At 67.8% G+C, this 229,878-nt stretch carries 194 protein-coding genes, 3 tRNA genes, 1 other RNA gene and 4 pseudogenes (1 of these 202 only partly in view); 99 read left to right on the top strand and 103 right to left on the bottom strand.

Features of this window, described 5'->3' with window-relative positions; genetic code table 11:
* From ABIC66_RS14735 to ABIC66_RS14720, 4 genes are all read left to right on the top strand, one after another.
* Positions 1-535, top strand: partial view of a DUF2939 domain-containing protein gene (locus tag ABIC66_RS14735; RefSeq protein ID WP_354071034.1) — the 3' portion only. Its footprint begins 44 nt before the window's first position; the window shows 535 of its 579 coding nt (coding positions 45-579); the start codon falls outside the window, past its left edge; its stop codon occupies positions 533-535.
* Between the two features lie 10 nt (positions 536-545).
* Positions 546-1,490, top strand: coding sequence for an AEC family transporter (locus ABIC66_RS14730; RefSeq protein WP_354071033.1), 945 nt, complete (start codon positions 546-548; stop codon positions 1,488-1,490).
* Positions 1,491-1,582: 92 nt separating this feature from the next.
* On the top strand, positions 1,583-3,688 hold the full coding sequence (locus tag ABIC66_RS14725) for a TonB-dependent siderophore receptor (RefSeq protein ID WP_354071032.1): 2,106 nt from the start codon (positions 1,583-1,585) through the stop codon (positions 3,686-3,688).
* 9 nt (positions 3,689-3,697) lie between these two features.
* On the top strand, positions 3,698-4,987 hold the full coding sequence (locus tag ABIC66_RS14720) for a PepSY-associated TM helix domain-containing protein (protein ID WP_354071031.1): 1,290 nt from the start codon (positions 3,698-3,700) through the stop codon (positions 4,985-4,987).
* A 16-nt stretch (positions 4,988-5,003) separates the two neighbouring features.
* Here ABIC66_RS14720 and ABIC66_RS14715 read toward each other — a convergent pair whose 3' ends face one another.
* The 6 genes from ABIC66_RS14715 to alaS form a co-directional block, all read right to left on the bottom strand.
* Positions 5,004-5,231, bottom strand: a complete 228-nt coding sequence (locus tag ABIC66_RS14715) for a hypothetical protein (protein WP_354071030.1) — start codon at positions 5,229-5,231, stop codon at positions 5,004-5,006.
* A 93-nt stretch (positions 5,232-5,324) separates the two neighbouring features.
* Entirely contained in the window at positions 5,325-5,870 is a 546-nt protein-coding gene (locus ABIC66_RS14710; protein ID WP_354071029.1) for a hypothetical protein, read from the bottom strand.
* A 73-nt stretch (positions 5,871-5,943) separates the two neighbouring features.
* Positions 5,944-6,831, bottom strand: coding sequence for an alpha/beta fold hydrolase (locus ABIC66_RS14705; RefSeq protein ID WP_354071028.1), 888 nt, complete (start codon positions 6,829-6,831; stop codon positions 5,944-5,946).
* 24 nt (positions 6,832-6,855) lie between these two features.
* Positions 6,856-7,104 carry a helix-turn-helix domain-containing protein gene (locus ABIC66_RS14700; RefSeq protein ID WP_354071027.1) on the bottom strand — a complete coding sequence of 83 codons (249 nt, stop codon included), beginning with the start codon at positions 7,102-7,104 and terminating at the stop codon, positions 6,856-6,858.
* Complete coding sequence (locus ABIC66_RS14695; protein ID WP_354071026.1) at positions 7,104-7,700, bottom strand: DUF2975 domain-containing protein; 597 nt, start codon at positions 7,698-7,700, stop codon at positions 7,104-7,106. The genes ABIC66_RS14700 and ABIC66_RS14695 overlap by 1 nt, the downstream gene beginning before the upstream one ends.
* Before the next feature lie 146 nt (positions 7,701-7,846).
* The gene (gene alaS / locus ABIC66_RS14690; RefSeq protein WP_354071025.1) at positions 7,847-10,489 is read right to left on the bottom strand and encodes an alanine--tRNA ligase; all 2,643 of its coding nucleotides are present in this window, start codon (positions 10,487-10,489) and stop codon (positions 7,847-7,849) included.
* Between the two features lie 319 nt (positions 10,490-10,808).
* Here alaS and ABIC66_RS14685 point away from each other — a divergent pair.
* Positions 10,809-10,985: pseudogene (locus tag ABIC66_RS14685) on the top strand (helix-turn-helix domain-containing protein); the annotation flags it as partial.
* Positions 10,986-11,166: 181 nt separating this feature from the next.
* Here ABIC66_RS14685 and recA read toward each other — a convergent pair.
* Positions 11,167-12,237, bottom strand: a complete 1,071-nt coding sequence (gene recA / locus ABIC66_RS14680) for a recombinase RecA (protein ID WP_354071024.1) — start codon at positions 12,235-12,237, stop codon at positions 11,167-11,169.
* A gap of 261 nt (positions 12,238-12,498) precedes the next feature.
* On the opposite strand from recA, the gene ABIC66_RS14675 reads away from it, so the two are divergent.
* Positions 12,499-14,103, top strand: a complete 1,605-nt coding sequence (locus tag ABIC66_RS14675; protein WP_354071023.1) for a sensor domain-containing phosphodiesterase — start codon at positions 12,499-12,501, stop codon at positions 14,101-14,103.
* A 166-nt stretch (positions 14,104-14,269) separates the two neighbouring features.
* Here the strand turns inward: ABIC66_RS14675 and ABIC66_RS14670 are convergent, their stop codons facing one another.
* Together ABIC66_RS14670 and ABIC66_RS14665 are read right to left on the bottom strand one after the other, a co-directional pair.
* Positions 14,270-16,093, bottom strand: coding sequence for a DUF885 domain-containing protein (locus ABIC66_RS14670; protein WP_354071022.1), 1,824 nt, complete (start codon positions 16,091-16,093; stop codon positions 14,270-14,272).
* 167 nt (positions 16,094-16,260) lie between these two features.
* On the bottom strand, positions 16,261-16,638 hold the full coding sequence (locus ABIC66_RS14665) for a nuclear transport factor 2 family protein (RefSeq protein WP_354071021.1): 378 nt from the start codon (positions 16,636-16,638) through the stop codon (positions 16,261-16,263).
* Between the two features lie 64 nt (positions 16,639-16,702).
* Between ABIC66_RS14665 and ABIC66_RS14660 the strand changes: the two genes are divergently transcribed.
* Together ABIC66_RS14660 and ABIC66_RS14655 are read left to right on the top strand one after the other, a co-directional pair.
* The gene (locus ABIC66_RS14660) at positions 16,703-17,224 is read left to right on the top strand and encodes a GNAT family N-acetyltransferase (RefSeq protein ID WP_354071020.1); all 522 of its coding nucleotides are present in this window, start codon (positions 16,703-16,705) and stop codon (positions 17,222-17,224) included.
* Positions 17,225-17,279: 55 nt separating this feature from the next.
* Positions 17,280-17,597, top strand: a complete 318-nt coding sequence (locus tag ABIC66_RS14655; RefSeq protein WP_354071019.1) for a hypothetical protein — start codon at positions 17,280-17,282, stop codon at positions 17,595-17,597.
* 10 nt (positions 17,598-17,607) lie between these two features.
* Here ABIC66_RS14655 and ABIC66_RS14650 read toward each other — a convergent pair whose 3' ends face one another.
* Positions 17,608-18,327, bottom strand: a complete 720-nt coding sequence (locus tag ABIC66_RS14650) for a hypothetical protein (RefSeq protein WP_354071018.1) — start codon at positions 18,325-18,327, stop codon at positions 17,608-17,610.
* Positions 18,328-18,530: 203 nt separating this feature from the next.
* Here ABIC66_RS14650 and ABIC66_RS14645 point away from each other — a divergent pair, with 203 nt between their 5' ends.
* From ABIC66_RS14645 to ABIC66_RS14635, 3 genes are all read left to right on the top strand, one after another.
* On the top strand, positions 18,531-18,902 hold the full coding sequence (locus ABIC66_RS14645) for a hypothetical protein (protein WP_354071017.1): 372 nt from the start codon (positions 18,531-18,533) through the stop codon (positions 18,900-18,902).
* Between the two features lie 50 nt (positions 18,903-18,952).
* Positions 18,953-19,366 carry a response regulator transcription factor gene (locus ABIC66_RS14640; protein ID WP_354071016.1) on the top strand — a complete coding sequence of 138 codons (414 nt, stop codon included), beginning with the start codon at positions 18,953-18,955 and terminating at the stop codon, positions 19,364-19,366.
* A gap of 121 nt (positions 19,367-19,487) precedes the next feature.
* Positions 19,488-20,006 carry a DUF4199 domain-containing protein gene (locus tag ABIC66_RS14635; RefSeq protein ID WP_354071015.1) on the top strand — a complete coding sequence of 173 codons (519 nt, stop codon included), beginning with the start codon at positions 19,488-19,490 and terminating at the stop codon, positions 20,004-20,006.
* A gap of 39 nt (positions 20,007-20,045) precedes the next feature.
* Here ABIC66_RS14635 and cckA read toward each other — a convergent pair whose 3' ends face one another.
* From cckA to ABIC66_RS14600, 7 genes are all read right to left on the bottom strand, one after another.
* On the bottom strand, positions 20,046-22,121 hold the full coding sequence (cckA, locus tag ABIC66_RS14630) for a cell cycle histidine kinase CckA (RefSeq protein WP_354071014.1): 2,076 nt from the start codon (positions 22,119-22,121) through the stop codon (positions 20,046-20,048).
* 102 nt (positions 22,122-22,223) lie between these two features.
* Complete coding sequence (flhB, locus tag ABIC66_RS14625) at positions 22,224-23,321, bottom strand: flagellar biosynthesis protein FlhB (protein ID WP_354071013.1); 1,098 nt, start codon at positions 23,319-23,321, stop codon at positions 22,224-22,226.
* Positions 23,322-23,330: 9 nt separating this feature from the next.
* Complete coding sequence (gene fliR, locus ABIC66_RS14620) at positions 23,331-24,086, bottom strand: flagellar biosynthetic protein FliR (protein ID WP_354071012.1); 756 nt, start codon at positions 24,084-24,086, stop codon at positions 23,331-23,333.
* Between the two features lie 19 nt (positions 24,087-24,105).
* Positions 24,106-24,369 (bottom strand): flagellar biosynthesis protein FliQ, encoded by a 264-nt coding sequence (gene fliQ, locus ABIC66_RS14615; protein ID WP_047407179.1) that lies wholly within the window; start codon positions 24,367-24,369, stop codon positions 24,106-24,108.
* A 248-nt stretch (positions 24,370-24,617) separates the two neighbouring features.
* Positions 24,618-25,184, bottom strand: a complete 567-nt coding sequence (locus ABIC66_RS14610) for a hypothetical protein (protein ID WP_354071011.1) — start codon at positions 25,182-25,184, stop codon at positions 24,618-24,620.
* Between the two features lie 163 nt (positions 25,185-25,347).
* Positions 25,348-25,650 carry a hypothetical protein gene (locus ABIC66_RS14605; protein WP_354071010.1) on the bottom strand — a complete coding sequence of 101 codons (303 nt, stop codon included), beginning with the start codon at positions 25,648-25,650 and terminating at the stop codon, positions 25,348-25,350.
* A 63-nt stretch (positions 25,651-25,713) separates the two neighbouring features.
* Positions 25,714-27,093 carry a hypothetical protein gene (locus ABIC66_RS14600; RefSeq protein ID WP_354071009.1) on the bottom strand — a complete coding sequence of 460 codons (1,380 nt, stop codon included), beginning with the start codon at positions 27,091-27,093 and terminating at the stop codon, positions 25,714-25,716.
* Positions 27,094-27,474: 381 nt separating this feature from the next.
* Between ABIC66_RS14600 and ABIC66_RS14595 the strand changes: the two genes are divergently transcribed.
* Both ABIC66_RS14595 and ABIC66_RS14590 read left to right on the top strand, forming a co-directional pair.
* Positions 27,475-27,954 (top strand): ribonuclease H family protein, encoded by a 480-nt coding sequence (locus ABIC66_RS14595; protein WP_354071008.1) that lies wholly within the window; start codon positions 27,475-27,477, stop codon positions 27,952-27,954.
* Positions 27,955-28,029: 75 nt separating this feature from the next.
* A complete protein-coding gene (locus ABIC66_RS14590) occupies positions 28,030-29,202 on the top strand; it encodes a pYEATS domain-containing protein (RefSeq protein WP_354071007.1) in 1,173 nt (390 codons plus the stop codon).
* On the opposite strand, the gene ABIC66_RS14585 is transcribed toward ABIC66_RS14590, so the two are convergent.
* Positions 29,189-29,578, bottom strand: a complete 390-nt coding sequence (locus tag ABIC66_RS14585; protein ID WP_354071006.1) for a methylglyoxal synthase — start codon at positions 29,576-29,578, stop codon at positions 29,189-29,191. The two genes, ABIC66_RS14590 and ABIC66_RS14585, sit on opposite strands and share 14 nt — an antisense overlap.
* A gap of 173 nt (positions 29,579-29,751) precedes the next feature.
* Between ABIC66_RS14585 and ABIC66_RS14580 the strand changes: the two genes are divergently transcribed.
* Positions 29,752-30,981 carry a pyridoxal phosphate-dependent aminotransferase gene (locus tag ABIC66_RS14580; protein ID WP_354071005.1) on the top strand — a complete coding sequence of 410 codons (1,230 nt, stop codon included), beginning with the start codon at positions 29,752-29,754 and terminating at the stop codon, positions 30,979-30,981.
* A 117-nt stretch (positions 30,982-31,098) separates the two neighbouring features.
* Here the strand turns inward: ABIC66_RS14580 and ABIC66_RS14575 are convergent, their stop codons facing one another.
* The 4 genes from ABIC66_RS14575 to ABIC66_RS14560 all read right to left on the bottom strand — a co-directional run bounded on the left by ABIC66_RS14575 (position 31,099) and on the right by ABIC66_RS14560 (position 38,364).
* Positions 31,099-32,697 carry a peptide chain release factor 3 gene (locus tag ABIC66_RS14575; protein WP_354071004.1) on the bottom strand — a complete coding sequence of 533 codons (1,599 nt, stop codon included), beginning with the start codon at positions 32,695-32,697 and terminating at the stop codon, positions 31,099-31,101.
* 9 nt (positions 32,698-32,706) lie between these two features.
* Entirely contained in the window at positions 32,707-34,233 is a 1,527-nt protein-coding gene (locus ABIC66_RS14570; protein ID WP_354071003.1) for a tetratricopeptide repeat protein, read from the bottom strand.
* Positions 34,234-34,359: 126 nt separating this feature from the next.
* Complete coding sequence (locus tag ABIC66_RS14565; protein WP_354071002.1) at positions 34,360-36,738, bottom strand: TonB-dependent receptor; 2,379 nt, start codon at positions 36,736-36,738, stop codon at positions 34,360-34,362.
* Between the two features lie 123 nt (positions 36,739-36,861).
* A complete protein-coding gene (locus tag ABIC66_RS14560; protein WP_354071001.1) occupies positions 36,862-38,364 on the bottom strand; it encodes a DUF1570 domain-containing protein in 1,503 nt (500 codons plus the stop codon).
* A gap of 199 nt (positions 38,365-38,563) precedes the next feature.
* On the opposite strand from ABIC66_RS14560, the gene ABIC66_RS14555 reads away from it, so the two are divergent.
* Positions 38,564-38,695 carry a hypothetical protein gene (locus tag ABIC66_RS14555; RefSeq protein WP_354071000.1) on the top strand — a complete coding sequence of 44 codons (132 nt, stop codon included), beginning with the start codon at positions 38,564-38,566 and terminating at the stop codon, positions 38,693-38,695.
* A 28-nt stretch (positions 38,696-38,723) separates the two neighbouring features.
* Here ABIC66_RS14555 and ABIC66_RS14550 read toward each other — a convergent pair whose 3' ends face one another.
* Both ABIC66_RS14550 and ABIC66_RS14545 read right to left on the bottom strand, forming a co-directional pair.
* Positions 38,724-39,104 (bottom strand): hypothetical protein, encoded by a 381-nt coding sequence (locus ABIC66_RS14550; RefSeq protein WP_354070999.1) that lies wholly within the window; start codon positions 39,102-39,104, stop codon positions 38,724-38,726.
* 136 nt (positions 39,105-39,240) lie between these two features.
* Positions 39,241-39,570, bottom strand: a complete 330-nt coding sequence (locus tag ABIC66_RS14545; protein WP_354070998.1) for a DUF1491 family protein — start codon at positions 39,568-39,570, stop codon at positions 39,241-39,243.
* A gap of 76 nt (positions 39,571-39,646) precedes the next feature.
* Here ABIC66_RS14545 and ABIC66_RS14540 point away from each other — a divergent pair, with 76 nt between their 5' ends.
* Positions 39,647-40,528, top strand: a complete 882-nt coding sequence (locus tag ABIC66_RS14540; RefSeq protein ID WP_354070997.1) for a hypothetical protein — start codon at positions 39,647-39,649, stop codon at positions 40,526-40,528.
* Between the two features lie 4 nt (positions 40,529-40,532).
* Here the strand turns inward: ABIC66_RS14540 and divJ are convergent, their stop codons facing one another.
* Complete coding sequence (gene divJ, locus ABIC66_RS14535) at positions 40,533-42,284, bottom strand: cell cycle sensor histidine kinase DivJ (RefSeq protein ID WP_354071282.1); 1,752 nt, start codon at positions 42,282-42,284, stop codon at positions 40,533-40,535.
* Positions 42,285-42,481: 197 nt separating this feature from the next.
* On the opposite strand from divJ, the gene ABIC66_RS14530 reads away from it, so the two are divergent.
* The 6 genes from ABIC66_RS14530 (at position 42,482) to ABIC66_RS14505 (ending at position 47,230) form a co-directional block, all read left to right on the top strand.
* Positions 42,482-43,276, top strand: coding sequence for a sensor histidine kinase (locus ABIC66_RS14530; protein ID WP_354070996.1), 795 nt, complete (start codon positions 42,482-42,484; stop codon positions 43,274-43,276).
* 37 nt (positions 43,277-43,313) lie between these two features.
* Positions 43,314-43,781: a SufE family protein gene (locus ABIC66_RS14525; RefSeq protein WP_354070995.1), complete on the top strand. Its 468-nt coding sequence runs from the start codon at positions 43,314-43,316 to the stop codon at positions 43,779-43,781.
* Positions 43,774-44,745, top strand: coding sequence for an oxygen-dependent tRNA uridine(34) hydroxylase TrhO (trhO, locus tag ABIC66_RS14520; RefSeq protein ID WP_354070994.1), 972 nt, complete (start codon positions 43,774-43,776; stop codon positions 44,743-44,745). Before ABIC66_RS14525 ends, trhO begins: the two co-directional genes overlap by 8 nt.
* Before the next feature lie 55 nt (positions 44,746-44,800).
* Positions 44,801-45,250, top strand: a complete 450-nt coding sequence (locus ABIC66_RS14515) for a PA2169 family four-helix-bundle protein (RefSeq protein WP_354070993.1) — start codon at positions 44,801-44,803, stop codon at positions 45,248-45,250.
* Positions 45,251-45,333: 83 nt separating this feature from the next.
* Entirely contained in the window at positions 45,334-45,645 is a 312-nt protein-coding gene (locus tag ABIC66_RS14510; RefSeq protein ID WP_354070992.1) for an ArsR/SmtB family transcription factor, read from the top strand.
* 190 nt (positions 45,646-45,835) lie between these two features.
* Positions 45,836-47,230 (top strand): glycoside hydrolase family 27 protein, encoded by a 1,395-nt coding sequence (locus tag ABIC66_RS14505; protein WP_354070991.1) that lies wholly within the window; start codon positions 45,836-45,838, stop codon positions 47,228-47,230.
* Positions 47,231-47,300: 70 nt separating this feature from the next.
* Here ABIC66_RS14505 and ABIC66_RS14500 read toward each other — a convergent pair whose 3' ends face one another.
* The gene (locus tag ABIC66_RS14500) at positions 47,301-48,047 is read right to left on the bottom strand and encodes a hypothetical protein (RefSeq protein ID WP_354070990.1); all 747 of its coding nucleotides are present in this window, start codon (positions 48,045-48,047) and stop codon (positions 47,301-47,303) included.
* A gap of 256 nt (positions 48,048-48,303) precedes the next feature.
* Between ABIC66_RS14500 and ABIC66_RS14495 the strand changes: the two genes are divergently transcribed.
* Positions 48,304-49,053, top strand: coding sequence for a glucose 1-dehydrogenase (locus ABIC66_RS14495; protein ID WP_354070989.1), 750 nt, complete (start codon positions 48,304-48,306; stop codon positions 49,051-49,053).
* Here ABIC66_RS14495 and ABIC66_RS14490 read toward each other — a convergent pair.
* From ABIC66_RS14490 to ABIC66_RS14475, 4 genes are all read right to left on the bottom strand, one after another.
* Positions 49,050-49,787 (bottom strand): DUF6456 domain-containing protein, encoded by a 738-nt coding sequence (locus ABIC66_RS14490; protein ID WP_354070988.1) that lies wholly within the window; start codon positions 49,785-49,787, stop codon positions 49,050-49,052. The two genes, ABIC66_RS14495 and ABIC66_RS14490, sit on opposite strands and share 4 nt — an antisense overlap.
* Positions 49,784-50,155 carry a gene transfer agent production transcriptional regulator GafY/HdaB gene (gene gafY, locus ABIC66_RS14485; protein ID WP_354070987.1) on the bottom strand — a complete coding sequence of 124 codons (372 nt, stop codon included), beginning with the start codon at positions 50,153-50,155 and terminating at the stop codon, positions 49,784-49,786. The genes ABIC66_RS14490 and gafY overlap by 4 nt, the downstream gene beginning before the upstream one ends.
* A gap of 136 nt (positions 50,156-50,291) precedes the next feature.
* Positions 50,292-51,221 carry a sugar kinase gene (locus tag ABIC66_RS14480; RefSeq protein WP_354070986.1) on the bottom strand — a complete coding sequence of 310 codons (930 nt, stop codon included), beginning with the start codon at positions 51,219-51,221 and terminating at the stop codon, positions 50,292-50,294.
* A gap of 132 nt (positions 51,222-51,353) precedes the next feature.
* On the bottom strand, positions 51,354-53,114 hold the full coding sequence (locus tag ABIC66_RS14475) for a DUF885 domain-containing protein (RefSeq protein ID WP_354070985.1): 1,761 nt from the start codon (positions 53,112-53,114) through the stop codon (positions 51,354-51,356).
* A gap of 30 nt (positions 53,115-53,144) precedes the next feature.
* Between ABIC66_RS14475 and ABIC66_RS14470 the strand changes: the two are divergent.
* Positions 53,145-53,237 (top strand): annotated as a pseudogene (locus ABIC66_RS14470) (hypothetical protein); the annotation flags it as partial.
* Between the two features lie 86 nt (positions 53,238-53,323).
* Here the strand turns inward: ABIC66_RS14470 and ABIC66_RS14465 are convergent.
* Together ABIC66_RS14465 and ABIC66_RS14460 are read right to left on the bottom strand one after the other, a co-directional pair.
* Positions 53,324-53,398 (bottom strand) — tRNA-Gly (locus ABIC66_RS14465).
* Positions 53,399-53,448: 50 nt separating this feature from the next.
* A tRNA-Gly gene (locus ABIC66_RS14460) sits at positions 53,449-53,523 on the bottom strand.
* Positions 53,524-53,682: 159 nt separating this feature from the next.
* On the opposite strand from ABIC66_RS14460, the gene ABIC66_RS14455 reads away from it, so the two are divergent.
* Positions 53,683-54,543 (top strand): SDR family oxidoreductase, encoded by an 861-nt coding sequence (locus ABIC66_RS14455; protein WP_354070984.1) that lies wholly within the window; start codon positions 53,683-53,685, stop codon positions 54,541-54,543.
* A 2-nt stretch (positions 54,544-54,545) separates the two neighbouring features.
* On the opposite strand, the gene ABIC66_RS14450 is transcribed toward ABIC66_RS14455, so the two are convergent.
* Positions 54,546-55,418 carry an alpha/beta fold hydrolase gene (locus ABIC66_RS14450; RefSeq protein WP_354070983.1) on the bottom strand — a complete coding sequence of 291 codons (873 nt, stop codon included), beginning with the start codon at positions 55,416-55,418 and terminating at the stop codon, positions 54,546-54,548.
* 55 nt (positions 55,419-55,473) lie between these two features.
* On the opposite strand from ABIC66_RS14450, the gene ABIC66_RS14445 reads away from it, so the two are divergent.
* The 3 genes from ABIC66_RS14445 (at position 55,474) to ABIC66_RS14435 (ending at position 58,113) form a co-directional block, all read left to right on the top strand.
* On the top strand, positions 55,474-56,646 hold the full coding sequence (locus ABIC66_RS14445; RefSeq protein ID WP_354070982.1) for a glycosyltransferase family 4 protein: 1,173 nt from the start codon (positions 55,474-55,476) through the stop codon (positions 56,644-56,646).
* Positions 56,643-57,614, top strand: coding sequence for a glycosyltransferase family 9 protein (locus tag ABIC66_RS14440; RefSeq protein WP_354070981.1), 972 nt, complete (start codon positions 56,643-56,645; stop codon positions 57,612-57,614). Before ABIC66_RS14445 ends, ABIC66_RS14440 begins: the two co-directional genes overlap by 4 nt.
* A 109-nt stretch (positions 57,615-57,723) precedes the next feature.
* Positions 57,724-58,113: a GIY-YIG nuclease family protein gene (locus ABIC66_RS14435; RefSeq protein ID WP_354070980.1), complete on the top strand. Its 390-nt coding sequence runs from the start codon at positions 57,724-57,726 to the stop codon at positions 58,111-58,113.
* 21 nt (positions 58,114-58,134) lie between these two features.
* Here ABIC66_RS14435 and ABIC66_RS14430 read toward each other — a convergent pair whose 3' ends face one another.
* Entirely contained in the window at positions 58,135-58,734 is a 600-nt protein-coding gene (locus ABIC66_RS14430; protein WP_354070979.1) for a YitT family protein, read from the bottom strand.
* Between the two features lie 279 nt (positions 58,735-59,013).
* Here ABIC66_RS14430 and infC point away from each other — a divergent pair, with 279 nt between their 5' ends.
* The 13 genes from infC to msrA all read left to right on the top strand — a co-directional run bounded on the left by infC (position 59,014) and on the right by msrA (position 69,860).
* Entirely contained in the window at positions 59,014-59,535 is a 522-nt protein-coding gene (gene infC, locus ABIC66_RS14425; protein WP_354070978.1) for a translation initiation factor IF-3, read from the top strand.
* A 247-nt stretch (positions 59,536-59,782) separates the two neighbouring features.
* Positions 59,783-61,729 (top strand): alpha/beta hydrolase family protein, encoded by a 1,947-nt coding sequence (locus ABIC66_RS14420; protein ID WP_354070977.1) that lies wholly within the window; start codon positions 59,783-59,785, stop codon positions 61,727-61,729.
* Positions 61,730-61,794: 65 nt separating this feature from the next.
* Positions 61,795-62,988 carry an MFS transporter gene (locus tag ABIC66_RS14415; protein WP_354070976.1) on the top strand — a complete coding sequence of 398 codons (1,194 nt, stop codon included), beginning with the start codon at positions 61,795-61,797 and terminating at the stop codon, positions 62,986-62,988.
* A 130-nt stretch (positions 62,989-63,118) separates the two neighbouring features.
* On the top strand, positions 63,119-63,319 hold the full coding sequence (gene rpmI, locus ABIC66_RS14410) for a 50S ribosomal protein L35 (RefSeq protein ID WP_018061454.1): 201 nt from the start codon (positions 63,119-63,121) through the stop codon (positions 63,317-63,319).
* Positions 63,320-63,334: 15 nt separating this feature from the next.
* Positions 63,335-63,694 (top strand): 50S ribosomal protein L20, encoded by a 360-nt coding sequence (gene rplT, locus ABIC66_RS14405; protein WP_047407297.1) that lies wholly within the window; start codon positions 63,335-63,337, stop codon positions 63,692-63,694.
* Between the two features lie 216 nt (positions 63,695-63,910).
* Positions 63,911-64,999 carry a phenylalanine--tRNA ligase subunit alpha gene (gene pheS, locus ABIC66_RS14400; RefSeq protein WP_354070975.1) on the top strand — a complete coding sequence of 363 codons (1,089 nt, stop codon included), beginning with the start codon at positions 63,911-63,913 and terminating at the stop codon, positions 64,997-64,999.
* Positions 64,999-65,331: a DHCW motif cupin fold protein gene (locus tag ABIC66_RS14395; RefSeq protein WP_354070974.1), complete on the top strand. Its 333-nt coding sequence runs from the start codon at positions 64,999-65,001 to the stop codon at positions 65,329-65,331. The genes pheS and ABIC66_RS14395 overlap by 1 nt, the downstream gene beginning before the upstream one ends.
* 5 nt (positions 65,332-65,336) lie before the next feature.
* Positions 65,337-65,741: a hypothetical protein gene (locus ABIC66_RS14390; protein WP_354070973.1), complete on the top strand. Its 405-nt coding sequence runs from the start codon at positions 65,337-65,339 to the stop codon at positions 65,739-65,741.
* On the top strand, positions 65,738-68,176 hold the full coding sequence (pheT, locus tag ABIC66_RS14385) for a phenylalanine--tRNA ligase subunit beta (RefSeq protein ID WP_354070972.1): 2,439 nt from the start codon (positions 65,738-65,740) through the stop codon (positions 68,174-68,176). The genes ABIC66_RS14390 and pheT overlap by 4 nt, the downstream gene beginning before the upstream one ends.
* A gap of 203 nt (positions 68,177-68,379) precedes the next feature.
* Entirely contained in the window at positions 68,380-68,532 is a 153-nt protein-coding gene (locus ABIC66_RS14380; RefSeq protein WP_223393716.1) for a hypothetical protein, read from the top strand.
* 122 nt (positions 68,533-68,654) lie between these two features.
* On the top strand, positions 68,655-68,951 hold the full coding sequence (locus tag ABIC66_RS14375) for a hypothetical protein (protein WP_354070971.1): 297 nt from the start codon (positions 68,655-68,657) through the stop codon (positions 68,949-68,951).
* On the top strand, positions 68,936-69,214 hold the full coding sequence (locus ABIC66_RS14370) for a hypothetical protein (protein WP_354070970.1): 279 nt from the start codon (positions 68,936-68,938) through the stop codon (positions 69,212-69,214). Before ABIC66_RS14375 ends, ABIC66_RS14370 begins: the two co-directional genes overlap by 16 nt.
* Before the next feature lie 55 nt (positions 69,215-69,269).
* Positions 69,270-69,860 (top strand): peptide-methionine (S)-S-oxide reductase MsrA, encoded by a 591-nt coding sequence (gene msrA, locus ABIC66_RS14365; protein WP_354070969.1) that lies wholly within the window; start codon positions 69,270-69,272, stop codon positions 69,858-69,860.
* Positions 69,861-69,941: 81 nt separating this feature from the next.
* Here msrA and ABIC66_RS24235 read toward each other — a convergent pair.
* A pseudogene (locus ABIC66_RS24235) lies at positions 69,942-70,068 on the bottom strand (hypothetical protein); the annotation flags it as partial.
* Positions 70,069-70,158: 90 nt separating this feature from the next.
* On the opposite strand from ABIC66_RS24235, the gene ABIC66_RS14360 reads away from it, so the two are divergent.
* Together ABIC66_RS14360 and ABIC66_RS14355 are read left to right on the top strand one after the other, a co-directional pair.
* Positions 70,159-71,541 carry a DUF4139 domain-containing protein gene (locus tag ABIC66_RS14360; protein ID WP_354070968.1) on the top strand — a complete coding sequence of 461 codons (1,383 nt, stop codon included), beginning with the start codon at positions 70,159-70,161 and terminating at the stop codon, positions 71,539-71,541.
* Positions 71,542-71,651: 110 nt separating this feature from the next.
* Positions 71,652-73,205, top strand: a complete 1,554-nt coding sequence (locus ABIC66_RS14355) for a DUF4139 domain-containing protein (protein WP_354070967.1) — start codon at positions 71,652-71,654, stop codon at positions 73,203-73,205.
* Here ABIC66_RS14355 and ABIC66_RS14350 read toward each other — a convergent pair.
* Positions 73,202-73,930, bottom strand: coding sequence for a DUF1134 domain-containing protein (locus ABIC66_RS14350; RefSeq protein WP_354070966.1), 729 nt, complete (start codon positions 73,928-73,930; stop codon positions 73,202-73,204). The two genes, ABIC66_RS14355 and ABIC66_RS14350, sit on opposite strands and share 4 nt — an antisense overlap.
* Before the next feature lie 162 nt (positions 73,931-74,092).
* On the opposite strand from ABIC66_RS14350, the gene lepA reads away from it, so the two are divergent.
* The 5 genes from lepA to ABIC66_RS14325 all read left to right on the top strand — a co-directional run bounded on the left by lepA (position 74,093) and on the right by ABIC66_RS14325 (position 82,792).
* Positions 74,093-75,901: a translation elongation factor 4 gene (gene lepA, locus ABIC66_RS14345; RefSeq protein WP_354070965.1), complete on the top strand. Its 1,809-nt coding sequence runs from the start codon at positions 74,093-74,095 to the stop codon at positions 75,899-75,901.
* A gap of 413 nt (positions 75,902-76,314) precedes the next feature.
* Positions 76,315-76,650: a TonB-dependent receptor plug domain-containing protein gene (locus ABIC66_RS14340; protein WP_354070964.1), complete on the top strand. Its 336-nt coding sequence runs from the start codon at positions 76,315-76,317 to the stop codon at positions 76,648-76,650.
* A complete protein-coding gene (locus tag ABIC66_RS14335; RefSeq protein ID WP_354070963.1) occupies positions 76,647-78,377 on the top strand; it encodes a glycoside hydrolase family 28 protein in 1,731 nt (576 codons plus the stop codon). Before ABIC66_RS14340 ends, ABIC66_RS14335 begins: the two co-directional genes overlap by 4 nt.
* Before the next feature lie 194 nt (positions 78,378-78,571).
* Entirely contained in the window at positions 78,572-79,474 is a 903-nt protein-coding gene (locus ABIC66_RS14330; protein ID WP_354070962.1) for a hypothetical protein, read from the top strand.
* Positions 79,475-79,768: 294 nt separating this feature from the next.
* Complete coding sequence (locus ABIC66_RS14325) at positions 79,769-82,792, top strand: TonB-dependent receptor (RefSeq protein WP_354070961.1); 3,024 nt, start codon at positions 79,769-79,771, stop codon at positions 82,790-82,792.
* A gap of 186 nt (positions 82,793-82,978) precedes the next feature.
* On the opposite strand, the gene murD is transcribed toward ABIC66_RS14325, so the two are convergent.
* The 12 genes from murD to ABIC66_RS14265 all read right to left on the bottom strand — a co-directional run bounded on the left by murD (position 82,979) and on the right by ABIC66_RS14265 (position 95,196).
* The gene (gene murD / locus ABIC66_RS14320; RefSeq protein WP_354070960.1) at positions 82,979-84,394 is read right to left on the bottom strand and encodes a UDP-N-acetylmuramoyl-L-alanine--D-glutamate ligase; all 1,416 of its coding nucleotides are present in this window, start codon (positions 84,392-84,394) and stop codon (positions 82,979-82,981) included.
* Positions 84,395-84,407: 13 nt separating this feature from the next.
* Complete coding sequence (gene mraY, locus ABIC66_RS14315; protein WP_354070959.1) at positions 84,408-85,520, bottom strand: phospho-N-acetylmuramoyl-pentapeptide-transferase; 1,113 nt, start codon at positions 85,518-85,520, stop codon at positions 84,408-84,410.
* A complete protein-coding gene (locus ABIC66_RS14310) occupies positions 85,520-86,980 on the bottom strand; it encodes a UDP-N-acetylmuramoyl-tripeptide--D-alanyl-D-alanine ligase (RefSeq protein ID WP_354070958.1) in 1,461 nt (486 codons plus the stop codon). Before ABIC66_RS14310 ends, mraY begins: the two co-directional genes overlap by 1 nt.
* A complete protein-coding gene (locus ABIC66_RS14305; protein ID WP_354070957.1) occupies positions 86,973-88,433 on the bottom strand; it encodes a UDP-N-acetylmuramoyl-L-alanyl-D-glutamate--2,6-diaminopimelate ligase in 1,461 nt (486 codons plus the stop codon). Before ABIC66_RS14305 ends, ABIC66_RS14310 begins: the two co-directional genes overlap by 8 nt.
* Positions 88,430-90,202, bottom strand: coding sequence for a peptidoglycan D,D-transpeptidase FtsI family protein (locus ABIC66_RS14300; RefSeq protein ID WP_354070956.1), 1,773 nt, complete (start codon positions 90,200-90,202; stop codon positions 88,430-88,432). The genes ABIC66_RS14305 and ABIC66_RS14300 overlap by 4 nt, the downstream gene beginning before the upstream one ends.
* Positions 90,199-90,654 carry a cell division protein FtsL gene (gene ftsL / locus ABIC66_RS14295; protein WP_354070955.1) on the bottom strand — a complete coding sequence of 152 codons (456 nt, stop codon included), beginning with the start codon at positions 90,652-90,654 and terminating at the stop codon, positions 90,199-90,201. Before ftsL ends, ABIC66_RS14300 begins: the two co-directional genes overlap by 4 nt.
* Entirely contained in the window at positions 90,651-91,586 is a 936-nt protein-coding gene (gene rsmH / locus ABIC66_RS14290; RefSeq protein WP_354070954.1) for a 16S rRNA (cytosine(1402)-N(4))-methyltransferase RsmH, read from the bottom strand. Before rsmH ends, ftsL begins: the two co-directional genes overlap by 4 nt.
* Complete coding sequence (locus ABIC66_RS14285; protein WP_354070953.1) at positions 91,583-92,050, bottom strand: division/cell wall cluster transcriptional repressor MraZ; 468 nt, start codon at positions 92,048-92,050, stop codon at positions 91,583-91,585. Before ABIC66_RS14285 ends, rsmH begins: the two co-directional genes overlap by 4 nt.
* Positions 92,051-92,401: 351 nt before the next feature.
* Positions 92,402-92,797: RNase P RNA component class A (rnpB, locus tag ABIC66_RS14280), an RNA gene on the bottom strand.
* A 178-nt stretch (positions 92,798-92,975) separates the two neighbouring features.
* Entirely contained in the window at positions 92,976-93,578 is a 603-nt protein-coding gene (locus ABIC66_RS14275) for an FMN-binding negative transcriptional regulator (protein WP_354070952.1), read from the bottom strand.
* Complete coding sequence (locus ABIC66_RS14270) at positions 93,578-94,306, bottom strand: peptidoglycan recognition protein family protein (protein WP_354070951.1); 729 nt, start codon at positions 94,304-94,306, stop codon at positions 93,578-93,580. Before ABIC66_RS14270 ends, ABIC66_RS14275 begins: the two co-directional genes overlap by 1 nt.
* The gene (locus ABIC66_RS14265) at positions 94,303-95,196 is read right to left on the bottom strand and encodes a DMT family transporter (RefSeq protein WP_354070950.1); all 894 of its coding nucleotides are present in this window, start codon (positions 95,194-95,196) and stop codon (positions 94,303-94,305) included. The genes ABIC66_RS14270 and ABIC66_RS14265 overlap by 4 nt, the downstream gene beginning before the upstream one ends.
* Before the next feature lie 153 nt (positions 95,197-95,349).
* Between ABIC66_RS14265 and ABIC66_RS14260 the strand changes: the two genes are divergently transcribed.
* Positions 95,350-96,843 carry a flavin-containing monooxygenase gene (locus ABIC66_RS14260; protein WP_354070949.1) on the top strand — a complete coding sequence of 498 codons (1,494 nt, stop codon included), beginning with the start codon at positions 95,350-95,352 and terminating at the stop codon, positions 96,841-96,843.
* Here ABIC66_RS14260 and ABIC66_RS14255 read toward each other — a convergent pair.
* Entirely contained in the window at positions 96,840-97,505 is a 666-nt protein-coding gene (locus ABIC66_RS14255; protein ID WP_354070948.1) for a DUF3052 family protein, read from the bottom strand. The genes ABIC66_RS14260 and ABIC66_RS14255 overlap by 4 nt on opposite strands.
* A 24-nt stretch (positions 97,506-97,529) precedes the next feature.
* Entirely contained in the window at positions 97,530-98,333 is an 804-nt protein-coding gene (locus tag ABIC66_RS14250; protein WP_354070947.1) for a crotonase/enoyl-CoA hydratase family protein, read from the bottom strand.
* Between the two features lie 182 nt (positions 98,334-98,515).
* Here ABIC66_RS14250 and ABIC66_RS14245 point away from each other — a divergent pair, with 182 nt between their 5' ends.
* Both ABIC66_RS14245 and ABIC66_RS14240 read left to right on the top strand, forming a co-directional pair.
* Entirely contained in the window at positions 98,516-98,878 is a 363-nt protein-coding gene (locus ABIC66_RS14245) for a response regulator (protein ID WP_354070946.1), read from the top strand.
* Between the two features lie 53 nt (positions 98,879-98,931).
* Entirely contained in the window at positions 98,932-99,546 is a 615-nt protein-coding gene (locus tag ABIC66_RS14240) for a pyridoxamine 5'-phosphate oxidase family protein (protein ID WP_354070945.1), read from the top strand.
* A 96-nt stretch (positions 99,547-99,642) separates the two neighbouring features.
* On the opposite strand, the gene ABIC66_RS14235 is transcribed toward ABIC66_RS14240, so the two are convergent.
* From ABIC66_RS14235 to ABIC66_RS14220, 4 genes are all read right to left on the bottom strand, one after another.
* Positions 99,643-101,241, bottom strand: a complete 1,599-nt coding sequence (locus ABIC66_RS14235) for a hypothetical protein (RefSeq protein WP_354070944.1) — start codon at positions 101,239-101,241, stop codon at positions 99,643-99,645.
* Between the two features lie 366 nt (positions 101,242-101,607).
* On the bottom strand, positions 101,608-102,333 hold the full coding sequence (locus ABIC66_RS14230) for a glucosamine inositolphosphorylceramide transferase family protein (RefSeq protein WP_502910359.1): 726 nt from the start codon (positions 102,331-102,333) through the stop codon (positions 101,608-101,610).
* A gap of 130 nt (positions 102,334-102,463) precedes the next feature.
* On the bottom strand, positions 102,464-103,423 hold the full coding sequence (locus tag ABIC66_RS14225; protein WP_354070942.1) for a hypothetical protein: 960 nt from the start codon (positions 103,421-103,423) through the stop codon (positions 102,464-102,466).
* Between the two features lie 5 nt (positions 103,424-103,428).
* Positions 103,429-104,601 carry a glycosyltransferase gene (locus ABIC66_RS14220; protein ID WP_354070941.1) on the bottom strand — a complete coding sequence of 391 codons (1,173 nt, stop codon included), beginning with the start codon at positions 104,599-104,601 and terminating at the stop codon, positions 103,429-103,431.
* Between the two features lie 190 nt (positions 104,602-104,791).
* Here ABIC66_RS14220 and ABIC66_RS14215 point away from each other — a divergent pair, with 190 nt between their 5' ends.
* The 5 genes from ABIC66_RS14215 (at position 104,792) to ABIC66_RS14195 (ending at position 111,486) form a co-directional block, all read left to right on the top strand.
* Positions 104,792-106,069 (top strand): glycosyltransferase family 4 protein, encoded by a 1,278-nt coding sequence (locus ABIC66_RS14215; protein ID WP_354070940.1) that lies wholly within the window; start codon positions 104,792-104,794, stop codon positions 106,067-106,069.
* A gap of 13 nt (positions 106,070-106,082) precedes the next feature.
* Entirely contained in the window at positions 106,083-107,276 is a 1,194-nt protein-coding gene (locus tag ABIC66_RS14210; protein ID WP_354070939.1) for an LptF/LptG family permease, read from the top strand.
* Between the two features lie 151 nt (positions 107,277-107,427).
* Positions 107,428-107,955, top strand: a complete 528-nt coding sequence (locus tag ABIC66_RS14205; protein ID WP_354070938.1) for an RNA polymerase sigma factor — start codon at positions 107,428-107,430, stop codon at positions 107,953-107,955.
* Between the two features lie 112 nt (positions 107,956-108,067).
* Entirely contained in the window at positions 108,068-109,045 is a 978-nt protein-coding gene (locus ABIC66_RS14200) for a FecR family protein (protein WP_354070937.1), read from the top strand.
* A 2-nt stretch (positions 109,046-109,047) separates the two neighbouring features.
* Complete coding sequence (locus ABIC66_RS14195; RefSeq protein ID WP_354070936.1) at positions 109,048-111,486, top strand: TonB-dependent receptor; 2,439 nt, start codon at positions 109,048-109,050, stop codon at positions 111,484-111,486.
* A gap of 31 nt (positions 111,487-111,517) precedes the next feature.
* Here the strand turns inward: ABIC66_RS14195 and ABIC66_RS14190 are convergent, their stop codons facing one another.
* Positions 111,518-112,339 (bottom strand): MlaA family lipoprotein, encoded by an 822-nt coding sequence (locus tag ABIC66_RS14190; protein WP_354070935.1) that lies wholly within the window; start codon positions 112,337-112,339, stop codon positions 111,518-111,520.
* A gap of 408 nt (positions 112,340-112,747) precedes the next feature.
* On the opposite strand from ABIC66_RS14190, the gene ABIC66_RS14185 reads away from it, so the two are divergent.
* Genes ABIC66_RS14185 through ABIC66_RS14175 form a run of 3 tightly spaced genes read left to right on the top strand, consistent with a single transcriptional unit; the run spans position 112,748 to position 117,206 of the window.
* Positions 112,748-115,078: a TonB-dependent receptor gene (locus ABIC66_RS14185; RefSeq protein ID WP_354070934.1), complete on the top strand. Its 2,331-nt coding sequence runs from the start codon at positions 112,748-112,750 to the stop codon at positions 115,076-115,078.
* Positions 115,075-115,638 (top strand): hypothetical protein, encoded by a 564-nt coding sequence (locus tag ABIC66_RS14180; RefSeq protein ID WP_354070933.1) that lies wholly within the window; start codon positions 115,075-115,077, stop codon positions 115,636-115,638. Before ABIC66_RS14185 ends, ABIC66_RS14180 begins: the two co-directional genes overlap by 4 nt.
* Positions 115,638-117,206, top strand: coding sequence for a PepSY-associated TM helix domain-containing protein (locus tag ABIC66_RS14175; RefSeq protein WP_354070932.1), 1,569 nt, complete (start codon positions 115,638-115,640; stop codon positions 117,204-117,206). Before ABIC66_RS14180 ends, ABIC66_RS14175 begins: the two co-directional genes overlap by 1 nt.
* A gap of 80 nt (positions 117,207-117,286) precedes the next feature.
* Here ABIC66_RS14175 and ABIC66_RS14170 read toward each other — a convergent pair whose 3' ends face one another.
* Both ABIC66_RS14170 and ABIC66_RS14165 read right to left on the bottom strand, forming a co-directional pair.
* Positions 117,287-118,066 carry a protein NO VEIN domain-containing protein gene (locus ABIC66_RS14170; RefSeq protein ID WP_354071281.1) on the bottom strand — a complete coding sequence of 260 codons (780 nt, stop codon included), beginning with the start codon at positions 118,064-118,066 and terminating at the stop codon, positions 117,287-117,289.
* A gap of 226 nt (positions 118,067-118,292) precedes the next feature.
* A complete protein-coding gene (locus tag ABIC66_RS14165; RefSeq protein WP_354070931.1) occupies positions 118,293-118,886 on the bottom strand; it encodes a hypothetical protein in 594 nt (197 codons plus the stop codon).
* Between the two features lie 63 nt (positions 118,887-118,949).
* On the opposite strand from ABIC66_RS14165, the gene ABIC66_RS14160 reads away from it, so the two are divergent.
* Together ABIC66_RS14160 and ABIC66_RS14155 are read left to right on the top strand one after the other, a co-directional pair.
* A complete protein-coding gene (locus tag ABIC66_RS14160; protein ID WP_354070930.1) occupies positions 118,950-119,129 on the top strand; it encodes a hypothetical protein in 180 nt (59 codons plus the stop codon).
* Positions 119,126-119,746 (top strand): glutathione S-transferase family protein, encoded by a 621-nt coding sequence (locus tag ABIC66_RS14155; protein WP_354070929.1) that lies wholly within the window; start codon positions 119,126-119,128, stop codon positions 119,744-119,746. Before ABIC66_RS14160 ends, ABIC66_RS14155 begins: the two co-directional genes overlap by 4 nt.
* Here ABIC66_RS14155 and ABIC66_RS14150 read toward each other — a convergent pair.
* Positions 119,676-120,758: a D-alanyl-D-alanine carboxypeptidase family protein gene (locus tag ABIC66_RS14150; RefSeq protein ID WP_354070928.1), complete on the bottom strand. Its 1,083-nt coding sequence runs from the start codon at positions 120,756-120,758 to the stop codon at positions 119,676-119,678. The genes ABIC66_RS14155 and ABIC66_RS14150 overlap by 71 nt on opposite strands.
* Before the next feature lie 102 nt (positions 120,759-120,860).
* On the opposite strand from ABIC66_RS14150, the gene ABIC66_RS14145 reads away from it, so the two are divergent.
* Positions 120,861-121,949 (top strand): L,D-transpeptidase family protein, encoded by a 1,089-nt coding sequence (locus tag ABIC66_RS14145; protein WP_354070927.1) that lies wholly within the window; start codon positions 120,861-120,863, stop codon positions 121,947-121,949.
* A 117-nt stretch (positions 121,950-122,066) separates the two neighbouring features.
* On the opposite strand, the gene ABIC66_RS14140 is transcribed toward ABIC66_RS14145, so the two are convergent.
* Positions 122,067-122,816: a class I SAM-dependent methyltransferase gene (locus ABIC66_RS14140; protein ID WP_354070926.1), complete on the bottom strand. Its 750-nt coding sequence runs from the start codon at positions 122,814-122,816 to the stop codon at positions 122,067-122,069.
* Between the two features lie 176 nt (positions 122,817-122,992).
* On the opposite strand from ABIC66_RS14140, the gene ABIC66_RS14135 reads away from it, so the two are divergent.
* From ABIC66_RS14135 to ABIC66_RS14120, 4 genes are all read left to right on the top strand, one after another.
* Positions 122,993-125,095 carry an acylase gene (locus ABIC66_RS14135; RefSeq protein ID WP_354071280.1) on the top strand — a complete coding sequence of 701 codons (2,103 nt, stop codon included), beginning with the start codon at positions 122,993-122,995 and terminating at the stop codon, positions 125,093-125,095.
* An 84-nt stretch (positions 125,096-125,179) separates the two neighbouring features.
* A complete protein-coding gene (locus ABIC66_RS14130) occupies positions 125,180-125,800 on the top strand; it encodes a beta/gamma-crystallin (protein ID WP_354070925.1) in 621 nt (206 codons plus the stop codon).
* A gap of 12 nt (positions 125,801-125,812) precedes the next feature.
* Positions 125,813-126,226 carry a beta/gamma crystallin-related protein gene (locus ABIC66_RS14125; protein WP_354070924.1) on the top strand — a complete coding sequence of 138 codons (414 nt, stop codon included), beginning with the start codon at positions 125,813-125,815 and terminating at the stop codon, positions 126,224-126,226.
* A gap of 81 nt (positions 126,227-126,307) precedes the next feature.
* On the top strand, positions 126,308-126,445 hold the full coding sequence (locus ABIC66_RS14120; RefSeq protein ID WP_047409677.1) for an entericidin A/B family lipoprotein: 138 nt from the start codon (positions 126,308-126,310) through the stop codon (positions 126,443-126,445).
* On the opposite strand, the gene ABIC66_RS14115 is transcribed toward ABIC66_RS14120, so the two are convergent.
* Positions 126,442-126,609, bottom strand: coding sequence for a hypothetical protein (locus ABIC66_RS14115; RefSeq protein ID WP_354070923.1), 168 nt, complete (start codon positions 126,607-126,609; stop codon positions 126,442-126,444). The two genes, ABIC66_RS14120 and ABIC66_RS14115, sit on opposite strands and share 4 nt — an antisense overlap.
* 271 nt (positions 126,610-126,880) lie before the next feature.
* Between ABIC66_RS14115 and ABIC66_RS14110 the strand changes: the two genes are divergently transcribed.
* The 4 genes from ABIC66_RS14110 to ABIC66_RS14095 all read left to right on the top strand — a co-directional run bounded on the left by ABIC66_RS14110 (position 126,881) and on the right by ABIC66_RS14095 (position 130,044).
* Positions 126,881-127,273 carry a DUF983 domain-containing protein gene (locus ABIC66_RS14110; RefSeq protein WP_354070922.1) on the top strand — a complete coding sequence of 131 codons (393 nt, stop codon included), beginning with the start codon at positions 126,881-126,883 and terminating at the stop codon, positions 127,271-127,273.
* A 134-nt stretch (positions 127,274-127,407) separates the two neighbouring features.
* Positions 127,408-127,563, top strand: a complete 156-nt coding sequence (locus ABIC66_RS14105) for a DUF3309 family protein (RefSeq protein ID WP_354070921.1) — start codon at positions 127,408-127,410, stop codon at positions 127,561-127,563.
* 188 nt (positions 127,564-127,751) lie between these two features.
* Entirely contained in the window at positions 127,752-129,191 is a 1,440-nt protein-coding gene (locus ABIC66_RS14100) for an MFS transporter (RefSeq protein WP_354070920.1), read from the top strand.
* Between the two features lie 103 nt (positions 129,192-129,294).
* Positions 129,295-130,044 (top strand): DUF599 domain-containing protein, encoded by a 750-nt coding sequence (locus ABIC66_RS14095; RefSeq protein WP_354070919.1) that lies wholly within the window; start codon positions 129,295-129,297, stop codon positions 130,042-130,044.
* Between the two features lie 562 nt (positions 130,045-130,606).
* Here ABIC66_RS14095 and ABIC66_RS14090 read toward each other — a convergent pair.
* Complete coding sequence (locus tag ABIC66_RS14090) at positions 130,607-132,139, bottom strand: methyltransferase regulatory domain-containing protein (protein WP_354070918.1); 1,533 nt, start codon at positions 132,137-132,139, stop codon at positions 130,607-130,609.
* A 175-nt stretch (positions 132,140-132,314) separates the two neighbouring features.
* On the opposite strand from ABIC66_RS14090, the gene ABIC66_RS14085 reads away from it, so the two are divergent.
* A complete protein-coding gene (locus ABIC66_RS14085; protein ID WP_354070917.1) occupies positions 132,315-133,604 on the top strand; it encodes a glycosyltransferase in 1,290 nt (429 codons plus the stop codon).
* On the opposite strand, the gene ABIC66_RS14080 is transcribed toward ABIC66_RS14085, so the two are convergent.
* The 9 genes from ABIC66_RS14080 to ABIC66_RS14040 all read right to left on the bottom strand — a co-directional run bounded on the left by ABIC66_RS14080 (position 133,601) and on the right by ABIC66_RS14040 (position 146,433).
* On the bottom strand, positions 133,601-135,181 hold the full coding sequence (locus ABIC66_RS14080) for a TolC family outer membrane protein (protein ID WP_354071279.1): 1,581 nt from the start codon (positions 135,179-135,181) through the stop codon (positions 133,601-133,603). The genes ABIC66_RS14085 and ABIC66_RS14080 overlap by 4 nt on opposite strands.
* 56 nt (positions 135,182-135,237) lie before the next feature.
* Positions 135,238-136,275, bottom strand: coding sequence for a glycosyltransferase family 4 protein (locus ABIC66_RS14075; protein ID WP_354070916.1), 1,038 nt, complete (start codon positions 136,273-136,275; stop codon positions 135,238-135,240).
* A gap of 10 nt (positions 136,276-136,285) precedes the next feature.
* Entirely contained in the window at positions 136,286-137,323 is a 1,038-nt protein-coding gene (locus ABIC66_RS14070) for a glycosyltransferase family 4 protein (protein ID WP_354070915.1), read from the bottom strand.
* A gap of 3 nt (positions 137,324-137,326) precedes the next feature.
* The gene (locus ABIC66_RS14065; RefSeq protein ID WP_354070914.1) at positions 137,327-138,454 is read right to left on the bottom strand and encodes a DegT/DnrJ/EryC1/StrS family aminotransferase; all 1,128 of its coding nucleotides are present in this window, start codon (positions 138,452-138,454) and stop codon (positions 137,327-137,329) included.
* Complete coding sequence (locus tag ABIC66_RS14060) at positions 138,451-139,083, bottom strand: acetyltransferase (RefSeq protein WP_354070913.1); 633 nt, start codon at positions 139,081-139,083, stop codon at positions 138,451-138,453. Before ABIC66_RS14060 ends, ABIC66_RS14065 begins: the two co-directional genes overlap by 4 nt.
* Positions 139,083-140,060, bottom strand: a complete 978-nt coding sequence (gene gmd, locus ABIC66_RS14055) for a GDP-mannose 4,6-dehydratase (protein WP_354070912.1) — start codon at positions 140,058-140,060, stop codon at positions 139,083-139,085. The genes ABIC66_RS14060 and gmd overlap by 1 nt, the downstream gene beginning before the upstream one ends.
* Positions 140,061-140,180: 120 nt before the next feature.
* On the bottom strand, positions 140,181-141,488 hold the full coding sequence (locus ABIC66_RS14050) for an HlyD family type I secretion periplasmic adaptor subunit (protein ID WP_354070911.1): 1,308 nt from the start codon (positions 141,486-141,488) through the stop codon (positions 140,181-140,183).
* A gap of 64 nt (positions 141,489-141,552) precedes the next feature.
* Positions 141,553-143,274, bottom strand: a complete 1,722-nt coding sequence (locus ABIC66_RS14045) for a type I secretion system permease/ATPase (protein ID WP_354071278.1) — start codon at positions 143,272-143,274, stop codon at positions 141,553-141,555.
* Positions 143,275-143,538: 264 nt separating this feature from the next.
* Complete coding sequence (locus ABIC66_RS14040; RefSeq protein WP_354070910.1) at positions 143,539-146,433, bottom strand: beta strand repeat-containing protein; 2,895 nt, start codon at positions 146,431-146,433, stop codon at positions 143,539-143,541.
* Positions 146,434-146,696: 263 nt separating this feature from the next.
* Here ABIC66_RS14040 and ABIC66_RS14035 point away from each other — a divergent pair, with 263 nt between their 5' ends.
* The 4 genes from ABIC66_RS14035 (at position 146,697) to ABIC66_RS14020 (ending at position 151,224) form a co-directional block, all read left to right on the top strand.
* Positions 146,697-146,996 (top strand): helix-turn-helix domain-containing protein, encoded by a 300-nt coding sequence (locus tag ABIC66_RS14035; protein WP_354070909.1) that lies wholly within the window; start codon positions 146,697-146,699, stop codon positions 146,994-146,996.
* Between the two features lie 68 nt (positions 146,997-147,064).
* A complete protein-coding gene (locus ABIC66_RS14030; protein ID WP_354070908.1) occupies positions 147,065-148,567 on the top strand; it encodes a hypothetical protein in 1,503 nt (500 codons plus the stop codon).
* A gap of 83 nt (positions 148,568-148,650) precedes the next feature.
* Positions 148,651-149,910: an FkbM family methyltransferase gene (locus ABIC66_RS14025; protein ID WP_354070907.1), complete on the top strand. Its 1,260-nt coding sequence runs from the start codon at positions 148,651-148,653 to the stop codon at positions 149,908-149,910.
* Between the two features lie 9 nt (positions 149,911-149,919).
* Entirely contained in the window at positions 149,920-151,224 is a 1,305-nt protein-coding gene (locus tag ABIC66_RS14020) for a glycosyltransferase family 4 protein (RefSeq protein WP_354070906.1), read from the top strand.
* A 4-nt stretch (positions 151,225-151,228) separates the two neighbouring features.
* On the opposite strand, the gene ABIC66_RS14015 is transcribed toward ABIC66_RS14020, so the two are convergent.
* From ABIC66_RS14015 to ABIC66_RS13985, 7 genes are all read right to left on the bottom strand, one after another.
* A complete protein-coding gene (locus tag ABIC66_RS14015; protein WP_354070905.1) occupies positions 151,229-152,728 on the bottom strand; it encodes a tryptophan halogenase family protein in 1,500 nt (499 codons plus the stop codon).
* 18 nt (positions 152,729-152,746) lie between these two features.
* The gene (locus tag ABIC66_RS14010) at positions 152,747-153,862 is read right to left on the bottom strand and encodes a cupin-like domain-containing protein (RefSeq protein ID WP_354070904.1); all 1,116 of its coding nucleotides are present in this window, start codon (positions 153,860-153,862) and stop codon (positions 152,747-152,749) included.
* Positions 153,778-154,509, bottom strand: coding sequence for a SapC family protein (locus ABIC66_RS14005; protein WP_354070903.1), 732 nt, complete (start codon positions 154,507-154,509; stop codon positions 153,778-153,780). The genes ABIC66_RS14010 and ABIC66_RS14005 overlap by 85 nt, the downstream gene beginning before the upstream one ends.
* A 101-nt stretch (positions 154,510-154,610) precedes the next feature.
* Positions 154,611-157,718, bottom strand: a complete 3,108-nt coding sequence (locus tag ABIC66_RS14000) for a TonB-dependent receptor (protein ID WP_354070902.1) — start codon at positions 157,716-157,718, stop codon at positions 154,611-154,613.
* A 497-nt stretch (positions 157,719-158,215) separates the two neighbouring features.
* The gene (locus ABIC66_RS13995; RefSeq protein WP_354070901.1) at positions 158,216-159,982 is read right to left on the bottom strand and encodes a response regulator; all 1,767 of its coding nucleotides are present in this window, start codon (positions 159,980-159,982) and stop codon (positions 158,216-158,218) included.
* A gap of 113 nt (positions 159,983-160,095) precedes the next feature.
* A complete protein-coding gene (locus ABIC66_RS13990) occupies positions 160,096-161,430 on the bottom strand; it encodes a GntP family permease (RefSeq protein WP_354070900.1) in 1,335 nt (444 codons plus the stop codon).
* 219 nt (positions 161,431-161,649) lie between these two features.
* Complete coding sequence (locus ABIC66_RS13985; protein WP_354070899.1) at positions 161,650-164,508, bottom strand: TonB-dependent receptor domain-containing protein; 2,859 nt, start codon at positions 164,506-164,508, stop codon at positions 161,650-161,652.
* 621 nt (positions 164,509-165,129) lie between these two features.
* Between ABIC66_RS13985 and ABIC66_RS13980 the strand changes: the two genes are divergently transcribed.
* Complete coding sequence (locus ABIC66_RS13980; protein ID WP_354070898.1) at positions 165,130-167,433, top strand: beta-N-acetylhexosaminidase; 2,304 nt, start codon at positions 165,130-165,132, stop codon at positions 167,431-167,433.
* Between the two features lie 61 nt (positions 167,434-167,494).
* Here the strand turns inward: ABIC66_RS13980 and ABIC66_RS13975 are convergent, their stop codons facing one another.
* The gene (locus tag ABIC66_RS13975) at positions 167,495-168,445 is read right to left on the bottom strand and encodes a MurR/RpiR family transcriptional regulator (RefSeq protein WP_354070897.1); all 951 of its coding nucleotides are present in this window, start codon (positions 168,443-168,445) and stop codon (positions 167,495-167,497) included.
* A 228-nt stretch (positions 168,446-168,673) separates the two neighbouring features.
* Here ABIC66_RS13975 and ABIC66_RS13970 point away from each other — a divergent pair, with 228 nt between their 5' ends.
* Genes ABIC66_RS13970 through ABIC66_RS13960 form a run of 3 tightly spaced genes read left to right on the top strand, consistent with a single transcriptional unit; the run spans position 168,674 to position 171,846 of the window.
* Complete coding sequence (locus tag ABIC66_RS13970; protein WP_354070896.1) at positions 168,674-169,063, top strand: RidA family protein; 390 nt, start codon at positions 168,674-168,676, stop codon at positions 169,061-169,063.
* Between the two features lie 12 nt (positions 169,064-169,075).
* Positions 169,076-170,374, top strand: coding sequence for a type III PLP-dependent enzyme domain-containing protein (locus tag ABIC66_RS13965; RefSeq protein WP_354070895.1), 1,299 nt, complete (start codon positions 169,076-169,078; stop codon positions 170,372-170,374).
* Between the two features lie 8 nt (positions 170,375-170,382).
* Positions 170,383-171,846, top strand: coding sequence for an N-acyl-D-amino-acid deacylase family protein (locus ABIC66_RS13960; protein ID WP_354070894.1), 1,464 nt, complete (start codon positions 170,383-170,385; stop codon positions 171,844-171,846).
* A gap of 106 nt (positions 171,847-171,952) precedes the next feature.
* On the opposite strand, the gene ABIC66_RS13955 is transcribed toward ABIC66_RS13960, so the two are convergent.
* Together ABIC66_RS13955 and ABIC66_RS13950 are read right to left on the bottom strand one after the other, a co-directional pair.
* Positions 171,953-174,850: a TonB-dependent receptor gene (locus ABIC66_RS13955; RefSeq protein WP_354070893.1), complete on the bottom strand. Its 2,898-nt coding sequence runs from the start codon at positions 174,848-174,850 to the stop codon at positions 171,953-171,955.
* A 296-nt stretch (positions 174,851-175,146) separates the two neighbouring features.
* Entirely contained in the window at positions 175,147-176,577 is a 1,431-nt protein-coding gene (locus ABIC66_RS13950; protein ID WP_354070892.1) for a glycosyl hydrolase family 28 protein, read from the bottom strand.
* Between the two features lie 324 nt (positions 176,578-176,901).
* On the opposite strand from ABIC66_RS13950, the gene ABIC66_RS13945 reads away from it, so the two are divergent.
* Genes ABIC66_RS13945 through ABIC66_RS13935 form a run of 3 tightly spaced genes read left to right on the top strand, consistent with a single transcriptional unit; the run spans position 176,902 to position 180,310 of the window.
* Positions 176,902-178,167 carry an oligosaccharide MFS transporter gene (locus ABIC66_RS13945; protein ID WP_354070891.1) on the top strand — a complete coding sequence of 422 codons (1,266 nt, stop codon included), beginning with the start codon at positions 176,902-176,904 and terminating at the stop codon, positions 178,165-178,167.
* A 2-nt stretch (positions 178,168-178,169) separates the two neighbouring features.
* On the top strand, positions 178,170-179,366 hold the full coding sequence (locus ABIC66_RS13940) for a glycoside hydrolase family 88 protein (protein WP_354070890.1): 1,197 nt from the start codon (positions 178,170-178,172) through the stop codon (positions 179,364-179,366).
* Entirely contained in the window at positions 179,363-180,310 is a 948-nt protein-coding gene (locus tag ABIC66_RS13935) for an ROK family protein (protein WP_354070889.1), read from the top strand. Before ABIC66_RS13940 ends, ABIC66_RS13935 begins: the two co-directional genes overlap by 4 nt.
* Here the strand turns inward: ABIC66_RS13935 and ABIC66_RS13930 are convergent.
* The 3 genes from ABIC66_RS13930 to ABIC66_RS13920 form a co-directional block, all read right to left on the bottom strand.
* Entirely contained in the window at positions 180,264-181,331 is a 1,068-nt protein-coding gene (locus tag ABIC66_RS13930) for a LacI family DNA-binding transcriptional regulator (protein ID WP_354070888.1), read from the bottom strand. The genes ABIC66_RS13935 and ABIC66_RS13930 overlap by 47 nt on opposite strands.
* Before the next feature lie 80 nt (positions 181,332-181,411).
* Positions 181,412-183,127 (bottom strand): glycoside hydrolase family 43 protein, encoded by a 1,716-nt coding sequence (locus ABIC66_RS13925; protein WP_354070887.1) that lies wholly within the window; start codon positions 183,125-183,127, stop codon positions 181,412-181,414.
* A complete protein-coding gene (locus ABIC66_RS13920; protein WP_354070886.1) occupies positions 183,124-185,091 on the bottom strand; it encodes a glycoside hydrolase family 97 protein in 1,968 nt (655 codons plus the stop codon). Before ABIC66_RS13920 ends, ABIC66_RS13925 begins: the two co-directional genes overlap by 4 nt.
* 192 nt (positions 185,092-185,283) lie before the next feature.
* Between ABIC66_RS13920 and ABIC66_RS13915 the strand changes: the two genes are divergently transcribed.
* Positions 185,284-186,306 (top strand): LacI family DNA-binding transcriptional regulator, encoded by a 1,023-nt coding sequence (locus ABIC66_RS13915; RefSeq protein ID WP_354070885.1) that lies wholly within the window; start codon positions 185,284-185,286, stop codon positions 186,304-186,306.
* Here ABIC66_RS13915 and ABIC66_RS13910 read toward each other — a convergent pair.
* The 5 genes from ABIC66_RS13910 to ABIC66_RS13890 form a co-directional block, all read right to left on the bottom strand.
* A complete protein-coding gene (locus tag ABIC66_RS13910) occupies positions 186,303-187,550 on the bottom strand; it encodes a histidine-type phosphatase (RefSeq protein WP_354070884.1) in 1,248 nt (415 codons plus the stop codon). The two genes, ABIC66_RS13915 and ABIC66_RS13910, sit on opposite strands and share 4 nt — an antisense overlap.
* An 8-nt stretch (positions 187,551-187,558) precedes the next feature.
* A complete protein-coding gene (locus ABIC66_RS13905; RefSeq protein WP_354070883.1) occupies positions 187,559-188,677 on the bottom strand; it encodes an acyltransferase family protein in 1,119 nt (372 codons plus the stop codon).
* Positions 188,674-190,989, bottom strand: coding sequence for an alpha-N-acetylglucosaminidase (locus ABIC66_RS13900; RefSeq protein ID WP_354070882.1), 2,316 nt, complete (start codon positions 190,987-190,989; stop codon positions 188,674-188,676). Before ABIC66_RS13900 ends, ABIC66_RS13905 begins: the two co-directional genes overlap by 4 nt.
* Positions 190,990-191,299: 310 nt before the next feature.
* Positions 191,300-192,853, bottom strand: a complete 1,554-nt coding sequence (locus tag ABIC66_RS13895; RefSeq protein WP_354070881.1) for a tryptophan halogenase family protein — start codon at positions 192,851-192,853, stop codon at positions 191,300-191,302.
* 64 nt (positions 192,854-192,917) lie between these two features.
* A complete protein-coding gene (locus ABIC66_RS13890) occupies positions 192,918-195,716 on the bottom strand; it encodes a TonB-dependent receptor (RefSeq protein WP_354070880.1) in 2,799 nt (932 codons plus the stop codon).
* 345 nt (positions 195,717-196,061) lie between these two features.
* Between ABIC66_RS13890 and ABIC66_RS13885 the strand changes: the two genes are divergently transcribed.
* The gene (locus tag ABIC66_RS13885; RefSeq protein ID WP_354070879.1) at positions 196,062-197,540 is read left to right on the top strand and encodes a glycoside hydrolase; all 1,479 of its coding nucleotides are present in this window, start codon (positions 196,062-196,064) and stop codon (positions 197,538-197,540) included.
* A gap of 42 nt (positions 197,541-197,582) precedes the next feature.
* Here ABIC66_RS13885 and arsH read toward each other — a convergent pair whose 3' ends face one another.
* On the bottom strand, positions 197,583-198,317 hold the full coding sequence (arsH, locus tag ABIC66_RS13880) for an arsenical resistance protein ArsH (protein WP_354070878.1): 735 nt from the start codon (positions 198,315-198,317) through the stop codon (positions 197,583-197,585).
* Between the two features lie 54 nt (positions 198,318-198,371).
* Here arsH and ABIC66_RS13875 point away from each other — a divergent pair, with 54 nt between their 5' ends.
* Genes ABIC66_RS13875 through arsC form a run of 3 tightly spaced genes read left to right on the top strand, consistent with a single transcriptional unit; the run spans position 198,372 to position 199,877 of the window.
* Entirely contained in the window at positions 198,372-198,779 is a 408-nt protein-coding gene (locus ABIC66_RS13875) for an ArsR/SmtB family transcription factor (RefSeq protein ID WP_354070877.1), read from the top strand.
* A gap of 4 nt (positions 198,780-198,783) precedes the next feature.
* On the top strand, positions 198,784-199,458 hold the full coding sequence (locus tag ABIC66_RS13870; RefSeq protein WP_354070876.1) for an MIP/aquaporin family protein: 675 nt from the start codon (positions 198,784-198,786) through the stop codon (positions 199,456-199,458).
* Positions 199,455-199,877, top strand: coding sequence for an arsenate reductase (glutaredoxin) (gene arsC / locus ABIC66_RS13865; RefSeq protein ID WP_354070875.1), 423 nt, complete (start codon positions 199,455-199,457; stop codon positions 199,875-199,877). The genes ABIC66_RS13870 and arsC overlap by 4 nt, the downstream gene beginning before the upstream one ends.
* A gap of 36 nt (positions 199,878-199,913) precedes the next feature.
* Here the strand turns inward: arsC and ABIC66_RS13860 are convergent, their stop codons facing one another.
* Positions 199,914-201,143, bottom strand: coding sequence for a hypothetical protein (locus ABIC66_RS13860; protein ID WP_354070874.1), 1,230 nt, complete (start codon positions 201,141-201,143; stop codon positions 199,914-199,916).
* A 266-nt stretch (positions 201,144-201,409) separates the two neighbouring features.
* Here ABIC66_RS13860 and ABIC66_RS13855 point away from each other — a divergent pair, with 266 nt between their 5' ends.
* Entirely contained in the window at positions 201,410-202,372 is a 963-nt protein-coding gene (locus tag ABIC66_RS13855) for a glucokinase (RefSeq protein ID WP_354070873.1), read from the top strand.
* A 418-nt stretch (positions 202,373-202,790) separates the two neighbouring features.
* On the opposite strand, the gene ABIC66_RS13850 is transcribed toward ABIC66_RS13855, so the two are convergent.
* Complete coding sequence (locus ABIC66_RS13850) at positions 202,791-203,072, bottom strand: helix-turn-helix domain-containing protein (protein WP_354070872.1); 282 nt, start codon at positions 203,070-203,072, stop codon at positions 202,791-202,793.
* A 66-nt stretch (positions 203,073-203,138) separates the two neighbouring features.
* Here ABIC66_RS13850 and ABIC66_RS13845 point away from each other — a divergent pair, with 66 nt between their 5' ends.
* Entirely contained in the window at positions 203,139-203,324 is a 186-nt protein-coding gene (locus ABIC66_RS13845) for a hypothetical protein (RefSeq protein WP_354070871.1), read from the top strand.
* A gap of 37 nt (positions 203,325-203,361) precedes the next feature.
* Here the strand turns inward: ABIC66_RS13845 and ABIC66_RS13840 are convergent, their stop codons facing one another.
* From ABIC66_RS13840 to ABIC66_RS13820, 5 genes are read right to left on the bottom strand one after another with little or no spacing between them, the layout of a single operon-like run.
* The gene (locus ABIC66_RS13840; RefSeq protein ID WP_354070870.1) at positions 203,362-204,246 is read right to left on the bottom strand and encodes an alpha/beta hydrolase fold domain-containing protein; all 885 of its coding nucleotides are present in this window, start codon (positions 204,244-204,246) and stop codon (positions 203,362-203,364) included.
* A 14-nt stretch (positions 204,247-204,260) separates the two neighbouring features.
* Positions 204,261-205,013 carry an SDR family NAD(P)-dependent oxidoreductase gene (locus ABIC66_RS13835; protein ID WP_354070869.1) on the bottom strand — a complete coding sequence of 251 codons (753 nt, stop codon included), beginning with the start codon at positions 205,011-205,013 and terminating at the stop codon, positions 204,261-204,263.
* The gene (locus ABIC66_RS13830) at positions 205,013-206,314 is read right to left on the bottom strand and encodes an MFS transporter (protein WP_354070868.1); all 1,302 of its coding nucleotides are present in this window, start codon (positions 206,312-206,314) and stop codon (positions 205,013-205,015) included. The genes ABIC66_RS13835 and ABIC66_RS13830 overlap by 1 nt, the downstream gene beginning before the upstream one ends.
* 8 nt (positions 206,315-206,322) lie before the next feature.
* Entirely contained in the window at positions 206,323-208,497 is a 2,175-nt protein-coding gene (locus ABIC66_RS13825; RefSeq protein WP_354070867.1) for an alginate lyase family protein, read from the bottom strand.
* Positions 208,498-208,504: 7 nt separating this feature from the next.
* Positions 208,505-209,980 (bottom strand): polysaccharide lyase 6 family protein, encoded by a 1,476-nt coding sequence (locus ABIC66_RS13820; protein WP_354070866.1) that lies wholly within the window; start codon positions 209,978-209,980, stop codon positions 208,505-208,507.
* Positions 209,981-210,360: 380 nt separating this feature from the next.
* On the opposite strand from ABIC66_RS13820, the gene ABIC66_RS13815 reads away from it, so the two are divergent.
* On the top strand, positions 210,361-213,699 hold the full coding sequence (locus ABIC66_RS13815; RefSeq protein ID WP_354070865.1) for a TonB-dependent receptor domain-containing protein: 3,339 nt from the start codon (positions 210,361-210,363) through the stop codon (positions 213,697-213,699).
* 137 nt (positions 213,700-213,836) lie between these two features.
* Positions 213,837-214,574, top strand: a complete 738-nt coding sequence (locus ABIC66_RS13810; RefSeq protein ID WP_354070864.1) for a FadR/GntR family transcriptional regulator — start codon at positions 213,837-213,839, stop codon at positions 214,572-214,574.
* A gap of 70 nt (positions 214,575-214,644) precedes the next feature.
* Here ABIC66_RS13810 and ABIC66_RS13805 read toward each other — a convergent pair whose 3' ends face one another.
* From ABIC66_RS13805 to ABIC66_RS13790, 4 genes are all read right to left on the bottom strand, one after another.
* On the bottom strand, positions 214,645-214,878 hold the full coding sequence (locus ABIC66_RS13805; protein WP_354070863.1) for a hypothetical protein: 234 nt from the start codon (positions 214,876-214,878) through the stop codon (positions 214,645-214,647).
* An 89-nt stretch (positions 214,879-214,967) separates the two neighbouring features.
* Positions 214,968-216,452 carry an amidohydrolase gene (locus ABIC66_RS13800; RefSeq protein WP_354070862.1) on the bottom strand — a complete coding sequence of 495 codons (1,485 nt, stop codon included), beginning with the start codon at positions 216,450-216,452 and terminating at the stop codon, positions 214,968-214,970.
* A 114-nt stretch (positions 216,453-216,566) separates the two neighbouring features.
* Entirely contained in the window at positions 216,567-217,595 is a 1,029-nt protein-coding gene (locus ABIC66_RS13795; RefSeq protein WP_354070861.1) for a FecR family protein, read from the bottom strand.
* A complete protein-coding gene (locus tag ABIC66_RS13790) occupies positions 217,549-218,124 on the bottom strand; it encodes an RNA polymerase sigma factor (protein WP_354070860.1) in 576 nt (191 codons plus the stop codon). Before ABIC66_RS13790 ends, ABIC66_RS13795 begins: the two co-directional genes overlap by 47 nt.
* Positions 218,125-218,359: 235 nt before the next feature.
* Here ABIC66_RS13790 and ABIC66_RS13785 point away from each other — a divergent pair, with 235 nt between their 5' ends.
* Both ABIC66_RS13785 and ABIC66_RS13780 read left to right on the top strand, forming a co-directional pair.
* The gene (locus ABIC66_RS13785; protein WP_354070859.1) at positions 218,360-220,921 is read left to right on the top strand and encodes a TonB-dependent receptor; all 2,562 of its coding nucleotides are present in this window, start codon (positions 218,360-218,362) and stop codon (positions 220,919-220,921) included.
* A gap of 102 nt (positions 220,922-221,023) precedes the next feature.
* Positions 221,024-223,333 carry a TonB-dependent receptor gene (locus ABIC66_RS13780; RefSeq protein ID WP_354070858.1) on the top strand — a complete coding sequence of 770 codons (2,310 nt, stop codon included), beginning with the start codon at positions 221,024-221,026 and terminating at the stop codon, positions 223,331-223,333.
* 61 nt (positions 223,334-223,394) lie between these two features.
* Here ABIC66_RS13780 and ABIC66_RS24230 read toward each other — a convergent pair whose 3' ends face one another.
* The gene (locus ABIC66_RS24230) at positions 223,395-223,643 is read right to left on the bottom strand and encodes a hypothetical protein (RefSeq protein ID WP_502910352.1); all 249 of its coding nucleotides are present in this window, start codon (positions 223,641-223,643) and stop codon (positions 223,395-223,397) included.
* Positions 223,644-224,173: 530 nt separating this feature from the next.
* On the opposite strand from ABIC66_RS24230, the gene ABIC66_RS13770 reads away from it, so the two are divergent.
* The gene (locus ABIC66_RS13770; RefSeq protein ID WP_354070856.1) at positions 224,174-224,749 is read left to right on the top strand and encodes a spermidine synthase; all 576 of its coding nucleotides are present in this window, start codon (positions 224,174-224,176) and stop codon (positions 224,747-224,749) included.
* On the opposite strand, the gene traD is transcribed toward ABIC66_RS13770, so the two are convergent.
* A complete protein-coding gene (gene traD / locus ABIC66_RS13765; protein WP_354070855.1) occupies positions 224,746-224,916 on the bottom strand; it encodes a conjugal transfer protein TraD in 171 nt (56 codons plus the stop codon). The two genes, ABIC66_RS13770 and traD, sit on opposite strands and share 4 nt — an antisense overlap.
* A gap of 160 nt (positions 224,917-225,076) precedes the next feature.
* Here traD and ABIC66_RS13760 point away from each other — a divergent pair, with 160 nt between their 5' ends.
* Entirely contained in the window at positions 225,077-225,268 is a 192-nt protein-coding gene (locus ABIC66_RS13760) for a hypothetical protein (RefSeq protein WP_354070854.1), read from the top strand.
* A gap of 395 nt (positions 225,269-225,663) precedes the next feature.
* Here ABIC66_RS13760 and ABIC66_RS13755 read toward each other — a convergent pair whose 3' ends face one another.
* Complete coding sequence (locus ABIC66_RS13755) at positions 225,664-225,897, bottom strand: hypothetical protein (protein WP_354070853.1); 234 nt, start codon at positions 225,895-225,897, stop codon at positions 225,664-225,666.
* 143 nt (positions 225,898-226,040) lie between these two features.
* Here ABIC66_RS13755 and ABIC66_RS13750 point away from each other — a divergent pair.
* The 4 genes and pseudogenes from ABIC66_RS13750 to ABIC66_RS13735 all read left to right on the top strand — a co-directional run.
* Positions 226,041-226,114: transfer RNA gene (locus ABIC66_RS13750), tRNA-Cys, on the top strand.
* 484 nt (positions 226,115-226,598) lie between these two features.
* On the top strand, positions 226,599-227,288 hold the full coding sequence (locus ABIC66_RS13745) for a hypothetical protein (protein ID WP_354070852.1): 690 nt from the start codon (positions 226,599-226,601) through the stop codon (positions 227,286-227,288).
* Between the two features lie 553 nt (positions 227,289-227,841).
* Positions 227,842-229,545, top strand: coding sequence for a DUF1800 domain-containing protein (locus ABIC66_RS13740; RefSeq protein WP_354070851.1), 1,704 nt, complete (start codon positions 227,842-227,844; stop codon positions 229,543-229,545).
* A gap of 4 nt (positions 229,546-229,549) precedes the next feature.
* Positions 229,550-229,878, top strand: a pseudogene (locus ABIC66_RS13735) (hypothetical protein); the annotation flags it as partial.

Here is a 229,878-nt window from a genome sequence, read left to right as displayed (position 1 = left end):
CTTCGTCTTCGCCGCCGCCTTCGCGACCGCGCCCTGGTTCGCCTTCCGAGCGCTGAAGGCCGCCGCCCAATACGAGGACGTGCAGGCGATCGGCGAGCTGGTCGACTTCCCGGCCGTCCGTCGCAGCCTGACCGGCCAGCTGGTCGCCGACGCCCCCACCGCCCAACCGGAAGCGCCGTCGATCTGGCGCGACCCGCTCAGCGTCTTCAAGAAGGCCATCGAGCCGCTCGCCCCGCCCGAGCCCAAGGTCGACCGCTACCTGACCGTGGCCGGGGTCTCGGCCCTGACCCGCGGCTACGCCCCCGGCAAGGCCCCGCCGGCCGCGTCGCGCGACGGCTCGCTGGGCGGCCAGGTCAAGGACACGATCAAGGGCCCCTATCCGAGCATCGCCTACTGGGATCCGAACCGCGTACGCATCGCCGTCAAGCGTCCGGACGGCAGCGGCAAGGTCACGATCTTCACCTTCGAGCGCAAGGCGCTGTTCGCCTGGAAGCTGGTGCACATCCGCTTGCCGGGCGACGAGCGCCAGGGCTAAAGCCCATCCCGTGACCGCCCTCGTTCTCGACGTCCTCTCGCGGGTCTGGCCGTTCTTCCTGCTGGTCGGCGCGGGCCTGGCGCTCACGCGGCTTCGCCTGCTCGACGCGAAGATGACGCAAGGCCTGTCGGCCTATGTCTACTGGGTGGGCTTTCCCGCCCTACTGCTGCATTCGCTGTCGCGGCTGGGCCGCCCCGGTCCCGAGCTCGCCCTGGGCCTGGCCGCCTATGCCGGCGCGGGCCTGACGGTGATGTTCGCGCTCGTCCTGGCCGGCCGCCCGCTGGGCTGGAGCAAGGCCGAGCGCGCGGGGGCCGGCATGGCGTCCGGCGTCGGCAACAGCGCCTTCCTGGCCCTGCCGATCACCGCCGCCGTCCTCGGAGCCGAGACCGCCCGCCTGGTCGCCGGCGTCGTGGCCATCGATTTCGTGGTCATGGCCGCCTCCGGCGTGGGCCTGCTGGGCTGGGCGGCGGGACGCTCGGTCTGGCGCTCGACCATCCAGGCGTTCCGCAACCCGGTGGTCGCCGCCGCCTTGGCCGGCCTGGCGCTGGGCTTGCTGGAGTTCGCATTGCCAGAACCTCTGGACCGCGCCATCGGCATGGCCGCCGCCTCGGGCAGCCCCGTCGGCCTGGTCGCCCTGGGCGCGGCCCTCGGCCTGCGCGAGACCGAGGGCGAGGCCTCGCCGTCGATGGCTCCGGTCGTCCTGGCCGCCGTCGCCAAGCTGGTCGCCTTCCCCGTGCTGGCCTGGCTGGCGATCGGCCTGACGCCCGCGCCGCTGGCCTTCCGGGCCGGCGCGACCCTGCTGGCCGCCGCCCCGACGGCGGTGAACGTCTTCATCCAGACCCGCGCCTATGGCGTCTTCCCGCGCGGCGCGGCGCGCACGGTGGCCCTGACCACCGCCCTGTCGCTGGTCACCCTGGCGGCGGCCGCGCTGCTGCTGCGCCCGATCATCCGATAAATCGCCGGCGACAGCCGTCCCGCGTTTGACACCGTTGGTCACGGCCGATAGATGCGTTTGCGAGTTATTCGCGTTCGCATATGAGGCTGTCCATGTCCCCGTCCTTCCGCGCCCTCCTGCTGGCCGGCGTCGCCCTCGCCGCCGCCAGCGTCTCCGGCCTCGCCTTCGCGGAAGGGATCGGGGCGGAGGAGACCGGCGCGGACGCCGCGGAGAACCAGGTGGACCGGGTGGTGATCACCAGCGCCCGCACCCGCACCTCGGCGGTCACGGGCCTGGACATGAGCCTGCGCGAGACTCCGCAGTCGGTGACGATCATCAACCAGGACCGCATCCGCGACTTCGCCCTGACCGACGTGAACCAGCTGCTGGCCCAGGTCACCGGCGTCAATGTCGAGAAGGTCGAGACCGACCGCACCTATTACAACTCGCGCGGCTTCGACATCACCAACTTCCAGGCCGACGGCGTCGGCCTGCCGCTGATCTGGGGCATCCAGTTCGGCGAGCTGGACACGGTGCTGTTCGAGCGCGTCGAGACCGTGCGCGGCGCCAACAGCATGATGACCGGCACGGGCAATCCGTCGGCGACGATCAACTATGTCCGCAAGCGCCCGACCAAGACCTTCCAGGCCTCCGGCGCCTTGCAGTACGGCTCGTGGGAGAGCTACCGCCTCGAGGCCGACGTCGCGGGCCCGCTGGACGCTTCGGGCGCGCTGACGGGCCGGGTGATCTACGCCAATGAGGACCGCGACAGCTATCTCGACCACTACAAGGTCAACCGCAACGTCTACGGCGCCCTGCTAGCCTGGGACGCCACCCCGCACCTGACCGCCACGGTCGGCTGGTCGATGCAGGACAATCGCGCCCGCGGTAACAACTGGGGCGCCCTGCCCCTGGTCTATACCGACGGGACGCGGATCGACTATCCGGTCTCGGCTTCGACGGGGGCCGACTGGACGCACTGGAACGTCCGCGACCAGACCGCTTTCGGCGAGCTGGCCTGGACGTTCGACAACGGCTGGCGGCTCAAGACGATCGGCACGTTCAAGCGTTTCGAGGAGAACGCCAAGCTGCTCTACGCCTATGGCAATCCCGACAAGACCACGGGCCTGGGCGTCAAGGGGATGAGCGGCGTCTATCCGTCGATCTACCAGAACTACATCCTCGACGCCTACGCCTCGGGGCCGTTCCGGCTGTTCGGCCGCGAGCACCAGCTGGTGATTGGCGGCCAGGTCTCGCGCGCGCATGGCCACGAGTACGAGGACTTCTCGGCCGACCCGATCGTCTATCCGTCGGTGCGCGACTGGGGCCGCGCGCAGGTGGCCGAGCCGACCTATCCTGGCGCCTATCTGGCCGCCGACCAGGTGGATCGCCTGAGCCGCTTCTACGCCGCCGCCCACCTGAACGTGACCGACCGCCTGAAGATCGTGGCCGGTTTCAACGCCCTGAAGCTGAAGTCCAAGGGCTTCTCGTACGGCGTCGACACGCCGCGCGACGAGGACAAGGTCAGCCCCTACGCCGGCGCGGTCTACGACCTGACGGAAAACGTGTCGCTGTATGCGAACTACACCGACATCTTCAATCCGCAGTCGGAAGTCGACGTCAATCACAGGACCCTGGCCGCCGCCCACGGCAAGAGCTACGAGACCGGCTTCAAGAGCGAGTGGTTCGACAAGCGCCTCTATGTCACCGGCGCGGTGTTCACCTCGCGGCAGGACGGCCTGGCTGAATTCGCCGGAACCTTCCCCGACACGCTGAAAAGCTATTATGCCGACGTCGACACCAAGGCTGAGGGCTATGAGCTGGAGGCCGTCGGCGCGCTCAGTGACCAGTGGCGCGTCAGCCTGGGCTGGACCGACCTGACGATCAAGGACGGCGACGGGAACAAGACCCGCCTGTTCACCCCGCGCAAGACGCTGAAGGCCTCGACCACCTACACGATCCCGTCGGTTCGCAACCTGACCCTGGGCGCCCAACTGCGCTGGCAGGACGACATCGAGACCCAGGATCTCGTCACGGTGACCCAGAAGGCCTACGGCGTGCTGGACCTGATGGCCGGGATCGACCTGACCGACAAGGTGCGCGCCACCGTCAACGTCAAGAACGCCACCGACAAAGCCTATCTGGCCAGCCTGATGTGGAGCCAGGCCTATTACGCCGCGCCGCGCAGCGTGTCCCTTCGCCTCGACTACGCCTTCTAGGCCCGAACGATGGACGCGCGCACCCCGCTCCCCGTCGGCAAGGACGCCCGCCGGACTTCGTTGCGGCTGGCCGGCCTGCGGCCCGTGCTCGGCTTCTTCCACCGCTGGGTGGGCCTGTTCATCGCCGGCTTTCTGTTCGTCTCGGGCGTGACGGGGGCGATCATCTCGTGGGATCACGAGCTGGACGACCTGCTCAATCCAAACCTGATGCACGCCCGCGCCGCCGGTCCGGCCAAGCCGCCCCTGGAGCTGGCCAAGGTGATCGAGGCCCGCGACCCGCGCGTCCAGGTCACCTTCATCCCGCTCGCGCCCGAGCCCGGCGAGGCCTATGCGTTCGGCGTCGAGGCCAAGCGCAACCCAGCGACCGGCAAGCTGTTCACGCCCGGCTACAACCAGGTCTTCATCGACCCGGCGACCGGCGACGAGCTGGGTCGGCGAAACTGGGGCGCGGCCTGGCCGATCACCCGCGAGACCTTCGTCTCGTTCCTCTACGTGCTGCACTACACCCTGCACATCCCGGCCCTGTGGGGCATCGACCGCTGGGGCGTCTGGCTGATGGGGGTGATCGCTGTGCTCTGGACGATCGACTGCTTCGTCGGCTTCTACCTGACCCTGCCCTCGCGGGCGTCCGCCAAGACCGGCAAGAGCTTCGTCAGCCGCTGGAAGCCGGCCTGGCAGATCAAGACCAAGGCCAGCGCCTACCGGATCAATTTCGACATCCACCGCGCCTTCGGCCTATGGCTGTGGGGCGTGCTGTTCACCGTGGCCTTCACGGCCTTCTCGCTGAACCTCTACACCGAGGTGTTCTACCCGGTGCTGTCCAAGGTCTCGAAGACCACGCCGGGCCCGTTCGAGCTGCGCGCGCCCGCGCCGCTGGACCAGCCGATCGTGGCGAAAAAGACCTATGCCGAGGTCATCGCGACGGCCCAGGTCGAAGCGAAGAAGCGCGGCTGGACCGACCCGGCCGGCGGGGCCTTTTACGCCCCCGCCTACGGCGTCTATGGCGTGACCTTCCATCAGCCCGGCGGCGACCACGGCGCGGCGGGGGTCGGCACGCCGTATCTCTATTACGACGGCCAGACCGGCCTGCCCGCGGGCGAGCGCCTGCCCTGGGTCGGCACGGCCGCCGACATCTTCGTCCAGGCCCAGTTCCCGCTGCACTCGGGCCGCATCCTGGGCCTGCCCGGCCGGATCCTGATCTCGTTCATGGGCCTGGTCGTGGCGGCGCTCAGCGTCACGGGGGTGGTGATCTGGTGGAAAAAACGCCAGGCGCGGGTGGCTCGAAGGGCGCGCGCCTGACAGCGAGCGGGCGCGGCTAGTCGAGCGGCGGTTCGTCGTTTTCCGGCGATCCCTTCACCGGCTCGGCGGCCTCGATCGCATGCTTCGAGGGCGGATCCAGCACCGCGCCAAACCCAAGCAGAACCGAGGCCAGCATCAAGCCGCCCTTGGCCCTCGCCCCAAACCGTACAGCGAGCCAGGCGACCAACGGTGCCAGCACCAGCAGCGCGGCGAGGGCGATCAGGGTCTGGATCCAGGCGGCCATGACGTCATAGATGGGACGACGTTCGGCCCCGCCAATGGTCACGGCGTGAACGTTGGCGATGGGACCCCCTCAACCCGGATCGGGATGCAAGTCTCAGCGCGTCGCGGGCCCCTGCCCCGTCAGCAGGCTCGACGCCGGCGCGCCGCCGGGCTTGCCCTGGTCGCCAGCCTTCCAGCCGGCCGGGCATGGCCCCAGCCGATGATAGCGACGGGCCTGGACCACCTTGCCGCCGGCGGCCTGCAGCGGCTGCAGGGCGAAACGTACGGTGAAGTCGTCCGGCGCCCTGCGCGTCGTCGTCACGTAGAGGCCGTAGCGCATCCCGCCGGCCTGGCAGCGGCCGACGTGCTCGTCGGCGGTGTCCTTGGCCGCCTTGCCGTAGGGCTCGCAAGCCTCGCCGTTCACGCGCGGCTCGACGCGGGTGAACGAACCGACCAGCTCCGGATGGGCGCAGACCTGCGTCGCGCCGGTCTGGCCGCCGGAGTCCTCGACCACCTCGACCCGCCACAGCGACGGCGGCCCCAGCGACTGGTCCTTCAGGGACGGCGTCTTGGCCTCGCCGCTCTTCTGTCCGCAGCCGCCGATGGCCAGCACCAGGCCGACGGCCAGCACCGCCCTGCTCCACGGACGTGTCGAGATCATGCGCCGCTCCCCCATTAGAACTACATTCGTAATTCAATTGAGGGGTAAGCCGGCGCTTCGTCAAGCCGGGGCGTCAGGGCGTTGACTGATTGACCTTGGACGCCGGACGAGGACCGCCCTCCTGATCCATGAAACGTTCGACGCGCTCGGCGAAGTCCCTCGGTTTTTCCAGATACATGAGGTGACCTGTGTCCGGGACGATGTCTCGCTTGGCTCCGGAGATGGCGGTTTCCAGGGTCTTGGCTTGGTCCTGCACATCCTTGATGTCGACCTGACCCACGAGGATCAAGGTCGGAACGCGTATCTCGCCCAGGCGTGGCTTGGCCGGTGCCGCGGGTGGTTGCTCACGGGTCCCCGCGGTGAGGTTGCCCGGGTAGGCTTTCAGGATCGCCTTTAGCCGTTCACGCTGCGGCGCGGCGTTCTTGGTCAGGATGTAGGGATCCCGCGCCACGCTGTCCGTCAGGCCAAGCTTGTAGAGCGTCAGCAGTTTCAACGCGCGGAAGATAAAGCCGAGCGAGGCGTCAAAGCCGCTGATCCAGGGGCCGGCCAGCACCAGACGATCGACCTGCTCGGGGTGCGCCAACGCGTAGTCCACCGCCAGGCCTGATCCCGAGGACGAGCCGACCAGGGCGGCGTGTTTGACGTCCAGTGTCTTCATCAGCACGGCGAGGTCGTCGACCGGCCGATAAGGATGGGCGGCGGGCGGTGAGGCGCCATAGCCGCGCCGATCGTAGCGGATCACCTTGAAGCGCCGACAGAGCGTGGGCCAGATATCGTCGTAGGCGACGGCGTGCAGGATGCCGTCGTGCAGCAGCACGATGGTCGTGGGGCCTTCACCGCAGGTCGTATAGGCCAGCCTGCCGTCGGGAACCCTGATGAAGCCGGTTTCGGCGTGCGCCAGGCCGGCCCAGAACAACAGGCAGCCGGCCGCGATCGCCCGAGCGGGCGTTGAGAATTTCATGGCTTTGTCTCCGGAAAAGCGCCGTCAGCCGGCGTGTCTGACCTTTTCGCCCACGATGTCGGGCGGTTGTTCGGCCTGGTATTCGAGGATGTCGCCCGGCTGGCAGTCCAGGAAGTCGCAGATGGCTTCCAGGGTTTCGAACTTCATGCCTTTCACCTTGCCGGACTTGAGCAATGAAAGGTTGGCGTCGGTGATGCCGATAGCGCGGGCCAGCGCGTTCGAACGAACCTTGCGGCGGGCCAACATGACGTCGAGGCGAAGCACGATCGGCATCAGACGAAGGCCTCCCGGTCCTCTTCGATCTCCCGGCCGACCATCATGACCTGGCCAATGACGAAGACCAGCATGCCCAGGACGAACGCTTGCAAGCTGGCCATGTGGGCCCAGTTCTTGTCGATCTCGTAGCCCGTCGCCGACAGGAAGAGGTGGCAGATGAGCGGCGAGACGGCGTAGGCGCATAGCCAAGCGCCGACCAGGCCAAAGCGCCGAGCGGCTCGCGCGGAGAACACTTCGCCCCGGGCATAGCCGGCGAACAGGGCTCGCAAACTCCAGAAGACCATCAGGATCGGCGTGGCCCGCGCGAGGCCCACACCGACATAGACCAGGCGATGGACCAGGGGCAGAGAACTGAAAGCCACCGAATTGGCGGGCGCCTCGCCGATATAGCAGTTGTCGGGGCCGATCCGGACCAGCTCGCCCTTGTAGAACAGCATGGTGGCGATCGCCGCGACGAGGATCGCGCCGGACAAGGCGAACAGGCCGGTGAACAGCCAAACCGCCGCGCGGCTGCCGAGGCGCACGCGGCGCTGGGCCGTGCTCTCGGGCGGCGGCGGACGATAGAGCGGCTTCAAATGCAGAACAGTCGACATGGCGCCTCCCGACGCCACATTTTTACAGAAACAAATTTCTGTCAATCGATAAAGATTGGAGGGCCCTGTCAGGGGGCCGCAAGTCGTCGAGCATGAAAAAGGGGACGCCTTTCAGCGTCCCCTCGTCATTCCAGATGGCGGCCCGATCAGCCGGCCAGCGCGGCCTTGACGGCGGCGAGGCCGTCCTGGGCCTTGCTGTCGTCGGGGGCGCCGCCCTGGGCGAAGTCGGCCTTGCCGCCGGCGCCCTGGCCGCCCATGGCGATCACCGCGGCCTTGGCCAGGTCGGCGGCGCTGAACTTGCCCGACAGGTCGGCGGTGACCGCGACCGTCACGGCGGCCTTGCCGTCCGAGGTGCCGACCAGAGCCACGACGCCCGAGGTCAGCTGCTTCTTGAACTCCTCGGCCACGCCGCGCAGCTCCTTGCCGCCGACGCCGTCCAGGACGCGGGCGATCAGGGCCACGCCGTTCACGTCCTCGGGACCGGCCGCCGCGCCGCCGCCGCCCAGGGCCAGCTGCTTCTTGGCGTCGGCCAGTTCCTTTTCGAGGCGCTTGCGGTCGGCGATCAGGGCGTCGACGCGCGCCGTCACCTCGGCCACCGGAGTCTTGAACTGGTCGGCCAGCGACTTGGCCACGCCCGCCTGGTCCAGCAGGAAGCGGCGGGCCGCCTCGCCGGTCAGGGCCTCGATGCGGCGCACGCCGGCGGCGACGCCCTGCTCCGAAACGATCTTGAACAGGGCGATGTCGCCCGTGCGGGCCACGTGGGTGCCGCCGCACAGCTCGACCGAATAGGCCTTGGCGTCATCGGCCAGCGACTTGCCGAGCGTGAGCACGCGGACGCTGTCGCCGTACTTCTCGCCGAACAGGGCCACGGCGCCGGCCTCGATGGCCTCCTGCGGGGCCATTTCCTTGGTCTCGGCCGGGACGTTCTGGCGGATGACGGCGTTGACCTCGGCCTCGATCCGGTCGAGCTCCTCGGCGGTCAGCGGGCCGCCGTGGCTGAAGTCGAAGCGCATGCGCTCGCCATCGACCAGCTGGCCCTTCTGGGCGACGTGCGGACCCAGCACATGGTGCAGGGCGGCGTGCACCAGGTGGGCGGCCGAGTGGTTGGAGCGGGTGGTGTGGCGGCGCTCGGCGTCGACCGAGGCCACGACCTGGTCGCCGACCTTCAGATCGCCGGACAGCTCGACGCGGTGCACGTGCAGTTCGCCGGCCTGCTTCTGGGTGTCGATCACGCGGTTCTCGCGGCCGTTGGCCTCGATCACGCCGGTGTCGCCGGCCTGGCCGCCGCTCTCGGCGTAGAAGCTGGTGCGGTCCAGCAGGACCTCGACCGTCTGGCCGGCGCGGGCCGACTCGACCTCGACGCCGCCCTCGACGATCGCCTTCACCACGCCGGTGGTCTCGGTGTTCTCGTAGCCGACGAAGTCGGTCGCGCCGGCCTTTTCCTTGATCGCGAACCAGGCGGCCGCGCCGGCCTGCTGGCCCGAACCGGCCCAGTTGGCGCGCGCCATCTCACGCTGCTTCTGCATGGCCGCGTCGAAGGCGTCGGTGTCGACGGTCAGGCCCTTGGCGCGCACGGCGTCCTGGGTCAGGTCCAGCGGGAAGCCGTAGGTGTCGTAGAGCTTGAAGGCGGTCTCGCCGTCCAGCACGCCGCCGGCCGTCAGGTTGGCGGTGGCGTCGTCCAGCAGGCCCATGCCGCGGCCCAGGGTGACGCGGAAGCGCTCTTCCTCCTGGCGCAGGGTCTCGACGATCGAGGCCTCGGCGCGGCGCAGTTCTGGATAGGCCTGGCCCATCTCGGCCACCAGGGTCGGGGCCAGGCGGTGCATCAGGGGCTCGTTGGCGCCCAGCAGATAGGCGTGGCGCATGGCCCGGCGCATGATCCGGCGCAGGACGTAGCCGCGGCCTTCGTTCGACGGTGTGACGCCGTCGGCCAGCAGGAACGACGACGAGCGCAGGTGGTCGGCGATCACCCGGTGCGACGGGGCCTGGGCGCCCTCGGCCTTGACGCCGGTCAGCTCGACGCTGGCGGCGATCAGGGTCTTGAACAGGTCGATGTCGTAGTTGTCGTGCTGGCCCTGCAGCACGGCCGCGATCCGCTCCAGGCCCATGCCGGTGTCGATCGAGGGCTTGGGCAGCGAGACGCGCTCGCCGCCGGCCAGCTGCTCGAACTGCATGAACACGAGGTTCCAGATCTCGATGAAGCGGTCGCCGTCCTCATCGGGGCTGCCCGGAGGGCCGCCGGCGATCGACGGGCCGTGGTCGAAGAAGATCTCCGAGCACGGACCGCACGGCCCGGTGTCGCCCATCGACCAGAAATTGTCGTTGGTCGAGATCCGGATGATGCGGTCGTCGGACAGGCCGGCGATCTTCTTCCACAGCCCCGCCGCCTCGTCGTCGGTGTGGTAGACCGTGACCAGAAGCTTGTCCTTGGGCAGCTTGTATTCGCCGGTCAGCAGCGTCCAGGCGTGGTGGATCGCCTGTTCCTTGAAGTAGTCGCCGAACGAGAAATTGCCCAGCATCTCAAAGAAGGTGTGGTGGCGCGCCGTGTAGCCGACATTGTCCAGGTCGTTGTGCTTGCCGCCGGCGCGGACGCACTTCTGCGAGCTGACCGCGCGCGGATGGGCCGGCGTCTCGGCGCCGGTGAAGACGTTCTTGAACGGCACCATGCCGGCATTGACGAACAGCAGGGTCGGATCGTTCTGCGGCACCAGCGGCGCCGACGGCGTGATCGCGTGATCGGCCTTGCCGAAGTAGTCGAGGAAGGTGCTGCGGATCTCGTTCAGGCTGGGCATGAGCGTCTCAGGTCTTGCGTACTGGCCCGGCAGGCGGCCGGTGGCGCTGCATAGCGCGGTTTTCCGCGAAGGGGAAACCCAGTCGCAGATGGGCGCCCGCGATGGGGAGGAAAAGGGCGACGGGCAAAGCGGAGAGCTCTCTCTTTCGTCCCCCACCGTCATCCCGCGCCTTGTGCGCGGGACCCATCGCTAAGCTTCCGCGCGAGCGCTTCATCCCGCTCCGCACTTGCGGCGGACAAATGGGTCCCGCGCATAAATGTTCAGACCGGGGAGATGCCTGACGGGTGTTCGGGGAGATGGCTGACACATGATTGGCTGGATGAGGCTCTTGAGGAGGCCTTGGCGCGAGGTGTCGGCGATGGAAGAGCGGCGAGCGTTCGTGAGGCTTGCGATGCTGGAGGGGGCGAACCGGCGGGAGTTATGCCGTCGGTTCGGGATCAGTCCGGAGGCTGGGTACAAGTGGCTGGCGCGGGCGGCGTTGGGGGATGAGGCGCTGCCTCCTCCTCCGGCCCTCCGGGCCAACACTCCCGAACGAAGAACCACGATCAAAAGAGTAGGCCGCCTGGCATGGGGTCCAGGCGGCCTGAAATCGCGGCCCTCGCGGCGGTCCGGCCGCGGGCGTGTTGAAGGCGGGGAACGCCCGGGGTCGGGCGAAGGCCGCGAAACCCTTGGGAGGATTATTCCTCCTCGCCGTCCTCGGGACCGCCGACCAGGAGCTCTTCCTCGATCTTCTGCGACGACTTGCGGACGGCCGCCTCGATATCGGCGGCGACGTCGGGATTGGTCTTCAGGAACTCGCGGACATTGTCGCGACCCTGGCCGATGCGCTGGCTGCCGTACGAGAACCACGAGCCGGCCTTGTCGATGATCCCGGCCTTGACGCCCAGGTCGATGACTTCGCCCAGCTTGGAGATGCCCTCGCCGTACATGATGTCGAACTCGACCTCGCGGAACGGCGGGGCCACCTTGTTCTTGACCACCTTCACGCGGACATTGTTGCCGATGATCTCGTCACGGACCTTCACCGAGCCGGTGCGGCGGATGTCCAGGCGCACCGAGGCGTAGAACTTCAGCGCATTGCCGCCGGTGGTCGTTTCCGGGCTGCCGTACATCACCCCGATCTTGTGACGGATCTGGTTGATGAAGATGACGATGGTGTTGGCCTTGTTGATCGAGGCGGTCAGCTTGCGCAGCGCCTGGCTCATCAGACGGGCCTGCAGGCCCGGCAGGCTGTCGCCCATCTCGCCTTCGATTTCGGCCTTCGGGGTCAAGGCCGCGACGGAGTCGATCACGACGATGTCGACGGCGCCCGAGCGCACCAGGGTGTCGGTGATCTCCAGGGCTTGTTCACCGTTGTCGGGCTGCGAGACCAGCAGGCTGTCGAGATTGACGCCCAGCTTGTGCGCGTACGACGGGTCGAGCGCGTGTTCGGCGTCGACGAAGGCGGCGGTGCCGCCAGCCTTCTGGACCTCGGCCACCACGTGCAGGGCCAGGGTGGTCTTACCGGAGCTTTCCGGCCCGTAGACCTCGATGATCCGGCCCTTCGGCAAGCCGCCGATGCCGAGCGCGATGTCCAGGCCGAGCGAGCCGGTGGAGACGGACTCCATCTCGACCTTGCCCTTTTCGCCCAGCTTCATCACCGAGCCCTTGCCGAACGCGCGGTCGATCTGGGCGAGAGCCGCCTCTAGCGCGCGTTGCTTGTCGCCTTCTTCTTTGCCCACGAGTTTCAAAGCCGCCTGACTGGTCATTGGTTGTCCGCCTCTATCCCATGATTCCGGCCGCTCGATCGGCGCTTCCCGCGCCGCGTCCCAACGACCTGTGGAACATGTCAAAGGCGTACATGCTTTGTTCCAGGTTCGCAAGATGTTCTCGTGCATAGAAACGACCGTTTCTGACGTAGGCGAAAAGGTCGCGGCGGTGAACCGGATATGAGGACGGCGCTCTGTCCGCGCGCAACGGCTCCTTAAGCCCCGCCATGGCAGCTTCCCGCCTTCTTGGGGGCTGCCGTCTTGTCGATCGATCCACGTCGCCTTTTGGGCCTGGCGTTCGCCAGCGCCGACCTTCTCGTCGAGCTGCAGAGCGGCCGCGTGCGCCTGGCCCTAGGCGCGGCGCAGAAGGTGATGGGCTTGAACGAGGCCGGTCTGACGGGCCAGTCCTGGTCCGACCTGTTCCATTCCGACGACCAGCCGCTGATGGACGCGATGATCAGCTGCGCCGACGACGGCGTGCGGCGCGGCCCCGTCGTGCTGCGCCTCGCGGGCCACGGGGAGCGCCACGTGCGCGTCATCCTGCGCGCCCTGCCGGAGAACGACGGCCGCGTCTCGTGCGCCGTGACGGCCGCCCAGCCGGCCGGTCCGCCCCTGCCCGCCGGCGGCCTGCAGCCGCGCGAGTCGTTCGACGACATCGCCAATGGCCTGTTCGAGGCCGCCCGCGTCACCGGGCTGGAGCTGGAACTGGCCATGGTGGAGATCGCCGGGCTGGGCGCGATGCGGGAGGGTCTGACGCCGAGCGAGGCCGCCGCCCTGGACGTCCGCGTCGCCGGCGCCATTCGAGCCGAGTCGCACGGCGGTTCGGCCGCCACCCGCCTCTCGCCCGACCGCTTCGCTCTGCTGCGCCAGCGCGACGACCGTCCCGAGACCATGATCAAGCGCCTGACCCGCATGGTCAGCGCCGACGCCCACGCCCATGTCGTGCCGGTGGAGGGCGGCGCCTCGTCCCGCGCCATGCGGGCCCTGCGCTACGCCCTCGACGACTTCTTGCGCGAAGGTCTCAAGGACATGCCGCCGATGACCCTATCGGAGGCGATGAACCGGTCCGTGAAGCGGACCCTGGCCCGCGCCGGCGCCCTGGGCGTCGCGGTCACCCAGCGGCGCTTCACCCTGGCCTACCAGCCGGTGGTGTCGTTGACGACGGGCCTGGCCCATCACCACGAGGCCCTGGTCCGCTTCGAGGACGGCGGCAGCCCGTTCGCCCTGATCCGCATGGCCGAGGAATTCGACCTGATCGAGGAGCTGGACCACGCGATCGTCGAGCAGGTGGTCAAGAAGCTGGCCAACGACCCGGAGCGCAAGCTGCGGTTGGCGGTGAATGTCTCGGGTCGCACGATCGGCAACGAGACCTTCGTCGACCACGTCGGTCGCCTGCTGGCCAAGCACGACGAGGCCAAGGGCCGGCTGATCTTCGAGATCACCGAGACCTGCGCGATCGACAATCTGACGGTCGCCAACCAGCATATTCAGAGCCTGCGCGGCATGGGCTCGATGGTCTGCCTGGACGATTTCGGCGCGGGCTCGTCCTCGTTCGCCTACCTGCAGCAGTTGAGCCTGGACATCGTCAAGATCGACGGCCGCTATGTCCGCGAGCTGGCCGACAACGGCCGCGACGGGGCGCTGGTGCGTCGGCTGGTCGAGCTGTGCCGCGACCTGAAGATCCGCACCGTGGCCGAGATGGTCGAGACCGTCGAGGTCGAGGACATCGTCCGCGCGGCCGGCGTCGACTTCGCCCAGGGCTGGCTTTACGGCAAGCCGGCCGACAAGCCGGCGCCGGCCCTGCGGCCCAGCGCGCCGGTCAAGGCCGTGGCGCGCCGGGCGGGAGCGTCGGAGAGCTGGAGCTAGGCTTTACAGGCCTTCACCGAAATCACACGTCATCCCGCGACTTGTTCGCGGGACCCATTTGTCCGCCGCGGGTGCGGAGCAAGTACTCTTCCTCACGGGGAAGCTGAACTATGGGTCCCGCGCATGAAGCGCGGGATGACGGCGAGTATTTAGTAAGCTCTCCGGATCAAGCCTTGCCGCCCTTGCTGACGATGTAGTCGTCGATCACCCGTTCCAGCGTGGTCAGCGGGGTCATGCCCGAAAGCAGGCCCGCGTCGTGGAATTCGCGGATGTCGAACTTCTTGCCCAGGGCCTTCTGAGCCTTGGCCCGGGCGCGCAACCAGGTGATCTTGCCGATCATGTAGCTGCAGGCCTGGCCCGGCCATACGACATAGCGCTCGATCTCGGTGGTCGCGCCGCTTTCCTCGTCGCCCATGGTCTCGGCCATGTACTTGATGGCCTGCTCGCGGCTCCATTTCTTGGCGTGCATGCCGCTGTCGACCACGAGGCGGACGGCGCGGAACAGGGCGTCGTGCAGCATGCCCAGATGACCGCGCGGGTCCGTCTTGTAGATGCCCATCTCGACGGCCAGCTGCTCGGCGTAGAGCGCCCAGCCCTCGGTGTAGCCCGAGAAGCCGATGACCTTGCGGATCATCGGCAGGCCCTTGGCCTCGTTCGAGATCGACAGCTGCAGGTGGTGGCCCGGAACGCCCTCGTGCACCGTCAGGGTGGTCAGGGTGAACTTGGCCTGCTCCTTGGTGTCGCGCAGGTTGATCCAGTAGATGCCCGGACGCTTCCCATCCAGCGAGGGCGAGTTGTAGTAGCCGCCCGGGGCGCCGGCCTCGATGGCCTTGGGCACGCGGCGGATCTCCAGCGGCGCCTTCGGCAGCGCGCCGAAATAGGCCGGCAGCTGCTTCTGGATCCAGGCCGCCTTGACGTTCAGGTCCTTGATCAGCTGTTCCTTGGCCGGGTCGGTATTGTCGTAGACGTCCTTGCCCAGCTCGGCCATGCGCTCGCCGACGCTGCCCTTGGTCATGCCGATGCTCTTGAACAGCTTGTCGGCCTCGGCCGAGATCGACTTGACCAAATCGAGGCCCAGCTGGTGGATCTCGTCCGGGGTCATGTTCGAGGTCGTGTAGTTCTTCAGCGACACGGCGTAGTAGTCGCCGCCGTCCTTCAGCCGCCACACGCCCGCGTCGTGCGTGGCCTTGCCGCGGACGCTCTCCATCAGCGCGATCTGGCGCTTCAGGGCCGGCAGGACCGAGTTCTCATAGACCTTCGAGGCCTCGCCCGCCCAGTCGCCGGCGATGTTCTTTTCCTTGGTGCGGCGGGCGATCGACTTGACCAACGGCGCGTCGGCCGTCGGGGTGTCGGCGAAGGCCTTCATCTGGATCAGGGTCTTGTCGATGATGAAGTCGGGCGGGATCACGCCATCGGCCATGTCCTGCTTGGCCAGGGCGGTCTCCTGGTCCATCAGGCGGGCGAAGCCCTCCATCCGCGACAGGTAGGCGTCGGCGTCGGCCTTGGTCTCGATGCTGTGCTGGGTGTCCAGGAAGTCCGGCATCTGCTGGTAGCTGCCGGTCAGTTGGCTGAGGATGTAGGGCGCGCCCGAGCCGCCGCCGCCGTAGCTGAACTTCTTGTTGCCCTCGTCCTGGATGGCCAGCACGAACTCGACGGTGTCATAGTTGGCCGCGTCCATGCCCTTGAAGGCCCGGCGGTCGATGCCGCGCAGCGTCGCCAGCTGGCGGGCGGTCTCGACCTTGCCTGCCTCGATCGCGGCGAACGAGCGGTCGCTGAGCAGACCCTTGGTCCAGGCGAGGTCGCCGGTGTCCAGGCCCAGCCCCGTCGCCGTCTCGGGCGACTGGCGCAGCTGCTTGGCCATGATCTCGTCGAACAGGGCGTTGAGCTTGGCGACCTCGCCTTCGCGGGCCAGGGCCAGCGAGGGCAGACCGCCCGTGGCGGCGAAGCCCGCGGCGGCGGTGGCGAACATCATGTGGCGGCGATTGAGCAAGGCTTTCCCTCCCAGGGCCTAATTCTGAGGACGAAGCCGTAAGGCCGCCGCCCAGCGTGCAAAAATTAATTCCATGTCATGCGACGAAATCCAGTCGTGATTGCGCTCCCATCTTCGATTGACGCGCGTCCAGGCGGCGAAATCGCTCACACTTTCGCCTGACGCGCTCAGGCAAGCGTCACGAAAAGCTCGTTCTCGATGACCCACTGGCCCGTCACCTTCTTCCAGGTGGCCAGGTAGGTCCCCGACTGCTCCGGCGCGTCCGACCATGACCCGACCCAGCGCCCGCGCTCGGCGGCGCGGGTCCCTTCGGCGTTTAGGGCGATGTCCTCGGTGGTGCGGACATAGGCCCTGAAGCCCTTGTCGGCGAACTGGCTGGCGAAGGCCGCCAACACGTCCTCGGCTCCAAGCAACAGCGAGCCGTCGCCGGCGATCAGGGTCACGCGCGGATCGAAGAACGGCCGCAGGCGCGCGGCGTCCTTGGCGGCGATCAGCTTGTTGGTCAGCTTGCGGCGGGCGGCGATGGCGTCTTGCGGCGTGGTCATGGTCTTCCCTGGTCTTGAAGCCGGTGTAGCTTGCGCGGCGCCGAAGCCGCAAATCCGAGTCGTCATGAACGTTCCGACCCTGACCACCGCCCGCCTGATCCTGAGCCCGCCCCAACTGGCGGACTTCGAGGACAGCCTGGCCATGTGGTCCGATCCTCTGGTCGTCCGGCACGTCGGCGGCCGGCCCTTCACCGAGGAGGAGAGCTGGACCCGCCTGATGCGGGCCCGTGGCCTCTGGGAGGTGCTGGGCTTCGGCTACTGGGCGGTGCGCGAGGCCTCGACCGGCCGCTATGTCGGCGAGGTCGGCTTCGGCGACCTGCGCCGCGATCTCGAGCCCAGTCTCTATGGCCTGCCCGAGATGGGCTGGGTGCTGGCGGCCTGGGCCCACGGCCACGGCTTCGGCACCGAGGCGGTGCGCGCGGGTCTGGCCTGGATCGACGAGGCCCTGGCCCCACCGGTCGTGCCCTGCATCATCGACGTCGAGAACACTCCGTCGATCGCCCTGGCCACCAAGGTCGGCTTCACGCTGAAGACCCACACGACGTTCAAAGGCGCGCCGATCGTGGTGATGGAGCGTCGGGCCTAGAGCACGGCTCCGCCACTAGATGGATGCGAGGCGCATCTGGTGCTAGGACGCGCCCATGGTCCGCAAAGTCACCGCCAAGATCGTCCCGCGAAAGGACCCCACCGCCGAGGCCGACCGCGCCTGGTTCGAGGCCAATCCCGAGCGCCAGTTCCGCTTGCGCGATCCGGCCGTGGTCGAGTTCAAGGATCCGCTGGGCGATCCCGGCGAAGGCTTTTCCTGGCGCGTGCTGATCGCCCGTCTGCCCGACGGCGGCCGCCTGCGCCTGCCGGTCTCGCTGTCGTGGGAGCTGCACAACGACCACGCCAAGGACCAGCACCTGAAGATCCTGTTCGACCAGGTCGCCCCGCCCGAGGCCAAGGCGCGTCTCTCTTAGCTCTTTTGGCTTAGTCCTCGCGAACCCAGAGCAGCGCCAGCATCCGCCAGCCTTCGGCGGTGCGCAGCAGGACGGCGCGGTCGGCATAGGTCGCGCCGGACGAGGCCTTGAACGTCCAGGTCGCCGCGCCCAGGTCGCCGCGGCCCTCTTCCGCCCGCGACAGCACCGTATGCCCGGACGGGAAGCGCGTCCGCGCCCGCTCGGCGTAGCGCGCCTGCCAGTCGGCCACCGAGGCGGCGGACAGTTGCTCGTCCTCCAGCGTGATGACCAGGGCGCGCGGCTCGACGGCCTTGGCCAGAGCGGTCGGATCCCAGGCCGCGTCGGCGGCCAGCTTCAGGTCGACCGCCGCCCGCACGCCGTCGGCGGCCGAGGCGTCCAGGGCCTGCTCCCCGCCGACCACCCGGCCGACGATCCGCCAGCGGCACGCCAGCCGGGCCCACAGCGTGTAGTCCCGTCGCGCGGCGCCCGCCTGCGTCCAGCGCGCCGTCACGATCGCGGTGCGCGGCCCCGCGCTGACCACGTCGGTCGCCAGGTCCGGCGCGGGCTGGGCGGCTTGCGCCTTCCAGGCCGCACGGGTCTGGCCGGCGATCTTCCCGCCGTCGATCGCGTAGACGACCGTCGAGGGCTGGACGCGGTCGGCGAGCGCCGGGCCGTCGCCAAGGCGAAAGGCCTGGGCATAGGCCGCGACGGCTCGCGGCAAGGCCTCGCAGGCGGCGGGGGTGTCAAGCATGGCGGCGTCTCCTTGGCGCCGCGACCCTAGCGGCTCCACCCAGCTCGGGAATTTCGAAGTGCTCGCCCGATCATTTCGCCAGGCCGAACGACGGCTCTCGGCCGCGCGGGGCCTTGACGTTCCGCTGGCCTCGACCATTTCTATACAATCTGTATATCCAATACGGGCGGATCGCCCGCGCCGTCGAATCCGGAGTCCGGCCAATGCCCTTGCTGCTGATCATCGTCATTGCGCTTCACGTGCTCTCGTCCGTGTTCTGGGCGGGATCGACCTTCGCCATGGCCCGCGTCGGCGGGACCGAGGCGCCGCGTCTGTTCGGGCCCCAGATGGGCGCGGCGGGGGTCGCGGTCCTGACCGGCGGGGCCCTGTGGGGCCTGCTGCATCGCGGCGGCTTCGGGACCAGCGAGGCCGTGCTGGCCGGCGGCGCCCTGGCCGCCCTGCTCGCCCTCGCCGTCCAGGTGCTGGGCGTCGGACGCGGCCTGCGGGCGGGAAGCCCCGTCGCCGGTCCCTACCGCGCCTCGGCGGGCCTGCTGGCGATCACGATCGTCTGCATGGCGATCGCCCGTTACGTCTGACCCGTTACGTCTGAATTGACGGCGCGTGCGGATCACGCACCCTTCGGCGCATGATCCGCACGATCCTTCTCTGGGCGCTGGTCCTTGCGGTTGGCGCCTTCGCCCTGCAGTGGCTGGAGCAGCAGTTCCTGCTGCGCGTCTTTCCTTGGCGGATCTATGCCGGCCTGATCGGCGTCGCCTTCGCGGCCGGCGGGGTGTGGGTCGGGTGGAGGCTGGCGGCGCGGGGTCGCCCGGCGACCTTCCAGCGCAATGACGCCGCCCTCGCCGCCCTGGGCCTGACCGGCCAGGAGGTGAAGGTGCTGGAGCGCCTGGCCGCCGGCCGCTCCAACAAGGAGATCGCCCGCGACCTCGGCCTCTCGCCCAACACGGTCAAGTCCCACGTCGCCAATCTCTACGGCAAGCTGGAGGTCGGTCGCCGCACCCAGGCGATCGGCAAGGCGCGTGAGCTGGCCCTGATCCCCTGAACTTGACCGTCCGCCGAGAGGGGGAAACTGTCGAACTCACCCTTTTGGGCGATACCGTTCCGCGCTTAAGGACGGCAAGCCTGGGGACGCGTCGCAGGGGGCGGCGCGGAGGAGGAACATCATGCAACGCACTATCCTGACCTACGGCCTGGTCTCGGGCGTCATCATCATCCTGGGGATGATCGCCACCATCGTCTTCTCCGCCCAGCACAGCGTGTGGCTGGGCTATCTGATCATGCTGGTCGGGCTGTCCTCGATCCTGATGGCGGTGAAGTCGCATCGCGACAAGGCGCTGGGCGGGGTCATCAAGTTCTGGCCCGCCTTCCTGATCGGCCTGGGCGTCGCGGTCGTCGCCGGGATCGCCTACGTGCTGATCTGGGAGGTCTACATGGCCCTCACCCACTACACCTTCATGGACAACTACGCCGCCGCCATCCTGGCCAAGAAGAAGGCCGCCGGCGTCAGCGCCGCGGACTACGCCAAGCTGGTCGTCGAGATGCAGAAGATGAAGGCACAGTACGCCAATCCGCTGTTCCGGATGCCGATGACCTTCGCCGAGATCTTCCCGGTCGGCCTGCTGGTCGCCCTGGTCAGCGCGGCGCTGTTGCGGAACCCAAGGTTCCTGCCGGCGAAGGTTTGAGGTCTAGAGGCTCCCCAGCGGGGGAGCCTCTAGCGCCCGCTAAGCCGCCTGCAGCTGCTGCTTGACCCGCTCGGCCAGGGTCTTGATGTCGATCGGCTTGGGCAGGAAGGTCACGCCCGTCTCGCCTTCCAGCAGGTCGCTGAACTCGGCCTCGGCATAGCCGGAGATGAACATCACCGGCGCGGCGCCGAGATAGACGCGGGCCTTCTTCAGCAGGGTCGGGCCGTCGATGCCGGGCATGATCACGTCGCTGATCAGGAGGTCGATCTTGCCGGCATTCTCCTCGGCGATGATCAGCGCTTCCTCGCCGTCGGCGGCCTCCAGCACCTCGTAGCCACGCGCGCGCAGCAGGCGGGCGGCGACGCTGCGGACCGCGTCCTCGTCCTCGACGAACAAGATGCGGCCGGCGCCCGACAGGTCGCGGGCGGCGCGCGGCTTCGGCGGTTCGGCGACCGCCTGGGCGGCGACCACGCCGGCCGGGGCGTCGTAGATCGGCAGGAAGATGCGGAACGCCGCGCCCTCGCCCGGACGGCTGTGGACATGGATCCACCCGTCGCTCTGCTTGACGATGCCGTAGACCGTGGCCAGGCCCAGACCCGTGCCCTCGCCCACCGGCTTGGTGGTGAAGAACGGGTCGAAGATCTTGCCCATGACGTCGGGCGGTATGCCGGGGCCGTCGTCCGAGACCTCGATGAAGGCGGTGTCGCCCTCGGCGGCCGGGAAGCCCAGCTGGATGGCCTCGTCGCGGGTCAGGCGGGCGGTGCGGATGCGCACGATGCCGCCGCCCTTGGCCGCGCGCACGGCGTCGCGGGCGTTGACGGCCAGGTTCATGACCGCCGTCTCGAGCTGGCTCTTGTCGGCCCGCACGCGCGGCAGGTCGCGACCGTAGTCGGTGATCAGCTTGACGTCTTCGCGCAGCAGTCGACGCAGCAGGACCTCGAACTCGGAGATCAGCTCGCCCAGGTCCAGCACCTCGCGCTGGACGGTCTGCTTGCGCGAGAAGGCCAGCAGCTTGCGGACCAGGTCGGCGGCGCGCACGCCCGTTTGGCGGATCTCGTTGAGACCTTCGTACGACGGATCGCCGACTGGGTGGCGATGCAGCAGCTCGTCCAGCCGCAGCTGGATGGCGGTCAGCAGGTTGTTGAAGTCGTGGGCCACGCCGCCGGCCAGCTGGCCGATGGCCTGCATCTTCTGCGACTGGGCCAGCTGAAGCTCCATCTGCTTCTGCTCGGACACGTCGATCATGTAGGCCACGACGCGGCCTTCGGCGCGGTAGAGATAGAGGTGGGCGATCCGGCTGGGATCGCGGGCCAGGCGCACCTCGAACGGGCCGGCGCGGCCTTCGCTCAGGCGGGTCTCGGCCTCGGTGCGCGAGGCCGGGTCGATCAGATCGCCAAACACGCCGCCGGCCTGGGCGCCGGTCATGGTGGTCAGGGCCGGGTTGTTCTCCAGGATCCGCGACTTGAACGGTTCCAGCCCCTCCAGCAGAGCCGCGCCGAACGGCGAGGCGCCAGCGAAGGCGTCCAGGGTGGTCGGCGGCGGCGGCGCGCGCTCGGCCACGACGGCCGGGGCCGCCGTCTCGGCGACGGGCTCGGCCACGACGATCGGGGTCAGGCGGATCAGTAGGCGACCGCCGGCCAGGCGCGAGACCTTGGCCGTGTGGTCGACGCCGCCGGCGCGCAGGATCCCCTCGGCCATCTCGCCCTTGCGGGCCTGGACCAGGGCGGCGAACAGGCTGGAGCCCGCCACGCCCTTGGGCAAGCGGCGCTGGTCGCCCATCACCTCGCGCCAGGCGGGGTTGGCGGCCAGCAGGCGGCCGTCGGCCGCGGCCAAGGCCCCCGGCTCGCTGAGCGCCTCGATGAAGCTCTCGGCCTGATCGGCGTCATTGCCGCCGGCGACCGAGCCGCGAATGGCCACCAGGCCCAGGATCGCCACGCCGGCCACGCCCAGCAGCAGCAGCAGGCCGGCCAGGGTGGTCGGTCCCGCCTTCAGCGCCGGGGCGGCCGAGAACGCCGCGGCGGCGACGAAGAACACCGCCGCGCCCGCCAGCCACGGATCGAAGCGCCGGCGCGGCGCGCCGGTCGAAGCTTTGTCCTGGAGCTGATAATCGGCCATCGGCGGAACTGCTACCTTCGCTACGGTGAGGCTGCGACTCACCCGCAATCGGAGAAAGGATAGCCTTTCCCGCAAGGTAGGTCAGTTTTGTTGCGGATCGCGTCAGAGCGGCCGGGCGCGGGGGCCTGAACGGGTTTGGGGCTTCTTGCCGTTCATGATGAAGCTGATGACCTTGGCCACGGCCTCGAAGTGTTCGACGGGGATCTCCTCGTCGATCTCGACGCTGGCGTAGAGGGCGCGGGCCAGGGGCGGATCCTCCAGCACCGGCACGCCGTGCTCCTCGGCGATGGCGCGGATCTTCAGGGCCAGCTCGTCCATGCCCTTGGCCACGCACATCGGGGCGGGAGTCTCGCCGGCCTCATATTTCAGCGCCACGGCGTAGTGGGTCGGGTTCATGACGACGACCGTCGCCTTGGGCACGGCCTGCATCATCCGCTGGCGCGAGCGCTGCATCTGGATCTGGCGGCGCTTGCCCTTGATGTGCGGGTCGCCGTCCGACTGCTTGTACTCTTCCTTGACCTCCTGAAGGGTCATGCGCATGCGGTTCATGAACCGCGAGCGCTGGATGAACCAGTCGAAGGCGGCGGTGGCGACCAGGAAGATGATCACCATGATCAGCAGCTTCTTGGAGAGCTTCATCGCCTCCGGAAGCATCGCCGCCACGTCCATGCCGACCAGGTTTCGGACCTCGCCGACATTGGGTTTCAGCACCATCCAGGCGATGATCGCGGTGACCGCGATCTTCACGATCGACTTGGCGAACTGGATGAAGCCGTCCATGCCGAAGATGCGGCCCAGACCCTTCAGCAGGTCCAGCTTGCTGAGGTCGGGCTTGATCTTGTCCGGCGTCAGCATGAAGCCGGTCTGGGCGACATTGGCGACCACGCCCAGGAACGCGCTGACGATCATCACCAGCAGCAGCGGCGGCATCGCGGCCATGACGGCGCGCTTCATGACCACCATGGCGCCGCCGCTGGACAGGTCGGTGGTGCCGGCGTGGGCGATGAACGGCACGAGGGCGTTGGCGAGATCGCGGGTCAGCCAGCTGCCGGCGATCAGGATCACCGACACCGCGCCAGCCAGCGAGGCCAGCTGCGGTATGTCCGCCGACTTGACGACGTCGCCCTTGGCGCGGGCGTCCGACAGCTTCTTGGCTGACGGTTCTTCTGTTTTCGACTCCGGATCCGTATCGTCCGCCATGCCCCGCCCCTAGCTGAAGACTTCTAGGAGTTCGCGGTAGCGGTCGGTCCAGACCATGGCGATGCCGCCGAGCGACAGGGCCAGGAGGGACAGGCCCAGGATCACGCTGAGCGGCGAGGCCACGAAGAAGATCTGGAAGGCGGGCATGACCCGGCCGACCAGGCCCGTGGCGAGGTTGAAAACCAGAGAAAACACGATCACCGGCGCGGCCAGTTGGACGCCCAAGGTGAACGACTGCGCCACCGTCTGCACCGCCAGGGCGACGGCGTCGTTGACGGGCACGGCGCGGGTGAACGGGAACAGGGTGTAGGACTTGACGATCGCGCCGATGAACAGGTGATGCAGGCCCGTGGCCATCACCAGGGTCAGGCCCAACATCGACAGAAAGCTGGACACCGCCGTGCTCGACCCCTGCATCGAGGGGTTGGTGCTCTGGGCGAACGACAGGGTGGTCTGCATCGAGATGATTTCGCCGGCGGTGGTCAGCGACGACATGAACAGGCGCAGCACCGAGCCGACCATCAGGCCGATCAGGATCTCGTGGATCACCGCCCCGACCAGGCCGCCTAGGGTGTTGGGAATCGGCGGGACGCCGTTCTGGACCAGCGGCCCCAGCAGCAGGGCCATCAGGAGGGCGAAGGCCAGGCGGATGCGCGGCGGCACCGACTGCTCGCCGATGCCCGGCATGGTCATGACCATGGCGCCGACCCGCGAGAACACGAGCGCGGCGACATAGACCTGAAAGGCCGTGGCGAAGGAGTTCACGGGAGGCCCTCGCCCTGCCCTACATGCCAGCGATGCGGGCGGCGATCTGGCGCATGAATTGGCTCATCAGCGAGCCCATCAGCGGCAGGAAGATCAGCAGCGCGACGAAGATCGACACGATCTTGGGGGCGTAGACCAGGGTCTGTTCCTGGATCTGGGTCAAGGCTTGGAACAGGCCGATGGCCACACCGACCACCAGGCCGACGATCAGGCACGGCGCGCAGAGCTGAAGCGTCAGCCAGATCGCGTCCCGGCCGACATCAAGAACCTCGGCGCCCGTCATGCAAAGCCTCTCGGAATCGGCCGTACTGGCCGCTTGGATTCGAGGCTGGAAGATGGGGCGAATATGGTTAACAGGGCGTTAGGGGTTGTTACCTGACCGGTAGGAAACGCGGGGCGCGACTGTGGGTCGCGGGGGACGCCCCACTTCGAATTAGTCCGCCATTCCCGTCCTCGTGACGAAATGCGCCACCGCAACTCGGTCGCCGCCGAGAGCGGACACGCCGAAGCTGTGTTCGAGGTGGGGATCTGCTATTTTTGCACGACGTCGGCGATCCGAACCTTGCCGCCGGGTCCGGCGAAAATGGCGCCGGCCGGTGTCGCGTCGCGATTTGAAGCCTGGGCGAACGCTCGCTCTCCAAGCGTCCCGATACGAAGGCCTTCGGCATAGTCGCCAATCTTGCCGGTATCGTAGTTGGCGACCAGACCGGCGAACCCGCTCTTCTCGTTGACGGTCATGTAGACGCCCTCTCCATAGGCGCGGTCGAGCGATATAACCGAACGGCCCGTGTCCAGATAAGTGAAGCCGCCGCGTTCGTCGCCCGCCGGATTGAAGATAAGCATTCCCCAGGCGGGCGAGACGCGCGGATAGGTCTTGCCGCCGATCACAGGATCGGGCTGTTCGCCGAGGCTCAACCTCGTCGCCCCACCTTCCGAGCGGAATTGAAGCGACGGACGGGCGTCGGCTCCGGAGGCGTCCAGGACGATGCGCTCCCGGCCTTGAGCGTCCTCCAGCACGATCCGCCGGGCGCGCACGACCTCGGGCACGCCGGCCGCGCCGATCAGAAAGCCTATCCCCACAACGGCGACCAGGGCCACGCGCAGCTGGGTCATTTGTCGTCGAAGCGCGGCGATCTCTGCCCTAACGGCGGGATCTTGAACCATGGCGAACCTCGGACCTGTGCTGCTCAGCAAAAGGCGAAGGTCTCATATCGGTTCCCCGGCGGCGTGAGCACGGCCGGGGCCGGCTCGGAGCGCGCTTTTACCGGATCCGAATCCGCACCGGGACCTGGATGTACGACCCCGCGCGGCTCTTGCCGTCGGGGCCCAGCAGGTCGACCTGGAATTGCGAGGCCATGGTCAGGGCGGCCTGGCCGACGCCGAGGTCGTTGGGGCTTTCTTCCTGGACGGTGCAGGCCGTCAGGTGGCCGTCCTGCTTGACCAGGCAGTTCAGCAGGGCGACGGCGACGCGCGGCTCGGAGACGGGGGTCAGCAGGTCCGACGGGGCCTTGGCCGGCGCGGCGCTGGCGACGACGGCGGCGGCGAGAGCGAGCGAAGCGATCACGAATTCATCCCTTACTTTATCTTTTTCGGCCGGCCCTTCCGCCGCCATGTGTCCCGTTTCGGATCAGGCGGCCTGGGCCTGTTTCAGACGTTGCAGGCCTTGTGCCGCCAGGTCGGTCAGCGAGCGCAGACCCAGCTCCGAGAACACATCGAACGCGCAGGCCAGCGCCGCCCCGGCCCGGGCCAAGCGTCCGTCGTCGCGGCCGGTGATCTCGACCCGGGCCTCGTACAGGCGGGCCAGGTTCATCTGGGCCACGGCCCAGCTGGCCGGATCGCGGCCGCCCGGCGCCGCCGACAGCTCGGCCTTGAAGGCCAGTTCGGCCGCGTCCAGCACGGCCAGGTCGGCGGTCAGCTCGGCGCAGCGGGCCAGGCAGAGGGCGCGGTTGTTGGCGACCACCGCGCGCAGGGCCAAGGCCGGCTGGGTCTTCAGCACCTGGGTGGCGCGGTCGTAGGCCGAGACGGCCTGCTCGAACGCGCGTTCGTTGGTCGAGGCCTCGCCCAGGCTCTGCAGCCCCGCGCCCAGCGAGGCGCCGGCGCGGGCCCAGTCCATCGGACTATGGTCGGCGGACAGCACCTCGACGGCGGCGAAATGAGCCTCGACGCCGTCGGTGATCCGCGACAGCTCGCCGTCCAGCTCGCCCAGCAGGACGAGGGCCGTCCCGCGCAGGCCTTCCAGGCGGGCCCAGGCCAGCGGTTCGAAATCGGGATCCAGCACGCCGGCGGCCGTCTTGGCCTCGGACACGGCCAGCTCGGCCAGGGCGCGGTCCTTCAGGCGCTCGGCGCAGGCCAGGATCAGCTCGACACGCGCGGCGCGCTGGTCGGCCAGCTGCAGGCGGGCCGGGCCGCCCTTGGCGCGCTTGGCGGCGGCCAGGGCGCGCAGCGGCGCCTCATAGGCCTGGACCGCGGTCAGGGCGCGCTCGACATCATTCTCGGAAAGGGCCGCGCGGCCCTCCAGCCCGGCCGACAGCGCGCCGCACAGGGCCGTGCGCTGGTTGGGGGGCGTGCGGGCCAGGGTCGCCGAGGCGGCGGCCACCAGGCCCTCGTCGCCGAACAAATCCGCGCCCAGCACGGCCAGCACCGCCTGCTCGCAACGGGCGGCGGCCAAGGCGTCGTGACGACGCTCGGCCTCGAAGATCTTCACGGCGGCCTCGGCCTGGGCCGCGCCTTTTCTAAGGGCCGTGGCGTCGCCGCTGCGGCGGGCCAGTTCGCGCCAGACCACGGCCGCTTCCAGCAGGCGCGCGCCGCGATCCTTGGCCCCGATCCGGCCGGCGACCACGTCGGCCGAGCGGGCCTCATTGGTCAGGAGACGAACATCCAAGAGCTCCAGCAGCGACGTGTCGCCGCCGGTCAGCCCCTCGCGCCGTGCCCCCTTGAAGCCGCCCTCGGCGTCGACACCGAACAACCGCTTCAGATCCCGTCCGAACTCGAACATCGCTTCGCGCACTCCGCTTACGGAACGTCCCACGTCGGGACAGCCCGACGGAGGTTCAACGCATCATCAGCAAAACCGGAGCCAGCGCCTTTAACAAGTGGTTAACAGGTGTTTATGCGGCGTTAACCATAAATATTTTCCATATGTTTACACCATGATCAAAATTCCACCCATAATGGGCGAATGCGTATTGAACTGGCACGCTTCTTGCTTTGACCAATACATCAGAGGCCGTTCCCGGACGTCACTTCTTAGAACTTTGTTCACCGAACTAAAAATGACGTTAACCCTAAGTTTTAAGCTCCGGTTTACCTTTCGTTCACGGACGCCCTCCCCTTTTCGCCGCGAAGCGGGCTAGAAAGCCGACGTCGTCATCGATTCCGGAACCCGCCCATGGCCGCCGTCACCCTGTGGATCGCCAGCCTCTGCCGTCCTGATCCGGGTTATGGCGGCTGGGCCTATGTGCGACGCATGGACGGCGAGACCGGCGCCGCGGCGATCAAGGGCGCGGCCGGCGGCGAACGCCGGGCCAGCGGCGCCAGGATGAGCCTGACGGCGCTGACCGAGGCGCTGGACAGTCTCTCGGACCTGCCGGCGGACGCCGCCGTGACGCTGCGCTTTCTCGACGCCGACCTGGCCGCCCAGCTGGTGGCCTCGGACGGCGACTACGCCACGGCCGAGCCCGAAGCCTGGGTCGCCGCCCGCGCGGCGCTGGCCGCCCGTCCCGTCCTGAACCTGGTCCCGTCCTCGCCCGGCGAGGCGGCCAACGGCTTCCTGGCCGCCTGGGCCGAGTTCGGCCTGGACACCGCCAAGTCGCGCGGCGCCTTCAAGGCCGCGATCCCGAAACCGAACCTGATCAAGTTTCCGGGATAGACACTTATAAATTTGACACGACCAATAACACCCCTCAAAGTTGTCTAACTCGGCAACGGAACCCTGGGGGGCGACATGTTGCAGTGGCTTGCGCATTGGTTCGTCGGATTTGAAGAACAGGGGCGCGGTCAAGCTCGCCGCGCCGTCGGCCACAGCAGAGCATCTCCCACCATATTGGCGCTGGTCGTTCTCTTCAGCATGGCCGCGCTCGGGGTGCTTGCCCTTTTCATAGCGGCCTGGATCGTCATGCCGGTGGCTGGCGCGAGACACCATGTCTATTTCAATGGGCGCTTCATGGCCTTCGGGCTACTCGCCGGTTCGGCGGGGGCCGCCGGGGGCGGCTTGCTGGGTTTGCTGTTTGGTTTGCCTACAAGCGCCGCCCGAGCCGTCGCTCAGAGCAATGCCAGCGCCAATGACGCCAGTCAGGCCAACCCCTGGTTCAACGACAACACCGCCATGGAACAGATCGCCGACTGGCTGACCAAGATCATCGTCGGTCTGAGCTTGGCCAACTTCGGCACATTCCTGACGTACGGATGGCAGGTCTGCGTCGAGACCTCGAAAGCGATGACCGGCGTCGCCTCTTCCAATCCCGCGATCGGCGGTCTGACGCTGGCCCCGGCCGCGCTGATCGGATTTTCGATCAGCTATATCTGGATCCGCCGCTATCTGCCCGGCGAACTTGCGAATGCGCGCCTTGACATGATCGAGCGCCAGCGAGAGTCCCACGAGATCATTTCGGGCCTGATGCAGATTCGCGCCGCCGACGCCGCGGGCGATAAGCAGGAACAGCCCGGCGCGTCCAAGCGCGATTCCACCGAAAGACTGGCCGAACAGATCGCTCAGGCGGCTGGCGACGAAGGCCCCTTCGAACTGGTCCGCCCCGGGACCGTGATGAACGATCCCTGGAAGGGCCAGTTCGCCAACAGCACCGTTTCGACGCGCAGCGCCTCGCTGCTCGCCAGCGTCAAGCCGATCCCCGGCGACAAGAACTGGTTCACCGTTGCGATACGCGTGGCCCCGCTCAAGGACGCCTCCGCCTTGGCGGGAATGCGCGCTCGCCTCTACCTGCATTCCAGCTTCAAAAATCCAGTGCGAGAGATCGTGTTGAACAAAAACGGCGCCTACGCCCTCGATCTTGTCGCATGGGGCGCCTTCACGATTGGCCTGCAGTTGCAGACCGGCGAGCTCCATGAGCTCGACCTGGCGGAGCTGCCGGACGCGCCCGAGGTCTTCAGGAGCCGGTAGAGCCGGGCCCCACGATCAGGTCCGCCGTCGCCGGATTGCAGGCGAACGGGATGTCGGCCAGGGTCGCCATGCGGATCAGCGCCTTGACGTCGACGTCGTGCGGCTGCGGCGACAGCGGGTCGACGAAGAAGATCAGCACGTCCAGCCTGCCTTCGGCGATCATCGCGCCCAGCTGCTGGTCGCCGCCCAGCGGACCGCTCTTCAGCCGCACCAGGTTCAGCCTCGGCAGCGCCTCCAGAATTCGGCCGCCGGTGGTGCCGGTGGCGAACAGCGACTTGTCCTGCAGGAAGTCGGCGTGGGCCACGGCCCAGTCGACCAGGGCGGCCTTCTTGTCGTCGTGGGCCACCAGGCCGATGGCGAGCGGGGCGGCGGTCATGGTCGAATCTCGCGCGGTTGGGATCGCACTCATTTCGCGCCACGGCGCCGATGACAAGGCGCCCGAGCGCCGAACGCTTGAGCAGATGACGGTTTCGCGCCCGCGCGCTCTTGCGCGCGCCGCCCGGCGGGTTCGTCCTGAGCCGCCAGTTCGGGCGTACGGGAAGAAACACCATGACCAAGCGGACATCCAACGCGCCGACGCCGGGACGTCGGGCCTTCCTGCGCGGCGCCGCGCTGATCGCCGCCGCCGGGCCGATCCTGACCGAAGCGCGCCTGGCCCAGGCGGCCCAAACCGCCGCACCGCCGTCGGGCATGGCCCTGCACGGTCAAAGCCCGAACGCGCCGCCGCCCGGCATGGTCCTGATCAACGCCAACGAAAACCCGTTGGGCCCCAGCAAGGCGGCCTGCGAGGCCATCGCCCGCGTGGCGCCCCTGGGCGGCCGCTACGATCTGAACGGCGAGACTGATCTCCTGGCCCGGACCTTCGCCGCTCAGAACGGCCTGAAGGTCGAGAACGTCGCCGTCTATGCCGGCTCGTCCGAACCGCTGCACTACAGCGTGCTGGCCTTCACCTCGCCGACCCGCAGCTTCGTCACCGCCGATCCGTCCTACGAGGCGGGCATGTACGCGGCCAAGACCAGCCAGGCCAAGATCGTCAAGGTCCCGCTCACGGCCGACTGCGCCCACGACGTCAAGGCGATGGTCGCGGCCGACGCCCAGGCCGGCGTCATCTACATCTGCAATCCCAACAATCCGACGGGCACCCTGACGACCAAGCAGGACATCGTCTGGGCCCTGGAAAACAAGCCCGCCGGCGCGATCCTGCTGGTCGACGAGGCCTATATCCACCTGACCGACGCCCAGGACACGCTGGACCTGGTGGCGGCGGGCAAGGACCTGATCGTGCTGCGGACCTTCTCGAAGATCTACGGCATGGCGGGCATCCGCTGCGGCTTCGCCGTCGCACGCCCCGACCTGCTGGCCAAGCTGGCGCCGTTCGGCCAGAACGCCATGCCGATCACCGGCTCGGCCGCGGCCCGCGCCTCGCTGGAGGACGCCAGCCTCGTCGCGACCCGCCGCAAGCTGATCGGCGACACCCGCCGCGACACGATCGCCTGGCTGAAGGCCAACAACTACAAGGTCATCGGCGACCCGCAGACCAACTGCTTCATGATCGACACCGGCCGCAACGGCAAGGCCGTGTTCGCGGCCATGAAGGCCAAGAACGTCATGATCGGCCGCACCTGGCCCATCTGGCCCAACGCCGTGCGGGTCTCGGTCGGCACGCCCGAGGAGATGGCCAAGTTCAAGGCAGCCTTCAAGGCGGTCATGGCCAGTCCGCCCATGGCCTTCGAGGACCACGCGCAGATGGCCCAGCTGGACTACTTCGCGACGCTATAACGCCTGTCATCCCGGCCGTAGCGCAGCGGAGAGCCGGGACCGCCGAAAACGCCGACGCTTGTCGCGGTCCCCGGCTCGGCGCGCTACGCGCTTGGCCGGGATGACAGGTTTTGAGGCCTAAGCCCGCTCCTTCGTCCGCTCGAAGCGCACCTTCGGATAGCGTTCGGCCACGTAGCCGATCTCCCAGGACGACTTGCCCAGGAACACCGGGGCCTCGTCGATGTCCTGGCCCATGGCCGACTTGTGCTTGTCGACGAAGTCCTCGACGTCGGCGCGCGCGCCCGACAGCCAGCGGGCCTCGGCGAACGGGCTGGGCTCGAAGATGCACTCCAGCTGGTACTCGTTGGCCAGACGATCGGCCATGACCTCGAACTGCAGCTGGCCGACGGCCCCGACGATGAAATCGCTGCCGATCATCGGGCGGAACAGCTGGGTGACGCCCTCCTCGGCCAGGCCTTCCAGCGCCTTTTTCAGGTGCTTGGCCTTCAGCGGATCCTTGACCCGCACGCGACGCAGGATTTCCGGCGCGAAGTTGGGCAGGCCGGCGAAGCGCAGGGTCCCGCTTTCGGACAGGCTGTCGCCCACCCGCAAGATACCGTGGTTGGGGATGCCGATCACATCGCCGGCGAAGGCGTCCTCGGCCAGCTCGCGATCGCTGGCGAAGAACATGATCGGCGCGTTGACGCTCATGGCCTTGCCGGTGTTCTGGGCCTTCAGCTTCATGCCGCGCGTGAAGCGCCCGCTGGTCAGGCGCAGGAAGGCGATCCGATCGCGGTGGTTGGGGTCCATGTTCGCCTGGACCTTGAACACGAAGCCCGACACCTCGTTGTCGCCCGGAGCGACATGGGTCTCGGTCCCGGCCTTGGTCACCTTGGCCGGATGCGGCGGCGGTGCGTAGGCGCCGATGCCGCCCAGCAGCTCGGCGACGCCGAAGTGGCGCAGGGCCGAGCCGAAGAACACCGGCGTCATGTGGCCTTCCAGGAAGCTCTGGACGTCGAACGGCTTGCTGGCCTCGGACACCAGCAGAGCGCCCTCCTCGACCTCGGCCTGCTCGTCGGGCGTCAGATACTGGACCACCGCGTTGGAGTTGATGGCGACGGGGTCCGGGTGACCCTCCTCGTCGGTCGAGCTCTTCTTGGCGTAGGGGATGAACTTCTGGCCGCGCAGGTCCAGCATGCCCTTGAAGCGCCCGCCCGAGCCGGCCGGCCAGTACAGCGGGGCCGGGTCCAGGGCCAGCTTGGACGAGACCTCGTCCAGCAGCTCGAACGGGTCCTGGGCCTCGCGGTCCATCTTGTTGATGAAGGTGATGATCGGGATGTCGCGCAGGCGGCACACCTCGAACAGCTTCAGGGTCTGGGGCTCGATGCCCTTGGCGGCGTCCAGCACCATGATCGCCGCGTCGGCGGCCGTCAGGGTGCGGTAGGTGTCTTCCGAGAAGTCCTCGTGGCCCGGCGTGTCCAGCAGGTTGAACATCAGGCCGTCGTGGTCGAACGTCATCACCGAGGCCGAGACCGAGATGCCGCGCTCGCGTTCGATCTTCATCCAGTCCGACTGGGTGCGACGGGTCTGGCCGCGCGCCCGCACCGCGCCGGCCGCGCGGATCGCCCCGCCGGCCAGCAGCAGGTTCTCGGTCAGGGTGGTCTTGCCGGCGTCGGGGTGGCTGATGATGGCGAAGGTGCGCCGACGGGCGGCTTCAGCGGCGGGAGAAGAGCTCATGGGCGGGGACTACCGCTCTGGAGCGCCGTTGTCACCTTCCGTGGGCGCCTCGGTCGGTCGCCGCCGGGCGATCGCCTGCTCGAACCGCTGCTTGGCCTGGATACGCTCGGGCCCCGCGTGCGGATCGTTGAAGACCGGCTCCACCATGGCCGCGGCCTCGTCGAAACGATCCCGGCGCATCAGGGCGTCGGCCGCGGCCATGCGGAAAGCCGCCACCTGCGGCGCCAGCTGCTGGGCCCGCAGCAGCACGTTGACGGCGTTGTCGTTGGGATAGCCCGGCTCGCCGCGCCGGCTGATCGCGTAGTCGAACAGCAGCAGGGCGTTGTCGGGATCGATGGCGAAGCCCTTGCCGAACCAGTCGCGCGCCTCGTTCAGCAAGCGGGGCGCCTGGGCGCGGTCGGCGCGGGCCTGCAGCATGTACGACCAGCCCAGCATCTGGATGGCCTCGACGTCGCGCGGATCGGCGGCGATCCGGCCGCGTAGCAGCGCCTGGGCCTTGGCGCGCTCGCCGAAATCGTTCTCGGCGCGGGCCAGTGTCAGCTCCGCCAGGCGGTCACCAGGATACCGAGCGGCGCGCTCGCGGATCATGGCCAGAACCTCGGGCCGTTCCGCCGGCGGCACGCCCATCTTCAGCCGCTGGTTCTCCAGCAGCAGATCGTCGGCCGAGGCCGGCATCGGCGCGACCGTCAATTGCAAAGCGCCCGACGGCGGACGCGGTATCCGGCGGCCCGGCAAGGCCGTCATGTAGCGCTTGAGGATACGCTCCAGATCGGCGAACGGCGCCCCGACCGCCTCGGGCAGCAGGGCCACCGGATCGCCGCCGCCGGCCACGGCCGTGGCGTAACGGGTCAGACGAGACAGTCGCTCGGGATCGGACAGCATGTAGTGGGTCAGAAGCCACGACTGGGCGTAGAAGGCCGTGATGTCGGAGCGTTTGCCCGCCACCGCCTTGCGACTCACGATCTCGTCGAACGGCGACCAGACCGCGCCGCGAAGCCAGGCGATCCGGCTGCTGGGGACGCCCAGCTCCACGACGTCCGGCTTGAACCGCGCCGTCATGAAGTACTCGGCGTAGCCCTCGACCAGCCACGACGGATAGGCGGCGGGCGCGTGCTGCTTCATGAAGTGGTGAGTGTATTCGTGGAACAGCACCCAGCGGCCCTGATCCTCGCCGCCTTCGGTAGTCATCACCGCGAAGACGTCGCCGACGGACGCGCTGTAAAATCCCAGCACATTGACCAGGCCCGGGCGCACGCGCCGCAAATCGAACTGGCGCGGCGTCAGGTAGATCGGCAGCGGCCGGCCGATCGGGCCGGTGTCCACGCCGTGCAGGGCCCGGAGCAGACCGTCGAAATCCTCGAGATCGCGCGCCATCTGAACGAGCGTCTTTTCGCTCACGCGGCCGTAGAGCGAAAAGGCCGGGCTCTGCGTGTGCAGCCAGTCACCGGTCGCCCCGGCCCGCGCAGCCGCGCCATCGATCAGGGGCGTCACGGCGACGCTGGTCACGAACATTCGCCGCGACATCGCTCGACGCATCGTCACTCCCCCAAACACGCCTACTTTACGTGTCGATCTGACACGCGATGCGAGTAGATTGCAATCTCCCCGCGCGCCTGTCGAACGTCGCGCTCCGGAAGGGGTCCGGAGCGCGACCCGGAAGCCCTAGAACTTCGCCGACACGCGGGCGTACCAAAGGCCGCCATCGGTGTCGTACGGCGCGTTGCGCGAATAGATCAGACCGCGCGAGGCTTGGAACGTCGCCTCGTCCGGATAGGTGTCGAACAGGTTCTCGGCCCCGACCGTCAGCTTGATCGCCTGGGTCAGCTCGGCGCTGACCGACAGGTCGACGAGCGCCTTGCCGGCGAAGGTCTGGATCAGGTCGGCGGTCCCGTTGGCCTGGGCGTCGGTCCACTCGCCCGACCAGCGGGTGCGGACCATGCCGCTGAAGCGGCCGCGCGCGTAGTCGAACGTCACATTGGCGGCGTTCTGCGGCAGGCCGTTCTCGAGGTTGATCCGAGCCAGCTTCGAGACCTCGGTCAGCTTGGAGCGGGTGACCTTGGTGTCGTTCCAGTTCCAGGCCGCCGTCACGCCGGCCTTGCCGCCCCACAGTTGGCCGCGCCACGAGCCGACCACGTCCACGCCCTGGGTGCGGGTGTCGAAGGAGTTGGTGAAGTAGCTGACCGTCGTCAGGCTGTCGGCGCCGGGCACGCCCGCCGCGACCAGCTGCGCGCGCAGGGCCGGGGTCACCGTGAAGTTCGGCGATACGGCGAAGCGATTGTCCACGTCGATGCGATAGTAGTCGACCGAGGCGGTGAAGCCGCCCCGGCGGAACACCGCGCCGAACGACAGGTTCTTGGACTCCTCCGGCTCCAGCGGCTTGCCGCCCAGGGCGATCGAGATGGGGTTGATCGGCGACAGTCGACCCGAGGTGAACAGCAGCAGGGTGGTGGTGTTCAAGCCCTGCGAGGTTCGGGTGTTGTTGATCTGACCGGCGGTCGGGGCGCGGAAGCCGGTCGAGACCGCGCCGCGCAGGGCGAAGTTCGGGGTGATTTCGTAGCGCGCGGCGATCTTGCCGTCGGTGGTCTGGCCGAACTCCGAGAAGTCCTCGTGGCGGATGGCGATGTCGGCGTCGAACTTGTCGGTGATCGGCAGATCGAGATCGACATAGGCGGCGTAGCTGGTCTGGTCCCACGACCCGGCCTGGCTGGGCGCGTAGCCCGGGAAGCCGTTCGAGCCGCTGGGAAGGCCGGCTGGCGCGCCGGGGCCGACGTCCCACGAATAGCGGTCGCCCGCTTCGATCTCGTACGTCTCCTTGCGGGCTTCCAGGCCGAGGGCCAGATTGGCCGGCTTGGCCAGCAACGACCAGGCCAGCGGGCGCGAGGCGTCCAGGTTCAGGGTCTTTTCGTCCTGGATCAGCGAACCGGCGTCGAAGCGGGTCGGCGAGGTCGGCCCGAACGAGGCGTTGATGCTATTGCTCAGGACGTAGTCGACCTTGTCGCGACCCCAGCCGGCCGAGGCGTCCCACGACCAGCCCAGGGCGTCGCCGCGCAGGCCGCCGTTGGCCGAGGCGTTGGTCTCGTCCTGGCCAAACTTCGGCGAGAAGCCGGCCGGATAGAGCTGGCTCAGCGACCAGCCGGGGAACGCCGGGCTGGTGCGGTACGAGGTGTCGGTGGCCGGGTTGCGCCAGTTGAAGTCGGTGACGCCGGTCATGTCGCTATAGGTGGCGAAGGCGTAGGCCTCGACCGTGTCGCTGACGGGAACGAGCAGGTTCAGCGAGCCGCGCCAGACGGTGCGGTCCGGCTGGCCCCAGCGCTGCACGGGATTTGGCACCTTGATCGTCGGATTGGCGGCCTGGAAGGCGACGGCGTCCGGGCGTTGGCGAGTGCGCGAGGTGGCCTCGGCGTCGGTGTAGTCGATGGCGCCGACCAGCGAACCGCCCTGCCCGATCGCCACGCCCCAGCGCGCGCCGATCTCGGTCTTCTGGCCGTCGCCGGCGAAGTAGCGGCCGGTCTGGGCGTAGCCGTCGAAGCCGGTCTTGTCGCTGAGGATGATGTTGATCACCCCGGCGATGGCGTCCGAGCCGTACTGGGCCGAGGCGCCGTCGCGCAGCACCTCGATGCGCTCGACGCCGCTGGTCCCCAGCGAGGCCAGGTCGACGCCCTGCTGGCCGCGGCCGCCCAGCACCGCCGAGCGATGACGGCGTTTACCGTTGACGAGGACCAAGGTCTGGTCGGGCGACAGGCCCCGCAGGGTGGCCGGGCGCACGAACGCCTGGCCGTCGGCGGCCGGCAGGCGCTGGACGTTGAACGACGGCGTCGTGGCCGCCAGCTTGTCCATGATCTCGTCAGAGACCGTGTTCTTCAGCGCTTCCTGGCTGACGACATCGACGGGCGCGGTCGACTCGAACGCCGTGCGGTCGACACGGCGGGTGCCGGTGACCACGACGGTGTCGACCTCGGTGGTCTCGGCCGCCACGACTTGCTGGGCGTGAGCTTGGCTGGAAAGGACCAGGGCGAGCGCGCCCCAGGCGACCGTGGACATGTACTTCATCGTCAACCTGCACTGTTCAGTTCAGCGCGGGGTAGCGGTGGGTCTTGTCAGGTCGGCGACGGAGCCGTGTTGGTTCGATGAAGGCTCCGAACCGCGTTCGCTGAAACCCGGCGCTCAACCGGCCTTGCCGGCCTTCTCGCGGATCGTCTTCAGCAGGGTCGCCGCGGCCTCGGCGCCCTTGCCGCCATGCGGGTTGTTGGCCACCGGCTCCAGCATCCGGATCGCGTCGTCGAAGCGGCCGCGCGCGGCCAGGGCCTGGCCGGTGGTCAGCGCGATTTCTTGCACCTGGGGCGCCAGCTGCGCGGTCAATTCCAGGACGTTGAGGGTGTTGTCGCTGGGATAGCCGGGCTCGCTCATCCGGGTCTTCGCGAAATCGTAGAGCGTCTGGTAGGTGTCCGGCGCGGCCTTGTTGGCGCGACCGAACAGCTTGGCGGCCTCGGCGACCAGGGCCTTGTCGGCGCCGTTCTTGGCGGCGGCCAGGCGGTTTTCGCCGGCCAGGCGCAGGGCCTCGGCGTCATCGGGATGGCTTGTCACCCAGTCGTCGAGCAGCTTGTTCGAGACCGCGATGTCGCCATAGCCGGCCTCGAACCGCGCCAGGGTCAGGACGGCCAGCCGATCGCCGGGATATTTGGCGGCCGCGTCCCGGACCGTCTTGAGCAGCTTCTCGCCCAGCGCCTTGGGCGGGCCGCGCTTGACCAGTTGGTTCTCCAGGATCAGGTCTCCCGCCGAGGCCGGCAGGTCGGTCACCACCATCGGAAACGCGGGGCGGGCCTCGCGCACCAGGGTCTTGGTCGGGATCGCGCTGCGCAGATAGACCAGCATCGTCCGCTCCAGGTCCTCGACGGCGATGCCGGTGGTCCGGGGCCAGGCCGTTAGAGGATTCTCGCCCTTGGCCGTCGCCGCGACATAGGCCGACAGCCGCTTCTTCCGTTCGGGATCCGACAGCATGTAGTGGGTCAGCAGCCAGGCCTGGCCGTAGTAGAGCGCGGCCTGCTGGTCGCTCAGCTGGCTGGGCCGCTTGGTCAGCAGGTCCTTGGCCGACACCCACGACAGATGCAGCAGGTTCGTGACCCGCCCGCCGTTCGGCGCGCCGACCAGAATCTTCCGGTCGTCGAAGTCGGCGGTCATGAAGTATTCGGCGTAGCCCTCGATCAGCCACGCCGGATAGACCCCCGGATAGTGCTGCAGCATGAAGTGATGGACGTATTCGTGCAGCACCGTGTCGTCGGCCAGGGCGCCTTGCTTGCGGATGGCCACGGCGTAGATGTCATTGACGCCGGCCGTGTAGACGCCCGCCGCGTTGTCGATGTCCGGAAACACCCGGCGCAACTGGTCGGCGCTGCGCACCAAATAGACGTCCAGCTTGCGCGCGGCGTCGTCCTGGTCAAGGGCGCGACCGTGGAACAGGCGCAGCAGGGCGTCGAACTCTTCCAGCTTGCCGGCGAAGGCCCGCAGGCCTGCCTCGCCGCCGTCGCTATAGACGACGAAGTGGGCGCTCTCGGCGCGCTGCCACTCCGCGTGGGCCTGGCCGCTTCCCAGCATCGCCAGCCCCAAAACCGCACCCAGAACCGCGCTCGGAAGTCTGCCCAAGCCCGCGCGACCGAATCCGAAACCCATGACGCCCCCAGGACCTCAACTCGAAATTGAATCTAGGCGGTCGCGCCCGCCCTTAGCAAGTCGATGCGCGCCCAAACGCGCGTCACCGTGCCCGCCAGTGCGTCAAAAAGGCCCTATTCGAAGAATGGGTTTGGAGTCATGCTTCCGTCATCCCGCACCGACGACGTCAGATCGCCGGGTGGATGGAGGAAATCGAACGATGGCCCTGCTCGACCATCATCGCGCCCACGCTCGGCGGCACCCCGCCGGCAGCGCGCTGTGCCTTGGCATCACCTTCGCGGGCCTCACGGTCCTGGCGGTGGTGATCAGTTGGATGATGACCCTGGTCTAAGCGTCGGTGGGCCTAGGCGACCCGGCTCTTAAGCAGCCAAGCGCCGCCAGACCTGACGATCGGCTTCGACATTGGTCAGGGCGCCGGCCTTCTGGCGCTGCAACAGCGCGCCCATGATTTCCACGCTCAGCTGCGCATAGCGCACCTGCACGTCCTCCTTGCGGCAACCACGGCCCGGCGCGATGAACAGCGCCGCATTGACCTCGGGCGCCTTGGCCAGGATCAAGGCCGCCAAGCGCTGGGCCCGCTCCACGTCCTTGCGATGCAGAAGCGGCTCTTCGGCGAAGAGCTCCTTGCCCAGGTCCCCAACATAGTTGAGCGACAGCGCCGCGAAACGGTCGCGCGTCATCGGCGGCGCCAACTCGGCCGCGTCGAAACTCAGGACGACGTCGTTCATCAGGAAAAGCATGGCGGATACTGATTGCTGAGCTCCCGGAGGGGGTCGAGAGCTCGCGCAGCTTGTCCCGAACACGCTTTAGGTCGGGTTTAGGAGCAGGGTTAACGACGCTCCAGGGTCGAGTTGTCCACAGACTCGCCCATAAGATTCAGGTCTCGACCGGCTCTGTCAGGAAGTGGCGTCCGTCGCGGTCCTCGATCTCGACCACCCAGACGTCGGGATCGATGCGGGCGGCGCGCTCGGCATAGGCGTCCAGGTCCGGCTCGAACTCGGAGCGGACCGGTTGCATCCAGAACCGTTCGCCGTCGCCGCGTGTGGCCTCGCTGTAGAGCCGCGCGGTCCCGGCCCGGCGGTCGACCACCTTGACCAGCACCGCCCCCGCCCGCTGGTCGCCCTTGCGGGCCACCATGGCGAAGGCCCCGCCCAGCTCGGCGCGGCGGATCAGCGCGCCGACCCAGATATCCGTCGAAAGAAGCATGCGCTAACCGAACCGAAACCACGCGGGACGTAAAGCTCGCCCCTGAAGTCTCGAAGCATACGAGAAAACACCGCCTATGACGCACCAGAAAGGTTGCGTGGCGCGATGGATCGGGGTGTCGATTGGGGTGGCCGCCATGGCCGCGCCTAGCGCGCTGCTTGCCGCCAACGCCGCCGACCAGCTCTACGAACGCACGCTGATGACGGCGGCCGACAGCCGCTGCCGACTGTTCGCGCCCTCCGTCTCGGCGGCGCTGGACGCCTCGCGGGCCCAGGCGCGGGGCGCGACCTTGCGCTCGGGGGCCAGCGAGCAGCAGGTCACGGCCCTGGAACAGCGCGCGCGGGTCAAGGCCGCCGGCGCCGCCTGCGATTCCAAGGACCTGACCCTAGCCGCCTCGCGGGTGAAGGCCGCGTTCGACGGCTATTCGCAGATGCTGAGCATGACCTATCCGGGCGACGTCTCGTCCTGGAAGGCCGAGCGCTCGGCGTCGGCGACCATCCCGGTCTGGCGGTTGTCGCAGCCCTCGGCGTTCGGCGCCGATCGGATGATGTTCGGCCTGGCCGGCCGCGCCAAGGCGGTCACCGCCGTCGCGACCTTCGACAGCGGCCCACGTCCCTATGTCGCGCGGATCATCGTCCGCGACACCAGCCGCACCTTGGGCCCCTATATCGACATGCGCGCGGGCCGGAGCCTTGCCGGCAAGGTCGCGCCGCGCAACGCCAGCCTGGTGTTCACGGCCGAGACCCGCGAGGAGGCCCCGCTCACCCTGCTGCCGACCGGCGCCAAGACCGGGCTTTCCTTCCGCTTCCCGACGGCGGCGGCCGACGCGATCGCGCAACTGGATCCGCGCGAGGCGGTGACCGTGGAGTTCGCCTTCCAGGGCCGCGGCGACGAAGTGACGCGCAAGGCGTATGTCGAGGTCGGCGATTTCGCGGCCGGGCGGGCGTTCCTGCGGTAGGGCTCTAGCGCGGCGCGAACGCGATCACGTTGTCGCCCAGGGCGGCGGGCGGCGGCGGCTCTTCGGCGGCCGGCGTTTCGGCGGGAGCCTCGGGCTGGGATTCCGACGCCTTCACGGTCACCGATTTCAGCGGCGCCAACAGCACGGGCAGCCGCACCGAAACGCTGGTGCCCGCGCCCAAGCGGCTTTCGATGGTCATGTCGCCGCCATGCAGCTTGGCGAAGGCGCGGACCAGTGACAGGCCCAGGCCCGTGCCGCGCGCGCGCTGCTCGGCGCCGCCGGCCTGCTCGTAGGGTCGGCCCAGGCGCTCGAGATCCTCGGGGGAAATGCCCACGCCGGTGTCGGCGACGATGATCTCCAGCACGCCGTCATAGCCATGCGCCGTGACCGTCACCTGGCCGCCGCGCGGGGTGAACTTCAGGGCGTTGGAGACGAGGTTCAGCACGATCTGCTTCAGGGCCCGGCGGTCGGCGTCGACCTCCAGCTCGGCCGGCGGCAGGACGCCGCGCAACTGGACGCCCGCGCCGTCGGCCTGGACGCGCAGCAAGCGCATGGCCGCCTGCACCGCTTCGCGGGCGTCGAACACTCCGCGCTGCAGCTCGAAACGCTCGGCCTCGATCTTCGACATGTCCAGCACGTCGTTGATCAGGTCCAGCAGGTGGCCGCCGCTCTCGTGGATCAGTTCGGCGTATTCGGCGTAGCGGTCGCTGAGCGGGCCGAACATCCGGGCGCGCATGATGTCCGAAAAGCCCATGATGGCATTCAGCGGCGTGCGCAGCTCGTGGCTCATATTGGCCAGGAAGCGGGCGCGGCCGGAAGCCAGGGCTTCCGCGTCGGCGCGGGCCTGGTCCAGGGCGGTCTCGCGATTGCGGTCGACGGTGACGTCGCGCAGCACGCCGACCAGCTGGTTCGGGGCCACCCGGGCCATGTCCAGCGCCACGATGCGCTCGACGCCCAGAGCCGGGTTGAAGGTCAGGCTGGCCGAGCCCTCGCGGTGGGCCTGGGCCACGGCGGCGGTCAGGCGCTGGCGGTCGCCGGGCGCGGCCGCGCCGGTCAGGCCGCGATTGACCAGGTCGACGGTGGTGACGCCGCGCGGCGGCGCGCCGCGCACAGCGGTCACCTGGCCCTGGCCCTTGATGGCGATCGCCAGGTGCGGCAGGCCGTCCAGCAGGGTCTCGAGGCCCATAATCTCGGAGGCGTAGCGGTCGTCGCGCGCGCCCTGGCGGCGACGGCCGATCAACAGGCCGGCGGCGAGGCCCAGACCCGTGGTGACGAGGGCCAGGAAACCCAGCACGAAACCCAGCGGACCGGTCGGCTCCGGCGGGGCCAGGCCCGACAGCTGGGTCAGCGCGGCGACGCAGCCGCCGATCAGGGCCAGGGCCGCGCCCTCGGCCAGCCGGCGGGGCTGGTTCAGGATCGAGGCCGCTGCGACTGGAGCCAGGCACCAGGCGGCCATGGCGCCGGAGACGCCGCCGGTCAGCACCGCCGCCAGCGCGCCGCCCACGGCCCACAGGACCAAAAGGATGGATTGGCTGCGTTCGTCTTCGCGCGTGACGAGAAGAGACGTCAGGGCCGGAACCGCGCCCGAGCCCAGGGCCGCCCATACGGGCCAGCCGCCGGCGTCGGTGAACAGGGTCGCCGCGGCCGCCAGACAGATGGCCGCCAGCCAGCCCAGGCGCCACGCGTGCGCGGGATCAAACCCCGGCGGGCGGGCCGCGGGGCGTCTGATCGGGTCTGGAAGCGTCTCGAATTCCAAAGGCCGGCCGACTTCAAGCACGGTGGGGAGGATCACCGTCGTCAAACCTTAACGCGGGCGAGCCGTTCCCCCAAGGCCGCACAATCGTCGAGCGACCTTTCCTGGTGGACGCGTTGTGGACGGAAACGGAATCGTAAGTGCCTTTGCGCATATTCCTGGGCTCAAGCCATCGCGGACAGAAGGTCCGGGAGCCTACTATGCCAGAACCGGCGTCCTTCGACGCTTCGATCGTCTCCGCATTCGCGGACCCCGACCCGGCCGAGCGCCGGGCGGCCGTGCAGGAGCGTCGACGCCTGGCCCTGGACGAGCGCAAGCGCTCGTTCCTGCGCATGGTCAGCCATGAGCTGCGCACCCCGCTCAACGCCGTGATCGGCTTTTCCGAGATCCTGTCTCAGGAGCTGTATGGCCCGCTGGGCAACGACCAGTACCGGGAATACGCCACGATCGTGCACGACAGCGGCATGAAGCTGCTGAAGCTGGTCAACCAGATCGTCGAGCTCGCTCGTCTGGAAGGCCACGTCACCGACATCGAGATGACGCCAGAGCCGCTGGACGAAGCGATCGAGGACGTGCTCGACGGCCTGCGGGCCGAGATCGCCCGGCGCGACGTCATCGTCCACGTGATCGGCGAAGGCGCCCTGCCCTCGGTGATCGCCGACAGCCGCGGCCTGCGAACCATGGTGTCGAACCTGCTGCAGAACGCCGTCACCCACTCGCCGGCCGGGGGAGTCGTGCACATCGCCGCCGCCAAGATCGGCCGCGAGATCGAGATCACCATCCGCGACCAGGGTCCCGGCGTGGAGAGCGCCGAGCTGCCGCGCCTGCTGCAGCCGTTCGAACAGGGCGGCTCGACCCTGACGCGGGTCCACGAAGGCGCCGGTCTCGGCTTGCCGATCGTCGACCTGCTGTCGCGGGCCATGGGCGGTCAGCTGAAGCTGTCCTCGAGCCTGGGCGCCGGCTTCCTGGCGCGACTGATACTTCCCGCCGCATAGGCTTGCCTTGAAGGCGCCAGCCCCCTAATTGGCCGCCATGAGCATCTCCCCCCTTGGCGCCATCGACACCGCCCTCAACGACCTCGCCGACGAGTTCGAACTGCTCGGCGACTGGGAGGAGCGCTATCGCTACGTGATCGAGCTGGGCAGGGACCTGGCCCCGCTGACCGACGCCGAACGTTCGGAAGAGAACAAGGTGCGCGGCTGTGCCAGCCAGGTGTGGCTGGTCACCGAGCCCCAGGCCGACGGGACCCTGGTGTTCCGGGGCGACAGCGACGCCCACATCGTCAGCGGCCTGATCGCCATCCTGCTCCGGCTCTATTCGGGCCGCACGCCCGCCGACATCGCCGCCTTCGACGCCAAGGCCGCCTTCGACAAGTTAGGCCTGTCCGAAGCCCTGTCGTCCCAGCGCTCCAACGGCCTGAAGTCGATGGTCGGCCGCATCCAGCGCGACGCCCAAGCCACACTTGGCCAGGCCACGCTTGGAAAGACCAGCCTTGCCTAGCTATCGCGTCGCCGCGCTCTACCGCTTCACGCGGTTCGCCGACCCGGCGGCGATCCAGGGGCCGCTCGCCGCCCTGTGCTGCGGCCTCGGCGTCAAGGGCACCCTGCTGCTGGCTCGCGAAGGGATCAACGGCACCATCGCCGGCGAGGACGCGGCCGTCGAGGCGGTGCTGGACCACATCCGCGCCCTGCCCGGCTGCGCGGACCTCCAGCCCAAGACCGCCTGGGCCGATCGGATGCCGTTCCACCGGATGAAGGTGCGGCTGAAGAAGGAGATCGTCACCCTGGGCGAGCCGGACCTGGATCCCGTCGCCAACGCCGGAACCTATGTCGAGCCGCGCGACTGGAACGCCCTGATCGCCGATCCCGACGTCGTGCTGATCGACACCCGCAACGCCTATGAGGTCGCCGTCGGCGCGTTCGAGGGCGCGATCGATCCCAAGACGGCCAGCTTCTCGGAATTCCCGGCCTGGTTCCGCGACTATCGCCAGACCCTGGAGGCCGAGCGCGGCCCCGACGCGCCACCGCTGAAGGTCGCCATGTACTGCACCGGCGGCATCCGCTGCGAGAAGTCGACCGCCTTTCTGAAGTCCGAAGGCGTCGAGCAGGTGTTCCACCTGAAGGGCGGGATCCTGGACTATCTGGAGCAGGTTCCGGAGCCGCAGAGCGCCTGGCGTGGCGAATGTTTCGTGTTCGACGAGCGGGTCGCGGTCGGCCATGGCCTGACGCCAGGCGACCACGTCCTCTGCCGGGGCTGTCGCATGCCGGTGAGCCCCGCGGCGCGGGCCTCGTCGCTCTATGTCGAGGGCGTCGCCTGCCCGGCCTGCCACGACCAGCGCAGCGACGAGCAGAAGGCTCGCGCCGCCGAGCGTCACCGCCAGGTGCTGCACTGCGAGGCGCTGGGCGTCGAGCATGTCGGCGCGGTTCAGGCCGCCCCGACCGGCCAGACGGCCAAGGATCTCTGAACCCTTCGCGTCCGCCCCGCGTTTCCCCGGCTCCCCACCACCACGGAGCCGTCCGATGCACACCAACGAAGACCACATCAAGCTCGTCAACGGCCTGGTCGAGACCACGATCGACAGCGCCGACGGCTACGCGGAGGCCGCCAAGGACGCCGACGCTTCGCGCTACCAGGACCTGTTCCAGCGTCGCGCCCAGGAGCGCCGCTCGGTCGCCTCGGAGCTACAGGACGAGGTCCGACGCCTGGGCGGCGAGCCCAAGGACGACGGCACCGTCCTGGCCGCCGCCCATCGCGCCTTCCTGAACCTGAAGGACGCCGTGACCAAGGGCGACGAGGCCGTCGTCAGCGAGGTCGAGGCCGGCGAGGACTATATCAAGGCCAAGTACGAGAAGGCCCTGCAGGACACCGACGTCGACGCCCAGACCCGCGCCGTGATCGAAAAGGCCTGGGCCTCGGTGAAGTCCGGCCACGACCAGATGCGCGACATCAAGCACATGCTGAAGCACTAGCCGGCAAGGTCGTCGTCCCGGCTCGCCGCGCGCCGCGCCGAGCCGGGATGACAATTTCGGCGCGCCACCGCATATGAAGGGCCATGGAAGACGCGCCGCGCCCGGTTCTCGATGCCCCCCTTGTTCTTGACGAGAGGCAGATCAATCTGATCGCCAAGGCCCTGGCCGAGCCCCGTCGCCGCCAGATCCTCAAGGAGATCGGCGCCAACAGCGAGCCGACCGCCTGCGGGTCGGTCGCCCAGCACGTAGCGGTCAGCGCCGCCACCTTCTCGCACCACATGAAGGAACTGGAGACAGCCGGGCTGATCCGCATCTGCCGCCAGGGCAAGTTCGCGTTCCTGGTGCTGCAGCGCGACGTCCTGAACGCCTACCTGACCCAGCTCGCCGAGATCTGACTCCGGCTTTGTCGGTACAGGCCAACGACGTTGCGGGCTACGTCACGACCACACGGCTTCCAAGCTGACGCCCCAGCGCCGAGCGGCGCAAAATGCCGCCTCCGCATCCTTAATTTTTATATTTGAATATTAGTTTTGTTAATGCAATTCCTTCGGTCCGTGGAATTCGGACAGAGTGACGAAGGCTAAGGTGATCAATCGCAAATCTCGATCCGCCCCGCGGCGGGTTTCGTACGGTCGCGCGGTGTTGGCGGCCCTCGCGGGCGTCACGTTTATGGTGGCGCCGGCCGCCCAAGCTCAGAACGCCGCCTCGGCCGGCGCGCCGCCGAAGCGCTACGTCGCGCGCACGGCGGAGGAAGTCGCGGCCGCGCGGGCCAAGCGCGTGTACGACACGGTGCAGCCCCCCAATCCGACGATCGTCCGGCCTTCGCTCGACAACAAGCGGACCGCCAATGGCCTGGCGCTTACGCCGCCGATGGGCTGGAACAGCTGGAACAAGTTCGGCTGCAAGGCCCTCACCGAGCAGGTGGTCCGCGACACCGCGAACGAGATGGCCGCCAACGGGATGCGCGATGCGGGCTATGCCTATCTCATCCTCGACGATTGCTGGGCGGGGCCGCGCGATGCGCGGGGCGACCTGACCGCGGACCCCGGGAAATTTCCCTCGGGCATGAAGGCGCTGGGCGACTATATCCACTCGAAGGGGTTGAAGTTCGGCATCTATTCCGACGCGGGCAAGCTGACCTGCGCCAAGCAGCCCGGAAGCCAGGGTCATGAGTATCAGGACGCGATGTCGTTCGCGTCCTGGGGCGTCGATTATGTGAAATATGACTGGTGCCACACCGGATCGCGCAACACCGAAGAGGCCTATGCGCTGATGGCCGACGCCTTGCGCGCGACCGGGCGCGACATCGTCTTCTCGATCTGCAACTGGGGCGTCGACCGTCCGAACGAGTTCGACAAGTCACTGCCCTGGGAATGGGGCATGAAGATCGGCAACCTCTGGCGCACCACGAGCGACATCCGCAATGACTGGCAAGGGCGCGTACGGTTTGGCCTCGGCGTGCTCGACATCGTCGACAAGAACGAGCCGCTCTATCCCTATGCCGGACCGGGGCGCTGGAATGACCCCGACATGCTCGAGGTCGGCGTCGACAAGAACGAGGGGCTCACCTGGGAAGAGCAGCGCTCGCATTTCAGCCTTTGGGCGATGATGGCCGCGCCGCTTATCGCCGGCAATGACCTGACCATCATGGATGAGGCGACGAAAGACATCCTTCTCAACAAGGAGGTCATCGCGGTCGATCAGGACCAGCTTGGCGCGCAGGGCCGCCGTGTCCGCGACGAGGGCGATCTGGAAGTGTGGTCGAAACCGCTCGCCGATGGCGGTCGGGCGGTGCTGCTGTTCAATCGCTCCGGCGACCGCGCGCGCATAGCGACGAAATGGTCCGAGCACGGCTATCCCGACGCGCTGCGGGTTGCGGTGCGCGACCTGTGGGCGCATCGCGATCTCGGCCGGATCAAGGGCGGTTTCTCCGCCGAGGTCCCATCGCATGGCGTGGTCATGCTTCGGGTCAAGCCATAGCGCTCTTGCTGCTTATCGAAGCGCCGTGAAGTCAGACGAAGCGGGGGCGACGGCGCTATGAACGCTTCAGCTACTTCTTGCCGCGGGTCACCCCGAGCTTCGAGAGATCCAAGCCTCCAGTGTTGAACGTGACTGCTTGTGTTCCCGCTTCGTAATAGGTGAGCTCCACACGCGTGACTTTGGCTCCCGCCACGAGGTTCATGGCCGAACGTCCGGAAGAGAAGAACAAGATTTCGGAGCTGTGGTCGGCTGACGTGGACATGGAGATCGCCCGCCGCTGGCCATCGTCCAAGCGAATGTGCCCGGTGCAGCCGTCATAGCTGTCACATAGGATCTGGCCGCTGCCATTGAGCCGGAAGTACGTGTCGAGGCCAAACTTCGCGCTATTGCGGATGCAGAGGTCGGCGGTTACCGGCTCATAGGGCGAATTGAGCGAGACCAGGTCGCTGGAAGTCACGCAGGCCGTTCGCGTATGCCTATCATTCATCGGGTCAACATCGTCGGTGTAGCGCCACGTTTCAGCAACGGGGATGGAAGGCGCGGGCGAACTGCTGGGGTTCGACGCGGTCGCGTTGACCGGATCATCATTGGACGACGGTGACGTAGCGCCCGTCGGCCCTCTACATTGCGAGAGCAAGGCCATCAGGAGGAGAAGGCCGACTACCACAGCTAGAGCCACGCCGACGCCGTTGCGCGAAGGTTTTTGGCCGGCGGGGTTCGCAGCGGGAGCAACAATCGGCGGCGCCTGCTGTGCACGCCGCGCCTCCAGCTCAGCAAGCCGACGCTTCAGCTCCGCGATCTCTTCTTCGTCTGACAATTCACGCCCCCGCGCTTGAGAGCGCCACCATAGCGAGCCGCCTGGCCTATGCGCAATCGCGGGCGCTGTTGCCCCGGCGCGAGGATTACTGAGGGGCGGCTTCAAGACCTGATGTCCGCGTCTCTACGAGCGCGCACCGACAAAGGCCTGAGAAAATCTACAGGCTCCGCTCATTGAATCACTTCGACGCATATCTAAATGTCGAAGCGTGCGCCGATCACGGCGACCGGCCGCTAGGCCGAACGGAGAGAGATCAATGAGCAAGCTTTCAGGCAAGACCGCCGTCGTCACGGGCGCGTCCAAGGGCATCGGGGCCGCGATCGCCAAGGCCTTGGCCGCCGAGGGCGCGGCCGTGGCGGTCAACTACGCCTCCAGCCGCGAGGGCGCCGACAAGGTGGTGGCCGAGATCGTCGCCGCCGGCGGCAAGGCCATCGCCGTCCAGGGCTCGGTGGCCAAGGACGCCGACGTCGTCCGCCTGTTCGACGAGACGCAAAAGGCTTTCGGCGGCGTGGACATCCTGGTCAACAACGCCGGCGTCTACGCCTTCGCGCCGATCGAGGAGACGACCGAGGCCGAATACCGACGCCAGTTCGACACCAACGTCCTGGGCGTGCTGCTGGCCACCCGTGAAGCGGCCAAGCGCTTCGGTCCGGACGGCGGCAGCGTGATCAACATCAGCTCGGCGGCGACCACCGTCGATATCCCCACGGCCTCGATCTACACGGCCACCAAGGCCGCCGTGGACTCGATCACCCGCGTGCTGGCCAAGGAGCTGGGTCCGCGCAAGATCCGGGTCAACAGCCTCTCGCCTGGCGCGGTCGAGACCGAGGGCACCCACACGATGGGGATCATCGGCAGCGAGCTCGAGACCCAGATGGTCGCCCAGACCCCGCTAGGCCGCATGGGCCAGCCGTCGGACATCGCGCCGGTGGCGACCTTCCTGGCCTCGCCCGAGAGCTACTGGATCACCGGCGAGATCATCGGCGTGTCCGGCGGCAATCGCTAGATCATCCGATAGTGCCGCGCCAGGCGTTGCAGGGCCAGTTTCAGGACGGTCTTGCCCGCCCGGCGCGGCAGCTTCAGCGAACGCTCCGCCGCCTCCAGGGCCGAGCCCATCAGGCAGACCCGCTCCAGCATCTCGCGCAGGCCGGGTCCCACGGCCGTCAGAGCCATGGCGATCCGCTCGCGCGCGGCGTGGTCGCGCTCGGCCGGCGCCGGGCCCGGCCGGCCGCCCGACGTACGGGGCGTCAGGTCCCAGCGCATGGTGACGCGGCCTAGCGTTCCCAGACTTTCGAACTCCTCGCGCAGACGCTCGGCGGCGGCGGCCTCGATCGGCGTCAGCCAGGGCTGGCCGCTGGCGTCGCGCCGGCGGGCCAGCCAGGCGATCGGCGACTCGCCAAGATTGCGGCGCACGGTCCCGGCGCCGTCCGGCAAATCGACCTCGGCCTCGATCACGCCCGGACGGCCGGGCGGCGGCAGTAATGGTTCGGGCCGCTCGGTCATGATCCAGCCGCCTTGCGGGCGCGGCTTCAGGGTCGCCGCGCGCGCCAGAGCCTGGAACGCCGCCTCGCCCAGGGTCAGCATCACGCTGCGCCGGCGGCTGGCGCCCAGGCGCACGCCGTAGCCCAGGCCCTGGGCCTCGATCACCGCGCCCGGCCGCGCCAGCAGCCGCATGGCGCGTTCGGCCAGCCGGCGGGCTTCCAGCTCATCGTCGAACAATTCGGCTGGGGTCGCGCTCATTGCGGAATGTCCTCGGCATGGGCCGGGGCCTGGCGCAGACACGCTTCCAGTTCGGCGAGGCGGCGGTCGAAGGCGGCGTCCTCGCGCATGTCCTCGATCTTGCGGCAAGCATGGCCGCATGTGGTGCGGTCGCGGCCGAACGCGAAGGCCACCCGCGCCAGCGGCCAGTGGAAGGTGATGTGCGTCAGGTAGATGGCCAGCTGCCGGGCGCGGACGGCGGCGTGCGAGGTCCGCTTGGGCGTCGCGATCTCGGCCGCCGGCACGCCGGTGGCCATGGAAACGAGATGGGTGACGAAACCGACCGTCAGGCGGTCGCGACGGGGATCGGGCGTAATCGCCCAGAGGTCCTCAAGGGCTTGAACCAACATGGCGTCCTCTCCTCCCGGCCGCGAGAACGACCGGCAAGCACCACTATAGGTTTATTTTCTCAACAGAGGAATATATTCCTATTTCACTCCACGCTCGCGGCGATAAGCCTTTGAAAAGATTGGCACCGGCCTGTCGCTATTCCCGCACCCAGACGGGCATCGAGGCCACCGGCACGATCGCGCCCTTACAGGTCACCACCGCCGCGGCGAGCGCGTGGGCGCGCTTGACCGATTCGTCGATCGGCCGTCCCGCCAGACGCGACGACAGATAGGCGGCGTTGAAGCTGTCGCCCGCCCCCGTGGTGTCGACGGCCTTCACGCGGTCGGGGGCCGGGGTGGCGGTGCGGCCGTCGGCGCGATGGACGTTGACGGCGTGGCTTTCGTCGCGCGCCACGACCTCGGCGCCGGCCGCGGCCCACTCGCCGGCCAGGTCCTCGGCCTCGCGGTCATAGAGCGGGCGGCTATCCTCGCCGCTCAGCGAGATGTATCGGCACGAGGACACCACGCCGTCCAGCGCGGCGCGGGCCGCCTCGGCGTTCGGCCACAGGGCGGGGCGGTAGTTGAAGTCCAGCGCCACGGCCACGCCCAGCGAGTGGACGTAGGCCAGGATGTCCTTCAGCCGCGCCCGGCCGATGTCGCCGATCACCGCCAGGGTCACGCCCGACAGGTAGACGAGGTCGCTGGCCTTGGCCGCCTCGATCAGCTGATCGGCGGTGTGGGCCGAGAATAGGTCGCGGATCGGGGCGCGCTCGCGCCAATAGTGGAACTTCCGCTCGCCATGCTCGTCCAGCACGATGGCGTAGAGACCCGGCAGCCGGTTCTCGACCTGGCGGACCAGGCGGGTGTCCATGGCCTCGCGGCGCATGGTCGCCATCACGCCCTCGCTGAACGGATCCCCCTGCCCCAGCGCCGTGCAGTAGGCGACGTCGTCGCCGAGCCGGGCCATATAGATCGCCGTGTTGAAGGTGTCGCCGGCGAAACCCATCCGGTAAAGCGGCGCGCCATCCTCGGCGGCCTCCGGCGACAGCTCGACCATGCATTCGCCGAGGACGGTGATCTTGGCCATCGATTGTTCTCTTCCCTCAAACTCTGTCATCCCGGCCAAGCGCGTAGCGCGCCGAGCCGGGACCGCAGGAAGCGCCGCGCTTTCGGTGGTCCCGGGTCTCCGCTGCGCTTCGCCCGGGATGACAGTTTTCAATCACTTCTTCTTGGCCTGCTGGGCGATCCAAGCGTCGATGCGGGTCTCCAGCACCGATAGCGGCAGCGAGCCGTGCAGCAGCACGGCGTCGTGGAAGCCGCGCTCGTCGAACTTGTCGCCCAGCCTCTGCTCGGCGCGATGGCGCAGCTCCAGCAGCTTCAGCTCGCCGACCTTGTAGGCCAGGGCCTGGCCGGGCCAGGAGACGTAGCGCTTCAGCTCGACCTCGATATTGACCGGCGACAGGGCCGTATTGTCGGTGAAGCAGGCGCGGGCCTGGTCCAGACTCCAGCCCTTCCAGTGCATGCCGGTGTCGGCCACCAGACGGCAGGCGCGCCACATCTCGTACGACAGCCGGCCGAACAGCTCGTAGGGGTCGCGATAGATCCCCATCTCCTCGCCCAGCCATTCCGAATAGAGCCCCCAACCCTCGCCATAGGCGTTGAAGTAGAGGTTGCGGCGGAACTCGGGGACGCCGTCCTGCTCCTGGGCCAGCGAGGTCTGGATGTGGTGACCGGGCGCGCCCTCGTGCAGCACCAGGGCCGGCAGCTCGTACAGCGGCCGCTGGTCCAGCTCCGAGGTATTGATCATCAGCCCGCCGGCCCGGCCGACCTTGGGATCGCCGCCGAAATAGCGGCCGGTGGTGTAGCCCTTCTCGATGCTGGCCGGCACGGGCCGCACGCCATAGGTTAGGCGCGGCAGGACGCCGAAATGGGCCGGCAGCTGGTCGTCGGCGCGCTTGGCGATCTCGCTGGACTTCTCCAGCAGCTGCTGGCGGCTGGTGGCGTAGAAGCGCGGATCCTTGCGCAGCATGGCGATGAAGGCCGGCAGGTCGCCCTGGAAGCCGGCGGCCTTCATGGTTTCCTGCATCCGGGCGCGGATGCGGGCCACCTCGGCCTTGCCGATGTCGTGGATCTGGTCCGGCGTCAGGGTGGTGGTCGTGTGCCGGTGGGCCAGGAAGGCGTAGTAGCGCTTGCCGTCCGGCAGGTCCGAGGCCGCCAGGCTCTTGGCCGCGTGCGGCAGGTATTCCTCGCTCATGAACTTGACGAAACTGGCGCGAGCTGGCGCGACCTTGTCGGTAACGGCCCTCTCGCCCTCGGCGATCAGGACCGCGCGGATCGGGAGGCTGGCGGGCAGCGTCCGCAGCGGGGCCAGCAGAGGATCCTCGGCCAACGGCGTGGCCGCCGCGCGCTGAGCGCGCTCCAGCACCGCCTGGGCGGTCGGAACAGCCTGGACGAAGCCGACCGCCACGCCCCGACGGGCATTGTCGATGTTGGCGGCGTACCAGCCAGGCATACCGTTTAAGAGTCCGATCCAGCGCTTGGCCTCATCGGCGTTGCGCAGGGTCATGCCGCTGGCCCGGTACAGCATCATGACGTCGAAGCCGCCGTCGCTGCTGAAGGGCATGCGCGCCTCGTCGAAGCTGGCGGCCTCGATCCGGTCGGTCAGGCTGTACAGCAGCAGGTCGCGAGTCAGGCGCTCCTCGTCGGTGAGGCCTTTGGCCCCCAGGGTGGTCAGTTCGGCCTGGATCTTCTTGAGCTTGGCCGTCCGATCCGCATCGGCCGCTGGCGTGACGTCGGGCAGGCGCCAGCGGGCGTCGGCCGCGCCGCCGGAATCGGGATCCTCGCCCGGATCGCCCAGCGCCTCGTAGCGCGCGACCAGGCTCGTCAGGGTGGACGAAGGGCCGGCCCAAGCGGCCGAAGCCGTCAACGCGACCAGACAGATGCCGACCAGGCCGGCGCGCCATGTGCGGATGCGAGTCATGCGGTCGAGCTTAGAGCCTGTCCGTTTCCAATGGAAACATCAGAAACGGATAAACAGGCTCTATTTCAAATATTTAGAGCGTGGCGGACGCCGAAACCGCTCACACTTTCGGCTGCCACGCTCTAGGCGAACGTCGATCGCCTCGCGACACGCGAATCGCCGGCCAGCGACGACCGATGACGTTCAAATGTTTGGAAGAAATTCGGGAATGGAGCGGGCGAAGAGATTCGAACTCTCGACCCCAACCTTGGCAAGGTTGTGCTCTACCACTGAGCTACGCCCGCCCATTCGCGAGATATGTATATCGTCCCATGCTCCCAGAACCCCGGAAGAATGGAGCGGGCGAAGAGATTCGAACTCTCGACCCCAACCTTGGCAAGGTTGTGCTCTACCACTGAGCTACGCCCGCATCGGCGGGGCCCAAAGGAGCGCCCCGCGACGAGGAGGCGGCTTATGGCAGAGCGTTCGGCGCTTTGCAAGCGCCCTTTGAGGGGTTGCGAAGCGGCTTTTTTCGGAGGCTTGATCCGCGTGGGTTTCGGTCGGGTTTTTCTGGGGCGGAGTTCTGGCGTTGCGTCTGTTCGTGTTCGGTCTGGGCTATGTCGGCGAAGCTTTCGCCAGCGCTTTGGCGGCCCGAGGTTGGGAGATCGCGACGACCGCGCGCGACGCCGAACAGACCGAAAGACTGCGCGCCAGGGGAATCGCCGCCGCCGATCCGGCTGACCGCGACGCCATGGCCGCCGCCCTCACGGGCGCGAATGCGATCCTGGTCACCGCCCCGCCCGGCCCCGACGGCTGCCCGGCCCTGGAGTCGGTCATCCCCGCCCTGGCCCAGGCCCAGGCCTTCCCCGACTGGATCGGTTATCTCTCCACCACGGGCGTCTATGGCGACTTCGAGGGCCGGTGGGTGTTCGAGACTTCGCCGCTGAAGGCCCAGTCGGTCGAAGGCGCCCGCCGGGTCGGGGCCGAGCGCGACTGGCGTCAGGTCGGACGCGGCATGGGCCTGACCGTCGCCACCTTCCGCCTGCCCGGCATCTACGGCCCCGGCCGCAGCGCCCTGGACCGCCTGCGCGCCGGCGAGGGCCGCCGGATCGTCAAGCCGGGCCAGGTGTTCAGCCGCATCCACGTCGACGACATCGTCTCGGGCCTGCTGGCCTCGCTGGAGCGGCCTCGCGCGGGCGGGATCTACAACCTCGTCGACGACGAACCGGCTCCGCCGCAGGACGTGATGGAGCACGCCGCCAAGCTGCTAGGCGTCCCGGTCCCGCCGGACCTGCCGTTCGACACCCTAGGCATGTCGCCGGCCACCCGCCGCTTCTACGCCGAGAACAAGCGCGTCTCGAACGCGCGGGCCAAGGCGGAGCTGGGGTGGAGGCCGGAATATCCGACCTATCGTGAGGGGTTGGCGGCGATCTTGAAGGCGGGCGGCTAGGTCTACTCGTCGTCGATCGCCGGCGCCCGCGGCGTGATGCCCACCGCCTCCAGCCCCGCCGCGTTGCGCAGCCGCGCCGCGCGGGCCAGGCGACGAGACACCAGATCCCCCTCCTCCGGTTCGGCCAGGCCGCGGGCCTCGGCGACGGCGGCGACCAGGCGCTGCAGGTCCTGCGGCCGCGACAGGCGGTGGTCCCCGTCCTTGATCAGGCTGAAGACGACGTCGTCGCCGGTCAGGGCGTTGGTCAGTTCCAGGGCGTGGGTCCACGGCACGTCCGGATCGGCCCCGCCCTGCAGCACGCGCACCGGAACGTCGATCGGCACGGGTCCCGGCAGGATCGACCACCGCGCCCCGTCTTCCAGCAAGTCGCGCGTGATGGCGTAGCCGCCGTCTTCGTATTCCGACGGGCGGATCCAAAACCCGTCGCGGGCGATCGCCGCCTTGGCCTCGGCCGAGAGCTCCGGGACCATCAGCTTCTCGGTGAAGTCCGGCGCCGGGGCGATCAGCACCATGGCCTTGACCCGATCGGGCCGCGCGATCGCCGCCAGGCAGGCCAGCCAGCCGCCCATGGACGAGCCGACCAGCACTAGCGGCCCGTCGGTCAGCTCGTCGATCACCGCCAGGACGTCGGCGCGCCAGCGGCTGATCGTGCCGTCCTTGAACGCGCCGTCGGACTCGCCGTGGCCGAAATAGTCGAAGCGGACATAGGCGCCGCCCGTCGCTTCGGCCTGTTCGGCCAGGACCTGCGCCTTGGTCCCCGTCATGTCGGAATGGAAGCCGCCCAGCCACACGACGGTGGGGCCTTCGCCCTCGACGCGGCGCCAAGCGAGCTTCGAGCCATCTTCGCGCGCCAGGGCGCCCCGGGATTCGGTCATGGCGTCGCCTTGATCCTTTCGATAACTAAAACGCGTTCGTTTCGCCGAGAGTCGCGTGCCCGACCTACCCGCCGACTTCACCCTGCTGCAAGTCACGCCCGAGCTGGAAACCGGTGGCGCGGAGCAGACGACGATTGATGTCGCCCACGCCGTCGTTGCGCAAGGCGGCAGGGCCCTGGTCGCGACCAAGGGCGGGCGCATGGCCGCGCGGCTCGAGGCTGACGGCGGCCGTCTGGCCCAGATGCCAGCCCAGACCAAGAACCCGCTGATCATGCTGGGCAACGCCGCGCGGCTGATCGACCTGATCCGGCGCGAGAGGGTCAGCCTGGTCCACGCCCGTTCTCGCGCCCCGGCCTTCAGCGCCCTGTGGGCGGCCCACGCCACCAAGACACCCTTCGTGGCCACTTACCATGGCGTCTACAACGCCAAGTCCAATCTGAAGCGCTGGTACAACGCGGTGATGACCAAGGGCGACCTGGTCATCGCCAATTCCGAATACACCCGCGAGCACGTGATCCGCGAGCACGGCATCGCCCCCGAGAAGGTGGTGGCCATCCCGCGCGGCGTCGATCTCTCGCGCTTCGAACCCGGCGTGGTGAGCGCGGATCGGATCGAGGCCCTGCGCAAGGCCTGGGGCGTTGAGCCCGGCGAACGCCGGCTGAAGGTGCTGCTGGCCGGCCGGCTGACCCGCTGGAAGGGCCAGGGCCTGCTGATCGAGGCCATGACCCTGCTGAAGGCGCGCGGCGAGAACCGGGTGCTGCTGCTGCTGGCCGGCGACGACCAGGGCCGCAAGGGCTATCGCGCCGAGCTGACGGCCGCCATTGCCGCCGCCGGTTTGGAGGACGCGGTCAAGCTGGTCGGACACTGCGACGACATGCCGGCCGCCTATCTGCTGGCCGACCTGGCCATCGCCCCGTCGCTGGAGCCGGAGGCGTTCGGCCGCACCGCGGTGGAGCCGCAGGTGATGGGTCGTCCGGCGATGGCGTCCGACCACGGGGCCACCCGCGAGACGGTCGTGCCGGGCGAAACCGGCTGGCTGGTCAAGCCCGGCGACGCCGAGGCCTGGGCGAACGCGCTGCTGCAAGCCTGCGAAATCGGCGCGGCCAGACGACAAACCATGGGACAGGCGGCGCGCACCCGTGCGCGGCGGTTGTATTCGGTGGACGCGATGTGCGAAGCGACCCTCAAGGTCTATGCACGCGTTTTGGGTTTGGAGCGTTCGTCTTGAGTAAGGAGATCAAGAAGGTCCTGGTGATCAAGCTGGGTGCGCTGGGCGACTTCGTCCTGGCGCTGGCGGCGATGAAGAAAATCCGCGAAGTCCATCCCAAGGCCAAGATCACGCTCCTGACCACCCCGCCCTTCGAGGCCCTGGCCAAACTCAGCCCGTATTTCAACACCGTCGAGACGGACGGCCGTCCCGGCGACCTCGGCGAGACGCTGGCCATGATCGGCCGGATCCGCAAGGCGCGCTACGACCGCATCTACGACCTGCAGACCAACAGCCGGACCAACTGGTACTTCCAGCTGCTGCGGCCGTTCCCGCCGCAATGGAGCGGCATCGCGTTCGGCTGCGCCTTGCCGCAAAAGGGAACCGCCCGGCTGCGCATGCACACGCTGGAGCGCCAGGCCGATCAGCTGCGCGCGGCCGGCATCTGGCCCGACGCGCCGACCGAGCCTGGCAGCGCCCCGCCGCCGGACCTGACCTGGATCCTGCGCAAGCACAAGGAGCCGCGCCCGGTGGCCGGCGCCGCCGCGCCCCGGCCCTACGTGCTGTTCGTGCCCGGCGGTTCGGCCCACCGGCTCGAGAAGCGCTGGCCCGTCGAGAACTACGCCCAGCTCGGCTCGCTGTTGAAGGCGCGCGGCCTGGACATCGTCATCATCGGCGGTCCGCAGGAAAGCGCCATGGCCCGCCACATCCAGAAGGCCGTCGGCGGCGCCCGCGACCTGACCGGCCGCACCGACTTCGCCCAGCTGGCCGTGCTGGGCGCGAAGGCCGTGCTGGCCGTCGGCAACGACACCGGCCCGACCCACCTGCTGGCCGCCGCCGGCGCACCGACCATCGCGCTGTTCTCCGACGCCTCGGACCCCGAGCTGTGCGGTCCGCGCGGCCACGTGGCGGTGATCCGCTCGCCGGACCTGAAGGCCCTGCCCGTCAGCACCGTGGCCAGCGCGGCGGTGGCCCTGCTGCCGCACTAGGCGCCAGCGACCGCCAACCAAGCTTGTCATCCCGGGCGTAGCGCAGCGAAGACCCGGGACCGCCGGAAACACTATCGCCAACCACGATTGTTCGCTTTATGTTCTTACTATGCGCGAGCATAGCTATGCTGTGTATCTGGTGACGAACACGCGACGCGGAGTGCTTTACGTCGGAGTGACGTCAAACCTGGCATATCGCGCACAGCAGCATCGCGAACATTTGCTGCCAGGCTTCACGCGTCGCCATGGCTGCACGCGCCTCGTCTGGTTCGAGCATCACACCCATATCGACGGCGCCATTGATCGCGAGAAGCTGATCAAGCGCTGGCGGCGCGCGTGGAAGTTCGAATTGGTGGAAGCACGCAATCCAGGCTGGATCGATCTCTATCCAGCCCTTCTGGGTGAGGCCGAGTTCCCTTGGTACGAACCGCCTTCCGTCCCGGGGTTTGACGGTCCCGGCTCTACGCTGCGCTTCGGCCGGGATGACAGGAAAGTCTAGCCGCAAGTCGCCAACGCTTTTTCAGTACCCCGCGTACCGTCCCGGCTTGTGGTTGGCGATGATCACCGCGCTCAGGGCCACGGCGCTGGCGATCGACAACAGCAGCTTGTCGAACGGGATCGTGAAGAAGGCCGCGGCCACGACCAGGCAGTCGGCGGCCAGCTGCACCTTGCCGGCGCTGATCCCGCGCCGCTCCTGCAGATAGAGCGCCAGCACCCCTACCCCGCCGACGCTGGAGCGGTGTCGGGCCAGGGCCAGGATCCCCATGCCGATGATCGAGCCGCCGAACACGGCGGAGAAGACCGGATCGATGTCGCTCACCTTGAGCCAATGCGGCATGCCCCAGGCCAGGCCCGCCAGCAGCAGGTTGGTGGCCAGGGTCTTGGCGGTGAACGTCCAGCCCAGCGTGCGCTGGGCCAGAACATAGAACGGCAGGTTCAGCACGAAGAACACCACGCCCACCGGCCAGCCGCCCAGGTACGAGACGATCAGCGCCACCCCGGCGACGCCGCCGGTGACCAAGCCGGCCGCTTTCAGCAGCGTGAGCCCCACGGCGATGAAGCTCGAGCCGATCAGCAGGGCGTGGACGTCCTCCACGGCGGAGTGGCGATGCGGATTCATGGAGGCTTGGGGGACTCAGGCAGGCGTTTTGATCAGGGAAAACTCGTCCCGCCCCTGCCGTTTCCGCCCCTCTATCCCCGAAAGACCTTCCGGGGGCCGGCTTGAGTCAAAAAAACTGGACCCGCCGGCGTCTCTTTGGCCGCCTTCGCTTGATACGGCGCGGCCGGCGGGTCATATATCACTTTCTCGCGGCGCGCCCAGCGCGGCGCGCGCGCGTTCAGCTATACCCTCGTCAACTGCCCCTATTAACAGTCCCGGAGCCGCCCTATTCGCCGTCCTATGCAAACGCCGCCCGTCAAGGACGGGCCGCGTATCAACGATGAAATCCGCGTCCCACGCGTCCTGCTGATCGACCAGAACGGCGAGAAGCAAGGCGAGATGCCGACGTCCTCCGCTCTCGAAGCGGCGGAAGAAGCTGGCATGGACCTGGTGGAAATCGTTCCGAACGCCAATCCTCCTGTCTGCAAGATCCTGGACTACGGCAAGTTCAAGTTCCAGGAGCAGAAGAAGAAGAACGAGGCGCGCAAGCGGCAGAAGGTGGTCGAGCTCAAGGAGATCAAGCTCCGCCCGAACATCGACATCCACGACTACGAGGTGAAGGCGAAGGCCATGCACCGCTTCTTCGAGGAAGGCGACAAGGTCAAGGTCACCCTGCGCTTCCGCGGTCGTGAAATGGCCCACCCCGAGCTCGGCATGAAGCTGCTCCATAAGGTCAAGGCCGACTTCGACGAAGTCGCCAAGGTCGAGTACGAGCCGCGCATGGAAGGCCGGCAGATGATCATGATCTTGGCCCCGCGCTAGGTCCGATCTCAGGCAGACATCGAAACGCCCCGGCCTCGCGGCCGGGGCGTTTTTGTTTTGCGGCGCTTCCCCCCGGCGCCTCGACAACATCGCACCCCCTGGTAGAGTTATGGAGGTTGGGGGTGTTCAGCGTGTCCAAGGATTCTCCGGTCTTCGGCCCGGCGCATCGCGCCGCGCTATTCGGCGTCGTGCACGCGCCGGACGCGCTCCCTCGTTCCTGTTCGAATCCCAGAACCCGAGGACCCGCATGCTGAAGCTGATGGCGGCCGCGTCGATGGCCGCGCTTTTGTTCACCGCCGCCCCCGCGCAAGCCGCGCCGCTCGAAGCCTATGGCCGCCTGCCGGCGATCAATATGGTCGACGTCTCGCTGGATGGCTCGGCCCTGGCGCTGATCGTCACGGTCAATGACGAGAGCATGATCGTGGTCAAATCGGTGACCGGTCCGGTCCTGGCTTCGGCCAAGATCGGCTTTCGCAAGGTGCGCAGCGTGCAGTGGGCCGACAGTGATCACGTGGTGATCGAGGTTTCCAACACCGCGGTGATCGAGGGCGTCAGCTATTTCCGCGAGAACTATCAGGGCATCAGTCTGAACATCCGGACTGGCGAGCTAGTGCAACTGCCCACCAAGGCCCTGGACACCGTGGTCAATGTCATCGCCGGGCGCATCCAGCCCGCGCACGACGGCAAGAAGCCCGTGCTGCTGGTCCCGCTGATGAGCACCGAAGCCGGCAACATGCAGGCCAAGAGCGGCCACCTGGATCTGTTCAAGGTCGATCTGGAGAGCGGCCAAGCCCTGGTCGTTCAGATGGGCGACGCCGACACCTACGACTATCTGGCCAATGCCGATGGCAAGGTGCTGGCCAAGGCCAGCTACAAGGAGAACCAGAGTCAGGACAACGCCACCTGGACCATGTCCCTGCGCAAGGGCGGCGGCTGGCAGACCGTGTTCTCGACCACCGAAGCGGCCGAGACGCCGTCGCTGTGGGGCGTCTCGGCGGACGGCCAGTCGGTGATTATCGACACCTGGGACAAGGACACCAGCCTGTGGCGGCCGACCTCCATCGGTCTGGCCGACGGCAAGCTCGGCGGCTTCATCGGACCGGCGCGAGACCTCTCGCCCGTCATCGGTCCGGACGGCGTGGTGCTGGGTTTCAGCTATCAGGACAACTTCGTTGAGTATGACTTCATCGAACCCCGCCTGAAGGCCCTGTGGCCCCCCTTCCGCGCCGCCTTCAAGGGCCAGTCGGTGTCGCTGGCCTCATGGACCCCCGACTTCAAGAAGCTGATCCTCTTTGTCGAGGGCGAGAACAGCGCTGGCGCCTACTACATGGCCGACACGACCACCAAGCGCGTCGATCCGATCGGCATGGCCTATCCGAAGATCGGTCCCGCCGACATCTCACCGGCTCGCCAGGTTCGCTACTCGGCCGGGGACGGCCTGGAGATCGATGCGATCCTGACCACCCCCAAAGGCCGCGAGGAAAAGAACCTGCCGCTGATCGTCCTGCCGCACGGCGGACCCGAAGCCTACGACACGGTCGCCTTCGACTATTGGGCCCAGGCGCTGGCCTCGCGTGGCTACGCGGTGCTGCAGCCGAACTTCCGCGGCTCCACCAATCGCGGCCACGCCTTCAAGGCGGCCGGCTACGGCGAATGGGGCCGCAAGATGCAGACCGACCTGTCGGACGGCGTGGCGTACCTAACCAAGCAAGGCGTCGTCGATCCCCAGCGGGTCTGCATCTTCGGCGGCAGCTACGGCGGCTATGCGGCGCTTGCGGGCGTGACCTTGCAGAAGGGCGTCTATCGCTGCGCCGTCTCGCTGGCTGGCCCAAGCGACCTACCCGGCCGCCTGCACGACGAAATTCTGCGCTCCGGCGAGCAGAGCACCTTGATCCGGTACCGCAAGCGTTTCTACGGCGTGACCGGCGAGCGCGACCCGAAGCTGCGCGAGATCTCGCCCGCCGACCACGCCGCCAATGTCGAGGTTCCGGTTCTCCTGATCCACGGCAAGGACGACACCGTCGTCCCCTACAGCGAAAGCCAGAAGATGGCCTCCGCCCTGAAAGCCGCCGGTAAGCCTTATGAGTTCGTCACTCTGGACGGCGAGGACCACTGGCTTTCGCGTAGCCAAACTCGACTTCAGATGCTGACCGCCGCCGTCACCTTTCTGGAGAAGCACAACCCGCCCCAGTAGATCTTTTAGCCGCGCCCATCCCGGAGGTCGCCAAGCTGCGGGTTCGAGCGTAAACCGCGCGTCCGATGTCTGATCCCGCCCACAGCGCCCGCGCCCTGGCCGTCCTGCTCCTGGTTGTCTTCATCAACCTGGTGGGCTTCGGCGTGGTCATTCCGCTGCTGCCCTTCTACGCCAAGGCGATGAACGCGGCCCCATGGCAGGTGACGACCATGTTCGCCGCCTACAGCCTGGGCCAGTTCTTCGGCGAGCCGTTCTGGGGGCGACTGTCCGACCGCATCGGCCGCCGGCCGGTGCTGATAGCGACCATCCTGGCCAACACCCTGGCCTATGTCGCCCTGGCCTTCGCACCCAACATATGGATCGCCATGGCCATCCGCCTGGTCGGCGGCTTCGGCAGCGGCAACATCTCGACGATCCAGGGCTACATGGCCGACGTCACCCCGCCCGAGAAGCGGGCCTCGCGGCTCGGCCTGCTGGGCTCGGCCTTCGGGGCGGGCTTCGTGCTGGGACCGTTCATCGGCGGCGTCCTGGCCCACCCCGCGGCGGGCAAGCTGGGCTTCCAGATCCCGCTGTTCTTCGCCGCCGGCATGGCCGGTCTCGCGGCGATCGGCATCTTCCTGTTCGTGGTCGAGAGCCGCGCCCCGTCCGCGCCCGGCGCGCCCCAGCCCGGCCGACGCGAGGCCCTGGCCGCCGCCGCCGCCCACCCGGTGCTGTCGCGCGTGCTGTTGGTGACCCTCGTTTCCACCGGCGCCTTCGCCGGCATGGAATCGATCTTCGGCCTGTGGACCAACGCCCGCTTCGGCTGGGGCCCGCAGCAGGTCGGCTTCTGCTTCGCGGTGATAGGCGTGATCGCCTCGCTCGGTCAGGGCCTGTTGACGGGCCAGCTGGCGCGCCGGTTCGGCGAGGGCCGCGTTCTGACCACGGGCCTGTCGATCATCGCTTGCAGCCTGTTCATCACGCCGTTCGCGCCCCACCCGGCCCTGGCCATCGTCGCCGTCGGCTGCACCGCCTTCGGCCAATCGCTGGTCTTCCCGTGCGTGGCGGCCCTGATCTCCCGCGCCAGCCCGCCGGACCGCCAAGGCCAGATGCTGGGCCTGAACATGGCCGCCGGCTCCCTGGCCCGCATCGGTGGCCCGCTGCTGGCCGGACCGCTGTTCGGCTTGGCCGCCGGCGGTCCCTACTGGTTCGGCTCCGCCCTGATGATCCCCGCCGTCGGCCTGGCCCTGGTCATCGTCCACCGAACGAAAGCGGCGGCCTGACGCCTAAGCGCTTGCCTTGGACGAGTCTTTCGCCTACTAACCCCGCCTTTCCGGAACCGCCTGGCCCATTGGCATGCCATGGCGGTTCGTCTTGCTATCCCAGAGGACGGGGCGAAAGCTCCGACGCGAAATGCCTAAGTTGAAGACCAAGTCGGGCGCGAAAAAGCGCTTCAAGATCACGGCCACGGGTAAGCTGAAAGCCGGCGTCGCCGGCAAGCGCCACCGTCTGATCGGCCACAACGGCAAGTACATCCGCCAAAATCGCGGAACGAAGGTGATGAGCGAGGCTGACGCCAAGACCATCCGTTCGTACCTGCCCTACGGCCTTTAAGAGGAGCGCTGACACATGGCTCGCGTTAAACGTGGCGTCACCGCCCACGCTAAGCACAAGAAGGTTCTTGAACAGGCGAAGGGCTTCTACGGCCGCCGCAAGAACACCATCCGCACGGCCAAGGCCGCCGTCGACAAGGCCGGTCAATACGCCTATCGCGACCGCAAGGTGCGCAAGCGCGCCTTCCGTTCGCTGTGGATCCAGCGCATCAACGCCGGCGCCCGCATCGAAGGCTTCACCTACTCGCAGTTTATCCACGGCCTGGACGTGGCGGGTGTGGTGATCGACCGTAAGGTCCTCGCAGACATCGCGGGCAACGACCCGGCTGCGTTCAAGGCTATCGCTGACAAGGTCCGCGCCGCCCTGGCCGCTTAAGGATATCTGAGCTCCTCGGAGTTCAATCGATCCTGAAAAGCCCTCCGGTGCGAACCGGAGGGCTTTTTGCTGTCCGAAAGGCTGTCATCCCGGTTAAGCGCGTAGCGCGCCGAACCGGGACCACGGCAAGCGCCTGCATTTCCGGCGGTCCCGGATCGGCCTTTCAGGCCGTCCGGGATGACAATGGAAGTTTAACCGCCTAGACGGATGCCCGTCATGACCGATCTCAACACTCTCGAATCCGACGTCCTGGCCCAGGTGGCCGGCGCGACGGACCTCCAGGCGCTCGACGCCGTCCGCGTGGCCGCCGTCGGCAAGACCGGCTCGATCTCGGGCCTGCTCAAGACCCTCGGCGCGATGAGCCCCGAGGAGCGCAAGGACCGCGGCGCGGCGATCAACGCGCTCCGCGACAAGGTGCAAGACGCCATCGCCGCGAAGAAGGCCGCTCTGGAAGCCGCCGAGCTCGACGCGCGCCTGGCCAGCGAGACCCTGGACCTGTCCCTGCCCGCGCCTTACCGCCGCAAGGGCAGCGTCCACCCGACCATGCAGACCATGGACGAGATGATCGCCATCTTCGCCGAGATGGGCTTCGCCGTGGCCGAGGGTCCGGACATCGAGGACGACTTCCACAATTTCACGGCCCTGAACTTCCCCGAGAAGCACCCGGCCCGCGAGATGCACGACACCTTCTTCTTCAACGCTCGCCAGCAAGAAGATGGGTCGACCGGCGAACGCATGCTGCTGCGTACGCATACGAGCCCGGTGCAGGTGCGGACCATGGTCTCGCAGAAGCCGCCGATCCGCATCATCGCCCCCGGCCGCACCTATCGCGTGGACAACGACGCCACCCACACGCCGGTGTTCCACCAGGTCGAGGGCCTGGTGATCGACAAGGGCATCCACATGGGCCACCTGAAATGGACCCTGGAGACTTTCCTGGCCCGGTTCTTCGAGACCGACGCGGTCACCACCCAGTTCCGTCCGCACCACTTCCCGTTCACCGAGCCGTCGGCCGAGATGGACGTGCAGTGCGACCGCTCGGGCGGCGAGATCAAGATCGGCCAGGGCACGAGCTGGCTCGAGATCCTGGGCTGCGGCATGGTCCATCCGAACGTGCTGCGCGCCTGCGGTATCGATCCGGACGAGTACCAGGGCTTCGCGTTCGGCATGGGCGTCGATCGCCTGGGCATGCTGAAGTACGGCATGCCGGACCTGCGCGACATGTGGTCGTCGGACAGCCGCTGGCTGGCCCACTACGGCTTCAGCGCGTTCGCCGCGCCGAACCCGGCCTCGGGTCTCAGCTGATGCAGCTGCCCGCCAGCGCCTTCACGGCCGTCGACTGGGACGCCATCGCGCCGACGATCCACCCCGGTGAAGCCGGCCAGGCCGAGTGGCGCACGCTCAATGTCGGCGACATGCGTCTTCGCCGCGTGGACTATTCGCCAGGCTATCTGGCCGATCACTGGTGCGACCGCGGCCACGTGATCTTCGTGCTGGAAGGCGAACTGACCAGCGAACTGAAGGATGGCCGCACGACCACCCTGACGGCGGGCATGAGCTATCACGTCTCCGACTTCGGCGACCCCGCCCACCGTTCGTCGACCTCGGTCGGCGCGAAACTGTTCATCGTGGACTGACCCGGATGACCCAGCAGAGTTTCCAACCCGGCGGTCGCCCCGGCCGCATCCCGACCGATCCGATGGCCAAGACCTTCGAGAACCTCGACATCTCGCTGTTCGACCTTTATCGCGCCAGCCTCTGGAATGGCGGCGACATGGCCTTGAACGGCCGCACGTTCATCGGCTGCCAGATCGAAGGTCCGGCGGTGATGACGGTCCTGCCCGGCGTCAAGTTCGACGGCACGGACTTCGGCCTGACGGACGGCGACATTCGCAATCTCGTCCTGCGTCCCGCCGGCCCGCGAAAAGTCATCGGGACGATCCCCGTTCAGGACTGCGCGTTCATCAACTGCGTCTTCCACGGCGTGGGCTTCACGGGCCCCGAGGCCTTCCTGCAGCAGATCCTGAGCCTGGAAATCGCGAAATGAAATTCACCCTGTCCTGGCTCAAGGACCACCTTGAGACCACCGCCACCGTCCCCGAGATCGTCGCGGCCATGACCATGGCTGGGCTCGAGGTCGAGCACGTCATCGACCCGGCGACCAAGCTGGCTCCGTTCACGGTCTGCAAGATCGTCGAGGCCGCGCGCCACCCGAACGCCGACCGCCTGCAGGTCTGCCAGGTCGACACCGTCGACGGCCGCAAGGAGATCGTCTGCGGCGCGCCGAACGCCCGTCCCGGCCTGACCACGATCTACGCCCCGATCGGCGCCTATGTGCCCGGCCTGGACGTGACCCTGGTCGAGAAGCCGGTGCGCGGCGTCGTCTCGAACGGCATGCTGTGCTCGGCCGCCGAGCTGGAATACGCCAGCGAGAGCGACGGCATCATGGAGCTGCCCGACGCCCTGCCGGTGGGGACCTCGGCCGTCGACGCCCTGGGCCTGGAAGCCGTGATCGACTTCGAGGTCACCCCAAACCGCCCCGACTGGCTGGGTGTCGCCGGTATCGCCCGCGACCTGGCCGCCGCCGGCGTCGGCAAGCTGAAGGACCTGTCGATCGCCTCGATCCCCGGGACCTACGCCTCGCCGATCACGGTCAAGGTCGATGGCGACGCCTGCCCGGCGTTCGCGGGTCGATACATCCGCGGCGTCAAGAACGGCCCGTCGCCCAAATGGCTGGCCGACCGCCTGACCGCCATCGGCCTGAGGCCCATCAGCGCCCTGGTGGATATCACCAACCTGATCTCGTACGACCGCGCCCGTCCGCTGCACGTCTACGACGCCCACAAGCTGGTCGGGACCGAGATCTCGACGCGCTTGGGCCGCCACGGCCTGAATGGCGACGAGCACCTGATCGCCCTGGACGGCAAGACCTACGAGCTGACGCCCGAGATGTCGGTGATCGCCGACGCCAGCGGTGAACGCCCGATCGGCCTGGGCGGCGTGATGGGCGGTGAGAGCACCGGCTGTTCGGACGAGACCACCGACGTCTTCGTCGAGAGCGCCTGGTTCGACCCGATCCGCACGGCCCAGACCGGCCGCGCCACCGGCATCGCCAGCGACGCCCAGTACCGCTTCGCCCGCACGGTCGACACCCACTCGCTGGTCCCAGGTATCGAGCTGGCCACCAAGCTGATCCTGGAGCTGTGCGGCGGCGAGCCGTCCGAGATCGTGATCGCGGGTGAGGCCCCGGCCGCGCCGGGTCCGATCCTGTTCGACCCGGCCTATGTCGGCCAGCTTTCGGGCCTGGAGATCGAACCCGAGCGGTCGTTGAAGATCCTGACGGATCTCGGCTTCAAGCTGGACGCGCCCAAGGACGTCTCGCCGACCCAGTTCGCGACCCACGCCGAGGCCGCCGTCTGCGTGACCCCGCCGACCTTCCGCCGCGACGTGGAAGGCAAGGCCGACCTGGTGGAAGAAGTCGCTCGCATCGCCGGCTATGGCGCCCTGCCCTCGACGCCCTTGCCCGAGGTCCCCCGCGCCGTTGGCGGCGTGCTGACCGCCAAGCAGGCTCGGGCCCGCGTCGCCCGTCGCGCGCTCGCGGCCGCCGGCTATGCGGAGGCGGTGACGTTCAGCTTCACCAGCGGCAAGATCGCGGCCCTGTTCGGCGGCGGCCAGGCCGAGCTGATGCTGGCCAATCCAATCGCCTCGGAACTGGACTGCATGCGCCCGTCGCTGCTGCCCAACCTGATCGAGGCGGCCGGGCGCAACGCGCGCCAGGGCTTCCCCGACGCGGCTCTGTTCGAGGTTGGCCCGACCTTCCACGGCGACCGCCCGAACGACCAGCGCACCGTGGTCTCGGCTATCCTGGTCCCCAAGGCCCCGCGCGGCTGGGACAAGGCGGCGCAGGGCGACGTCTTCACGGTCAAGGCCGACCTGATGGCCCTGCTGGAGGAGCTGGGCGCACCCGTCACCTCGCTGCAGACGGCCCAAGGCTCGGCCTCGGCCTGGTGGCATCCGGGCCGTTCGGCGCGCCTGCAGCTGGGCCCCAAGGCGGTGATGGCCGAGTTCGGCGAGATCCACCCGGCCGTGTTGAAGGCCCTGGACGTGGCCGGCCCGATCTACGGCTTCGAGATCACCCTGGAGGCGATCCCCGAGCCGAAGAAGAAGTCGGTCAAGACCAAGCCGGCCTTCTCGCCCTCGTCCCTGATGCCGCTGACCCGCGACTTCGCCTTCCTGGTCGAGAAGACCAAGGCCGCTGGCGATCTCGTGAAGGCCGCCGCCGGCGCCGACAAGGCGCTGATCACGGCCGCGCGCGTGTTCGACGTCTATGAGGGCGCCGGCGTGCCGGACGGCTTCAAGTCGATCGCGATCGAGGTGGTCGTCCAGCCCCGCGAAACCACCCTGACCGACGCCGAGATCGAGGCCCTGTCGGCCAAGGTCGTCGCGGCGGCCGAGAAGGCGGGCGGGAAACTGCGCGGGTAGTCGGCGACTTCCTCCTCCGGGAGAGGAGGGCCTCGCGGAGCGAGGTCAGGCGGGGGCAAGTGCTGAGTTTCCAGGCGCCGCGCCTTGCGCGAGGCAAAACTCGCCGCCCCCGCGACCGATCGCCCACCGCGCAGGCAAGACCTTGCGCAAGGCCCGCCGTCACGCTACCTGTAATGAGCGCCCACGGGATTCATCGTTTCCACATGCAATCGACCTTCGCCTTCGCCGCCTTTGTGACCACCGGCCTCGCCGCCGTGGCCGCGATGTCGTGCGCCGTGTCGATGTGGAACATGATTAACAACCAGATTAAAACCGTTCCCATTCGGACGGGGCAAAATCGGCGCAAGCAGCGGTAGGAAACCTACCAAAACCAAAGCCGAAGGATCGCAAGATCTCCAAAAGCCCCGCTCCCACGAGCGGGGTTTTTTGTTGCGCGGTTCCTCGGTCCTCCCAGTCTCTCATGCAAGGACCAACCCCGATGAGCTACCTGCCCTCTCCACCCGCCTTCCATAGCGACGCCGACGGCGTCACCGTCCACCAGCTGCTGCTGGCCGCCCAGGACGCGCCCAGCGCGCTGGACGCCGTCCGCCAGGGCCTGGCCGACAGCGGCGCCGAACTGTGCGGCCTCACCCTGAAGCCGGTCGGCCAGATCGTCGAAGCCAGCTTGCGCGTCCGTCACCTGGGCGATCAGGCCGCCCGCCTGCTGGCTCGTGACCTCGCCGCCTGGCCGGGCGTCAGCTCGGCGTCGGTAGAGCATCAATGGGTGCGCCCGTGAGCCTCGAGCTCAAACCGGAAGACGAGAAGCGCCGTCTCTTCCTCGTGACCGCCGACGACACCCCCGACGCCCTGATGCGGGTGCTGGGCGTGGCGTCGGTGCAGCAGACCCGCCTGCGCGCCCTGTCCGCCGCTCCCGAGGGCCAGCACCTGGCCATTAGGCTCGAGATCGACGACCAGGGCGACGCCCGGGCCGAGGTGCTGGCCTCGCGCCTGGCGGCCTGTCCGTCGGTGCGCGGCGTTGGTTTCGGCTGGCGGGCGTAACCTTCACGCGCTTTCGTGCGTATCTGAGTTCGAGCCCTCTGCTGGAAAGACCTCGATGCGCCGCTTGCTGATCCTCCTCGCCGCCGCCTTCGCCCTGTTCGGGGTCAGCGCCGCGACCGCCGCCCCGTCAAAGACCGAGACCGCCGTGTTCGCGGGCGGCTGCTTCTGGTGCATGGAGCATGACATGCAGGGCGTGCCGGGCGTCCTCAAGGTGGAGAGCGGCTACACCGGCGGCCACGTCAAGAACCCAACCTATCGCGATGTCACCAGCGAACAGAGCGGCCACTACGAGTCGGTGCGCGTCACCTACGACCCGGCCAAGCTGGACTACGGCTTCCTGCTGTACCGCTATTGGAAGCTGGTCGATCCCACCGACGACGGCGGCCAGTTCTGCGACCGCGGCCCGTCCTACCGCCCCGCCGTCTTCGTCACCCCCGCCCAGCGCCCGATCGCCGAGAAGTCCCGCGCCGAGGCCGCCAAGCGCCTGAAGACCGGCACGATGAAGGCCCAGATCCTGGACCTGAAGACCTTCTATGCCGCCGAGGAATACCACCGCGACTACGCCAAGCGGCACGCGCTGGACTATAACCTCTACCGCACCGGCTGCGGCCGGGACGCCAAGCTGAAGCAGGTGTGGGGCGGCTAAGGCCCGGCCACTTCGCCATTCCAATATTCAACCGTCATTCCCGCCCCCCGGGACCGGCTTCGCCGGCCCGAGGGCAAGCCAAGTGGCGGGAACCCCTGGTTCAGCTGACACGTGACGCAAGCGAACCGCCAGCGGTTCGCCCCTCCTGCACCTGCGACCGACAGAGGGGTTCCCGCCACGAGGGCGGGAATGACGGTGGGTAAGAGATGTGAAGTTGTACCGCTAACCCAAGCTCAACCGCCTCGACTCCGCCCCAATCCCGTGTAGCTTACTTCTGTAAATACACGGGAGGACGTCGATGAATCGTCGCGCGCTGCTGGCCACGGCCGGCCTGTTGCTGATCCCTCTCGACGGGGCGCTCGCCCAGGAGCGCGAAGTCTCGGTCACCATCTACAATTCCGACCTGGCGCTCGTTGAGGACGCGCGCCCGCTGGATCTGAAGGCCGGCCGCCAGCGGCTGGAGTTCAAGGACGTCTCGGCCGCCATCCGTCCCGAGACGGTCAGCCTGTCGGCGCCCGGCGTGACCATCCTGGAGCAGAACTTCGACTACGACCTGCTGACCCCCGACAAGCTGATGGAGAAGGCGGTCGGCCAGCAGGTCCGGATCGTCCGCACCAATCCGGGCGACGGCAAGGAGACCACCGAGGTCGCAACTGTCCTGGCCGCCAACGAGGGCGTGGTGTTGAAGATCGGCGACCGCATCGAGGTGCTGCGCGACGACGGTGTTCCCACGCGGGTGATCTTCGACAAGGTGCCCGAGACTCTCCGCGCGCGCCCGACCCTGTCGGTCAGCGTCGACGCCGCCAGCGCGGGCCCGCGCCAGGCCAAGCTGAGCTACCTGACCTCTGGCCTGTCTTGGAAGGCCGACTATGTCGCCCTGTTCGACGAGGCCAAGAACGCCCTGGACCTGCAGGGCTGGATCACCCTCTCCAACACGTCCGGCACGCCGTTCGAGAACGCCAAGACCCAGCTGGTGGCCGGCGACGTCAACCAGCTGAACCAGAACAATGGCTACCGCCCGCCACGCCGGCCCTCCAGCGGCATGGTCAGCGCCGGGACCGAGAGCGGGACCGGCGAGCGGGTCGCGGACTACTACGTCTATCCCCTGCCCGAGCGGACCACGATCGCGTCCAACCAGAACAAGCAGGTCGGCTTCCTGTCGGCCCAGGGCGTTAGCGCCAAGAAGGTCTACGAAGTCCGCGAAGGCTGGTTCTCCAGCGACGCCGAGCCCGTCAAGGCCGTGGTCGCCATCCAGTTCAACAGCGGCAAGCTGGCCGGCCTGGGCAGCCAGCTGCCGGCCGGGACCATGCGGGTCTATATGCGCGACGCGGCCGGCGATCCCAAGTTCGTCGGCGAGAACGCCATCGGCCACACCCCGGCCGGCTCGGAGCTGTCGATCAAGACCGGCGAGGCCTTCGACGTCTCGAGCCAGGCGACCCTGGTGGCCGAGACGAAGGTCTCCAGGACCCGCTCGCGCTACGAGATGCGCTATCTGCTGCGCAACGCCAAGGACCAGCCGGTGACCGTGGAGCTGCGCCAGGGCGGCCTGTGGCGCGACGGCGAGGTCAAGGCCGAGAGCCTCAAGAGCCGTCGCATCGACGCCCGCACCCTGGGCTGGTCCGTGCCCGTGCCGGCCAACGGCGAGGCGGTGCTGACCTTCACGGTCGAGACGGGGTGGTGACTGGGTTTTTCCGCTCATCCCCGCGAAAGCGGGGACCCAAGCCGAGCTTGAATGGCGCACGTCGTTCGAGACTCGCCGTCGCATGGGTCCCCGCTTTCGCGGGGATGAGCGTGATCTGTTCCGTCGCTGCTGCCGCCACCATCCCCTCCTCCGCCCCGGAAAAGGTCGCCGTCACCCTCTACCGCGACGGCGACGGCCCGTTCCAGGCGCTGGACGACTGGCAGCGCGCCCAGGCGGCCGAGAAGGGCCTGATCCTGGTCACCGAGACCCGCACGGTCGACCTGCCGGCCGGCCGCCACACGATCCGCTTCGACGGCGTCGCCGAGGGCCTGATCCCACAGAGCGCCGCGGTCGAAGGCCTGCCGGGCAAGGCGGTCGAGCGCAACTACGACTACGCCCTGCTCAGCCCGGGGACCCTGGTCGAGCGCGCGCTGGGCCAGCCGATCAAGGTCGTGCGCACCAACCGCAAGAGCGGTCGCCAGCAGACGGTCGACGCCACCCTGATCCAGGGCCCGACCGGCCTGATGGTCCGAACCGCCGACGGCGTCGAAGCCCTGGGCTGTTCCGGCGGCCCCGAGCGCCTGGTGCTGGATCGCGTCCCCGACGGCCTGACCGACAAGCCCAGCCTGTCGACCATCGTCGATGTCCCTTCGCCCACGCGAGCGAGACTGACCGTCTCGTACTTGGCCCTAGGCGTGAATTGGCAGGCCGACTACGTCGCCAACATCCATCCGGACGGCCAGCACCTGGACCTGACCGGCTGGCTGACCCTAGTCAACAGCGGCGGCAGCCAGTTCGCCGACGCCAAGACCCAGGCCGTCGCCGGCAAGCTGTCGCGGCAGTATGTCAGCGTCGACAAGGGCCGCGCCCGGTCCATCAACCGCGCCTGCTGGCCGATGGACACCACGCATTTTGGCAAGGGTCCGCCACCGCCTGCCCCGCCACCGCCGCCGCCACCGGCCGTGATGATGGCCGCGCCGATGGCCGAGGCTCGGGGCGGCGTCGAGGAGATCGCCGTCACCGCCCAGCGCGCCAAGCTGGCCGAACAGTCGAACCTGGGCGACTACAAGCTCTACACCCTGCCCGAACCGGTCACCCTGAATGCCCGCCAGACCAAGCAGGTCGCCTTCCTCGACCAGAAGAACGTCGCCTTCCAGCGGCTGTACGTGGTCGGGATCAACGCCTGGGACGATGGCGATGAGGACGGGGAGAACGCCTTCCGCGCGCCCGAGGTGACCCTGCGACTGGAGAACAAGACCGCCAATGGCCTGGGCAAGCCCCTGCCCTCGGGCTCTCTGTCGGCCATGGAGACGGTGGACGGCCGCCCGACCTTCGCCGGCGAGCAGGCGGTGCGCGACGTCGCCGTCGGCGAGCCGGTCGACCTGGTCATCGGCCAGGCCATGGACGTGCTGGCCCGCCCGCGCTTGGTCGAGGAGAAGCGGCTGTCGAAGAGCCGCGTGCGGCGGACCTACGAGGTCGACCTGTCGAATGCCAAGACCATCCCGGTGACCGTCGAGCTGCGGCAGGATCCGAACCTGCCGACCTTCAAGGTCGTCGCCGAACCGCGCAAGCACGACATTCGCCAAGGCCAGATCGCCTGGCGCATCCCCCTCGCCGCCGGCCAGACCAGCAGCTTCCGCTACACGATCGAATACGGGGGCTAGAGCGGCATCCAGCGGCGCTTGCGGCTGTAGCCCAGGTAGCCGACGTTAGCGCCGAGGCGCAGGCCGACGCCGGCTCGGATCGGGGCCAGGGTGATCTCGTCGGCCTTCTGGTAGTTCACGCCCAGGCCGCCGATCAGATAGGCGCTGCCCTCGACGCCGGGGAAGCGGCGGAAGACGGCGTCGGGATACTGCAGATTATAGCAGAGGGTGAAGACGCGGCTGGCGTTGCCGCCCCAGTCCCAGCCCACCGACGGCCCTTGCCAGTACACCTCCAGCGTCGGTCTGCCCTTCATGTAGAGCAGGCCGCGGCCGTAGCGCAGGCCGGCCACGAAGGCGCCCGAGCCCTCCTCGCCGGCGATGTAGGCGGTGGGCTGGCCCTTGTCCTTGAACACCTTCTCGATCGCCGCGCCGGCGCTCTCGGCCGTCACGCCCAGGAAGTCGGAGGTGGCGCGGATCATCTCGTCGGCGGAATAGGTCTGGGCGCGGCCGGTGTCGTAGGCCGGGGTCGAGCCATTCGAACCCGGGGTCGGCGACGGCGGCGGCGGCTGGGTCGCATACGGGTCCTGCGCGGCGGCCGATGGCGGCGGCGGCGGCGCGTTCTGATCCGTGATCGGCTGCGCCGGCGGTAGCTGTTCAGACGTGATCCGCTGGCGGGCCAGGGCCTCGGTGGCCACGGCGCCCAGGCTGGCGGCGGCTCCCGAAAGGATCAGCTTGCGACGGTCCATGCGAGGGCCTCCCGATCGAATTGAGTGCAACACTGTTGCAAGCCATTGAGACCGGTTTGCGGCTCCAAACTTAACGACCGGTTAAGCATGCGCGACGCGTCGCCGCATCCCCGATGAGCAACGCCTCTCGCGAAGCGGGCCAAATGTGATATGCGCACGCCCATGACTTCGACGCCTCTCGACAAGATCCGCAACTTTTCAATCGTCGCGCATATCGACCATGGGAAGAGCACGCTCTCTGACCGCCTGATCCAGGAGACGGGCGGCCTGACCGCGCGCGAAATGAGCGCCCAGGTGCTCGACAACATGGATATCGAGAAAGAGCGCGGCATCACCATCAAGGCGCAGACCGTGCGCCTGAACTACAAGGCCGACGACGGCGAGACCTATGTCCTGAACCTGATGGACACCCCAGGGCACGTCGACTTCGCCTATGAAGTCTCGCGCAGCCTGGCCGCCTGCGAAGGCTCGATCCTGGTCGTCGACGCCTCGCAAGGCGTGGAAGCCCAGACCCTGGCCAACGTCTATTCGGCCATCGACAACAACCACGAGATCGTCCCGGTCCTCAACAAGATCGACCTGCCCGCCGCCGAGCCCGAGCGCGTCCGCGCCCAGATCGAGGACCTGATCGGCCTGGACGCCAGCGACGCCGTGCTGGCCAGCGCCAAGTCCGGCCTGGGCATCCACGACGTGCTGGAAGCCATCGTCACCCGCCTGCCCGCCCCCAAGGGCGACCGCGACGCGCCGCTGAAGGCCCTGCTGGTCGACGCCTGGTACGACGCCTATCTCGGCGTCGTCGTGCTGGTGCGCATCTTCGACGGGACGCTGAAGGCCGGCCAGCAGGTCCGCATGATGCAGACCGGCGCCACCCACCGCATCGACAAGGTCGGCGTGTTCACGCCCAAGGCCACCGACGTCGCGGAACTGGGTCCCGGCGAGGTCGGCTTCTTCACCGCCTCGATCAAGGAAGTGGCCGACGCCGCCGTCGGCGACACCATCACCGACGAGAAGAAGCAGACCGCCCAGGCCCTGCCGGGCTTCAAGGAAGTCCAGCCGGTCGTGTTCTGCGGCCTGTTCCCGGTCGACGCCGCCGACTTCGAGGACCTGCGCGCCGCCGTCGGCCGCCTGCGCCTGAACGACGGCAGCTTCACCTACGAGATGGAAAGCAGCGCCGCCCTCGGCTTCGGCTTCCGCTGCGGCTTCCTGGGCCTGCTGCACCTGGAGATCATCCAGGAGCGCCTCAGCCGCGAGTTCGACCTCGACCTGATCGCGACCGCCCCCTCGGTCGTCTACAAGATCCACATGCGCGACGGCACGGAGCGGGAACTCCACAACCCCGCCGACCTGCCCGACCCGATGCAGATCGAGAGCATCAGCGAGCCCTGGATCAAGGCCACCATCTTCACCCCCGACGACTATCTGGGCGGCGTGATCAAGCTGTGCCAGGACCGTCGCGGCATGCAGCGCGAGCTCAGCTATGTCGGCAGCCGCGCCATGGTCGTCTACGACCTGCCGCTGAACGAGGTGGTCTTCGACTTCTACGACCGCCTGAAGTCGATCTCGAAGGGCTATGCCAGCTTCGACTACCAGGTCGAGGACTACCGCCCCGGCGACCTGGTCAAGATGTCGATCCTGGTCAACAGCGAGCCCGTCGACGCCCTCTCGATGCTGGTCCACCGCGACCGCGCCGAGAGCCGCGGCCGCGGCATGTGCGAGAAGATGAAGGACCTGATCCCGCAGCACATGTTCGTCATCCCGATCCAGGCGGCCATCGGCGGCCGGATCATCGCCCGCGAAACCGTCCGCGCCCTGCGAAAGGACGTCACGGCGAAGTGCTACGGCGGCGACGCCAGCCGCAAGCGCAAGCTGCTGGACAAGCAAAAGGCCGGCAAGAAGCGCATGCGCCAATTCGGCAAGGTCGAGATCCCGCAGGAAGCCTTCATCGCCGCGCTGAAGATGGACGAGGATTGATCGGGCGGCTGAGCTAGCCAGCCAGAGTTTTGGCGCCCTCGTCAGCGGAAGCTGGCGGGGGCGTTTTTGTGGGCTGATCGCGAACCTCTGAATTCCCTCGCCCGATCTGCCGACATTTTATAAGTGACCAATAATTTGTTATGTGAAACGTATCGCGTACACGACGTCTAGAGAGACCCGCGGACTTGCCCTCTGGGGCGGCAGCGGGCCCGGCGCGGCGCTCAAGCCGAGCGCCACCTGCTGTGGGCTGGACGCGCATATGAATGCGTCACCCTTGACATGACATTGCATATATAAAATTATCCCCCTCAACGAGACTTCGTCGTCAGGGCGGCGTCGCAAAATTGAGGGTGGAGATGCTGAGGCGCGGATGGCGGCGGCGCTCGCTCGTCGCGATGGCAAGTGTCGCAGCCATGGCTGTCGCAATGCTGGCGGCGGGCCCAATACGCGCGCGGACAACGGCTACGACGCCCGCGACCGGCATCCGCCAGAGCCTGCACAACGCCATCGACAACAAGCGCGCCGCTGATTCCGTGGTCGACGCCATTTCGGCCGAGGACATGGGCGCCTTCCCCGACCAGACCATCGCGGAGTCGCTGCGGCGGGTGACAGGCGTCCAAATCCAGCGGGACCGCGGCGAGGGTCGCGACATCAGCAACCGCAGCCTCGATCCCAAGTGCGCGCACGTCATGCTGAACGGCGATGGGATGATGATCAACCTGCCAGTAACCCACCAAGGGCGCTCATGACTACCAGACGGGAATGGCTAGCGACGTTCACCGCCCCAGCCGCCGTGGCCGCTTTTGCAGCTGCTTCGGGAGTTGCGCGCGCAGAGCCGGCCAAGCCCGGCAGGATCGAGGGGCCGCCGCCCGACCTTGGGGCCCGTGTCTACAATGTCCGCGACTTCGGCGCGAAGGGGGACGGCAAGGCGCTCGACACCGCCGCGCTGCAGGCCGCCGTCGACGCCTGTGCGGCGGACGGCGGAGGCGTCGTGCTGGCCCCCGCCGGGGTCTTCCAGATCGGGACGGTGGAGCTCAAGAGCAATGTCACGCTGCGGCTGGCGGCGGGCGCGACCCTGCTGGGCAGCGGCGACGGGCGGCAATATCACGCCGTGGATGCGATTCCGCTCACCGGCGACAGCACCTTGATCGACGGCAACTGGGCGCTGCTGTTTGCCGTCGGCGCCCGGAACGTCTCCGTCGAGGGGCCGGGCGCGATCGACGGCCAGGGCCACCTGTTCCACTCGCCCGTGCGCGGCGCCACGCCGCCCAGCGGCATCGGCGGGCCGAAGCGGCCGTACCACCTGCTGTTCCACCGCTGCGAAAACGTCAGGGTCCGCGACATCGACCTGCTCGACTGCGCCTTCCACAGCGTCCGCATCATCCAGAGCCGCCGGATCCACCTGGACGGGATCTACATCCACAACCGGGTGAACAGTAACAACGACGGCTTCCACTTTATCAGCGCGGAGTACGTGACGCTGAGCAACAGCGTGGTGCTCGCCCAAGACGACGCTTGCGCGATGTTCGGCAGTTGCAAGTTCATCACCGTCACCAACTGCGTCTTCAGCACCCGCTGGTCGGTGTTCCGATTTGGCGGCGGGCACGCGGAGAACATCGCGGTTTCCAACTGCGTGCTGCGGCAAGTCTACGGGTGCCCGATCAAGCTGCAGGGCAATCCCGGCTCCCGATACGAGAACTTCTCCTTCTCCAACCTTGTCCTCGACGATGTCACCGGCCCCATCCACATCGGGGTGGGACCGCGGCCGGCGCGGCGCGTCGACCCCGCCGCGCCGCCGCGCGCGCCGGCGGGAATCGATCCGGCCAACGGCCTTCCGCTCACCGACGCGCCCCCGGTGCTGCGCAATTTCTCGTTCAGCAACATCCACGGGACGGTGACGACCACTGCCCGGGAGCTGCCCGAAGCCAAGGTTGCGAGCACCCCGTTCCCCGGTGAGCTGCACTCGGCGATCGTGCTCAACTGCGTGGGCGATGCGGTGATGGAGAACATCTCGCTCGATAACGTGCACCTGACCTTCGGGGGCGGCGGCACGATGGAGGAAGCCGCGCGGCGCGATCTGCCGCGGATCGCCGGCGAGTATTTCATGCTCGGGTCCATCCCGGCATATGGGCTCTATGCTCGCGGCGTGCGCGGGCTGAGCCTGCAGAACGTCCGCTTCCAATTCAGCACGCCGGACCAGCGCCCTGCCGTCATCTTCGACCGTGTGACGGACGCGGCGATTAATGGGCTGAGCGTTCAGGCGGACCCCGGCGCCGAGTCGGCGCTGCGCTTCATCGACAGTCAGGACGTGCTGGTCAGCGCGGCGCGGGTGCTGACGCCCACGCCGGCGTTCCTTCAAGTTGAAGGGGCGGAGTCGGCGTCGATCAAGGTTGACGGTGGGGATATAGCCCGGGCGGCCACCCCGGTGGTGCTCAGGAATGGATCACGGCGCGCGGCCGTGAGGCTGCGGGGCTGATATGGCGAGCGCGCGACTCCTAGAGACCCGCCGCGCCGGCGCGGCCGAGAACCGAGGCGACGATGCCGAGATTCTGGGTCGTCGCTAGTCTGAACGCTCGGCGTTCGCGATACGAGGTCTAACCTTTTCAATAGGTTGTCGATTTTAGACGGCGACTTATCCCCGCCCTTCCCGGCGGCCGCACACTAGCGGCCATGAGCAAATCACACCCTGACGCCCGCCCGACCTGGTTCCGACTCTCGGAAGCCTCATGGGCCGACATCGCCGCCGAGTACAAGAACGGCGCGACCGCCGCCGAGCTGTCCGCCAAATGGAAGGTCTCGACGCGCAGCATCTATAATCGCGCCGGCAAGGACGGCTGGACCAAGAAGGCCCACGGCGACGCCGTCGCGCGCGCCCACGCCGACGCCCAGACCGAAGCGGAGACGGCGGCGCGCTTCCGGCAGCCAACGCCCCTGCCCGGCGAGATCTGGCTGATCGACGACGAGTCGGTGGAGGCGTTCAACGCCGCCCCGCTGTCGACCGATCCGTCCGATCTGCGCGACGCGGCGATGGCGCGGCTGGCGGCGGCGATCCATCAGGGGCGCGACCACGAGGCCCTGCGGCTGACCACCCTGGCCGATCGGCTGGCGCGGCTGACCGCGCCGGAGCCGCCGACGGCCGAGCCTGCGGCTCACGGCGATGGCCACGACGCCGAACGCGCGCGGCTGCTGATGAGCGGCTTCGTCGATTGGCGACCGACACGGGCGGCGGTCGAGCACGAGACCGAGCTGATGTTCCGCAGCGTCTACCTGCTGGCCCTGGCCATGCTGCTGAAACCCGAGAACGTGCCCAGCCTGTTCAAGCGGCGGGCGATGCGGTTTCGCCGCGACTATCTCGGCGAGGACGACGCCGAGGCGCTGGCCGGCGCCGAGCGGGCGACCGAACGGGTGCTGAAGGAGCTGGACGTCACGTTCATGGACTTCAACGGTCCCGAACCGCGTCCCGCGCGCAAGCTGCCGGCCCGCACCTGGCCGCCGCCGCGCCCGCCCTATCCGAGCCGCAAGCGGCTGGCCGAACTGGCCTCGCCGCCGCCGGAGGGCCTCGCGCGCCGCTAGCGGGCGGCTTGCCCTACCCTCGGTCGATCCGGTCCCAGCATGCGGGATCCAATGTTGCATATCCGCAATAAGGCGGCCCGGAACGGTGATTGGGGCTGGCGAAACCGCGGGCGAAGCGTATTGTAGCCTACAAGTTGGGATACAATCTCACTATATGAGAATAGCGGACTGTTCGAACCACCCTCGTTTCCAAGCCTACCACAGACCCGCCCTCCCAACGGAGAGCCGTCGCAAAGACGGCCCCAGACGATCAACACGGCCGCGGGCACGCGTGGCTGAACAGGGAGAGGAACCATGGGCTCACGGTCCAAGAACAACGGCGTCCTGCGTACGGGATGCTCGGTGCTGGCGCTTTCGCTGGGCGCGTCGCTACTGACCGCCGTCGCGGCGTCGGCCCAGACAGGGGCCCAGACGGCCGCTCCGGCCAAGCCGGACGACACGGCGGTCGAGGAGGTGGTGGTCACCGGCTTCCGGGCCAGCCTGACCAGCGCCATCAACACCAAGCGCATCTCGAACAACATCGTCGACGTGATCAAGGCCGACGACATGGCCAGCTTCCCGGACGCGAACCTGGCCGAGTCGATCCAGCGCATCCCGGGCGTCTCGATCACCCGCGACGGCGGCGAAGGCCGCAACATCACCGTGCGCGGCCTGGGCGGCGACTTCGTCCGCACCACCCTGAACGGCATCGAGGCCTATTCGGCCACCACCGGCTCGACCCTGGGCGTGGTCGCCGGCATCAACCGCTCGCGCGGCTTCGACTTCTCGACCTTCGCCTCGGAGCTGTTCAACAGCGTCACCGTCAGCAAGTCGCAGTCGGCCGAGATGGACGAGGGCTCGCTGGCCGCCACGGTCGACCTGCAGACCGGCCGGCCGTTCGACAAGAAGGGCTTCCGCGCCGCCGCCTCGCTGCAGGGCGCCTATTACGACAACAACAAGTCCAAGGCCCCGCGCTTCGCCGGCCTGATCAGCGACACCTGGGGTAATTTCGGGGCCCTGTTCTCGCTGGCCTACAACGAGCGCAAGCAGCAGGAGGAAGGCTACAGCGACACCTCGCAGTCGGACTATTCGGACGCCAACAACGGCTTCTGCGGCACGGCGGTCGACATCGCGTCGCAGCCGGGCAGCCAGGTGGTCAACACCGCCATCCCGTACGTGAACCCGTTGTCGGGGTCGGGCAACCGCCCGGCCGGCCAGTGCTTCTCGGGCCTGCCGTCGGATCCGACCGCCTATGCGGCGATCAACCAGCCGAACGTCTTCCTGCCGCGCAATCCGGGCCTGGGCCGCTTCCAGCTGGATCAGAAGCGCCTGGGCATGACCGGCGGCCTGCAATGGCGGCCGACCGACAAGACCGACGTGACCCTGGACCTCGTCTATTCGCAGTTCGACCAGGACCGCACCGACTACGCCCTGTCGAACGCGTCGCTGAACCGCAACGTCAACGGCGCCAGCGCGGCCTTCCCGCTGTTCGCCGGGCGGGTCGACGCCCAGATCATGGACGTGCATGTGCCGCCGACCGGCCAGGTCGACTACATGAAGATCAACAATGTCGACATCAAGCACATCGAGGAAAAGAGCCAGACCACCACCAAGACCCACCAGATCGGCCTGACCCTCGACCACCGCTTCAATGATCGGTTCAGCGTCAACGCCAAGGTCGGCCACTCGGGATCGGACTTCAAGCAGCCCTGGGACGTGCTGATGTCCTATGACGGCTTCAACAAGCCCGGCTATGTCTGGGACGCTCGCGAGGACGCCCGCCGGCCGTTCATCAACTACGGCTACGACGTCGCCAACGCCAACAACGTCACCTTCACCAACGCCGGCACGGGCCTGACCCCCGACATCCGTGTGGTCAAGGCGGCGGTATTCAACACCCTGGCCACGGCCGAGGCCAGCGCCAAGTACCGCCTGACCGACGTCTTCACCGTCAAGGGCGGGGTGTCGCTGAAGTCGTTCGACTTCCAGACCAAGCAGGTCCAGCGCCTGTACGGCAACAACGGCCCGACCGGCGTGACGGCGACGGGGACGATCCCGTTCAACTTCGCCCAGTTCGCCGCCGACTTCCCCGGCTCGGCCCCGCTGAGCGAGACGATCACCGGCTTTGGCAAGCAGCTGAACCTGCCGGCCAATTCGGTGACCAGCTGGGTGGTGCCGGACGTCGCCGCCTACATCGACAAGCTGGGCCTGCTCTGCAACTGCTCGAACAAGTACGGCGACTTCACCCTGGCCATCAATTCGGCCCTGGGGAACAACCGCCAGGTCGAGGAGAAGGACACCGCCGCCTTCCTGCAGGCCGACTTCGACGCCGACGTGCTGAACGGCCGCCGCCTGCGCGGCAACGTCGGCGTGCGCTACGTCAAGACCGACCTCGACGCCACCGGCTACACCTCGCTGACCTCGCAGATCACGGTCAACAACAAGTACCATGACTGGCTGCCGTCGCTGAACGTGGCCCTGGACGTCATGCCGAACCTGGTCGCGCGCTTCGCCGCCGCCAAGGTCATGGCCCGTCCCAGCTTCGGCAACCTGACGCCGGGCGGCTCGGTCAACACCACCTTCGGCGCCCAGTCGGCCTCGATCGGCAACCCGTTCCTGGATCCGTACCGCGCCAAGAACTACGACTTCAGCCTGGAATGGTACCCTAGCGAGGGCGCGATCCTCAGCGCCACGGTCTTCGACAAGGAGATCGCCAGCTCGATCCAGACCATCGCCACGACCGAGGCCTACGGCAATACCGGCCTGCCGCTGGCCCTGTTGCCCGCCGGCCAGGACGCCTCGACCCCGTACCTGGTGACCCGCTCGCGCAATACCCAGGGCGGCTATATCCGCGGCCTCGAAATCAACTACCAGCAGCCGTTCAAATTCCTGCCCGGGTTGCTCAAGAACACCGGCACGATGCTGAACTACACCTATGTCGACAGCTCGGTGCTCTACTACCTGTCGAGCGGGACGGCCACGACGCCGGCCACCCAGATCCACGACCAGTTCCTGAACGTCTCGCCGCACTCGGTGAACGCCACCCTGTACTACGAGGACGCCAAGCTCTCGGCCCGGGTGTCGGTGGCCTATCGCGACGAGTACCTGACCGCCCTGCCCTTCAAGTCGGAAGTGCCGGACGCCAACGGCAGCTACGCGACGACCAACATCGACGCCTCGGCCTCGTACAAGCTGACCGACCACCTGAAACTGACCTTCGACGCCCTGAACATCACCAATCAGGAAGCCGACCAGTGGAGCGGCAAGCAGCGCCGCTCGCAGCGGGTGTTCAGCACCACCGGCCGCCAGTTCTTCCTGGGCGCGTCCTACACGTTCTAACCTCCTCGGATCTTCTCCAAGGCAAACTGGCGCTGGTCGAAAGACCAGCGCCTTCTTCTTGGGGGGATGAAGCGAGGGCGCGGAGCCTTTGACCGGTTCGAGCCCCGCTCGGTTGTCCTTCGCCCGCGTCAGGAACAGACGTTCTGAGTGTCGGCGGTGGGTGGCAAGCCGAAGTCGGCCCTCGCCCTAGGCCACCGCCGCCTTGCCGCCGCTCATCGCCAGCCCGTTGACCGCCGCGCGGAACGCTTCGCCGCGCGCCTCGAAGTCGGCGAACTGGTCGAACGAGGCGCAGGCGGGCGAGAGCAGGACGATGGCGTCCTCGCCGCTGGCGGCCGCGTCGGCATAGGCCTGCTGCACGGCCTTCTCCAGCGTGCCGCTCATCGCCACCTCGGCCTTGCCGGCCAGGGTCCACGAGAACGGCTGGGCCGCCTCGCCGATCAGATAGGCCTTGGCGATGCGCGGGAAGAGGTCCTTCAGGTCCTCGATGCCGCCGGCCTTGGCGACGCCGCCGGCGATCCAGTAGAATTTCGGATAGGACGACATCGCCTGGCGGGCGGCGTCGGCGTTGGTGGCCTTGCTGTCGTTGACGAAGCGGACCTTGCCCAGCTTGCCGACGGTCTCCATCCGGTGGGCCAGGCCCGGGAAGGTCATCAGGCCCTCGACCGCGTCGGCGGCCGGAATGCCGATGGCGCGCGCGGCGGCGTAGGCCGCGGCGGCGTTCTGCCAGTTGTGGCGGCCCGGCAGGCTGCGGGCGCGCAGCAGGTCGGCGACCTCCACGACCCGCTCGCCGGTCGCGTCGTAGAGCACGCCCTGCAGGGCGTAGACGCCCCGGCCCATGGCCTTGCCGGCGCTGATCGGCCAGATGGTCCGGCGGTTGGCGGCGGTGATCTCGGTGCAGATCTGCTGGCACCAGGGGTCGTCGACCCCGATGATCGCCGTGTCGCCCTTGCCCTGGTTCAGGAAGATCCGGCGCTTGGCGGCGATATAGCCGTCCATGCCCCCGTGCCGATCCAGGTGATCGGGCGAGATGTTCAGCAGCACCACCGCGTCGGGATGCAGGCTGGAGGTCAGGTCCAGCTGGTACGACGACAGCTCCAGCACATAGACCGCGCCGCCGTGCATGTCCTCCAGGCCCAGGACGCCCAGGCCGATATTGCCGCCGATCCGCGTGTCACGGCCGGCCGAGGCGCAGAGATGGCCGATCAGGGCGGTCGTGGTCGACTTGCCGTTGGTGCCGGTGATGGCGATGATCTTCGGGCGCTTGTGGATCGGCGCGGCGTTGACCGTGCGGGCGAACAGCTCGACGTCGCCGAGGATCTCGACGCCGGCGGCCTTGGCCTTCTCGACGGTCCAGTGCGGCTTGGGATGGGTCAGCGGTACGCCCGGCGACAGCATCAAGGCCGCGAACTGGGTCCAGTCGGCGGCTTCCAGGTCGACGACGGGGAAGCCCTCGGCGGCCGCGGCTTCGCGGCTGGCGGGCTTCTCGTCCCACAGGGCGACCTTCGCCCCACCCGCGATCAAGGCGCGCGCGGCCGTCAGTCCGGTCCGGCCCAGGCCGAACACCGCGACGGTCTTGTCCTCGAATCCGCGGACGGGGATCATTCTCCGGGTCTCCCTAGCGCAGCTTCAGCGTGGCGAGGCCGACGAAGGACAGCATCATCGCCACGATCCAGAAGCGGATCACGACGGTGGATTCAGCCCAGCCCAGCTTCTCGAAATGGTGGTGGATCGGCGCCATCAGGAAGACCCGCTTGCCGGTCTTCTTGAAGTAGGCGACCTGGATCATGACGCTCAGCGCCTCGACCACGAACAGACCGCCGACGATGCCCAGGACCAGCTCGTGCTTGGCGCAGACGGCGATCGCGCCCAGCGCGCCGCCCAGGGCCAGCGAGCCGGTGTCGCCCATGAAGATCTTGGCCGGCGGGGCGTTGTACCAGAGGAAGCCCATGCCCCCGCCGATGATCGCGCCGCACAGCACCGCCAGCTCGCCGACCCCCGGCGCGAAGTGCAGGTTCAGATAGTCGGCGAACTTGTAATTGCCCACCAGGTAGGCGATCAGGCCGAAGGTCGAGGCGGCGAACATCACCGGCACGATGGCCAGGCCGTCGAGCCCGTCGGTCAGGTTCACCGCATTGGAGAAGCCGGCGATCGTGACCGCGGCGAACACCACGTAAAACCAGCCCAGATTGATCACCAGCGCCTTGAAGATCGGGAAGACCACGCTGGTTTCCATGCCCGGCGTCATCGGCGATTTCGGCGCGAACAGGATCAGGATCACGGTGGCGGCGATGGCCACGATGAACTGGGCGATCAGCTTTTGGACGCTGGAGAGGCCGGCCGTGGTCTGCTTGGTGACCTTGGCGTAGTCGTCCATGAAGCCCAGCACGCCGTAGCTGCCGGTGACCAGCAGCACGACCCAGACGTGGATGTTGCGCAGGTCGGCCCACAGCAGGGCCGCGACGAACAGGCCGGCCAGGATCATGAAGCCGCCCATGGTCGGCGTGCCGGCCTTCTCGGTGACGTGGCGGGCGATGCCGTCGGTGCGGATCGGCTGGCCCTTGCCCTGCTTGGCCTTCATCCAGCGGATGAAGCGCGAGCCCATGGCCACGGCGACGACATAGGCCGTCAGCATGGCCATGCCCGACCGGAAGGTCAGGTATTTCAACAGGTTCATCGCCGGGACGTGCTCTTGCGTGCGCGCCAGCCATTCGTACAGGAAGTACAGCATCAGCCCTGTTCCCCAAGATCGAGCGCGGCCAGCGCGGCGGCGAGCACGCCGGCGCGAGATCCGTTCGACCCCTTCACCATCACCACGTCGCCAGGCTTGATCGCCCCTGCCAGCGCCGTCGTTAACTTTTCGGTAACTTCCGCGTAGCCGCCCCGCCGAGTCGGCGGAAGCGCCTCCCACAGCGATTTCATGTGGACGCCCGCAAGAAAAGCCACGTCAACGTTTGCATCGGCGATCGGGCCCGCAAGCTCGGCGTGAAAGCGCGAACTGTCCTCGCCCAATTCGAGCATGTCGGTCAGCACGGCGACCCGGCGGCCGGCGACCTTGCGCGCCCCCAAGGTCTTCAGCGCGGCCTGCATCGATACCGGATTGGCGTTGTAGCTCTCGTCGACCAGGGTGAAGGCGCCGCCGTCGACGCGGATCGTCTTCTCGGCCCCGCGTCCCTCGATCGGCGCGAAGGCGGCCAGGGCCGCCAGAGCGGTCTCGCGCGGCACGTCCAGGGCTTCCAACATCAACAGGACGCAGAGGCTGTTGGGGCCCCAGTGGACTCCGGTCTGCAGCAAGGTGAACTCGATCGGTTCTCCACGAAGGACCGCTTTGACAACCGCTCTTCCCGGCGAAAGCCGGGACCCAGATTCATCCTGGGCGCCGATCGCTTCGTCATCTGGGCCCCGGCTTTCGCCGGGGAGAGCGGATGAAAATGAGACCAGTTGAGCGGTGCAATCCGGAGAAGACCCGAAGCTCCAGACCTCGGCTCCGACCTTCTCGGCCTCGGCCTTCAGGAAGCCGAACCACCGATTGTCGGCGTTCAGCACGGCGACGCCACCCGGCTCGAGGCCGGCGAAGATCTCGGCCTTGGCGCGGGCCACGCCTTGCTCGCCGTCGGCGAAGTTCTCCAGGTGGACGGGACCGACCGTGGTGATCGCCACCGCGTGCGGCCGGACGAACTGGCTGAGCGGCGTGATCTCGTCGGCGTGGTTCATGCCGACCTCGAACACGGCGCGCTCGGTGTCGCGCGGCATCCGGGCCAGGGTCAGGGGCACGCCGATGTGGTTGTTGTACGACTTCACCGAGGCGTGGGCCTTGCCGGCCAGACGCAGACCCGCCTCGACGGCTCGGGTGACGCTGGTCTTGCCGACCGAACCGGTCACCGCCCCGCGCTTGCATAGCGGCGCCCGCTCACGGGCCGCGACGCCCAATGCTTCCAGAGCCTTGAAGGTGTCCTCGACCATCACCGCTGGGGCGTCGACCGGCTTGGCGGCCAGGACGCCGGTCGCGCCGCTGCCCATCGCCTGAGGAACGAAGTCGTGGCCGTCCCGCGCGCCGACCAGCGGCACGAACAGGTCGCCCGGCTCGACCGAGCGGGTATCGATCGAGACGCCGGTCACGGCGAAATCGCCGGCGACCCGGCCGCCGACCGCCTTGGCGATCTCGTCAGCGGTCCAGAGGGCTTCAGGCATCCACGCCCTCCAGCGCTTCCAAGGTTTCGGCCACGTCGTCGAACGGGTGGACGACGCCGGCGACGATCTGGCCCTGCTCGTGGCCCTTGCCGGCGATGACCAGCACGTCGCCCTCACCCATCAGCTGGACGGCGGCGCGGATGGCGGCGCGGCGGTCGCCGATCTCGCGGGCCCCGGGCGCGGCTTCAAGGATGGCGGCGCGGATCGAGGCCGGCTCCTCCGAGCGCGGATTGTCGTCGGTGACGATGGCGATGTCGGCCAGACGCGCGGCGATGGCGCCCATCAGGGGACGCTTGCCGCGATCGCGGTCGCCGCCGGCGCCGAACACGACGATCAGCTTGCCGGCGGTGTGCGGGCGCAGCGCTTCCAGCACCGTCTCCAACCCATCCGGCGTATGGGCGTAGTCGACATAGGCCTCGCCGCCCTTGGGACCCCGTCCGACGCGCTGCAGGCGCCCGGCCGCGCCTTCCAGCGTCTCGAGGGCCTTCAGCACCCTGGCCGTGTCCTCGCCGGCGGCGATACACAGGCCAGCGGCGACCAGCACGTTCGAGGCCTGGAAGGCCCCGGCCAGCGGCAGGCGGATGTCGTAGCCATGGCCATCGGCCTCGACCAGCAGGCGCTGCCCGTCCGGCGTCGGGGTGCGGCCGACCAGGCGCAGACCCTGGCCGTCCTCGCCCACCGAGAATACGCTCTGGCCCGAGGTGACGGCGGCGGCGGCGAAGTTCGGGAAGGCCTCGCTGTCGGCGTTCAGCACCGCCGTGCCGCCGGTCGGCGTCAGGGTGTCGAACAGGCGCAGCTTCGCGGCGCGATAGGCCTCCATCGAGCCGTGATAGTCGAGATGGTCCTGGGTGAAGTTGGTGAAGCCCGCGGCGCGCAGCTTGACGCCGTCGACGCGGCGCTGGTCGACGCCGTGCGAGCTGGCTTCCAGAGCCAGGTGGGTGACGCCCATCTCGGCCAGGCGCGCGACCATCTCGGCGACATCGCCGGCGTCCGGCGTGGTCAGGCCGGGCGGGGTCAGTTGCTGGTCGGGCTGGCCGGCCTCGCTGACCACGACGCCCAGGGTGCCCATGCTGGCGGCCTTGCGGCCCAGGCGGGCGAAGATCTGGCGGCAGAAGCCGGCGACCGATGTCTTGCCGTTGGTGCCGGTGACCGCCACGCACATGGCCGGCTGCTTGCCCCAGAAGGCGGCCGAGGCCAGGGCGTAGGCGCGGCGGGCGTCTTCCGAACGCACCACCGGCACGCCCAGCCCCTCCAGGCCGTCCTCGGGGGCCAGCACCGCCGACGCGCCCTTGGACACCGCGCCTGGCGCGAAGTCGCGGCCGTCGACCTTGGTCCCCGGCAGGGCGGCGAACAGCCAGCCAGCCGTGACCTTGCGGCTGTCGGCCGTGACGCCGGCGATCAGCGGATCGTTGGCGAAGGGACGGTTGAACAGTTCCGACAGATGCCTGGTCATAGTCCCGCCTCCGGAGCAGCCGTCTTGGGCTGGCTGGCGATGGTCACCAGCTCGGTTTTTCTCTGCACGCCGAGGAAGGGCGCGATGCGTTCGATCACCCGGCCCGCGGCCGGCGCGGCGACCCAGCCGCCCGTCGAGAAGCCGAACGACTTGGCGTTGCCATGCGGCTCGTCCAGCAGGATCAGCACGAAGTAGCGGTCGGCCTCCAGCGGGCCGTCGGTCGGGAAAGTCGCGGCGAACGACGAGACCTGGCGCTGGTGGTTGTAGCCGCGGATCGCGGGGTCGTACTTCTCGCCGGTGCCGGTCTTGCCACCGACCGACAGGCCCGGAACGTCGGCCTTGCCGCCGCTGCCGCCCTGGCCGGGCACGACATTGGCCCGCATGATCTTCAGCATTTCCATCGAGGTGTTCTCGGAGAGCACCCGCCGCCCCTCGGGGCGCACGCCCGCCGGCAACTTCTTGATGGTCAGGGGCAGCAGCTCGCCGCCGTTGACGATGGCGTTCATCGCCTGGGCCAGGGCCAGCGGGCTGACGTTCATGCCGTGGCCGAACGAGGTGGAGGCCACCGCGTCCTGGTCCCACTTGCGCGGGGTCAGAGGCCGCGCCGATTCCGGCAGCTCGACCTTGGCCGGCTTGGTCAGGCCCAGATTGTTGAAATACTGGCTGAGGCGCTCGCCGCCGATCCGCTCGGCCAGCATGGCCGTGCCGATGTTCGACGAGTGCTTGAACACCTCCACCAGGGTCAGGATGGCCTTGGCGGCGTGATAGTCGTGGATGGTGCGATAGCCCAGCTTGAACGGCTCGCGGGCGTCGAAGGTCGAGGTCGGGGTGGCGACGCCGGTGTCGAGGCCGATGGCCACGGTGAAGGCCTTGAAGGTCGAGCCCATCTCGTAGACCGAGGCGGCGGCGCGGTTCAGGCGCTGCTCGTCGGTGGCGTCACCAGCCTTGTTGGCGTCATAGTCGGGCCAGCTGGCCAGGCCCAGAATCTCGCCCGTATGGACGTTGGTGACGAGGCCCACGGCGCCGCGCGGCGTGAACTCTTCGGCGGCCTTGCGCAGCTCGTCTTCCAGCGCGGCCTGCACGCGGACATCGATCGACAGCTGGGTCGGCGCGCCGCCGTCCAGGCCGGCGGCCTTGCGGATCGGATCGTCCAGGGCGCGCTCGGCGCCGGCCAGGCCCTTGCCGCCGCTGTCGACGAAGCCGATCAGGTGGGCGGCGGTCGCCCCCAGCGGATACATCCGCCGCTCCTGCTCCTCGAACGAGACGCCGGGCAGGCCGAGATTGAAGATCGCGTCCTTCTCGTCGGGCGTCAGCCCGCCCAGGACGAAGGCGCGGTGATCGCCGAACACGGCCTTGTCCAGGCGCTTGGCTGGCACCTGCGGCAGGGCCTTGCCCAACGCCTTGCGGGTTTCCTTGGTATCCCAGACCTCGCGCGGATCGATGTAGAGGGCGTAGTGCGCCAGGTCGACGGCCAGCAGCTTGCCATTGCGGTCGACCACGTCGCCGCGCGCGCCGTCGGCGCCTTGGGCGTAACCGACGCCCTGCCCCGCGCGCGAGAACAGCGCCGCCCAGCCCGCGCCCAGGCCCACGCCGACGAAGCACAGGCTGAAGAAGCCCATGACCAGGAAAATGCGGATGCGGGTGTCGTCTTCGGGCTTGGCGGCGGCGCGCGAGCGCTCGAACGCGTGCTCCAGGCGCCAGACGCGCTCGATCAGCCACCGCCAGATGGCGGGCTGGAAGCCGTTGGGGCCAAGGTTCGAGAGGCTCATCGCGGCGCCACCGGAGCTTGGGGCGGCGGTGGCGGGGGCGGGATCGCGGCGTCGTCCGGCAGGGCTTCGGGCGCGTCGGCGGCCAGATCCTCGGGCGCGACCGGCGCGGCCGCGACTGGGGCGCGTGGCAACTCGCGACGACGCGCGACGTCGATCAGGGCGTCCTCGGTGATCTCGTGGTCCGGCGCGATCGGCTTCAGCTGCATCATCTGCGCCAGCCGCTCGATGCGCCGCGGCTGCTCGAGGTGGGCGACCTCGGCTTCCAGCAGGCGCTTGCGGACCGCCTCGTCCTGGATCTCCTGCTCGATGCGACCGATTTCCTGCCGCTCGCTGCCCGCGAAGGTCTTGGCCAGATAGACGCTCGTGACCAGCGTCAGAAGGATGCCGCCGCCCACGACCTCGACGACGCGAAAGCCGCGGACGCGGCGGTTGAAGACACCGGCGACGGTCATGCCGCGGCCTCCCAGACCGGCGCCTCGGTGCGCACGGCGGCGCGCAGCTTCGACGAGCGCGCGCGCGGATTGGCGGCCAGTTCGGCCTCGCTGGGGGCGATGGCCTTGTTGGCGATCAGCTGGAAGCTGGCGGGCGCGCCGGCGGGCGCCTGCGGCAGGTGACGCGACCCGCCCGGCGTGCGCCCCGCCCGCTCGGCCAGGTAATTCTTGACGATGCGGTCTTCCAGCGAGTGGAAGGTCACCACCGCCAGGCGGCCGCCCGGCTTCAGGATAAGCTCGGCGGCGGCGAGGCCGGCCTCCAGCTCGCCCAGCTCGTCATTGACCGCGATGCGCAGGCCCTGGAACGAGCGGGTGGCCGGATGGACCTTGGCGCCCTTGCGCCCGCCCAGGGCGCGCTCGATCACATGCGCCAGATCCAGGGTGCGTTCGAACGGGCGCTCCTCGCGACGCTTGACGATGAAGCTGGCGATCCGGCGCGAGGCATGCTCCTCGCCATAGACGTAGAGAATGCGGGCCAGCTCGGTATGGTCCAGCGTGTTGACGAGGTCGGCGGCGGTTTGACCCGTGTCGCTCATCCGCATGTCCAGCGGCCCGTCGCGCATGAACGAGAAGCCACGCTCGGCCTCGTCGAGCTGCATCGACGACACGCCGATATCCAGCACCACGCCATCGACCGAGCGCGGCTCGAAATGCGCGGCCATTTGCGAGAAGCGGTCCTGGATCAGACGGAAGCGGTCGGCCGGCAGACCTTCGGTGAAACGCTGGACGGTCGGATCGCGATCGAAGCCCACGACGCTCGCGCCCGTGGCCAGGATGGCGCGGGTGTAGCCGCCCGCCCCGAAGGTGCCGTCGACGATGGTGTCGCCAGGGCCCGCCCCCAGGGCTTCGACCACTTCATCGAGCAGGACCGAGATGTGCGGCGCTTCGCTCACGAGGCGCTCCCCAGCTTGGCCGCGCGCTGCTGGACGCGCAGGGCCGCCAGGCCTTCCCGGGCCAGATCACGCTGAGCCGCGCGATGGGCCTGGAAAGCCTCGCGGGACCAGATCTGAAAACGCTCACCCATACCGACGACGGTCACCCAATCCGTGAGACCGCACATTTCGCACAGCTGGTCGGGAAGCGTAATGCGACCAGCTGTATCAAACGACAGCTTGGCCATGCCGCCCAGGATGCTGACCTCCAGGGCCGAGCGCGTCGGATCGCCGAACGGCAGCTCCTCGATCACCGCCAAGTAACGGTCGAACAAGGCTTTTCCGCCCGCTTCCAGGCAATCGGCCTCGATCGCCGGAAAGCAGAAGATCCCGTCGAACATGCCGGAGACGGCCGCGCGGAATTCCTGCGGCACAACGATGCGCCGCTTGCTGTCGAGCTGTTTCTCGAACGTCGAGAGAAACACGAAAGCCGATCCCCGCCAGTCCCACGTCGGTCGGCTACCCCGCCCCGACACAAATTGGGTTAACATGGGATGAACTGGGAAACAATGACACTAAGGCCCGTTTCATCGAGATTTCAAAGGTGTCGCACTCCTTCTTCACTGGGCGTGATAGTTAATCCACAGAACATACACAGAACTCATCGAATGAAGACCGCGCGGGTGGCGGCCCGTGTCATCGGATGTGGGCTTTAGATGCTCCCCCGCGGCGCGGGGGAGCTGTCGCGGAGCGACTGAGGGGCCAGGCCGAGCTAGCCCCCTCCGTCTCGCTGCGTATTCGCAGCGATCCACCTCCCCCGCTCCGCGGGGGAGGATCGGACCAGACAGTCTGTAAGCCGGGTTCTGTTCCGCCCCGCCAATCCGGAGAAAGGAGAGCGGCGACGATCATTCCTCTTGGCCGGCCATTGCTGGACGGCTCTCGCGACCTACCCGGATCCTCTCGGCCAGTGACGGCCTATCCGACGCGAGGCCGGAGCGGGATCCCTATTCGGTCTTGCTCCAGGCGGGGCTTGCCATGCCGTCCCTGTCGCCAGGTCCGCGGTGGGCTCTTACCCCACCCTTTCACCCTTCCCGCCCCGTAGGGAGGAGGTTTGCTTTCTGTGGCGCTATCCCTGGGATCACTCCCGGTGGGCGTTACCCACCGCCTTGTCACCGTGGAGCCCGGACTTTCCTCGACCTTCTTGCGAAGACCGCGACCGCCCGACCATCTGGTCCGGGACGGTGTTTGAAGCGGCACGAGGCGGAGGTCAACTTTTCATCCGCTCTCCCCGGCGAAAGCCGGGGCCCAGATCGAACCCGCGGACCTGCCGGATGGGCATGGCGCACGGGCGCGAGCACTTCAACTTCTCCGGATGAATCTGGGCCCCGGCTTTCGCCGGGGAGAGCGGGTTCAGGGAAGGTTTCGCATCATTTCCGCGATCGGATGGTCGCCCAGCCCCTCGGCCGCGCCCAGGCGGTCCGCGTCCGACTTGTTCTGCGACAGCTTGAACGTCCCCTCCAGCCGCTCGACGAACAGCCGGCCGCCGGCGATGCCGCGCAGCATGGCCTCGAAGCGGCCGTCGCTCATCTTATCGCGGGTCCAGGGCGCCTTCGGCAGCAGCCGCGCCTCTTCCCGGGCCGAGAGGTCGTCGAGCAAGGCGATCAGTTCGGCTTCGTTCAGCGGCGCGATCGAGCCCTCGGCCTCGACGGCCAGGTAGTTCCAGGTCGGGACCTGGTCGGCGCTCTCGTACCAGTCGGGGCTGACATAGGCGTCCAGACCCGTCGCCAGGGCCACGGCGCGGAAGCCCTGGACCAGATGCGGCGCCAGGGCGTTGGCGCGCGACAGGTGGAAATCCAGCGCGACCTCGCCATCCAGGTCGCGGATCACCACCGGCGCCTGGGCCACGAACGGCCGCCCGCCGACGCTGGCGGCCAGGATGACGAACGGATGGCTGGCGATGAAGTCCAGCAGGGTCGCTCGATCCTCGACGCGGAACGCCTTGGCCGGATGCATCAGTCGGCCGCCGCGCGCAGCAGGCCCACCAGGCGGGCCCGGGTCTCGCCGTCGGCGATGCCGTCGAAGCGGCTCTGCAGCCAGTGACGCTGGAAGGCCGAGACGATCGTCGTCGTCCACTCGTCGTACTTGCCGCTGGGCGCGCAGTCGTAGCCGAGGCGGGTCAGGCCGGCCTGCAAGGCGAAGACGCCCGTCCCCTCCTCGCCCTGGCCCAGCGGCGCGCCGGGGGACGGGGCCGGCTCGATCCACAGGCCGTGGCCGCTCTCGGCCAGGCGTTTCCAGGGGAACAGCTCGCCCGGATCGATCTTGCGGGCCGGAGCGATGTCGGAATGGCCGAGGATCCGGCTGTCGGGGATCATCCAGCGCGAGCGCACGTCGGCCAGCAGGTTGATCACCGCGGCGATCTGGGCCTCGGGAAACGGGCGATAGCCGAACTCGTGGCCGGGATTGACGATCTCGACGCCGATCGAGGCCGAATTGATGTCCTTGACGCCCTTCCAGAAGGCGGCGCCGGCGTGCCAGGCGCGGCGCTCCTCGGGCACGAGGCGGAAGACGCGGCCGTCTTCCTCGACGCAATAGTGGGCCGAGACCTTGGCCTCGGGGTCGCGCAGGCGCGCGATGGCCGCCTCGCCCGTCTCCATGCCCGTGTAGTGCAGGACGATCGTGTCGGGCACGGCCTTGCGAGCGTCGAAGTTCGGCGACGGGGCCTCGATAAGGGGGACGCTCATTGGGCGCGGTTCCGGATCGACATCAGCAACGGCATGACCTGATTCCGCCGAAGCGCGATGATCAAGACGCCGGTCAGGGCCAGGCCGGCGCCAATTCCCATCCGCAGGTCGAAGTGGTCGTGGGTGATCACGACGCCCAGGCCGATGGTGAACAACGGCGTCAGCAGGGTGAGCGGAGCGATCAGGTTGGCCTCGTAGCGCTGGATCAGACCGTAATAGGCCGTATGAGCCACGACCGAAACCACCAGGGCCGAGAACAGCACCGCCGCCACGAACGGCCAGCCGGCGTGGAACCCCGCCGCGATCTGGCCAGGCTCGATGAAGGCGCTCATCGCCGCCAGGGGCCAGAAGGATGAAAAGCCCACCCAGGCCTGGAACTGCAACGGCTTCACGCCCTCGACCTGCTTCATCATTACCGCGCCCAACGACCCGGTGAAGGCGGCCGCGACGATCAGCCAGAGGCCGGCCGAAAGCTCCAGGCCATGCGGACTCCACATCACGACCACCGCGCCCAGCAGAGTCAGGGCGATGCCTAGCCCGCGCCGCCAACGGATCGTCTCGCCCAGGATCAGCACCGACAGCAAGGTCGTGAACGGCACCCCGACCTGGATCACGACCGACGCCGCCGAGGGCGAGGCGGTCTTGAAGCCCATGAACAGCAAGGCGAAGTTGCCGCCGCCCATCAGCAGGCCCACCAGCACCATCCGCCAGGTCGGTCTCGGCGCCGGCAGCAGCCACGGCAGGGTCAGGATCGCGACGACCGCGAAGCGCACGGCGGCATAGTAGAGCGGCGGCACGCCCCAATGGGCGACGACCAGCTTGGAGATGATGTTGCTGCTGGCCCAGACCAGGCAGACGAGCACCAGAACGCCGAAGTCGCGAAGGGACATGAAGTCATCCGATAGGCCGCAGTTGACGTTCGGTCAAAACGGTCGTTTGTTCGTGAACACTGTTCACATACAGCCACGCCGGGTCAACCGATGGGCGCTAGAGACACTTCAGATACGGGAGCGCGCCGCGCTCCCTTTGGGGGCGGAAACGAGATGGCCATGGAACATGTCGACGTACTGATCGTGGGCGCGGGCCTGTCGGGGATCGGCGCGGCCTATCACCTGACCAAGAACTGCCCCGGCAAGACCTATGCGATCCTGGAAGGACGCGAGGCGATCGGCGGCACCTGGGACCTGTTCCGCTATCCCGGCATCCGCTCCGACAGCGACATGTACACCCTGGGCTATTCGTTCAAACCCTGGAAGGCGGCCAAGGCCATCGCCGACGGCCCGTCGATCCTGAGCTACGTCCGCGAGACGGCGCGCGAGCACGACGTCGAGCGCCACATCCATTTCAAGCATCTGGTCAAGCGCGCCAGCTGGTCCACCGAGACCGCGACCTGGACGGTCGAGGCCGAGCACGACGGCCAGATCGTCAAGTTCACCTGCGGCTTCCTCTACATGTGCGCGGGCTACTACCGCTATTCGGCCGGCTACACGCCCGAATTCGCGGGGACGGAGCGCTTCCGGGGCCAGATCGTCCACCCGCAGCACTGGCCCGAGACGCTCGACTACACCGGCAAGAAGGTCGTGGTGATCGGCAGCGGCGCCACCGCCGTGACCCTGGTGCCGGAAATGGCCAAGACCGCCAGTCACGTCGTCATGCTGCAGCGCTCGCCGACCTACGTTGTTTCGCGCCCGGCCGAGGACGGCGTCGCCAACTGGCTGCGTTCGAAGCTGCCGGCCATGACCGCCTACGGCGTCACGCGCTGGAAGAACGTCCTGATGCAGATGCTGTTCTTCAACCTGGCGCGCAAGAAGCCCGAGAAGGTCAAGCAGCAGCTGCTGGGCCTGGTCCGCGAGCACCTGGGCCCGGACTATGACGTCGAGACCCACTTCACCCCGCGCTACAATCCCTGGGACCAGCGCCTGTGCCTGGTGCCGGACGCCGACCTGTTCGACTCGATCAAGGCCGGGACCAGCTCGGTGGTCACCGACCACATCGAGACCTTCACCGAGACCGGTCTCCAGCTGAAGTCAGGCAAGACCCTGGACGCCGACATCATCGTCACCGCCACCGGCCTGCAACTGCAGTTGCTCAGCGGCATGGAAGTCGTGGTCGATGGCAAGGTCGCCGACCTGTCCCAGTCGATGAGCTACAAGGGCATGATGTTCAGCGACGTGCCGAACCTGGCCTCGGCCTTCGGCTACACCAACGCCAGCTGGACGCTGAAGGCGGACCTGACCTCCGAATATGTCTGCCGCCTGATCAACCACATGACCCGCACGGGCGCCGACTACTGCGTGCCCCGCGTCGACGGCGAGATGGAGGTGGCGCCGTGGCTGGACTTCTCGTCCGGCTACGTCACCCGCTCGATCGGCCAGTTCCCCAAGCAGGGCCTGCGCAAGCCGTGGAAGGTGCACCAGAACTACGCCCTCGACCTGGCCGCTCTGCGGCTGGGCAAGGTCCAGGACGGGGTGATGCAGTTCGGGCGCAAGACGGGGACGACGGCGGCCGCCAAGGCGCGCGAGGCGGAAGCCGCCTAGTCCTCGTCCTCGAACGCCCCGCCGTCCTCTTCCACCACTGGCTTGGCGGCCGGCGCGGCCTTGGGCGTCTTGCGCTTCACGAAGCGCAGCGCGGTGTGGGTCTTGGAAAAAGCGCAGACCTTGGTGTCGGACAGGCCGAAGCCCCGCGCGGCCGTGAGCACGTCGGTGTCCTTCAGCGGCGCGCCTTTGCCCTTCTGAGAGACGATCCAGATCGCGCCCTTGTCGGCGAGCGTCCACATCAGATCCTCCAGCCGGTCGAGGTCGGCCAGGTCGTCGGCGGCCAGGAAGAGCAGGTCGACGGCGTCGGCGTCCTCGGCGTCGACCGGTTCGACCCGAGTCGCCAGCTCGGCCAGGAACTCGGCGTCCTCGACCCCGTCGACCACCACGGTCATGCCGGGTTTCACGCCCAGCTTGTCCAGGCGCGAGGGCGGGTTGAGGATCGCATGGAGCCACTTCTCGGCCTGGCCGGGCTCGAGCGTGAAGCGCGTGCCGTCGCTCAGCACCAGGTCGTCGCCCTCGGTGCGCAGATTGCGTAGCGCGTGGCCCTGATAGATGCCGCGCACCGCGCCGCGGAAGATCAGCTTGGGCGGCTCCCACAGCAGCTTGCCCTCGCTCTCGCCGTCGGACAGCTGGCCCCAGACGCCGCTCGCTTCCTTGCCCATGATCTTAAGCGCCCTTGCCCATTCTTAAGCCCCTTTGAAAATCGGCTGACGTTTCTCGAGGATCGCGTCGACGCCTTCCATATGGTCCTCGGTGTGGTGGGCGATGGCCTGGGCGGCCGCGCTCATCTCCATCAGGGTGTCGTAGCTGGCGGTCTGGCCATGCTTGAGCAGGCTCTTGGCCATGCGCAGGGCGTGCGGCGGCTGGGCCGCGATCCGCGTCGCCAGGGCCATGGCCTCGTCCAGCAGCGTGTCGGCCGGCACGGCCTTGCTGATCAGTCCCCACTCGGCGGCCTTGGCCGCGTCGATGACGTCGCCGGTGAACAGCAGTTCGGCCGCGCGGCTCATGCCGATCGTGCGCGGCATCAGCCAAGCGCCGCCGTCCCCTGGGATCAGGCCGAGCTTCAGGAACGTCACCCCGAACCGCGCCGTGTCGGCGGCGATGCGGATGTCGGTCATGCAGGCCACGTCGCAGCCCAGGCCGATCGCCGCCCCGTTCACCGCCGCGATCGACGGGACCTCCAGGCCGTAGATGGCCCGGACGATGCGGTGGATGTTCTTGCGGTAGCCGTCGCGCACGGCCACGCCGTTGCCGCCGAACGCCCCCTCGCGCGCCTTCATCGCCTTGACATCGCCGCCAGCCGAGAAGGCCTTGCCCGCGCCGGTCAGGATCACGCAGCGGATGTCCTGGTCGTCGTTGATCGCCTCGCACGCGGCCGCCACCTGGTCGCCATCGCCCGGCGCGCCCAGGGCGTTCATCGCCTCCGGCCGATTCAGGGTGAGGATGGCGACGTGGCCGCGTTTCTCGGTGAGGATCAGGGACTGGGGCATGGGAAGGGCGACACTCCTGCGATTTTCTTTGGTTTTCCTTTCCATAGCCTGCTTTCCGCCGCCGTGCAGCCAGGCGGCAAGTTACAACCCTTGCGTTTGCAATGATCACGAAAACGCGACTGGCGCCCGAGCGCGCCCCGACATTCAAATGGATCCTGGGACGAAGACGAAGGCTGCGGTGAATGACCGAGCACGCGAAGGCCCGACACGTGTTGATTATCGAGGATGAAATCCTCGTCGCGTTCGAGGTCGAGGCTCTGCTGGCGGAACAGGGCTTCACGAGTTTCGATATCGCCGACAGCGCGGCCGACGCGTTGGCCCTGGCTCTCGCCAATCCCCCCGATCTGATCACCGCCGACTACCGCATCGTGGGCGGCACCGGCGTCGAGGCCGTCGAAGCCATCCAGCGTCACTTGGGCCGCATCCCGGTCGTCTACGTCACCGGCAACGCCGACCAGCTGAAAGGCCGGTTTACCCCCGTTGTCGACAAGCCGATCTCGGCCCGCATCCTCGCCGAAGCCTGCGCGCGGGCCGCGACGGCCTGAGATTGCCCCCTCCCCGCCCAGCCCGTAGAAACGCGAGCTGACGGGAGGACGCGATGCACCAGATCACCACCCTCGAGGCCCTGGAAGCCCTGTACCAGCCGACGCCGGTCGCCGCCTCGACCGTCAAGGTCACCGACCACATCACCCCGCACTACGCGGCCCTGATCGCCGCCTCGCCGTTCGTGGCCCTGGCCACGGTCGGGCCCGAAGGGCTGGACTGCAGCCCGCGCGGGGACCTGCCCGGCTTCGTCCGCGTCGCCGATCCGCGCACGCTGATGCTGCCCGACCGGCGCGGCAACAATCGCATCGACAGCCTGCGCAACATCGTCCGCGACCCGCGCGTGGCCCTGCTGTTCCTGATCCCGGGCTCGGGCACAACCTTCCGGGTCAACGGCCGCGCGGCGCTGAGCGCCGATCCCGCCCTGCTCGACAGCTTCGCCGTCGACGGCAAGCCGCCGCGCACGGTGACGGTGGTGACGGTCGAGGAAGCCTATTTCCAGTGCGCCCGGGCCATCGTCCGCTCGGGCCTCTGGAAGGCCGAGAGCCACGTCGATCCCCAGGATCTCCCCACCCCTGGCGCCATGCTGGCGGCGGTCACGGCTGGAGAGGTCGGGGGCGAAGCCTATGACCGGGAATGGCCCGGGCGAGCGGCGAAGACGATGTGGTGAGGGGGCGCGGAGCTGGCGTTCGGAAAGCCCGCTACAGGTGGAAGTCGGACGTAGGGCCGGGCGCGACATGCTCGCGCCCAGGCTTGATGTGGGTCCCTAGTGTTTGAACGGCAGGGTGAAGTCCGGCGCCTGGCTCAGGCTGTAGGCGACGGGCGTGGCGAGCGGCGCCGCGCAGGCCGCCGCTTTGGTCTGGTCGGAGCCGACGACCGTCAGGGTCACCGCCTGGCCAGCGGCGCACCGCGCCTGGACGGCGTCGAACATTGCCGCTGCTTGCGCCAGGGGATCGAATCCTTCGACCTTTGCCAGCCCGACTCCGCCCGACAGCGGCCCGCATGTCTCGGCGTTGTCCATTAGGATCCCGCCCTCGCGGATATAGAAGCCCGTCGAGGATCCAGCCTTGCAGTTCTGGCGATTGAGGTGGCTCAACGCGGCGGTGACCAAGTCCTGGCGGGATGGCCGGTTCGTCCAGCTGACGCCTAACGCGGACAACCGGCGTTCCACCTCAGCCCAGCGCCGGTCGCCGGGACCGTCGAGCAGCAGGATCACCGCGGTGTCGGGCGCCAAAAGCGCGCGGAAATCTTCCGGCCCGTACTCGACCTGACCGTGACGAGCGCGCTCGATGAGCCTGGCCCAGACGTCGAAGATCGAACGCCGGCCGTTCGAGGCCCGGCGCAGCTCCATGTCGGCGATCCACTGGACGGCCACGCCGCAGTCATAGGCCCCTGAGCCCGTCATGCGCTCGGCGCCGGGCGCACGCATCCCGATCCGGCGACGGCAGCCCGTCAGGTTTCCTGACAGGTCGGCCAGCGCCGCCTCCCGGCTCAGGTGGCCCGTCGAGACCGCCCCGACGATGGCGGCGTATTCGGCTCCGCCCTCGTGGATCCAGGAGACGCCTTCGCGCGGCTTGGCCGTGTGGCTGTTCCAGTCGTGCGCCGTCTCGTGGAACACGAACTTGCCGACCTCGTCCAGATCGTCGGGCGACGGCGCCTTCCAGGTCTCGCCATGGAAGCGGGCGGAGATGACGCCGGTGTCGGTCACGTCGCCCCGCGAACTTCCGGGTCCCGCGCCCTGGGTCGTCACGACCAGCGTCGGCGACTTGGTCGGCGAACCGAAGCGCGCCGCGTAGAAGACGACAGCATCAGCGAAGGCGCTGGCCGTCGCCTTTCGCAGTACCGGCGCGACGGTCGGCGACGTGATCAACCGGCCCTTCCCGTTCGCCAACATCGACACCGCGGACTTCGGCCCCAGATAGACATAGCCGTTCGCGTCGCGCTCGGGCTCCAGAACCCAGCCGGCGGGGGCCTTCGCCCTTAGCTTGAGGGTCATGCCCTCGCCGGCCAGGGCGGGTGCATAGAGGACATAGCCCTCCCCCACGCGCGTCAGAGCGATATATCCCCTGTTGGACTCTGTCGTGTCAGGTAGCAGGCGCAAGGAAAAGCGCGTGACCGGCGCCGGGGCCGTGACGCCGTCCGCCGCCAGGGTGACAGCCTCGGCCCGCCAGTCGGTGCGCACCACGCCTTTGTCCGCGAAGGTCAGCGTCCTGGCGGCGCTCGGAAGAACGTATTCGGCGACCACCCCGTCGGAGGCGGTCTTAAGGGTGACGACCTGGGCGCAGGCCGCACCGCCGGAGGCGAGCAGCGCCGCCGAGACCACACCGAACACGCCCCGCCTAGTCTTCACCAAAACCTTGAACACGACCTGCCCCCAAAGACGCCAAACCTCGGCCCGTAGGCTTGTCGCTTTTGGGCCGGTGTTCGGCAAGCTTGCTGGAAGGAGGTGTTGACCGGACAAACGCCCGCGCGGACGGATCTGGGTGGCGATGCGAGGCGGGGCGGAAAATTGATGAATAGCACACCGAGCGTCGAAACGTCCGACTAGGGTCGTGATCGGACCGGTCACGACCCCTGTCAGACCCAAGACAGGCAGCTTCCGCGGCGGCGTCGCGCCAGGAGCTGACCTTGGCGCGCCTCCAGGAATGCGACGTTCCCAGCAGGGCGCTGAACGCTCGAACCACACCCCGGCGGCTGCATGACTCGGCGACGCCGAGTTACAAAAATTACCTCACCATAGTGACCGGTCGACGCGCTTGACGTCGAACAGGGTCACCGGTCCGCAGGCGGACAGCGTATGCAGGCCATGACGATAGGCGCCCGCGCCAGAGGGTGGAAGCAGCGGCGCGCTCGCCTCGGCCTTGAAGCGACGGGACGAAAGCTCCAGGACCTTCAGCACGCGCAAGGCCCCGCCGTAGGTGCGCGTACAGTCCTGGACCGGCAGGCATGGAACGCCATTCTCCAGCCACGCCGTGCCGCCCGGTCTGCTCGACGCAAGATCGTTGCGGACCGGGTTGCCCGGGTGCCGTCGCCAAGGCCCCGTCAGCCGTTCGGCGAACGCCAGAAGCAGCCGCCCCTGCTTCCAGCGCTGGGGGCCGGCCGGCGAATAGGCCAGCCACCAGAGACCATCATAGCGGAAGGGTGTGGCGTCGATGGCCGGCGCGTCCAGGGCCAGCCGGACAACCGGCTCCCAGCGATGCGGAAACGCCGCGGCGCGATAGAGCGTCAGGACGCCGGAGCGGTGCGCCTCCGGGATCATCCACCAGTCGCCGTCGGCCTCGAAGACCTGCGGATAGGAGAGATGCCAAGGCTCGCGCAGGACCACCGAGCGCCGCACGGGCGAAAAGTCGGCGCCCAACTCGATGAGCTCGATGACGCCATGGCGGGTCCGGTAGTCGTAGGCCTCGGCGAACAGCAGGAGACGTCCGTCGACCCAGACGCCAAACGGATCGGCCACGAACTTCAAACGCCCTTCCTCGGGCAGCCAATGAACGGGCGCGCTGGGCGGAAAGCCATGACGGGCGACCTCAACGATCGGCGCCTCGACCACACCGATTCGCCAGATATCCCGTCCAGGAAGACTCCACCTAATCATGCGCCGCGCCCGTCTCGGCGACGGCCGCGCCGATCGCCTCGCCCGAGGGCGCGCGCGGACCGCGGATCAGATCCGTCGCGCTCAGTCCGACGATGACCAGCAGATGCAACAGAAGCGTCACGAGCGCCAGGGCCGCCAGCAGCACCGCGATCGGGACCTGGGCGCCCAGCAGCAGCAGGACCAGATTGCCGAACACCAGGTCCTTGTTGGAAACCAGTGGAATACGCGAGACCAAACAGCGAATCGCCAGAAGGACGATCCAGACGCCCGCGGGCGCGTCCGGTAGCGCCATCCGCCAGATCAGGATGGTGAGTCCGGCCCATACGGTCAGGCGCAGGCAGCCGACCGCGCCGATATAGATCAGCTGGGTCAGCCTCAGCGAGAACACCCGGCGCCCGAAGAGCAGGACCCCGATCGAAATCGCCAGCGGGATGGCCGCCGACCAGAGCGCCGGCCCCACCTGCCGGAAGACATCGAGTTCGCGCAATTGCGTCGCGCTGATCGCCGCCAGGACCAGGGTCAGGGCGTTGCCCAGCAAGGCCGAGACGATGCCGGCGTCCTTGATGGCGGCGAAGGGCGCGATCGCCGTATCGGTCGCCCGACGCGCCCAGACATAGAAATAGGCGTCGCCGCTATAGCCGAGCATGACCTCGTTGATGACGTTCTTGCGCAGCAACGCCTCAAGACCTGTCGGCGGCAGGTTCCAGAGCCGCCGGTAGATCATGAAGTCGGACAGCGGCTGGCTCAGATATAAGAGCAGCAGGGTCGGCCAGACGAGCGGCGGCAACCGGGCGATCATCGTCAGCACACTGTCGGTCGCGTCGCCGAGCTGCAGCACTATGGCCAAGGCCATGCCCGCCCCCAGGACGCCACCCAGCCAGGCCCAGCGCCGCGAGGCCTTGTTTCCGGGAACCGTCGATGCCGCGTGATCGGCGGCGTCGCGCTCGGCCATCCGCGTCACGCTCGTACGCCGGCCGCGATCGACCGATAGTGATCGAAGAGATCGGCGAAATGGTCGATGTCGCGCCGAACCCGGACGGCCGCCTCGATCGCGGCGACCTTCAGCGCAAGGGGATCTCGGGCCAGCAGCCGGCCAAGAGCGGCCGCGGCGGCCCCCACATCGCCGGCGCGGTAGACTTCCGAGATTTCCGGCTGGGCCAGATGGACAAAGCCGCCGCGGTCGGGACCTACGACCGGCAGGCCGCTGGCCATGGCTTCCGCTGGGATTAGGCCGAAGGTTTCCGACTCGCAGCCATGGACCAAGGCGTCGGCGCTGGCCAGATGCGCGGCCAGAAGGGCGCGGTCTCGAATGGGCGGCAGGATCCGCGCATGGGGATTGCTGGCCGCGGCCCGCTGGACCCGCTTGCGGTCGATACCGTCGCCGACCAGCACCAGGCCGATCGGGGCGCCGGCGCCGGCGCTGGCGCGCGTTACCGCCTCGATCACCATCGGCCAGCGCTTTTCGGGATGGAAGCGGCCAACGCCCAGGACCAGGCGCGCCGCGCCGGAAAGGCCGCAGGCGTCAAGCAGCGCCAATCGCAGGCGCTCGTCGCGCGAGGCGGGCGAGAACGCATCGCGGTCGACCCCCAGCGGGACGCTGGTCACGGCGTCGATCCCCTGGCGCCCGAGACGGTCCGACAGCCATGGGCCGCCGGTGACAACCGAGGAAAACCGCCCGGTCAGGCCGCGAAGATATGACCAGAACCAGTCGAACAAGCGATCTATGCGTTGAGGACTGGCCAGCGGGGCCAGCCAGCGCTGAGGATAGGAGGCCACTGGGTCGGCGTGCATGAACATGGCGCGTGGCGCCACGCCAGCCCAACAGGCGACGATCCAGGCGCCTCGCCAGGGCGACGAGGCCTCGACGAGGTCGGGCGCGAGTCGATCGAGCCAGCCGTGCACCGGGGCGGCGTCCCAGAACATGTGATAGTTCGCGTCGACCGGCAGGGCGGGCGCGCGAACCTGGATCACGCCGCCCGCACCGCGCGCTTCGAAAGCATCCGAAGGCCCCGGCGCGATCACGAAGAGCTCGTGGCCCAGCTGCGTCGCCGCCTCGAACTTGCGGTCGATATAGGTCCGCACGCCCCCGCCGGTGGGGGAATAGAACTCGGCGACATCCACTACCCGCATCGCACCTTCGCCGCTTCCAAACACGCCTGGCCGCCGCCGCGAAGTGTCACCGTGACGGCGCGAGGGGCTGGCCTCCCCAAAGGACGACGAGGGCCGGTGCGCGCCTCACCGATTTCGGAAAAACGTGTGGTGGCGCTGGAGGGGCGTCGTCTTGGTCGGCGGGACCGGGCGACGACTTGAAAGGATAAGCATGGACATCAAGGCTCTGGGGGGCGCCGATCGCGCGCGCCTGATGCGGATCGCCCTGTTTTCGGGGAACTACAATTACACGCTCGATGGAGCCAACCTGTCCCTAAACCGGTTGGTGGGGCACTTGCAGGACACCCTGGGCGCGACCGTGCGCGTCTATTCGCCGACCTCGCCGAAACCGGCCTTCGCGGCGGTCGGAGACCTCGTCTCCGTGCCCTCGGTGAAAATCCCGTTCCGGCCCGACTATCGCGTGGCCCTCGGTCTTCCCGCCGCGATCCGACGCGACGTAGAAGCCTTCAAGCCCGATCTCATCCACCTGTCGGCCCCCGACCCTCTCGGCCGCGCCGCGCTCAAACTGGGCCGACACCTAAAAGTCCCGATCGTCGCCAGCGTTCACACCCTGTTCGACACCTATCTCGACTATTACGGACTGGGCTTCCTGCGGCCCATGGCCCGTCGCCAGCTCTGGAGGTTCTACGACGCCTGCGACTACGTCATGGCGCCGACCGAGGCGATCGCCGACGAACTGCGCAAAGAAACCCGCTCGACGATGGTCCGCACCTGGGCGCGCGGCGTCGATCCCGAACTCTTCCATCCTGGTCGCCGCGACGAGGCCTGGCGCCGGCGCGTCGGTTTCGATCCAGACCGTCCGGTGATCGTGTTTCTAGGCCGGCTCGTCTTGGAAAAGGGCCTAGCGGCCTTCGCCGACACGGTCGCCCGGCTCGAGGCGGCCGGTCACGCGCCTCAGGTCCTGGTCATCGGCGACGGCCCGGCCCGCGCATGGTTCGAAACGCGGCTGCCGCGCGCCGTGTTCGCCGGTTTCCTGACCGGAGAGGCCATGGCCGCGGCGCTGGCCAGCGGTGACATCTTCCTCAACCCCAGCACAACCGAGACCTTTGGCAACGTCAATCTCGAGGCCATGGCCTGCGGCCTGGCCATGGTCTGCGCCGACGCGCCCAACACGCGCGCCCTGCTGCGGCATGGGCGCAACGCCCTGCTCTGCGCGCCCGACCATGCGGGATCCTATGCCGAGGCGCTGTCGACGCTGCTCGTCGATGACGGAGCGCGGCGCGGGCTGGCGGCCCGGGCGCTTGAGCGCAGCGGCGCCTATCGCTGGTCGGAGATCCTGGACGAAGTCGCCAAGGTCTATGTCGAGGCGCGCGATCGTCATGCCGCTTGGCCAGCGCTGGTCGCCCCTTCCGTCGCCGAAGCGCCCCTGCTCCAACCGGAACGGAGCGGTCGCGTCAAACACCAGCCGGCCAGTCTGCCCGCGCTCTAGGCCGGATCGCATGATGATCCTGACCTCCCTCGACCGATACCTGCTGCGACGAGCGCTGACGCCAATGTCCGCCGTGCTGATCAGCACGATGGTGGCGTTCCTAATGGAACGTCTGATGCGCTCGTTCCAACTGCTTTCGCAAACCACCGAGGGCTTCAAGTTCCTGACCGAGCTGCTGGTCAATCTCGTGCCGCACTATGTCGGCCTGACCCTGCCGGGCGGCTTCTTCATCGGCCTGTTCGTGGTGGTCAACGGCCTCAACAAGAGCTCGGAGATCGACGCGATTCTGGCCAGCGGCATTTCGCTGGGGCGCTTCGCCGCGCCATTCGTCGGCCTAGGTGTCGTGCTCATGCTGTTCAGCTTGGCGCTATTCGGCTTCATCCAGCCCTATAGCCGCTACGCCTATCACGCCGTGCTGCATGCGGCCGCCAATGCGGGCTGGAGCGGCGTCGTTCGGCCCAAAGCCTTGCTGTCGGCCGGTCCGGACATCTTCTTGACGGCGGACGACGCCGACGCCAGCGGCCGCCACCTGCGGCGGGTGTTCATTCGCAAACTAGATCCAGAAGGCCGCGAGGATGTGCTGACCGCCGTCTCCGCCGACGTTCTCAAGGCGCGGGGCGCGGGCGCGGTCACCCTGGTGCTGAACGGCGGCCGGCAGGTCAGCACCGCGCGCGAGGGGCAGGTCTATGTCACGGATTTCGCCACCTTCGCGTTCGACCTGCCGCTCGCTCAGTCCGCCAAGCTCCTGCGCATGCGCGGCGAGGAGGCCAGCGAGTTGACCTTGGTTGAACTGGCCCAGCAGGGTTTTGGCGCCCTCAAACCGGCCTTGCCCCGCCAGGCCCTGCTGGCCGAGCTCTTCTCGCGGCTATCCCGGGCGCTGATGCTGCCGCTCCTGCCGCTCCTGGCCGTACCCTTTGGGCTAAGCGCCAAGCGCGCCGGCTCGGGCCCCACGATGGTGATCGGCGGACTGATGCTCTTTGGCTTCGAGACCGCCCTGATCCTGGGCCAGGCCATGGCGACGTCAACGGCCCTGCCCGCCGCGGTCACGATCGGCGGACCCGCCGCCCTCTTCGCGACCGCGTGCGTGCTCACCTGGATCACCAGCCACAAGCGGCCGGGCCAGAACCCCGTCAGCTGGCTCTCCGAGCGCGTCGCTGACCTCTTCGCCGCGGTCGCCAGGACCCTGGACCGGCGACAGACCCCATAAGACTGTCGCCCCCGCCGGACGGCGTGGGCGCTTGCCTTCGCCGCTCCGGGGCCTCATGTCTCACCCTCCTACCGACTCTTTCAGCGGGCCCCACGTTCTGGCGATGACACGACGCCGACCGTCAGATCCCGACCATGCGCCAGAGCTGAAGATGAAGGACATTTCCCCCGACCTCTCATCCTTGGCGAGCGCCTATCTGGAGCGCCGCGACGATATGCGGCGCTTTTTCTCGGCGCGCCTGGGCGGCCGGGGCGACGTGGAGGATCTGGTCCAGGACCTCTATCTGAAGGTCCAGGCGGTCACCGAGGCGCCAATCGAGAACCCGCCAGCCTATCTCTACCGCCTGGCGTCCAATCTGATGCTGGATCGACTGCGGCAGGCCAAGCGGTCGGGCGCTCGCGAGACGGAGTGGCGGCGGACCCATCATGCCAGCGTCGGCGCCCTGGACGTGTCCGACACGCCCGACGCCGAGAGCGCGGTGATCGCGCGCCAGCGGCTGGAGAAGCTGTCTTCGGCGCTGGAGGCGCTAGCGCCGCTGACCCAGAGGGTCTTTCGCCTGCACAAGTTCGAGGGCCTGACCCACGCCCAGACCGCCGAACGCCTCGGCATCTCGCGCAGCGCCGTCGAGAAGCACGTCAGCCTGGCCCTCGGCCATCTCGTCACCAAGGTGGGGCGATGACTGTGGCGCGGATGCATCGCCTCACCGGGATGTGCGGAGAACCTCGCGGCGGTGTGGCGTCATTGTGGCGACGCCCGTCCAAGGCCGGGCGCGAAAGAGGCGCAAATCGTCGATGACCGAGTTCCTCCCACAAGATCCGATCCAGCGGGCTGCCGCCGACTGGTTCGCCAAATTGCAGGGCGACCCGATCCTCGAGGACTGGACGGCGTTCCAGACCTGGCTGGAGGCCGCCCCCGAGCACGCCGCGGCCTATGCGGCGGTCGAGGCCGTCTGGCTTGATCTGGAAGACCTGCCCGCCGATGCCCCGAAGACCGCGCCCCTGGCGGCCAATGTCGTCCCCCTGCGCCCGCGCGCCAGCGGTCCGGCGAGACGCGGCCTGCTGATGGGCCTTGGCGTGGCGGCCGCGGCGGCCATCGTCGTCATGGCGGTGACGCCGCGGCTGACGGGGCCGTCCTACACGGATTATGCGACCCGGCGCGGCGAGACGCGCCAGATCGCCCTGGCCGACGGCTCGCGCCTGACCCTGGGCGGCGCGACGAGCCTGCGCGTGCGCCTGGGGCGCCAGCAGCGCGATGTGATCCTGGTCGATGGCGAGGCGAGTTTCGACATCGCCCATCTGGAGAACCGCCCGTTCGTCGTCGCCGTCGGCGCGCGGGAGGTGCGCGTGCTTGGCACGGAGTTCGACATCCTCAGCCACGCCGGGCGCCTCGCCGTCTCGGTGCGCCGCGGCCTGGTGGCCGTTTCGGGTGGGCAGGAAGGGACGGTCAAGCTGGCGCGCGGCCAGCAGTTGCTTCAACTTCCCGGCGCGAACGCGCAAACGCGCGAGGTGGCCCCGGACGCGGCCTTCGCCTGGACGTCCGGCAAGCTGATCTATGACCGCACGCCTCTGGCCGAGGTGGTCGACGATCTCAACCGGTATGTCGCCACGCCGATCCGCGTTGATCCCAGCGCGGCCTCGGTGACGGTCTCGGGCGTGCTGCTGATCGACGAGGAGGCCGCCATGGTCCGTCGCCTGGAACTGTTCGCCCCGATCGTCGCCGAGACGACAGCGCATGAGGTGATCCTCAAGGCCAAGACGGCGCGCCGCTGATCGTGACGGGAAAGGTCGACCGCGTCAGCGCCCGGCTCCGGGTCGCAGCCCTGACCACGGGGCTGGCAAGTCTTTTCGGCGCCCCGGCCGCCGACGCGACGCCCCTGTTCCCCGGCCGCGGCTCGCCCGTCGTCCGGTTGCAGATCGCCGCCAAGCCCGTCGAGGCGGCGCTTATCGACTTTGCGCTTCAAGCCGACCTCTCGCTGGGCGGCGATCTCGACGCGTGCCACGGCCAAGCCCCCGTCCTGAAGGGTCGCCTCTCCGTCTCGGCCGCGCTCGACGCCATTTTGGCCGGCAGCGGCTGCGGCTATCGACAGCCCGATCCGCGCACGGTGATCATCCACCGCCTGGCCGTCGCGCCCGCGCGCCCCGGGCGGCAGGCTCCGGCTCCGGCGCCGATGGGCCTTGGTGAGGTGGTGATCACCGCCCAGCGCTATCCCAACCTTCCCGGCCGCACGCCCTACGCCATCTCGGTGGTCTCGGCGGATGGGCTCGAACGCCAAGCGCTCACCAGCCTCTACGACCTGGCAGGACAGGTCGCCGGCATGACGGTGACCAATCTGGGACCCGGCCGCGACAAGGTGCTGCTGCGTGGCTTGTCGGACGGCGCCTTTACCGGCCAGGCGCAATCGATGGTGTCGCTCTATCTCGACGACGTGCCGATCACCTACAGCGCGCCTGATCCGAACCTGCGCCTGACCGACATCGAACGCGTGGAGATCATGCGCGGCCCGCAGGGCACCCTCTATGGCGGCGGCTCTCTGGGCGGGGTGATACGGATCGCCACCCGCAAGCCCGATCTCGACCGCTATTCGGCCAGCGTACTGACCGGGGTTGGCTTCACCCAGGGCGGCGGGCGCGGCGGCGAGCTGGAAGCCATGGCCAACCTGCCGCTGATCCGCGGCCGGGCGGCGCTACGGACGGTGGTCTATCGCGAGGCCCAGGACGGCTACATCGCCAACCCGGCGCTGGGCCTGCGCCGCGTCAATGGTTCGGATCAGGTCGGCGTGAGAGCGACCCTGCGGGCGATCGTGACGCCCGGCTGGACCCTGACGCTGGGGCTGACCCACCAATCGATCGACAACCAGGACACTCAGTACGGTCTGCGGCGGCTGGGACCTAAGATCCGAGAGTCATGGGTGCGCGAGCCGCACGACAGCGACTTCGATCACGCCTCCCTGACCCTGGCCGGTGAAGGCGACTGGGGCCGGGTGACCGGCGCGATCTCTCGGCTATCGCACCATTTCGACAGCCGCTACGACGCCACCGCGGCCTCAACCCTCTACGGCCTGGCGGGGGTTCCGGCGGCATTCGACGAGGACAAGGGCGCCAACTTGACAGTGGCCGAGGTCACCTACGCGACGCCAGCCGAATATCGTCTGCACGGCCTGGTCGGGGCGTTCGCCTCGCAGGGCTCGATCCGGCTCGCCTCCGTCCTGCACGCTCTGCCCGTCAATTCGCCGGCGGCCTATGCCGAGCGCCGGCGCGACGAGATCAACGAGGAAGCGCTCTATGGCGAAGTGACCTTCGACGCCACCGCGCGTCTGTCGGCCACGGCCGGCCTGCGCTGGTTCGACTTCAGCTTCGAGACCGACTCGACCGTGAGCCAGACGGCCGGCCAACGCCGCGCCAGCCGGTCGTCCGAAGCCACCAGCTTTTCGCCCAAGCTCTTGGTCACATACGCCGTGCGGCCCGGGGTTCTGGTCTACGCCCAGGTCGCCGAGGGCTATCGTCCAGGCGGGTTCAACACGGCTGGGCGGCTCGGCCAGGTGTTCGACGCGCCCAAGACGCCCCCAAGCCAATACGCGGCCGACGAACTGTGGAATTACGAGCTGGGCGCCAAGTTTCGCGCCTTCGACGATCGCTTGCAGGGCCGGATGGCCGTGTTCCACGCCAGTTGGCAGTCGATCCAGAGCGATCAGTACCTGGCCGACGGCACAGCCTACACCGCCAACATCGGCGACGGCGCCAACCGAGGCGTCGAAGTCGAGGCCGCCTTCCGTGCCGGCGAGCGGCTCGACCTGCGCGCCGCGGCCCTGCTCAACGACCCTGAAGTCACAAAATTCAACCTCGCTTTCGGCGCGGGCAAGGGCCCGGCCCTTCCCGGAGTCTCCAAGGCCTCGGCCAGCTTCGGCGTCGACTATCACCGGGATCTGGCCTCGGGGCCGACCTTGCGCCTGCAAGGCCAGGCCTCCTATGTCGGCGCTTCCTATCTGACCTTCGGCGCCGACAAGGCGCACGAGATGGGCAGATTTCTAGACCTGCGCGGCGTCGCGAGCCTGACGACGCCGGGCTGGACGCTGAGCGCCACCCTCGACAATCCGCTGAACGGCCAAGCCAACAGCTTCTCTTTCGGCAATCCCTATCTGATTGGCCGAGACCAGATCATCACGCCGCCGCGACCACGCACCGTGAGCGTTCGCTTCAGCAAGCGGTTTTAGCGCTACGTGGACGGGTGTGCGGGCTAGGTCACTAGGGCCCAGGCGTGCTCGGCGCGGCCGCGGGCGGCGTTGATTCGGAGGACGCTGACGGCGCGTCGTCAAAATCAGGCAAGGCCTGAACCTCGCCCGTGGCCTCGCGCACCAAGGCCGCGCGGCCTTGGAGGTAGGCTGATCGCACGGTCGCGTAGGGATCCATCGCGTCCTCCAACGCCGCGATCTGGGGGTCGAGGCTAGCGCGCTTGTTCACGACGGTGACGCCCAGGCGGGTCGCCCCGAAGGGCGTGCGGAAATTGCCACCGACCAGGGTGACGGGGTCGGTCACGATGTCGACCACCCGGCCCGCGCCTTCGCGCACCGTCAGCGGACCGAGCACCGGAATATAGAGGAACGCCCCCGGCTCGACGCCATAGCGGCCCAGGGTCTGACCAAAATCTCCCCGATGCTGGGGAAGGTCCAAATCCGTGGCGACATCGAACAATCCGAGCATACCGGCTATCGAATTGATCACGAAACGCGAGGCGGTCACCCCCGCACGCTTGGGGCGCCCCTGGGCGATGTCGTTGAGCAGGGTCCGCGGCTCGCCCAGGTTGTTGACGGCCGCGCTGACGCGGTCACGCACAGGATCTGGCGCGACGGCCATGTAGGCATGAGCGATCGGCCCGGTCACCCAGCGGTCCAGACCCATGCTGAAGCCGTAGCTCGCGCGGTTGAACGCCTGGAAGGGGTCGTTGACGATCGTCCCGACGGTTTCGGCGCCGGCCGGCAGGTTGGTATTGGACGCATCGGCGCGGGTCTGGGCCATGGCGGCGGATGTGAGCACTCCTGCCGCGAGAATGCCGAGCGCCAAACGCACTTTGGGCCTACGCGCTGCAGGCGCACCGGTCGTCAGGGAAAAGCAGCGTCGGTCCATAGTAAGCTCTTCCATCCAAGTCACGCGCCACTGCGCCGTCCTGGCCAATGACGCCGCCGTCAAACCGCCACCACACATGTTCCTGGCTTCCTCGGCGACGGCCGGACTGGCCTCTCCCAGAACGCCGCTAAGCCTGGGGGCCAACCCAGGTGCGTCTTCGACGCTGGTCTCCGGGAGCGGCCGTTGAGCCACATGCAGTCATCGGACATCGCGCGCGCAATCATGTTTCGGAGCCGACCTTTTGTTGTGCCGCCTGCCCTAAGCTCCCCCGTCTCGATTTTTGCAAATGAGATTGACTCGCACTTTCATCTAAAGTAGCGCCCTGTCCCGTTGTTCGACCTGGGGGATTTGATGCGCCGTTCTCTGCTGACCGCTTGCTCTCTCGGGATTCTGGCGCTGGCCCAGGCCTCAGCCGCCGAGGAAACGCTCGCCACGACCCCGTCCGCCGACGACCAAGCCACGGCCGTGGAAGCCGTGATCGTCACCGGCGAAAAGACCTCGCGCTCGCTGCAGCAGACCGTCAGCAGCGTGGCTGTCGCGACGGCCGCGCGGATCGAGCGCGAGAACCTGCGGACCTTCTACGACGTGGTCGCCCGCACGGCGAACATGAGCGAGACCTACGGCAAGAGTGGCTTCACGATCCGCGGCGTCAGCAACATGAACGTCTCGGGCGGCGGCACGGGCGGTCTGGCCACCGTCTATGTCGATGGCGCGGCTCTGCCGCTGGAAGCCACCTTCGGCGGCCCGCTCGAACTCTGGGACATTGGCCAGGTCGAGGTGCTGCGCGGGCCGCAGTCGACCTTGCAGGGCCGCAACTCGCTGGCCGGCGCGGTGATCATTACTTCAGCCAACCCGACCTTCACGCCCAGCTTCCGCGCCAGCGTCGGCCTGGCCAGCGGCGATGAGCGCACGGTGGGCATAGCCGGCGGCGGCCCGATCATTGCCGACCAACTGGCCCTCCGCGTCGCCGTGCAGAAGAAGGACAGCGACGGCTTCGTCTACAACCCGATCGTCAAGCAGGACATCGAGGCGGTCGACAACCTCTATGTCCGCGGCAAGCTGCTCTACACGCCGACCGCCCTGCCCGGCCTGAAAGTGCTGGCCACCTACGCCCACAACAAACGCGAGTCCGGCTACCAGTTCACCTATTCGCGCGTCGACCGGCCCGACTCTTACGACCATCGCGTCGATCTCTCGGACACCCCCTCGCGCACGAGCGCCAAAGCCGACATCTTCACGGTCGACGGCAGCTACAAGCTGTCCGACGCCCTGACGCTGAACGCCATCGCCTCCTGGAACAAAGTCAAGACCGGCGCCACGATCGACTTCGACTTCTCGCCGGTCGCCAGTTCGTTCGGCACGCGCGACCAGGCTACCGAGACCATTTCCGAGGAACTGCGCCTGAACTATGAGGGCGAGCGGCTCAGAGGCCTGGTCGGCCTCTATCACGCCAAGCGCGACGCCCAGGACTTCTCGGTCAGCCGCACCAATGTGCCGTTCCCGCGCGCCACCCTGGTCAATGTCCTGACTTCGACCCTCCTGGCCGGCACGCCGAGCCCCACACCCGCCCAGCAGGCGGCCGCCGCGGCCCAGGCCAGCGGCTTCGCCAATCTCTACATCGCCGCCCTGCCGGTGATCCCCGTCGACTATTCCGGCGACCAGCCCTCGACGATCGAGACCAGCGCCATCTTCGCCGACGCCAGCTTCGCCCTGACCGACAAGCTCTCGTTGCTGGGCGGCTTCCGCTACGATCACGAAGAGAACACCTCGAGCACCAGGCAAACGGCCGTGTTCGCCGGGACCTATCCCAGCGCGGCCGGCTTTGGTCCCTATGCGCCGTACGTGACCCAGGTGAACGGCTTCGTCGCCGGCATGATCACCCAGGCCAATTCATCGGCGCCGGAAGGCACGCGCAAGTTCAACGCCTTCTTGCCGAAAGCTGGCCTGAAGTACGAATGGACGCCGGACATCAACACCAGCCTGACGGCCCAGCGCGGCTACCGCTCGGGCGGCTCGACGGTGAACCAGGCCCGCTCCAGCGTCGCGGCCTATGATCCGGAATACACCTGGAACTACGAGGCCTCGCTGCGCACGGCCTGGCTGGACGGGACCCTGACGGTCAACGCCAACGCCTTCTACGCCGACTGGGAGGACCAACAGGTCATCGTCAATCTGGGTCTCAACGCCTACGACTACGAGGTCAAGAACGCGGGCAAGTCGCACCTCTACGGCTTCGAGCTGGAGGTCGCCCAGCAATTGACCACCCAGCTGTCATGGTACGCCTCGCTGGGCCATACCAAGACCAGGTTCGACGCGTTCACGATCACCGCGGGCGACGACAATCGCAACCTATCGGGCTCGGAATTCCCCTATGCTCCGCGATGGACCGTGGCGCTGGGCGGCGACTATCGCTGGAGCGACGGCTGGCTCGCCCATCTGGACGGCAGCTACAAGTCGCGCTCCTTCTCGGCCGCCGGCATCGACCAGGCCCAGGATTCCGTGGTCAAGGGCCGCCTGCTGTTCAACGGCCGCTTCGGGTATGAGCGCGCGCACTGGGGCGCGTATGTCTATGGCAAGAACCTGCTGAACGCGACCTACAGCCAGTACACGCGCACCGACATCCCGGTGGCGATGCTGGGCGAGCCGCGCGTCATCGGCCTCACGCTGGAGACCCGCTGGTGAGCCCGCTCTGGAGTCTCGCGCTCGCGCCGCTGCCGCTGGCGGGCGCGTGGCTGCTGAAGCGCGCCTGGGACGAGGCCCGGCCTGAGCGGCCCTGGCTGATCCTGGGCGGCTGGGCCTTGCTGGCCGTCGCCGTCGCCGCCTCGGTCCCGCTGCTGGGCGCGGCGCGCGGTCCGTTCGCCATGCTGGCGCTGGGCTCGACCGTCGCGCTCTGCCTGGTCGCCGCCGGGGTCGAGCGTCGCGACGCCAGGAAGAAGGCCGCGCGCGAGCTGGCGCCCGAGCCCTCCGACCGCCGCCGCGTCGCCTGGCGCGGCTGGCTGCGCGGCTTCCTCGCGGGGCCTCTGGCTGGGATCGCGGCCCTGGGCTGCGGCCTGGCCGTCGCCATCTGCGCCCCGGGCCAAATCCAGACCCGCATGGTCATCGGCGGGCTGATGACGCCGTTCCTGTGGGCGGGCGGCATGGCCTGGACGCTGTCCGACGACAAGATCCTCCGCGCCTTCGCCGTGCTGGCCGGCGTCTCGGTCGCGACCCTGGGCGCGGCCTTCCTGAAGGGAGCGCTGTGATGGACCGCTCGACCGCCGCCGCCAAGCCGGCCAAAGCCCGCGAGGCCAAGACCGGCGGCAAGCCGATCTGGCCGAAGATCCCGGCCGACTTCGTCCGCGCCATGCTGGCCGGCCACTCGGCCCTGGGCCTGGCCTTCGCGGCCCTGATCTACCTCGTCTGCTTCTCGGGCTCGATCGCCGTCTTCACCTACGAGTTCAACCGCTGGGAACAGCCGGCCGGCCCCGTGCTGCACGAGGTCTCGTCCCAAGCCGCCGACGCCGCCTTCCGCGCGGTGCTGGCCAAGAACCCCAAGGCCCACGACCTTTTCATCCGCCTGCCCGAGCCCGCCGCGCCGCGCCTGTCGGTACACAGCGACGACGCCAAGGGCGCGGAATACACCTACGTCGCCGACGCGACCGGCAAGCTTGTGGCCGAGCAGAAGCTGCCCTGGAGCGCGTTCCAGGCCGAACTACACACCGTCCTGCACCTGCCCCGCGCCTGGGGCGGTTTCATCGTTGGCCTGACCGGCGTGGCGTTGCTGTCCTCGCTGGTCTCGGGCGTGCTCTCCCACCCGCGCGTGTTCAAGGACGCCTTCGCCTTCCGCTGGGGCGGCTCCAAGCGCCTGCAGGAGGCCGATTTGCACAACCGCATCTCGGTCTGGGGCCTGCCCTTCCACCTCATCGTGTCGCTAACCGGCGCCTTCCTGGGTCTGACCGTGATCATCGTCGGCGTCCTGGCGCTGGCCACCTTCAAGGGCGACACCAACAAGGCCTACGCCCTGTTCCGCGGCCCCACGGTCGCCGACGATCCGCGGCCGGCCGCCAGGGTCATCGACATCGCCGGCGCGCTCGACGCCGTGAAGGCGCGCTATCCGAACGCCCGCCCGACCTACGTCTATGTCGAGCACCCCGGCGAGACTGGCCAGCACGCCAGCGTCAACATGGTCACCCAGGGCCACCTGTCGCGCGGCGAGACCGTGGTCGTCAACGGCGACGGCAAGATACAGGGCGAGGTCGGTTACGAGAGCGGGTCGATCGGTATGAAGGTGCTGGCCTCGATGACGCCGCTGCATTTCGGCTGGTTCGGCGGCTGGCCCGTCAAGGTCGCCTATTTCCTGCTAGGTCTGGGCCTGACCGCGGTGACCTCGAGCGGTGTGGCCATCTGGCTAGCCCGTCGGCGCGACAAGGGCCGTCCGGCCCCGCGCTGGGAGCGGGTCTGGATCGCCTTCGTCTGGAGCCAGCCCGTAGCCTACGCCGCCTCGGCCCTGGCCGCCCTGGCGTCGCCCGCCCCGCCGGTCGCCGTCTGGGCGCTCACCACCCTGGCCGCCAGCGCCACGGCGCGCACCTGGACGCCCCAGGCAATCTCGACGCGTCTGCGGCTGCTGTCGGGGCTCCTGTTCGCCGCCGTGCCGCTGACCCATCTCGGTCTGCACGCCGGTCGGCTCGCCGATCCCGTGGCCTGGGTCGTGAACCTCGGCTTCCTAGCCGCCGCCGCGCTGCTGACGCTAAGTGTTCATTTATATCACCGGGCGCGCCAGAGAGATCGAGAGACGAGCAGGCGAACGATGGGCGGCATCACCGGACATTGAAAAGCCGACACCGGCGGCGGCTCCGCGCGCGTCATTTTCCGGGGAATGGCCGACGTCGAGGCCGCTCGATATCGCCCCCCTCACCCAAACGGCGGCTTGAGCCGATAGAACCGCGCCTCGCCGAGCAGGTCGTAGACCCGGCGGATGCGGAAGGCGTGGGGTTGGGCTTCGGCCAGGGTGAACTCGGCATGGCTGAGGCCGAACGGGGCGACCTCGCCGGCCAGGGTGGTCTTGACCACGATCAGGCGCGGAATCTCGTCGAGGCCGAAGCTGATCACGTCGCAGCCGTCCGGGTCGCCGTCGCGGGCCGGACGGATCCGGCCGGCCAGATCGGGGCGGCCGCGGTCCGACAGGCGGCGAGCCTCGTGGGCGACGATGCTGGCCACGCCCAGGCCCTTCAGGAACCGGTCGTCGGCCTCGCGGCTGGACATGTCGAAGCGCTGGATGGCGCGGATCAGGCGCTCGTCCATCGCCATCGGCCGGGGCGGCGCGGTCTCGATCAGCGCGACGGCCGACGGGGCGGTGAACAGGGCGGCGGGCCGGACGGCGGCGGTCAGCAGGGCCGGCTTGGCGGCCAGCTGCTCCTCGACCGCCTCCAGCAGGGCCTCGTCATAGGACCAGCGCGGCGGCTGATCCTTGAGGATCGGCAGGCCCAGCAGCGACAGCACCGCCGAGATCTCGCCCTGCTTCCAGGTGATCGGCATGTCCGACTTGCCGGTGACGAAGCGGACGGTGCGGTCGTGGCTGGCGCGGTCGACCGGCTTGCCGGCGAGCGTCTTCTCCAGCTGGGCGACATAGTCGCCCACCACCACCGCGAGGTCAGCCCCCGTCCAATCGCGCCCGCCCGATTCCCCCGTCATCGGATGATGATGCGGCAAGGCGGCGGCGCGCGCCACACGCTTCGGTCAGGGCGCTAGGACGGATCGACATAGCCTCGGACATTCCCTAATTCCGCTCATCCCCGCGAAAGCGGGGACCCAAGCCGGGTCCGCGGATGGGTTCTGGGCGGCGCCACGCGCCGAGAGTCAGCTTGGATCCCCACTTTCGCGGGGATGAGCGGTGTTTGGGGCTGAATGGCGATTGGCCCTAGCGCCTGTTCGCCCCCAGAGCGACGGGTGTTGGGACGACTGGCGTCGAGGCGACCGCCATCGGCGCGTCCTGCACCGGCATCTGGTCCGGTTGCAGCTTGGCCGCCTCCATCGCCCGGCGAACCGTGGTGATCGGCGCGCCGGAATCGACCTTGAAGGTCAGGGCCGCCGTCGCGGCCGGATTGTCGCCGAGATTGGCGAAGCCGCCGGGCCGCTGGGCGTTGAACGTCACGCCATAGGTCTTGTCGGCCAGCACCCGGCACAGCAGGACGAAGGTCCTCTGGTCGTTCAGCAGCCGGGGCGTCTTCACGCAGTCCATCGGCTCGGCCCCCGGCGCGGGGGCGTAGTTCCAGGCGCTGGGCGACATCTGCTGGTCGAAGGCGACCTTCAGGATCAGCACGCCCGGCGACACCGTCTGGCCCTCGGCCGGATAGGTCGAGACCAGCTTGGGCGGCTGGGTCGGCGGCAGGATCAGCACCGGCGAAACCTCGTTCGGCTCGGCCTTTGGCGGCGACGCCGTCTGGGCATGGGCCGGCGCCCCGGCCAGGGCGACGAAGGCGATCAGCAGGGGAACCGAACGGCGGCGCGACATCTTTCCAGACTGACCTTCAAGCGCGGCCTTCTCAAGGCGTCTTTCGAGGCCTACATCGCCCCTATGACCGACAAGACCGAAGTTCCGGCGCCCGAAGGCGAAACGCCGATGCAACGCGCTCTCCGCCTGAAGAAGGCCGCCCAGGGCAAGCACGGCCACGGGGCCAAGGCCTCGACCGGAAAGGTCGAGCGCGCCAGCGCCGTCGCGCCGACCGGCAAGTCCAAGCCCTGGATGACCCGGTGACGATCCCCAAGGTCCTGGGCCGCACCTCGTCCATCAACGTCCGCAAGGTCCTCTGGACCCTGGACGAGCTGGATCTGGCCTATGAGCGCGAGGACTGGGGCGCGGGCTTTTCGCCCACCAACGATCCGAAGTTCCTGCAGTGGAACCCCAACGCCCTCGTGCCGGTGCTGATCGACGAGGACGGGCCGCTGTGGGAGAGCAACGCCATCTGCCGCTATGTGGCGGCGGGCACGCCGCTGTTCCCGGACGGCCGCCGCGCGCGGGCCCTGGTCGACCAGTGGATGGACTGGCAGTGCACCGAGCTGAACACGGCCTGGCGCTACGCCTTCGCCGGTCTGGTGCGCAAGTCGCCGGGCTTCGACGATCCCAAGCAGATCAAGGCCAGCGTCGTGGCTTGGAACACCGCCATGGGCCTTCTGGACGCGCGGCTGGTCGACACCGGCGCCTATGTGGCCGGCGAGCATTTCACCCTGGCCGACATCGTGCTGGGCCTATCGGTCCACCGCTGGCTGTTCAGCCCGATCGAACGTGAGGATTGGCCGGCGCTCAACGCCTATTACGCGCGCCTGAAACAGCGGCCGGCGTTTTCGCAGTGGTGTCTTCCGGAGGTTCCGTAGCCGCCTCCGAGCCGTCCTTGGGCAGGCTCGAGATCGGCACGCCGGGCAGCAGCGGCTCGCCCGTCCACTCCCAGTGCCAGGGCTCGTAGGCGTAGTTGACGAAGCCGAACCGGCCAGCGTTGACGACCATCCAGCGATAGAGCGGCGAGCGCGACATCACCAGGCGATTGGCGTCGGCCGAGGAGTCGGGACCAAAGCCCGGGGCGGCGTCGATGAACACGTCCATGGCCAGGCCCGTGCGATGGGCCGAGCAGATGGTGCGGATCAGCCCCTGACAGTTGTTGTCCCGCGCGCAACGCTGGGCGTCGGCGTCCGGGGCGCGGAAGCCGGAATAGATCATCAGGGCCTCGGGCCGCCGCAACACGCCCGCCGCCCGCGCCTCGCCGACCATCCGGCGATAGGCGTCCAGCGCGCCGGGCCGCAGGCGGATAGACTTGCCGCCAAAGCTTTCCTTGGGGTCGGCCAGGGCCAGGTTGGCTTCGGGCGGCGCGCCGGGGCAGACGCCTTCGCGGTTCACCCGCACGAACGGCCGCGCCAAGTGCCATCGCACCAGCATGGCGGCGAACACCGCGGGATCGACGACGCCGGTCTGTTGCAGCCCGTGCGCGCCCTGCCAGCGGGCCAGGGCCGAGGCGAAACCGTTCGAACCCGGCCCGCAGGTCGTGCCGATCTCGGCGGCGATGCGGGGGGCGTAGATCTCCCAACCCGTCTCCGGCTTGCCGAACGGGGTCCAGGCCAGGGTCGACAGCGAGGCGGCGTTGACGGCGGCGGCCGTCTCGGGCGCGTCGGATCCGTCACAGCGCTCGGGCGCGCCGGCCGGGGCGCTCAGGGCCGACGGCGGGTCGATCGAGCCGAAGTGCTGGTCCTGCGGTGGCGCATAGGCGGCCACGTCGCGCGGCTGGGCGGGCTTCGGCGACGACTTTCCGGTCGGCCAGACCACCCACAGGCAGAAACCGCCGACGGCCAGCGCCAGCAGTCCCAGACCCCACAGAAGCCGTCGCAGCGCTCTCAAGCCGATCCTCATTCCCGGTGGAACTTCGCCATGGCTCAAGCCTTGAAGCCATGGACTCGTTCCCACCCTTGGGCCCCGCCTTTCGGCCCGCCTGGAGATTGCATGACCGGCCTGGTTTCCCGTTTCGCTCTGCTCGCCGTCCTGGCCCTCTGCGCCTGTGACGACAAGCCCCCGGCCAAGCCCGCCCCCGCCAAGACGGTCCAGAAGGCGCCCGCCGCGACGCCGCCGCTGGTCCCCGCCCCGCCCGCCGTCGCCGCCAGCTCGCCGCTGGCCCAGGCGATCAACGGCGCGGCCTTCGATCCGGCCGCCACCGATCCCGACGCCCGCCGCAACGCGCTGGTCCGCGTCCAGACGCTGCTGGACCGCGCCCATTTCTCGCCCGGAGTCATCGACGGCCGCGACGGGACCAATCTGAAGCTGGCCATCCAGGCCTATCAGGCGTCACGCGGCCTGCCCGCCGACGGCGAACTCAGCGCCAAGCTGCTCGAGACCCTGACCGCCGGCGACGGCGGCCCGGTGCTGGTCGACTACATGATCACGCCCGACGACCTGGCCGGTCCATTCTCGCCGCCCATCCCCAAGGACGACTACGAGGCGATGGCCCAGCTGCCGGCCATGAACTACCAGAGCCCGCTCGAGATGCTGGCCGAGCGCTTCCACATGGACGAGACCCTGCTGCAGGCGCTCAATCCGGGCGTCGACTTCGGCGCGGTCGGGACGACGATCGTGGTGACGGCGGCCGGCGCCGACAAGCTGGATCGCAAGGTCGAGCGCATCGAAATCGACAAGGCTCTGGGCCAGGTCCGCGCCTTCGACAAGGACGGCGTCGAGCTGGCGGTCTATCCGGCCACGGTCGGCAGCACCGAGCGCCCCGCGCCGTCCGGCGAGTGGGCGGTGCGGACCCTGGCCCCGGCCCCGACCTACACCTACGACCCGTCGCGCCTGACCTTCGGCAAGCCCAAGGCCAAGCTGACCATCAAGCCCGGGCCGAACAATCCGGTAGGCTCGACCTGGATCGACCTGACCAAGGACACCTACGGCATCCACGGCACGCCCGACCCCAAGCTGGTCAACAAGCGCGCCTCGCACGGCTGCGTGCGCCTGACCAACTGGGACGCGGCCGAGCTGGGCTCGGCCGTGAACAAGGGCGCCAAGGTGATCTTCATGGGCGCGGAGGCGCGGGCGTCGTAAATTGCTGTCATCCCGGGCGAAGCGCAGCGGAGACCCGGGACCACCGAAAGCGCGGCGCTTCCTGCGGTCCCGGCTCGGCGCGCTACGCGCTTGGCCGGGATGACAGTTTTAGCAGCCTTACTTCGGCTTGCGGAACTTTAGGATGAACTGATCGGTCTTCCCGCGGATGCTGGGATCGAACACGCTCGCCGTATGCGGATCGGCCGAACTGGCCAGCAGCGGGCTTTCGGCTTCCAGCTTGAAGCCGGCGGCCTCGACCTCGCTCTTCACCTGGGCGATGTCGATGCGGTGCAGGGCGTCCGGCGCCGTCGTCGCGCCCGGCAAGGCGGCGTGGTCGATGACGAGGAACACGCCGCCCGGCTTCAGCGATTTGAAGATCTCGGCATTGGCCTTGGCGGCCGTGTCGGCGGGGAACGGCTTCAGGTGCTGGTCGTGATAGTTCTGGACGGTGATCACCGCGTCGACATTGTCGGGCAGGTCCAGCGCCGTCATCGGACCGTTCACGGCCTTGGCGTTGGAAAGCGCCGCCACGGTGGTCTTCTGGTCCTCGCCGTACTGGGCCTTGAAACTGATGAACTCGGCCGGCTGGAAGGCGTAGACCACGCCCTTGGGGCCGACCGCGCCCGACAGGATGCGGGTGAAGTAGCCGCCGCCCATGATGTAGTCGACGACCGTGTCGCCCGGCTTGACCTCGGCCAGGGCCAGGATCTCGCCCGGATGCCGGGCCGCGTCGCGGGCGGTGTCCGCCGCCGGGCGCGCCGGATCGGCCAGGGCCTTGGCGATGTTGGCGGGGACTTGGGCGAACGCCGCGCCGCCGACGCCGAACGCCATGAGGGCCAGAATCGAAACCACGTGCTTGCGAGCCATCAGCGCGCCTCCCTTGTTGTGGCGCTTGTCGTAGCAGGCCGAAGCGCTTCGGCGAACGGCGATATCATGAAGTTTCAGCAAGGATTCGTCGAAAGCGGCTCTTTCCTCGACGAAGGGAGGCCCGCATGATCGCCGATAATAAATAGAACGGCCGGGGAGGTCGGGGGGAAAGCATGATGAAGTGGGTCCTGCGTGGGATCGGCGCGTTGCTGGCGCTCGTGGTGCTGGCCGCCGCGACCTTGGTCGTGATCGACCGCGCCAGCCTGCCCAAGGCCCCGGACCGGCGGGCCGTCCTCGACAAGGCCAAGGCCTATGACGTTCGCGTCCGCCGCGACGCGTGGGGCGTGCCGCACGTGCTGGGCCGCACCGACGCCGACGCGGCGTTCGGCCTAGCCTACGCCCAGAGCGAGGACGATTTCGAGACCCTGCAGGACGTGGTGCTGGCCACGCGAGGCGTGCTGGCCCGCAGCGAGGGCGCCGGGGCCGCGCCGACCGACTACGTCGCCGCCCTGCTCGACGTCTGGCCCACCGTGGACGCCCACTACGCCCAGCTGCCCGCCGACCTGCGCAAGGTCATGGAGGCCTATGCCGACGGAGTCAGCGTCTACGCCGCCCAGCATCCGGAGAAGGTCAAGCCCGGCTTCCTGCCGCTGACCGGCAAGGACGTCGAGGCCGGCTTCGTGTTCAAGCAGCCGTTCTTCTACGGCCTGGACGGCGAGCTGAAGCACCTGACGACTCCGGGCGCGCCGCCCCCGCCCGCTAAGGGCTCGAACGGGCTGGCCACCGCGCCCTCGCGCAGCGCCGACGGGGCGACCCGCCTGCTGGTCAATTCGCACCAGCCCTATACCGGCCCCGTCGCCTGGTACGAGGCGGTGGTCGAGAGCGGCCAGGGCTGGCACGTGGCCGGCGGCTTCTTCCCCGGCGCGCCGTTCATGCTGCACGGCCACAACGCCACCCTGGGCTGGGCCAACACCGTGTCCAAGCCCGACCTGGTCGACATCTATCGGCTGACGATCAACCCGAAGGACAAGAACCAGTACCGGCTGGACGGCCAGTGGAAGGACTTCGACAGGCGCTACGTCACCCTGCGCGTGAAGCTCCTCGGTCCGATCGTCCTGCCGGTGCGCAAGGCCGTGCTGCGCTCGGTCCACGGGCCGGTGCTGGAGACCGATCACGGCGTCTTCGCGATCCGCTACGCGGGCATGGGCGAGTGGCGCCAGCCTCTGCAGTACTGGCGACTGAACCGCGCGCGAACGATGGACGAGTGGCGCGCGGCCATCGCCACCCACGCCATTCCCAGCCTGAACTACGTCTATGCCGACGCGGCGGGGAACATCGGCTTCGTCCACAACGGCCAGTATCCGAACCGCGCGGTCGCCGCCGACTGGGCCGCGATCCTGCCCGGTGATCGCTCGGACCTGATTTGGCAAGGCTACCGCCCGGTCGAGCAGAGCCCGCAGCTGTGGAATCCGAAGTCGGGCCTGGTGTTCAACTCCAACAACACCCCGTTCCGAGCCAGCGAGGACGCCGACAACCTCAAGCCCGCCGACTTCCCGGCCTCGATGGGCCTGCAGACCAACATGACCAACCGCGCCTGGCGGGCGCTGGAGACCTTCGGGACCGACCATGCCATCACCGACGCGAGCTTTCGGACCCACAAGTTCGACGTGGCGTTCAGCGACCGCTCCAGCGTCATGGACATGGTCCGCGAGGTGACGGCGATCGATCCCAAGGGCGACGCCGACCTCGCCAAGGCCCAGGCCATCCTGCGCGCCTGGGACAGGAAGGCCGACGTCCACGATCGCGGCGCGGCGCTGGCGGCGCTGATGAGCCAGCCGATCCTGTTCGCCCGCTCGAACGGCGATGCGGCGCCGGCCCCGATCGACAGCCTGCGCGCGGCGATCAAGACCTTGAAGACCCATTTCGGCCGCCTGGATCCCGAGTGGGGCCAAGTCAACCGCATCCGGCGCGGAAGCGTGAACCTGCCGATCGACGGCGCGGCCGACACCTATCGCTCGGTCTGGGGCAAGCCCGAGAAGGATGGCACGACCACCGCCGACGGCGGCGACACCTTCATCATGTTCGTCACCTGGGACAAAGCCGGCCAGCTCCATTCCGAAAGCATCCACCAGTTCGGCTCGGCCACCCTGGACAAGACCTCGCCGCACTATGCCGACCAGACGCCCCTGTTCGTGGCCATGAAGACCAAGCCGGTGCTGTTCACCGAAGAGCAGCTGAAGGGACACGTCAGGGTCGACTATCGCCCCGGCGACCGCTGAAGGTTAAGCTGGGCCGTTCAGCCGCCGTTCAGTTGGCAAGCGGCTAGCTGGCGTCACAACGAAGCTTTTGGTGGGGAAACAGACATGCGCAAGACCTTGGCCCTCGCGGCCCAAGCCTTCCTCTCGCTAGCGGCCCTTTCGCTGGCCGGCGCGGCCTCGGCCCAGGCGCCCAGCTGGAATGGCCAGTACGACGATCCGCCGCGCGGCTCCTACACCCGCTCGTGCCGCGAGATCACCGCCTTCAACGGCCAAGTCTGGGCCCGCTGCCAAAGCAGCCGGGGCGGCTGGGAGTGGACCAGCGCCCGCAGCCGCGACTGCGGAAGCCAGGGCCTGGAAAACCGTGACGGCCGCCTGGAATGCGCCGGCTTCAACAATCCGGGCGGCGGTTATGGCGGCGGCTACGGCGGCGGTGGCTACGGCGGTGGCCGTCCGGGTGGCGGCGGTTATCGCGGCGACAACATCGTGATGTTCGAGGACCCGCAGTACGAAGGCCGCGCTTACGAGGTGATCGGCGACATGCCCGACCTCGGCGCGGTCAAGTTCAACGACCGGGCCTCGTCGATCAGGGTCGGTCGCGCCGGCGGCCGGTGGGAGATCTGCGAACACGCCAACTATCAGGGCCGCTGCAGCCGGCTCGACGCCGACCAAGCCATCCTGCCCCGCGAGTGGAACGACGCGATCAGCTCGATCCGCCGCGTTCGTTAGGGAGTTCTCGACATGCGTAAGACCGCTTTCCTGATCACCTGCGGGGCCATCGCCCTGCTGACCACCGGCGCCGTCGCCCAGGACCGCGACTGGAGCCATCGTGACGACCGCTATGATCGCCGTGACGACAGGCGCGATGATCGGCGCGACGAACGGTGGGGCGGAGGCCGCTGGGGCGGCGGCGGGGTCGTGCTGTTCGAGCACGACGGCTTCCGCGGCGAGGCCCGCCCCCTGCGCGGCGACGAGCCGGACCTGTCGCGCCTCGGCTTCAACGACCGCGTATCGTCGATGCGCATCCCGCGCGGGTCGTGGGAGTTCTGCGAGCACGCCTACTATCAAGGCAAGTGCTGGCGCTATGACTACGATGCGGCCAGCCTGCCCAAGAAGCAGAACGACCGCTACAGCTCGGTCCGCCGCGTCGGCTGACCGCGAGCCGCGCCGGGCTCTTGAAGCTTGGCGCGGCCCATGGCTAAGGTCCCGCGCCTTCCCAATCGGAGCCTTCTCTTCATGCGCAAGATCGTTGTCCTCGCCGCCGCCGCGGCCGCCCTGCTGGTCTCGGCCTGCAACACCATCGAGGGCGCTGGCCGCGACGTCTCGGCCGCCGGCAAGGCCGTCGCCGGCGCCGCCCGCGACGCCAAGAACTAGGCGTCCTCTTCCCGCGACGTCTCGGCGCCGATCGTCCGCTTCTCGTGCGGTGCGACGGCGCCATCCGGCGCGTGGCGAACGGCGTGTTCGGCCTTGGACGCCGCCTCGCCCTTATGGGGCGGCTTCGAGAGGTCGTTGGAGCGCTTGTCGCGATCAGGCGTCATGGTTCGCCTCGCTTTTTCAGAACACGCGATCAACGTCAGGGTGCCGGGACGGTTCCGCCCCCCAGATCGAGGGCCCACGATTTCCGAATATCGTTGTGGAAGATCATCTTCATTAACCAAACCTGCTTCGACCAGCCGTCGAGACATCGTTTGCATTGTTTAATCCAGGCTAAATCCATGAACTGGTTCACCGTTACTTACTGAAAGCCTGGACAAAAGGTCGCCCGTGCGACGGCTGGTCGCCCTTTTCTCGCCGCGCCCAAAGGCGCATATGAGCGCTATGCCAGAGACCCAGCCCGTGTCCCCGCTCCTCACCGGCCTCAAGCGCGGCCTGCTGCACCGCTGCCCCAACTGCGGCGACGGCCGGCTGTACATGCGCTACCTGAAGGTCGATCCCGAGTGCGAGGCCTGCGGGCACGAACTGGGCGGCTACCCCGCCGACGACGGCCCGGCCTATTTCACCATCCTGCTGGTCGGCCACCTGTTCGTGGCCCCGCTGCTGTTCCTGCCATGGATCTGGCAGGCCTCGCCGTTCCTGGTCGCGCCCGTGACCCTGATCCCGCTGGCCCTCCTTACCCTGCTGCTCCTGCCGCGCGTCAAGGGCGGCGTGATCGGCGCCCTTTGGGCGTTCCGCCTGCGCAAGGCCGAGGACACGCCGGCCTAAGGCCGAGAAAGCGCCAAAGGCGCTAGTGTCGGGAACCAAACAGCGCGGAACCGACAAGCGACACTGCGAATTCCGAAGACCTGACCCCAGCGTCGCCATGGTGGCGGACCTGGGATTGGAGGGAACTTCGCACCATGCTCGGCACGATCCTCATCATCATTCTGGTCCTGGCCCTGATCGGCGCCCTGCCCACCTGGGGCCATAGCCGGTCGTGGGGCTACTTTCCCAGCGGCGGCCTGGGCCTGATCCTGGTCATCATCATCATCCTGGTCCTGCTCGGCAGGATCTAGAGCGTGGCAGCCGAACGTGTGAGCGGTTTCGGCGCCCGCCACGCTCTAAAGGTTTGAGATAGAGCCTGTTTATCCGTTTCTGATGTTTCCATCAGAAACGGACAGGCTCTAGCGCCGCCCTTCGGGGCGCTTGCCCTGGATCGGCGTTCGCCTAAGCTCCCCCTCCAAAGCGGGAGGGGGAGAACAACATGACGGCGACCGTCCAACCGGCCAGCCCGCGCCTGTCGCCGCTGGCCCGCGCCAAGGCCATTCTGGGCGGCTCGGCCGGCAATCTGGTCGAGTGGTACGACTGGTTCGCCTACGCCGCCTTCACCCTCTATTTCGCCCCCGCCTTCTTCCCCAAGGGCGACCAGACCGTGCAGCTGCTGCAGGCGGCGGCGGTGTTCTTCCTGGGGTTCGTGGCCCGCCCGATCGGGGCCTGGCTGATGGGCATTTACGCCGACCACGCCGGGCGCCGCGCGGCGCTGTCGGCCTCGGTGGCCCTGATGTGCGGCGGGGCCCTGATCATCGCCGTCACCCCCGACTTCAAGACCATCGGCCTGTGGGCCCCGGCCATCCTGCTGCTGGCCCGCGTGCTGCAAGGCCTGTCGGTCGGCGGCGAGTATGGGGCCAGCGCCACCTATATGAGCGAGATGGCGGGCAAGGCCCGTCGCGGATTCTGGTCCAGCTTCCACTACGTGACCCTGATCGCCGGCCAGCTTTTGGCGCTGGGCGTGCTGATCGTGCTTCAGCGCTGTCTGCCCGAAGCCGAGCTGAAGGCCTGGGGCTGGCGCGTACCGTTCGCGATCGGCGCCCTGCTGGCCATCGTCGTGTTCTGGATCCGCCGAGGCCTGGACGAGAGCATCGCCTTCAAGGCTCCGGCCCAGCGCGAGACCCTGTCGAAGGGCCAGGTGGCCAGCGCTGGCGTGCTCCTGGCCCTGACCGTGGCGGCCGGCGTGACCGGCGTGACCACCGGACCGCTGGCCCGGCCGGCCCAGATGCTGGCGGCTGTGTTCCTGGTGCTGTTCTTCGCTTCGCTGATCGTGCCACTGGTCCGCCGCCATCCGCGCGAGAGCCTGCTGATCATGGGCCTGACGGCTGGCGGTTCGCTGACCTTCTATGTCTATACGACCTACATGCAGAAGTTCCTGGTCAACACGGCCGGCTTCAGCAAGGGCCAGGCCTCGGAGGTCAGCGCGCTCAGCCTGATCGGCTTCATGCTGATGCAGCCCCTGGCCGGTTGGCTGTCGGACAAGGTGGGCCGCAAGCCGATGCTGATCCTGGCCTTTGGCGGCGGAGCCTTGAGCATCTGGCCGATCATGACCGGCATCAGCCGCGCGACCTCGGTGACGACCGCTCTGGCCCTGATCCTGGCCGGCGTGGCGATCCAGTCCTGCTACACCTCGATCAGCGCGGTCGTGAAGGCCGAGATGTTTCCCGCCCACGTCCGCGCCCTGGGCGTGGCCCTGCCCTACGCCCTGGCCAATGTGCTGTTCGGCGGCACGGCCGAGATGGTGGCCCTGGCCTTCAAGCACGAGAAGATGGAGAGCGCCTTCTACCTCTATGTCGCCGGAGTGATGTCGCTAGGCCTGATCTGCTCGATCGTGCTGAAGGACACGGGGCGCAATAGTCTGATTATCGAGGACTAGCGCGACAGCCGAAAGTGTCAGCGGTTTCGGCGCCCGTCGCGCGTCAAAGACAAAGAAACTGAACGAGGTTTTCCGACTCTCCGCGTCCGTCTAGATTTCGCCCATGCACCTGCTCGACACCATCGTCCTGACTATCTTCGCCGCCTGCTGGCTGCTGTACGAGCCCATGCTCAAGCGGCTGGGCGAAGGCGGCGGCGTATTGAACACCGACATGACGGTGATCCGCCGCCGGTGGATGCAGGAGATGGCGGTGCGCGAGATCGCCCTGCTGGACGGCCAGCTGCTGGGCCATGCGATCAATTCGGCCAGCTTCTTCGCCTCGTCGAACCTGATCCTGATCGCCGCGGCGGCAGGGGTGCTGTTCGGCGGCGACAGCGCGTGGAAGAGCGTCGAGGGCCTGGCGGTGCTGGCCAAGACCACGCCGCTGATGTTCCAGGTCAAGCTGGGCCTGGTCCTCGTGGCCCTGGCGCGCGGCCTTTTGGACTTCATCTGGTCGATCCGCCAGATGAACTACTGCCTGGCCGCGATCGGCGCCGCGCCGATGTGGGCGCCGCCGCCCGTCCTCGCCGAATACGCCGAAGCCGCGGGCGGCATCCTCAACCCGGCCCTGTCGGCGTTCAACGCCGGCGTCCGCGCCTACTATTTCGCTTTGGCGGCGGCGGTGTGGCTGCTGGGGCCCATGCCTTTCCTGGCCGCGACCCTGGGGGCGATGAGCCTGCTGCTCTGGCGTCAGCGCCGCAGCCGGGCCTCGGCCGCGGTGCGCAAGGTTCGCCAAATTCTGGAACGCCAACCGGTGACCCACGGCCCGCACCTGACGCGACGGGATCCCTCCCCGCCGGAAGACCGGATCTAGCCAGCCGGGCTCCGGGAGCATCGCCTTCGGCGCTAACGCCGAACACCCAGGCCCCGAATGCATAAGCCCCGCCGAAGATATCGATCTCCGACGGGGCTAATGGGAAGTCTTGTGGGTAGACCTATTCTTTATACCTTAACCGCCTCGGTTTCGCAACCATCCTGCTACGAGAATCCGACATTTCGTCGTGAATTCGCCGTTCAACTTCCGCTATTGCGGTGGCGCGATGAGATTCCTGAATCGTCGGCCTCAATATCTCGGGCTAGCTACCCCCGCCGCAACAAGACCTTAGAGTGTCCTCGATTTATAGAGTTCTCCGAAGGAAGTTTAATCCATAACCCCTTAATCCAGCGCAATGCTGTAAACACTGAACTTCCGGATAGGCCCTCCAATACGATGGCGACTACATCTCCCTAAGCTTCAAATACGCCCGGAAGTGTTGGGAAATTTAACAATCGTACGCCCATCGGGCGAAAACCGAGGCCTGAGTGGCGACCGCCCCGAAGCGCCGCCAAGTCCGCCCCAAGGCCCAGCTCTCGCTTGGCGTGCGCCGCGCCCAGATCTAAATTCCCAAAGCGGTCCAAACTGGCAGGATTTTCGCGCCCCATTGCTCGGCCTGGGACCTCAACTCCACCAGGTTGTCATCGCCCTGTAGAGTGACGCCATCCTTGATGATCGCTTGGCTCTGCGCCTGCAGCAGCTGCCAGGCGAAGGTGGCCCAATCGTTGGGCGTCTTCCCACCACTCTGCTTACTGAGCCAGAAAAGCTGGTTGAACCGTGCGGCCGGGACACCGCCGCCGGTGACCGGGGACGCGAAATAGGCGATGTCTCCGACCGACAGCGACCGGCGGGAAATCGCCTTGTTCAGGGCGTTGGTCCGCGTCTTGGCCTTGGCCTGGTCCTGCCCCGGAGCAGCGGGATGGACGACGCCGAGACCCAGCAGGATGCTGAGCGCCGAACTTAACTGCGAGAAGTTGACGGTCTTGCCAACATACATCTCCAACTCGAGAATCGTATGGGGCTTGTGATCCATCAAGAACTCGAAGATCGGCTTATAGATCTCGTCGATCAGCCCCGCTTCGCCGATCACGCCTCTCACCTTGGTCGGCACGTCTTCCTTGGCGAACGTCATGACGATGCGTTCTTCACGCAGGGCCGCGATCTGCTCGTGACCGACCACGGCGCGTACCCCGCGCAGCCAATAGTCGCGCCGGAACTGCTGGTTCGTACAATAGTCGCGGATGGTCTCGCGCAGCGAGACGTCTGGCACCGCGCGCATGAAATCGACCTGGTCGGCGGTCATGTTCAACTCGTAGAGATTGTCGAGCGTGTAGGCCGAGCTGGCGAAACTGACCTTGGCGTTCCCAAGCCAATTCTCGACGTCGGCGAAGTACATCGGGCGCCAGTCCCGGTTCATGTACTCATGCGCTAGGTACTTTCGGTCTTGTCCCTTGATCTGCGTGACGCGCTCGACCGCGCCGGGGTTGGCCTTGGCGTAGAGGGGTTCCAGCGCCAGAAACTGATCGATGAAACCCAGGGCCGCGTCGGTCTGCCCGATGATCCCCTGCCCGGGCGCGCCCATGACATCGGCATGACGCTTCATCAGGTGGCGGATCGGCGCCGAGGCCGACCAGCCCGGCAAGGTGTTGTAGGAGATGTAGAGCACCCCGCCCGGCCGCAGCTTGCGGCGGATGAAGTCGACCAGGACGCCGCGGTTCTCGTCGGAGATCCAGGTCCAGATGCCGTGCAGGCCGATGAAGTCGAAATCCGGCAAATCCTTGCGGTTGCAGAAGTCGGCGAAGGCTTCGTCGTAGAGCATGGCCTCGGCGCCCGCGAGCCTGACCATCTCCGACGCGAAGGCGGCCTGGGACGGGTTGAAATCGGTGCCGTACCACTTGATCCCGGGTTGAGCGGCGGCGTGGATAGAGACCGAGAGCCCTTGGCCAAAGCCCAGTTCACAGGCGTTCTCGATCTTTGGCGCGTGGCGGCCGACCAGCAGTAGCGGCAAGCGGCAGCGAAGCGGGTTCAGCTCGCCATAGTAGCCGAACGTGTAGTTGACGTCCGTGACATAGCCGGCGTTCCATTCGGTCGACACGCGGTCTCCTTATGGCTGCATAGCGCAAGCAATTGCTGCACTGAAACATCGCCACTGACAAGTTCGCGCCTCAGTCTATCCACGCGCCCGCTCGCCTTACGCGTGGCGCTCACAGGACAACCGGCTATACGTCGGGGTCCAGCCCGTCCGGCGAACGAATCCGCGCGCACCGCTCATGAAATCCCGCCTCCTCGCGCTCTGGCGAAACCTGCCCGTCCCGGTGCGCCGCGCCGCGCACCTAACCGCTGGCGCGCCTTCGGCCGCGGTCAAGGCGGCGACCGATGCGCTCGAACAGGCGAACAGGACGCGCATCGAGCGCGCCGCCCAGGCGCGCGCGCGCCGTCGCGCTAGGCGGCGGAACCTTTCCCCGACCCCGCCCGTCACCGTCGTCGGCTTTCATGGCGCCGTGCATGGCCTGGGCGAGGGCGCCCGCATGCTGGCGCGCGGCTTCGCCGATGCGGGTCTCTCCACGCGCGCGGTCGACCTGTCCGTCCAGGTCGGCTTTCCCGTCGAGTTGCCGGTCGCCTTCGCCGCGCCCGCGGGCGACGAGCGGGGCGTGGTGATCTCGCACATCAATCCGCCGGAACTGCTGCGCTGGGCTCGCGACACCGAGGGCCGCCCGCTGGAGGGCCGCCGCCACATCGGCTATTGGGCCTGGGAGCTGGAGGATGCGCCGGTCGATTGGGCGCCCGCGTTCGATCTCGTCGACGAAGTCTGGACACCGTCGGCCTTCGCCGCCGACGCCATTCGCAAGATCGCCCCACCGCGCGTGAAGGTCTCCCCGGCGCCCTATCCGCTGTACCTGAATCCGCGCCCCGCGCCGGATCGGGCGCGCTTCGACCTGCCCGTGGGGACGGTGGTGGTGCTGATGGCCTTCGACCTGCGCTCCACCGCCCAGCGGAAGAACCCTCAGGCGGCGCTGCGCGCCTTCCAGAAGGCCCGGGCGATAGCCGGCAGATCCGCCTTGCTGCTCTGCAAGGTGGTCGGCGCCGACCTCTATCCAGAGATGTTCCAGGCTCTGCAGAGCCAGGTCGCCGGCGACGCCTCGATCCGCCTGATGACCGAGAACCTGTCCGCCGGCGATATGGCCGCCCTGACGGCCAGCAGCGATATCGTCCTGTCGCTGCATCGCTCGGAGGGCTACGGCCTGTTGCTGGCCGAGGCGATCTGGCTGGGCAAGCCGACCCTGGCCACGGGCTGGTCGTCGAATGTCGAGTTCATGGACTCGGCTTCGAGCCTGCTCGTCGAGTTCACGCTGATCCCGGTCGAAGGCGACGGCGCGATCTACAAGACCGGCCGCTGGGCCGACGCCGACGTCGACGACGCCGCCGCCAAGCTGGCGCGCATGATCGCCGACGACGCTTGGCGCGCGGACCTGGCGGCCGCCACGGCGCGCAACGGACACGTCTCGTTCGATCGCGAGGCGTGGCTGCGGATGATCCGGGAGCTGCTGCCCCTCGTCTAACCCTTGGGGGCCGTGGTCACCGGACTGTCGCTGAGCACCGGCAAGTCGTTGATCGACTGCGGCGGCGTCACCTTGTCCGCGGCCACCGGCTTGGCCGGCAGGTTGGTGGACGGCGGGCGGATCGGCGTGGTGTCGCCGGCCTTGGGCTTCTTCGGTTCCATCGGCAGAGCGAGATGGTCGAAGGTCTGGACGATCAGGTCCGTCGGCAGCATGCCCTTGTAGCGGACCTTCTTGAAGTGCCGCGTGGGATCGTAGGGCTGGACGCCCGGCGCCAGATTGCCGACCTCCAGCGTGCCGACCTGGGCCAGAAGCTGCACGCGACCGATATACTCGTTGGCGCGCCCCCGCACGAAGCTGAGCTGAGCGTTCTGCAGTTCCGCCTGGGCGTTGAGAACCTCGATCGTGCTGCGCAGCGCGAAGCGTTCTTCCTCGCGGACGCCGACAAAGGCGATCGTGTCGGCCTTCATTTCCTCTTCCAGCGTCACCAGCGAACGCCGTGCTGCGACCAGTTGGTCCCAATACTGCGAGACGCTCAGCACGACGCTGCGGCGTGCGTCGTCGATCAGCAGCTTGTCGCGATTGTTTTCCTCGAGCGACTGGCGAACGGCGGAATTGAGTTGGCCGCCCGAGAACAACGGTTGGGACAAGGTAATCCCGGCATTGACCTGGTCGGCGCGCGCGCCTCCAGACGCGTCGTAGGGCGAAAGGGAGCCGTTACGGTAACTGGCCTGCGCGCTGACCGTGAACAGGCGCTGAGCGCGCGCCTCGGCCACGCCTTCGCGCGAAGCCTTCTCGGTGAAGCCGGCGGCCATCAGCGTGGGGTTGGACTGCTCGGCTTGATTGAAGGCCTCGTCCAGGGTCGCCGGCAGGCCGTCGATGTCCGGCTCGGGCTCCAGCGTTTCGGGCAAGTGACCGACCAGGGACGCATAATAGGCGACGCTGACATTCAGCTGGGCCTGGGCGTTGGCGACCTGAGTGCTGGCGGAGGCCAGGCGCGCCTTGGCCTGCTGGACGTCGGTCAAGGTAACTTGGCGAACGCTGTATTTGTCCTCGGTGTCCTGCAGTTGCTTGCGAAGCCAGGCCTCGCCGCCCTGGCTGATGCGCAGCACCTCCCGATCGCGGCGCACGGAAACATAGGCGTTGGTGATGCGGACCAGCAGGTCCATCTCGATACGACGCAGATTTTCGCGCGCGGCCTTGATCTGGGCTTCCACGCCCGCCAAGCGCGCCGCATAGCGCCCGTTCGTATAAAGCGTCTGGCCCAACGAAAGTTGGCTGGTCTGGCTCGCCGCCTCGCCGCTTCGGCCGCTTACGATGAGCTTTTCCCAGCCGTAGTTCTCCGACACCGCCGCGCTGGCCTGCAGGCCATAGGCGGACCGCGCTTGGGTGTAGTTCTCGTCCAGGGCGCGCATGGCCGCGCGCTGGGCCTGGATGTTGGGATTGCTCTGGTAGGCGGCGGTGATCGCGTCGGCCAGGGTTTCGGCGTGCGCGAGACCAGCGACGCCCGACAGCGCCATGGCGGCGGCCAGGGCGACCACGGACGACCGAACGGACAAGACTTTCGACAGCACTCGTATTTCCTAGACCTGAGCGGACCGCGCCTAGACGTGGCCTTCAACCCAAAATTTGTGGCTTAATCAAGAAGACGGCGGACCGTCTCCTCCCATGTAACATTCTTGTCGCGCCAGAGATCACGCGCCGTATTCCCGAGGGATATCGCCCGCGCCCTGTCCGACGTCAAACCATGCAACGCTTGAGCCAGCGCTTCGGCCTCAGGTTCGGCGACCGCGCCGGTGTCCGCGCTGACGATTTCCAGCAGGCCGCCCGAGTCCGTGACGGTCAGGACGGCCTTGCCGGCGGCGAAGGCCTCCATCGTCACGTAGCCCACGCTGTCCTCGTCGAACGGCAGATAGGCGCAGATCAGGGCCCCATTGGCCCAGCGGGCGATGTCGGCGCGCGGGTGGAAGCCGAAGCGAAGGTCGACCCGGTCCTTCAGGTCCAGATCCTCGACCAGCTTGGTCAGCCGATCGGCATAGGCCTGGTTCTCCGGCGGTCCGGCGATGACCAGGCGCGGCCCGTTCGGCAACAGGGCCAGGGCCTCGATCAGCAGGTGCTGGCGTTTGCCCGCCGCGACCCGGCCGCCGGCGAAGACATAGTCGCCATGGTCGCCGCCGGTGAACAGCTCGCCATCGTTCAGCGGCGGATACAGGACCTGGCTCGCCACGCCGTTGAACTTCATCAGCCGGTTCTGGGTGACCGGCGAGTTGCAGTAGATCTTGCGGCACTCGGCGAAGCACGCGTTGTCCGCCGCCCGGATCGCCGCCTTCACCGCCCTGCCCGTCTCGTCGAAATCCAGGTGGCTTTGGCCGGCTTCGGACAGGTCGTAGGCCTGGCGGAACTGGTGCAGCAGCCACAGCACCTTGTCCTGGTGCGGGATCAGATAGGCCGGGAACTTCAGGCCGATCACGCGATCGACGTTATAGAGACGCATGCCCTTGGAGATCAGCATCTCCTCGATCAGGCGCTCCGCCGGCTCCCAGGTGAAGGGCACGCGCACCAACTCGGACTGGACACCGGGCGTGGCGTTCAGGCGGCGGACCAGGTGGTCGGCCAGCTCCTCGGCGCCGCCGCGTTGGAACGGCGCGGCGTTGTTGACGACCAGGACCTTCATGCCGGCCTTCTCATGCGGTCAGCCGCTCCACGACGGTGCTCCAGTCGATCTTCATTTCGGCCAGGCGGTTCAGCGAGGCGGTCCCCATCTTGGCGACGCCCTGCCTGTCGGCGTGCAGGCGATCGAACTGCTCGGCCAGAGCGCGTGGATCCGGCTCGCTGATCAGGCCGTTGCGGCCATGCTCGACCAGCTCCAGCACGCCGCCGGAGTCGGTGGTGGTGATGACGGCTTTGCGCGCGTGGGCGCCCTCCAGCGACGGATAGCCATAGCTGTCCTCGTCCTTGGGTAGGTAGGCGACCGCCAGCGCCGCCTTCAGCATTTCGGCCTTTTCGTCCTCGCTGATCCAGCGGTCCTCCAGGATCACGCGATCCTGGACACCGAGGTCGCGGGTCATCTGAACCAGTTGCCGGCCGTATTCGGCGCTGGACGCCGTGCCGGCCAGGCGAAGCTTCACGCCGGTCTTCACGTGCTGCATGGCCTCGATCATCAGGGCCTGGCGCTTGTGCGGCTCCAGACGCGAGATCGCGACGATCTCGTCGCCATAGCCGGTGTGGGTGAAGCGCTCGGGCTGATAGACCGGCGGATACAGCGGCGTGGCGTCTAGGCCGTTGAACGTCTTCAGGCGGTCGGCCACGACTTGCGAGTTGGTGAACACCGCCCGGCTCTCGGCGATGGCCCGGGTGTCCAGGGCCCGCAGGTTGTCGCGAATGGCGCGATGCTGCGTGTCGTCGGGCATGCCGCGATAGGGCGTGTCCCACAGGTCGTAGAAGGTGCGAATGTGGTGGATGAACCACAGCACCTTGTTCGGATGATCCACCACATAGGCGGGCGGCCGGAAGCAGATGACCCGGTCGCACCACTGGGTCAGGTCGATCAGGCGCCAGGCGGCGATCTGGTGCAGGATCTCGTTCGGATCGTCGGTGAACGGCAGATAGAACCGTTCGACCTCATGCCCCGCCTCGACGAGCTTCTCCTCGAGCCACTCGACGATGAAGCGCGCTCCGCCGTTGATGAACGGCACGATCGAGGAGAGCAGGACGATCCGCATGGCTTAGACCAGCACCTGGTCCAGGGCGGCGACGATGCGGTCGATGTCGGCTTCGGAGAGACCCGCGTGGGTCGGCAGGTTCAGGCCGTCGGCGCCGCAGGCCTCGGCGGTCGCGAGATCGCCATTGGCCAGGTGGGCGTAGGGCGGCATCACGTGCATCGGGTGGAACACCGGACGGCTCTCGATGCCCAGGGCGTCCAGGTCCTTGATCACCTGGTCACGCGAGGTCGACAGGCCCTCGCCCAGACGCACGGTGTACATCCAGAACACATGGCGGCCAGTCGGCTCGACATACGGCTTGATCACCCGGTTGCCCAGGCGCGTCAGCTTCTCGTCGTACCAGGCCACGACCTGCTCGCGGGCGTCGAGGTGGACGTCGACCCGTTCCAGCTGGGCCAGGCCGATGGCGGCCTGGATGTTGGTCATGCGGTAATTGTAGCCGACGATCGGGAACCAGTAGCGGCGGTTGGGGTCCATGCCCTGGCCGCGCAGCAGGCGCATCTTGGCGGCCAGGTCGTCGTCGTCGGTGGTGATCATCCCGCCTTCGCCGGTGGTGATGATCTTGTTGCCGAAGAAGCTGAAGGTGGCGCAGGTCCCCAGCGAACCGGACTTCTTGCCCTTGTAGGTGGCGCCGACGGCCTCGGCGGCGTCCTCGACGACCTTCAGGCCGTGCTTCCTGGCGACGTCAAGGATCGGGTCCATGTCGCAGACCTGGCCGTACAGGTGCACCGGCATGATCGCCTTGGTGCGCGGCGTGATCAGCGCCTCCAGCTTGGCCGGGTCCAAATTGAAGGTGCGCGGATCGTTGTCGATCAGCACTGGCGTCGCGCCGCAATAGGTCACCGCGTTGGCCGAGGCGATATAGGTCAGGCTGGGCACGATCACCTCGTCGCCCGGACCGATGTCCAAGGCCACCAGTGCCAGGTGCAGGGCCGTCGTGCCGTTGTTGCAGGCGATCGCGTTGCGCACGCCGCAGTACTCGGCGAAGCCCTTCTCGAATTCCGAGATGAAGCGGCCGACCGACGAGATCCAGGTGGTGTCCATGCACTCGAGGACGTATTCGCGCTCCTTGCCGTCGAGGCGCGGGGCGGCGACGGAAATCCTGGGCAGGGTGTTCGCCGGACTGGTCATGGCCGGTCTCCTTTGATTTGGGCCGGAACGCCGACAGCGAGGACGCCGTCCGGGAGGTCTCGCACGACGACGCCGCCCGCGCCGACGGTGGTGTCCGCGCCGATGGTCACACCCGGGATCACCCGCGCGCCGACGCCGAGGAAGGCGCGCTCGCCGAGGGTCACGCCGCCGGCCAGGGCCGAGGCGGGCCCCAGGTGACAGGCCGCGCCTAGGCGGCAGTCGTGATCCACGACCGCGCCCGTATTGATGATCGCCAGATCGCCGATCTGGCTGTCGGCGTTGATCGCCACGCCGGCCATCACCGCGATTCCTTCGCCCAGCTGGGCGGTCGGCGAGACGATGGCCGAGGGGTGGATGGCGTTGACCAGGGTGAAGCCCTGCTCGCGCGCCCGACGACCCAGCTTCTCGCGCAGTCGGTTGTCGCCGATCGCCACGAACAGTTTCGAGAGCCCTTGCGCGCGCAGCCCTGGCAGGGCCAGGTCGTCGCCCACGACCGGCGCGCCCAGCACCTCGCGCGGGGTGGGATCGGCGTCGACGATCGCCGCGACCGTCTCGCCCGAGGCCCGCAGGCTCTCGATGACCACTTTCGCGTGGCCGCCGCCGCCGATGATGACGACGCCGGAGCTCATCAGGTCCTGGACCGGCGCTGGAGGTCGGCCTCGACCATTTCGGCGATCATGTCCTGCATGGTCGTGGTGGGCTCCCAGCCCAGCTTGGCCTTGGCCTTGCTCGGATCGCCCAGCAGCAGGTCGACCTCGGCCGGGCGCAGGAACTTCGGATTGATCGTGATGTGGTCCTGGTAGTTCAGGCCGACCGTGGCGAAGGCCACCTCGCACATCTGACGCACCGTCCAGGTCTTGCCGGTGGCGACCACATAGTCGTCCGGGTTTTCCTGTTGCAGCATCAGCCACATGGCCTCGACATAGTCGCGGGCGTGCCCCCAGTCACGCTTGGCGTCCAGATTGCCCAGCTCGACGGTCTTCTGCTGGCCCAGCTTGATGGCCGCCACCGCGTCGGTGACCTTACGCGTCACGAACTCGATGCCACGCAGCGGGCTCTCGTGGTTGAACAGGATGCCGGCCGAGGCGTGCAAGCCGAAGCTCTCGCGATAGTTCACCGTCATCCAGTGGGCGTAGAGCTTGGCCACCGCGTACGGCGAGCGCGGGTAGAACGGGGTGGTCTCCGACTGGATCGGATGCTGCACCAGGCCGTACATCTCCGACGACGACGCCTGATAGAAGCGGGCCTGCGGGCATTCCAGCCGCACGGCCTCCAGCATGTTGGTGGCCCCCAGGCCCGTGACCGAGCCGGTCAGGTGCGGCTGGTCCCACGAGGCGCCGACGAAGCTCTGGGCGGCGAGGTTATAGATCTCATCCGGCTGCAGCCGGCGCATCAGGCGTGACAGGCCGCCCTCGTCCAGCAAATCGCCGAGTTCGAAGCGGATGTCGTCATAGACTCCAACCCAGCGCAGACGGTCGCCGATCACGTCGGCCGAGGCCGAGCGGCGCAGCATGCCGTGAACGGTATAGCCCTTCTCCAGCAGCAGCTTGGCGAGATAGGCGCCGTCCTGACCGGTCACACCGGTGATCAATGCCGTCTTCGCCATACGCTCCCGTCGACTCCAGTAACAACGAAGGGTCCTGACTACACTATTGGCGCCGATTGGAAAGCGGCCTTACGCCGCTTTCCGAAAGGCGTGAGAAATCAGGCGGTTGAAAACCGGACTCTACTCCTCGCGCATCGTGGTGCGCAGGGTGTCGCGCAGCGGCGAGAACAGATACTGCAGCACCGTGCGCTCACCCGTCGGCACGATCACCTGGGCCGGCATGCCGGCGGTGACCTTGCTGCGGAACTGCGGCGGCAACTGCTTCACATCGACCCGGACGATCCCGAGGAAATAGGCGGTCTTGCCCTCAGGATCGCTCAACCGGTCGCGCGACACCGATTCGATCTTGCCGTTCAGGATCGGGATCTCCCGCGAGTGGAACGACGGCAGACGCACCTCGGTGACCATGCCGGCATGGACGTTGTCGACGTCGGTGGGCGCGAAATGGGCCTGGATGACGAAGGCTTCGTCGTTGGGCGCGATATCGATCAGCGGCTCGGCGGGGCGCACGACGGCGCCCTCGGTGAAGAAGCGGAGATTCTGGGCGGTGCCGCTAACCGGCGAGACGATATTGATCCGGCGCTGCTGATCGGACGCCACCACCTCCTTTTCGGTCACCTCGGCCAGTTTCGCGCGGGTTTCGGCGATGTTCTGGCTGACTTCCTCGAAGAAGGTCTGACGGATCTGGCGGATCTTCAGCTGGGTTTCGCCGATGCCCTGCACGGCCTTGGAGCGGTCGGCGGTCAGTCGGCCGATCGAACCCGACAACGAGGCTTGCTCACGCTCCAGCGCCAGCAGGCGCGGTCGCGGCACCAGACCCTTGTCGTAGATCTTCCGCAGGTCGTTGAGCTCGTCCTGGATGTAGCCCAGCTGATCCTTCAGGCCTTGGGTCTGACGGTCGATGCCTTCGATCTCGCTCTGATACTGGTCGCGCTGGGCGTTCATCAGGTCGGTCTGACCAGCGATCGTCTGCCGGCGCTCGATGAACTGCGCCTGCTCGTCGGCGATCGCACGTCCGACCATCGGGTCGGCGCGTTGGCTGGTCAGCTCCTGCGGGAAATCGATCGTCGCGCGCTGGTCGCGCTCGGCCAGGAGGCGCGCCTCCATCGCTTTCAGGGTCACGTACTGGTTCTTGGTGATGCCCGCCGCGGCGTTGGCCTGGGTCGGGTCCAGTTCGAACAGCAGTTGCCCCGCCTGCACCCTCTCGCCCTCGCGCACCAGGATCCTGCGCAGAATGCCGCCTTCCAGGTGCTGAATGGTCTTGCGGTTGCCCTCGGCCGAGATGACGCCGTTGGCGATCACGGCGCTGTCGAGCGGCGCGAACATCGCCCAGATCAGACCCACGAACATGAGCGCGATCACCGCGTAGCCGATACGGGCCACGCCTTTGTAGTTGTCCGTCGGACGCTGGATCTTGGGGGGCTTCATCTTGTCTTCAGCCTGATGGGCGCGTCCCGTGGACGGCTTTAGAAATGGGATGCGAACGGACGGATCAGTTGGCGCGGATCGGCGTGGGCGTCGGGGCCTGCGGCGGCGCGGCCCCGGTCAGCTTGGCCAGCATGACGTCCCGCTCGCCAAAATCGGCGATGACGCCTTGATTGACCACCATGATGTAGTCGGCCTGGCTGAGCAGGTTCACCTTGTGCGTGGCGAAGATAACCGTGCGCTTGGCCGCCTTCAGGTGGTTCATCGCCTCCATCAGAGCGATCTCGCCCGTCTGGTCGAGGCTGGCGTTCGGCTCGTCCAGCACCAGCAGAGCCGGCATGCGGTAGATCGAACGGGCCAAGGCCAGGCGCTGACGCTGGCCGCCCGACAGCGAGGCGCCGCCTTCGCCGATCGGCGTGTCGTAGCCCATCGGCAGGGCCTGGATCATTTCGTGCACGCCCGCCAGGGTCGCGGCCTGGATCACTTCCTGCGCCTCGAACTCGGTGAAGCGGGCGATGTTCTGGGCCACGGTGCCAGAAAACAGTTCGATGTCTTGCGGCAGATAGCCGATGTGGCGGCCCAGCTTCTCCGGATCCCACTGCTTGATGTCGTAACCGTCGAGGCGGATGACGCCCGCCACACAGGGCCATACGCCGACGATGCCGCGCAGCAGCGAAGACTTGCCCGCGCCGCTGGGACCGACGATGCCGACCGAAGTGCCCGCTTCGATGCGGAAGCTGGCCTGGCGCAAGGTCGGCGCCTGCGAGCCAGGCGGCAGGATCGAAGCGGCCTCGGCCGAGAGCACGCCGCGCGGCTCGGGCAGCGGCATGTGATCGCTGGCGTCCCGCTCCTCGCGCAGCATGACTTGCAGGCGGTCCCACGAGCTTCGCGCCGCCAGCAGGCCCTTCCATTGGCCGACGGCGCCTTCGATGGGCGCGAGGGCGCGGCCGACCAGGATCGAGCCGGCGATCATCGAGCCCGCCGAGATCTTGCCCTGGATGGCCAGATAGGCGCCCCCGCCCAGGATCAGGGTCTGCACCACCTGGCGGAACACCTTGATGCTCGACATCACCGCGCCGCCTGCGTCGCTGGCCGAGGCCTGCCAGGCCACTTGCTCGTCACGACGGACCCGCCACCGGGCTTGCAGGCCGCCCCACATGCCCATGGCCTTCATGACCTCGGCGTTGCGCAGGGTCGAGCCGGCGTCGCTCTGGGCGGCGATCGAGGCCATGGTGGCCATCTGGATCGGGTTCTTCGTGGAGCGATCGTTCATCACGGCCAGGCCGAAGATGATGAAGCAGCTGATGATGGCCAGGATCCCGAAATAGGGATGCAGCACCCACGAGACGATAATGAACACCGGCGTCCACGGCGCGTCGCAAAAGGCGATCAGGCCGCCGGTCATGAACTCGCGCACCGTGTCCATGTCGCGGAACGCTTGGCCGCCCTGCCCGCGCCGGTTCAGCGTCGAGTCCAGAACCGCCTTGAAGATCGGGTCTCGCGCCACACCGTCGAACTTCAGGCCGCCCCGCACCAGCACCTGGGTGCGTAGGGCTTCGAGCAGGCCGTAGATCACGAACAGGAAGACGCAGATCACCGTCAGGACGATGAGGGTCGCGACATTGCGGCTCGACAGGACGCGGTCATAGACCTGCAGCATGTAGAGCGGGCTGACCAGCGCTAGAATGTTGATGAAGAAGCTGAACACCATGGCGGTGACCACCGCCGGCTTCGCGACCAGGACAGCCTGATCGAGGATGGTTGGCTTCTCGCCGGAGCGGGTGAAGATCATTTCGAGCCTTCAAGACGCCGCGCCGAATAGCGGGGCCGTATACAGTAACAACTTAGGTCGCGTCTCGACCATGAAATTGTGGCGGAAAAGGAGCAGCCGCCGCAACTTGGCTAGAACATACGACCGCGCCCCGCGCAAGCGGACTTGAGGGGAACGTAAGGCGGTCGGTCCCACAAAAGAAAACGCCGCCCCGGAAAACCGGAGCGGCGCAGTCTTCAGTCCCGATGTCGGCCGTGACGGGTCACGGCCGGATCACGGGTCTTAGTTACCGAGCGTGAACAGGTCGGCGCCCGAGAAGGCGGCCGTCGACAGGTCAACGATACCGGTCAGCTTGACGACTTGGTCAGCGCCGTTTTGGAACGTCGCGGCCGCGCTGTTGTCGAGCACGATATAGGTGTCGCCAGCGTAGGTGAACCACGTGGCGTGCGTATTCACGTTGCCAACGCCCGCCGCCGCAGCGTCGAGGAAGTCGGCGAACGCGGCCGTAGCGCCCAGCGTGATCTTGTCCGACAGGGCGAACGTCGCGTTGGTCGTGCCGGCGGTAGCCAGAGCCGACACGTCGAGGGTGTCGAACGCCGTGGCGCTGACAGCCTTAGAAGTGAAGTCGGTGATCGTGGCGTAGGTGTTGCCGTTGGCGTTCGCACCCAGGATGACCGTATCGGCGCCGCCACCGGTGGTGACAACGTCGAGGCCAGCGCCCGTGGTGATCGTGTCGGCCTTGGCGCCGCCCGTGATCGTGTCAGCCGCCGCAGCGCCCACCAGGGTGTTGGTGTTCGTCGAGCTGCCGGTGATCGTGGTCGCACCGGTCGTGACGGCCGAGGTGTACGAGATCACGCCGGTGGAGGCGTGAGCATCGAACGTGCGCAGGGCGGTCAGAGCGGTGTTGGTCAGGGTCAGACCAGCCGAACCCGTGACGGTCACCGACTTGGCGGTGGCGTCGGTCAGGGTCAGCGTGTCGACGTGAGCGGTGGTGTTGGTGTCCACAGCGTTGATCGTGACATTCTCGACGCCGGTCAGGACCAGCGTGCCGGCCGCCGTGGCGCCCGACGACGAGATGTTGACGGTCGCCGCGTCAGACGTGCCGCTCGAGTCGGCCAGGTTGTAGGTCACGGTTTGACCCGGAGCACCCGTGTAGGTGATCGCGGTGCCGGCGGCGACGTTGGAGAACGTCGAAGCGCCGCCGATGGCGCCCGAGATCGACAGACCGGTGAAGCCCGTGGCGTTGAACGAACCGGTCGAAGCCGCGGCCAGACCCAGGGTTTCGAAGCCCGAGATCTTGCCGTTCGCCGAGGCGTCGAAGCCGCCAGCGATGTTGGCCACGAACGTGTCGGTGCCAGCGCCGCCAACCAGGCTCTTGGTCGGAGCGGCGTTCGCCTGAACCGTGTCGTTACCAGCGCCACCGGCGAAGGTGGCGAGGGTGGCGTCCAGCGTGATCTTGCTGGCGCCGGTGGTGGCGGTGGTGTCAACCGTCTTCACGTTGGCCAGGGCCGACACGTCAGCGACCAGACCAGCCGAACCGCTCACCGTGACGGTAGCCAGATTGGCGGCCGACAGAGCGGTGAAGGTCACGACCTTGGTGCCCGAAACGTTCAGCGCGGTCAGGCCGGAGTCGCTGAAGTTCGCGACCGTAGCGGTAGCGGAGCCGCTAACGTTCAGGGTCTTGACTTCGTTGTTGACGTCGGTGATCGCGCCGACCGTGCCCGCGACCGAGAGGGCCAGGGTGGTGTTGGTCGGGGTGGTCAGGCTGTTGGTGAGCGAAACGGTGCCCGTGCCATTCAGCGACAGGTTGGTCAGAGCGTTCGAAGCGATGGTCGAACCAGCGCCCGTGCCCGTCAGCGAGACCGAGGTCAGCGTGCCAGCCTTGGTGGCCGAGACGCCGGTGTCGGCGATGGTCGCGGCGGCGCCGACGCCGGTGCCCGCAACGCCAACGGCGTTGTTGACGACCGTGACCGACGAAGCCGTGCCCGAGACGCCCACGGTGCCGGCGGTGATGCCGTCAGCGATGTTGAGCGTCGCGACGACCGTCGAACCACCCGTGATCGACACGTTGCCGGTCGCGTTTTGGGTCGAGGTCAGCGAGACGGCGGTCGTGCTGGCGGCCGTCAGCGTGGCGGCGCCAACCGACGTGACGCCCAGAGCGGTGACGCCCGAGAAGCCGGTCGAGTCAGCGGTCACAGCGGCGGTGCCGGTGATGTTGATGTTCTCGACGTTCGAGATCGTCACGGCGGCCGGAACGCCGGTGAAGGCGCCAACAGCGGTGATGTTCAGGGTGTCGGTGCCAGCGCCACCGTCGATCTTGTCGGCGACGGTCAGGGTGTCGGTGGTGCCGCCAGCGCCCGTCAGAGCGTTGATGACGTCGTTGGCGCTCGTGCCAACGAAGTTGTCAACGGCGTTCGTCAGGGCCGTCGTGACGCTCGGCGGAGCCGACGGATAGGCCGTGATGATGTTGATGCCGGCCGAGTTGTCGGTCGACAGAGCGCCGTCCGACAGGTCAGCGATCAGAGCGGCCGTCGCCTTGGCGTAACCACCGATGCCCGACACCGTGGCGGCGTTCAGGATTTCACCGATCAGGGCGGCCTTGACGGCCAGATCGATGTCGGCGGCGGCGGTCAGGCCGGTGTTCGCCTTAACGAAGTTGGTCAGGTAGGTGACGTTCTCGGCGCGGCTCAGATAGGCCACGGCGGCGGCGACATCGACGCCAGCGGCGGCGGCGGCGGCGTTGCCGATGATCTTATCGTAGGCGGTGGCGACGGTCTGAGCGACCGTGACCGAGCCATAAGCGGCCGCGAACGCGGCGGCGCCTTCACCCGCGCCGGTGGCGAGGTTGATCGAGAAGTTGATGAAGCGGTTTTCCTGAGCGAACTTCGAATAGTACGTGTCGTTCAGGTCGTTGGTGTTGGTGGTCGAGTTGACCAGGTAGGTCAGGCCGGCGACCGACGGAGCGTGACCGGTGAAGAACTGGTAGGTTTCGACGGCGACGGCCGTCGTGTTGTTCACCAGCTTCAACGTGTTCGTCATGGCGGTGGTGTCCGTGACACCCCCCGTCTGGGTCTGAGTCGCGTACGCGTCGAGCGTCAGCGTGGTGGCGGCGTCAGGCGCCTTACCAAGATTGGCCTTGGTGTAAGCGTCTACCAGTTGGGCCGTAGTGAGGGCCATGGATAGTCTCCCAAAAAAAATCCCACACCCCCTGCGACCTAGTGGCGCGCATGGGAGCAGCGAAGGCTATAGAGCAAACGTCATACGTCCACAATAGCTGAAATCGAGCTGTACAGCATTTTTCTAACCGGTACAGCAAATTCCTATATAGCGTTCCTTGTACCCCCGCCAAAAACGATGTACATATAATGCGATTTCGTCGGGTGGATGAGTGAGCGCGCGCCCGCGCCCCTCGCGCCGTACGAAGCGCGAGGTCCTTGATTATGTACGGTAATCCGCAACGCCGCAGCGCCTCGGAGGTTCAAGATCTCCGCAAGGAGGGCGGCCGCTGGCTGAAGGAACAGCGGGAGGCCGTGGGCCTGTCGCAACGGCAGCTCGCGGCCAAGGTCGGCGCCGACTACTACACCTTCATCTCTCAACTCGAGACGGGCCGCGGCCGCATTCCGCCGGACCGTTATCGCGACTGGGCCAAGGCCCTGGAGGTGTCGGAGAAGACATTCGTCCGTGAACTGCTCCGCTTCTACGACCCGATCACCTACGAGATCCTGTTCAGCGAAGACTAGTTCGGTTAGTCTGCCGCCGCCGGCGGGATCCGGCTGTCGTTTTTTAGGCTTGGGAAACTTCCAACCGCATGGCCGCACAGGTCCTCTCGTTCTTCCAGCGCTCGCCGCGCCATGCGCCGCAACCGGTTGACTGGAGCCAGCAGGAGCTGGCCGAGTTCTACCGCGTCGAGAGCGCCCTGATCCGCGCCGGTATCCGCGTCGGCACCGATCGCGGCATGAGCGACGAGAATGAGCCGTGGTTCGTCTTCTATCGTTCCGACGACGGCGAGGTGGTCATTCACTTCGCGCGGATCGATGGCGAGTATCTGATCGCTGGCGCCGCCTATGAAGAGATCGCCCGCGGGTTCGACTTCTCGACCCTGGTTCGCAATCTGGTCGCGCGCCATCCGCTGATCCGTCGCTCGGACAGCAACAGCAATCTGTCGATCCACCCCGCCGCCCTGCTGGTGGCCGTGGTCGGCACCGCCTTCTTCAAGACTGGCGAGGCGCGCGCGGCCGAGACCGGTCAGACCGGTGGTTCAAGCCACAGCCGTCCCGTGCTGTTGTCCTCCAGCGCCGGCCCTGTCCTGACGGGCGTCGCGCCGATGGCGTTCCAGCAGCCCACTTATGATTCCGTCCAGATGCCGGCCAACCAGGCCGTCCTGGTGCTGGCCGCGGCGCTGCTCGCGGCGGACTACGGCGTCGATACCGCCAGCATGGATCCCGGCGTTCGCGCGGCGCTCTCGGCCACCGCCGCCGCGCTGGACTTCGGCGGCGTCGGCGCGCCCGCCCAATCGGCCACCGACAGCGGCCTCGCCATCGCGCCCTCGACCCACGCGATGGTTGCGGACAGCACGCCGGCCCAGACCGTATCGAGCGTGCTGTCGCTGGTGGCGATCCTGTCGACGATGCCGCAATCGAACGAGGCCTCCACCTCGGCCGAGGGCTTGCTGGTCAGCGCCGCCGGGTCGGCAAATCACGACATCGCGCTGGCTTCGCTGCCCGTCGCGAATGAAAACGCGAACTGGGCGATCGACGTCCGGCTTGGCCTCAATTCAAGCGGCCTGCCGTCGGTCGAGGCGGTTCAGCTGGTGCGCGGACTGCTGGGCGACGCCACGCAGAAGATTCTGGTGATCGAAGTCGCCAAGCTGCCAGACGTGCTGGCCGATCTGATCGCCAAAGGCGAACACTACGCCGTCACGACACCAGCGCCCTTGACGCCGGATTCGGCGGCCCCGGCCCCAGCGCCGCCCGCCGAGGGTGGAGCGCCGCCCGTCGAAGGCAGCGTGGCGCCCCCGGTGACCACCCCGGTGGATCCGGGCCCGACACCGCACGAGCCGTCGCCGCCATCGACGCCGGCCTTCGCCGCGCCGGACCTGGTGAGGCAGTTCATCGACTTCTTCATCGCCCACACCAGCGGCGTCGAAGTGATGCAGCATGGCGCGGACATCGTCATGTTCGACAGCCGCATCCTCCATGACGCCAGCGCGGCTATTCACCTGACCGCGATGACCTTCGATTTCGCCGACGGCGGTTCGATCAGCCTGGTCGGGAATCATTCGTCCTTCCTGAACGACGGGATTCTGGTCTAGACGAACGTCGGGAGCCTCGCGCTCCCGATGTCGCGAGATCAGAGAGCGATGGCTTTTCCAGGCCGCGTTCGGGAAGGATTGACTTGAGGCCCGCACGCCTGGACCTGGCGATGAGTTCCGCCATGCGCGCTCCCGTCATCGAAACATCGAACGCTATACCAGATCCGAACGGGTCGGGTCCGCCGCCGCGCCGCCGCTTCGGATTCGCGCGCCGCCTGCTGGGGCCCGTGCTCTCGCCGCTGGCCAACTACGCCCGCCGCTATCTTCAGGCCAGCGTCGAGCACGAGCTGCACGAGGCGCGCAATCATCTGAACGTCCTCTCGGCCGAGTTGCACGCGGTGCACGCCCGCCTCGATCAGACCCATGCGCTGCTGCATGAGGCGCTAAAGCAAAACGACTCCACCGCTCGCGCCCTGTCGGCCCACCTGTCGCGTCTGGAGCCGCCGCTCGCGCGGATCGAGATGCGCGGCGACCGTCTCGGCGACGATCTGGCTCGCTTGCCCGGCCTGTTCGGCCCGCGCTTCGACGAGCTGGAAATCAAGCAGCGGCCGCTGATCGCCTATGATGACGAGTCGATGGCGATCCGTATGCGCGACGGCTATGTCCTGGCCCCGCGCGCCCTGCCCACCTTCGTGACCATGCTGGCCAACGCCACCAGCAAGGGCCTGGAGCCCGGCACCGGCGACGTGCTGCGCCGCCTGGTCCAGCCGGGCATGACCGTCGCCGACGTCGGGGCCAATATCGGCCTGCTGACCTTGCTGCTGGCCTGGGCCACCGGGCCGAGCGGCAAGGTCATCGCTTTCGAGCCCGAGGCCATTCCGCGCTCGAACCTCGAAAAGATGAAACATCTCAACGGCCTGTCGTGGGTCGAGGTGCGCGACCAGGCCGTGGGCGAGAAGCCCGGCCGCCTGACGTTCCACGTCAGCGACATCATCGGCCACAGCTCGCTCTACGCCCTGCCCGAGGCCGAGGAGGCCCGCACGGTCGAGGTCGAGGTGGTGCGCCTGGACGACGTCGCGCCGGCCAAGCGCATGGACGTGGTCAAGATCGACGTCGAGGGCGCCGAGCTGGACGTGCTGGCCGGCATGCGGGGCCTGATCGCCAAGAACCCCGACCTGGCCATCGTCGCCGAGTTCGGCCCCGAGCACCTGAAGCGCGTCGGCCAGACGCCCGCCCAGTGGTTCAAGGCCTTCACCGACGAGGGCTTCAAGGCCTACATCATCGACGAGGCGACCAGCGCGGCGGCGCCGACCAGCGCCAAGGCGGTCGCCAAGGTGGTCTCGGCCAACATCGCCTTCGTGCGCGCCGGCGGCGACGCCGAACGTCGCCTGCTGCAGCGCTAGGACCCGCCGATGAGGATCTGCTGGGTCACGCCGTTCGCCCTCCGCTCGTCGATCGGCCGGGTCAGCGCCGAGGTCGCGCGCGCCTTGGCCGCGCGCGGTCACCAAGTCGAGATCCTGCGCTGCGAGGACGTCGACACGCCCGGTGAGCCGCTGCACCCGACCCGCCTGCCCGTTCACCACTGGCGATCCTACGATCTGGCGCGCCTGCGAACCGAGTTCGATGTCGTCATCGTCAATATCGGTGACAACTATCCGTTCCACGCCGGCGTGTTCGCGATCCTGGACGCCGCGCCGTGCCTGGGGATCTTCCACGACTTCTATATCTACAACCTGTTCTCGGGCTGGCTGCACTTCAACGGCCTGGACTATCGTCGGCACGACGCCGAGATCATCGACACCTATGGCTTCGAGGCCGAGGCCGACGCGGTGGCCGTTCGCTCGGGCCAGATGCCGGACATGGGCGACATCGCCGCCAAGCTGCCGATGACCGAGTGGCTGGCCCGCCGCTGTGAGGCCGCCCTCGCCCACGCCCGCTTCTATGCCCCGAAGCTGGAGGCTGTCTGCTCAGGGCCCGTCGCCGTGACCCCGCTGTGCTGCCCGGACCGCGCGACGCCGCCGGGCCCGCCCAGGGCCAAGGATCAATTGGTCATCACCACGGTGGGGGTGATGAACGCCAACAAGCGCGTCGCCGACGTGCTGCGCGCGATCGGCGGGTCGGTGACCCTGAAGGCCTGCGCCTATCGCCTGGTCGGTCCGATCTCGGACGAGGAGCGCGCCAGGCTGCGGGCGATCGCCGCCGAGGTCGGCTTCGAGAACCTGATCATCGACGGCGCGGTCGACGATCACACCTTGGATCAGCGCCTCGACGAGGCCGACATCATGGTCTGCCTGCGCAAGCCGGTGCTGGAAGGTGCCTCGGGATCGGCGTGCGAGGCGATGCTGAGCGGCCGCCCGACAGTGGTCGCCAAGGCGGGCTTCTATGGGGAATTGCCCGACGACTTGGTGTTCAAGGTCGACGGCGAGATCGTCGTCGAGGAGATCCGCGCGGTCCTGGAGCGCCTGGCCGGCGATGCGACCCTCCGCGCCGAGACCGGCAAGGCCGCCCGCGTCTGGGCGTTGGAAAACCTCAACGCCGAGCGCTACGCCGAGGCGGTCGAGGCCCTGGCGCGGGCCCAGGTCACCAGCCGTCCCCTGCTGGCCGTCGGCCGCCGCCTGGGCGGCGAGCTGAAGGCCATGGGCCTGGACGCTGCCGACCCGGCGACGACCCGGATCGGCGCCACGCTGCAGAAGCTGTTCGCGCCGATCGAGACGTAAAGCCCTAAGCGCTCTTGCTCACGACCGGCGCGCAGTAGGCGTCCAGGAAAGCCTGGTGCTGGGGCAGGCGCGTCACCGCGCCGGCGATGTTGCGCTTTAGGTCGTCCAGCGCCTGCCTCAGCTGTTGGGGCGGCATCAGCCGGCCCATGTGGTGATAGGCCTGGGGCGTGACCCGCTGGCCCAGCAGGACCTGCAGCCACGAGTCCACCTGGAACAGCTCGCCGGGCGCCTGATAGACCTGGGCGCTCTCGCGGAACAGCGCGATGCGTTGCGCCAGGCTGTCGGGGATCTCCATCTCGCGGACTCGGTCCCAGAACGGGCTGTCGGACCGTTCGGTCGCCTTGTAGTGCAGGATGATGAAGTCGCGGATCTTTTCCAGCTCGTCGTCGGCCTGCCGGTTGTAGCGATCGACGGCGGCCTGGCTGATCCCCGCGAACGGGAACAGCTGCATCAGCCGCGTCACGCCGATCATGATCAGGTGGATCGAGGTCGATTCCAGAGGCTCGACGAAGCCGCTGGCCAGGCCAAGGGCGACCACGTTCTTGTCCCAGGTCTTGCGACGGCGGCCCGTGCGGTAGCGGATCAGGCGCGGCTGGATCAGGGTCTCGCCCTCGATCTCGCCCATCAGCATGTCCTTGGCCTCGTCGTCGGACATGTGCTCGTTGCAGTAGACGAGGCCGTTGCCGACGCGATGCTGCAGCGGGATCTTCCAGCGCCAGCCGGCCTTGTGGGCGATCGCGCGGGTATAGGGCACGGCCGGTTCGGTCGAGCGGGTCTGGACCGCCAGAGCGCTGTTGGTCGGCAGCCAGTGGCCCCAGTCCTCGAACCCGGCCTTCAGGGTCTGCTCGATCAGCAGGCCGCGGAAGCCGGTGCAGTCGACGAAGAGATCGCCCTCGACGACGTCGCCATTCTCCATGACCAAGGCCTCGACATGGCCGTCGCTCGCCCGCTGGCGGACGCTGGCGATCTTGCCCTCGACGCGGCGCACCCCGTCGGCCTGCGCCATCTTGCGCAGGAACTGGCCATAGAGGCCGGCGTCCAGGTGGTAGGCGTAGTTCAGCCGACTGTCCTCGCCCGTATAGAACCGGTTCTGCTCGGCCGCCTTCAGCTCCAGGCAATAGTCGCCCAGATCGCCGCCGAAGCCCTGCGCCTTGGCCTGCATCCAGAAATGATGGAAGCCGCCCATCCAGGTGGATTTGCCGACTTGGCCGAACGAGTGGATGTAGCGATCGCCGATCTCGCCCCAGTGTTCGAACGAGATTCCCAGCTTGAAGGTCGCCTGGGTGGCGGCCATGAATTCCGGCTCATTGATCCCGAGCAGGGCGTTGAAGGTCCGGGCCGTGGGGATGGTCGACTCCCCTACCCCGACGGTGCCGATGTCCTCGGACTCGACCAGGGTGATGTCGAGCAGCGGGCCCAGCTGCCGGGCCAGGGCGGCGGCGGCCATCCAGCCGGCGGTGCCCCCGCCCGCGATCACCACCTTGCGGATCGTCTGCTGATCCATGCGTCCCTCCCAGGAGTCCTATCGGTTCAGCCGGTCGAGCAGATACGCCCGCAGCCGCCTGGCCTTTGCTTCATCCATCGCCCCCAGCGGACCGCGCGCGGCCTCGGGCAGATGCGCCCCGGCGCGCTCGGCGGGGCCGAACACGTAGTAGTCGAATAGAGCCTTCCAACCCCGCTTCTCGAAATCCGGCCGGTCACGCAGGCTGAGCAGGCCGTGCAGCAAGGTGGTCATCGGCGTGTCGACATAGCCCGGCGCGGCGTTCCACCAATAGTTCACCAGCACGTTGAAGGCGTCGAGCGCCTCGACCTGGTGCCACCACAGGGCCGGATAGACCAGCACGTCGCCGGGCTCGAGCTCGGCCACCTGGGCCGCGGCCTGGGCCTGGCGAAACAGCGGGTGGCGGTCGAGGTCCGGGTTCTCGAAGTCGACCATGCTGACCACCTGACCGCCGGGTGTCGGCTCCAGCGGACCGGGATAGAGGCCCTCGACCTGATCCGGCGGGAACAGGGTGAAGCGCCGTCGGCCCACGGCGCAGACGGCGATGTTGTTGGACATGTCGTAGTGGGCCGCGGCCACGGTGCGGTTGCCCAGCCAGATCCCGGCCATCGGCGGCTCGACGCCGAAGGTCTCGGACCCCAGGCCCAGGTCGTTGGCGGCCTTCAGGCTCGGGAAATAGGCGTCGAGATCGGCGGACCCGACATAGACCGATGGGGCGTCGTTCTGGCCCTCGACCTCTTCGAGCCGGCGCAGGAAGGTCTCGAGCGGCGCGCGCTCGGCCTTGAAGTTCATCGCCGCGCGGGTTTCGTCGTAGAAGAAGCGGCCCTTGATGGCCGGATCGCCGGTGTAGCCGACCACACGGCCGCCCTGGTCGTGGGCGCGGATGTAGTCGCGAGCCGCCTGACCGGACTGAAGTCCCGCCTGAACCAACGGCCAGTCGCGCGCCAAGCCCTTGAAGACCATCGGCGTCTGGCCGGCCAGCACCGCGTCGAACGGGATCTCGGCTGGCGTCGCGACCGTGGTTTCCAGCGTCCGACGGGCGACCAGGGCGCTCATGCGGCGCTGGCCGCCAGGGCGCGGCGGGCGGTCTTGCGGGCGACCAGTTCCTCGACATTGCCCATCGACGAGATGATCCAATGGGCCGCGCGGAGCAGACCCGACTGGTGCAGGCGCTCCAGGGTCTCGCCCGTGACGGCCGCCAGGCGATCCGGCGCCAGGGTGAAGACGTCGGGCAGGTCGTAGCTGGTATTGTCGTCGAGCTTGATCTCGACATCGATCGGCTCGATCAGCCCAAGCTCGTCGAAGAAGGCGAACATCGGCCCGGCGATCTCCAGCCCGTCGTGGATCTGGCCCAGGGCCCGGCTGACGCCCTGCAAATAGGGGGCGTTGCCGCCGGCCGGCAGGAACAGGCGCTCGCCGTCGGTCCGGCTGACCCGGGGATGGTCGAGATCGACATGGATCATCGGACGCGGCTCGGCGCCCGGCTCGTCACGTTGCAGGGCGATCGAGAACGGCCCGCGCCGCTGCACGGCCGGCACGTAGCGGGCGTTCCAGCCGGTCTCGTCCAGGAACAGGTTCTCGTCGCGGTCCAGGCCCAGCAAGGCCACGGCCTGGTAGGCGCCGTTGGCGTCCTTGCGGATCAGGATCGGATACTCACGCTGCACGGCCTCGAACTCGGTCGGCAGCACCAGGACCTGGTTGATCGCGTCGCCGAACGCCGCGCCGTGGGTCGCGATCACGCGCAGGTCGGCGTGGTCGACATTGTTCAAAAGCACTCGGTTCATGTCCGCCTTAGCCACGCTCGTCGCACTCACGCACTTCAAAGGAAGAAAGGGGCCGCCGCAAGCGCGACGGCCCCTCCTTCGCGTCTAGGAGACTTCCGGTCCTAGAAGCGGTAGCGGGCGCCGAGGAGGAAGCGGCGGTCCAGTTCCTGGGCGAACCACAGCTCGTTCGGGTCACGAGCGTAGGTGCGCAGGTGCTCCTTGGTCAGGTTGATGCCTTCGAACGACACCGCCAGTTTCGGGGTGACGTCGTAGCTGACGCTGAAGTCCAGCTGGCCGAAGGGCTCGACATAGACCGGGTTCCGCGAGCCGCCACGGTTGGTGGCTTGCAGGAACTTGTCACGCCAGTTGTACGCCACGCGGGCCGAGAAGCCGTGCTTGTCGTAGATCAGGGTGGCGTTGGCCGTATCCGACAGACCGAGCAGGGCGAACTGATCCTGCGAAGGATTGGCGCCGTTGTCGAAACCCACGTCGCCGCTGACCAGCGTATAGGCCCCCGAGACACCGAAGCCGGTGTCGCCGAAGAAGTGCTGGGCCGCGATTTCGAAGCCGTGGATCTTGCCGGTCTTGTTGTTGATCGGCTGCGAGATCTGGAAGTTGAACAACGGGTCGCTGCTGTTGGCCGTGATGTCGACGGCCGCCAGGATCGAGTCAACGAAGGCCTGGTTCAGGTCGCCGCCCGCGATGCGGTTGGCTTGGAACTGGCTCGTCGCCGCCGCCACCGAACCGGTCTGCTGGATCAGGGCGGTCATCGTGAACAGGTTCACGTCGGTCTGGTTGGCGCCGATGCCGGTCAGGGCGTCCTTCGCCTGGCCAGAACGGCTGCCCGCCGCGCCGGAGCTCGGATCACGCAAGCCGAACAGATTGCCGTTCTTGGTGCCGGTGCCGACGAAGTTGTTCACCCGCTTCTCGAAGAAGCCGAACGACACGTAGCTGCTGGGCTTGTAGTACCACTCCACCGACACGTCGAAGTTGTCGGAGATCAGCGGATCCAGGTCCGGGTTGCCGCTGGTGCCGAGCGGAATGGCCCCGTTGGCGATCGGACGGTTCGGCGCCCCGGCCGTCTGGGCGGCGAACAGGTTGCCGTATTCCGGACGGGCGATGGTGCGGCTGAACGAGAAGCGGCCGGTCAGGTTGTCCCGCAGGTCGATGCGGAAGTCCATCGAGGGCAGCAGGTTGTTGTACTTACCCTTGCCCGAGATCGGCTGGTAGGTGCTCGACGTCTGGACCGTGAAGTCGTTGTCGGCTGTCCAGACGATGGCGCTGGGCGTGCGCACCAGCGAGGTCGAGGTGACCTCGGTGGTCTCGTAGCGGATGCCGGTGACCAGCTCGGTCGGACGCCCCGCCAGTTCCGACTTCCAGGTGATCTGACCATAGACCGCCGAGATGTTTTCCTTGACGCGGTTGTTGTCCTGGCCGGTCACGCCGATGGCGTTGCCCTTGGCCACGTACGGGGCCGAAAGGGCCTTGTAGAGGTCGATGGCGTTGGCGCGGAACGACACCAGGCCGGCGCCCGACTGGTTCGGGTGGAACGAGTTGAACTGGCAGGCCAGGCAGAATTGCTTGACCAGGTTGCCGGCGTATTGCTGGACGTCGCGCGGGCTCGAGATGCCCCAGCTGCCCAGGTCCTGCTGGGTGTTCAGGCTGGTCTGGATCATGGTCGACGTGCGGTAGTCGGCCCCGAAGTCGAAGCGGCTGCCGTTGTCGTCCAGATCCCAATGGCCGTCGAGGCGGACTTCCTTGACCTTCTGCTGCTGGCGCTGAGCCGAGGTGCGGGCCACCTGGCTGCCCAGGTCGCCGACGTCCAGCACGCCGTTGCCATTGCCGCGCGGGGCGGCGTCGTTGATCGTGATGGTCTGGACCGGGATGTCGCCCTGATAGTTGACGCTATGCGACGAGACGATCGGCGCGCCGATCGACACCGAGGTCATGCTGGTGCCGTTCGGGGCGTCGGGCCGGCTGTCGGCCTTAGACACGTGCGCGTCCAGGCTCAGGCCGAAGCGGTCGTTGACGGCCCAGTCGCCGTTGAAGCCGACCGATTTCAGCGTGTCCTTGGTGGCGCGGTACTGCTGCTCGAAGCCCATGTCCTTGGTGCCGGTCAGGGTTTCGGACAGTAGGACGGCAGTGGCGACGACGGGGTTGTTGTCGAACGTCACCTTGTCGAACGGGCGGTTGAACCAGTTGGTGCTGTCGTTGCGACGCTCGAACTGCTTGTTCTGGGCGTAGAGGCCGTCGACCGTGAACGTCAGGTTCTCAACCGGACGGTACTGGACCGACATCTGGCCGTTGACCCGTTCACGCTCGCCTTGCGAGAAGTGATAGCGGCTGTCGTTGGGGATCGCGACCAGGGTGTTCGGGCTCGACGGCGCGTTGGTGATCTGGGTCGCGCCGCCGTTGCGGACGAAGCCGTTGGCCGGGTTGATGAAGTCCGCATAGGTGCGGATGTTCCAGTCGTTCGACGTGGCCGCGCGGCTGGTGAAGTCGCGCTTCTGATAGCTGCCGAACAGCGAAACGCCGAACTTCTCGCTATCGTCGGCCCAGTTCACCAGGCCCGAGACTTCCGGCGTGAACTTGTGGCCGAAGTCGTCGACCTTCTTGTCCATGCTGGTGTCATAGACGCCCTTGACGCCGATGCTGCCAGTCAGGCCTGGCTTGCCGTCGAGCGGCCGGCGGGTCTTCACGTTGATGGTGGCGCCGATACCGCCCGAGGGCACGGCCGCGCGGCCGGTCTTGTAGACCTCCAGCGTGGTCACGCCTTCCGAAGCGAGGTTCGAGAAGTCGAACGAGCGGCTGGTGCCCGACGCGAAGTCGGCCGACTGGTCGCCGCCGACCGTGGCGACCTTGGCGGTGGGCATCGAGCGCCCGTTCAGGGTCACCAGGTTGAAGCTGGGGCCGAAGCCGCGAACCGTGACCTGGGAGCCTTCGCCGTTGGTCCGGTCGATCGACACGCCGGTGATCCGCTGCAGGGATTCGGCGAGGTTGGTGTCCGGGAACTTGCCCATGTCTTCGGCCGAGATCGCATCGACCACGCCGCTGTTGGTGCGCTTGATCTCGATCGACCGTTCGAGTGAAGCGCGGATGCCGGTGACGACGATCTCGTCGACCGTGGTGTTTGGTGCTGCTGTCTGCCGGGCCAGCGCTTGGCTGGCGAACATGGCCGCCGTGATGGCGACGCAAGAGGCAGACGCGTGCAAGCGACGAAGCCGCTTCATAGCCGTTCCCCCTAATTAGCCCCTGTGGGGCGCTGTTTTTGTTACGGGCCGGAAGTGTTTCCCGACCGCTCTTCCCGTTCTCGCACCCGGCGAACAACCAATGCACGAGAGACGAGTTAGCGGTAACATCGGTCATGGACCGCCGCAATGGCAAATTGACAGCGCTAGCAATCTTTTTTCAAGGCCTTTTTGGGTATATTTTTATGATAAATGGGCCCCAGTCGGATTCATTTCGCACTGCCGCAAAGGCGCCACATTGCGCAACTATCGCCATAGTTGCGCCATATCTTGCGAAGGAAACCGGTTTCCGGGCGTTCAGGCATGCGCTGAAGGCCGGCTTCCAGCCGATCGTCGCCTCTCATGCGTGCATCAAAAATTCGCGGCGCGTGCGGCGCATCAGCCGCCCTCGAGTTCCAGGCTCGCGCGCTTCAGGGCTGGCGGCGAACCCCAGGCTCTGAGCCCTACCATTTATCGCATAATATGAGCGAATCGAGGGATCAGACCTCGGTCAGCCGCGCTTGGGCGACATCGGCCAGCACGGCGAACAACGCCGCCACATCCAGCGGCTTGCGCAGGACCCCGTCGGCTCCGTCGTCGCGATAGCGAGCGACGTCGTCCGGAGAGACGTTGGCGGTCAGCATCCAGATCGGAATCCGCGTCTCGACCGGCTCGGCGTCGCGAATCGCCCGCACGGCCTCGCGCCCGCCGAGAACGGGCATGTTCACGTCCATCAGGATCAGGTCGAACGGCGCCGAGCGCCAAAGGTCCAGCGCCACGGCGCCGTCCTCGGCGAAGACCAGCGACACCGGCGCGCTTTCCAGGGCCAAGGCCAGGACCCGGCGGTTGGCCGCGTTATCCTCGGCGGCCAGCACGCGGATCAGTTCCGGCGACGCGGTCCGCGGTTCGCGGGGCGGCGGCGGACGGTGGATCGGCGCGGTGAAAGCGAACCAGAAAACCGCCCCAGCCCGTCCGGTCGCCCCTTGTCCCGCCGGCGACTCGACGCCGATCTCTCCGCCCATCAGCGCCAGGTTCTGAGCGCAGATCCGCAGGCCCAGACCAGCCCCGCCTTGGACCCGCCCGCGTCCGGTCTGGTCCCAGGCCTCGAACACCTTGTCGTGTTCTTCGGGCGGAATGGTCGGGCCGGTGTCGGCGATCTCGACCAGCACCCGCAGCACCTCGTTCTGGGCCACCCCGGCCAGCCGCAGCTTGACCGCCCCGCCCTCGGTGACGGCCCCCAGGGCGTTCGAGACCAGGTTGACCAGGGTCTGCTCGACCCGCACCAGGTCGGCGACCACCAGAAAGGACACGGTCGGGTCGGCGTCCTCCAACGTCAACGCGACGCCGATGGCGCGGGCATGGCCGCTCCAGACCCTGACCACCGACCGCGCCAGGGCCCGGATATCGACCGGCGACAGCTCCAGCCGCGCCTGGCGCGGGTCGGCGCGGGCGAGGTCCAGGATCCCGCTCAGCAGACGAGCCAGCTGTTCGCCGCCCTCCACCACCCCCTCGGCCAGTTCGGCCTGGCGCGGCGATAGCGGCTCGCCTCTCAACGCCCGGGCATAGCCCAGGACGGCGTTCAACGGCGTGCGGATCTCGTGACTGGCGACGGCCAGCAGATCGCTCTTCACGCGGTTGGCGGCGCGGGTCTCGTGCATGGCCTGGGTCAGGGCGACGTTGTTGCGGGTCAGGTCGCGTAAGGTCGCGGTCAGGGCTCGGTCCGTCGCCTGCTGGCGGCCAGTGACGACCAGCACCGCCGCGACGAACAGCACCATCGCCAAGGTAAAGTGGTGCGCCTGGAACGGTTGGCTCCAGTCGATCGCGATCCAGATCAGGGTCAGGGTCGGCGGGACCACGCCCGCCACATAGCTGACCCGGGTCAAATGCACGCGCAACGCCGTGAACAGCAGCACGCAGATGGCCAGCAGCGCGGCCTCGACCCGCATCTGCGGATGGTCGTAGAGCCGGATCTGCACCGCGATCCAGCAGGCGTTCGAGGCCAGCAGGAGCATCAGGATGTCGGACTGCAGGGCCAGGCGCCGGTGCGCCTTGACCGGGTCCGGATCGCGCAGGGCCAGTTCGGTGGCCAGGAACAGGGCGAAGTAGAGCCCGAACTCCAAAATCCCCAGGGCCGCGATCCGCCAGGGCGTGAACTTCATCAGCAGAAGGACGAAGCAGGCGACGAGAGCCAGACGCGACAGGGCGACGCCACGCGAATAGCGCACCAGCCCATCGAGCTGGGTGACGTCCGTCGGCCTCTTCAACATCGGGTCCCGCGAGCCCTATTTCGTCAGGGAAGCCTGCCGTCTCATAGGCCTACGATTCGCGCCGCAACGATCGCCTTTAGCGCGAACATTCCGGTGGACAGGCGATAGGCGATCTAGCCGGGAAGGACGACGCTCAGGCCCAGCACGCACAGCAGTCCGACGACGCCGACCAGGCTCTCCATCACGGTCCAGGACAGGAACGTGCCCTTCAGGCTGAGGCCGAAATATTCCTTGAACAGCCAGAAGCCCGGATCATTGACGTGCGAGAACATCAGGCTGCCCGCCCCGACCGCCAGCACCATCAGGTTCGGGTCGACGTGCGAGGCGGCCACGACCGGCTGCAGCAGGCCGGCGGCGGTCAGGCCGGCGATGGTCGCCGAGCCGAGGGCCACGCGGATGACCATCGCGATCAGCCAGCCCAGCACCAGCGGATGCAGCGGCACGGTCTGGAGCCAGGCGCCCAGCGCGTTGCTGATGCCGCTGTCGACGAACACCTGCTTCAGCGCCCCGGCTCCGGCCAGGATCAGCAGGATGCCGGCCACGTCCTTCAGCGCATCGCCATAACGGGCCATCTGACCGGTGAACGGCAGGCCGCGCAGCACGCCCAGGCTGAAGGTGGCGTAGATCAGCGCCAGGGTCAGGACCACCACCGGCTGGCCGATGAAGGTGACGATGGTCTTGGTCTCGGATGGCGTCTTCATCGCGAAGACGAGCGCCGTGGTCGCGGCGATGGCCACGACCGGCAGCAGGGCCGTCGTGAAGCTGTTGAACGCGCCGGGCGTGGCCGTGTCGGCGGTCGCGGCGACGGTGAACGAGACCTCCGCGCCCGGCTCGGCCTGGGGCACGGCGTTCAGGCGCTTCAGCGCCAGGGCCAGCACCGGTCCGCCGACCATCAACGCCACGACGCTGGCGATCAGGCCATAGCCCAGGGTCAGGCCGGTGTCGGCTCCGAACAGGCTGATCAGCGCCACGGGCGACGGATGCGGCGGCAGAAAGCCGTGGGCCACCGACAGACCGCACAGCAGCGGCAGGCCGACATAGACCGGCGGCAGGTCAGCGCGCCGGGCGATGGTGAGGATCAGCGGCACCATGACCACGAAGCCGACGCTGTAGAACAGGGGGATGCCGACGATCAGGCCCGTCAGGGCCATGGCCAGCAGGATAAAGCGCAGGCCGACCACGTCGATCAGGGTTCGGGCGATGCTCTGGGCCGCGCCGCTGTCGGCGATCGCCCGACCGAACATCGCGCCCAGGCAGATGATCGCGGTCAGGCCGCCCAGCATCTCGCCGACGCCCTTCTCCATCGACTTGGCCACCTGATCCAGCGGCATGCCAAAGCAGAAAGCCGCGGCCAGGGCCGTCAGCAGGAAGGCGACGAAGGGCGGGACCTTGCCCCAGCCAATCAGGACCACCAGCAGGGCGATCAGCGCGACGACTGCGAACACCATCAGGTAAGCCCCCCTGGAGCACGCGGCGAAGCTCCGCGTTCGGAGAAGATAAAGAGCGATTCCCCGGCGTCGCGACGTTCGACGTACGACACCGGGGAATCGAAACCCCTCGCGGCGGGGAGAACCGTCGGAGGGGCTCGGACCGGCCGCTTCACCGGGGAGGATGTCGCGGCCTGATCGGGGCGCGCCGGGGGAAGGGCGCGCCCGGGGAGGTAGGGCCTAGAACCTCAGGCGCACGCCGGCGCGGTACATCCGGCCGATGACGTCATAGAGGAACGGGTTCACGCCGGGGCTGACATTGGTCGTCGGCGAGGCGACCGGGTCCTTGTCGAACAGATTGTCGATCTTGAAGTAGGCGGTCGTGTTGGCGGTGACCTCGTAGGAGCCGCCGACGTCGACATAGGTCGCGCCCTTCATCTGATTGTTGTCGATGGTGTGGTGCGCCACCGTCGAGACCGGGCAGCCGGTCCGGCACTCGATGAACTCGTTGCTGTAGACGCCGTCGCTGATCCACCGCTCGTAGACCGACAGGCTAAGCTTGTCCTTGGTCCAGGTCTGGGTGAACGTCGCCTTCCAGTCCGGCGTGTTGCCGACGTTCACGCCCGCGCTTTCGACCGGGATAGTGCCCAGCACGCCCGACTTCGTCACGAAGCTGATGGTGTGCGTGGCCAGGGCCCGCAGCTGCACCTGGCCCGGCAGGCCCCAGTCCTCGAGGTTCTTGCGATAGACCGCCTCGATGTCGAAGCCCTTGTTGCGCAGCGAGGCGACGTTGAAGGCCTGGACCCGGACGTAGTTGGTGTTCGGCGTGGCGCTGGTCAGCAGCATGCTCGAGCAGATTTCCTGGTTGCCGGCGACGCAGAGGTCGACCAGGTCCTGCGCGGCCAGGACGCTGATCGCGCCCTTCACCTTGATGTCGAAATAGTCGACCGACAGGCTGAAGCCGGGCAGGAACTTCGGCTCGGCCAACACGACGCCGACCTCGGTGTTGCGCGCCTTTTCCGGACGCAGGTTGGTGTTGCCGACCGTCTGCAGCAGGACGTTGGTCGCCGCGCCCTTGTAGAGGACGGTGGCGTTGGTCACGACCGGCGGCGCGAACAGCTCCGACAGGTTCGGGGCGCGGATGTCGCGCGAGGTCACGGCCCGGAAGCGCAGGCCCTCGATCGGGGTCTTCCAGGCGCCGCCCAGCTTCCAGGCCGTCACATTGCCCGAGGTGCTGTACTTGGTCTGGCGGACCGCGCCGTTGATGTTGGCCTCGCCCAGCGCGTCCGACTTGAGGACCGGCACGTTGGCCTCGAGATAGCCTTCGACCACGTGATAGTAGCCGTGGCCGCTGTGATAGTTGCCGGCGTACCAGTTGTTGCCGGTCGTGCGGACCACCGGGTCGGCCGGATAGTCGGCGTTGTACTGGGCGGTCGCGGTCAGGCCGTCGCCGTACGGGTCGGTGATCGTGCGGTAGTCCTCTTCACGCCACTCGGCGCCGGCGGCGATGGCCACCGGACCGGCCCAGGTCGAGAACGGCTCGCCCGTGACGTTGAAGCTGGCGACGGACTCGATCTGCTTGGACCGCTGGAACGGACCGTTGGCCGGCAGGACATAGGCCACCGCGGCCGGGTCCAGGGCGACTTGGCCGATGACGTTCAGGGGCACGCAGCCGTTGGCGCGGGCGACCGGATCGCGGCAGATCGGAATGCCGTTCGGACCGGCGATGGCGTCGATCGCGGCGTTGTAGCGCGAGGTGACCGAGATGTTGTCGACGTCCAGCTTGATGCGGTTCGTGCCGAACGCGTAGTAGGCGTCGTACTTCCAGTCCGTGCCGAACAGCTGGTGATTGCCGGTCGCGCCCAGGACGAAGCGGGCCTGTTCGCGCTTGATGTTGACGGCGATCGGGCCGAAGCCTCCGTTGCTGGTGCCGAACGCGAAGCTGGTGATGCCGGCGGTGGCGCACGAGGCCTTGATCGCGGCGGGAACGAACGGGTTCTCGCACTGGATGGTCAGGCCCGTCTTCTCCTCGCCCGTGTTGGGCTGGTTCAGCGAGTAGGCGTCGGCGAAGTTGGCCGTGAAGTACACCTCGTCGTTGTCGGTCGCCTTCAGGCTGATCCGGCCATAGGCGACCTTGCGCTTGAGGCGGGCGGCCAGGGTCGGCGAGGCGCCGATGATGCCCGACAGGTCGCCACCGACGCAGAACGGGCTGAAGCAGTTGGTCACCGCGCCCGTGCCCGTGGCGACGCCGTTCGAGCCATACTGGAACTGGCGCGGCGCGCCGTTGGCCCCGAAGGCGATGCCTTGCAGCGGGCCGTTCGTGATCAAGCCGTACTTGGCGTACTGGATCTGCTGTGCGCCCTGGATGACGCGGTACTGCGGCAAGCCGTCCGCGCTGGCGGCCAACGGGCGAACCTGGATGGCGGGCGAGTTGAACCAGTCGCGACCGCCCGCCTGGTTCAGGCCGAAGTCGCCGGCCAGGACGCCGGCCTCGCGGTTGTACTCGACGCTGCCGATGACATGCAGACGACCGTCGAAGAACGACTTGCCGCCGGCGAACTGGGCCACGACGGTGTCGTTGTCGTGGTACTTGCTCTCGCCGCCTTCCAGACGGGCCTTGAAGCCCTCGAAGGTCTTGTCGGTCACGAAGTTGATCACCCCGCCGACCGCGTCCGAACCGTACGAGGCCGAGGCGCCGCCGGTGACCACGTCGACGCGCTTGATCAGCAGTTGCGGGAACTGGCTGACGTCGGTGACGCCCGTGATGTTGGCCGGGGTGACGCGCTGGCCGTCCAGCAGGGTCAGGGTGCGGATGGCGCCGAGGCCGCGCAGGCTGAACGCGCTGAGGCCCTGAGCGCCCGAGCTGGTGCCGTTGGCCGCCACAGTCTTGCCGGTGCTGCCCTGCAGGGCCGGCATCTGGGTGATGGCCTGGAAGATGTTGGGCTGCGAGGCCTTCTCCAGGTCCTCGGCCGTGACCGTCGTGGTCGGCGTCGGCTGGGTGAAGCCACGCGAATTGATGCGCGAGCCAGTGACGACGACCTCGGTGATGGTCGTCTCGTCGTTGGCCGCCGGCGTGGCGGCCTGTTGCGCATTGGCCATCGCCCCCCAGGACAACAGCGCTAGAGCCGAAGCCGAGCCGGCGTAGATACGGCGATTTATCTTGAACAAAATTCCTGCCCCCGTGCTGAGAAGACTAACCCCTGGCCCCCGGCTGGGAGCGCCGACCGCATGCATTGATTTCTTTTTTATTTGCAGCGCGGGTGCGCTGTTTCTCAATTCCATTCCACAGGCCCGGTACAGATCCGCGACATACTTAAAGTACGCCTCGTTCATCTGCCCCTGACGCCTTGATCGGAACGCGATGAGGATAGGCACGGCGCTCGGATAACGTCAATCATAAAACATTCATTTATGTAGCGTTCCTAAAAGTATCGCTCGAATTCGCGACCGGAGTGCGTAATTTTCTTATGTTTTTCAATGAGAAATCTCGACGCCTCGGAAAGCGGCGCCATCGCTGCGCGGCGGAATTCGGCCCTCATGGACCTGCTGCCGCTGCCAACGCGACCTAGCCCGTATCATCAATGATTTTCAACAATTTCCCCCAGGTAGCAGTTTCCATGGCGTCAACTGCAAATGTCTGACGCCCTCTCGACCTGATGACAGGCGCGATGTAGTCACACTATCAAACATGATCGCGGAACCGCCGGGAGGACCTCCGACATGATGGCTGCAAGCCCCTCGCGCGCCCTGATCCTGGCCTTGACGGCCGCCACCTGCCTCGCCGCCCCGGCCGTCGGGGCGACCACGCCCGCCCTCGCGCCGTGGCCGGCGGAGATCGCGTTCCAGGCCGGCGACTTTCGCCTGATCGCCCGTACGAGGATCCACGTCCCGGCCGGCGACGGCGAGGCCAAGGCCGTGGCGCTGCAACTGCGCGACATGCTGGTCCGCGCGGGCCGGCCCAGGCTGACCATCATCGAGGGCGGCCCGGTTCCAACCGGCGCGATCGCGCTGAAGCGCTCGAACGACGCGGGCGAAGCCTACGCCCTGACCGTCACCCCCTCCGGCGTCGAAATCGCCGCCGGCGACCGCAAGGGCCTGTTCTATGGCGCCGTGACGGTCTGGCAGTTGGCGACCAACGGCTCCGCCCTGCCCGCCGTGACCATCAAGGACGCGCCCCGCTACGCCTGGCGCGGCTTCATGCTGGACAGCGCCCGCCACCTCCAGAGCGTCGACGAGATCAAGCGCCTGATCGACGCCATGGCCGCCTACAAGCTGAACGTCCTGCACTGGCATCTGAACGATGACCAGGGCTGGCGGCTGGAGATCAAGGCCTATCCGAAACTGACCAGCGTCGGGGCCTGGCGCGCGCCCAAGGGCGCGGACGCCTATCGCCCCGCGCCGGCCAAGTACGCGCCCTATGGCGGCTTCTACACCCAGGTCCAGGCGCGCGAGATCGTCGCCTACGCGGCGGCGCGCAACATCATGGTCGTGCCCGAGATCGAGCTGCCGGGCCACGCCACCGCGGCGATCACCGCCTATCCGGAACTGGGCGTCACCGGAGAGGTCCCCACCTCCGGCATGTCGGACTGGGGCGTCTTTCCGAATCTCTACAATGTCGACGACGCCACCTTCGCGTTCCTGGAGACGGTGCTCGACGAGGTGGTCGACATCTTCCCCGCTCCGTACCTGCACATCGGCGGCGACGAGGCGATCAAGAATCAGTGGCAGGCCAGTCCGAAGATCCAGGCCCGCATCAAGGAACTCGGCCTCAAGAACGAGGACGAGCTGCAGAGCTGGTTCATCAACCGCATCGCCGCCCACCTGGCGACCAAGGGCCGGCGGATCGTCGGCTGGGACGAGATCCTCGAGGGCGGCGCCCAGCAGAGCTCGATCATCATGGCCTGGCGCGGCGTCGATCGCGCGGCGGAGGCCGCTCGGCATGGCCACGACACCATCCTGACGGCGCATCCGCAGTTCTACATGGACAGCCGCCAGAGCCTGTCGGCCAACGAACCGCCCGGTCGCAGCGAGATCTCGACGCTGAAGGGCCTCTACGCCTTCGATCCGCGCACGGAAGGGCTCTCCGAGGAGCAGGCCCGTCACGTGATTGGCGTGCAGGCCAACAGCTTCACCGAGCACCAGCGCGACGCCCGGCGGGTTGAGACCATGGCCTTTCCGCGCCTGACCGCGGTAGCCGAACTGGGTTGGACTCCGCCGACCCGCCGGGATTGGAGCCGCTACGGCAATGGCCTGCCGGTGATCCTGGGGCAGCTGGACGCGCTGGGCGTCGCCCACGACAGCGTTCCCTTCGAACCCGAGGCGACCTTGGCGGCCAAGCCCGACGGCATCGGCGTCAGCCTGGCCTCGCCGCTGGGCCTGGGCGAGATCCGCTACGCCACGGGCGGCGCAATCCCGACGACGGCCTCGCCGCTCTATGCCGCGCCTCTGACCTTGAAGGACGGCGCGACCTTGAAGGCGCGGACGTTCCTGAACGGCCAGCCGCTGGGCGCGGTGCGCGACTTCACGGTATCGACGCGGGCCCTGAACACCCGGGTCAGCGCCCAGCTGAAGTTCTGCGGCGAGACCGTGCCGCTCCGGCTCGAGGCTGATTTCCCGCGCGAGGGCCAGCGTCCGGTGTTCATGATCGGCATCTACCGCCCCTGCTGGATCTGGGAAGGCGCGGACCTGGCAAAGGGCGCGACCCTGACCGCCCGGATCGGCCAGGCCCCGTTCAATTTCCAGCTGGCCGGCGGGCGGCGGATCGTGACGTTCGACACGCCCAAGACCAGCCCCTACGGCGAACTGGTCGTGCGCAAGCGCGAGACCGACGGGGCGCTGTGCGAGGGCCAGACCCTGGCGGTGATCCCGATCGACGCCAAGGCGGCGCGCAAGGCCGGGCTGTCGGAGGTGTCCGCGAAGATCCCCGCGACGGCGGGTGTCAAGGACGTGTGCCTGACGTTCAACCGGCCCCGGCAGGAGATGCTGTGGGCGCTGGACGCGGTGACACTGGAAGCAAGGCGATAAGCTATCAACCTGTCATCCCGGGCGTAGCGTATGCGCTTGTCCGGGATGACAGTTTCTAAGCCTAATCCCCGATCGGCTGCTGCGGCGCGATGCCGTGTAGCCAGGCCACGCTGCCGCGTGCGCGGCGCAGCATCAGGTGGGCGCGTTCGCCCATGGCCACGGCCACGGCGTAGGCCAGGCGGTCGATGATGAACAGCTGGGCGAAGCGCATCGGATTGGGCTGGAACTCCTCGACCCCCGAGGCGGCCAGGCCGACGTGCAGGCAGATGTCGGCGTCGCGGCCCAGCGGCGACTCGCCGTCGGTGATCGCGATGCACGAGGCCTTGTAGTACTTGGCCAGCTCCATGCTCTCCTGCAGCTCGCGCGGCCGGCCGGTCGAGGACAGGAAGATCGCCACGTCGCCCTCGGACAGGATCGCCGCCGACATGCGCTGGGCGTAGCCGTCGGTGAACACCATGGCCGGCACGTCCAGGCGAAACAGGCGGTTGTGGATCTCGGTGGCCAGGGCGGCCGAGCTGCCGCCGATGCCGTAGATCACTACCCGCCCGGCCCGCGCGATGGCGGCGGCGGCGGCCAGCAGGTCCGGCTCGACCAGGGTGTCGCGGGTGCGGGTCAGGGCCTCGATGATGGTGTCGAAGACCCGGTCGCCGACCGCGTCGTCGCCGGCCGCCAGATTGCGGGCCGCTTGGTCTTCGCGCACCGGCGCGTGGGCGGGCCGGGCGGCGCGCTCGCGCTGGTCGGTCATGGCCTGGGCCAGCGCCAGTTCCTGGATCAGCCGGAACTTCAGGTCCTTGAACCCTTCGCAGCCGACGGTCCGGCAGAAGCGCAGCACGGTCGGCTCGCTGAGGCCGAGGTCCGTGGCCACCGAACGGACGCTGGAGCGGACGAATTCGTTGGGCGATTTCAGAATCAGCTTGGCGATCTTCAGGTCCGATCGAGTCATCGACTCCATCATCCCCTTCAAGCGCGGAAGGATGTCGCCGCCGTCGTTCTGCATGGCAGGCTGGCTCATCCCGTGGTCCCTCTCCAAGCGCCCCGATCCCCGACGCGGCAAGGCTTATCTTCGGCCGGTTTCCGGTCGGGCCGCAACAGATAGTGACAACGATGTCGCCCCGCAATCGCGTTTGACGGCTCGAATGATAGCCAAAATGAAAGTTTCACTACATTTTCGTTGACACCACTACATCACCGGTGGCCTTTTCGACCTCATAGCGCTTCGTTTCGAAGCTGGGAGGTATCGTTGTCGATTGAACGCATTGGGGCTTCGGCCACCGGAACGGGCGGGCAGTCCCTGCCCTTTTGCCAGGCCACGGTCGCCAACGGCTTCGTGTTCGTCTCGGGCCAGGTCGCGATGGACGAGAACGGTTTCGTGGTCGAGGGCGGCGTCGTTCCGCAGACCCATAAGACCATCCAGAACCTGATCGCTATCCTTGAAAAGGCCGGCTGCACCCTGAAGGACGTCGTCAAGGCCAATGTCTGGCTGGACGACGCCCGCGACTTCCACGCCTTCAACCGCGTCTATGCCAGCTATTTCGGCGACGCCATGCCGGCCCGCGCCTGCGTGCAGTCGCCGCTGATGATCGACGCCAAGGTCGAGATCGAAGTCATCGCCCTGAAACCGCAAGCCTAGGGAGCGACGCGCGTGGGGCTCGGCGACATCGACGACCTGAGGCTGGCGCCGGGGACCAAGGCGATCCCGCTGGACGGTTCGATCCGGACGGTGGGCGATCTGGCCACGGCCGGCCTGAACCTGCTGGCCGGCGACCTACCGATGCCGGCGGCGGTGCTCAAGCGCACGGCGCTCACGAACAACCTGGCGGTCATGCAGGCCTATGTCGACCGGGCCGGCGCCAAGCTGGCCCCGCACGCCAAGACCACCATGTGCCCGCAATTGCTGGTTCGCCAGCTGGACGCCGGCGCCTGGGGCCTGACGGTCGCCACCATGAGCCAGTTGAAGCTGTGCCACGACCTGGGCGCGCCGCGCCTGATCCTGGCCAATCAGCTGGTCGGGCGGGCCGAGATCGAGGGCCTGGCGCGCCTCACGGCCGCCGCGCCCGATCGCCCCTGCTACGTCCTGGTCGACGGCGCCGCCGGCGCCCGGGCGATCTCGGACGTCTTCGCCCGCTTCCCCGACGCGCCGCCCGCCCGGCTGTTGATCGAGCTGGGCATGGCGAACGGCCGCTGCGGCGTCCGCACCCTTGATGAAGGCCTGGCCCTGGCCCGCCTGGTCCGCGAGCTGCCGCGCGTCGAATTGCATGGTGTCGAAGGCTACGAAGGCTTGATCTTCAGCGACCACGCCCATCGCGACGCCACCGAGGTCGACGCCTATCTTGGCGGGGTGCTGGGCTTCCACGAAGCCCTCCGGGCCGAGGACCTGTTCGCCGATCCGGACCAAGTCATCCTGACCGCCGGCGGCTCGGCCTATTACGACCTCGTGGCCCACGCCCTGGCCGGCCGCGCGCTTGCCAGTCAAGGAGGGGGCGCGATCCCGGTGCTGCGCAGCGGCTGCTACGTCACCCACGACAGCGGCTTCTATCGCGAGCTGCTGGCCCGCATGGACGACCGGAGCGTGGTCGGCGAGCCCCCGCGCCTCCAGCCCGCGCTGGAGATCTGGACCCGCGTCATCTCGCGTCCGCAGCCGGACCTGGCCATCGTGATGATGGGCAAGCGCGACGTGTCGTTCGACATTCACCTGCCCATGGCTCGCCGCTGGTTCCGCGAGGGCCTGCACGCCGCGCCCCAGGCCGCGCCCGACGTCACCGTCGAGAAGCTGGCCGACCAGCACGGCTTCCTGTCCGTCCCACCGGATGCCGATCTCCAGGTCGGCGACCTGCTGGGCTTCGAGATCTCCCACCCGTGCACGACCTTCGACAAATGGTCGTTGCTGCTGGAGGTCGACGACGACTACGCCGTCCTGGGCGGCCTCAAGACGTTCTTCTGACGCCGATCATGGTCAAGGACAGCATCACCGCCGACATCGTCCTGAGGGGCGGCCTGGTCATCGACGGCGGCGGCGGCGAGGGCTTCGCGGCCGACGTGGCGATCGCCGGCGACACCATCGTCGCCGTGGGTCCGGCGCTGGACGCCCCCGGCGCCCGCGTCGTCGACGTCAGCGGCCTGGTCGTGGCCCCGGGCTTCATCGACGTCCACACCCACGACGACCTGATCTGCATCACCCAGCCCGACATGGTCCCGAAGATCAGCCAGGGCGTGACCACGGTGGTGGCCGGCAACTGCGGGATCTCGGCCCCGCTGCTGCGCTTCGACGACGCCGTCGCCGAGCCGTTCAACCTGCTGGGCGCGCGCGAGGACTTCGCCTACGACACCTTCGCCGACTATCGCCGGGCGGTGGAAGCGGCCACGCCCCGGGTCAATGTCGCGGCCCTGGTCGGCCACTCGGCGCTGCGGGTGCTGTGCCTGGACGATCTGGAACGTCCCGCCACCACCGCCGAGCGCGCGCGCATGGACGCCCTGCTGCGGGACGCCCTGGACGAAGGCGCACTGGGCCTCAGCTCCGGCGTTTTCTACGCCCCGGCCTGGGCCGCCGATGTCGCGGAACTGCAAGGCCTGGCCGCGACCGTGGCCGCTGCCGGCGGCGTCTATACCGCCCACATCCGCGACGAGCGCGAAGGCATCATCGAGGCCCTGCGCGAGGCGTTCCAGGTCGCCCAGGGCGCGGCGGAGTCCGGTCCCGCCCCGCTGATCCTGTCGCACCACAAGTGCGCCGGCGTCCGCAACTGGGGCCGCGCCGCCGAGACGCTGGGCCTGATCGACCAGGCCCGCCAGCGCCAGCCGGTCCATCTGGACTGCTATCCGTACACGGCCGGCTCGACGATTATCCGCCCGGACCTAGCCGACGGCGAGGTCGAGATCCTGATCAACTGGTCCGAACCGCATCCCGAGATGGGCGGCCGGACCCTGAAGTCGATCGCGGAGGACTGGGCGGTCAGCGAGCCCGAAGCGGCCGAGCGCCTGCAGCCCGGCGGCGCCAGCTACTTCCAGATGGCCGAGAGCGACATGCGCGCCATCCTCAGCCATCCCTGCTGCATGATCGGCTCCGACGGCCTGCCGCACGACACCCTGCCCCACCCGCGGCTGTGGGGCGCCTTTCCGCGCGTGCTGGGCCACTACGCCCGCGACCTTCGGCTGCTGAGCCTAGAGGCCGCCGTCCGCAAGATGACCGGCCTTGCCGCAGAAACCTTCCGCCTGAAGGATCGCGGCCGGATCGCCGTGGGCATGAAGGCCGACGTCACCGTGTTCGACGCCGACGCCATCCTGGACCGCGCGACCTACGAAGCGCCCACCCAGCCGGCGGCGGGCATCGCGCATGTCTTCGTCAATGGCCTGCTGGCTTGGACCGAAGGCGGGCCAACCGCCGGTCGCGCCGGTCGCTTTTTGCGCCGCGCGAACTGACATCAAAAAAGACGGGCGCTGTCCGAAGACAGCGCGCCTCCTTGGAAAAAAGATGGGCGCTGTCCAAAGGACAGCGCCCAGGGGGAAGCGGGGATCGCGAGGAGGATCAGCCGCCGAACTTGTAGCGAAGGCTCAGGCCGTAGATCCGGCCGTTCATGAAGTACTGGCGCAGGACGCCGGTTTCGTAGCCGCCCGGTTCGCCGACATAGCGGTTGGGCGCCTTGTTGGTCAGGTTCGAGGCGGTGATCGATAGGCTCAGATCGTCGCGAAGATTGACGTTCACCGAGGCGTCCAGCAGGCCGTAGCCCTTCACGTAGCGGCCATCGATCGGATTGGCCGCCACGCCGAACAGCACGAAGTCGGAGCGGTAGGTGTAGACCACCCGGGCCGAGACGCGCTTGTTCTCGTAGAGGCCGGCCAGGCTCCAGTTCCGGTCCGACTGGAACGGCTGGCGCGCATTGACCTTCACGCCCGCCAGCAGCAGGGGCAGCTCGGTCTTGACCCAGGTATACGATCCCTGGACGCCGAAATTGCGCAGGAAGCTCGGCGCGAAGTCGTAGTCGAAGAAGGTCTGGGCCGCGACCTCGACGCCCTTGGCGTAGCCCGGGTCGGCGTTGACCGACTGGGTGACGCGATATTGGCCGGCCGGGCAGTTGTTGGGGGTCGAGCCGCTGTAGGCCGGTGACGTCGGCACGGTCTGACAGGTCTCGACGCCCAGGGCGAACCCGTTGATGTCCTTATAGAACAGGGCCGCCGAAGCGTAGGCCGACTTGCTGAAGTACTTCTCCAGCGACAGGTCGTAGCTCTTGGCGCGCAGCGGGGCCAGGTTGGGATTGCCCTGCGAACCCGTGCCGTTGGTCACGTTGACCGAGACGGTCGGGTTGATGTCGCCAACGCTCGGACGGGTCAGACCCTTGCCGAAGCCGAAGCGCAGCAGCAGGTCGTCCTGGATGTAACCGGTGACGTTTAGAGTCGGCAGGACGTCGGTATAGCCGTTGCTCTTCTTGTTCGGCACGATCGACGGCGTGGCGCCGGTGCTGTCGGTGATCATCGCCTCGGCGTCGAGTTCGGTGCGCACGACACGGACGCCGGCGTTGCCGCGGATGCGATCGTTCAGGAACGCGAAGTCGACGACGCCGTAGCCGGCATAGGTCTGCTCCACGGCCTTGCGGCGCGACAGCAGCACTTCGGGGATCGAGTCCTCGGCCGGGATGCCGGCCAGGGGGAAGCGGTTGCGGACGTTGTCGCCCAGCAGCGAGTCCGGATTGAACGTCAGATAGCCGCCGCTGTAGCCGCCGTCTCCGCCGAACCAGTTGGTGTGCGAGGCCGCCACCAGGTCCTGGACGCTGCTGGCCAGGACGCCGTTCGACTGGTTGACCGTCAGGGGCAGGCCGTCCGCGGTCAGGAGCTTGCCGCTGTAGGAGTAGTTGTAGAAGCGCGACTTCTTCCGGTAGTAGCGCGCGCCGAACTTCACGGCTTCGATAAAGCTGTCGTGGACCCGCAGCTTGCCGTCCAACTGGGCGGCGTCGCCGACGTCGTCATAGATGTTCTCGGTGCCATTGGCGTAGGTCTGCAGCACCCAATTGGCCGGGTTCGACAGCGACGGGCCGCTGATCGCCACCTTTTGCGGTATGCCGACCGTGCGCGTCACATCCCAGGTCAGGCCGGCGCGCGGGACCATGTTGGCCGAGCGGTTGTCCTGTTCCTGGTCGGCCTTCACGTGCGAGAGGTCGAACTTCAGGTCGAGGTCGTCGGTCGGCGACCACTTGGCCCCGCCGGCCACGATGTAGGTTTCGTAGAGGCGATGCTCGTCACCGCCGGTCGAGGTGAAACTGGAGCCCAGGAACGTGCCGGCCCCGAAGCGCTGGCCGGCCAGCACCGCGTCCTCGCCGCCATTGCGGTTGCGGATGGTCAGGCCCTCGGTGGTGTTGAAGGCCGAAGTCTGCAGACCCTGGACGTAGCGGCTGTCGGCGCCATTCATGAACCGATAGCCCTGGTGGTAGAGGTAGGAGTTGTAGTTGCCGTCGACATAGAACTCGAGGCCGGCGTGCGGCTTCCACTGGAAGGCGCCGGAGAAGCCCTTTCGGGTGCGCTGGATGTCTTCTTCGTTCACATTGATCTGCACGCCGGCCATGTTGACGAGGCCCGCGCGCTGGGCGGCGGTCAGGGCCAGCGGATCGGCGACATCGGCCAGGAACGCCACGTCGCTACGGCCGGCATAGGCCTGGTTGTAAGCAGCGTTGCCGATGTACTCGGCGTTGTCGGCGCGCACCACGCGACGCAGATTGGCGCCGCCGGGGCCCGGGGCGTTGTCGGAGCGGTTCCAGCTCTTCTGGTAGTTGGCCGCCAGCAGCAGGCCCATCTCGCCGGCGCCGGTGTCCCAGCGGTGCGACAGCAGGGCGAAGTATTCCGGTTGCCACTGCTTGACCAGGTCGTTGTAGCGGCCCGAGATCGCGGCGCTGCCCGAGAACTTGGGCAAGTCCAGCGGCTTGCGGGTGCGGATGTCGATCAGGCCGCCGATGCCGCCCTCGATATGCTCGGCCGAGGGGTTCTTGTAGACGTCCAGGCCGGCGATCATGCCGGGAATGGCGCTTTCGATGTTGAACTCGCTGCCGCCGGCGGTGAAGTACGAACGGCCGTCGACCTGCGAGGAGGTCTGGCCCGAAAGACCGCGGATGGTCAGTCCCGAGCCGACGCCGACCGGCGAGGCGCCCTCGCCGCCGTAGCGATAGCCCTGCACGCCGGGGATCCGGGTCAGGGTCTCGGCGACGTTGGGATCCGGCAGCTTGCCGATGTCCTCGGCGCGGATGGAGTCCACCACCTCCATGGTGTTCTTCTTCATCTGCACGGCCGATTGCAGGCTCTGGCGGATGCCGGTGACAACCACCTCCGCGACGGCGCTATCGCTGGATGGCGCGGTCTGGGTCTGCGCGTGCGCCGCGCCAGCGGCCAGCAGGGCCGCGGCGGAAGCCGTCAGCCAAAGGCGGTGTTGTTGCGTCTTCATGGTGTCCCCTCCCGTGAGACTCGCGCCCGACTCTGTGGCCGGCGTCGAGTCCCCCAAATGCGTTTCGCCTTTCGGCGTGGTTTGCTCGAAATCGTGGGACGCCACGAGCGCCCGGTTTCACTCCCTGACGGGCTTGAGCGCGGATCGCGCTTGCCCGTTCGATGGTTTCGGCTCTGTTGGCCGTACAAATTGATATCGTTATCAATTAGAGCTTGGCAAGCCCATTAGTCGGACAAATGCATCAAACTGATATCGATATCACAAACTTGTGAGCGCCGGTTCGTCTCGAGGTTGGATCACTTGAACCGAACGCCTTCCGCGTTCGGGCCGATCTCGATCATGTCGTGGTCCTTGGCGGTCAGCTTGCGGCCGGCGACCACCACGTTCTCGAAGGTGACGTCCCGCACCGGGCGATCGGGCGAGAGGCCCGCGATCGTCGAGGGGCTGGCCCAGCCGGCGCCCGAAAAGCGGATGTCCCGGAAATGGATCTTCTCGATCAGCAGGCCGGGGCTGGTGTTGTACTTGCCGTTATAGACGGTGCGCAGGTTGAAGAGCTTGCCTTCCTGGATATGCTCGACGCGCACGCGGCTGAATGTGACGTCGCGCACCGTGTTGGTGTCGCCGGCGCTGATCGCCATCACGCCTTGATATTCGGGATCGTCCTCGTCGAGGTCCAGCACGTCGATGTCGTCGATGGCGATGTCTTCCAGCGTGTTGGGCGTCTGGCTGTCGCCGTGCAGGCCGATGAAGATCGCGTGGGCGACGTCCGGCCAGAACACCGAGCGGCTCACGCGGATGTGGCGTGTATCGCCCACCCCGTTCTTGCGGGTCGCGTAGATCGCCAGGCTGTCGTCCGAGGTCCGCACGAAGGCCCGTTCGATCTGGACGTCCTGGCAGGCGAAGATGTTGATCCCGTCGGACCACTGGCCGTTGCTCAGGGTCTTGATGTCCTTGAAGACGACCTGGCGGGACGAGGCGCAGGCGATCGTGCCGTGGACCGGCGTCAGGAAGGTCAGGCCCTCGACCGTCACGTTCCGCGAGTCCTGCACCGTCAGCTGATCGGCCGGGCGGTCGACGATGCCGTGACCGATAATCCGGACATTCTCGACCTTCTCCGGCTTGAACGTGCCCTGCAGGATCGCGCCGCCGGCGACATAGATCGTCTGGCCCGACTGGACCGGGAAGAAGGCCTGCCCCTGCGGCGGCGTGTGGATGCCCGGCTCGAACACCACGACGTCCGGTCCCGGGGCCGGCCGGGGGATCGGCGCGCCGGCGAAGATATGCAGATTGTGCAGCCGGTCGCCGTCGAACTCGACGGACAGGTTCTGCGGCTTGTCGATCGTGAAGACGACGAGACCGTTCTCGACCCTGGGCTTGATGGCGTTGGCGACGGGCCGCACCTCGACGCGGCGGAAGTCGCCGTTGTTCTTCTCGATCCCGATCTCGACCGTCCCGCCCTGGAAGTCGAACTGCACCATCGATACGTTGCTGGGTCCGTCCTGGTCGACCTTGGCGGTGTATTCATAAAGGTCCCGCCATGATCCGCCGGGCCGGCGCACCCGCACCGTGAAGTCGTCGTTGTGCAGGGCGTACAGCAACTTGGGCGGCGGGGCGGCGTAGGTGAAGAGCCCGGCTTCCGAGGTCGCCTGCGACCAAGCCGGGGACGCTGACGCCAGCAGCGCCCATGCAGCCATGGGGACACCCGCGAGGGCGGCGGATCGGATCATGGACAGTCTCCCCTCGGACGGCGCGGTCCAGCCTGTTCTTATCTTGCCCCCCCACCCGACCGTCTCGACACGCCGCGCCCGCGGCCGAAAAAGGCGGGGCGTCGACCACGCCGACGCCCCAACGGCCCGAGAGCCGCCATGCAGGGGGAGATCCCGAAGGATGTGATATTGATATCGATATCATCGCCAATCCGCAAGCCGCTCGGAAAAGCGCCGGTCCATGACGAAAATTAGTTGGTATCGTTATCAGCATGTTCTATGACCGAAATGTCCGGTCAGCCCGCCGAAGCAGCGGGACGCCGCCGGACGCGGGAGGCGTGGGCCATGACCTTGAAGAAGAACTACGCGCTGCTCAGCGCCTTCCTGTTCCTCTACTTCTTCGCCCAGGCCATGAGCATCTCGCTGCTGGCCCTGTGGCTCAAGCGCACCCTGGGCCTGACCGGCGCCCAGACTGGCGTGGTGTTCGCCGCCAATTTCGTCTTCGCCATGATCTCGCAGCCGATCTACGGCTTCGTCTCGGACAAGGTGGGCCTGCGCAAGACGATCCTGTGGACGGTGGGCGTCCTCGTCCTGCTCTCGGGCGCCTTCTTCGCCTTCGTCTATGGCCCGCTGCTGAAGACCAACCTGCTGCTGGGCGCGATCGCCGGCGGCGCCTATCTGGGCGTGACCTTCATCGCCGGCAGCTATGCGATCGAGTCCTATGTCGACCGCGTGGGCCGCAAGTACGGCTTCGAATACAGCCGCGCGCGCCTGTGGGGCTCGCTGGGCTTCGCGTTCGCGGCGTTCTTCTCGGGCCGGCTGTTCAACATCGACCCGATGATCAACTTCGCCCTGGCCTCGGCCGCCGGCCTGCTGCTGCTGCCGCTGCTGGCCCTCACCAGGGTCGAGACTACCGACGACGAGCGCCAGCGTTCGGACAGCCTGAAACCGCTGGACGCCCTGGCCATCCTGAAGCTGCCGAAGTTCTGGGGCTTCATGGTGCTGATCCTGGGCGTGACCAATCTCTACCAGGTCTACGACCAGCAGTTCCCGGCCTACTACGCCTCGCAGTTCGCGGATCCGAAGCAGGGCGCGGCGATGTTCGGCTACCTGAACTCGGCCCAGATTTTCGTCGAGGCCGGGATGCTGTTCGTGGCCCCGTTCATCGTCAACCGGATCGGAGCCAAGAACGGCCTGCTGCTGGCCGCCGCGATCATGATCGCGCGCATCGCCGGCTCGGGCCTGGTGGCCGGCCCGTGGGCCATCTCGGCGATGAAGATGCTGCACGCGATCGAGCTGCCGATCCTGGCCGTGTCGATCTTCCGCTACATCGCCTTCCACTTCGAGACCCGCCTGGCCTCGACCCTCTATCTGGTGGGCGTCAGCTTCGGCCACTCGCTGGGTCTGGCGATCCTGTCGCCGATCGTCGGCAAGGGTTACGACCTGATCGGCTTCCCCCACACCTATCTGCTGATCGCCCTCGGCGCGGCCGCCTTCTGGCTGGCGTCTTGGTTCAGCCTGTCTTCCACGCCCCGGACCGCCGGCGAGGCCAAGGCGCTGCCGCCGCTGGCCCAGGCCGACCTCGGATCGGACGTCGCCAAGGTCAATTGAGCATGTCCCGCGTCTCCATCGCCCCCCGCGAGCCTATCGGGCGCGCCGGCGAGATCCTGACCCGCCCACGCCCCGATCGCGACCGCCTGGACGCCATCCTGGCCGCCGTGCTGGCGCGGATCGACCACAACCTCGCGGTGTTCACCGACGCCTTCCCGGCCCCGTCCAGCCAGGGCGGCGTCTATCCTGCGATCGACAACACCGAGTGGACCAACGGCTTCTGGACCGGGATGCTGTGGCTGGCCTGGGAGGCCTCCGGCCAGGACCGCTATCGCGAGGCGGCCGAGCACCAGGTGCTGGGCTTTCGCGACCGGATCGACAACGCGATCGCCGTCGACCACCACGACCTGGGCTTTCTCTATTCGCTGTCCTGCGTCTCGGCCTGGAAACTGACCGGCGACCTCGTGGCCCGCGACGCGGCCCTGGCGGCGGCGCGCAAGCTGCTGGAGCGCTACCTGCCCGCGGCCGGCGTCATCCAGGCCTGGGGCGATCTTTCCGATCCCGCCCAGGCCGGTCGGATGATCATCGACTGCAACCTGAACCTCCCCCTGCTCTATTGGGCGGGCGAGGAGACCGGCGAGCCCGCCTTCGCCCAGGCCGCCAACCGCCACATCGCCCAGGCCGCGCGCCATATCGTGCGACCCGACGCCTCGACCTTCCACACCTTCTTCATGGATCCTGGCTCGGGCGCGCCGCTGCGAGGAACGACCCATCAGGGCTTCAGTGACAGCTCATGCTGGGCGCGAGGCCAGGCCTGGGGCGTGGCGGGCTTCCCGCTGGTGCATCGCTACAACGCCGAGCCGGGCCTGATCGAGACGGCCGCGCGGCTGGCCAACTACTTCCTCAACCGCCTGCCGGACGACCTGATCTGCTGCTGGGATCTGATCTTCGCCGACGCGACCCAGCCCCGTGACAGCTCGGCCGCCGCCATCGCCGCCTGCGGCCTGCTGGAGCTGGCCCGCGCCCTGCCCCTCTCCGATCCCGATCGCGAGACCTACGAAACCGCCGCCCTGGCCATGGTCGAGACGCTGGGCGAGCGCTACCTGCTGCCTCCGGGGCCGCCCGGAACCGGCGTCCTGGCCCACGCGGTCTATCACATGCCCAACGGCGTCGGCGTCGACGAGGCCTGCATCTGGGGCGACTACTTCTTCCTCGAGGCGCTGATGCGGCTCACGCGCGTCTGGGAGCCCTATTGGTGATCCAGATCGGCGTGGATTTCGGCGGCACCAAGGTGGAGGCCGCCGCCCTGGACGCGACCGGCCAAGTGCTGGCCCGGGCCCGCGTGCCCAACCCCGGCGCCTACGACGCCGCGCTCTCGGTCGTGCGCGACCTGGTGGCCAAGCTCGAGCACCAGGTGGGCGCGCGAGGCTCGCTGGGCGTCGGCGCGCCCGGGTCGATCTCGCCGGCCACCGGGGTGATGCGCAACGCCAACTCTCTGTACCTGAACGGCCGACGGTTCCGCGAGGACCTGTCCGAGGCCCTGGACCGTCCGGTGCGCCTGGCCAACGACGCCAACTGCCTGGCGCTGTCCGAAGCCGTCGACGGCGCGGCGGCCGGCGCCAAGGTGGCCTTCGCCATCATCCTCGGCACCGGTTGCGGCGGCGGGCTGACCATCGACGGCAAGCTGATCGAAGGTCCCAACGGCATCGCCGGCGAGTGGGGCCACATACCCCTGCCCTGGCCCAGCGCGGACGAACGCGAAGGGCCCGTCTGCTGGTGCGGCCAGCGCGGCTGCCTGGAGATGTGGGTCTCCGGCACCGGCCTGCGCCACGACTTCCGGCGCGCCACCGGCCAGGACTCGACGGGCGAAGCGATCATCGACCGCTACCGCGCCGGCGAGCCCGAGGCGACCGCAGCCTTCGAGCGTTATCTCGACCGCCTGGGCCGCGCCGTCGCCGTGCTCTGCAACATCGTCGACCCGGACGTGATCGTACTGGGCGGTGGGCTGTCGAACGTCTCGGAGATCTACGCCCGCCTGCCGGACCTGGTCGCGCCGCGTGTCTTCGCCGACCCATGGCGCGCCACGATCGCCCCCGCCGTCTGGGGCGACGCCTCGGGCGTGCGCGGCGCCGCGCGCCTGTGGTCGCTGGACGAGGTTAGAGCCCTGGCGGCGGCCCCGACGAGCCACGCTCGATCAGGGTGAACTTCATCAGGTGATGGTCGGGGGCCGGCTCGCCGCCGGCCTTCTCGGCGCGGATCTGGTCGGCGATCAAGGTCACGGCCATCCGGCCCATGGCCGCGATCGGCTGGTGAATGGTGGTCAGCTCCGGCCAGACCGTCGTGGCCACGGCGGTGTCGTCGAAGCCGCAGACGGTCAGATCCTGGGGCACGGCGATCTGGCGGCCGTGGGCGACGGCCAGGGCCGCGGCGGCCATGTCGTCGTTGCTGGCGAAGATCGCCGTCGGTCGCCTCGCTCCGTCCAAAAGCTGCTCGGCCGCCGCCAGGCCCGAGCGATAGGTGAACAGCCCCTCGGCGATCCAGTCGTCGCGGATCGCCAGGCCGGCCTCGGCCATGCCCGCCGCGAAGCCCTCGAAGCGGACCTCGGTCGGCGTATGCTGCGGGTCGCCCTTGATGAAGGCGATATCGCGATGACCCAAGGCGACCAGCCGCCGGGTCATGGCCAGGGCGCCCTGGAAGTCGTCGATCCGCACGCACGAGACGTCGTCCATCGGCCGCGCCGTGGCCAGGGCCAGAACGGTGACGCCGGCGGCGCGCAGCCGGTTGATGGTCGGCCGGGAGTCGCACAGCGGCGGCGGCAGGATCACCCCGTCCACCCCCGCCGCCAGCAGCCGCTTCACCGCCGCCTGCTGGCCGGCCAGGCCCTCGCAGCGCTCCAACAGCAGGTGGCTCGCCAGCTTGGAGCTCTGCTCCAGCCCGCCGACCATGATCTCGCTGAGATACGAGGCGCTGGGGTTGGAGTAGAGGATGCCGATCCGCGCGGCGGCCGTGCGGGCGCGCGTCGCCCGGGCGGCGACATTGACTTGGTAGTTCAGCGCCCGGACCGAGGCCTCGACCCGCTCGCGCATCGCCGGGCTGACATTGGCCGCGCCCCGGATCACCCGCGAGACCGTCATCGAGCCGACCCCGGCGTGGCGCGCCACGTCGTGGATGGTGACGGGCCGGGACGGGTCGTCCGCCCGCCTGGTCTCACGTGATCCGGTCAAGCGCCCTCGCGATTGATGACGATAACAAAGATAGTCCTTAGCAGGCGCCGGGCCGCGATCAAACGCGCCGAGGGCTCTGATCAAGGACTGACGAGAAACTCTTCGACGTCCGACCAGCCGACCCTGGTCGAACTGTTGGACGGCGTGCCGCTGGGCGCCTGGGCGAACAGGCCCATCTGCGCCCCGACCCAGCGGCCAGGCTTGCTGACGAACGGCTCACCCGCGGGCTGGTAGGTCACCCCGTCCAGGCTGTAACTGAACGTCACCTTGGCGTGCAGCGAGCGCAGCATCGAAGGCCAGTACGGCGAAAAATCCGGCGGCGGATCGGCTACCGTCACCGGCGCGGCGGACAGGCGCAGCCACACCGTGGCGGGCGCCTTGTCCAGCACCGTCGTCACCCGTTCGGGCTGGAAAGCGCTGGCCCCGAGACGGTCGACCCGGACCAGCGACAGCCCGTCCTTGCCGTTTTGCAGGCCCAGCCAGGCATAGTCCGAACCGAACATCAGCAGGCCCGTCCGCTCGCCGATCGCGCGCGGGGCGAAGGTCAGCTTGGTCGTCGCCGTGAACCGCTCGCCCGGCAGCTTCTGGGTCAGCAGCGCGCCGGCCTCCCAGAGGTTCTCCGAGCCAGAGATCGACTTCAGCCGCAGCTTGCCGGGCGCCGCCGCCATGTCGGCCCAGTCGGCCTGGGCGTTCGCGTTCCACTGCCAGGCCAGCGACATCTTGCCGTCGAAACGATCGCTGTCGACCGGGGCCGTGATCGCCGAGGCCGCGGCGCTCTTGGGCTTGCGATGGGTCAGCACCGGCTCGCCGACCCCGTCGCCGTCCGGATCCGCGCCGATCACCGGCCAACCGGCCTTCCAGGCCATCGGCTCCAGCCAGACGCGGCGGCCGTAGGAGTCGGCGTCCTGGAAGTGCAGGAACCAGTCCTCGCCGGTCGGGGTGGTCACCCAGGCGCCCTGGTGCGGGCCATTGACCTCGGTCTTGCCCTGGTCGAGCACGTCGCGGCCCTCGTAAGGCCCCGTCAGCTTGCGCGAGCGGAACACGCCTTGCCAGCCGCCCTTGACGCTGCCGCTGGGGGCGAAGACGTAGTACCAGCCGTCCCGCTTGTAGAGCTTGGGGCCCTCGGTGGTCATCCACGGAAATGGCCCGCGCGAGGTCGCCACCTTGCGCAGGTTGTCGGGCTCGATGATCCTGATCCGCTCGCCGACGGCCTTGTCGCCGGCCGCGTTCAGGCGGCGCAAGCTGACGACGTTGGCGAAGCCGGCGCGGCTACGGGCCCAGCCGTGGACCAACCAGCCCTGGCCGTCGTCGTCCCAGAAGGGCGCCGGATCGATCATGCCCTTGGCGTCGTCGACCAGCACCGGCTTGGACCACGGCCCGGCCGGGTCCTTGGCGGTGACCAGGAACACGCCGAAGTCCGGGTCTGGATAGTAGATCATGAACCGGCCGCCGTGATGGCGGATGGCCGGCGCCCAGACCCCGCCGCCGCGCCGCGGCGTCATGTGGTGGGCGACGGGCGGGATGTCCTTCAGCGCATGGCCGATCAGCGTCCAGTTGACGAGGTCGGTCGAGCGCAGGATCGGCAGGCCCGGCGTGTTCGTGAACGACGAGGCGGTCAGATAATAGACCTGCCCCACCCGCACCACGTCCGGATCGGAATAGTCTCCCGCCAGCACCGGGTTGCGATAGGTCCCATCGCCCTGGTCAGGCAGCCACGCTCGTGTCTCGGCCGCCAGGCTCGCGGTCGGTGATGCCGCCAACAGCGCCAGGGCCAGAAGGATCGATCGCTTGCTCATGACTTGCCTTCTGGCGCCTCGAACAGGATCGCTTGGCCGCCGCTCGGCTTGAGGTCAAGGGTCAGAACGCCGCTCCCACGCACCCGGGTCTCGGAGACGACGACCGGCGTCTGGTTGGCCTTGGTCCCGGCCGCGCCGTCGGAGAACACGCGCGCACGGCGCTCGCCATGGCCCAGGAAGTCCAGCGGGATCTTCAGCACGCGCGGCGTCTCGTTGGTCATGGCGCCGAGGAACCAGCGGTCGCCGTGGCGGCGCGCTACCACCACATACTCGCCGATGCGGCCGGCCAGGGCGCGGGTCTCGTCCCAGACGGTCGGACAGTCGTCGAACCAGGCCAGTTCCGGCCAGGGCTTGGCCGCGTATTTGGCCGGGGTGTCGTACCAGTAGAGGAAGGTCAGCGGATTGTAGTAGACGGCCGCCATCGCCAGCTGGTGGGCGTTGGTGGTCTGGTTGCGCTCGTGGGCGTAGCAGATGGTGTAGTCGATCGGCCCGGCCACGGCCCGCGTGAACGGCAGGGTGAGGTTGTGGCGCGCGGTCGGGAACTGCTCGTTGCCGCGCACGCCTTCCAAGGCGACGTAGTTCGGATAGGTCCGCTCCAGGCCCGCCGGCCTCAGGTTGTCGTGCAGGTTCACCAGCAGGTGGTGCTCGCCGCACGCGCGGATCAGATCCACGATGTACCGGTTGTCCGACTGTCGACCTTCCCAGACGAAGCCGAACTTGATCCCCGCCACGCCCCAGGCCTTGTAGATCGCCAGGATCTGGTCGCGCTGGCGCATGGCCGGGACGCGGTCGACATAGAGGATGACGCCCAGGCCCTTCTCGCGCGCCGCGGCGACGATGGCCGGCATGTCCAGGGCGGGAATGGCGCGGCTGGCGTCGCTGGGATCCGTGCCGTCGCCATACCACTGGGCGTCGAACTCGATGTAGTCCAGCTTGCGCGCCGCGGCGAAGGCGATGACGTCCATGGTCCCGGCCATCGAGTAGGGCTTGCGGACCCGGATGGCGCGGCCCGGCTTGACCCAGCGCACGTCGCCCAGCCGATTGGGACTGGCCAGGGTGGTGATCAGGTCGGCGTGCTCGATCAGACCGGCTTCGTGCTCGGCGATCAGCAGCACGCGCCAGGGGCTGGCCTGGCCGACCGCGAAGTCGAAGCTCTCCTCGGGCGGGGTGTCGCCCGGCCCCGAATAGCCGTCGGCGCGGCCCGGGAAACGCATCAGGTGGACGGCGAGCTTGCCCTCCTCGGCCTTCAGCATGGCGCGCGGATAGTTCAGGCGGTCGGATTCGGCGATCAGCACCGCCGCGCCCGGAACCAGCGCCGTCACCGGCAGGTCGGCGAGGGGTTCCTTGTCGGCGCTGGCGGTAAGGTTCGGATGGACGACCGGCGCCAGCCCCGCCGGCGCGGTGCGCTGGTATTCGCCCTCGTCGCGGCTGGCATAGACCACGGTCTCCGGCGGCAGGACGAAACCTGTCGCCTCCCCGGCCAGCTTCATCGCTCCGCCGGGCGCCGCGCGCAGGACGTAGCGGACCGCGCAGCCGTGGTCGTAAGCGCGCGCGACCACGGCGAACCGGACACCCATGTCGGGCTGGACGAATTCGGCGGTCAGTTCGGAGCAGGCCTGGTCATAGCGGGCGCGGATGCCGTAGGTCGGGACCCAGTCGCCACGCTCTCGGCGGCGCGTCACCCCCGCCAAGCGCGCGCCCGGCCCCAGCCGCCGACCATCCGCCAGCACGAGGCCCAAGGAACTGGCGGCCAGCACCGGACGCCCGACGCGCGTGACGCTCCAGGCGGGTCCCCGGGCGTCGACGCTCAGCCGCAGACGAACACGCCCGTCCGGGGAAACGATCTCGAGGCCGTCCCCCTTGGCCGCCCAGGCCGGGCCCGCCAGCAACGCCGCGCCGGCGCCCGCCAGGACCGCGCGCCGATCCGCCGCGCCCACGCCGCGGGCCTCATTCTCTTCCGACACGCTCCACCCCAACTCGTTCGCGTTACCGCTTGTGATAACGATATCAAACCTCAGCCGATCCGCCTTGGCAAGCGCTCGTCGATACGCGACCAAGGTCTAGGCCCGTGCGCTTGGACATCGGCCCCGCGACTTCGGTAGAATGGCGTCAGCGCGGATCCGTCAGGGAGTCGCGCCAAGGTGCGAGGACGGCTCTTGAGCGGACAGCGGCGGCAGACGCCCACCATCCATGACGTGGCGCGCCAGGCGGGTGTTTCGTCGATGACGGCTTCGCGGGTGGTCAATGACTATCCGCACGTCAGCGCCCCGGTCCGCGAACGGGTCCACGCGGCGATCCAGACCCTGGGCTACCGTCCCAACACCCAGGCCCGCGCCACGCGCACCGGCATCGCCCAGATCGGCCTGCTCTATTCCAATCCGAACTCGTCCAACCTCAGCAACTTCCTGATGGGCGCGTTCAAGCAGGCCAGCGCCGGCGGCAATCAGCTGCTGATCGAACCCACCCTGGCCCATCCCACCCCTCTGGCCGCCGTGCGCAAGCTGGTCGAGGCCGGCGTGCGGGCCATCGTCCTGCCGCCGCCGCTGTGCGACGACCCCGAGGTCTTCGCCTATCTCGAGCGCGAGGGCGTGCCTTCGGTCAGCTTCGCCACCGCCACGCCGCGTTCCGACAAGGCCTCGGTATCCGTCGACGACTTCGCCGGCGCGCGGATGATGACCCGCCACCTGATCGACCTGGGCCACGTCGACATCGCCTTCATCCGGGGCGACCGCCAGCACTCCCCGGCCCGTCGACGCGAGGAAGGGTTCCGCGAGACCATGGCCGACGCCGGCCTGGCCGTGCCCGACGCCTTCGTCGCCGACGGCGATTTCACCTATCGTTCGGGCCTGGACGCCGCCCGCCAGTTGCTGCGGGCCAGCCGGCGTCCCACGGCGATCTTCGCGGCCAATGACGACATGGCCGCCGCCGTCAGCGCCGTGGCCCACGGCCTGGGCCTGGACGTGCCCGGCGAGCTCAGCATCGGCGGCTTCGACGACACGCCCGTGGCTTCGACCATCTGGCCCGAGCTGACCACCATCCGCCAGCCGATCGCCGAGATGGCCGCCACCGCCGTCTCCATGGCCGCCGCCCTGATCCGCCAGGACGGCGAGGACGAGCGCCGCCACGTCAGCGCCGAACTGACCCTGATCCCCCGCGCCTCCACGGCCGCGCCGCGCTAAGGCGCGATCGCGCTCGTCACCACCGCGTCGAACCTGTCGAGCGGACAGTCGAAGGCCGGCGTCGCGGCGCTGCAGCCGGGGATGAACACCGGCGCGCTCAAAGGCGGCGTGGTCAGGCTCAGCGGCGTGGCGTCGCGCAATTGCTTCAGGCTCTGCCCCGTGAATCGCGTCCGGATCACCCGCACGCCGTCATCGCGCCGCCAGCGCTCGAACACCAAGGCGCCGCCGGGCTGGATCTGGTTGGGCTGATAGCCGGGCAGCGCCCATTCCATCCCCAGCAGCCCGCCCAGCAGGGCCAGGGTGCCGTCATGGCCGGCGACCACCACGACCTTGGCGTCCCACGGCCCGATCGCCGAGGGCGAGGCGCTCGTCTTCAGGGTCGCCAGCAGCCGTCCGGCCAGCGGGCTCGACAGCGCCTTGGCGACATAGGGCGTACGCAGTCGCAAGTCGAACTCGGCCTGGTGCAGGAAGAAGGTCCGGGTCAGCGTGTCCTCGTCGACGCCCTTCCAGCCCAGGCCGGCGAAGTCGCGCCCGTCGGCCCAGGCCATCAGCAGGCTCTCGGTGACGCCGGACGCGAAGGCCTCTGGACCGGCTAGGCCAGCCAAGTCCTCGCCCTCGACGAAGCCGGGCTTGGCGTCGAAGATCCGCCGCTTGCCAGGTGTCGCCGAACAGGCGCCCGGCGCGCATTGCATCAGGAAGGCGTCGAGCTGCTCGGCCTCCTGGCGGTGGCTGGCGCTCCAGGCGGCCAGGTCGCCGCCGACCCGCCCGGCCACGGCGGCCCGGGCCAGGGCCGGGTCGGGCTTGACGACGCCGGCCTTGACCGGCTCGAACATCGGATCGTCCCGCCCCTCGCCCACCGTGTTCACGGCGACCGCACAGCCGGGCGAGATCGCGCGCGCATAGGCCTGCGCCGTGGCGATGGTGCGCTGGGTGACGTTGGCCCAGTAGTAGGTCGCCCCGCAATCGCCGGGCTTCAGCAGCCCCTCGGCGGCGTAGAGCTGGCGGTAGTAGCCGCCCATCAGTTCGATCATCTGGCCGCCGCGCGCGGTCAGGTGGCCCGGCGGAACCTCGAAGCGCGGCCACGGGCGGGCCGAAGCCTCCTCCGGCCGCTCGGGCGCCGACATCGCCGCGCGCACGCCGTGGCGGCTGAGGATCACCACCTTCTCCAGCTGATCGGCCCAGGCCGACGTCGCCGACAGCAGGGCGACCGCGGCCATGACCATACGAAGAGGGGCGATGCGCATGGCGGGTCCTACAACTTCACGACAATGCCACGGCGGTCCATGACATAGCCCAGCAACCAGCACACCAGCATGTAGGCGACCGCGCACAGCAGCGAGCCCAGCGCGCCGGGCGTCAGGGCCTGGAACACGTGGACGCCGACCCACTTGTAAAGCCCCTCGCCGGGCGCGACCTCGATCATCCCCAGCACCGTCACGAACAGTTCCGAGAACAGGTAGATCACCAGCGGATTGAGGCCGAACACCTGGAAGAAGCGGGTCGCTGGATTGGGCGCCTTGCCTTCCAGCAGCGCGGTCAGGGCCGCCAGCACCACGAGGTCCAGGCCGACGGTCAGCAGGACGAAACTGCTCGTCCACAGCTTCTTGGCGATCGGGAAGGCCAGGCCCCAGGCCAGGGCGCCGGCGATCAACACGACGCCGGCCAAGGCCATGCGGAGCACGGCGCGGCGGGCGTCGGTCGCGTCCTTCAGGACGCGCGCGGCCAGATAGCCGGCCAACACGTTGACCGTCGCCGGCAAGGTCCCCAGCAGGCCTTCGGGATCAAAGCCTCCGTCCTTGCGATACAGGTGGTTCTGGCCGATCAGCCACAGATCGAGATGGGTGCCGGCGTTGCCCAGCTTGGACAGCGGATCGGCCGGATCGCCAAAGGCCAGCAGGATCGCCCAATAGCCCAGCAACAGGGCGATCGACAGCACGACGATCAGGCGCGGCGAGAGCCAGCGCACGGCGAACGCGGCCAGCATGTAGCAGAGGGCGATCCGCTGCAGCACGCCCATCACCCGGGTGTCGGAGAACGGGTTCGCGACCCAGTGTCCATCGACCTTGTGGACGAATGGGAACCAGTACATCAGGAAGCCCAGCAGGAAGATCAGGGCCGTGCGCCGCAGCACCTTGGCCAGAAACTCGCCCGTCGGGATCGGTCGCGAGAAGGCGAAGGCCATCGAGCAGCCGACCGCGAACAGGAACGACGGAAACACCGCGTCGGCCGCCGTGAACCCGAACCACGGGGCGTGGACCAGCTGGGTGTAGGCCTTGGCGCCGGGCCCGGCGGTGTTGACGACGATCATCAGGCAGACCGTCAGCCCCCGGAAGACGTCGAGGGACAGGAAACGCGCGGCGGGCTTGGTCATCCGTTCTTCTTCTCTGCGGCGTGGTCGATGCGGGCGATCAGGGCCTTCACGCCGGCCACCGGATCGGCCGGACGTTCGCGGCGGTAGGCGGTGTCGGCGGCGACCCAGGCGCGCTCCCAGGCGACGCCGTCGCGGGTGACGGCCGCCTCGTCGAAAGGCCCGGTCCCGGCCGCCTTCAGGGCGTCCAGGAACCGCGACCAGCGCGGCAGGTAGAAGTCGCGATAAAGCCCCTGCCAGGCCTTGGACGCATAGTCGTTGAGATTGCCCTCGCCGCCCCAGACGGTGACCTGCGCCTTGGCGTTGGCGACATAGGCCGCGGCGTCGGCCGGCGTGTCGCCATAGGCGCGGGCGTCGGCGATCCAGGTGGCCAGGGTCTCGGGCTGGACGCCGAGCAGGGCGTCGATCGACAAGGCCAGGGCCTCGACCTCGCCGCGCGCCCGGTCGCCGGCGGCGGTGTCGCCCCGACGATAGGCGGCGACGGCGGCCTGCAGCTGGCCGTCGATCTCCAGGCTGGCCAGGTGGCGGGTCGCGTCGACCAGGTCCAGCACGAACAGCGGCTGATCGGCGAAGGCGTCGGCCTGAGCGGCCAGGGCGCGGACCGCGGCGTCCAGCTTCGCGCGGTCGCCCGGATGGGGCGGAAACTCGCCGATCGTCGCCGTCGGCCGCTTGAAGAACAGGTAGGCTCCGGCCTTGCTCTTCCACCAGCGCGGCGACCAGTAGCGGGTCGAATAGGCCGCCTGGACCAGCTGGCCCAGGGCCGCGTCCAGGTCGGGCGTCGTGTGGCCGTAGCGCGAGCGGGCGTAGGTCGACAACCAGGCCGCCTGCGACGCCTGCCCCGCGCCCCAGGCCAGATCGTAGACCGCCTCGTAGACGATCGAATTGTTGTGCAGACCCTCGGGGAACATGCCGAAACCGGCCAGCTTGCCCGTGCCGGGATTGGCCGTGATCGCCGCCAAGTCGCGACGATAATAGTCGAGGTCGCCGTAGACCGGATTGCTGCCGCCGTAATTGTGCACGTAGCCGTAGATCCACGGCTTGCCGCCAAACGCCTTGGCGTTCTTCCAGACGTCCGGATAGCGATCGTTGCCAATGTCCAGGATCATCAGCTTGTCGTCGGGGACCAGGCTCAGATAGGCCGAGATCGCCGCCGGATCCCAGAAGTGGCTGTCGGCGCCGAACAGCCAGCCCTGCATCACCCAGACCGCGTCAGGCTGTCCCTGGCGGATCGAGTCGTAGATCGCCTTGCCATAGGCGGCAAGGCGCTTGGCCTTCAGCGCCGGATCGATCTCGACCTTGGTCTTGGTCGCGGCGGTGTTGGCTGTCCCATCGCCATAGGCCGCGTCGCGGGCGTCCGCGCCGTCGGCGTTGATCGGCGGCAGCATCTCGTTGAACGAGTCGGCCAGGTAGTAGGTCCCCGCCCCGTAGGTCTGGGCGTACAGCGCCAGGAACCGTCCGGCGATCCTGGCGAACAGCGGGTCGGCCGGGTCCAGCCAATAGGTCTCGTGGAAGCCCTCCCACGGCCGCATCCGGTAGATGCGGGCCTTGGGGTTCTTCAGGGCGAAGGCCTTGGGCACGTAGCCGCCGAAGGCCGGCAGGATCGGGGTCATGCCCAACGACCGCATCCGGGTGAGGATCTGGACCTGCAGGGCCTTCTTCTTGTCGATCCAGGCCGTCGGCAACGGCGCGCGATAGCCCTCGATATTGCCCATGCGCTGCCAGGGCGTGAAGGCCGGGCCGGAGAAGTAGTCGGCCAGCTCGGCCTCGCTCAGGCCGAACTCCTTCCACAGGGCTCGCCAGACATATTCCTGGCCCTCCATGGCCAGCGGCATGTCGACGCCGTGCGCCGCCATCCAGTCGATCTCGCGGCTCCAGCGCTTCCAGCCCCACCACGGCGTCGTGTAGCCATAGGTGCAGGTGTTGAGATAGGCGCGATGCTTGAACGGGCTCTCGACGCGGCCGCCGGCGGACGCGGGCAGGACACCGCCCTGGGTGAGGCGATCCCCCTCCCAACTGACATGGGCCAGGCCGGCCTCGCGCAGATAGGCGTAGGCGCCGCGCACCAGGGCCACCGGGCTGTCGCCCGCGATCGAGACCTTGCCGCCCTGGCCGCTGACGGCATACCAGGGCCGCTCTCCGGCCGGCGCCAGGCTCAGGCTCGCGCCGGCCAAGCGCTTGCCGAACAGACGCTCGAGACTGGCCTTGGCCGCGGCGGTCGTCCCCGCCCGGCTCGCGGCCAGGGCCGGCGGCGCCATCGCGGCGGCGAGGGCGGCGGTCAGGGCCTGGCGGCGGTTCAGGAAAGCGGTCATGGTCATCCGACTCTAGCTCGCGAAAAGCCCGCCGCGCGGGAGGGCGAGGCGCCAGAAGAAAGAGACCATTCGAATACCTCTCGCCGCCGTTTCGAAACCGCGAAAGGCCGTCGAAGGCGCTTTCAACTGGGACCGCGACTTCCACGAAGCCGAAACCGCATCACCCCACATACTTAGACAACGCCGCCGCCGGGCTTCACAAGCACGAACTTCCGCATTGTGGAATTTCTGTTTCACGCCGCGAGAAAAAGCAACAGGCGGATCACTCCGCATGCCGCCATCAATATGACCAATCAAATACCTTTAGGGAGAGTCTTTAGACCGGCTCCGGCGTCCGCGCTGGACAGTGCGCGGCGATGAAGTCGCCGTGGGCCGGCATGCGCTCGACGGCCCGCCCCGCCAGCTCGGCGATCTTGGCCAGGCGGGCCGCGGCCAGGTCCTGGGGAACGCCCAAGGCCAGCGGGTCGTCGTCGCGTGCGCCGACCGCCTGTCCCTCCATCACCGCCAGCCAGCTGGTCTTGGTGAACAGCTCGTCGTTCTCGCGGAAGATCCGGCCGGTGGCGCGATAGATGGCCAGCCGCTCGGCCAGGCTGTCGGGCGGCGTCATGGTTCGCAGTTCGCGCCAGTACGGCGTGTCGTCGCGCTGGGTGACGTGGAAGTGCAGGACGAGGAAGTCGCGGACATTGTCGAAGTCCGCCGCCATCAGGCGGTTGTAGCGCCGCGCGTCGGCGGGCTCGAAGGCCCTGGTCGGCAGCATTTCCAACAGGCGTGCGACGCCGGCCTGGATCATGTGGATGCTGGTGCTCTCCAGCGGCTCCAGGAAGCCGGAGGCCAGGCCTAGGGCCACCACGTTCTTGACCCAGCAGGCCTCGCGCCGACCAGCCTGGAAGCTCAGCAGGCGCGGCTCGGCCAGCGGGTCGCCGTCGAGGCCCGACAGCAGGGTCGCCGTCGCTTCGTCCACCGACACGTGGCGGCTGGAGAAGACATAGCCATTGCCGGTGCGGTGCTGCAGCGGGATGCGCCACTGCCAGCCCGCCTCGCGCGCCGTCGAGCGGGTGAAGGGCGCGGGCGGGCCAACATTGGCCGACGGCACGGCCAGGGCCCGGTCGTTGGGCAGCCAGCGCGACCAGTCCTCGAACGGCGTTTCCAGGGCCTGTCCCAGCAGCAGCGAGCGGAAGCCCGAGCAGTCGATGAACAGGTCGCCGGCGATCCGCTCGCCGCTGGCCAGGGTCACGGCCTCGACGAAGCCGTCCGCGCCGCGCAGGGCGACGTCGACCACCTTGCCCTCGCGGCGGACGACGCCGGCGGCCTCGGCGTGGGCGCGCAGCATCCGCGCATACAGCGTGGCGTCGAAATGGAAGGCGTAGCCCATCGGCGGCGGGCCATTGGCGGCCTGCGGGATCGGCGCGAACCGGCCCTGGGCGGCGGCGCGGGCGCAGACGGAATAGGCGTCCAGCGGCGCGGCCTGTCCGGCGCGGCGCAGGCGTCGCCAGACGGCCTCGAACGGCGCGAGGCCGAAGTCGTGGCCATAGACGCCGAACGGATGGAAATAGCGGTCGCCCAGCCGGGTCCAGTCGACGAACTCGATGCCCAGCTTGAACGTGCCTTGGGTCTCGCGAACGAAGGCGGCCTCGTCGAGGCCGATCAGGGCGTTGAAGGTCCGGATCGGCGGGATGGTCGCCTCGCCGACCCCGACGATGCCGATCTCCTCGGACTCGACCAGGGTGATGCACGGCCCACGCGGGCCCAGCACCCGCGACAGGGCCGCCGCGGCCATCCAGCCGGCGGAGCCGCCGCCGACGATCACGATACGCGCGATCGCGCCGTCCCGGTCGGGGGGCGCGATCGACGGCGAGGAGGCTTCGCTCATGGATCCAGCCTGACGAAAAACGCCGGCGTGACGCAAGCGCCACGCCGGCTAGCGCAGGGAGGATCTAGTAGGTGACGCGCACGGCGAAACCGTATCGCCGGTCGTTCAGCTGGTACTGCAGCGGCGCGGCGGGCGTGCCGATGTAGAGGACGTTCATGCGGTTGTTGATGTTCACCGCGTCGAACGACACCGCGACATGGTCGTTGATGTCGTAGCTGATCGAGGCGTCCAGCGAGGCGTAGGGCTTGGCGTACTGCGGGATGCCGTTGGCGCCGCTGCCGGTCGTCTGGTCCAAATAGGCCGAACGCCAGTTATAGGCGACGCGGGCGCTGACCGGACCCTTCTCGTACAGGCCGACCAGGTTGTAGCTGTTCTTCGACAGCTTCTCGAGCGGCACCTGGGTGGGGATGTTCGAGCCGGCGGTCGCGAACGGGTTGCTCACGCTGCTGTCGACATAGGTGTAGTTGGCCTGCAGGCCCAGGCCGCTGAACACGCCTGGCAGGAAGTCGAAGAACTGCTGATAGCCCAGCTCGATCCCCTTGACCGTGCCCTTGCCCGAATTGACCACCGTGCCGACGTCGTAGACCACGCCGTTATAGGTGCCGGTGATCGTGCCGCCGGCCAGGAAGCCGTCGACCTTCTTGTAGAAGGCGCCGGCGGTCAGCGAGCCCGTGCTGGAGAAGTACCACTCGGCCGTCAGGTCGTAGTTGTCCGACTCGATCGGATGCAGGGTCGGGTTGCCCGAGCTGGCGCTGGGGTGACCGGTGACCGGGTTCACCTGGTTGGGGTTGTTCAGGGTCAGGTTGGTCGACAGCTGGTCGAAGTTCGGCCGGGCCAGGCCCTTCGAATAGGCCAGGCGGGCCTGAAGGGTGTCGGTCAGCTTGGCGCGCAGGTTGAAGCTGGGCAGGACCCGCGTGTAGCTGTTGTCGACATTGATCGGCGTGGTCGTGCCGTTCGAATTGAACTGGGTGCCGGTCGAGGTGGCCTCGGTCTTGATCACCCGCACGCCCACGCCGCCGTCGATGGCCACGCCGCCGATCTCGGCGTCGTAGTCGGCGATGGCCCAGCCCGTGTAGGTCTTCTCGGTCTGGCCGTTGAGGTCGCCGGGGGTGAAGTTGTCCTTCGTCGTCGCGCCCAGCATGGCGTACAGCGCCTTGGTCTGGGCCCAGACCCCATCGCCGGCGGGGAAGGCCGGATACAGCAGACCGCCCTTGACCGTATTGCCGTCGAACCAGTCCTTCGACGGGCCCTTCATCGCCAGTTGCGGGTGAGCCGACAGCGGCACCAGCGGCGTGCCGGCCGGGGCCGAGCAGTTCGGATCGGCGCCCAGCGAGGTCACGCAGACCCCGTGCCAGGTGCCGCGCAGGTCGATGCTGTTGTCGGAATAGCGCGCGCCGCCCCGCAGCTTGTCGAAGAAGCCGCCCTCGAAATCGTACTCGAAGTCGCCGGCGACGGCGAAGGTCTCGGCGTCGTTACGCTGCAGCGAGTCGGCGATGTACGGCGTCGTGTAGTTGGCCGGATTGTTCAGCAGGGTCGGGTCGCGGACCTCCCACTTGGGGTATTTGCCCGTCAGGTCGAAGTCGACGACCGTCTTGTGCGGCGTGGTCAGGGCGTTCTGGCCGGCCTGGGTGTACAGCGACAGCACGTGACCGTTGCGGTCGGCGTTGTAGTACGACTTCAGATACTGGACGTCGAAGTTGGTCTTCAGCTTGTCGCTGACCCGCCAGGCGGCGTTCAGGGTGAAGTTCTGGCTCTGGCTCCACAGCTGCTGGTCGAAGCGTCCCGTCTCGAAGGTCTGGTTCTGCAACGAGCCCTTGGTGGCGTAGCCTTCGTCGTTGAAGCTGAAGGCCGCGCCGGGCAGCGGGTCGGTGCCGTAGCTGGTCACCACGCCGGCCGCGTTCCGCTGGTTCGAGCGGTTGTTGTAGTCGTAGTAGTAGGCCCCGGTCCGGTTGAACCAGTATTTGGTCCGCTGATACTGGGCGGTCAGCAGCAGGTCGTCGTTCGGCTTCCACTGGAAGGCCGTGGCGATGCCCAGGCGCTTGCGGTCGCCGCTGTCGTCATAGATCTCGAAGCCGTAGGGCACCTGGGCGTTGGCCGGAGCGCCGGCGATCGAGCCCGCCGGGACGGTGTCGAACGGGCCGGCCAGCAGGCCGTCCTGGCGGTAGCGGCTCTTGCTGAGCACGGCGTTGACCAGGAAGCCCATCTCGCCGACCGAGGTGTCCCAGCGGTCGCTGTAGAGGCCCGAGATCGACCCGCCCTTCTTGTCGATGCGGTCGTAATAGTTGCCGCGCGCGGTGGCGCTGAGCACGCGGCCGGCCGCGTCGAACGGCTTGCGGGTGCGCAGGTTCACCGCGCCGCCGACGCCGCCCTCGATGATGTTGGCCGGGGCGTTCTTGTAGACGTCGATGCCCGACAGCAGTTCGGGCGGGATGCCTTCCAGATCGAAGGCGCGGCCGCCCGAGGCGGAATAGACGGCGCGGCCGTCCAGGAAGTTCTGCACCTGGGTCAGGCCGCGCACGGTGACGGCCGGCTGGGTGCGGTGATCGAAATCGGTGGCCCCTTCGCCATAACGGCGCTGGATCTGCACGCCGGTGATGCGCTGCAGCGCCTCGGTGGTGTTGGCGTCCGGCAGCTTGCCGATGTCCTGCGCCTGGACCGAGTCGACGATCTGGTCCGCGTTGCGCTTGATCGCCTGGGCCGAGCGCAGGCTTTCGCGCACGCCCGTCACCACCACCTCGGCCACCGCATTGTCTTCTTGGGCCGCCGGCGCGGACGCCGTCTGGGCCGCCGCCGTTCCCGCCACGGCCAGCCCCATCGCCAGGGCCGAAACGCCCAGCATCAATCCCGCTTGCACCGACCTCATTGGGTCTCCTCCTCGCTTGTTTTTTTCCATCGCGCTTCATTTCAGAACGCGATTTCTGACCTGACATATTATGCCGTCATTTGTCATACAAGTATGATTTCTCGAAAGGACGCGAGATTTGGCGCGAAGGCGACGGGCCGGCCCCCGCCCCTCGAAGGCCCGCGGAAAGCTTCACCATGTGGGAAACCGGGCTAAGCGCCCGACTTGGCGGCGATTCTTCCAGCTTCGCGAGGACCATCCGCGACGATGAGGCCGGAACGCGCTCCACGAAGCCGGGCGTGAAATTTTCAACGACCGGGCTAATTATATGATAATTGCAAGCGTCAACAGGAACGGTACGACCCGATGACCAACGCCATCCGCCCGTTTGAACCGTCGCGCCGCGCGCTTCTAAGCGCCGCCGCGGGCTGGGCGATCGCCGGTCCCGCCGCCGCGCGGCGCGGCGAGCCGACGGTGGCGATCACCCTGCGCCCCGACCTCGCCCGCGCCACCACCCTGTTCGAAGGCTGGGGCACCGCCTTGGCCTGGTTCGCCAATGTCACCGGCGGCTGGCCGGACGCCGAGCGCACCCGACTCGCCGACCTCTTCTACGGTCCCGGCGGCCTGGGCTGGACGATCGCCCGCTACAATATCGGCGGCGGCGACCGACCCGACGTGAAGCCCTATCTGCGCCCCGGCGCCGCCCTGCCCGGTTTTTGGCGACAGCCCGAGGGCGCGACCGGAACGGACTGGTGGCGGCCCGATCAAGAGGCGATGTGGGACTGGTCGGCCGACGCCAACCAGCGCTGGTGGCTGGACGCGATCAAGGCGCGGGTCCGCCAGCCGATCTTCGAGGCGTTCTCGAACTCGCCGCCCTGGTTCATGACCGTCAGCGGCAAGGTCTCGGGCGCGGAGAAGGCGACCGACGACAACCTGCGCCCCGGCCAGGAAGGGCCGTTCGCCGCCTATATGGCCCGCGTCGTCGACGAGTTGCAGCGCCGCCACGGCGTTGCGTTCCGCACCCTGTCGCCGGTCAACGAGCCCAACACCGACTACTGGCACGCGGCCAACACCCAGGAGGGCGCGCATTGGAGCCCGGCGCGCCAGGCGGCGATGATCCTGGCCGCGGACGCCGCCCTGAAGGCGCGCGGCCTGAAGACGGTGATCAGCGCGCCCGACGAGACCAATTCGCACCTCTTCCTGGCTGACTGGGCCGGCTATCCGCCCGAAGCCCGCGCCGCGATCGGCCAGCTGAACGTCCACAGCTACGGCGTCGTCAACCAGACCGGCGTTCGCGACGCCGCCCGCGCGGCCAAGATCCGGCTATGGATGTCCGAGAATGACACCCCGTTGGACAAGGATCCGGAGAGCTTCGAGGGCATGGCCTCGCCCCTGGCCTTCGCCGAGCATGTCGTCCTGGACCTCAAGCGCCTGGACCCCAGCGCCTGGGTGCTGTGGCAGGCGGTCGAGACCCTCAGCACCCGCGATGGAGCCAAGGGCTCAAACTGGGGGCTGGTGAAGGTCGACTACCGGTCGTCGCCCGAAGGCCCGCACGCGATCCACCTGACGGCCAAGTACTGGGCCATGGCCCAGTTCAGCCGCTACATCCGCCCCGGCTACCGGCTGGTTCCGGTCGACGACCTCGACACCATCGGGGCGCTATCGCCGGACGGAAGGGAGCTGGTCCTCGTGCACGTCAACGGCGGCCTGTCACCTCGCGAGCTGACCCCGCCGCGCGGCTGGTCGGGGCGGATGATCGTCACCGACGCCCGTCGCCGCGCCGAGCCCGTGCCCGGCCTGACGGTCCCGCCCCGCGCGATCGCGACCCTGGTCCTGCGGCGATAGCGACGCGCGGCGGCGTCGGTCAGGCTTCCAGAGCGACGGCGGTCATGCTGGCGTCGTCTCGTGCTTCATGGCTTCGGCGGCGAGCGCCATATGCTCGGGGATGCGGCCGCTCGACTTTCGCTCGCTATACCGGTCGACGAGATAGTCCGCCCGGTCACGGGTCAGCAGGGTGAACTTCACCAACTCCTCCATCACGTCCACGACCCGGTCGTAGTAGCTGGACGGCTTCATGCGGTCGCTCTCGTCGAACTCCTTGTAGGCCATGGCGACCGACGACTGGTTCGGGATGGTGATCATCCGCATCCAGCGGCCCAGCAGGCGCAGCGTATTGACCGCGTTGAAAGACTGCGAGCCGCCGCTGACCTGCATGACGGCCAGGGTCTTGCCCTGGGTTGGCCGGACCGAGCCGATCTCCAATGGAATCCAGTCGATCTGGGCCTTCATGATCCCGCTGATCGCGCCGTGCCGCTCTGGACTGCACCAGACCTGTCCTTCGGACCATTGCGACAAGGCCCGCAGCTCCTGAACCTTGGGATGATCCGGGCCCGTGGCGTCGGGCAGCGGCAGATCACGCGGATCGAACACGCGCGTCTCACAGCCCAGGACCTGGAGGATGCGCTCGGCCTCCTCCACGAGAAGGCGGCTGAACGAGCGCGCTCGAAGCGACCCGTAGAGCAGCAGGATACGCGGCGGATGCGTCGCCGGCGCCCCAACCTCCAGCCGGTCTTGATCGACCCGGGCCAGAAACTTCGGAGCAAGAGCGGGAAACTCGGTCACGGGCGACCCCAACGGCGTCATTGAACTGTCGAATAATTCGAGCATATTGGAAATATGGAATCGAAAGCCGCTGTCAACATGCTCTCCGCCCTCGGCCACGAGGGTCGCCTGGCGATCTTTCGCCTGCTGGTAAAGGCCGGTCCGGTCGGGATCGCGGCCGGCGACATCGCCCGGACGCTCGAGGTGTTGCCCAACAGCCTGTCGGCCAATCTCAATGTCCTGTCCCATGCGGCCTTGATCACGTCGCGGCGCGAGGGGCGGTCGATCATCTATTGCGCCGACTACGGCGCGATGAGCCGATTGCTGGGCTTCCTGATGGAAGACTGCTGCGATGGCGCGCCCCAGATCTGCGGGCCTTTGAGCGCGATCGTCGCCAAGACGAAGGCCTGCGGCGAAGACGATCCGCACGCCATCGACGGGCTCAAGCCCCCGAACCACAAGACCGACGAAACGGCGGCCTGATCCCATGGAGCGCTTCAGCGTATTACGCCGCCTTGTCGCGGAAGGCCTGGGTTCGGCCCTGCTGCTGGCCGTGGTCGTCGGTTCGGGGATCATGGGCGAACGGCTGGCCGGGGAGAACGTCGCCATCGCCTTGCTCGGCAACACCCTGGCCACCGGCGCGGCGCTGGTCGTGCTGATCTGGGTGTTCGGACCGATTTCCGGCGCGCACTTCAACCCGGCGGTGACGCTGGTCGCGGCGCTGCGGCGAGACATGCCGTTGCGGCTGGCGTCAGTCTATCCGCTCGCCCAGATCGCCGGCGCGGTGCTCGGCGTCTGGGTCGCGCACGCCATGTTTGGCGAGCAAATCCTGCAGGTCTCGACCAAGCTGCGGGCGGGCGGCTCGCAGGCCTTCTCCGAAGCGGTCGCCACGTTCGGCCTGGTCGCCACGATCCTCGGCGCGGCGCGGTTTCGGCCCGACAGCACGCCCATGGCGGTTGGCCTCTACATCACGGCGGCCTATTGGTTCACGGCCTCGACCTCGTTCGCCAATCCGGCCGTGACGATCGCCCGGAGCCTGTCGGACACCTTCGCCGGCATCGCGCCGTCCAGCGCGCCGGCCTTCATTCTGGCCCAGATCGTCGGCGCGCTGATCGCGGCGGGGGTGTTCGGCTGGCTTCTCAGAGCGGAAAAGACTTCATGAGCGACACCGACTTTCCCATCGTCATCTTCCACAATCCCGCCTGCGGCACGTCGCGCAACACCGTCGCCATGGTCCGGGCCGCCGGCTACCAGCCCCAGATCATCGAGTATCTTCAGGCCGGCTGGACCCGCGATCAGCTCCGGCAATTGGCCGCCGAGGCCGGTCTGACGTTCCGCCAGCTTCTCCGCGAAAAGGGCTCATCGGCCGAGGACCTGGGCCTGCTGGCCGAGGGCGTCGGCGAGGACCGCATCCTCGACGCCATGGTCGAGCACCCGATCCTCGTGAACCGCCCGATCGTGGTGACGCCGAAGGGGGTCAAGCTCTGTCGGCCTTCGGAGGTCGTGCTGGACCTGCTGGACCAGAAGCCCGAAAGCTTCACGAAGGAGGACGGCGAGGTCGTAACCTTCTCGACTATGTGACCGGCATGGCCCGGGCCCTCGTGAGCCCCCGGAGCGTCATGCCGCGTCGACCCAGTTCCGATAGGGCAGGTTGAGGGCTGGGCAGGCGACTTCGCCGGTGGGGGCGTTGGCCAGGGGGGCGATCATCGGGCCGCTGAGGAAGGGGGCCTTCAGGCGGCGGCAAAGGTCCAGCTCCTTGAGGCTGTTGACCATGGCCACGCCCTGCCAGACGCGCTTGGCGCGGTACATGGCCGGATCCTTCAGGAAGCGGGTGATGGCCGCCAGGCGGGCGCGCTCGTCGATTCCCTCCAGCACCAGGGTGACGCTGTGCACCGCGCCGGCCGGCAGGCTTTCGATCCGGAAGCCAGGGTCCTTCACATGCAGGTCGATCAGCGAGAAATAGGGGCTGAGGAAGTTGCGGATCTGGCCGATCGCGCCGTACGAGGGCTCTCGCGGCACGTCGTAGACGCTGGCGGCCATGCGCGGGCGCAGGGCGCGCGGGAACTTCTCGATGTGGGCGCGATAGCTCTCGCGCACCGACGGCTTGATCAGCGACGAGAAACAGAACGGCAGGAAGATGTAGCCGGGCCGCGGCGGGCTCAGCTGCTCCAGCGCCGCGTCCAGGCAGGCCTGGTCGCGGGCGGCGACGTCGGCGTCCTCGATCGCGCCGAAGCCGACGTCGTCCCAGGCCTTGCGCCAGTCGACGCCGCTGCCGACGAAGCGCTCCTTGGTCAGGTAGTAGATGCCCCACCAGCCGGTGTTGGGTCCCGAGACGTCCAGCAGGTCGCCGATCCCGCCCAGCGGCGGTTCCGGCTCGATCGCCGCCAGCTCCTCGGCCGGCGGGGCGCCGGTCACCGGGCCGCCTGGCGGGGCGATGCTGGTCACCGAATCCGGGGTGATCTTGCAGACCCGCCCGGCGAACTGGCCGTCGTCCTCGCCGGCCAGCAGCGCCTTGAGCACGTCGCCGCTCGTGCTGGCGAACCGCATGACGTCGGTCTGGTCGCCTTCGAACATCAGCAGGGCGACGTCGCCCGCGCCCTTGTCGCCGAACATCTTGAACTGCAGGTCGCGCGCCAGCCGCTGCAGCTCCTGGGCGTCCAGCCGGGTGGCGCGCGGATCGGCCAGCACGAACGAATAGGGCGCGACCAGGCCATAGCGCCGGGGCCAGACCCATTCGGTCTCCAGATAAGCGCCAGCCACCTTGCCCACCAGCGTGGCCATGGTCTCGGAATCGGCGAACCGCAGCTCCTCGCCAACGAAAATCTTCAGGCAGGCTATCGCTGTCATGAACGCAAGATGGCGGGTTCCAGGTAAAAATCCATTGCGCGTTGCGCCTCACGCGTTGCGACCAGACGTCGCAAGATGGCGAAAACACCCCGCCAGCGAGCGTGGCCGCTGAAACTCGATCAAGCTTCGGCGCCCCGCGAACGGCGTCATGCGACCTTGCACCGCAGGTGGGCGCGACCGCCTGGCGTCAACTTATTAGCGACGATGGCCAATCCTGATCCATCTGAGCAGCAGTAGTTCGCTTGGCGACCACGACCGGAGACAGCATGTTCGATCAGGTTCTTCTCGTCGATGTCCGTGAGCACGGCGTCTTCGTCGCTCTGACGGAGTTGGGCGCGCGTCCTGGCCAATACTCGACCGTTCATTGCGAGACCGAGGCCGAACTCATCGCGGCGCTGCAGCAGATCCTCAAGGACGCCGGCCATGCTTCGCTGGCGGGAGCGGCTTTCGGCGCCCCAGGCCCCTATATCGACGGCGCGATCCAGTTGACCCACGCCAGCAAAATGCGGCTGGACCGCGATCACCTGCAAACGGCCTTGGGCGCGCGGCGCGTGGAGTTGATCAACGACTTTCAAGCCCGGGCCCTGGCCATGCCCCTGCTGTCCGAGACGGATTTCGAACGGATCGGCGGATCGGCGGCGCGAGGCGACTACCCCGCCGCGGCCCTGGGTCCGGGCGCCGGCCTCGGCGTTTCCATCCTCAATCCGGACGGCTTTGTCGGCTGGACCTCCTCGGCCGGCGAAGGCGGGCACGTCGCCCTGGCCGCCGCGTCGGAGCGCGAAGCGGCGATCATCGGCGCGCTGCGCGAGCGGCACGGCCATGTCTCGGCCGAACGCATCCTGTCGGAAGAAGGGCTGGAGAACATCGCCTGGGCTTCGCGACGGCTAGCCGGACACGATGACCAGCCTTTCGACCTGCCCCAGCTGATACAACAGGCTATCGACGGCGACCCGGCGGCCGTCGAGGTATTCGAACTCTTCTCGGCCTGGCTGGGCGCGGTGGCGGGCGATCTGGCGCTGACGGCCGGCGCGCGCAGCGGCGTCTATATCTTCAGCCCGCTGGTCGTCAGCCTCGGAGATCTGTTCGACAGGCGCATCTGCCGCGACCGCTTCGAGGCCAAGGGCCCGATGAGCCCGTACATGCGCAAGATCGGGCTCTATCTCGTCAAGGCGGACAACTGCGGCCTCCTGGGCCTGTCCAACCTACTGACGCGCGAAGCTCTGCGCTGAAGACACGACGAAACTCCCGCAAGCCCTCCGCGGCTGGACGTCGAGCGTGGGCGCAAAGACGCCCTCCGTCACCTAGGCCAGCCGCCGCTACAAGGTCTGGCGGCCGCAGGACGTCGAGGCCCTTGTCGGCGTCGCGTCGCCCAACCTGATCTCTTGGTGCTGCGCTGCGAGCGCTCCTGTATCGAACGCCCTCCCCCGCCGACGTGATTTGCGTCGACATCCGGATGGCCCGGTGGCGGAGTGGTGATGCAGCGGAGAGAGAGTCCGCACACATGGCCTATCAAGTTGAATTATCTCAACTATTTAGGCCGGACACCCCAGCGCCGCCCCCCACTCCCAAGATCGATGGGTGGGGATATTTGTGGACTTGGGCGGACGATTTTAGCCCCCCCGAAGAGACTTCGGCGGCTATGAGATCCTAGCTGTTTTCAGGCGTCAGCAGCCGCGCCGGCGCCACCTTCAAGGCCAGCGCTAGCCGCTCGATGTTGTCGAGCGAGAGATTGCGCTCGGCCCGCTCTATCGCCCCAACATAGGTCCGATGCAGCCGAGCCTCGGCCGCCAGTTCCTCCTGGCTGAGCCCAAGGTCGCGCCGAAGCCGCCGGACATTGTCGGCAACGATCCGGCGAAGGGCGGAGGGGGCGGCTTTCATCGCCCCATGTTCAAAAATGATGACTTTACGTCGACAGACGATAAGTAGCATGATACTGATGACGATACGTAGTATTCAGCCGGTGGTGGATGATCTGGAGACTTGAAGATAAACGCGATGTCGCGAGCGACCGGCATGCCCAAGGGCGTCATGTCGCCCCTGCCCGCCACGGCGGCGATCAAACCCAAGCCTTTCTACGCCGCGGCCGGCGCTACATTCCGCTGGGCGCGCCGGACGCCAAGACCTTCTCGGCGCGGCTCGACGCGGCCCTGCTGGGTCCAGAGCCTCGGGCTGACCTTTTGAGAGTGTCGCAAAGCCGACTCTCGGCCAACTCTTGGCGCTAGCGAGCGCCAACCACCCTGTTCATCGTCAGAAATTCCAGGGCCTCGCGCTCGATCTTGTCCTGTTCCTCTTTCGGGAATTTGCCATGCACGCCGCCCGGCACGGTGTGGAAGCGGTTTTGAACGCCGGCCTTGTCCAGGTCGGCCTTCAGCGCCAGCGACGCCTCGTAGGGCACGGTCGGATCCGCATCGCCATGAACGATGAACACCGGCGGCTGGCCTTTGCGCACATACGTCGCCGGCGACATCGTCGTCCACAGCGCCTGCGGCCCGTCGCCGATCCACCGCGCGGTCGACGGGCTCTTGAACGCGCCCGGAAGATCGGATCGCAGGTGATAGGGCCCGTAGAAATCGAGGATAGCCGGCATGGTTGGCTGGTCGCGGCAGGTCGGCAGGTCGATATCGTTGGTCTTGGGCAGCATGCCGGCCATCAAGGCCAGATGACCGCCGGCCGAGGTGCCGTAGGGCACCACCCGCTTGGCGTCGAAGCCATAGGCCTTGGCGTTGGCCTTCACCCATGACAGAGCGCAGCGGACGTCCTGCACCGCCGCCGGCGCCGTAGCGACGTCGGTCAGACGATATTCGACCGTGACCACCGAGAAACCCGCCGCCAGATAGGCCCGGAAACCGCCCCATCCGGCCGGCTTCTCGCCCTTCCACCATGCGCCGCCGTGGATATAGACCAGCACCGGGCGCGGTCCCTTGAAGGCGGTGTTGCGATAGACATCCAGATGCAGATCTTGGCCGCTGGCCCGCAGGTAGACGACGTCCTTGGTCGCCTCCGGCGCGTCGACCGAGGCCGGCGGGGCGGGATCGATCGGGGCCTGGGCGACAACGGGCGTGGCGCCCAGCAGCACGGTCGCGGCGAGGGTCTTGGCGATCATCGACATCACTCCCATCAGCTCATCAACAGGCCGCCGTTGATGTCCAGGCAAACTCCCGTCAGGAAGCTGGACTCGTCGCTGGCCAGATAGGCCACCGCATCGGCGACCTCAGGCGCGCGACCTTCACGGCGCAACGGAGTGCCGGCCGCGACGCGGGCGCGAACCTCGTCCTTGGAGAAGGTGTCGTGGAAGGTGGTGCCGATCATGCCCGGGCATAGGGCGTTGACGCGCACGCCGTTGGGACCGAGCTCCTTGGCCATGGCCTTGGTGAAGGTCATGATCGCACCCTTGGCCGTGGCGTAGGCCGTGGCGCCGGGACCGCCGCCATCCTTGCCGGCCTGCGAGGACAGGTTCACGATCGCCGAGCCTGCGGCCATGTGCGGGACGGTGGCCTTGGTGGTCAGGAAGACCGAGGTCAGGTTCAGGCGCAGGACGTGGTCGAAGAAGGTCTCTTCCATCTCGTCCAGCGTCTTGCGAGCGACCATGCCGCCGGCGACGTTAATCAGGGCCCCGATCGGGCCACCGAAGGTCGACAGGGCCGCGTCGACCAGCGCCTGGACGTCGCCCCCGGAAGTCATGTCGCCTTTCAGGATCAGCGCGCGGCCGCCCGCGGCTTCGATCTGCGCCAAGGTCGCCTTGGCCCCCTCTTCGCTGCCGAAGTAGTTGATCGCGACCTTGGCCCCTTCGGCCGCCAGCTTCAGCGACACCGCCCTGCCGATATCGCGCGCGCCGCCGGTGACGATGACGGTCTTGTTTTCGAGGCGCATCAGGATTTTGCTCCATTGGGGGTGCGGGCAGCGAGGGCGGGATCAGAGAGGCGCTCGCCTCGGCCGCCCAAGAGCCAGATGGACAGGATGGAAAGGGGAACCAGGCTGGCGCCCATGGCGAAGACCGGGGCGTAACTGACCTTGGTGGCGACCGGGACGATCCAGGTGGTGATCAGCACCCCGGCCACGGCGGCCGTACCGCTGATCCCGGCCAGCGAGCCGACCGACCGGCCGGGCAGGTAGTCGCTGGGCAGGGTCTGGATGTTGTTGATGGCGATCTGGAAGCCGAACAGGATCACGGCGATCAGCAGTACCGCGTTCAAGGGCGTGGAGGCGCCAATGGTCAGCAGCAGGGCCGGCAACATGAAGACGCCGCCCAGCGTGATCGCCCACATGCGGGCCCTGACCGGGCGCCAGCCGCGACCGATCAGCCAGCCGGAAATCCAGCCGCCGAACAGGCTGCCCGCCGCCGCGCCGACATAGGGCACCCAGCCGAACAGGCCGATCTGCTTGATGTCGAAGCCGAAGCGCTCGGCCAGATAGATCGGCAGCCAGGAGACGAACAGCCACCAAACCGGGTCGATGAAGAAGCGGGCCAGAATCAGACCCCAGGCCTCGCGATGGCGCATCAGACCCAGCCACGTCGGCTTGTAGTCGACCTCGGCCTCGCCCGAGGTCGGCCGCTGACCGGTCAGGATGTGGCGGCGCTCTTCGTCCGACAGCCAAGGATGGTCCTCGGGCGCGGCGCGACAGATTATGGCCCACGGTACGACCCAGAGGACGCCCAGCAGCCCGATGACCAGGAAGGTCGCGCGCCAGCCGAAGGTCAGGAACAGCCAGGCGATCAGGGGCGCGGAGATAATGGCGCCGACCGAAGCGCCGGCGTTAAAGACGCCTTGGGCGAAGGCGCGCTCGCGCACGGGGAACCACTCGGCGTTGGCCTTGGCCGCGCCGGGCCAGTTGCCGGCCTCGCTGACGCCCAACGCCGCGCGCAGCACGCCCAGCGTCAGGATCGACCGCGCCACCGAGTGCAGGGCGATCGAGGCCGACCAGGCCAGGATCGACAGCATGAAGCCGACCCGCGTACCGAGCGCGTCGAAGATCTTGCCGAAGATCGTCTGGCCGGCGGCGTAGGACAGCATGAAGCACGTCAGGATGAGCGCGTATTCTTCCTTGCCGACCCCCATGTCCTTGGAGATCTGAGGCCACATCACGGCCAGCGCGTTGCGGTCGATATAGTTGATCACCGTGGCCAGGCCGACCATGCCGACGATCAGCCAGCGAAGGCCCTTGAACTTCATCTCGCGCCTCATTGTACGGGACCGGCCAGGCCGGAAAATCCGGTCCAGGCGTAGACGCCAGCGGCGGTCGTCACCTGGTGCCGCTTGGCGGGCTCGGGATCCCAGGAGACGCCGATCACCAGGCTCTTGCCGGCCTTCAGGCGAATGAAGACCAGGTCCGCGCCGTTCTCCGACACCCGCTCGACGCCCTTCACCGAGGCGACGGTGTCGCGGGCGTATTCCTCGGCGGCGCTGTAGGACCCGTGCGGCTCGAGCACCCCCGCCAGAGCGAAGCCGTCCTTGTCGTCGCCGCGCAGAATGAAGGCCCGTTCGTTGCGGAGATTGTAGTCGGGGTCGTTGGCGCCCAGCTCCGTCAGGACCACCTGATCGACGTCGGCCGACGCGAAGACGTAGTCGTAGAACCGACCCCGGTCGAACCAGGAGACCCGCGCCCCGTCCTTCACGGTCGCGCGGCCACGATCCCACAGGTGCTGATAGCCGTCGGCCTTGCCCAGCGGCTTCAGCTCGCTGGTCCCGCCCTGGAACCTCAGGCCGGACTCGACGATCTGGCCGTCATAGTGCAGCGGCAGGTCGAAGCGATGCTTGCCGCCGCCTTCAGCACGGATCAGATCCAGGACGATCGGACGCCCGACCTCCGGCCGGTCGATCAGCGCCATGGCCCGGCGATAGCGCACGCCCGGCCAGGCGTCGTCGATGGTGGCGGCCGTCATCTGGACGCCGTCCTTGGCGCCGAAGGCCAGGATCGTCGGCCAATGGGCCTCGCCCGTTTCGGTCTTGGCGCCGAACTGACTCTTCTCGTCGACCACGAGCGTGTTGTGGGCGACCGTCTGTCGCGCCCAGCTGTCGTTCTCGGGCAGGTAGCGGCCGCCGGCCTTGGCCTCGACGTTCAGGAACCGCGCCGCGCCGTAGTCGGTCACGACCTCCTGGCCCGCGTCGTAGAGCTGCCAGGACAGCTTGTCGAAATGGCCGTGGCCCATGCCCTGCGACGTGGCCTTGAAGACGAGCGCCTGGTCCTTGGCCTTCGCGCCCGAACGCAGCACGACCAGCGCGCCCTTGTCGCCCTTGGCCCCGTCGCGGAGCTTGATCGAGGCGAACGGGAACGGCTTGGCCTCGCCGCGCGCGATGGCGGCGGCGACCTCGCGCCCTTCGGGACTCAGCACGACCGAGCCTTGCTGGATGGCGATCGACAGCAGGGCCGGATCCTTGGTCACGGCGTAGGTCACGGCCACGCCGTGGACCAGTTCGGGGGTGTCGAGACCCTTATCCTTAATGGCGTCGTTGATCGGGAACAGCAGGCCGGCGTAGCTCTCCTGGATGTTCGCGTAGACGGCCTTGCGCAGCACGCCATCGCGATAGTCGAGGATCTTGCGCGACGGCTCGTGCCGCTGGATCGACTGGGCCAGCAGCAGGAACGGCGACAGGGCGTAGCGTTGATAGTACGGGCCCTCGGCATAGTAGCCGTCGGGCGAGAACAGTTCGTCCAGCTGCTTGTAGAAGCCAGACTTGCCCGAACCGTCCAGGCCGTAGAGGGCTTGCTTGATCAGGCCTTGGTCGCCGATCGCGTAGCCGGTCATGCCGACCGCCGCCAGGGCCCACGTGCCGTGATTGTGGATGCTGTCGAAGGTCTTGGGCGAGCCGGTCGACAGGAACGCGGCCATCGGCTGGAACACGCCCGCCTCGATGGTCGCGCGGTCGGCGGCCGGGATGGCGTCCTTGACGGCCTCGTAGCCCTGGACCGAATTGACCAACCAGACGCTGTCGTTCAGCACCTGCCAGAACAGCTTGCCCGGGGCCTGGTTCGCGCGCTTGGGATGCAGCGGCAGGGGCGGATAGAGCTTGGCGTAGTCCAGCAGCACGCGGCGGACGAGGTCGGCATAGGCCTTGTCGCCGGTCTGCCGGTACAGCATCCCCGCCTCGCAGATCAGGCGGTAGTTGTCCTTGTGCCGCTCGTGGGTGTAGCCGCCGCCGGCGTCGGCCGGGACCGGCACGTCGATGGTCTTGCGCAGTTGCGGATCCACGAACGCTTTGCTCTTCGCCAAGGTGGCGGCGAACAGGGGTGGGACCTGGGCGGCGCCTGGCGAGCGCTCTTCCGGCGCGGGTTGGGCTGGCGTTGCGGCCTGGGCCGCGCCAGTGAGGGCCAGGATCGCCAGGCCGGCGAAAAGATGGACACGGAACTTGGACATGGCTGGCCTATTTGCGCTGGTCTACGATCTCGAGCGCCGCGCCGGCGTGCCCGGCCTCGCTGAGATCGAGCTTGCCGACAGGGATCGTGACGCGCGCCGGGGCGGCGCGCTCGAAGGCGATGGTCGGATCGCCCTTGGGATACCAGGCCACCCCGGTCTCCTCCCGAGCCAGAAGCTTGACCGGCTCCTTCAGGCCCAGCGTTTTGCGCGCGGCGGCGTCGGGATAGACGCGGCCGTCCGCAAGCGTCTCGCGGCCGATCGCCGAGGCGTGGAAACCCGCCACGCCCTCGAGCGGCGCGACGCCGTCGACCACATTGCCGGTGAAGGTCAGGCCGTCGATCGGGGCCATGGCCTTGAACAGCGCCTTGTCGCCGGCCCCGAGGAACACATTGCCCGATAGCCTGCTGCGGGCCGGCGGCAAGGTGCGCTCCTGGTCGGCGCCGGCCCCGAACACCACCGCGGTCACGTTGACGAAGATGTTGTTCTCGATGCGGGCGTCCAGCACCTGATCGTAGCGGTTGAGCGGCGAGTTGGGGACGCCGTTCATCAGCGCCAGGGCCGCGGCGAAGCCGTCGCCGCGCAAGCCTTGGAAGTAGTTGTCGCGCACCGTCTGGCGGGCGTTGATCACGCGAACGCCGCCGGTGCCGGCTAGTCCCCCGCCCAGGAAGACGTTGTCCTCGACTAGGTTGTCCTCGCCATGGCGCAGCACCAGCGCCCCTTGCGAACGGACGAAGACGTTGCGGCGATAGATGTTGCCGCCGGACTTGTTCGAGACGATCTCGACCTCGCCGCTGCAGCCTTCGAAATAGTTGTCCTCGATCACGGTCAGGGAGCGGGTGCGCGAGAATGGGCTGGTCCCGACCCGGATCGTCTCGCCGCCATTGGATCCCAGCGGCGGGCGGGGGCCGAAATAGTTGTGGTCAATGCGGTGATGGTTCTGCTGGCTCTCGGGCGAGCTCAGCACCACGGCCAGGGTCACGCCGCTGTTCAGCTTGCCTTGCAGGTGGTTGTGGTCGACGCGGTTGTTCTGGCCATAAAGGCCGATCCAATAGTCCTCGGCCGCGCGGCCGGGCTTGTTGAACCCGTCGATCACCGTCTCGGTGACACGGGAGTCGAAGGCCAGCGCCGCGTCCTGGCGAAACGCGATGACCTCGGACGACGGGCTGAAGCCGTCCTTGAAGGTCAGGCCCGAGACGATCAAATGGCGGCCGGCGAGGCGCAGATTCGACTTGCCCGAGATCACGACCTTGCCGGGCGTCTGGGCCCGCAGCGTGATCGGCTGGGCGGCCGTGCCCTCGCCGGTGAACACGATCTCGAAATCGCGCCACACGCCGTTGGCCAGCACCACCGAGTCGCCAGGGCCTGAAGCCCGTACCGCCGCCTTGAAGGCCTCCGGGGTGCGCGCCAGGCGCTCGACCGCATCGGCGTGCACCGAGCCGGCGAGGGCGCCGAGACCCAGCAGGGCGGCAAGGCGCGAGCGCAAGTTTCTCAATCGACGTCCTCCCCGCCCGAAGCTGTGATCGCTTCCTCCGTCCCGCCGATCAGCGTCGCGCGACCGCGCGTCCGACTGGCAAGGACGCCTTAGTCCGACCACCTGGGCGACAAGGTGTCAACCAGTTTGTCGACCAATTTTCCACCCCATATTTCGCGACAGCTAGAAGGCCATTGATTTATCGCGCCTTCGCGGCCGGCGCGCTGTCGGGCTTCGAACACATACCCCCCGGCGGCGAGCCAGGCCCCATCAGGCTCGGAAAGACGAACGCGCCGGGGAAAACGGCCTGATGGGGTTGACATTCCCAGCTATGGGGTCAACCAGATAGGTAAGCCAAATTTAGAAAATTGGTATTGGGGAGGATGAGAACTATGGACACCCATCCACGGCGCGCCGGTGTGCGCGCGATACTGCTGGCGTCGACGTGCCTGATCATCGGCTCGGGCCTGAGCCAGGCCTCCGCCCAGGAAGCGCCGCTCGCCCAGGACCAGGGCGCGGCCAAGGGCCCCGACGAGGTCGAGGCTGTCATCGTCACGGGCTACCGCGCCTCGCTCCAAAGCGCGCTGAATGTCAAACGGCAGTCGGACGTGATGGTCGACGCCATCAACGCCGAAGACATCGCCGATTTCCCAGACGCCAACCTCGCCGAGTCGCTGCAGCGCATCCCCGGCATCTCGATCGACCGCGACAACGGCGAGGGACGCACGATCACCGTCCGCGGCCTCGGCGGCGACTTCACGCGGGTGCGCATCAACAACCTCGAGGCGCTGTCCACCGCAGGCACCAACGACACCAACTCCACCGCGGTCAATTCGACCCGGACCTTCGACTTCAACGTCTTCGCCTCGGAGCTCTTCAATAGCCTGAAGGTCCGCAAGACCGCCTCGGCCGAGACCGACGAAGGCTCGCTGGGCGCCACGGTCGACCTGCAGACTGGCCGTCCGTTCGACTATCGTAAGGACCGCTACGCGCTGTCGGTGGAGGACGCCTACTACCAGAACGGCAAGCGCCACAATCCGCGCCTGGCCGGCCTGTTCTCCAAGCGCTTCGCGGACGGCAAGATGGGCTTCTTGGCCTCCGCCGCCTATTCGGAGAAGGACTCCGAGACCGATCAGTACCGCCGCCAGATCGTGACCGGCGAATATGTCTATCGCTCCGCCACCTGGGCGACGCTCGAAAACCCGCGACGCGCCGGCTTCTCCGCCCCCGCCGGCACGCTGTTCACTAACCGCATCTCGAATCCGACGGCGACGAACCCCGGCACGGTGTCGGCCACCGCCGCCATCACCAATCCGGCCTATATCGACGCGGTGACCGGTTCGGATCCGACCGCGTACGCCCTGCTCCACCCGTCGCTGGACGGCTCGCAGATCGTCTTCCCGGCCCTGGCCGGCCCCGAGCAGCAGGACCTGCGCCAAAAGCGCCTAGGCCTGACCGCGTCCTATCAGTGGGACATTTCCTCCCGGACGCGCCTGACCATTGACGGGCTCCACTCGAACCAGAAGAGCACCTCGACGCTGAACCAGCTGCTGCCGTTCGGCCTGAACCGCAACAACACCAACGCCACCTTCGCCACGGCCAGCGCCGCGACCGCCTTGGCCTCCAAGCGCGGACTCTATCCGGGGACGTGCACCTACACGGCCGGCGGTCCCTACGCCGCGCCGATCGACTGCGGCCAGGCGACCTATGGCGGCGCGTTGGTCGCTGGCACCAGCTTCTCCTACAACCCTAACAATCTGGACGTTTACGACTACTACAATTCGCCCGTCTCGCCCGGCTACGTGGCCTCCGCCGACGGCCTGGCCATGCGCGCCCAGCAGATCGGTCGGCCGGCGACGGACGTGCTGGCCGCCAACGTCACCAACGGGGTCGCCGACTATCTGCAGCTGCGAAACCTGGATTGGGCGGCCCGCGCCGACCAGGGCAGCTACAACACCACCTTCGACCAACTCTCGTTCAACCTGACCCACGAGTTCAGCGACCGGTTCAAGGCCGACTTCACCTACGGCGCGTCGCGGTCCAAGCTCAATTCCTACGGCAAGATGGCCGAGTGGGGCCAGTTCGACCAGCCGTCCACCTTCACCTATGACGAGCGCGGCGGCGGCGACATGCCGCTGTTCGACGCCGGCTTCAACGCCGCCGATCCCAGCCAGTGGACGATCCTCAAGGGGGTCTCGTTCCTGCGCTACCACAAGAAGGTCGTCGAAAACCGCTACAACTCGTGGAAAGCCGACTTCACCTGGGAGCTCAACGAGAACCTGACCCTGAAGTTCGGCGGCACCCAGCGCGACTACCGCTTCTCCACCTCCCAGACCGAGCGCCAGAACGTCCAGATCAACCCGACCGAAAAGGAAGCGGGCGTCTCGATCGCCAGCCTAGGGAAGGTCATCGACTTCGGCCAGGGCCTCAACGTCCCCGCTGGCGGGACGCGGTCGTGGTTCGGCCCGGACATCGAGAAGTTCGACGCGCTGTTCGGCTTCACCTGCGAGTGCATCAACAAGTGGGGCGACTGGCGCCTGACCCAGTTCCGCCAGCAGGGACGCGAGACCTTCGCGGTGCGCGAGCGGACCGCCGGCGCCTACGGCCAGGTCAACTTCAACTATGACTTCCTGGACGGCTGGAACGCCTTCGGAAATCTCGGCGTGCGCTACGCCACCACCGACGTCGACTCGACCGGCCGCTCGACCGGCGGGCGGACCGTCGAGGGCGGGAACTCCTACTCAGACGTCCTGCCATCGTTCAACATCGCCGTTCGCCCGCGCGACGACCTCTATTTCCGGTTCGGCGCCGCCCAGACCATGTCGCGCCCCACCCTGCAGCAGCTGGCCCCCACCATCACCCAGCTGACGATCCCCGAGGGCGGGATGACCTCCGGCGCGACCCTGACGATCGGCAATCCGAAGCTGTCCCCCTTCCGCGCCAACAATTTCGACGCCGCGGTGGAGTGGTACTACGCCGACGGCGGCCTGATCTCGGTGGCGCTGTTCAAGAAGAAGATCGGTTCCTATCCGCAGACCGTGCGCTTCGCCGCGCCGCTGTCGACCTTCCTCGACGCCGCGGGGCTCGCCAGCCTGATCGAGCAGTTCGGGCCAAACAGCGACCAGGCCGCCTATATCCGCGGCGACTACGACGCCACCGCGCGTCAATTCCGCGACGCGCCCGGCGGAGAGCTGAAGGGCTGGGAGATCAACTATCAGCAGGCCTTCACCTTCCTCCCGGGGCTGCTGAAGAACACGGGCATTCAACTCAACGCCACCCACATCGAGTCCGAGCTCACCTACATCCTCGACCCCGGCTCGGACACGACGCCAGCGACGATGGGCAAGGCGCCGTGGCTCGGCGCGTCGCCGAATGCGGTCAACCTGACGCTCTATTACGAAGACAAGCGCATCAACACGCGCGTCTCTCTGGCCCAGCGCGATGGCTACTACACCACCTACCCGCTCGTCGCCGGCTCCTGCGCGCCGGGCGTCGTCGGCGGCGTGGCGTGCGATACGCCGCTGATCAACGACTTCGGCGGATCCAAGGACACGCTGAACGTTGATTTCTCGTTCAGCTACAAGCTGTCGGACCGGGCGTCGTTCTCGATCGAGGGCCTGAACATGACCAATCAGGCGACGAGCCGGTACTACTACGCCGACAATCCGGTGGCGGCGCTCTATGGCTCGCCTGGGCGGCAGTTCACGATCGGGTTCCGGTTCAGGAACTAGGCTTTGACCTATCAGGGGGTATACCGCTTTGGTTCACCCCTGATAGAACCTTCCCATGCCCCGTCGGCCCGAGTTGGGAAATTCGAGTCGTCGCGTGGCGATCCGGACGAGAGACAGCGGAGCATCGGCGGATGACCATGGATAGGCGTTACCAACAGGTCGCGAAGCAGATCATCGAGCTCATCGAATCTGGCGAATTCGCCCCTGGCGGCCGACTGCCGGGCGAGCGTGAACTGGCCGAACGTCTTGGCGTGTCGCGCGTCACCGTGCGCGAGGCCGAGATCGCTCTCGAGGCGCAGGGCTATATCGCCGTCAAGACCGGCTCGGGCGTCTATGTCCGGCCCCGCCGGCAAGCGGACCTGTCGCCGCTGACCGAGGTCGACGCGTTCGAGCTGACCACCGTCCGCGCTGTCGTCGAGGCGGAGTCGGCGGCGCTGGCGGCGCTCAACATGACCCCGGAAGCCATGGCGCTTCTGGAAGACACCATGCGGGTGATGGCGGGCAACGACGAGGCGGCCGAAGAGGCCGACGAGCGCTTCCACCTCCTGATCGCCGAGAACAGCGGCAGCCCGATCATCGAACATTTCGTGCGCACCCTCTGGCGGATGCGCAACGAGGCGCCGCGGGTCGTCCAGGTCTACAGCAACGTCTGCAAGAGCGGGTTCGAGGACCGGATCGAGGAGCATCGGGCGGTGTTCGACGCCATCCGCAACCGCGACCCCAACGCCGCGCGGCTGGCGATGCGCGAGCACTTCAGCCGCCTCTTCGAAGCCATGCTGGCGGCGGAAGAGACCGAGGCCATCGTGCAGCTGCGCCGCAAGGCGCTGCAGCACCGCGACCGTTTCAAGCTCTCCGTGCAGCACGGCGCCGCCTGACGGCGGCCGCAGACGCCCGCAGGCAATGGGCGGTGATGACCTTCGTAAACCGGTCTCTACGCCAGTCGCATCAAAAAGGAAGGTGATCGCCAGACGATGTCGACGGCGTTAGCCGCCTTGCAAGGCGCGCCTGGATTCGTTCCCAGGTCTTGAGTTTGATCGGCTCGCCCTTGCGCAACTTGCTCCAGGTGGTCTCGCTGATGCCGTAGACATCGGTCAGATGCTCGCGCGTGATCGCCGGCAGCGCAGCCCTGAGCGCTTCGAAACGCTCGAGGCTGATGGTGATGGTGATGGTCTGGACCACGCCTAACTCCAATAAGCGCCGAAAAGTGTGCGGCCGGCGCCCAAAGGGGGGACGGCGCCGGCCGCTGATGATCGCTGGGGAAGCGATCGTTATTCGCGTCCCGCCGAGGCGGGCTTGCGATAGTCGAGCGCCGGCGGCCGGTCGCCCAGCATGGCCTTGTAAGCGAAGTTGGGGCCGCGACGCTGGTCCAGCTCGGCCTTGGCCTTCTTGACCACGTCGGGATTGGCGAGCAGGTCCGCGCCCGTCAGGGCCAGGGTCTTGGCGGCGTTGACGGCGCCCTTGACGCCGATCGATGAGCCGGCGGCGGCCACGTTCTGCCAGCTGTGGCCGGCCGAACCGGGCACGAAGGTGGCGGTGCCCAGGCCGACGGTCGGGGTGACCCAGCTGATGTCGGAGACGTCGGTCGAGCCGCCCCCCCCTTCCAGTTCGACCTTGTAGGGCTCGATGGACTTGACGGTGTCGACCGAGGGCGGGTTGACCAGGGAGGTCTGGATCTTCTTGGCGAAAGCGACCTCTTCTGGCGTCCAGGTGATCCCGCCGACCTTGCGCAGGTTGGCGTCCATGACACGGCCCAAGGTGTCGTTGGGCAGCAGGGCATAGACGCCGCCGGTGATTTCCTTGTCGACGGTCGTGCCCGTGGCCAGGGCGGCGCCCTCGGCGGCCTTCTCGACGCGCGACCAAACGTCTTTCACGACGGCGGGATCGGGGTGGCGCACGTAGTAATAGACCTCGGCGAAGTCCGGCACGACGTTCGGCGCGCCGCCGCCGGCGGTGATCACATAGTGGATGCGCGTCTTGTCTGGGGTGTGCTCGCGCAGAAAGTTGGTGGCGACGTCCATGACCTCGACCCCGTCGAGCGCCGAGCGGCCCTTCTCGGGCGCGCCGGCGGCGTGGGCCGAGACGCCATGAAAGCGGAACTTGCCGCTGATGTTGGCCATGGACACGCCCTGGACGGCCGAGTTCGCATTGGCCGGGTGCCAGTGCAGCGTGACGTCGACGTCGTTGAACAGGCCGTCACGGACCAGATAGACCTTGCCCGAGCCGCCCTCCTCGGCGGGCGTGCCGAACACCCGCAGCTCGCCCTTGATGTTGTTCTTGACCATCCAGTCCTTGATCGCCACGGCGGCGCCGACCGAGGCCGCGCCGAACAGATTGTGTCCGCAGCCGTGGCCAGCGATCTGGCCGGGGATGCTGGTCTTCACCGGGTCGGCCGTCTGGGCCAGGCCCGGCAGGGCGTCGAACTCGGCGAGGATGGCGACGACCGGGCCGGGACCGTTCTTGAAGCTGGCCACGAACGCGGTCGGCTCGCCCGCGACGCCGGCCTTCACGTCGAAGCCGGCCGTCTTCAGCTGGCCTTGCAACAGCGCCGAACTCTTGACCTCCTGATAGCCGACCTCGGCGAAGCCCCAGATCTTCAACGCCGCGTCCTGGATCTGCGGCGCGTCGGCGTCGACGGCCTTCAGGATCTGGGCGCGGGCGGCGTCGGTCAGCGGCGCGGCCTGGGCCTGGGTCGCGAGCACGCCCGTCGCCATGCTGGCGGACAGGAGGGCGAGCTTCAGAGCGGAAAGCTTCATGGAACGGTTTCCCCGATGGCGAAGGACGGCGCCGACGGGCGCCCACCTATACGACGTAGGGCGGCGCTCGCCCCTCACCTGGGTCCGCAAATTTTCTAGGGATCGCGCCGCGCGTCAGGCGCGGGGGCGCACCAGTTCGACCCGCGTGGCGTCGGCGCGGCCGACTTCGGCCAGGCCATAGGTCTTGAGCGCGGCCACGAAGGCGTCGATCTGGCCGGTCTTGAAGACGCCGCTGACCGGCGTGGCGCCGAGGGCCGGGTCGCTCAGCGTCAGCTTGCGCTCGGAGAAGCGGTTCATCTCGGCGACGACGGCCGACAGCGGTTCGCCATCGAACACCAGCCGTCCCTTGAGCCAGGCGGATTCCTTGGCGGTGTCGACCGACGAGATCAGCCAGTCGGCGGGATCGGCCGCCACGAAGCGCGAGCCCGCCGACATCTCGACGCGGCGTTCGCCCCCATCTCCATTGGCGGGCGCGTCGGCGGCGATGCGCACGCGGCCCTCGACCAGCGTCACCGACAGCCTGCCCGGCTCCATGCGGACGTCGAAGGCCGTGCCCACGGCCGTCACGCGCTTGTCGCCGGCCGCGACCACGAAGGGCCGCGAGGGGTCCTTGGCGACTTGGAAGAAGGCCTGGCCGCGCAGCAGGGTCAGCCGGCGCTCTTTGGCCCAATGGTTCACCCGCACGGCCGAGTCGGTGCTGAGCGTCACGACCGAGTTGTCGGCGAGGCGGAAGGTCGATCGCTCGCCGACCGCCGTGGTGAACACCGGCTCGTCGGCCGGGGCGAGCGGGTCGGCTCCGCCTAGCCAGCGCCTGCCGAGAAGAGCGCCGCCAACCGCGACGACCAGGCCGGCGGCGGCCACGCCCAGGGCGCGGCGATCCAGATGCGGACGCTTGTCGCCGGCGCCCAGCGCATCGGCGCGCAGGGCGGCGAAGGCCGGATCGGTCTCGACGACAGCGACGTCGTTCCAAGTATGGTTGAGGTCTTCCCACGCGGTGGCGTTGCGGGCGTCGGCCTGCAGCCAGCGCTCGAACTCCCGCCGGTCGCGCGGCGGCACGTCATCGCCCTGCAGTCGCGCGAACCAGAGGGCGGCCGCGCTATCCGGGTCGTCGTGTATCTCTTTGCCCGACGTGGTCGACGTCATCCTGGTCTCGCAGACGCTCGTGCAGGTGACGCAGCGCCTTCATCACATGTTTCTCGACAGCGCTGACGGAGACTCCCAGGCGCTGGGCGACGAGCTTGTAGCTCATCTCCTCGAACCGCACGAGAATGAAAACCCGCCGCGTGCGTTCCGGCAGCTCGTTGAGGGCCGCCATGGCGCGCGCCACCTGCTCACGTCCCTGTAAGACGCGTTCAGGCGAGACTTCATCAACCGGATGATGAATTTCTTGCAGTTCGCAGTGGTCGGAGCGCCGGCGCGTGCGGTCGCGTCGTCCGCGATCGATCAGCACATTGGCCGCGACCTCGAAGAGATAGCCCTCGACATTGTTCACGACGACGCCCGGCTGGCGCTTTTGGATACGGAGAAGAACCTCCTGCACGAGGTCCTCGACATCGCTGGCGTGGGCGCGACGGGAGAAGAAGGCGCGCAACGCCGGCGTGAAGCGCGCACCGCTGTCCGAAAGGTCGCGAACCTGCTCGGGAGGCTTGGGGGACTTGCGGCCCCAGATCATTGTTTTCGCCCCGACATGACGGTCAGGTGAAATCGCGATCTCGCCCCTGTCAAGGGAGGCGGTCCGGGTGAAGTCGCGGCGACGCAACCCGTGGCCTGTTGCCTATTGCCTATGCAACACGCGATCTTGGGACGTCAGGACGCGCTGCGAAGCACGGCGGCCGGCGAAATGAGGCATGGTGCGCGCCCTCGACGGCGTGAGGTTCCAGGCCGCCGGAGGAGATCGGGATTCGTTGGTGTTCAGGCCCAGAGGCTCGGAAGCGTCCAGGAGGCGCGGCGCCGTCTCGGCCCTGCTTTGCGCCACGGCCCTGACCGCGGCGCCGGCGGCGATCGCCGCGCCTCCTGGTCCGGAGGCCGCCTTGCGCTTCGACATCCCAGCGCAGCCCTTGAGCCAGGCGCTGAACCAGCTGGCGCTACGCAGCGACCGCGAGATCCTGTTCTCGTCCGCCCTGACCCAGGGCAAGCGCAGCGACGGCCTGAGCGGCGTGTTCACCGCGGAAGCGGCGCTGCAGCGCCTGCTGTCCGGAACAGGTCTGACCGTCCGGCTCGAAGGGCGCAGTTTCCTCGTCGTGGCGGCCGCGCGGCCCGCCAAGGCTTCCACGCCGGACGCGCCGCCGGATCGGCCGCCGCAGCCGGTCGCGATCGATTCCGTCGTCGTTACGGCGCTGAAGCGATCCAGCCTGGCGCGGCAGACGCCGATCAGCATGACCGTGGTTTCCGGCGAGCAGCTGTCTCGCGCGGGCATTGTCGACCTGGAGAAGGCCGCGCCGCTGCTGCCGGGATTGAAACTGATCTCCACCGCCTTCGGTCGCCGTCTGGTGTTGCGCGGGGTCTATGGCGCCGGCGAAGCGACCACGGGACTCTACTACGACGAGACGCCGATGACCGGACCCGTCGGCACCACGGCCGATCCCGGGGTGATGGCGCCGGAACTGGCCCTGGTCGACGTCGACCGTGTCGAACTTCTGCGGGGACCGCAGGGCACGCTCTACGGCTCCGGCGCGATGGGCGGGGCGCTGCGGATCCTGTTCAAGCGCCCGGACCTTTCGGAGGACGTCGCCTCGATCGGCGCCTCGCTGTCCTCTGTCGCCCACGGCGGGCAAGGCGGCGGGGCGAACGCGGCGCTGAACGTCGTCGCGATTCCGGAGACCCTGGCGCTCCGCCTGACCGCCTACGACCAGCGTCAGCCCGGCGTGATCGATAATGTCCGGCTGCGGCTGAAGGACGTCGACGCCGCCCGCGTTCGGGGCGTTCGGCTGGCGGCGTTGTGGGCGCCGGGGTCGCGGCTGTCGACCCTGGTGTCGGCCACGCACCAGGCCAGCCACCGCGGCGACATCTCGGCCTGGAACGACACCGCGGGCCCGTGGCGGACCGTCCATGCCGCCCGCGCCCCCTTCGACGGCGACATTGACCTCGCGGCGGCGACCGTGAAACGGCGCGGCGACGCCGTGGACTTGACGGCGGTGTCGTCCTGGTACCGTTGGCGCCTGACCCGCCGATCTGACTACAGCGGCGTGCTGCTGGGTGAGCGGACCAACGCGGCCGGCTGCCTACGGATGTTCACCCTGGCCCAAGCCTGCGACGCCGCGCAGATGGCCAGCTACTCGGCCTATGTCGACAGCGTCTATCCGGCGATCCTGAACCAGCCGGCGGAGCTGACCGCCGAGATCCACGAAATCCGGGCCTCATCGGTCGGCGAGGGCCCGCTGACCTGGACGCTGGGCGCCTATCGAGAGGTGCGCTGGGACTCCATCGACAGTCAGGTTCGGCACGTGGATCCCAAGACCGGGACCCTGGTCGAACCGCCGGTGCTGATCGGCCGGCGCGATATCGAGAACCACCTCTCCCAGAGCGCGGCCTTCGGCGAGGTTTCCTATGTCGTCGCGCCACGCACCCGACTGGTCCTGGGCGCGCGACGCTTCGACTACGTCAAGCGGGACCGTGGCGCGGTGCAGGTCGCCAATGTCGTTTCCGGCACCTGGGCCGACTATGCGATCGACACGCGGACCCAGGAGCGGGGCTGGAGCCTGAAGGCCCTGGCCAGCCGTCAGTTCGGGCCGGGACTGTTCGGCTACGTCCAGGCCTCGCAAGGCTTCCGCCCCGGCGGCGTCAATGTCGTGCCCGGACTGCCTGAAGCCCTGGCGGTCTATCGCTCGGATCGCCTCAACAATTACGAGCTGGGCCTGAAGGCCCAGAGCGCCGACCGCCGCTTCACGAGCAATGTGGCGCTGTATCGGATCGCATGGCGGGACATGCAGTACGCCGCCCAGACCCAGAACCGCGCCTTCACCTACGTTACCAATATCGGCGCGGCGCGCATCGACGGGCTGGAGGTCGAGGCCACCGCCCAGGGGGTGATGGGCTGGAGCCTGGCGGGCGCCCTGACCGTGACCGACGCGCGCCTGACCGCCGACCAGGTGACCAACACCGCGATCGGCCTGGGCCTGGAGGGAGACCGCCTGCCGGTCGTGCCCAAGATGACGGCCTCGGCCTCGATGGAGCGCCGCTGGCCCCTGCCCGGCGCCCTGGTCGGCCGCCTGCGGTTCGATGGTTCCTATGCCGGGCTCGCGCGGTCCGCCTTCAACGCCGGCAACAGCGATTATCTGAAGATGGGCGGCTACGCCGTTTTCGGCGCGAGCTTCAGCGTGGAGCGACGTGACTGGGTCCTCGACCTGTCTGCCGACAACCTCCTGGACCGGGCCGGCCGCGCGACCGCCGCGCGCAACACCTCGGGTCCGGTCGAGTACTTCGGCGTCGCGCCGCGCACGCTCCGCGTGAGCTTCGAACGTCGCTTCTGATCCCGAGGCGAGGTTTTTCGCGCGAGCCGGGTGAGGGAGCCGCCAGCCCTTGCGTCTGATCCTACAGGCCGCCGTCGAGCGCGCCGCAAGAGGGGATCAACAATGATGCAGTTTCGAGGCCTTCGCGCCCTGGCCCTGGGCGCCAGCGCTTTGACGAGCCTGGTCGCCAGCCAGGCCTTGGCCCAGGCGAGCGAGTCGAAGGACACCGCCACGATCGAGGAAGTCGTCGTCACCGCGCTGAAGCGCTCGACGACCGTCCAGACCACACCCATCAGCGTCAGCGCGGTCACAGAGAAGTCGCTGCAGGCCTTGGGCGCGGCCGGCATCCAGGACTATTTTCGCACGGTCCCGAACCTGCAGGTCGACGGCAACTCGCCGACCAGCCGCCGCCTGACCCTGCGCGGCGTGCGCAGCGCCGGTGAGGCCACCGTCGGCCTCTATTACGACGAAACGCCGCTGACGGGCCCCGCCGGCACGACCGCCGACGCCAGCTCGACCAGCGCCGACGTGAACCTGTTCGACGCCGAGCGGGTCGAGGTGCTGCGCGGCCCGCAGGGCACGCTCTACGGTTCGGGCTCGATGGGCGGCACCCTGCGGGTGATCCTCAACAAGCCCGACAACAGCCGCTACGCCGGCGCGGTCGAAGCTCAGGGGACCAGCACCAAGGGCGGCAGCACGGGCTATTCGGTCAAGGGCATGGTCAACGTGCCGCTGATCCAGGACAAGCTGGCCGCGCGCCTGGTGCTCTACAAGACCGAAGGCGGCGGCTATGTCGACGACGTGCTGCTCCACAAGAAGGACATCAACGACCAGCACTCCAGCGGCGGTCGCCTGATGCTGGGCTTCACGCCCACCGAGACCCTGACGATCAACGCCACGGGCCTGTACCAGAGGACCACCCTGGACGGTCAGAACAGCTGGTATCCGGCGCTGGGCAAGGAGGCCCACGCGACCAACGCCCGGGTCATCGCGCCGACCAGCGACAACCTGCGGCTCTATAACGTCACCGGCAAGTGGGACCTGAGCTTCGCCACGGTCACGGCGACCTCGTCCTACTACAAGTGGACTCTGCTGCGGAACTCCGACTACAGCCCGACCCTATCGGGCAGCCGCGCCAACGCCACCTCATGCCGCAACTGGGTCGCCGGCGGTCCGGCCCCGGCGGGCTCCACGAACCCGGCCTGCACGGCTCCGCAGCTGACGGCCTACACCGCCTATGCCGACAGCCGCACGCCCGGCGCGCTCTACCAGCCGATGGGCCTGACCTCGTGGAACCACGAGCTGCGCGCGACCGGATCGCTGTTCGACGACAAGGTCGACTGGACCGCCGGCGTCTATCTCGAGAAGCGCGAGGACTACATCGAGAGCAAGGTGGCCAAGGGCGATGCGGCCACCGGCGTCATCAATCCCAACGACCTCACCGCCTGGCGGCACGTGGGCACCGACACAAAGCAAACCGCCTTCTTCGGCGAAGTGTCCTACAAGCCGATCGAGAAGCTGACCCTGACCGGCGGCCTGCGTCGCTTCAAATACGACAAGACCGTCTCCGGCCAGGTTCTGATCAGCAACTTCATCACCCAGTCCTATGTGGGGCCGCCCGCCCAGGTCGACGCCAGCGCCGACGGGTGGGTCAGCAAGCTGAACGCCTCCTACCGGGTCACGTCCGACGTCATGCTCTACGCCGTGGCCGCCAAGGGCTTCCGCCCCGGCGGGGCCAATAATGTGCCGGGCCTGGCCAGCGCGCTCCTGGCCTATCAGCCCGACAGCCTGTGGAACTACGAAGGCGGCATCAAGAGCCAGTGGCTCGACCGTCGCCTGACGCTGAACGCGGCGGTCTATCAGATCGACTGGTCGAACATGCAGATCTCGGCGACCAGCGCCAACGGCGCCTTCAGCTACCTGACCAACGCCGGCAAGGCCAAGATCAAGGGCTTCGAGATCGAGGCCACGGCGCGTCCGATCAGCGGCCTGACGATCAGCGGCACCGCCGCCGTCGTCGACGCCAAGCTGACCGAAGACCAGGCCAACTCGACCATCCTCATCACCGGCTCGACCGGCCTGCGCGGCGACGAGTTCCCGAACGTGGCCAAGTACAGCGGCTCGGCTTCCGTCGAATACACCTGGCCGCTCAAGGGGGAGGTGAACGCCCTGCTGCGCGCCGACTACGCCTATGTCGGCGAGTCCGCCTCGCAGTTCCGCCCGACCTACGTCTACTACGAAAAGCAGGGCGACTACGGATACGCCAACCTCCGGGCCGGCGTGGAAGGTCCCGACTGGGGCGCCTACGTGTACGTCAACAACGTGACCGATGAGGTTGGGCTGATGAGCGTGACCTCGGCCGTGAACAACCCCAAGCAGGTTGTCAGTATCAATCCGCGGACCGCCGGCTTCCAGATTCGAAAGCGTTTCTAGAGAAGAACGGGGGGCGGGCTCTCCGCTCGCCCCCCGTTTCGATCCCACGGATAGCGGACGTTCATCGCGTCCGCAGTCTGACTTTCGACAAAGCAATCAGCTGCCAGGCTTCACGGCTAACGCCCGATTCCATTATCGAGGGCGTCGAGATATCGCTCCAGTTCGATGCGGCGAACCAGGGTTCGAGCGCCTTCCTTGAGAACGCGGATGCGGCCAGCGGCGACCAGTTCGTGGAAGCGGCTGCGGCTGATGGCGAGCACTTCAGCCGGTAGGCCAAACGGTCAGGCCGAGCACGCTCGGCGTTGGTCATGACGAGACCTCGGGCCGGAATCCGGCGGGATCGGCGATCCAGCAGTTGATCGCGGCAAGGCCCTGCGGGCAGGTCGTACTCTGGGAAACAAAGACAGGCTCTAGGCGTCAAAAGAGTAGGCTGGCGTGGCCGAAGTCGGCCGACGACGTACCTGGATGGCCTTCGTCGGCGCTAAGCCCGGGGCTCCCCCGATTTGCACAAACCGCGTCATCAACGCCTCGACTGTCCGCCGGGGCCTCATGGGACCGCACCGCCGAACGCATGGCTTGCCACGCGAAGGGCCGAGGCCGCGTCCGTCGCCAGGTTCTCGATCTCGTGCGCGCCATGGCCAACGACGAAGGTCTCGAAAAATGATCCCAAGGTCATCTTGTCGGCCTGATCGAGTGACATGGATCAACGGCAAGGCGGCCAGCTTCCGCGACCTTGGGGTGGGCTCGCGCGCGTTAAGCGTCGCCGGCGCCCCGTAACATGGCGTACCCCCGATGGATTGCCTTCACCGACACACCGAAGCCGAACGCGAGATCCGCGTTTTGCAAAGCCGATCCGATGGTTCCCGCCGCTACTTCGACGGAACCATTCTCTACACCCATGTCGACTCGGAAGGCCGCAACCTTCTCGACTATGTCAGCGCCATGGAGCGGGCCCTGGAGGGCGCGCGATCGGTGCTCGTCCTGGGCACGGCCGGAGGCTCGCTAGCCTCGCAGCTCTCTCGGCGAGGCGTCAGGGTTACGACCGTCGACAATGTCGCGGCGTCCTTCGACCTGGCGCGGCGTTGGTTCGGCATGCCCGCCGAAGTCCAGTGCGTGCACGCCGATGCGCGCGCGTTCTTGAATGAAACGCCCGATCGCTGGGACGCGATCGCGGTTGATGTGTTCGATGGCGTCGACGTCCCCAGGGCCATGCTTGGGCCTGAAGTCGGCGCCTTGCTGGCCAAGGCCTTGAACCCGGGCGGACGGCTCGTCTGGAACGTCGCCGATGACGCCTGGTCGCTCCCCGTCTTCCGGGTCGTGAAGGTTCTGCGAGCCGCCGGCCTGGCGCCCAAACGCCGCGCCGTGCTCGACGAAACCGCCGGCAACACGCTGGTGATCGCCACCGTCAAGGGCTAGCCGGCGACGCCACCTTCGTTCTCGAACGCCCGCTTCCCGCCCCGCCGCCAAAGGGCCAGGGTGTGCTCACGGTCCTCGCGCTGGAGCATCATCGCCAAGGTGAGAAACGCGCCATAGAGGGCGGCGCGGTCGTCGCGGGTCAGCGCGACGAGGTCGGCCTTTTGCACCAGGCCGCCCAGTTCGGCCTTGGCTGGCGAAACCGCGTCGGGTCGCCCCCAGGGGGCGATCCGCGTCCTTCGGCTCGAGGCCGAGGTTCGCGTCGATCGGTGCGTCGCGCGCTGGCAGAGCTTGGAGCGGCAGCGGTCGGCCCTGCACCGCGAGGGCGATATGGCCGACGCCAGCCAGGTCAAGAATCGCATGGGCGTCATGGCCAGGAGCCTGGAGGGCGATCCGCAGGTGGAGTCGCTGCTGCGCGCGCGGCGAGCGGAGCTTGGCTTGCCGGCGGGGACGGGGCGCCGCGTCGGACGGGGGCTCATCGAATACTTCGGCATCGGCCGCGGCCGTGGGCTTAGCATCTAGGAGAAGAACGACGGAGCAGGAAGTTGCGCCGGCGGAGCCGGCCAATGCGGCGGCGGCGTTCGAGGCGCGGCGCCGGGAAGTGGCGTTGCTCAATGTCGCCGTGGCTGGGCTCGCGGCCGAACGGGCGTCGGCGACGGACTATAGTGAGACGCTTAGAGAGATCGCCAAGGGTGGGTCGGTGGCGATTGGAAGGCTTGGAAAGGTGCTCGCGAGCCCAGCCCTCGCCATGAGCCCCGAGGAGATGGCGCGGCAGATCTGGGCTGCGTGTCATATGCCCGCCAAGAAGATCACGCCGCGTCGCAGCGGGCCCGCGACAACTTCGAGCGGGTCGCTTACGACCTCGACGGTTCGGCCGCCACGGCCAAGGAAGCCCGCGTCCAGAACCTGCGATGGGTTCAGGCGGTGTTTGTCGCCGCCGTTTGCGGCGCTGTCCTTGGAGCAAACCTCCCCGCCGTCGTTGTCGAGGCCGCGCCGGTCCGTTGGGCCTGGCCAGAGAAGCGCGCGGCCCGCATCTTCATCGCGAGGTTCGAAGCCCGCAAGCCGACACGCGCGAGCCGACCGAGCGGTGCAATAACCTCGAGCGCAGGTTCGACGAAAGCGGGATTGGCAATGATGACGATGCGTAGCATTGATTCAATCGCGCTCCGATCGACCCGCTCGGCGGGAGTTGGCGACAGCGATCCTGACCGGTCGATTTCGAAGTTGCAGCGCTGCGAGCGCTCCTGTATCGAACGCCCTCCCCCGCCGACGTGATTTGCGTCGACATCCGGATGGCCCGGTGGCGGAGTGGTGACGCAGCGGACTGCAAATCCGTGCACCCCGGTTCGATTCCGGGCCGGGCCTCCATTATCTTTCGAGCATTTAGCTTCTTTGGCGGCCGACCAAATTGTAAGGCGGTTTGCAGAACGTGTTCACAGCCCAGTCTGCTGAGCTGCTCCTAATCTATTTGGCGATCGCGTCGGCGATAAAGCCCCAATCAGCGTAGATGTCCGGCGAAGCCAGTTCGCGCAGCGTGTGAACAGAGCGTATGGCGACTGCCCGGTCGTCCAAAGCGTTTGCCCGAACCGCTGTCCAACGACCCCGCACTACCCGGAGCGGGTAGCCGGAAGCAGATCGCAGAAGCTTCACTATTGACACAGAGCGCCTCTTATACCCGCATTGCGGGTGGGGGTGCTTTATGAAAATTTTGGGTTGGTGCGCGATATTAACCGTCAGTCTCTTAGTCACGACAGAGATTGGGCTTCGCCTAGCTGGCGTTTTCGATCTGCCGACGTTCGATCCTGGCCCTCCTTATGGCTACATCCCATCTCCTAATCAGGCAGGGGCGTTCATGAACTCCAAGGACTGGGTGTTCAACGAACGGAGCATGGGTACAGGGCGCCACTTCGAGACGACGGTTGCTGAGATCGACACCCTGCTGATCGGCGACAGCGTCGTCTCTGGCGGGAACCCCTATCGCCAAGCCGAGCGCCTAGGACCGCAGTTGGAGAACGCTGCCGGCGGCAGGGTTTGGCCAATCAGTGCGAACAGTTGGTCCGTGTCGAACGAACTGGCCTATCTCCGGGCGAACCCGGACGTAGTCGCCAAAGTCGATCGGTTGGTGTTCGTGTGGAACTCGTCCGATCTGCGCCTGGCGTCCGAATGGCGGACGGAGCTGACCCACCCAACCCACCGGCCGACATGGGGCCTTGCTTACCTTGTGCGACGCCGGCTTTTTTCGCCCTACATCGCGCCGCGCCCCGACGTTGACGCCTTGCCCCTCTGGCGGGAATTCCTGGCTAGCACCGGTAAACCCGTGACGATCGTTGCCTTCCCCAGTCGGGCGGAGGCCGCTGATCCAGGCTTGCGACAACGACGCTTAATCGACCAGGTCGGCCGCCTCCGAATTGATCGCGTAAAACTCATCGATATCGGTGCGGATTCCCGCTGGGGACCATCTTTCTATCGAGATGACCTGCATCCCAGCCCTGCTGGCACTGGGCTATTGGCGCAAATAGTCGCTGAGAATGGTTCGCGGTAGAAGGATGCCAATCGACATCACTACACCATGGTCGGATGACGAGCGCACCGCGCTAGACGGCGTCCAACACGGCGATCGGATCATGGCCCGACGGCGTGACGTCCCCCGCCCCCCTCTCGGTTAGAGCCGAACTTGCGCGCCAGCGCGCCAACGTGGTCGTCCAAGAGAACGCCCCCGTGCCCCGACCTCAAGATCCGAGCGAAATAGTTGGACGACACCATCGCCGACAAACGGAGCCGATAAGCCTCTCTGAGCGCCTTGCGGGCCCCCACTCTGCGCTTAAAGAGCACACGTTGCTTATTCATTCTACATTAGCATATGAACAGACAGTAAATGTCTAGAACGCAACACATGCTTAAACTTCGAGCATTAACGGGTTGTTTAATGCGGTACACTGCCGCATTTACTGAAAAGACGCCCCAGGTAATCTTACCGCTCTTGATTTTCAGGACCGGCGACGTCCTAGGACCGTTCGGGCGCGTGTCGCTCCCGTACGGTCGCAGGGTTTTGTTGTTGGTCCATGGCGCTCAGAAGCGAGCGTCGGGGACAGAGTATGCGCGTTCAGTTGTTCAGTTCGGCGGCGACCATCGGTGCGGCCTTGGCGGTTTCAATCGGCGGTGGCGGGGGCTTGGCGACAAGTGACGACGGCCCCAGCAAGACGGCAGGCGCTGGCCTTTCGGCCCTGATGGGTGAGGAAGTAATCCGGCCGTACGAGGCGGCTCGACTGGCGAAGCAAGCCAGCTTTGGCCCCTCGCCAGCACTGATCAGCACGATCATCGCCAAGAAGTCAGCTGCGGCGTGGCTCGATGAACAGTTCGGCCTGTCGAGTAGCACGTACGCGGATCTAGCAACCAAGCCGGTACCAGGGAACTATTGCGTGCCGCTGACCGGTGTAAGCCTCTCTAACTGCAATTGGGAAAACTTTTCTGCCGTCCCGGTGCAGATGCGATTCTATACAAACGCCGTCAACAAAGACGATCAACTGCGCCAGCGCGTCGCCTTCGCTTTGTCGCAGATCGTCGTGGCGTCCGAGACCGAAGTGCATAGCGCCGCTGGCCTGGCGACCTTCAACCAGATCCTGCTGGGCAACGCGTTCGGCAACTACCGCGACATCCTCAAGGCGGTCACTCTGAACCCGTACATGGGCGACTACCTGGATATGGCCGACAGCAACAAGGCCCAGCCCAACGAGAACTATGCCCGCGAGTTGATGCAGCTATTCTCCGTTGGTCCGGTACTGCTCAATCCGGACGGCACGCCCCAGACCGACAACACCGGCGCGACCATTCCCACCTACAGCAATACCGACGTCAAGGAGGTGGCGCGGGCGTTGACCGGCTGGACTTACGCCAGGTTCAACGACCCAAGTCTGATTGAGTATCACAACCGTGATTTCTCGAAGCCGATGGAGATGTATTCCGCGCGCTATGACACCGGCGCTAAGACCTTTCTCGGCAAGACCGTGCCGGCCGGCGCCGCCCAGCAAGCCAATGTCGACGCCGTGGTCGACGCGGTGTTCAACCACCCCAACACCGGTCCCTACATCTGCAAGCGCCTGATCCAGCAGCTGACTATCGCGAACCCGACCCCTGCCTATGTCGGTCGCGTCGCGGCGGTGTTCGCCGACAACGGTTCGGGCGTGCGCGGCGATCTGAAGGCCGTGGTTCGCGCCATCTATCTCGACAGCGAAGCGCGCACCGTCTCGCAGCTGCCGGGCAAGGTGAAAGAGCCGGTGCTGCTGGCCACCTCGCTGGCCCGCGCGATCGGCTTAACGACAGACGGCTACGCCTTCACGCTGCGGGATACGGCCATGGGCCAAGCCCCGTTCCGCGCCCCTTCGGTGTTCAACTTCTATCCTTACGAGTTTCCGATGAGCCAGGGCGCAGGCTTGGTCAGCCCCGTCAGTAAGTTGATGACGCCCCCCACAATCATGGCGCGTCACAACTTCATCTATGACTGGACTATAAGTGGAGACGCCACCCGCAGCGAATATCAGCGCCAGTCAACGATCTCATATGCGATCGGTACGACTCCCGATTGGACCACTTGGGAAAGTAATGGCACCGACGACGGCAAGACCATCGACCGGATCAACCTGGTGATGCTGAACGGGACCATGACCTCGGGCCAGCGCCAGTCGCTGCTGACGGCCATGGCCGCGATCAAGAACACCGACCCCGCCTTGCAAGCCCGCAAGCGCGCCCAGACGGCGCTGTACATCGTCGCTTCCTCGCCCCTCTTCCAAGTCGATCGGTAAGCGTATGACCGTCTCTCGTCGTGAAATGATGCAAATGGTCGCCGGCGGCTCGGCGATCGCGGCCCTGGGCCAGCTGGGCCTGTCCAGCGCCCTGGCCGCTGATGCGTCCGGCTACCGCGCCATGGTCGGAGTGTTCCTGTTCGGCGGCAATGACGCCTGGAACATGGTCGCCCCCACCGACGGCCGCTACGCCGACTACGCCAAGCAGCGCGGCGCTAGCCTGGCCCTGGCCCAGTCCAGCCTCGTGCCGCTCTCCGGCACGGCCTTTGGCCTGCACGCGGCCATGGCCCCGCTGAAGGCGGTCTGGGACGATGGCGGCCTGGGCGTGGTGCT

Origin of the sequence: Caulobacter sp. 1776 (genome assembly GCF_040545685.1) — a bacterium.
Classification (GTDB): Bacteria; Pseudomonadota; Alphaproteobacteria; order Caulobacterales; family Caulobacteraceae; genus Caulobacter.
Note: the sequence above shows the minus strand (reverse complement) of the source record. Positions and strands in the feature narration are given on the sequence as shown.

Coding starts and splice junctions, on each gene's coding strand:
- ABIC66_RS13905 (WP_354070883.1), bottom strand. CDS start 188,677: ATGACCAAGCCCGCCGCGCGTTTCCTGTCCCTCGACGTCTTCCGGGGG.
- ABIC66_RS14100 (WP_354070920.1), top strand. CDS start 127,752: ATGACGGCGACCGTCCAACCGGCCAGCCCGCGCCTGTCGCCGCTGGCC.
- ABIC66_RS14160 (WP_354070930.1), top strand. CDS start 118,950: ATGACCGACAAGACCGAAGTTCCGGCGCCCGAAGGCGAAACGCCGATG.
- ABIC66_RS14105 (WP_354070921.1), top strand. CDS start 127,408: ATGCTCGGCACGATCCTCATCATCATTCTGGTCCTGGCCCTGATCGGC.
- ABIC66_RS14725 (WP_354071032.1), top strand. CDS start 1,583: ATGTCCCCGTCCTTCCGCGCCCTCCTGCTGGCCGGCGTCGCCCTCGCC.
- ABIC66_RS14170 (WP_354071281.1), bottom strand. CDS start 118,066: ATGACGGGGGAATCGGGCGGGCGCGATTGGACGGGGGCTGACCTCGCG.
- ABIC66_RS13845 (WP_354070871.1), top strand. CDS start 203,139: ATGTCGCGAGCGACCGGCATGCCCAAGGGCGTCATGTCGCCCCTGCCC.
- ABIC66_RS14140 (WP_354070926.1), bottom strand. CDS start 122,816: ATGGCTCGCAAGCACGTGGTTTCGATTCTGGCCCTCATGGCGTTCGGC.
- ABIC66_RS14060 (WP_354070913.1), bottom strand. CDS start 139,083: ATGAGCTCCGGCGTCGTCATCATCGGCGGCGGCGGCCACGCGAAAGTG.
- ABIC66_RS14300 (WP_354070956.1), bottom strand. CDS start 90,202: ATGAGCCTCTCGAACCTTGGCCCCAACGGCTTCCAGCCCGCCATCTGG.
- ABIC66_RS14305 (WP_354070957.1), bottom strand. CDS start 88,433: ATGACCAGGCATCTGTCGGAACTGTTCAACCGTCCCTTCGCCAACGAT.
- ABIC66_RS14545 (WP_354070998.1), bottom strand. CDS start 39,570: ATGCTTCTTTCGACGGATATCTGGGTCGGCGCGCTGATCCGCCGCGCC.
- rplT (WP_047407297.1), top strand. CDS start 63,335: ATGGCTCGCGTTAAACGTGGCGTCACCGCCCACGCTAAGCACAAGAAG.
- ABIC66_RS13990 (WP_354070900.1), bottom strand. CDS start 161,430: ATGGTGTTCGCAGTCGTCGCGCTGATCGCCCTGCTGGTGGTCCTGATT.
- ABIC66_RS14510 (WP_354070992.1), top strand. CDS start 45,334: ATGGAAGACGCGCCGCGCCCGGTTCTCGATGCCCCCCTTGTTCTTGAC.
- ABIC66_RS14590 (WP_354071007.1), top strand. CDS start 28,030: ATGTTGCAGTGGCTTGCGCATTGGTTCGTCGGATTTGAAGAACAGGGG.
- ABIC66_RS14070 (WP_354070915.1), bottom strand. CDS start 137,323: ATGCGGATCGTCCTGCTCTCCTCGATCGTGCCGTTCATCAACGGCGGA.
- ABIC66_RS14645 (WP_354071017.1), top strand. CDS start 18,531: ATGCCCTTGCTGCTGATCATCGTCATTGCGCTTCACGTGCTCTCGTCC.
- ABIC66_RS14555 (WP_354071000.1), top strand. CDS start 38,564: ATGGCCCTGCTCGACCATCATCGCGCCCACGCTCGGCGGCACCCCGCC.
- ABIC66_RS13985 (WP_354070899.1), bottom strand. CDS start 164,508: ATGGCCAATGCGCAACAGGCCGCCACGCCGGCGGCCAACGACGAGACG.
- ABIC66_RS14205 (WP_354070938.1), top strand. CDS start 107,428: ATGAAGGACATTTCCCCCGACCTCTCATCCTTGGCGAGCGCCTATCTG.
- arsC (WP_354070875.1), top strand. CDS start 199,455: ATGAGCGACACCGACTTTCCCATCGTCATCTTCCACAATCCCGCCTGC.
- rpmI (WP_018061454.1), top strand. CDS start 63,119: ATGCCTAAGTTGAAGACCAAGTCGGGCGCGAAAAAGCGCTTCAAGATC.
- ABIC66_RS14145 (WP_354070927.1), top strand. CDS start 120,861: ATGACCGGCCTGGTTTCCCGTTTCGCTCTGCTCGCCGTCCTGGCCCTC.
- ABIC66_RS14525 (WP_354070995.1), top strand. CDS start 43,314: ATGAGCATCTCCCCCCTTGGCGCCATCGACACCGCCCTCAACGACCTC.
- ABIC66_RS14420 (WP_354070977.1), top strand. CDS start 59,783: ATGCTGAAGCTGATGGCGGCCGCGTCGATGGCCGCGCTTTTGTTCACC.
- ABIC66_RS14495 (WP_354070989.1), top strand. CDS start 48,304: ATGAGCAAGCTTTCAGGCAAGACCGCCGTCGTCACGGGCGCGTCCAAG.
- ABIC66_RS13950 (WP_354070892.1), bottom strand. CDS start 176,577: ATGATCCGATCCGCCGCCCTCGCGGGTGTCCCCATGGCTGCATGGGCG.
- ABIC66_RS14000 (WP_354070902.1), bottom strand. CDS start 157,718: ATGAAGCGGCTTCGTCGCTTGCACGCGTCTGCCTCTTGCGTCGCCATC.
- ABIC66_RS14050 (WP_354070911.1), bottom strand. CDS start 141,488: ATGAAGCCCCCCAAGATCCAGCGTCCGACGGACAACTACAAAGGCGTG.
- ABIC66_RS14360 (WP_354070968.1), top strand. CDS start 70,159: ATGAATCGTCGCGCGCTGCTGGCCACGGCCGGCCTGTTGCTGATCCCT.
- ABIC66_RS13830 (WP_354070868.1), bottom strand. CDS start 206,314: ATGAAGTTCAAGGGCCTTCGCTGGCTGATCGTCGGCATGGTCGGCCTG.
- cckA (WP_354071014.1), bottom strand. CDS start 22,121: ATGGCCGATTATCAGCTCCAGGACAAAGCTTCGACCGGCGCGCCGCGC.
- ABIC66_RS14380 (WP_223393716.1), top strand. CDS start 68,380: ATGCAATCGACCTTCGCCTTCGCCGCCTTTGTGACCACCGGCCTCGCC.
- ABIC66_RS14475 (WP_354070985.1), bottom strand. CDS start 53,114: ATGACTCGCATCCGCACATGGCGCGCCGGCCTGGTCGGCATCTGTCTG.
- ABIC66_RS14035 (WP_354070909.1), top strand. CDS start 146,697: ATGTACGGTAATCCGCAACGCCGCAGCGCCTCGGAGGTTCAAGATCTC.
- ABIC66_RS14270 (WP_354070951.1), bottom strand. CDS start 94,306: ATGAGCGTCCCCCTTATCGAGGCCCCGTCGCCGAACTTCGACGCTCGC.
- ABIC66_RS13755 (WP_354070853.1), bottom strand. CDS start 225,897: ATGCTACGCATCGTCATCATTGCCAATCCCGCTTTCGTCGAACCTGCG.
- ABIC66_RS14430 (WP_354070979.1), bottom strand. CDS start 58,734: ATGAATCCGCATCGCCACTCCGCCGTGGAGGACGTCCACGCCCTGCTG.
- ABIC66_RS13800 (WP_354070862.1), bottom strand. CDS start 216,452: ATGAAGCTTTCCGCTCTGAAGCTCGCCCTCCTGTCCGCCAGCATGGCG.
- ABIC66_RS14115 (WP_354070923.1), bottom strand. CDS start 126,609: ATGACGCCTGATCGCGACAAGCGCTCCAACGACCTCTCGAAGCCGCCC.
- ABIC66_RS14350 (WP_354070966.1), bottom strand. CDS start 73,930: ATGGACCGTCGCAAGCTGATCCTTTCGGGAGCCGCCGCCAGCCTGGGC.
- ABIC66_RS14185 (WP_354070934.1), top strand. CDS start 112,748: ATGCGCCGTTCTCTGCTGACCGCTTGCTCTCTCGGGATTCTGGCGCTG.
- ABIC66_RS13925 (WP_354070887.1), bottom strand. CDS start 183,127: ATGAGCAAGCGATCGATCCTTCTGGCCCTGGCGCTGTTGGCGGCATCA.
- ABIC66_RS13790 (WP_354070860.1), bottom strand. CDS start 218,124: ATGATCTGGGGCCGCAAGTCCCCCAAGCCTCCCGAGCAGGTTCGCGAC.
- ABIC66_RS13895 (WP_354070881.1), bottom strand. CDS start 192,853: ATGAGCGAAGCCTCCTCGCCGTCGATCGCGCCCCCCGACCGGGACGGC.
- ABIC66_RS13740 (WP_354070851.1), top strand. CDS start 227,842: ATGCGCGTTCAGTTGTTCAGTTCGGCGGCGACCATCGGTGCGGCCTTG.
- ABIC66_RS14695 (WP_354071026.1), bottom strand. CDS start 7,700: ATGTCGACTGTTCTGCATTTGAAGCCGCTCTATCGTCCGCCGCCGCCC.
- ABIC66_RS13745 (WP_354070852.1), top strand. CDS start 226,599: ATGAACTCCAAGGACTGGGTGTTCAACGAACGGAGCATGGGTACAGGG.
- lepA (WP_354070965.1), top strand. CDS start 74,093: ATGACTTCGACGCCTCTCGACAAGATCCGCAACTTTTCAATCGTCGCG.
- ABIC66_RS13875 (WP_354070877.1), top strand. CDS start 198,372: ATGGAATCGAAAGCCGCTGTCAACATGCTCTCCGCCCTCGGCCACGAG.
- ABIC66_RS14335 (WP_354070963.1), top strand. CDS start 76,647: ATGACTACCAGACGGGAATGGCTAGCGACGTTCACCGCCCCAGCCGCC.
- ABIC66_RS14125 (WP_354070924.1), top strand. CDS start 125,813: ATGCGTAAGACCGCTTTCCTGATCACCTGCGGGGCCATCGCCCTGCTG.
- infC (WP_354070978.1), top strand. CDS start 59,014: ATGCAAACGCCGCCCGTCAAGGACGGGCCGCGTATCAACGATGAAATC.
- ABIC66_RS14135 (WP_354071280.1), top strand. CDS start 122,993: ATGAAGTGGGTCCTGCGTGGGATCGGCGCGTTGCTGGCGCTCGTGGTG.
- ABIC66_RS13885 (WP_354070879.1), top strand. CDS start 196,062: ATGACCAACGCCATCCGCCCGTTTGAACCGTCGCGCCGCGCGCTTCTA.
- ABIC66_RS13945 (WP_354070891.1), top strand. CDS start 176,902: ATGACCTTGAAGAAGAACTACGCGCTGCTCAGCGCCTTCCTGTTCCTC.
- ABIC66_RS14095 (WP_354070919.1), top strand. CDS start 129,295: ATGCACCTGCTCGACACCATCGTCCTGACTATCTTCGCCGCCTGCTGG.
- ABIC66_RS14030 (WP_354070908.1), top strand. CDS start 147,065: ATGGCCGCACAGGTCCTCTCGTTCTTCCAGCGCTCGCCGCGCCATGCG.
- ABIC66_RS13810 (WP_354070864.1), top strand. CDS start 213,837: ATGGATAGGCGTTACCAACAGGTCGCGAAGCAGATCATCGAGCTCATC.
- ABIC66_RS14540 (WP_354070997.1), top strand. CDS start 39,647: ATGACGCACCAGAAAGGTTGCGTGGCGCGATGGATCGGGGTGTCGATT.
- ABIC66_RS14710 (WP_354071029.1), bottom strand. CDS start 5,870: ATGATCTCGACACGTCCGTGGAGCAGGGCGGTGCTGGCCGTCGGCCTG.
- ABIC66_RS14020 (WP_354070906.1), top strand. CDS start 149,920: ATGAGGATCTGCTGGGTCACGCCGTTCGCCCTCCGCTCGTCGATCGGC.
- ABIC66_RS13835 (WP_354070869.1), bottom strand. CDS start 205,013: ATGCGCCTCGAAAACAAGACCGTCATCGTCACCGGCGGCGCGCGCGAT.
- msrA (WP_354070969.1), top strand. CDS start 69,270: ATGCGCCGCTTGCTGATCCTCCTCGCCGCCGCCTTCGCCCTGTTCGGG.
- pheT (WP_354070972.1), top strand. CDS start 65,738: ATGAAATTCACCCTGTCCTGGCTCAAGGACCACCTTGAGACCACCGCC.
- ABIC66_RS13815 (WP_354070865.1), top strand. CDS start 210,361: ATGGACACCCATCCACGGCGCGCCGGTGTGCGCGCGATACTGCTGGCG.
- ABIC66_RS14200 (WP_354070937.1), top strand. CDS start 108,068: ATGACCGAGTTCCTCCCACAAGATCCGATCCAGCGGGCTGCCGCCGAC.
- ABIC66_RS14310 (WP_354070958.1), bottom strand. CDS start 86,980: ATGCCTGAAGCCCTCTGGACCGCTGACGAGATCGCCAAGGCGGTCGGC.
- fliQ (WP_047407179.1), bottom strand. CDS start 24,369: ATGACGGGCGCCGAGGTTCTTGATGTCGGCCGGGACGCGATCTGGCTG.
- ABIC66_RS13780 (WP_354070858.1), top strand. CDS start 221,024: ATGATGCAGTTTCGAGGCCTTCGCGCCCTGGCCCTGGGCGCCAGCGCT.
- ABIC66_RS14225 (WP_354070942.1), bottom strand. CDS start 103,423: ATGGCCGAGCGCGACGCCGCCGATCACGCGGCATCGACGGTTCCCGGA.
- ABIC66_RS14570 (WP_354071003.1), bottom strand. CDS start 34,233: ATGCGTCGAGCGATGTCGCGGCGAATGTTCGTGACCAGCGTCGCCGTG.
- ABIC66_RS14065 (WP_354070914.1), bottom strand. CDS start 138,454: ATGACCAGTCCGGCGAACACCCTGCCCAGGATTTCCGTCGCCGCCCCG.
- ABIC66_RS13960 (WP_354070894.1), top strand. CDS start 170,383: ATGGTCAAGGACAGCATCACCGCCGACATCGTCCTGAGGGGCGGCCTG.
- ABIC66_RS14640 (WP_354071016.1), top strand. CDS start 18,953: ATGATCCGCACGATCCTTCTCTGGGCGCTGGTCCTTGCGGTTGGCGCC.
- ABIC66_RS14550 (WP_354070999.1), bottom strand. CDS start 39,104: ATGCTTTTCCTGATGAACGACGTCGTCCTGAGTTTCGACGCGGCCGAG.
- ABIC66_RS13910 (WP_354070884.1), bottom strand. CDS start 187,550: ATGCGCATCGCCCCTCTTCGTATGGTCATGGCCGCGGTCGCCCTGCTG.
- recA (WP_354071024.1), bottom strand. CDS start 12,237: ATGACCAGTCAGGCGGCTTTGAAACTCGTGGGCAAAGAAGAAGGCGAC.
- gmd (WP_354070912.1), bottom strand. CDS start 140,060: ATGGCGAAGACGGCATTGATCACCGGTGTGACCGGTCAGGACGGCGCC.
- ABIC66_RS14415 (WP_354070976.1), top strand. CDS start 61,795: ATGTCTGATCCCGCCCACAGCGCCCGCGCCCTGGCCGTCCTGCTCCTG.
- ABIC66_RS14075 (WP_354070916.1), bottom strand. CDS start 136,275: ATGAAGGTCCTGGTCGTCAACAACGCCGCGCCGTTCCAACGCGGCGGC.
- ftsL (WP_354070955.1), bottom strand. CDS start 90,654: ATGACCGTCGCCGGTGTCTTCAACCGCCGCGTCCGCGGCTTTCGCGTC.
- ABIC66_RS14705 (WP_354071028.1), bottom strand. CDS start 6,831: ATGAAATTCTCAACGCCCGCTCGGGCGATCGCGGCCGGCTGCCTGTTG.
- ABIC66_RS14375 (WP_354070971.1), top strand. CDS start 68,655: ATGAGCTACCTGCCCTCTCCACCCGCCTTCCATAGCGACGCCGACGGC.
- ABIC66_RS14720 (WP_354071031.1), top strand. CDS start 3,698: ATGGACGCGCGCACCCCGCTCCCCGTCGGCAAGGACGCCCGCCGGACT.
- ABIC66_RS14660 (WP_354071020.1), top strand. CDS start 16,703: ATGAACGTTCCGACCCTGACCACCGCCCGCCTGATCCTGAGCCCGCCC.
- ABIC66_RS14120 (WP_047409677.1), top strand. CDS start 126,308: ATGCGCAAGATCGTTGTCCTCGCCGCCGCCGCGGCCGCCCTGCTGGTC.
- ABIC66_RS14595 (WP_354071008.1), top strand. CDS start 27,475: ATGGCCGCCGTCACCCTGTGGATCGCCAGCCTCTGCCGTCCTGATCCG.
- ABIC66_RS14255 (WP_354070948.1), bottom strand. CDS start 97,505: ATGGGCAAGGAAGCGAGCGGCGTCTGGGGCCAGCTGTCCGACGGCGAG.
- ABIC66_RS14215 (WP_354070940.1), top strand. CDS start 104,792: ATGGACATCAAGGCTCTGGGGGGCGCCGATCGCGCGCGCCTGATGCGG.
- ABIC66_RS14220 (WP_354070941.1), bottom strand. CDS start 104,601: ATGCGGGTAGTGGATGTCGCCGAGTTCTATTCCCCCACCGGCGGGGGC.
- ABIC66_RS13825 (WP_354070867.1), bottom strand. CDS start 208,497: ATGTCCAAGTTCCGTGTCCATCTTTTCGCCGGCCTGGCGATCCTGGCC.
- ABIC66_RS14265 (WP_354070950.1), bottom strand. CDS start 95,196: ATGTCCCTTCGCGACTTCGGCGTTCTGGTGCTCGTCTGCCTGGTCTGG.
- ABIC66_RS14165 (WP_354070931.1), bottom strand. CDS start 118,886: ATGTCGCGCCGCCGTTCGGTTCCCCTGCTGATCGCCTTCGTCGCCCTG.
- flhB (WP_354071013.1), bottom strand. CDS start 23,321: ATGGCGGACGATACGGATCCGGAGTCGAAAACAGAAGAACCGTCAGCC.
- ABIC66_RS14665 (WP_354071021.1), bottom strand. CDS start 16,638: ATGACCACGCCGCAAGACGCCATCGCCGCCCGCCGCAAGCTGACCAAC.
- ABIC66_RS14490 (WP_354070988.1), bottom strand. CDS start 49,787: ATGAGCGCGACCCCAGCCGAATTGTTCGACGATGAGCTGGAAGCCCGC.
- ABIC66_RS24230 (WP_502910352.1), bottom strand. CDS start 223,643: ATGACCAACGCCGAGCGTGCTCGGCCTGACCGTTTGGCCTACCGGCTG.
- ABIC66_RS14650 (WP_354071018.1), bottom strand. CDS start 18,327: ATGCTTGACACCCCCGCCGCCTGCGAGGCCTTGCCGCGAGCCGTCGCG.
- ABIC66_RS14240 (WP_354070945.1), top strand. CDS start 98,932: ATGCACCAGATCACCACCCTCGAGGCCCTGGAAGCCCTGTACCAGCCG.
- ABIC66_RS13975 (WP_354070897.1), bottom strand. CDS start 168,445: ATGAGCCAGCCTGCCATGCAGAACGACGGCGGCGACATCCTTCCGCGC.
- ABIC66_RS14435 (WP_354070980.1), top strand. CDS start 57,724: ATGCGCGAGCATAGCTATGCTGTGTATCTGGTGACGAACACGCGACGC.
- ABIC66_RS14130 (WP_354070925.1), top strand. CDS start 125,180: ATGCGCAAGACCTTGGCCCTCGCGGCCCAAGCCTTCCTCTCGCTAGCG.
- alaS (WP_354071025.1), bottom strand. CDS start 10,489: ATGCCCAGCCTGAACGAGATCCGCAGCACCTTCCTCGACTACTTCGGC.
- ABIC66_RS14325 (WP_354070961.1), top strand. CDS start 79,769: ATGGGCTCACGGTCCAAGAACAACGGCGTCCTGCGTACGGGATGCTCG.
- ABIC66_RS13850 (WP_354070872.1), bottom strand. CDS start 203,072: ATGCTACTTATCGTCTGTCGACGTAAAGTCATCATTTTTGAACATGGG.
- ABIC66_RS14015 (WP_354070905.1), bottom strand. CDS start 152,728: ATGGATCAGCAGACGATCCGCAAGGTGGTGATCGCGGGCGGGGGCACC.
- ABIC66_RS14370 (WP_354070970.1), top strand. CDS start 68,936: ATGGGTGCGCCCGTGAGCCTCGAGCTCAAACCGGAAGACGAGAAGCGC.
- ABIC66_RS14040 (WP_354070910.1), bottom strand. CDS start 146,433: ATGGCCCTCACTACGGCCCAACTGGTAGACGCTTACACCAAGGCCAAT.
- ABIC66_RS13995 (WP_354070901.1), bottom strand. CDS start 159,982: ATGTTGAAGAGGCCGACGGACGTCACCCAGCTCGATGGGCTGGTGCGC.
- ABIC66_RS14655 (WP_354071019.1), top strand. CDS start 17,280: ATGGTCCGCAAAGTCACCGCCAAGATCGTCCCGCGAAAGGACCCCACC.
- ABIC66_RS13760 (WP_354070854.1), top strand. CDS start 225,077: ATGGCCGACGCCAGCCAGGTCAAGAATCGCATGGGCGTCATGGCCAGG.
- ABIC66_RS14085 (WP_354070917.1), top strand. CDS start 132,315: ATGAAATCCCGCCTCCTCGCGCTCTGGCGAAACCTGCCCGTCCCGGTG.
- ABIC66_RS14245 (WP_354070946.1), top strand. CDS start 98,516: ATGACCGAGCACGCGAAGGCCCGACACGTGTTGATTATCGAGGATGAA.
- ABIC66_RS14175 (WP_354070932.1), top strand. CDS start 115,638: ATGGACCGCTCGACCGCCGCCGCCAAGCCGGCCAAAGCCCGCGAGGCC.
- gafY (WP_354070987.1), bottom strand. CDS start 50,155: ATGTTGGTTCAAGCCCTTGAGGACCTCTGGGCGATTACGCCCGATCCC.
- ABIC66_RS13980 (WP_354070898.1), top strand. CDS start 165,130: ATGATGGCTGCAAGCCCCTCGCGCGCCCTGATCCTGGCCTTGACGGCC.
- ABIC66_RS14395 (WP_354070974.1), top strand. CDS start 64,999: ATGCAGCTGCCCGCCAGCGCCTTCACGGCCGTCGACTGGGACGCCATC.
- ABIC66_RS14565 (WP_354071002.1), bottom strand. CDS start 36,738: ATGTCCACGGTCGCCTGGGGCGCGCTCGCCCTGGTCCTTTCCAGCCAA.
- ABIC66_RS14560 (WP_354071001.1), bottom strand. CDS start 38,364: ATGGGTTTCGGATTCGGTCGCGCGGGCTTGGGCAGACTTCCGAGCGCG.
- ABIC66_RS13795 (WP_354070861.1), bottom strand. CDS start 217,595: ATGACGTCGACCACGTCGGGCAAAGAGATACACGACGACCCGGATAGC.
- ABIC66_RS14340 (WP_354070964.1), top strand. CDS start 76,315: ATGGCTGTCGCAATGCTGGCGGCGGGCCCAATACGCGCGCGGACAACG.
- ABIC66_RS14575 (WP_354071004.1), bottom strand. CDS start 32,697: ATGAGCTCTTCTCCCGCCGCTGAAGCCGCCCGTCGGCGCACCTTCGCC.
- ABIC66_RS13870 (WP_354070876.1), top strand. CDS start 198,784: ATGGAGCGCTTCAGCGTATTACGCCGCCTTGTCGCGGAAGGCCTGGGT.
- ABIC66_RS14635 (WP_354071015.1), top strand. CDS start 19,488: ATGCAACGCACTATCCTGACCTACGGCCTGGTCTCGGGCGTCATCATC.
- ABIC66_RS14330 (WP_354070962.1), top strand. CDS start 78,572: ATGAGCAAATCACACCCTGACGCCCGCCCGACCTGGTTCCGACTCTCG.
- pheS (WP_354070975.1), top strand. CDS start 63,911: ATGACCGATCTCAACACTCTCGAATCCGACGTCCTGGCCCAGGTGGCC.
- ABIC66_RS13955 (WP_354070893.1), bottom strand. CDS start 174,850: ATGAAGACGCAACAACACCGCCTTTGGCTGACGGCTTCCGCCGCGGCC.
- ABIC66_RS14390 (WP_354070973.1), top strand. CDS start 65,337: ATGACCCAGCAGAGTTTCCAACCCGGCGGTCGCCCCGGCCGCATCCCG.
- ABIC66_RS14580 (WP_354071005.1), top strand. CDS start 29,752: ATGACCAAGCGGACATCCAACGCGCCGACGCCGGGACGTCGGGCCTTC.
- ABIC66_RS14700 (WP_354071027.1), bottom strand. CDS start 7,104: ATGCCGATCGTGCTTCGCCTCGACGTCATGTTGGCCCGCCGCAAGGTT.
- ABIC66_RS13855 (WP_354070873.1), top strand. CDS start 201,410: ATGTTCGATCAGGTTCTTCTCGTCGATGTCCGTGAGCACGGCGTCTTC.
- ABIC66_RS14250 (WP_354070947.1), bottom strand. CDS start 98,333: ATGCCCCAGTCCCTGATCCTCACCGAGAAACGCGGCCACGTCGCCATC.
- ABIC66_RS14515 (WP_354070993.1), top strand. CDS start 44,801: ATGCACACCAACGAAGACCACATCAAGCTCGTCAACGGCCTGGTCGAG.
- ABIC66_RS14450 (WP_354070983.1), bottom strand. CDS start 55,418: ATGACCGAATCCCGGGGCGCCCTGGCGCGCGAAGATGGCTCGAAGCTC.
- ABIC66_RS14110 (WP_354070922.1), top strand. CDS start 126,881: ATGAGCGCTATGCCAGAGACCCAGCCCGTGTCCCCGCTCCTCACCGGC.
- ABIC66_RS14210 (WP_354070939.1), top strand. CDS start 106,083: ATGATCCTGACCTCCCTCGACCGATACCTGCTGCGACGAGCGCTGACG.
- ABIC66_RS14275 (WP_354070952.1), bottom strand. CDS start 93,578: ATGCATCCGGCCAAGGCGTTCCGCGTCGAGGATCGAGCGACCCTGCTG.
- murD (WP_354070960.1), bottom strand. CDS start 84,394: ATGATCCCCGTCCGCGGATTCGAGGACAAGACCGTCGCGGTGTTCGGC.
- ABIC66_RS13900 (WP_354070882.1), bottom strand. CDS start 190,989: ATGACCATGACCGCTTTCCTGAACCGCCGCCAGGCCCTGACCGCCGCC.
- ABIC66_RS14005 (WP_354070903.1), bottom strand. CDS start 154,509: ATGAACCGAGTGCTTTTGAACAATGTCGACCACGCCGACCTGCGCGTG.
- ABIC66_RS14480 (WP_354070986.1), bottom strand. CDS start 51,221: ATGGCCAAGATCACCGTCCTCGGCGAATGCATGGTCGAGCTGTCGCCG.
- ABIC66_RS14530 (WP_354070996.1), top strand. CDS start 42,482: ATGCCAGAACCGGCGTCCTTCGACGCTTCGATCGTCTCCGCATTCGCG.
- ABIC66_RS13840 (WP_354070870.1), bottom strand. CDS start 204,246: ATGATCGCCAAGACCCTCGCCGCGACCGTGCTGCTGGGCGCCACGCCC.
- ABIC66_RS14715 (WP_354071030.1), bottom strand. CDS start 5,231: ATGGCCGCCTGGATCCAGACCCTGATCGCCCTCGCCGCGCTGCTGGTG.
- mraY (WP_354070959.1), bottom strand. CDS start 85,520: ATGCTGTACTTCCTGTACGAATGGCTGGCGCGCACGCAAGAGCACGTC.
- ABIC66_RS13940 (WP_354070890.1), top strand. CDS start 178,170: ATGTCCCGCGTCTCCATCGCCCCCCGCGAGCCTATCGGGCGCGCCGGC.
- ABIC66_RS13890 (WP_354070880.1), bottom strand. CDS start 195,716: ATGAGGTCGGTGCAAGCGGGATTGATGCTGGGCGTTTCGGCCCTGGCG.
- ABIC66_RS14260 (WP_354070949.1), top strand. CDS start 95,350: ATGGCCATGGAACATGTCGACGTACTGATCGTGGGCGCGGGCCTGTCG.
- ABIC66_RS13860 (WP_354070874.1), bottom strand. CDS start 201,143: ATGACAGCGATAGCCTGCCTGAAGATTTTCGTTGGCGAGGAGCTGCGG.
- ABIC66_RS14585 (WP_354071006.1), bottom strand. CDS start 29,578: ATGACCGCCGCCCCGCTCGCCATCGGCCTGGTGGCCCACGACGACAAG.